Origin of the sequence: Butyricimonas sp. DFI.6.44, assembly GCF_022132345.1 — a bacterium.
GTDB lineage: Bacteria > Bacteroidota > Bacteroidia > Bacteroidales > Marinifilaceae > Butyricimonas > Butyricimonas muris.
This window is the reverse complement of sequence record NZ_JAKNJD010000001.1, coordinates 230490-461175: the sequence shown is the minus strand read 5'-3', so window position 1 is coordinate 461175 and position 230686 is coordinate 230490. Positions and strand designations below refer to the sequence as shown.

Genomic DNA, 230686 nt, shown 5'->3' with positions numbered 1-230686 from the left:
GTTCTCCGTGCTTGATCCGACGGTGACGTATTCACTGCCGACGCGTCAAGTGGCTAATGGTATCGTGGATACTTTCGTGCACGTGATGGAGCAGTACTATACTTTCACGGAACGTGCCGAAATACAAGACCGTTTCTCCGAATCTATTCTGAAGACTTTGATCGAGATCGGACCTCGTTTGATTCAGGATGAAACGCCGAACTATGACGATCGGGCAAATTTCATGTGGGCTGCCACTATGGGGCTAAACGGGTTGATCGCTTGCGGTGTAACCGAAGATTGGTCTACTCACCATATAGGTCATGAACTGACCGCGTTCAACGGGTTGGATCACGGGATTACACTGGCAATCGTTTTGCCGGGAGTAATGAGCGCCACGAAGATGAAACGTCGGGAAAAACTGTTGCAATATGCCTCACGGGTGTGGAATATTGACCCAACTCAACCCGATGCCTGTGATCAAGCTATCGCTCGAACGGAACAATTTTTCAATGAATTGGGAGTGAAAACCCGTTTATCCGATTACGGCGTGGGAATCGACACTATCGACCGTATCGAGAAACGTTTCCGTGACCGGGGGATGTTTGCCTTGGGCGGCATTGACGACGTGAACGTGGATAACGTGAGGGCGATATTGACGTCAAGACTCTAATTAATTGAAAGTTGAAAATGGAAAATTGAAAATGATATATTCCCGGACGTGAGGACTATTATTTTTACAGTTTTCCATTTTCAATTTTGTATCATAAATTGAAGTTGAAAATATAGGAATACCTTTCATTTTCAATTTTCAATTTTCAATTTTCAATTGTATGTTGCAAGTTTATCGGGCTTCTGCGGGTGCGGGAAAGACTTTTGCTTTGACGATGGAATACTTCAAGATCGTTTTTAACTCCCCGTTGGAGTACAAGAACGTTCTGGCGGTTACGTTCACGAATAAGGCAACGGAAGAGATGAAATCCCGTATCGTGAGAGAGTTGAATAAGTTGGCGGAAGGGCAGAAGAGCGATTACCGGGAGGATTTGAAGCGATCGTTGCGGTTGTCGGATGAACAGGTGAAAGCCCGCGCGGAAGTGTTGCGCACGCTGATCCTGCATGATTACGGGCGGCTCGCGGTAACGACGATCGATCGTTTTTTCCAGCGTGTGATCAAGGCTTTTACCCGGGAACTCGGTATATTCCCCGGTTATAACGTGGAGTTGGACAGTGATTACGTTTTGCAGCGTGCTGTCGATCAAGTGATGCAGCGTATGAACAAGGACAGGGAGTTGGGGGCGTGGATTACCGAGTTGATGAATGATAGCGTGGAGGATGCCCGTTCGTGGAGCGTGAAGTCAAAAATTGCCGAGTTGGGAAAAGAACTTTTCGGCGAGAGTTATATGCTTTTCGATAAGGATGTACAAGAGCGTTTTAGTGACCGGGATTTCTTGAAAATATACAAGCGTTTCCTGCAAGGTATTATTACCGGGTTCGAGAAACGTTTGCAAGAATACGGGCGAATAGGGTGCGTGTTTATGGAAGAGCAGGGACTGCATGTCGAGGATTTCAAGGGAGGCAAACGTTCGGCGGTCACTCACTTTTATAAATTGAAGGATAAAAATCTGGATGGCATCACGGCTACTATCCGTAAAGCAGTTGATAATCTTGACGAATGGGTGACCAAAAGCATGGATGCCGCCAGTCGTGCCCGCGTGGAGGATGCTTACACGACGTTGAACACGTGGTTGCGGGAGAGCGTGGAGTTTTATGACGAGCATCTCCGGGATTACGTGTCGGCTCGTTTGTTGTCGGGTAACCTTTATCAATTGGGAATATTGAATGATTTGTACGGGGAAGTCCGGGATTATTGTGACGAGAAAGGACTTATGTTGTTGAGCGACACAACCCGTTTACTCAATACTCTGATCGCGGGTAACGATACTTCTTTCCTGTTCGAGAAGACGGGAAACTTCTACAAGCACGTGATGATTGACGAGTTTCAAGATACTTCCACTATGCAGTGGGCGAATTTCCGTCCACTAATCGTGAACACGCTTGCCGAGGGCGGACGGGCGATGCTTGTAGGCGACGTGAAACAGAGTATCTACCGTTGGCGCAACGGGGATTGGCGCTTGTTGGCGGAAGGCGTGGAACGTGATTTTACGGCTTTCGGGACTGATAATATCGTGTTGGGGCATAATTGGCGAAGTAGCCGGGAGATCGTGGAGTTTAACAATCGTTTTTTCGTGCAGGCGGCGGGGCAATTGAAAGAGTTGTATGATGCGGAGTGCGGGGAGGATAATGTTTATTCCCGCTCGATCGCGGAGGCATATAATAAACCGGAACAGTTGGTTAGCCGTCCCGGTAACGGGTACGTGGAAATTCGTTTCGGCGAAGAGAAGCAGGAGGAGGGAAGTGATACAGCTATTATGGAAGAGGTCGTGGCTATTGTCAATGATACCGTGCGTCGCGGCGGTCACCTGAAAGATTGTGTTATCTTGGTCCGTAACGGCAAGGAGGGGGCTTTTGCCGCCGATTACCTGATAGAATATAATAAACGGGAGGGAATACCTTTTCCCGTGACTTTTATTTCCAACGATTCGTTGTACGTGTCATCGTCGCCTTACGTGGAGTTGATTATCAACGTGCTGCGTTATATGGTGGAGCCGTATGATGCTGTAAACCGTACCGTGTTGCTTTACAATTACCGTACATTCGTGAAAGGGGAGAACACGGCGGAAGACGACGAACTTTTCAAGGCGGGCGGACAGGCGGAGAGTTTTCTCGACACGCTTGATATACCGTTTCTGCGTGAACCGGAACGATTGGTTTCGGGTTCCCTGTTCGAGATCACGGAAGAGATTATCGAGGCTTTCGGGTTGAAGAACCGTACGGAAGAGCTGCCTTATCTGATCGCTTTTCAAGATATCTTGTTTGAATATGAACGGAATAACACGAATAGTTTGCCGGTGTTCCTTGAATGGTGGGAGAAAGAGAAAGATAAAAAGGTGTTATCCACTTCCGAGGAAACGGATGCCGTGCGAATACTCACGATACATAAATCCAAGGGGTTGGAATTTAAGTCGGTTATTATTCCCTTCTGCGCGTGGGATCTCGATGATACCCGCCACGGGCGACGGATATGGTGTCGCAACCGGGAGGAGGGATTCCGGGATTTGGAATATGCCCCGTTAAATTACTCTCCCAAGTTGGCGGACAGTCATTTTAGGGAGGATTACATGGAAGAGCACATGAAAGCATACGTCGATAACTTGAATTTGCTTTACGTGGCTCTGACACGGGCGGAGAGGGAATTGTACGTGTTGCCTTACGCGCCAAAGATCAGTAAAGAGGGTAAACCTTCGGATATCGGGGCATTTCTTTATCAAGTGTTGGAACAACTTGCCCTGCCGGAATGGGACGGTGAGAATTTGTGTTTGCGCATCGGGCGGCAAGAAGCGATTCCTGTTTCGGGGAAAGTGAATGACGATAATACATTGAGTTTGTCGGAATACCCGATATATAATTTGAATGGTCGGGTAAGCGTGCGCTACAAGTACGAGGACTATACCGATCCGGAAAATATAGAAACTTCAGCAGTAGACGAGGGGAAGATGTTGCACGAGATTTTCCGGCGTATCGAAACCGTGAATGATATTGATCGGGCTGTCGGTGATATGTACCGTGCAGGATTGATAAATAACGATGAACGGGCGGTGTACCGGGAGCAGGTGGTCGGTTACTTGAAAAATAACGTTCCTTCGGAATGGTTTGACGGTAAATACAAAGTTATTAACGAACGGGATATTCTTTTTAAAGGGACTGGAAAAGCTCGTCCAGACCGGGTAATGACAGACGGCAGGAAAGCCGTTGTCGTGGATTACAAGTTCGGGCGGAAAGAGGAGAAATCCTATCTTCGTCAAGTTGGTTTTTACTGTAAGACATTACGCCAAATGGGATATACCGACGTGTCGGGATATATCTGGTATGTCACGTTGGACAAAATCGTACCCGTGTATACCGAGAGTACACCTGTTCAGTTGCAGCTTTTTGATTGAATTTCTTTAAAACTTAGAATAAAAAGTGGTCGGAAGAAATTCCGACCACTCGTGTTTTTTAGCCTTTTTTCTTTTATCTTCTATAATCAAGTCTTTTTTTACCGAGAGGGATGCTGCATCCGATATAAGCGTTTGCACGGTTTGCATCGCCCGGGGCCTTCGTCATTAAATAGTCGGAACCGATGAAGATGGGACCTAATTTCAGACCGATACCCACGGTTTTGAATTCACTATGCAGGAATGAATAACTCAACGTGGCTCCGAACCAATTTCTCGGACGATAGTTCGCTGAAACTGTTAATTCAGAATAAGAACTCGGAAGGGTGAATTGAGTGGAGGAGAGGACACCGAAACCGAGTTTGTTGTTCAGTAACGTGATCTCTGCACCGATGTTTAAGGTAGAACGAAGTGTCGTTTTACGGCTTTTGGCTTCACCTTCTTGGAATTGGATCAAATCGAGGTCAAAGATGTCCGTGTTACTAATGTAGTTTTCGTAATCATCGGGATTGATATTTTCCCAGTCGTTCGGATCATAATCGTCCGGGTTAATGGAACCTATGATTTCTCCATAAGTATGTGAACCTTCGGTCGTGGCTATCGTGGTGTGTGATTTAGACCAATTGATAAAACCTAAATCCAAAATAGCGGCTGAAACGGTCAAGTTGTTTAATATTTTGTAGCTTGCACCCAAGTCAATGCCGAATCCGAAACCGGAAATTCCCGGTGAATCGATATCAATATCATTGATATACTCGTGTTCTGAATCGTACTCAAGTTTTAAGCCTTTCATGGATGCTTCCAATTTTCCTTTCGTGGTAACTTCCCATTTTTGCATGTCGGAACCTGCATTCACGTAGATTTTGTCTATTTTGGCATCAAGGTTACCTACACCTACTAATACTTTGAAGCGTCCCCCGATATTCAGTTTGTCTGTCACCGGACGGGAATATCCCAAGCCGATTTCAGAGAATACATCAGCATGGAGTTCCATGTTCCTGATATCGTATTCTTGTCCTAAATCTATTTCCGCGTAACGGGCAAATTCAAACATCGTTTTCGGGATAGAAGCACTGACAATCGCTCTCGCACCCAGATTGACAGTCCAAAATCCTTTACCACTATAAAAACCGAAAGAAAGGATATCGGTCGTGAAATCAATGTTCATCGTGTTTTTGCTATCCAAACGATTCATGAACTTGTCACTTTCGAGGAAGCCGTTTTTGTTTTCGATGATATCCACGAAGTCATCGATAGATAGTTTGTTGGAAGAAATGGATAACCCTAACGCTCCAATGGCCGGAATATTGAAATATCCTCTGGCGGGTTGTAAAGCCGGATTCATTTTTAATCTCGCCGGAACGTTGTCCATAAAATAGGAAGTACGAAGCCCTTGAGCGTACCCGTTCGTGACCCCTAAAACTGTCAGCAAGCCCACCACACAAGCTGCTTTCAGCAATTTGAAACTTTTTTTCATAAATAAGTGTCCTTTTAAATATGCAATATTGATAATTTCCTTATGCAAAATTGAGATTTTATTTTAGAATAGCAAAGGAATTTTATTACTTTTTTGTGACGTTTTAGAGGAAAAGGGGGATATTTGTTGTTTCATTATTTGGAAGTGAATATAAGAAACACTATCTTTGCACTCGCAAAACAGGAAATGTTTTGATGAACATTGCGGGATGGAGCAGTTGGTAGCTCGTTGGGCTCATAACCCAAAGGTCGTCTGTTCGAGTCAGGCTCCCGCTACAAGGAAAAGAGATTGAAAGTTCAATCTCTTTTTTTATTGTATTCAATAAAAAATCTCCCCCTGTAGAGGAGGAGATTCTCGGAACTGTATTTTGCTTCTATGTAGTTACATCGTGACTCCAATGATTCCTTTCATGGAACTTTCCAGAAAATCAATGATTTTCTGAATTTCCGGACCAATGGATATGGTTTCCTTGATTCTTATCAATGCGTTTTCAAGGCTGGTACTACATTGGTATATCTGGCGATACGCTTTCGCGATATCGTCGATGGTGTTTTCGTTCAACGCGTCCTCTTTACGCAGGATGGTCGCGTTTATCCCGTAATAGCTGATCGGGTTATGTGCTGCCACGATATAAGGGGGCACATCTTTATTTGCCCGACAACCGTCTTTGATGAAAGCCCATGTTCCGACACGGCATCCGTGTTTCACGATCACGCCGCTACCGAGAATGACACAATCTTCAATGACACAGTTCCCGGCGGTTTTTGCCCCGTTGCCGATAACACAGGTATTTCCCAGATGAGTGTCATGTGCCAGATGGACACCTTCCAGAAGGAAATTGCCATCTCCAATGATGGTGCAATCCGTGGTGTTCGTTCCCCGGTTGATGATAACTTTTTCACGGATGGTATTGTTGTTACCGATTCGCAGGATCGTGTCATCACCCTTGAATTTGAAATCCTGTGGAGTGGCACCGATAATGGCTCCATGATAAATCGTGTTGTTTTCACCCATGCGGGTGCCGCTTAGCACGCTGGCATAAGGCATAATCGTGCAATTGTCACCGATCTCTACATTATTATCAATGTAGGCGAAAGGATGAACGGTCACGTTCTTTCCTATTTTCGCGTTTGGAGCAACATAAGCTAATGGACTAATCATATCTGTATGTTTTTGAGGTTTATTCTGTTCGTCCGCCGCCTAACGCGTGGTACAAATTCACGACAGCCTGCATGCGCTGGAATTCATCGGATATTCCCGATAGTTGAGCGCTTAGCAGGGATTGTTGAGCTGTTAATACTTCCAAGTAAGTGGACGTCCCTAAAGTTAGTAATTCTTGCGTGTAATCGACAGATTTTTCCAAAGAAAATATTTGTTTTTCCCGTTGGATGATTTTGTCCTGTGCCGTCTGGTATTGAGTGAGGGCGTTACTAACTTCGCTTCCGGCGTTCAACAGACTTTGTTCGAAACTGATCATGGCCTCTTCCTGTTGTGCTTTGGCAATCCTCAACCGTGCCGTGAGGGCTCCTTTATTAAAAATCGGTTGCGCGAGGGACCCCACTGCCGTGGCGATCATCTTACCGGGATTAACGATGCCCATTCCGGAATTGTTTGTCCACCCCAGAGTTCCGTTGATCGTTAATTGCGGGTAGAAAGACGCCCGAGCTTGATTCGTGTTATAGAAAGTGGAAGCGAGAGCCATTTCCGCCGCTTTCACGTCCGGGCGGTTTGATAATAATTGAACCGGAACGCCCGCGTTTAGCAAGGTAGGCAGATTCTGGTCTTCCAACTTGCCTCTTTCTATTCTTTGAGGGGCTTGTTTCAACAGGAGGGACAACGAGTTTTCCGTTTCCCGGATGCTTTGCTTTAAATCGGGGATAGAAGCGGCAATCATGTAACTGTTTGCTTCGCTTTGTGCTATCGCGGCTTCGTTTACCATGCCGGCTTCTTTCATGGCTTTCATGGTTTCCACGCTTTTTTGCCAGAGTAACGCAGTTTCTTCTGTGATAGCCAGTTGTTTGTCTAGCATCAACAACGTGTAATAAGCATTAGCGATAGCGGAAATAACTTGTGTCTGAACCGCTTGTTTATACGCTTCACTTTGTAGTAACATGACTTTAGCACCTCGTTTGGCATTTAATAATCTTCCGAACAGGTCTATTTCCCAACTGGAAACTACCGGTAGGGTATAGGTTTGTGAGGCTTTCATTTTGTCAAAACTGCTCACTGTTCCTTGGGGAGATAATCCCAAGGAAGGTAAGTATGCCAGACGGGAGGACATTAAGCCTGCCTCTGCTTCTTTCACTTTCAGCACGGCAGTCTGGAGATCGCTGTTTTGTTCCAGACCTAACCGGATCAATTGTTGTAATTGAGGATCCGTGAACACTTCTTCCCACGGTAGATTACCCATGTTTGTCGTGTCTGTAGTCAAGGTGTCCGTCACGGAAACGGGATCACGATACAAGCCTTGAACATCTACTTCCGGGCGATTGTATTGCTTGTAGATGTTACAGCTACTTAGCAAGGCCCCTAGACTGAGGGCGTATATTGTAACTCTTTTCATTATTCTTTATTTTGTGTATTGTTCAATTTCAGATTCCAGTTCGGAGTTATCCGTGTCATGCCATTCGATCGGTTTGATCTTTTCCTGCAAGTATTGGAATGCCACGAATAATGCCGGTACCACGAATATCTGACAAATCATACCGATAAACATACCACCGATGGCTCCCGTACCTAAGGTACTGTTACCGTTGGCTCCCACGCCACTGGCAAACATCAACGGCAACAATCCGATAACCAAAGCCAATGAGGTCATCAAAATCGGTCGAAGACGGGCAGAAGCACCCAACACGGCAGCGGAGACGATACTCATGCCGGATTGCCGGCGTTCCAAGGCGAACTCGGTAATCAAAATGGCGTTCTTTGCCAACAACCCGATCAACATGATCAATGATATCTGCAAATAGATATTGTTTTCGACACCCATGAATTTAGCGAATATAAAGCTACCCATCAACCCGAACGGTATGGACAGGATAACTACCCAAGGTAATATGTAACTTTCATATTGTGCACTTAATAACAGGTAAACGAATACCAGACAGAGCAGGAAGATCATGGCTGTCGTACCGCTGCTGGAATTTTGTTCTTCACGTGTCATACCGGAATACTCGAAACCGTATCCCGTGGGCAAGGTTTCTGCGGCTACTTCCTGTATAGCTTGAATGGCTTGTCCGGAACTGTATCCGTCGGCAGGAGAGCCGTTCACGCTCATGGCGGTAAACATGTTGAAACGCTTGATGTTGTCCGGGCCGTATATTTTCCGTAAGGTAATAAACTGTGTGATAGGAGCCATTTCGTTTCCGTTTCTGACCATGATTTGGTTAAGTGTTTCGGGATTGACCCTAAAATTGGCATCAGCCTGTATCATTACCCGGTATAGTTTACCGAAACGGTTGAAGTTGGAGGCGTACATACCACCGTAGTATCCTTGTAACGTGGTTAGTAACATATTCGGGGTTAGTCCCGCTTCTTTACATTTGGCCACGTCGATGTCTACCATATACTGGGGATAGTTCGGGTTGAAAGAGGTACGTGCGGTGGCTATTTCCGGACGTTCATTCAATTTTTCGAGGAAGTTTTGTGCCACACTATAAAAGTCGTCCAGACTACCTCCGGTTTTATCCTGCAGGTTAAATTCGAAACCGTTCGTGATACTGTAACCCGGAATCATGGGAGGTGCGAATAGAAGTACCCGTGCATCCTTTATCAAACCTTGCGTTTGCATGTAGAGTTGTCCGATAATACTATTAATATCTTCGCCTTTACCGCGCTCGTCCCAAGGTTTCAACCGGCATATAAATGTTCCGTAGGAACTACCTTGCCCGGCAATGAAACTATAACCGGCAACTTCCGTGCGTCCGTCGACAGCCGGGTTGCTTGCAATCAAACTGTCCACTTGAGCCAGTGCTGCCCGTGTTCTTTCCAAAGAAGTGGCAGGAGGGAGGTCTACAATAGCAAAGAAGGTTCCGGTATCTTCGTTAGGTACTAAACCTGATGGGGTAGACCTCATCAAGAGAATCAATATAACAATACTTACGGCAACGCTTATAAAGCTGATAACCTTGTGGTTGATAAAGAAATTGACACCTTTTTTGTATTTCTCGAGAGTTACGTCGTAAGCGGTATTGAATGCCGCATGGAAACGATTGATCAATCCTTTTTTATGCCCTTGTTTATTTTTATCATGCGGTTTCAGAAATATGGCACACAAGGCAGGACTCAATGTCAGTGCGTTGATTGCCGACAAACCGATAGCAACAGCCATGGTCAGACCGAACTGACGATAAAAAGTTCCGGAAGTACCTGTCATGAAACTCACCGGGATAAACACGGCCATCATCACGAGGGTAATGGATACGATAGCACCGGAGATTTCACTCATGGCATCGATAGAAGCTTTAAGAGGTGATTTATACCCTTGGTCGAGCTTGGCATGTACCGCTTCAACGACGACGATAGCATCATCGACGACTATGGCGATGGCCAACACGAGCGCGCAAAGAGTCAGCAAGTTCATACTGAACCCGATTAATTGTAACACGAAGAACGTACCGATTAACGCCACGGGTATCGCTATGGCAGGGATTAACGTGGAACGGAAGTCCTGCAAGAAGATGAATACAACGAGGAATACCAAGATGAATGCTTCGATCAAGGTTTTCAGCACTTCGTGGATGGAGGCAAACAGGAAATCATTTGCGTTCAACAGAATACTGTATTCCACACCCGGGGGAAAATCCTTGGAGGCATCTTTCAGTAAGGCCTCGATATTATTGATAATTTCCGTGGCGTTTGAACCTGCAGTTTGGAAAATCATACCCGTTACTCCCGGGTGCCCGTTTGAACGGGTGGCAAAACCATAACTCAAACCTCCCAGTTCGATGCGGGCTATATCTTTCAGTCGAAGGATTTCTCCGTCGGACGTGGCACGAATTACGATATCTTCAAATTCTTCGGTCGTTTGTAGACGACCTTTGTATTTCATGATATATTGAAAAGATTGATCTCCATTTTCCCCGAACTGCCCCGGGGCTGCTTCGATGTTCTGTTCTGCCAGAACGGCGGTTACATCCGAAGGCATCAGTTTGTATTGAGCCATCACGTCCGGCTTCAACCAGATACGCATGGAGTAATCGGCTCCCAGCACCATGGCGTCACCCACACCGGGTACACGTTGAATCTGGGGGATTAGATTAATCTTCACGTAGTTTTGTAGAAAGGTTTCATCGAATTTATCATCCGAGCTAAAGACAGTAAATCCCAGCAACATACTCGTTTGCCGCTTGCTCGTGATAACTCCGACTTGAGTAACTTCGGCAGGCAGGAATCCCTGTGCTTTCGCTACGCGGTTCTGCACGTTCACTGCCGCCATATCGGAGTCCGTACCTTGTTTGAAATACACGTCAATAGTAGCTTCTCCGGTGTTGGTGGCGGTGGATGTCATGTACATCATGTTTTCTACACCGTTGATTTGTTCTTCCAACGGGGCTATGACACTGTTCAGTACCGTTTGGGCATTTGCGCCCGTGTAAGTAGTGCTCACGTGTATCGTGGGGGGAGCGATATCCGGGTATTGGGTTACGGGAATGGATACCAACCCCAGTATACCCAAGATCACGATGATAATGGATATAACCGTAGAGAGTACGGGACGTTTTATAAATCTATCTAATTTCATAATTTCTCATTCATTTTAGTGCGTGGTTCTAGTGCTTGGAGCCTTGTTGGGCGATAACCTGCTGACGTTTAGCGGTGGCCTCTGCCACGGTAATGGGTTTTACGGTCATTCCGTCTCTCACGGTTGTTCCGACTCCTTCTACCACGATACGGTCTCCCGTGTTAAGCCCCGAGGTTACCACGTAAGTTTTTCCGTCGTTCACGGGAAGGATTTTTATCTCTGTCATTTTCACGATAGAACTGTCGTTTACCACGAACACGAATTTCTTGTCTTGTATTTCCATGGTTGCTTTTTGGGGAATAATAATGGCCTTGTCATCTTCTTCAGGTAACAAGATTACTCCAGACCCTCCGCTACGCAATATGCCGTTCGGGTTCGGGAAAGTAGCTCGCACGCTGGCTGCTCCGGTTGTCTGGTCGATAACTCCGCTTAAAGTTTCGATTTTACCTTTTTCATTGTAAATGGAACCGTCGACCAATTGAAGTTCCACTGCCGGCATTTGATTCAAGGCACCTTGAGTAGCCCCGTTGCTTTCACGCATCAATTTGAGGATATCTTTTTCATTCATGGAGAAGTAGACATACATTTCCGAGTTGTCGGAAACCGTGGTCAAGGCTGTAACAGAACTCGGGCTTACAAGACTTCCCACGCGGAAAGGTATTTTCCCGACAACCCCGTTAGAAGGACTCGTCACGTTCGTGTAAGAGAGGTTTTTCTCCGCGTTGATTAATTGAGCCTCCGTTTGGGCTAGGGCAGCTTTTTGTGAGGCGAGCGTGTTGTTCGCCATTTGCAGTTCGTACAAACTGATAATATTTTTCTCTGCCAGTTTCTCTTTGTTTTTCGCTGTTAATTCCGCGGTTGCCACGTTTGCCTTGGCTACGTTCACTGCCGCACGAGCTACATTGACAGCTTCTTCGTATTGAACGGGGTCAATGACAAACAGGGTTTGCCCTTTTTTCACTACCGCTCCTTCATCCACGCATAATTTCGTGATAAATCCACTCACGTTCGGACGAATTTCCACGTCTTGACGTCCTTTGATTGTTGCCGGATAAGCGTTGTTCAACTTAGACACGCTTGTTTCAATGGTCATTACGGCGTATTCCGGTGCTCCGGCTTGTTGACCTTGCTGTTGACCTCCACAAGCAAAAAGGGTTATCCCCAATGCGATTCCAAAGAATCGTTGAGATAAAGTAATCATTGACTTTTGCATTTTCATATACTGTCTTTATTTAATTGTGTTCAATCTTGTATATATTTTGCGCTAAATAGGCAAACGCCGTACCAAATTGATGTGATAAAAAATTATTTTTTGCTCTTTTTGCGAAAAAGGCCTGCAGAATAGGGCAGTTAAATATTTTTACACATTGATGATACGTGATAACATAAAATCGGGTTCGGGAAATTTAAACTTGATAGAGAATTATTATATTTGTAAATATTTTATATGGAAACGTGATGATGAACTTGATAAGAATAACAGAACCCGGGGATATCCGGTTACAAAGATTGATACCGCTTTACGAGGAGGCTTTCCCGGAAAATGAAAGAAGGGATATCAAGCAATTGCAACGCTTGATTCTTGAAAAACCGGAGATGCATTTCAACGCGATAGAGTGTGACGATACGCTGGCAGGATTGTTTATTTATTGGGACTTGCATGATTTTTATTACATGGAGCATCTTGCCGTGTTTAGCCAAATGCGTAACCTGAAAGTCGGACAGCAGGTGCTGGATTATATCACGGAACATTTGAGCGGTTTACGTTTGCTTGAAGTGGAACCCACCATGGATGAAATGACCACCCGTCGGGTGAAATATTACGAGCGAAATGGTTACGAGATACTGGATAAATCTTATATACAGCCGTCATACCGGGATGAGCGTGATGCCGGTAATTTATGGATCATGGGGAATCACCGGACAGAGCGTTTGCAGGAATTTATCGAACGGATAAAACAGGTGATTTATAGGGACAATTATAGATGATATGTTTTGTTATTTTTGTTTCTTTAGAGAAAAGAAAAAAGGATCAATTTCTCGATCCTTTATTTTGTAGCGGGAGCCTGACTCGAACAGACGACCTTTGGGTTATGAGCCCAACGAGCTACCAACTGCTCCATCCCGCAATGTTAGTCAAAACTATCACCGTTTTGCGTGTGCAAAGATAGTATGTTTTTATTATACATGCAAGTGTTTCTGCTTTTTTTTAGAATAAATAAAATTAAAAGGAAGGAATGAGGTATAAAAAAAGGAATAGTTAGAACTATTCCTTTTGATATTGAGTAGGTTGTGGGTTATTTGCCCAACATTTCGCAAATCTCGTTGAACACGTATTCTCCCGTGAACCCGAATTTCTCGTCGAGTACTTTCGCGGGTGCGGAATACCCGAAGTGATTTACACCGTGGATACGACCGTTGCAACCGACCAATCCTTCCAGTGTAACGGATAATCCTGCTGTCAAGCCGAATTTAGGTTTGTCAGCGGGGATTACTTGTTCTTGGTATGATTTATCCTGATGACGGAACAATCCTTCCGAAATCACGGATACAACACGTGAAGTGATACCCTTGCGCTCTTGGAGTAATTTTGCTCCTTCAACCAAAGTCGAAACTTCAGAACCGGAAGCGATTAGTACCACGTCGGGGTTCTCGGCAGTCGCACATACCACGTAAGCACCTTTCTCGGCTTGTAAAGCCTCATCGTAACGGTCTTTCCCCGGGAGATCGGTAATATTCTGACGGGAAAGAATCAACGCAGTAGGAGTGGAGGTGTTTTCCATGGCCATTTTCCATGCAACAGAGGTTTCGGCAGCGTCAGCCGGACGTAATGCCAGTAAACTCATTTTACCGGAATGGTTATCCATTTTCTCCATCAAGCGCAATTGTGCTTCATGCTCTATCGGTTGATGTGTCGGTCCGTCTTCTCCCACGCGGAAGGCATCGTGCGACCATACGTATTTTACCGGTAATTCCATTAATGCGGCAAGACGTACAGCCGGTTTCATGTAATCGGAGAACACGAAGAAAGTTCCGCAAGCCACGTGTATCCCGCCGTGGAGAGCGATACCGTTGCAAATAACAGCCATCGTCAACTCGGCAACACCCGCTTGTAAGAAGGCTCCGCTGAAATCGCCTTTCACGAGGTCACGTGCACCACCCTTGATAAACCCGTCCGTCTTGTCCGAGTTGCTTAAGTCGGCAGATGATACAATCATGTTTTCCACCTGTTGAGCCAATGCTACCAGTACATCTGCCGATGCGGCACGAGTGGCGATATTAGGTTTGTGTTGAATAGCTTTGTAATCAATCTCGGGAGCCGCACCGGATAAGAATTTATGCAATTTAGTTGCCAGTTCCGGGTTTGCTTTTTCCCATGCTGCTTGTTCTGCTTTCTTTGCTTTCGCGTAAGCCCGTTTCTCGTCAAGTACTTTAGCGTAGAACTCGGCTACTTCCGGGAATATCACGAATGGATTTTGAGGATCACCGCCCAAGTTCTCGATTGTCTTTTCGATAGAAGCTCCCGCACCCGTTAAAGGTTGCCCGTGAGTGGATACTTTATCGGAGAAATCTTCCCCGTTGGGTCCCATGGCGCCTTTACCCATCAAGGTTTTACCGATAATCAGCGTGGGACGCTCTTTTTCTTCATTAGCGGCTTTCAGTGCGGCTATAATTTCCCCGGCGTTGTTCCCGTTAATCGTGAGCACATTCCAGCCCCAAGCCTTGTATTTGGCGGCAGTATCCTCGCAAGTCACTTCGTTCACGCGGGTGGATAATTGTACCTCGTTGGCGTCGTAGAACATGATTAAGTTGGACAATCCCAGCGTTCCGGCAATACGTCCGGCACCTTGAGATATCTCTTCTTGGATACCCCCGTCGGAGATAAACGCGTAAGTCTTGTGAGCCATCCATTCCCCGAAACGGGCAACCAGAAAACGCTCTGCAATAGCGGCACCTACAGCCATGGCATGACCTTGACCGAGAGGTCCGGAAGTATTCTCCACGCCTCGTTTGTGGTCCACTTCCGGGTGACCGGGAGTCACGCTGCCCCATTGACGGAAGTTTTTCAAATCTTCCATGCTGTACGTGCCAATCAGGCTTAACATGGAATACAACATCGGCGACATATGTCCCGGGTCAAGGAAGAACCTGTCACGGTTTGCCCATGTCATATCATCCGGGTCGAAGTTTAAGAATTGAGAATACAACACGTTAATGTAATCAGCACCACCCATGGCTCCGCCCGGGTGACCCGATTTAGCTTTTTCAACCATAGAAGCTGAAAGAACGCGGATATTGTCCGCTGCTCGATTAAGGATTTTCTCCATGCCTGTATTTTTTTGATGATAATTTTTAATTTTCGGCAAAGGTATGTTTTTCACTTGGGAATTCAAAGTCTTATAGTTCATAAAGTTCATAAGGTTTGTAAGGTTTAAAAGGTTTATAGACCCCCGCGGGGCGCTTGTCTACGTCAGCTTTTTTTGCCGATAAAATCACCCGTAATTCTTATAACTTTATGAACCTTATGAACCTTATAAACTTTATGAACCTAACGTATTCCACTTCGTGTAAGGATTTTTACTCAACAGGGCATTGTAATATCTTTCATCGCCGGTAACTTCTTCACCTAACCATGCGGGGCGTTCGAAATGCTCACTTTCGTTTGCCAGTTCAATTTCCGCGAGTACCAATCCGGCATTTGCCCCGTGAAATTCATCGACTTCGAAAAGATGATTCCCGTGGGGAACGAGATAGCGGGTTTTGTCGATGATTCCCGGTTCACAAAGTTGCAATAGTTCTTTTGCTTCTTCCGCGGGGATTTCCTTTTCCCACTCGTATCGGCTGGCTCCGGATTCATTTCCGGCGCCTTTGACGGTAAGGTATCCTTTATCCCCCTTGAGCCTGACACGTACGGTACGCTCCGGAACCGAGGAGAGATACCCTTGCGTGATTCGGGTAGATTTTGATGCGTCGGTCTTGTAATCTCCTTTTACCAGAAACTTGCGTTCTATTTCTAATCCCATTTTATTCATTATTTAATAGAAAGATTCGGTGATTGCCAAATCGACAATCACCGAATCACGGAATTTATAAATTCTTGTCCTTGTACATGTTTTCCCACCACGCGGGTTCGCCTTTCAGGTATTTGGCGAAATACGCCATGATAGTGTTACCCCAGATGATGCGTTGGTTGTAGTCTACCACGGCATGGTCGGCGTTTTTGATTAGCACCAACTCGGCATCTTTGCCCAAGAGTTTCAATGCCGTGTAGAACTGGATACTTTCGCCCGTGGGTACATTCACGTCGGCAGTACCGTGTAATAACAGGATAGGGGTATTTACTTTGTCCGCGTTGAACAAGGGGCTTTGGTCCACGTAGATATCCTTACGGTTCCACGGGAAGGAATGTCCCGATGCATTTGTGCTGTAACTGTATCCCCAGTATCCTTCACCCCAGTAACTTGACACGGATGAAATGCCGGCGTGAGAGATGGCACAGGCGAAGATATCCGTGCGGGTCTGCAAATACATGGTCGTGAAACCACCGTAGGAAGCACCCATGCATCCGACCCGCTTGGAGTCCACGAAAGGATGTGCTTTCATGAAAGCTTTGGTGCAGGCGATGATTTCGTCAGCCGTGGTTTTACCCCAGTTGTTCTGGTGGCGCGCGGAAAATTCTTGCCCGAACCCGGTACTACCAGAGGGTTGCATCACGTAAACAATATAACCATTCGCCGCGTACAGGTTGAAAGGCCATCTTCCGCCGAAAGTTCTTTCCACGGGGGATGTACCACCGTAATAATATACAATCATCGGGTATTTCTTGTTCGGGTCAAAATCGGCGGGCAGGTAGTAACGACCGTCGATGGTGGTACCTTTCTTGTAGACGTAATCCCAGTCTTTCACTTGCCCGAATTCAATATTCTTGTATTGTTCGCCTTGCGGGTTAGCCCATTCTCGTGCTTTCAGGTCTGTCAGGTTCAGCGTGTAAACCCGTGTCGGGTAACTCGCGTCGGAAGCGGTATATACCCCGGTATTGCCGTCTTCTGCCAGACTGATTCTTTGCACGAGGTCACCCGGGCAATTTATTTTCGTTATCTTGCCGTCTTGCCCGTGGCGGAACAGGTGGACGTAGTCCGTGTCCTCGGCAACGATGTAAATATTACCGTCCTTGTGCCAAACGTAATTCGTCACGTTCGGGTTGAAATCTCTCGTGATAGGGGTTACCTCTTTGGTCTTCAAGTCGTAAATGAACAATTGGGTATCGTACCCGTTGACCATTTGTCCTTTGGCGATATTCACGCCGAGTTTGCCGAAAGCGTCGGCAGACCCACTGATTAACAATCGGGAATCGTCCGGCGAGAATGAACATTGTATATCTTGCAAACGGTTTTCCCAAAGCGTGTCCACCTCGAAAGTGCGGGCATTCAGCATGTACACGGATTGTTTCCGGTAGGGATACTCGTTGTAGTCCGGTCTGCTCGTGCCAATCAGGATATAATCCCCGTCATGGCTGATATCCATCATAGAGGTCGTTTGGTTACCCCAAGTCACGCGGGTGTGTATACCCGTGCCGAGGTCATATTTGCACAGGAAATAACGGTTACGGTAGTATGCCTGTCTATCCTCGATACCGTCTAATTTACGCAATTCCCACTCTTTTTCCGTGTAGTTTTCGGTTTTGTAATATACCAGATAGCTACGGTCGGGCGACCAGTTGTAGGAACTGATATTTTGGTCCGCCTTGAACAGGCGTTTTTGTTCACGGGATTCGATATCATAAGTATAGAGGGAATTACCGTTTCCTTCTTTCAACAGGAACGAGAGTTTGTCCTGTCCGGGAGTCCAAGTCAGCGAGGATGCGTCATTCCCGTAGAACGAGTACACGACTTCCTTGTCGGCAAGGCGGTACACGTTCGTCATGCGACTGTTTTTACCGTTGATGATATCGTTTTCCGACATCAAGAGATATTTCCCGCTGGGAGAAATTTGAATTCTCTCTACCCGTTTCCCGTTCAGCACGTCCAAGATATTTTTACCTCTTTTCGGGGAGAGGGTAAAATGAACCGGGGCTTCCGAGAAAGCGGCGTCGGCGGTGTAGCTGGCAGAGAAGAGTTTATCGTTATTGCCAGTAGCGAGGCTTTTCACGATGATGACGTGCTTGCCCGGAACCCATTCAAGGGAACAATCCCGTTTCGCGGCTTCCGTGCCGTTGTGTCCCGTGTAAGTGATTTTCTTCACCCCGTCGACATACACTTCGGCATCCCCGTGAAAATTGAATTCCAGTTTCCCGCTCATCCATTGTGTGTTGGCGGCATAAACGGCACTCACGATGATTGCCGGGGTATTGCCCGTGTACCCGGAAGTTACCACGCCTTCGTTCACTGCGGCTTCTTGCCATACCAACGAGTGGAATTGCAATTCCCGGGAATCGGCTTCCGGCGTGAAATTCTCGATATTAAACACGGATGACGTCAATAATTGTGACGACGTGAATGTCTTGCCTTCCACGTTCTTCACGCTCCCGAATGCAGGCATCTCCACGGGAACGGGCGGGAGAGCCAGCCATTCCCCGATAGTCTGCGCCTGCAAACGGAACGAGCAGACTATCATGAACAAAAAGATTAATTTTCTCATTTTATCGTATTTGGTTATTTTGAACTCGTTCGTGCAAAAGTATGGAATTGTTTTCGGATTTTAAATTTTAGATTTTAAATTTTAAATTGCCCCTCCGCGATTCGCTCCTTTGGGATATCTCTATTATATCAACCTTTTACATACCATAGAGTTACACTTTTATTCGCGTATTTACTTTTTGTTTAATGTTTAAAGATACAACTGGTGAGGGAATAGCGGTAGTTAAATTTACCTATACTTCGTTAAAACGTGGGCGATGAGTGGGCTAAGTGTGGGCTATAAGTAGGCGAAGCCGCCTAATAGTCGCCCAAAAGTCTGGCAAAACCCACCCGTGAAGGTAGGAAAACTTATATGATGGGGATGATTTGAGGTATTGATAAAAGATGTTTTAATTCTAATTGAAAAAATATTGCGCGTGTGTTGCATTAAATTGCAACTTATTTTGTAACTTTGTTCCAATATGAAGATAATAAAAGAGATATTATATATGCCGGAGGCTCTTGAATTTATTGATAGTTTGGAGCCTAAAGCAAGAAATAAGGTTTTGTATAATTTATCTAAAGCACAAGAAATTCAAAATCAAGAGTTGTTTAAAAAGTTGGATGGTGAGATATGGGAATTTCGGACTCTTTATAATAGTATGAGTTATCGATTGTTCGCTTTTTGGGATAAAACTAGGGATGCTGTCGTGATTTGTTCGCATGGGTTGATAAAGAAAGTACAGAAAACGCCACGGGCAGAAATCGAGAAAGCAGAGAGATTGAGAAAAGAATATTTTGAAACAATAATGAAATGACAAAATTAGTATCACACTCCGAATTGTTAGACAAGTATATAGGAGCAAAAGGCTCTCCGCGGCGGGAGAAGTTCGAGGCGGAGTTAAGGACTGATATACTTGCCGCTAAAATAAAAGAAATGCGACTAAAAAGGAATATGACTCAAAGCGAGTTAGCTGAATTAGTCGGGAAAGATAAGACTCAAATATCTAAAATTGAGAGAGGAAGAAATTTGACAATTTCAACTATCGTGCAAATCGTGGAAGCGTTGGGAGGTAAAATCAACTTTGATATTCAATTCGTTTCATGATTTGTGAGGTGCTAAATTTTTTTTGGCATAGATTAAAACCTTCGGAACAACCGAAGGTTTTTTTATGTATTCAAATTCTTTAAGCGGGAGTGTAAATTATTGAAAACGTGTTAGTCGTAAAAAAGTTGAAAAAAAGTCACTTTTTTTATTACACCAAACGCGTATGAAATCGCTTTAGTTATAAAAGCGAAAATAATATGCTGAAGAGAGAAGGACATATAGCACGATTAATATTCTTATACATCCAAGGACTAGCGGATGAGATACAGGAAAAAGAATTGACCGAATGGAGAGCGGCATCCTCCCGACACGAGGCTCTTTTTCAACGTATGTTGTCGGGGGAACATATCGAGAAGAGTTTATCCCGTTTCGTGAAGACGGAAGAAGAGAATGCACGTGATTGGCAGATTTTACAAGAAGAAATGAAGAAACGGCGTGGGATGGAACCTGTAAAACGGGTGAAGTGGTTTTACAGGGTGGCATGTGCCATTATATTGCTGTTGTCGGTTGGTGGGCTTGCTTTATATTACGCGGGTGATAAGTCCGGTTCGGGGAACGAGGTTGCATTGGCAAATAATGACTTTACACAACCGGGTTCCCGGGCTATTCTGATATTGCCGGATGGCAGCAAGGTAGATTTGGAAAACGAGAATTCACGCCATGAATTGGTCAAGACCAATGAATCTTTGTCGGTGAGCGATGAATCGTTGACTTACGGGAATATTTTAGAACGGGATACCGCGGAGATTTATCATACTTTGGTAATTCCGAGAGGGGGAGAGTATGTACTTACGTTGTCGGATAGCACAGTCGTGTACCTGAACGCGGATTCCCGGTTGACTTACCCGGTAAATTTCAAGGGAGATAAACGTAAGGTATTGTTGGCGGGAGAGGCTTATTTCCAAGTAAAGAGAGATGAGAAGAAGCCATTTGTCGTGGAGGCTCAACAAATGGAGGTACTCGTGTTGGGAACGACTTTCGGGGTAAGGGCATACGAGGATGAAAAAGAGATACAAACCACGCTGGAAAGTGGCAAGGTACTCGTGAGTGCCGGGGGACATAAGGTGAATCTAGTCCCGAATGAACAAGCCCGGTTTGATAAGTCGAAGTCTGTGCTATCGGTGGAGGATGTAGATATTGATCTGTATCTAGCGTGGAAAGACGGGCGATTGATGTATGATAATTGCCCGCTAGAGAAGATCCTGAATGATTTGGGGAGATGGTACGCGTTTGATGTCTTTTATAGTCGGGAGGAAGCACGTTCGTACCAATTCTCGGTGAACATGAAAAAACACGAGGTGTTTACTCGGGTTTTGGAGTTGATAGAGAAAACGGGGGATGTAAAGTTTGAAATAAAAGGAAAAACGGTGCTTGTAAAATAAAAAAGCAGCGCTGCTAACGCTACTTTTTACGTTCACACTCTGCTGCTGACAGAGCGTGAGAAATTGTTGAATTCTAAATACAAAGTTATGAAGAAAATTTTTAATGTAGCAGGGAAGAGGCGGTTTTTATTCCTCCTTTTCTTGGTGTTTACCACTCAAATTAGTCTGAATGCGTATTCGCAGGACAAAAGTTTGACTTTCAGTCTGAAAAACGCAACACTTAAAGAGATTATTAATGAAATCAGGAAACTTTCCGACTATGATTTCGTGTACCGGGACGTGAATCTGGAAGCTTTTAAAAGGTGTGATGTATCTTATAAAGATGCCGCTATTGATGCCGTGCTGACCGATTGTTTGAGAGGTACGGGACTGACTTACGAGATTAACGGGAAAACGATCATTATCAGGAAAGAGAGTCCCAAGGAAGTGAATCAAAAAATGAAGACCGTCACGGGAAAGATTACGGATGAGAGAGGAGAGGTTTTGCCCGGCGTGACGATCATGATTAAAGGAACGGCTCTGGGAACGGCAACAGATGCGGACGGGAATTATAAATTGAATGTTCCGGCGGAGGGAGAGCAAGTGTTGTCATTCTCGTTCGTGGGTATGAAGACACGGGAGATTGCTGTCGCCGACAAGACGAAGATTGACGTGAAAATGGAAGAGGATTCTGAAACTTTGGATGACGTGGTGGTTACGGGAATCTTCACGAAAGCGAAGGAAAGTTACACGGGTGCCGTGACTTCCGTGTCTGCCAAGGAATTGAAGATGTACAAAGGACAGAATCTTCTCGCTACTTTAAGGAATATAGATCCGTCGATTAACGTGGTGATGGATAATGCGCTGGGAAGTAACCCGAACGTGGTACCTGAAATCAATATCCGGGGAAATTCGTCTTTACCGATGAGCGTGGAAGAGTTGAATCAACAAGCATCCAAACAGTTGAACGCCCCGTTAGTTATAATGGATGGCTTCGAGATATCGTTGCAGAAATTAATGGACTTCAACGACGAGGAAATAGAGAGTATTAATATTCTGAAGGATGCCTCAGCCACGGCGATTTATGGTTCCAGAGGGGCGAACGGTGTCATCGTGGTAACGACAAAGGTTCCTCAAGGGGGGAAATTAAGAATTTACGCCCAAGGGGGGATTAATATCGAGATACCGGATTTGTCTTCTTATGATATGTTGAATGCCCGGGATAAACTGGAACTGGAACGAATCGTGGGATTATATGACGACGAGGAGGATGTTACGCGTGACAGGAAGCTGAAAGAGTTGTACAACACGCTATACTCGGATGTGTTACGCGGCGTGGATACTTATTGGTTGAGCGAACCCGTGAGAACCGGAATCGGTCAAAAATATAATTTACGGCTTGAAGGAGGTGGTGATGCTTTCCGCTGGGGGGCTAATTTATCCTATAACACGATTCAAGGAGCGATGAAGGCTTCCGAAAGAAATACTTTCAGCGGTAGCGTGACGCTTTCTTATACCTTGAAAAATGTTATTTTCAAGAATCAGACCATTATTGATATCAATAAAGGGGTGGAGAGTAAGTACGGAACGTTTTCCGATTACGTGAACATGAATCCTTATTACAGGACGAAAGATGAGAACGGGCAATACATTAAAACGTATAAAGAGAAAGGGCTTAATATACCTAATCCGCTGTATGACGCGAACTTGAATACCATTAACGAGAAGGAGTACACCACTATCACGAATAATTTCTCGATAGAATGGAATATTGCCAACGCGTTAAAGTTAAGGGCTCAACTGGGATTACAAAAGCAAACGAATACTTCGGACTATTATCTTCCGGCTGACCATACTGAATTTGACACGTATAACGGTAGTGACAGCTATTTCCGGAAAGGTAAGTATGTTTACGGGACGGGGGAGGATATGAATATAGATGGAAACGCGACGCTTAGTTATTCTAAGGTTTTCGCGGAAAAGCATCAAGTGTACGCCGGATTTGACTATTCCATTTCACAACGGAAAAATCATTTCTACGAGTTTACCGTGGAAGGGTTCTCGGATGAAAAACTTGATTTTTTGTCTAACGCGTTGCAATATGAAAAGAATGGGGTGCCGAAGGGAACGGAAGAACTTTCCCGACGTATCGGTTTTACCGGGAACGTGAATTATATTTATGACAATCGTTATTTTGCCGATTTCTCTTATCGTGTGGACGGTTCTTCTTTGTTTGGTACTAAAAATAAGTTTGCCCCTTTCTGGAGTGCCGGAATCGGGTGGAACGTGCATAACGAATCGTTCCTTCGGGATCATCGGGTGGTGAATACCCTTAGGCTTCGCGGCTCGTACGGGGAAACCGGCTCTCAACAATTCTCGTCTTATCAGGCGTTGTCCACGTTTAATTACTATACCGGGAAAAGGTATATTATTTGGAATGGCGCGGAATTGATGGGACTTGGTAACGAAAAATTGAAATGGCAGGTAACGAAGCAAATCAATGGAGGTGTTGAAGTGGGGCTTTTCGATAACAGGGTTTCCGCTTCGTTTGACATGTATAACAAGAAGACGTCAAACTTGCTTTCACAGATGGATTTGCCTCTGGCGAACGGGTTCAGTTCATACGTGGATAACGTGGGCGAGGTGAAGAATGTCGGTTACGAGGTGATGTTGAGCGGTTATTTGATGAGGAATACCCAACAGGAGATTATGTGGTCTGTGACAACAAAATTAGCGTATAATAAAGATGAAATCACGAAACTGTCCGCTGCGATAAAACGGCAAACGGAACTTTACAAGGCACAGGATGTGGATGTGAATCAGTTGTTGTACGAGGGGTATTCCAAAAATTCGATTTGGGCTGTACCTTCTTTGGGGATAGACCCGAGCACGGGAGCTGAGATATTTCTGGATAAAAACGGAAACATCACGGAGAAATGGAATCCTTCCGATAAACGTTATTTCGGGGTTAGTGAGCCGAAGTATCGCGGGAATCTGAGTTCTTTATTTTCTTGGAAAGATTTGTCTGTAAACCTTTCTTTTGCTTTTCAATGGGGAGGGCAACAGTATAATGAAACTTTGTTGAGCAAGGTGGAAGTAACCGATGCCACTATAAATAAAAATAACGTGGACAAGAGGGTTTACAAGAACAGATGGCAAAAAGCCGGTGATATCAAGGAGTTTAAAGGATACGGCTCATCCAAGACCAGATCGTCATCCAGATTCGTGATGGACGATAAAGTGTTCCAATTCCAGAGTGCGAGCGTGCAGTATCGTTGGCATTCGGATTATTTGCTAAAAAAGTGGAGTATTGAGACTATAAATATCGGTGCCAATATGTCGGATATATTTTATATATCTTCCATCAAGCGGGAACGGGGTACTTCTTATCCGTTCGCGAGACGGGTGGCGCTGACTCTTTCATTAATGTTCTAATTTAAAGTTTTATTATCATGAGAAATATATTGATATACGTAACGCTCTTTCTGGCTTGGTCGTTGTCTTCGTGCAATGATTGGCTGGACGTGAAACCGGAAACGGAGAGGGATGAGGAAGAGATGTTTGATTCCCCTAACGGTTTTAAGAATGCCCTAACGGCTTGTTACATTAAGATGAATTCCGAGAACTTGTACGGGAAACGATTGACGGTTACTGATATTGAGTTTATGGCTCAGCATTGGACATGGAGTGAAAGTAATTACAGTAATGAAAGAAAACTGAAGGATTTCAATTACGAGGAAGACTACCCGAAAGATTTTTTCTCGGCTGTTTATGGGGAATTGTATAATATTATAGTACAGGCAAATATTATATTGAAGAATATACCGGAGAAGAAAGAGGTTATCGTGAACGAGGATGTACGTGCTTTGGTGGAAGGGGAAGCGTTGGCTATACGGGCTTTTTGCCACATGGAGATTTTGCGCTTGTTCGGGCAAATTCCTCAAAATGCGACGAAACAGGTTTCTTTGCCTTACGCTAAAACAGTTTCGACGGATGCGATTCCTTATTACGCGTTCTCGGATTTCGTGAATCTTATTGTTCAGGATATAGACGCGGCTGAAGCTTTGTTCAAGGATAGGGACCCGTTGTTTGAATATACTTACGAGGAGTTGGATAATTTTTCCAACACGAAAGAGTATGACGTGACTTTAGATGATGACTTTTTAGGGTACAGGCGTTTCCGTTTTAATTATTATGCCATGAAAGCGATGAAGGCGAGATTATACATGTACACGGGGGATAAGGCGAAAGCTTACGCGGCTGCCATGGAGGTGATTAATGCAGTGGATAAGAAGGGCAATAAGGTGTTGACGTTAGCGGGTACCGCGGACATGAATAAGAAAAATTACGCGTTGCCTTCCGAATGTATTCTTGCTTTGAGTAATTATGAGTTGGAAAAGAATGTTACAGAATTATTTAGGGATTCAAATCCTTTGAAGTTATATTTGACGGACAAGCAGTTCACGCAAGATATTTTTGCCGGTCAATCGACTTCTATTAATAATAGAGCTCAAGTATGGAATACAGATCCTGATAATCAGGGAAATATTAAACCGACTCCCCGGAAGTACAATCAACCGACGATTGACGATAACACGGATATCGGGGAGCTGGCTTCTCAAAAGCAAGTTATTCCTTTGATTCGCTTGTCGGAAATGTATTTGATAGCCATAGAGTCGGCAACTTCTTTATCCGATGTAAATTCTCTTTACACCGAGTACATGAGGGCAAGAGGCGTAGCGGCTAACCCGTTGACAGAGGAACAGGTGATGACAGAGATTGTTCGCGAGTATCGTCGGGAGTTTTTCGCCGAAGGACAAATGTTTTATATTTACAAACGTCTGGGAACAAAGAATATGTTGTGGAAAACCGATCGGGAAGTCGGAGAACAGGATTATGTTGCACCTCTTCCTACCACGGAATATAATGCTAATCAAAAAATCGACTGAATTTCGTGTACGAGGCATACACGAAATCGGATACATTGATTCCCCGTACTTTTGTTTACGACCCGGAAACAAAAGTGTTTGATACCGTGTGGTTGGAAGTGACGACGATGGGCTATATTGTGGATCAAGAGCGTAAATTCGTTTTGGAACAAGTGAGCACGGGGGAAAATCAAGCCGAAGCGGATGTGCATTACATAGCGTTTGATAATTCACTCGTGGAAGGGCTTTACGTGATTCCAGCCGGGAAGAACGAGGCTCGTGTTCCGGTTGTTTTGAAGCGTGACCCTTCCTTGAAAAGTAAAGAGGTGACATTGAGAATCAAGATTGGTAGTAATGAGAATTTTGAACCGGGGTATTCAACATTACAAGAAAAGGTGATTACCATCGCGGATATATTGACTCAACCTCGATATTGGAATTTTTATGCATCTTATTACTTTGCCGGGAAATACGGGAAAGTGAAACATCAGTTCATGATAGATGCCACTGCCGACATGGGAATCAAGATGAACGACGATTTCTTTTATTCACTGGTTGGTGAACCTAATAGTGTAGATATGGGGTTGACTGATTATTGGTTCTATTTTTTTACTAGAAAGTTGGCGGAAGAGAATGCCCGTCGGGCAGAAGATGGCTTGGGACCGTTGCGTGAAGCCCCGGAACCCGGAGAAACGGAAGGAACGTTAGTTAGATTCTCTCGATATGAAATGTAATAAAACGAATACGGTTATGAAAAAGAAAATCAGCTATATATTAACCCTTTTGGTGCTTGTCGTATTTGCTTCGTCATGCTACGACGATAAAGGGAATTACGATTACGTCGAAATTAGTAAAGTTACGACGACCGGTTTGGAAGAAAGCTATTCCAAGATTGCTTTTCAAGACGTGTTGCACATAGAACCTACCGTTACTTCTGACCGTGCCGGTGATGAGTTCGAGTATTTGTGGACATTGAATCTGACGAAAGGTTCTGGTACTACCTCGCAGATTATAAAAATAGAGTTGGATACGATTGGTTATGAACGCGTGTTGGATTTTCCGGTAAACGTGAATCAGGGGTATTATGACTTGACTCTTCGGATCACGAATAAGGGAAATGGGGTGGATGTCTATCACGTGATGTCGTTGTCGGTAATTACCAAGTTCTCGGAAGGTTTTTATTTGCTTAAAGATATGGGTAATTCGACGGACATCGATTTGCACATGTGGGACAATAGTAAAATTACCGATATCTTACAGAAAAAGGATGGGGAAGCGCTCCCCGCGAGTCCGGTTAGTTTGGGAATTGATCCGGTGTATTGCTTTATTGACGAGTCAACCGGAAAATATGTTATAACCAAAGCTTTGACGATTTGTACGGATAATGATGTACGGATAATCAATATGGAGGACATGAGTACGGTTTACACGCATAACACGATGTTTCATAGTGGAGTGGCCCCGGAAGAAAAACCTTATTACGTATGGCGGAATATGTATGGTGTCGGGTATATATCCGATCAAGGCGCCTATTTCTCGGCACAGGCAGCTACCGAGCAATTATTAGGTGCAGGAAAATTCGGGTTCCCGGCTATGGTGAATGATGAAGAGGATTCGAAACCGAATAAGAATGGCGGTGTGTTTATGGGATTCTATTATTTCTATTTTGACGAGTTGAAAGACAGATTCCTTTACTTGGATTTTAATGGCGGTTTGAGTGCTTTATTGAATAATGTAAAAGATAGCCAAGAGGAAGAAAAGTATGTCCCTAACGGGATCAAGCATAAATTGAAAGCTTTCGTTCGGAATTTTGTAGGGAATGTCAATACCGGGTTCGCTCTCTTTGAAGATGCGGATGTTACCGGGAAACATTATTTGTATAATATGGTGTTGGATGATGCCCCTTATAATCCGATTAGAAAAGTAACGGAAATAGCTTCGACTTCCAAGTTGAATACTGCCACGTTGTATGCTTCCAATGAATTAACGGCGAAGGTTATCTATTTCGTTAATAACAATAAGTTATACATGTATGACACGGAGTTAAACACGGAAGAAGAACTACAACCGCAGGATTTCGTGACAGGGGAAGAAATCACTTATATAAGTAATCGCTATTGGATGTGGACGGACGATAAAGAGCATAATTTTGATTATTTGGTAATAGCTACTCATAAAGCCGGCAAATATAAAGTGTATCTTTACGAGGTGTTGGGTGGAAAAGCCTACGGGAAACCGAAATATGTTTTTGAAGGGGATGGAAAGGTGGTGAAAATGCAATATGTTTCTCCTAAAATGACTATGAAAAGTTTAGACTATTTCCCGGGATCTTTCTGATGAAATAAATTCGTAAGTAACTATGTTGGTGGGGGGATATTCATGGGAACGTGTGATATCCCCTTTAATTTTTAATACACGTGCCATGAGAATTATATGTTTTGGATTGTTAAGCATATTGGGGGTAGCTTGTACTTCCCCGAATTATACATTGAGTGGAAAGTTGCCCGAAACAAGTATCGGGAAAGAGGTGTTGCTGCTCACCCGTGACGGGCGTGGAGCGGACACGTTAGCCCGTCGTGTAGTGACAGAAGATCGGAGCTTCGAAATCAAAGGCGAGGAAACGGGGCGGGTGTTGTATTTGAAAATAGGGGAACGGGGACAAGCTATTCCTTTTTATCCCGAAAGCGGGGAATATTATTGGGAACAGCGGGGAGAATATGAATATATATTTTCAAAGAATCCGGGAACAGGACAAGTGCGTTTGGCAGAACATTTATTAAAGTTGGATAGCAATATGCAACAGATACAACTCTTGCAACAAAAATACCGGGATGTCAAGAATGAAGAGGATACACAATTGGTGATGGGCGAGAACGAGTTGTTGTGGCGGAAAGGAAACGATTTGCTTGTAGATGCTGTTAAGGAGTTCGAGGGAACGAATATCGCCGTGATGCTGGTGCGGGAGAATATGTGGAAGATTGAACAGGAGTTTAAAGTGTTTAAACGAGTTGTTGAGGCGATGGGGACGGTGCCTGAATCCGAGGATAAGGAAGAAATCATGAACAAATACAAGGAGTTGGAAAGTAAACAATTGACAGGGCAAGCCCCGGATTTTAAATTGCCGGACGTGAAAGGAAATATCGTGGCTTTATCGGACTACAAGGGAAAATACCTGTTGGTGGACTTTTGGGCTTCTTGGTGTGCCCCCTGCCGGGCAAAAGCCAAAGTGTTGAAAAAGGAGTACCCTCGATTACAAGAGTTGGGAGTAGAAGTGGTCGGGATTTCTTGTGATAAAAAGAAAGACCAGTGGCTGAAAGCCATTGAGGAGGATAAACCCTTGTGGCGGCAGTTGCTCGTTGACAAAGAGATTAATGGTAGCGACACGAGCGACGATTATAAGGTGGAATTTATCCCGACATTGTATTTGATTTCACCGGATGGGATGATTTTGGAGAAGAACCCGAGTTTGGAGGAGATTGAAATGTTGGTGGAAAATAAAGTTTATTGATTTAAATAGAAGTATTATGAGATATTTTATAATAATGATGTTTTTAGTTCTGACATCTGGTACATTAACAGAAAAAAGTCCTAATGTTTGTATCACGGTTTTGGATACAGACGGAGTTCGTCTCAATGGTATAAGAGTGAGAATATATGAGGCTGGGAGAGGCTGGCATGTTGGTGCAACTGATAAAAGTGGTGAAGTTTATTTTACGGTATCTCCGGCTAATCATTGTGATGTGTTTGTTCAGAATCCTACCCATTTTTTGGATCCTAAACCTACAACAAGTTTTATAGTTGATTATAATACGAAAGTATTCTATTTGACAATATATTCACCTTATAAATGGCCGGGGCAAGGGTGATTATAGCATGCAAGTAAATTAATGGAATATTATATAATACTATGAAGTTGATATTTTTAGTTTTATCTGTATGCTGTTGGTCCTTGGTGATGGCTCAGAAGACAGCAAAATATACAATTATGATCCGAGTAATGGATGAAGAAAATAATTGTATAGAGCAACCGCATGTCGCCGTTTATGATAGTTTGCATAATTTTTTATTTGAAGGAGAAGCAGAAACTACGGGACACGGTTCGATTCAGAGAATCTGGGTCGAGGAGCACGGAAGATATTTTTTGGTCTTTTCTAAAGAAGGATATGAAACGGCATCAACGGAAGTTGAATTTAGAGATCGAATTGTAAATTCCTCCCCTGACGTGGTGATGAAAAAGTCTGATGGTGGGAACTCTTCTTGCATGTGGTGGTATATCGGGGGAGGTGTTCTTGTGTTGTTGAGTGGGGTATGGTTGGTTATAAGAAAGTTTTCTAAATAAAGAAATTTTTCACTATAAAAGCACGAGAATCATGCATATCAATCAAATCATATTAGTTAGTCGTTATGAAGCTAAAATACTAAGAAGAAATTGGTTATTCATTTTTCTCGTGTTTTTAGCTGTCTGCGGAAGTTTGGCGTTGCAATGGGTTATACAGGGAGATACTACCATTCATTTTCTGAAGGCATTATCTTGTTCAGTACCCTTTGTTAATGCTTTTCTTTTCAATTTTGTACAAGGAATTTTCATCGTTTTTATAGCAGGAGATTTTATACAGAGGAATCGTCATTTGGATTCATGCGAATCCCTCTATGTTCGTCCTTATAAAAACACAGATTACGTTATCGGGAAACTACTTGCAATTATAGGGCTTTTTTTGCTTTTGGATGTATTGGTTTGTGTGATAGCCTTAATATTTCATATTTCTTTGGGGAATGCCCCGTTTACTTTTTTCCCGTATTTATTTTATTTGTTTACGCTTACTATGCCGACCATACTTTTTTTAGTTGGGGTGACATTATGGATTACAAGTGTACTAAGGACTTCATTTATAATATTTACATTACTAGTCGGGTATGTGTTTTTGAATGCTTTTGTTTTATCGGGTTGTTTGTATGGTAGCTTGGATTATTTAGCTATTTCTATACCTAATGTTTTTTCAGACGTGACGGAACAACACGTGGGACTTTTCCCATATATTGCACAACGGTTGGCGTTTGCTTTACTCGGGGTTGCTTTTATGTTTTTTGCGATGCTTAGGACGAAACGCCTTCCCAATGAGTCCAAGAGTATATACAGGGTACGGTTTGCGGGATACGTGATGGTATTCGCGGGAATATGGATGGGAGGATGTTATTATCTTTATTTTGAGAAAAACAGGCAAAAACGACACGAATACGTGAAATTGCACGCGGAATATGCCGGGAGAAGTCGGATGGAAATATTGCGGCAACATATTGTGTATCGCCAGCATAAAACACAGATGATCGTAAATGACACGTTGACAATTCGCAACCCGCATTCGGGAGAAGTGAACGAGTTCTTCCTTTTTTTGAATCCAGCGTTAAGAGTTTGTCGAATCGAAACGGAGGGTATGATTGTAAATTTTGACAGAAAAGATTTTGTGTTGAGTGTATTATATCCCTTGATGCCGGGAGAGAAACGTGATTTTGTAGTCCATTATTCAGGCAAAATAGACGAAAGTGTTTGTTATTTGGATATCCCTGACAAAGAATATTACAATACGCGATGGAGTGCTAATATTTTGCGTTACGGGAAACACACGGCTCTACTGGAAGACTACTATACATTATTGACTCCGGAGTGTTTATGGTATCCGACACAAGAATTTCCATCATCTCCTGTTGCTCAACAATTCGTTGAAAAATATTTTACAGACTACGTGCTCACGGTTACGCATGATTCGTCTTATACCGTTATTTCTCAAGGAGAAGCGGTTCGAAAGGGTAACACTACCTGCTTTAAGAATAATCATGCTTTACCGGGAATTACATTGTGTATAGGAGAGTACAATAAACGGGAAATTATTGTAGACAGCGTTTGTTTTGAATTGTACTACTTCAAGGAGGACGGAACTTTATTTACTTCTGTTGAAGCTACTCGGGAAGGACTTGAGAAAGGAATACGGGAAGCTAAGGAATATTTTGAAAGTTTAGCCGGAAAGGAATATCCTTTCCGTAAATTGGCTTTGGTGGAAACTCCTGTCGGTTTTTGTGCGTATCGCGGGAAAAATAGAAAAAGAAGTGAGCGGGTACAGCCGGAACTGGTCTTTAAGCCGGAAAATAATTGTGACCAATCTTATCATTTTCCATTGAAGGAGATAGCAGATGAGAGGGTGGGGGCGGCATCCGAAGTGTCAAGAACGGATATCGAGGGGGAGATGATACGTAATTTTTGTACTGCTAATATGGGTGAGGAGATTAGTATTTTGGAAGGGATGGATTTATGGGATTTCGTGGCTGGGAAACAAATTGTTCCTATATTGATTGAAAACCCGGCATCGCTCATTCCGATGTTCTCGGATTTCAGCGGTTATGTACATTCGAGTGTCTTTCCCGCTGTTGACCGTATTGTAAACGAGATACAAACGGATACGCGAGTAGACATGCAGTGGAATCTGTATCGGGTGGGGGAAACGAACGAGCATAAAGCTATCCGTTGTTTGGCTTCCCGAAGCTTGCGGGAGGCTTTGGAAGCTCCGGAAGCGATACCTTATCTTGATGCTATTTTCCGGTTAAAAGGTGCTTATTTGAGAAGACAAATTACTTCCGAGATACCGGGGGACAGGCTGGCGGCATTTATGCGTGATTTTTGGCAAAGGAATTCTTTTTCCCGGGTTTCCCTGGAATGTTTGGCGGAAGAATTTAAGAGAGAATTAGGTTTTGAGTTTATGGCTGCCATACGCGAGTTGTACGAGGAACGAGGTGTCGCTTCATTGTATATTCAAGATGCAGGACAATATATGAGTGAAGAAGGGACTGACGTAATCGCTTCTTTTAGTGTGTGGAATCCTTCGGTTGCGGACGGAATTATTTCCGTGTACACGGATAAGGGGGATGGCACGAGGGATTTGGTTGAGGCGGGGAATTTTGTCGTTTATGCCGGGGAATGTTCCCGAATTAATTTTTTATTGCCTCGAAGAGCCATGGGGATGATTTTGCAAACGAATCTAGCCGGGAATATTCCGGGAGATTACGTGTGTAATTTTGTGGAAGAACCGAGGAGAAAGTCGATAAAGGCAGGACGGGAACCTTTGGATACCACGTGTTTTAAACAACCGGTAGGCGAGATTATTGTGGACAACGAGGATGCGGGATTTCAAATCACGGAATCCGAATCAAGGGAAACATTTTTAAATAGATTATTACATCGTAATAAACAAAAAGCAGGAGAAAGCGTGGATTTTCTTACCGATAACGTACCCGGGTGGATTAGTTCTGTATATATTGATGCTTACGGATTCCCCATACGGAGTTTTACGGGAAAGAAAACAAAAAATGGAAAAGGGAGAGCGGAATGGACGGCAAATATAGCAGAGGAGGGAGAATATGAAGTGTTTGTTTATCAAATCGATTTGGATTTCAGATTGCAATATCAAGCGAATGAAGTATTGTATTATTATACTCTTGAACAACAGGATTATAAAGCGGATATTTTAATGAGTTCTACTCGGTATGGAGAAAAGAAGTTTACCTTGGAAGATAATCAGGGAAGGAAAGAGGATTTCTCTCTGCATGTTGCTATGCCGCGGAGTGATTGGGTGGCGATAGGGGTATATTTTTTGCAAAAAGGAGAAGTAAAAATTGCATTACAAGACAGAGGAGCTTTTCTGGGGCAATTGATTTTCGCGGATGCGGTGAAGTGGGTGAAGAAGTAATAAAGACTTTTTGATTGGCTTATTCATGAAATTCAAATGTATAATAATATAGATAATATGTGCTTCAGTTGTTCTCGCATGTAATGGTTGGCGTTGTTTTTGTGTTTTTTTATCGTGTTGGTGGTGATATTGAGTAAATGGGAGATTTCCTCGTGTGATTTTCCTTGAAGGCTTAATTGATAGACTTCACGACAAGCAGGGGAGAGTTGATTGAATACCGTTTGAATCATCTGGAAAACTTCGGATTCTATAATATTCTCTAGAAAGAAATCGTAATCTTCTTCTTCACGGATGACACGTTCTGCATACCTGTTGGCTATATTTCTGCGGCGTATGGTGTCAACCGAGAAACTACGCACGATTTTGTACAGGTATGCTTTTATGGTATTTTCAGTTTTGAATTCTTGGCGTTTTTCCCAGAGGTTAAGAAAGGCATCTTGAATTACATCTTCAACAGTAGTGTCATCTTCGATGTATTTTGCAGCAAAATAGCGCAATGTTGCGGCATATTTGGTGTATAAATAATGAAATGCTTTATCATTATTTAGATCTAAAGTATTGATATTGAACTCCTCTCTCATACAAATGCCGTATCTTTAAACCAACGATTAATAACACCTATCTTCTTGATTCTTTTATGATAACAAAATCATTAAGATATTTAGGCGTTCTTGCTTGTGAATAAAAATATTAGATAAAAAATAATTTTAAGTAAAAGTTTCCAGATATCTTTTATATTTGTAGTGTTATTAATCGTTGGTTTTTTGAAACTTTTTGGTATAAAGAAATTATACTTTATTTGATTAGCGATACTCGTGAAGGTTTGAGGACGGATAACAGAAAAATATTTCAAAAATGTATCGGAGTGTTGTTATTATCATTAATTTTGCTTTTTCAAAGACAGAAAAAATTGGATAACATTTAAAATTGGGAAAAATGAAAATTATTGTATCTGTAATATTACTGGCATTTATAACTGTCAGTTGCGGTACGAACAAACGTGTGTACGCACCACCTTTCGAGGAGGAGGAAACTGAAAATGTTGTTGTGAAAGAGGATGTGCAAGCCACAACCCAAACTACGACCACCAAGAAAGAGAACACGAAACCGGTTGTTTCGAAAGAGGAGAAGGTAACCATGACGCACGGGGATGTTTTGAAACGTTATAACGTGATAGTGGGAAGTTTTGGAGATCAAAATAACGCTATCAATTTGCGGAATAAACTGAACGGAATGGGATATACCAGTATCATTATGCGGAACGAAGCCGGAATGAGTCGGGTGAGTATTGCCGGATTTGACGAGGAGGCTCCCGCTCGGGCTGAATTGTTGCGGATTCGTGAGCAATACCCGGAATTCGCGGATGCTTGGTTGTTGATTTCTAAAAAGTAGTAATACCCCTATAAAAAGAGTGGCGGAGAAGATTCCCCGCCACTTTTTTTATTTATAAGCATGTCATTTAATTTGTTTCAACAAATCTTTCACGGCAGCTTCAACTTGTAAATCACGTCCTTGCATTGCACTTGCAGGATCATTAGACACTTTAATGTCCGGTTCCAGTTGCATGTTTTCGAGAATGCGACCTTGGTTATCTTTCATACCCACCTGTGGAATACCGAATGTGACATTATTGATCATGGTTTCCCACCACACGGCAGTCATTGTTCCCGGGACAGGCATACCGATCAGTTTACCCAATCCCAGTTCTTTGTAAGCCCACGGGAATCCATGCGCGTTACTGTAATTGCTTTCGCTAATCAGCACGGCTGAAGGTTTTGTCCATTGTGCGAACGGATCGATACCGATAAATTGTCCGCGGGGAACAAATTCCGCGTATTGTTTACCACTTAACAGATGCAGCAAATCCTCGTGCAACCAGCCGCCCCCGTTATACCGGGTGTCGATGATAACCGCTTTCCGGTTCCGGTAGCGACCTAATAATTCAGAATATGTTTTCCGGAAACTGCGACTATCCATAGAGGCAACGTGAATGTAACCGATTTGCCCGTTTGACAGGCTGTCCACCATGTGTTGGCGCTGTTTCACCCACCGTTGATACAATAATTGATTCAACATGCCGGCGGAAATAGGTTTCACGTATTCTTCCCACTCTTTTTTCTTTATCGGGTCGTAGATAGTTAGCATCGTGCGTTTTCCTGCTTTGCCTTCCAGTAAAGCGAAGTAATCTTCACCCTTCTTGATATCCTGATTGTCAATCTTCCGGATGATCATGCCTGCCGTAATCTTGTCCCCGGATAAATCCAGTGGTCCCCGTTCAATAATTTCGCTGATTTTTAAACCGTCACCGTTGAACTGCTGGTCGAAGAATACACCGAAGTTAGCCGTAGCCGCACGATTTGAACGGGCGTAATACCGGGCACCCGTGTGCGAGGCGTTCAATTCTCCCAGCATCTCACCCAAAAGTTCGGCAAAATCATAATCATTGTTGATATGCGGCAGAAAACGTTCGTAGGCTTTTTTATAAAATGGCCAATCAACTCCTTTGAAGTCTTTATCATAGAATTTATCTGTCACTTGCTGCCACACGTGATTATACAGACTTGCACGTTCTTCTGTCGGTTTCCACTCGAAATCAGCCTTGTAATTCAATTGTTTCAGTTGCCCGTTGCTTTGATTTACCGTGAAAATCTGTCCGCCGGATAATAAATAAAGGGTACGCCCGTCTTTCGACAGTTCTAATGCTCCGCGGCGTCCCGTTTTTGATAAGATGCGGGTCGTGTTATTCTCGAAATCGTGCACCCATAAATCGTGACCACCTTCAAATGCAGCCAGATAGTACAGCTTGTTTCCGTCATTGGATAATATGGCATCCCCTAAGTTGGAGGAGTGAATTGTCATACGAATCATCCGGTCTTCCAAGTTTTGCAAGTTGAAATTCAGTTCAGGAAGGGCGGGGGATTCTTTGCTTTTCTTCGTGTCTTTGCCTTGTTTATCGTTTTTCTTCAAGGTATCGGCCTTTTCTTTTTTAGCTTGTTGGGCTTTCAGTTCTTGAGCCAATGCCCGTTCTTCCTTGCTCATGATGAAATGGTCATAAGCATCGGTATCCAAGAAAAGCCCGTAGATATCACCTTGTGCTCCCCAGCTGCCGTGGCTGCGTAAACCTTGGCGGTCAGTGTACCAGATAATAGCTTTGCCACCCATCACCCAACGGGGATTGGCATCGGTGTAACCACTATTCGTCAGATTATGTATTTCTCCTTTGCCATCCGCTTTCACGAGGGCGATGTCCGGGTGTTGCCAACCACCTTCCTCGAAGAATTGTGCCAGAATCCAACGCCCGTCCGGTGACCATTCAAAGGATTGATCCCCGTCGGCGTAAGAATAATTGTATTTAGCCGGTAAAACGGTTCTCGATTTTTTACTTTTTAAATCAAGTACCTTGATTTCGGTTCTGTTTTCGAGATAGGCAACTTCTTTCCCGTCCGGGGAGAATTGAGGCTGAAAACAAGCCTGTCCGCCTTTCGTGAGTTGTTCTTCTTCAATTTCACGAGCGTAAACAAAAGATTGGTCATCAGCGTTTTTGATACGGGAAATGTAGAGATTCCATTGTCCGTCACGTTCGGATGCGTACACGAGGGAACGTCCGTCCGGCGAGAAATTCACGTTGCGCTCTTGGGCGGCAGTGTTCGTGATGCGTTTGGTGGTACCGAATTCAGCGTTGGCAACAAAAATATCACCGCGGATGACAACGGCAAATTCTTTCCCGTTCGGGGATACGGCAACTTCTCTCGCTCCGTTGGACCAACTCATTTTACTGACAGCCGGGACGGGGTCGTCCATCACGATATTGACGTTCACTTTTTTGGGTTGTTTGCCGGGAGTCATGGTATAGATTTCCCCGTCAAAGAAGAAACACAATACATCTTCATTCGAGCGGGTAAGGAAACGAACCGGGTGTTTGGTGAATTTCGTTACTTGTTCTATTGTTCGCGGGTTGTCTAAAGACATTTTGCACACGTTGAAACTACCGTAACGTTCACTTAGGAAATACAGCGTGTTATCGTTTGTCGCCAACACGGGATTACGGTCTTCTACCTGTTTGTTTGTCAGGTTTTTAAATTCTCCGTTTTTCAAATCATACTCCCAAATGTCGCGGCACACGGAAGAAGTATGGTGCTTTCTCCATTCGTCCTCGTATCCTTTCAAGTCATGGTAGTACATTTTATTACCATCTTTCGAGAAACAGATATCGTAGGCTTCAAAAGTCAATACCTGTTTCGGACGACCTCCGGTCACGGGTACTGAATATACTTGTCCTCCCGATGGGAATTGCCCGTATTTTTGATCCGGTAAAAGGGAGCCGCGGAAAAGAATATTTTTCCCGTCATTCGTGAAACATTCCGGGGTAGCACTGCCGGAAAACGTCGTCAGACGGGTAGGGGTTCCGCCATTTACCGGTACCGTGTAAAGATCCATCCCCCCGTCACGTCCGGAAGTGAACGCGATAGTTTTGCTATCCGGCGACCATATCGGATGATAGTCATAGCCGGGATGGGTTGTCAACTGTGTAGCTTTACCTCCGGCTGCGTCTACAAGGAAAATATCTCCTTTGTAGCAGAAAGCGATTGTCTTTCCGTCGGGTGCTATGGACGGGTAACGCATCCATAGAGGATGTTCCTGTGCGGACAAGTTTGAAAATAACAGCAAACTTGTCCAAATCAGAATAAGTTTAATAAAATTCATATTTAACAGATTAAATTAATTCAAACCCAACGATATCCGAATCGTTGTCATCATCTTTTTTCTTGTCCTTTTCGGGGGTCTTTTCCGGTTCGTTTATAACCTCGGCATCAATACTTACTTCTACTTTTATCTCCATTTCAGTTTCCGTTTCTTCGATTTCGGTAAGGATTTCTGTTTCTGTTTCTGTTTCCGGTATTATGACAGGGGGAAGGGCAAAAGAAAAATCTTCGTGCAATGTTCCGTTTTCACACCGGAAGACTCGTCCGGGGAAGTGATGGATTAAATCGTATTGATGCGTGGCGATGATTACCGTTTTTCCGCTATCACAGATGTCTTTCAAGAGTTCTACCAATTGGTAGGCTGTTTCCGGATCAATATTACCTGTCGGCTCGTCGGCTAGAATGATGGGAGGGGCGTTAAGTAATGCCCGGGCAAGAACTACGCGTTGTTGTTCCCCGCCGGACAATTGGTGAGGGAATTTATCCCGTTTGTCGGGCAAACCGACTTTTTCCAACACTTCATTAATTCTTTCGCGAATCGCTTTCCTGTCTTTCCATCCCGTGGCTTTTAGAACAAACTCCAAATTGGCGTAAACATTCCTGTCGGTCAGTAACTTGAAGTCCTGAAACACGATACCGCATTTGCGGCGCAAATAAGCAACCTGTGACTTTTTTAATTTATTCAATTTGTAGCCCGCTATTTCACCATTACCGTATTTCAAGGGGAGTTCGGCATACAGAGTTTTTAGTAAGGACGTTTTTCCACTACCTACTCTACCTACCAGATACACGAATTCCCCTTCGGCAATCTCTAACGAGACTTCTTTCAATATGGTATTTTGTTGTTGGCGGATGACCGCGTTTTCAAGTTTTATGATTGCTTCCACGTTGTAATTTTAGATTTATGATTTACGATTTATGATGCATTTTGTAATCTAAAATCTGCAATCAAGAAATCGTTAATTCTTTCAGTCCTTTGATATTTGCCATCGGATCAGGGGAGTTGAAAATGAAACTTCCCGCTACCAAAGCATCTGCGCCTGCATCTACCAGACGTTGTCCGGTTTCGAAGTTTACACCGCCATCAATTTCGATTAAAGTTTTCGCACCTGTTTCCCGGATTAATTTCTTTAATTTAATGACTTTATTGATGGTTTCCTCGATAAAACTCTGGCCACCGAAACCGGGGTTTACGCTCATGAGTAATACCACGTCGATATCCCAGATGACATCCTCCAGAAGCATAACGGGGGTGTGGGGATTAAGGGAAACTCCTGCTTTCATTCCCTGTGCTTTTATCTGTTGAATTGTCCGGTGGAGGTGGGTACAGGCTTCATAATGCACGGTTAAAATATCGGCTCCGGCTTTCTGGAATGCTTCCACGTATCTTTCGGGTTGCACGATCATCAAATGTACATCCAGAGGTTTTTGGGCTGCTTTCTTGATTTGAGCCACTACCGGAAGACCGTACGAGATGTTCGGCACGAAAACGCCGTCCATAATATCCAGATGAAACCAATCGGCTTCACTTTGATTTACCATTTCAATATCTTTGGAAAGATGCAGAAAATCTGCAGATAATAACGAGGGAGAAACAATAACGCTCATTTTTTGAAATTTAGAATTTAAAATTTAGAATGGAGAATCTTTCATTTTCAATTCTCCATTTTCAATTATTATTTGTACCAGCTGGCATACATAGCGTAGGAGTTGACAATGCGCTCCACTTCATTATGTAATAATTCCGGTCCCATTTGTTTGAGTTTTTTGGCAGGAGCACCCGCGTATACCCATCCGGATTCAACTACAGTTCCTTTGGTAACCACGCTTCCGGCTGCCACGATTGAGTTGCTTTCGATAATAGCGTTGTCCAGCACGATGGCGCCCATTCCGATAAGTACGTTATCGTGGATCGTGCACCCGTGTACAACCGCGTTATGAGCGATAGATACGTTATTTCCTATATTGGTCGGGGATTTCTGGTAAGTAGCGTGTATTGTCGCGTTATCCTGAATATTGACGTTATTTCCTATTTTTATATAGTGTACATCGCCTCTTAAAACAGCACCGTACCATACACTGCAATCGTCGCCCATTTCTACTTCACCGATAATGGCGGCATTTTCTGCCAAGAAACAATTTTTCCCGAATCTCGGGGTGTGTCCGTTTAGTTCTCTAATAATTGCCATAATTTAATTGAAAAATTGAAAACTGAAGATTGAAAATGATATCAATATTCAATTTTACGGTTCATAACTTTTTTGACGAGTCGAAATTACTAAATATACGGCAGAAAACAAGTCACCGGACGGATTATTACGTATTCTTTTTGAAACCGGATGCTCGAGGAAGACGTATAATGGCATATAATTTCTAAACTAAATAACAGGAGAATTATTTATGAGTATCGTAAAAAGAAACAATGATTTAAGGCCTTTCTATTCATCTTTACTGGATGATTTTATATGGCCTTACGGGGAGACGACAGAGCAGAGGAGGTTACCGGCTCTTAACGTGAAGGAGAACGAGAAAACTTTGACATTGGATCTTCAAGTTCCGGGAATGAACAAGGATGACATTAAGTTGGAGTACAAGGACGGTTATTTGACGATTTCGTGCGAGAAGAGGGAGGAGAAAGAGGAGAAGGATAAAGATCAAAAATTTCTGAGAAAAGAATTTTCTTCCGTTTCTTTTCATCGTACGGTAGAGCTGCCCGAAGACAAGTATAACGTGGGGAAGGCTGAAGCTTCGTACAAGGATGGTATTCTGGAAATTACAATGCCGAAGAACGAGGAGAAGAGTAAAATAAGCAGAACGATTCAGGTTAAGTAGATAATTAGTACGTGGAGTTTTGACCGATTTCTCTAAAAAAAATCGGTCATTTTTTTTTGCTTTTAGAAAAAAGGTATTACTTTTGCATCGCAATCGAGGAACACCTCACGAGAGTTCTGAAGTTAGTTTGAATGCGAAAATAGCTCAGTTGGTAGAGCATAACCTTGCCAAGGTTAGGGTCGCGGGTTCGAGTCCCGTTTTTCGCTCACTTTCATGCGAAAGTAGCTCAGTTGGTAGAGCACGACCTTCCCAAGGTCGGGGTCGCGGGTTCGAGCCCCGTTTTTCGCTCCCCCGAAAAGAGAGATTCGAAATTAGTTTGAATCTCTCTTTTTTTTTATTCTGTTTCGGGGTGCAGGAGCGTGTTCGGGTGAAATATAATGCACTATTCGTTTGTTTTGTCAAATAAAAATATTATTTTTGTTGGTAAAAGGCAAAATAATGCACCTATGATTTTTTATTCAATTATAAAAGAACGTCGGGCTTTGTTGGGATTGACTCAGCAAGATTTGGCAGATTATTCCGGAGTAAGCCTGCGGATAATCAAAAGTATAGAAACAGGCAAAGGCAATCCTTCTGTTCGTACGCTGACTAAAATCGCGGATACACTGGGGTTGGAATTATTACTGAAAGTGAAGGAGGTAATTAAATGAGACAAGCGGAAGTTTACGCTAATGGTGTGTTGGCCGGAACGTTGACGGAAACAGAGCATGGAGTATATATTTTTCGTTATGATGATTCGTTCTTGCTCGACAAGGAGCAAACAGCAATCAGTCTGTCATTTCCGAAAAGTCAACGTGAATTTTTGTCGAAAGAACTTTTTCCGTTCTTTTATAATATGCTTTCGGAGGGGACAAATAAAGCCATCCAATGTCAGACTCTGAAAATTGACGAGAACGATGCTTTCGGGTTATTATTAGCAACGGCTCACACTGACACGATAGGGGCCATAACGGTAAAAAAGATATGATAAAGATTGAAGTTTGTCCCGGCAATTTGATTCCGGGGTTCGACACGTATAGCCCTGCTTGTCGGAAAAATCTATTTAACGGGAAAAAGGTTTCACCCGTGCTGGATTTCAATTATGATGCGGATTGCTTGGATGTTGCCGAAAGCATTAATCAAATATCCGTATCGGGAGTGCAAGAGAAACTTTCGGCTATTGTGGAGAATGGGAAAATTATACTTACCCCGACCGGACAGCAGGGGCGATATATAATTAAGCCTATGCCGAACTACAAGTATCTGCGTTTTCGTAACTTTATTCCTGCCAATGAACACTTGACCATGCAAATAGCCAAGCAAGTCTACAAGATAAATGTTGCCGAAAACGGACTACTCTTTTTTGCAAACGGGGATGCGGCATATATTACCAAGCGTTTTGACTTTGATATTAATGGTAATAAAATCAAGCAGGAAGATTTTTCATCATTGGCACAAAAAACAACTTTCACTCATGGCAAGGATTACAAATACACGGGAAGCTACGAGGATGTAGCTACACTATTGAAAGCCAACGTGTCGGCGTGGCAGGTGGAAATGAGCAAGTTATTTACACTCCTTATATTTAACTATCTGTTTGCCAATGGCGATGCTCATTTGAAAAACTTTTCATTGCAACAATCTGCTAACGGTGACTACCTATTATCTCCCGCTTATGACTTGATGAATACATCCATTCACGTGCGGGACGAGGATTTTGCACTGCAAGGTGGTCTGATGCCGGAAAGTGAACATTCTGAGGTTTACCACAATAGCGGTTACCCGTGCAAAGAAGATTTTATCACATTTGCCAACCGGACAGGTGTATTACCTAAAAAACGGGATGCAATTATCAAGATGTTCTCGGATAATAATCCACTAATTGATAAGTTGATAGACCGTTCGTTTTTGGACGATAAAATCAAGCGAATGTATAGACGTTCCTATCAGGAACGTCTGAGCAGGTTCTTGAGGCAGAGTGTAATTTAATCGGTAAAATCCACGAAAACCCGGCTTTCACGGATCTTTTTACAATAATCGCTTACTTTCACGTGTTCCGGGTGGACTTTGTAGCGGGCGAGTGCATCAGCGTCTTCAAAGGTAGAGATAAGAACGGCATCGTATGCCATATCGGAATTTTTCTCGTTGATACCGACTTGCAGCGATTTGATTTCCGGAACGATGCCTACGAGTCTTTCCAGACTTTCTTTCATGATGATCGCATTTTCCACTTTTGTTTTTCCTTCGGCAAACTCCTTGAGTTTCCACATGACGATATGTTTTAGCATACTTTTTGATTTTAAATAAAACGATGCAAAAATAGTCTTTTGTCAAAAATAAAGCTAATTTTGGAAGCGAAGAGAAGCGGAGGGGATGACAGAGTAATAAAAATATAAATAAACGATTATGGCAGGGAAAGCAAAAAGCACAAAAGTGTCGAAAAATCAAGCTGCTACAGATATAAATTTTAAATTCAAAAGTATTCGCACGAGTTGTAGCGGGAGCATTGATTTCGCCGGGAACAAGCGTTATCGCACTGTTTTCCGGTTGAACGAGGTGGAGAGGTTGTACGTGGATACGGAAATAATAAATAAACAATTTGATGAAAAGGCATGGGACGCGGAGATTGTTGCCGCTCTCGTGTATATGAACGGGGAGCAACCTGTGCTCGTGGCGCAAAAGGGGGGAAAGGTTACCATTCCGGAGGCGGAACCTGTTTTCCGGTTTTCGACCGATTTCTCTGTTGAAGATTTTACCGGTTTTACTCTTAAAGAGGGTGTTTACCGGGTGCAAATGATTATCAACGGGCAGGCGGGCTTGTCCGATGAAATACATTTGTTGGAATCGCACGATCTGTATCGTGATTATTTCCAATTATTGGATATCGGTTTGGATAAATGCGTGGAGGAGGCTCCCGATGTACAACGACCTCATTCGTTTCGGGCTTTTGCCGGGGAAGGGTTGACAGACGTGCGTTTCTATCTCGTGGCGGAGAATTTCTTGTCCAGCGAATGGACGTATGAATTCATGATAAATATTTTTGACTCGAGCGGGATGTTGAAGGCGAATCGGGTAGCTAAAGGAAATTACTATATCCCGAACCGGGAGGGAAAGCGTTTGCTTTGTTTCGCCTTGGATCTGGGAGCCGGGCTGGAGAATTTCTGGGAGGAAGGAGAATACCGGGTAGAAGTATCGTGCTTCGATCAACCCGTGATTCAACTGGAGTTTGCCATCGGAGAACAGGATGTGCCCTATAATTTCGCCGACGAAATAGCCGCGGTGAACGGTCAGGTGCACGAGGCGGCGGGTATGTCGTCAACACCCCAAGATAAGGAGGAGGCACTGTCCCGTTTGTACCAACTGGTCGGGTTACGTAAGGTAAAAGAAGAAATTACCCGTGTTTACGAGTTGGCGGAGTTCGTGAAGATGCGGCAGGAGAACGGCTTCAGTGATAAACTTCCTCTGATGAACATGATCTTTATGGGTAACCCGGGAACCGGTAAACACACGGTTGCCGGGATCGTGGGAGAGATTCTCTACCATTCGGGTGTTTTGGCGAACGGGAAAATACATCAATATAAACGGGAGGATTTTTCCCGGCCGGGGATGGCGGTGGAAGAACAATTAATTCGGGAAGCCATCGCGAAGAGTACGGGTGGAATCCTTTACATAGAGGATGCTGACGAATTGTACCCGACGAATGACCCGAACGATCCGGCGATGCGTATTTTTACCGTGTTGTTGGGAATACTGGAACAGGAACAACCGCCTCTGGTGGTGGTCATGGCGGGTGACGGGATGCCTTTGCAGGCTATTTCCGATGGAATCCCGGGTATGAAGAAATGTTTCCCTTACCAGTTTATCTTTGACGATTATTCGGCGGAGGAATTGATGGAGATTACCCGCCAGATGCTGGAGAAAAGGCAATTCAAGTTTACGCCGGAGGCGGAGAACAAATTCTTTAATATGCTGAAGGATTGCTGTACCGTGAAAGAGTCGGGATTCGATAACGGCAGGTTTATAGAGGAACGATTGAACGATGCCGCGAACCGGATGGCAAAGCGCTTGATGTCGAATCACAAGGGTACTCGCTCGAAAGAGGATATGATGTTGCTCAAGGTAGAGGATATCGAAACCCTCGAGCAGCCCGATCCGAATAAATCGGTAGACGCGTTTAACGAGATGATCGGCTCGAAGGAATTGAAAAACAGCTTGATCAGCTATATCAATTATATTTATTTTATCCGGGAAAGACAGAAACACGGTTATGCCGATGTGATTCCGCCTCTACACATGTTGTTTACCGGGAACCGGGGAACGGGAAAAACTACCGTGGCACGTATGCTCGGGGAGATATTCGAGTCCGCGGGGATATTGCAAACGTCCATGGTAACGGTCAGGAGCAGGGGGGAACTTATCGGCGACGGTTCTATTCCGCCTCAACAGATTGCCATGTACGTGTTTGAACAGGCGAGGGGTGGTATCCTTTTCTTGGAAGACGCTCATACATTATTCCAAGACAGCGCGGGAGCTTCGGCATTAAGCGTTATTTTCGGGCAATTGTCGCCCGCGGATAACGGGGATACCATCGTGATATTGAGTGGCGATCCGGATGAAATGGACAAGGCGCTTGCCGGGAACCCGAGAGTGAAGACGCTTTTCCCGTATCACTTCCATTTTGCCGATTACACGCCGGAAGAGTTGCTGGAAATAGCCGTCCAGAAGATAACCGAGAAGAATTACACTTTGCACCCGAAGGCGAAAGAGGCATTCCATGCTTTGGTCACACAGGTATGCAAAGAACATGATAAATATTTCGGGAATGCTCTATTTGTCGATAAGATGGTGGATAAAGCCATTCACAACCTGTCTGCCCGCACCATGAAGATCAGAAAAGAGAGGGAACTTACCCGGAAAGAGATCACGACGTTGATGGCAGCGGATATACCCACTGCAACTTCCGAGCTTCCCAATTCCTACAAGGATACTTTTGACGAGAAGTCAATCACCGCGGCCTTGAAGGATTTGGATCACATGATAGGACAAGAGAAGCTTAAAAAACAGATTCATGATTTCGTGGATCTGGCTCGTCATTACAATCAACAAGGGATCAAGCTAAATACCCGTCTGTCCCTGCAATGGTGTTTTACCGGTAATTCCGGTATGGGGAAGGGAACGGTTGCACGTATTATCGCCCGTATTTATAAGGCCATGGGAATTATAGACAAGAGCGAGGTGACCAGCTTTAAGGTGGAACGTTTGATCGGGTTGACGGAGGAGGATGCCGTGCAGAGTATCGGTGTTGCCTTGTTGCAATCCAAAGGGGGACTGTTCTTCTTCGACGAGGATTCCAGTAGCCTGAATGAAATCTCCGGCTTCCGGGATCGGGTAAGGGCTATACTCGTGAACCAGTTGGCGACTCAACCGGGGGCTTATAACGTGATTTACGCCAAACAGGACCCACCCCGCCAGATTATTAACGACGAGGTGGAGAAGGTTTCCGACATGATTAATATTCTTGTTTTCGAGGACTACACGGAGGAGGAGTTAATGGAAATACTCAAACGGGATCTGGCGACGGACAATACCCGTATGACCCGGACGGCACAACAGCATATGGCTCAGTTTATTTCCTATATCGTGAACAACAAGAAACGAAGTCACGCGAGTGCCCGTTTGATAAAACTGGTCGCGGAAATGATGATTCGTAACCGAATACAACGTTTGGCAAAGAATGGAAAGATTAATGGTACGGAGCATACTTATTCGATTGTAAAGCAGGACGTGGAGATGTTCACCCCGCAAATGTTGGATAGTATGATTTCGGAACGGCAGACAATCGGGTACAAGCAATGAATCGTAGAATACTTCGTCTTGCTATTCCTTCTATCGTGTCAAATATCACCGTTCCTTTGTTGGGATTGGTGGACGTGACGATCGTGGGGCATTTGGGGGCTACCGCCTTTATCGGTGCTATCGCGGTGGGGGGATTATTGTTTAATATTTTGTACTGGAATTTCGGTTTTCTGCGGATGGGAACCAGTGGACTGACCTCACAGGCATACGGGCGAAAAGACCAAGACGCGGAAACGCGGGTTCTCGTGCAGGCGGTGAGCGTGGGACTGATTTCCGCCATGCTGATGCTGATTCTTCAATATCCCATAGAACGCTTGGCTTTCAGGTTATTGGACACGAGTGCAGAAGTAGAACGATACGCTGTTACTTATTTTCGGATATGCATTTGGGGGGCACCTGCCGTGCTGGCACAATACGGATTCACGGGGTGGTTTATCGGGATGCAAAATTCCCGCTACCCGATGTATATCGCTATCGTGATGAACGTGATCAATATCTTGTGCAGCGCGTGTCTGGTTTTCGTGTTCGGGATGAAAGTCGAGGGGGTGGCGTTGGGAACAGTGATAGCCCAGTACAGCGGGATATTTATGGCTGCCGGACTTTGGTGGTTTAATTTTAAGGAGTTACGACCTCTTATCAAATTCAAGGGGAGTCTTCAGTTGTTTGCCATGCGCAGATTCTTTGCCGTGAACCGGGATATTTTCCTGCGTACCTTGTGCCTGATCGGGGTAACTACATTTTTCACTTCCACGGGAGCAAGACAGGGGGATGTGATTCTGGCTGTCAATACTTTGTTAATGCAGTTGTTTACCTTATTCTCCTATATCATGGATGGCTTTGCTTACGCGGGAGAGGCTCTTGCCGGACGTTACGTGGGGGCTTGTGATCTTCGCCGATTGCGACAGGCTGTACGGGCTTTATTCGGCTGGGGCGTGGGATTATCCTTGGTGTTTACCGTTTTATATGTAGTCGGGGGAGAAGGTTTTCTTGCTTTGCTCACGAATGACGGGGAAGTGATTCAAACGGCAAGCCATTATTTTTACTGGGTTCTGGCAATTCCCTTGGCAGGATTTGCCGCTTTTCTATGGGACGGTATTTTGATAGGAGCCACGGCTACCCGATACATGTTGTGGGCGATGTTGGTTGCTGCCGGGGCTTTCTTCCTTATATATTATACCTGTTCCGGGGCCACGAACAATCACATGTTATGGCTTTCGTTTCTTGTTTATCTGGCTTTACGGGGAATCATGCAGACCGTATGGAGCCGCCGGATATTCTCGGAGGGGTATTTGCAGAAGATGAAGGACTCGTAGTATATCTTTTCGCCATACTAAGTCTATCGATACTTAACCTCAAGTTCGAAGCATGAACGAATCATGAACGTAGCATAGACGTAAATTTGCGTTTATGCTATATTTATGATGTGTATATGCAGGATTTTTGTGGTTAGGCAATGATTGTGCAATGATCATTCAAATGTTTACAAGAATGTGTCGTATCTATTTGATACTTTGTTATTTCATAATTCAATTTGTGAATTAATAAATGATCGTTTAATGCGCTGCAAATATACATCATTTTTATTTTCCGCAAATATTTCCAGTGACATTTTTTATTTCTCGTAATTAAGTGATTATGTTTTTGTGAATTTTGTTAGTGAGCAAATATTGTTAATGCCATAAAACGATGGTTTGTTGATATGAAATATCGTTTATCAAAACAGCTTTCGTGCGTCTATAATATATAACACTGTTTAAGTGGGGCGCATGAAACACATGGCAATAAGTCAGGACCGGTAATAGGGTTAGTGCGCGAAGCGCGTCCGGTCGGCTGATAGAATAAACAATTACATGATCGAGGATAAGAAATTGCATTGGTATGTCGCTTACACGCGAGTGAACCAAGAATTGGTGATCAAAAAGAAATTGGATGAATTGGGAATCGAGAATTTTCTCCCACGTGAGGAGCAAGTTCGTGATACCCCGTTTGGTCGGAAAACGATTCGTGTCCTTTTGATTCACGGTATGATTTTTATCCGTACGGATAAAGTGACGAGTTTCTCCTTACTCAACGAGTATTCCTTGAATATTGTTTACTTGAAGGATATCGAAGGTCGCCATTCCTTGATCGTTCCCGACAAGCAGATGGAAGATTTCATGTTTTTGTTGGATTTTTCTGCCGCCGGAATCGAGGTATTGAATAAAGACTTGAAGCGAGGTGATCGGATTCGAGTGATTAAAGGTCCGTTAGTGGGGTTGGAAGGAGAGCTGGTGCGTTTGCGAGGTCACAAGCGGGTGGTAATCCGCTTGGATGGTGTTGCATCGATTGCCACGTCTTATATCCCGGGTTCATTCCTTGAAAAAATAGAGAGAAACAATTAATTTAAGATTTATGAATTACGATTTATGATTAAAAAAGAGTCAAGAAGTACAATTAAAATCATAAATCTAAAATCGTGAATCAAGAAATAGAGATGGAAAAAGGTTTATTTCACGAGTTGTACAAGCAACTGGACAGTCTTGATTTCCGGTTGTATTCCCCGGCATTATTGTCCGGTTTGTTACACGGTTACCTGACGGTGTACTCTATGGTACGGGTATACCCGTGGTTGGAGAATGATTTCGGCACTCCCGGTGCTATCCACGAGCGAGCGAAATCGATAGTTCACTTGTACCCGGGACAGTTGAACGGTGATGTTCCCGTGGATACCCGTGCCGGTTACGCGGCGGACAAGATGGATGTCTACCAGTTGTACTCGGACTTGGGTTACTTGAAAAACGGTTTGGACGCGGCGTACCGGATACTGTCGGCACGGGGGAACGGCAGGATTGCGTTGCCTTGTCGGACACCGAATATTTGCCGGATGCTATGTAATTGTTATTATTTTGCCGGAGATGAGGCGTGTGGGGAACTTGCAGGGCACTTGGTCACGGAGGCCTTGGGATATATTCGAGGTGGTGCTCGTGGTGTGTTGTTGTCTTGGTGGGATGCTATTTGCTTGTATGATGACGTGGTTGGGGCGATGATGTTGCCCAAGGAAGATTATAAACGTTTGGAGGAAGAACGGGCTCGTTTGCGGGTTAGCGTGGAGCGTGAGGAGGATAAAAGAATCGAGTGCTTCCGGCAAGCGGGGCAGGACGCGGATTTTGGTTTGGTATCGGAGGTTTTTGCGATTTTGGCAAAGCGGGAGTTTAATTTATCTAATATAAATAGATAATACTTTTTTAGTCTTATAAAAATGAGAAAAATATTGGTTACGGGTGGAGCCGGTTTTATTGGTTCTAACCTTTGCGAAGCGTTACTTGAACATGGGGACGAGGTTGTATGTTTGGATAATTTTGCAACGGGGCATATTGAGAATCTGTTACCTCTAATTGAAAGATACCCGAAAACGTTCAAGTTGATTGTTGGTGATATTCGGGAATTAGAGGATTGTCAAAAGGCTATTGTCGGGGTAGAGTATGTTTTGCACGAGGCGGCGTTAGGATCAGTACCTCGGAGTATAAAGGATCCTGTTACCTCAAATGCCGTAAACGTGAGTGGTTTTTTGAATATGTTGGTTGCTGCACGGGATGCAGGAGTTAAACGTTTCGTTTTTGCGGCAAGTTCTTCTACTTATGGAGATAGTCAAGTCCTTCCAAAAGTCGAAGATAATATTGGTAAACCCTTGTCTCCATATGCGATAACAAAGTACGTTGACGAGCTTTATGCGGATGTTTTTGCTCGGACGTATGAGATGGAGTATATCGGATTACGCTATTTTAATGTTTTTGGTCGACGGCAAGACCCTAATGGAGCTTATGCTGCAGTTATTCCTTTGTTCGTGAAAAAATTAATGAAATACGAAAGTCCAGTAATTAATGGTGACGGAGAATATAGCAGGGATTTCACTTATGTGGATAACGTGATACAGATGAATATGTTAGCATTGACGACGAAGAATCCTGATGCGGTTAATCAGATTTATAATACGGCATATGGTGAGCGAACTACGTTAAACCAATTGGTTGATTACTTGAAAGAATATTTAAGTGAATATGATCAAGAAATTGCAAATGTTGAAATTTTGCATGGACCTAATCGTTTGGGGGATATTCCTCACTCTTTGGCTTCTATTCATAAGGCTAAACAATTGCTTGATTATAATCCAAAGTTTAATATGAAAAAAGGGCTTAAGGAAGCCGTGAAGTGGTATTGGAATAATTTGAAATAGGAACATAATATGGATATTAAAATTGCAGTAATAGGTCTTGGGTACGTGGGACTTCCATTGGCACGTTTATTTTCCACAAGATATAAAACAATTGGTTTTGATATGAATCAAGCCAGGGTAGATGCATTAATGGAGGGACATGATGTAACCTTAGAAGTATCAGATGAACTTCTTCAAAATGCTTTAAAAAATGGTTTTACATGCACGACTAATATTGAAGATATACGGGATTGTAATTTTTATGTGGTGGCTGTTCCGACTCCGGTAGATATGAATAACAACCCGGATTTGAAGCCGCTTTATGGAGCTAGTACAATAGTTGGTGAGGTGATAAAGGAAGGTGATATCGTGGTTTACGAGTCAACTGTTTATCCGGGGGTGACGGAGAATGAATGTATTCCGGTTGTGGAAAACGTTTCTGGATTGAAATTTAACAAGGACTTCTTTGCGGGATATAGCCCGGAACGCATAAATCCTGGAGATAAACTTCACACGGTAGAAAAAATCAAGAAAGTTACTTCAGGCTCCACGCCTGAAGTTGGGAAGTTGATAAACGACGTGTATAGTTCGGTGATTATGGCTGGTACTCATTTGGCTCCTTCAATAAAAGTTGCAGAGGCTGCAAAGGTGATCGAAAACTCACAACGTGATATTAATATCGCTTTTGTAAACGAATTGTCAAAGATTTTTAATAAATTGGGAATAGACACTCAAGATGTATTGGAAGCTGCTAGCACGAAATGGAATTTTTTACCGTTTAAACCGGGTTTAGTAGGGGGACATTGTATAGGGGTTGACCCGTATTATTTGGCTCAGTGCGCTCAACGACTTGGTTACAATCCTGAAATTATTTTAGCGGGGCGCCGTATGAATGATGGGATGGGAGAATATGTGGCAAATGAAGTGATCAAATTGATGTTGAAGAAAGGTATTCATGTATTAGGTTCCAAAATATTGATATTAGGATTTACGTTCAAAGAGAATTGTCCTGATGTGAGAAACACGAAAGTGATAGACATTTATAAAACATTGAAAGAATATAATTTGGATATCATGGTGTATGATCCTTGGGCGAATCCAGCTATAGTGGAACAGGAGTATGGTATAGAGTTGACGAACGAGTTACCGTCACAAAAAGTGGATGCTTTAATTTTTGCGGTTGCTCATGATGAGTTTAGAACATTGGATATTAATTCATTTGTGAGAAAAAAATGTGTGATTTACGATGTAAAACAAGTTATGGACAGAACACTAATTGATGGTCGATTATAATGAAATACCCAGAATTAGCACATAAAAAAGAATGTACGGGGTGTATGGCATGTGTTGATTCATGTCGTTTTGGTGCTTTAACCTCTTGTGTAGGTACTGATGGGCATTTGTATCCATTTGTGAACGTAAAGTTGTGTGTAAAGTGTGGGGCATGTAGTGCATCGTGTCCTATTATTACAAAATCTTATTTGAAAAAGAACGAATATGTGGTAAAACCATATGGAGCATGGTCTAATGATTTACCTCAACGTTTATTAAGCGCATCTGGTGGAATATTTGCTGCGCTTGCCAATAAATTTCTTTTAGAGGGAGGCTGTGTAGTGGGGGCAATTATAGATGGTTTTGTAGTAAAATATGTTCTGCTTGAAAAATTAGAAGATTTACATTTTTTGCAAGGCTCAAAGTATCAGCAAGGGGATCTTTCTGGTATTTACATTCGGGTTAAGGAAAAGTTGAATAAAGGTGTAAAAGTACTTTTTTCTGGAGTAACATGTCAGATTGGAGGATTATTCGCTTTTCTTAAAAAGCGTTATGAAAATTTGTATACGGTAGATATAATATGTGCGGGTTTTCCATCTTTATTGCCTATGCGTCAATTTATAAAAGAGAATTCAAATGTTGTAGGAATAAAAAGTTTTAGAGATAAAGATTTGGGATGGAAGAGTAAAAACTTTAAATATGCACTAAAAGGGTATGGCTTAAATAAGCAAATTACAGATTTTGGGTATAAAAATTTACCAATCTTGGCGTTTAGTTCTGGGCTTACAAATAGATATTCATGTTATGCTTGTAAATTTGCACGACAAAATAGATTATCTGATTTGACAATTGGAGATTTATGGGGAGATGAGAATTTTAAAGATGAGCATAATAATGGTATATCTTTAGTTGTAATTCGCAGTGAAAGGGGACAAAAGTTAATAGAAAATTCTAATATTACTTTTCATGAAATATCTTGGCAAGAAGCTCTTAATGCAAATACTAGGTTGATTCATGGAAGAAGTTTTTTGAATTTTAATATTTTTAGAAAATATATGGAGTTTGTGTATAAATATAGTTCGTATCAATCACTAATGAATTTATACCAAGGAAGAGGTTTTATGGGATTGATATATAGAATGAATATTGTTATTGGGCATAAGGCTACATTTTTGTGGACGAAGGTATGTGTAAAACGATTTTTGAATAGTCTGAAAAATTATGAAGGTTAATTTGTTAACTATACATTATTCTTTAAATTATGGTGCATTGTTACAGACGTATGCAACAGTTAAAGTATTACAGCTTTTGGGGTGTGAAGTTACATTAATTGACTTTGTTGATAGAAATGATATTAAAGAGCGAGTAAGAATTAAATCATTAATTACTAATGGAGTGAGGTGGTTAAAATTTTGTCTTTTTAAAAGGTCGTTTTATCCTCGCTTAACAAAGAGAATGTATTCGTTTGATTTTTCTTTATTGCCAGAGGTTGATTGTTATATTTCTGGTAGTGATCAAATATGGAATCCTAAAATTGTTGGAGATAAGTTGCTGACATATATGTTTGCATCTTTGAAGCCTAATGTGAAGCGAATTTCTTATGCGTCAAGTTTCGGTCTAAATAAATGGGATATAGTACATAATAATGATGTAAAACAGGCACTTGATAATTATTCAGCTATATCTGTACGAGAAGATTCAGGAGTGGAGATATGTAAAAATGAGTTTGGGATAGAAGCAACACAAGTATTGGATCCGACTTTATTGTTCGGAGATTACAGTGAATTGATAGAAAATGTCAAGCTCAAAGAGCGAATTGTGTGTTTCAAGTTTATTCAAGATGATAATTTTTTTCATTGTTTAGATTGTTTAGAGGCTGATTTTAAATTGAAATCAATAATAATGTCGGCATTTAGTCCTAAAATGTTTTTTGATAAATATAGACATTGTTATAACCCATCTCCGCGTAAATGGTTGAAAAATATTGCATCTGCAAGATTCGTTTTAACTGATTCATTTCACGGGTTGGCTTTTGCTATTATTTTTAATAAAGATTTTATAGTTCTTCCTGGGCATCAAGATCGTACAACAAGATTATCTTCCTTATTGGATATTTTAGGATTATCGGAGCGTTTGGTACTGGATTCTAATGATTTTGAATTAAGAAAGAAGAGTCTATATAAAAAGATTGATTATGAAAGAGTTAATGCGCTGTTATCTCAAGCGAGAAGTGATTCTTTGGCTTATTTAAAGAATGCTTTATTTAATTAGTTCATGAGTACTAATAATTTTGATAAAACGATTAAAGGTTTATCTGCTCAAACAATTGTAACAATATTATCAGGAATAATTGAAATACTTGTTTTTTCAATTATGTCAAGGATTTTGTCTAAAGCAGATTTTGGGTATTATGCGGCATTAAATAGTATTTTTGTAATATTTCAATCCTTATCAGAAGCTGGAATTGGAGCGGCAATTATACAAAAGAAAGAGATTACAAATAATTATATTAATACAGCTTTTAGTTTAGCTTTTCTTTTAGGAACTTTTTTTACCCTGTTGTTATTGTTGTTGTCTAATTTAATATCGTCAACTATAATTGATAAGTCATTAGAATTTCCTCTTGTTTTAGTGTCAATGACATTGATTCCATTTTCTATCAATAGCATTGCGCGTTCATTAATGATGCGGGAGTTAGATTTTTTCAAATATGGAATAATTAAGCTTGTTGCCTATATAGTTAGTGCTATTGTTGCAATTATTTATGCGTTTAATGGAGGTGGATTTTATGCATTTATTCTATTAAATTTTATTAATGTTCTTTTGTTGATGATTTTGTCTTTCTATTTTTCTCGTTATCGTCCAAAATTTGTGATAAAGATTGGTAATGTGAGAAGTATTGTAAACTTTGGAGGTTGGTTGACTTTATCTAGATTGATATTTAGTTTTTATAGGCAGATTGATAAGTTAATGCTTTCGAAATACGGGAGTATTATCGTACTAGGTGAGTTTTATAGAACTAAAGGTTTTTTAGACTCTATAATAAATCAATTTGAATCTATTTTTGATACGACTTTATTTCCGATCTTGTCAAAAGGGCAGGACTCGTCAATATTTATTCGTTCTGCTTTTATAAAATCAATATCATTAGTTGGTTCTGTTTTTATGTCATTGTTTATGTTGTTTTTCTTCAATGCAGAACTGATTATTACGATATTCTTGGGTGATAAATGGTTAGATCAGGCATTGACAATGAGAATATTGTCATGTGTAATTTTATTTAGTATATATTCTCGGATAACAGATTGTTTTATCCGAAGTTTGGCTTATGTCAAATTTTATTTTTGTACGTGTGTATTATCTTGCGTATTGTCATTTGTTGTTTTTTATTATGTGATTGATTGGGGAATAGAATGGATTGCAGCTGCTGTTGTACTGATTAGCTTTGTGATTTTTTTAATTAAACTATGTTATCTCGCTTATAAAGTTGATATAACTATAATTGTAATATTCAAGTCGATCTTTAAATCGATGAAATATTCTATTCCTTATTTGATGTTAGGTACTTTATTTTTATTTTATTTCAATCACAATATTGGGGAAAGAATTGTTTTTGTATTTCTTTTTAGTCTTATGTTGATTTTTACATATCTTTTCTTACCACGTTTTGTTGGAGAGGTGTATTATAATCAATTGTATCCTATTGTAAGGAAATATATTAATGTATTGAAGATGTTTAAGGTGGAGTAGCTAAATTTATCTTGTATGGGAAATTGGCTGATAGAAACGAAAAAAGGGATTGTTATAAAATATGTCTTATTTATAATATCACCTTTTATTGCTTTTGTATTTTCATTAGGGACGCTTAAAACTAAATCTTCATTTGTTGTTATTTATTTGTTTTTTGTGTTTTTGGGATTGTCGTACACTGTTCCGAATAACAGAAATGTTTTGAATTTTGATGGTGTGACGTATCGACAGGATTTTGAGGAGTATAAATTTGTTTCGAGTACTGATTTTATTGCCAATTTCAAGGATTATATAAATTTTGAAGGTGATGCGGATTTTTATTGTCATTTCGTTTATTACTGCGTTTCACGAATAACAGATAATTATCATGTGATGTTTATGATTATCGCAATGGTTTTTTCATTTTTTTCATTAAAATCTTTTGAGATATTCATTCGGGAAAAACAATTTGTAAATTCCATACCTTGTTTTATTTTGGCATATTTATTTATGTCAAATCAGATTTTTAATATTAATGCTTTTAGATTTTTTACTGCGGCATGGATTGCGGTTTATTCGTTGCTAAATATATTTGTTAAAAAGAACAATTTATACGTGTGTTTGCTCTTTTTGACTCCCATGATTCATGGATCTTTTTTTCTAATGCTTGTTGTGTATCTGATTTATCTATTACTTGGGAGATATGATAAATTTTGGATTATCGTGTTCATCATAAGTTCATTCTTTTCTAATTTTATTTTAGAATTAACTCAAAAATATTTAACAAGTATGCCAAGTTTTATTTTTAATAACTATAGCGGGTATTTTTCTGATAATTACGTGGATTTAATTAATAATAGCGGGAGTGGATTTATATGGGTAAAAAGACTTTTAGAGTTGCTTGTTAGATTATGCATGAATGTTTATGTTATCTTATTCATTTTCCATTTGAATATGATAAAGCGGAATATCAAAACAGGAAAAATGATTAGTTTCATTTTGATATTAATGAGTGTTGTTAATTTAACATCTGTAATTCCATCGCTTGGTAAACGTTATTTGTTGTTGACAATGCCTTTTATTGCCTATATTTGGTTGGTGAATTTCGAAGGTAAGAAATACAATAAATATTTATATCCATTAGGTGTATTGTTCATATTATTATTTTTCTTGCCATTTCAAGTTAATTTATTACCATGTTTAAGTCATTATAATTCTGTTTTAGAATCAACATTTTATATTTCGAGTCCTTTATACTTGATTTACAAATATTGGTTTGTTTAAGTATAGAGAATATTTAGAATCTTAATTTACTATTAATAGGATGAATAAGGTTTTGTTATATTATAAAAATCCTAGGATATTCCTCAAGGATTTTCTGTGGAAATTTTCTAAGTATATAAAAAATGATCGTTTGTACATTAGGTTAAAATATTGGGTAATGATGGGTAGCTTACCTGATTTAAAAAAACCGGAAGCATTTACAGAAAAATTGCAATGGATCAAATTATATGATAGGAAGCCTATTTATCATGATATGGTAGATAAAGTTGAAATGAAGAAATTTGTTGCAGATAGGATAGGGCTTATGTATACAATTCCAACTATTGGGGTTTGGGATAATTTTGATGATATTGATTTTGATGCATTGCCAGAAAAATATATTATAAAATGTACACATGATAGTGGTAGTTATGTGATTTGTACACCTCAAGCTCCATTGGATATAGAAAAAGTTCGACAGAAGTTAAAAAAGGCATTCAAGCATGATTATTATATCTATTCTAGAGAATGGCCTTACAGAGGTTTAAAGAAACGAATTATAATTGAGCCATTGTTGATAGATAGTTCTGGAGCGAATTATTTAACAGATTATAAATTTTACTGTTTTAATGGTGAACCGAAGTTTTTTTATATAACATCTGATAGAGGATCAAAATTAGGTTTGACCGAAGATTTTTTTTATATAGATGGGACTCCTTGTGAATTTACTCAAGTTGGTGAAAGAAGAGCTCCTGTTTGTCCTCCATTACCTCGAAATTTATCTAAAATGATAGAGTTTAGTCGGGTGTTGTCTGCAAACACTTATCATATACGAATTGATTTTTATGAAGTTAATGAACGCATTTATGTGGGTGAGTTAACTTTTTTTGATGGTGGTGGTTTTTTTGGATTTGAACCTAAAGAATATAATAAAATAATAGGAGAATGGATAAAATTACCTGTTGATTAATTTGTTATTTTAGTATGAAAAGTATTTTATTCTTAATTAACAACTTAGGCTCTGGTGGTGCTCAACGGCAAATAGTTGAATTGGCTGTAAGATTTAAACAATCGGGATATAATGTACGTTTTTTGATTTATGAACGTGCTTTTAGTGATTTCTATTTTGAAACGCTTGCTAATCATGGTATTGAGATCGATGATGTTGCAGAAAGTAATTATTTAAAACGTATTTATAAAGTTAGGAGATATATTCGAACAAGTGTGCCGGATGTATTGATTGCTTTCTTGGAAGCAAGTAGTTTTATGGCCGAATTAGCTAGCTTCCCGTCAAAAAAATGGAAATTAATAGTTGGCGAAAGAAGTGCTAATCCTGCTATAAAGAAGTCGTTGAAATTAAAGTTTTTCAGACAATTTCATGTATTGGCAGATTATATTGTTGCTAATTCTTATGAGAATATACGTATAATTCAAGAGATAGCTCCAATAATAAAAAGAGATAAATACAAGGTTATTTATAATATCTTTAATGAAGATAAATTGAAACCGATAGATGATTTTGAATTTGGCAAGCATGACAAGTTGAATCTTGTTGTAACCTCAAGTCATCGATATTTAAAAAATCTAGATGGTTTAATAGAGGGGGTGAAGTTGATGAATTCCGAAGATAGAAATAAATTGAGAATTAATTGGTATGGTAGTAATTTGTTTGATGATTCTTTAGAAAAAGCATTGGAAAAGGTGAAGAATTATGATTTTGAAAATATTTTTTCTTTTCATAAAGATACTTTGAATATTTATGAATTTATGAAAGAAGCTGATGCGATAGGGCTTTTTAGTTATTTTGAGGGACTGCCAAATGCGATTTGTGAAGGAATGCTTTTAGGTAAACCGATTATCGCAACAAGAGTGTCTGATATACCATTATTTATAAAGGATAGAGTCAATGGATTTCTTTGTGATGCAGCAGATCCTATGACAATAGCACAGGCTTTATCTTCATTAGTAGCTTCTTCATCCGAAGAATTATCAATAATGGGTAAATGTAATTATGAGGTTGCTCAAAAATTGTTTGATAGAGAACAAATTTTGAAAGCCTATGAATCATTGTTTTAGGATATGTATATATTGATGATATCCCGTGGGTATCCAAGTTTAAAAGACCCGCAATGGGGTGGTTTTGAGCGAGATCAAGCAGAGGCATTGAAACGTTCAGGTCATAAAGTTGTTGTGTTGAGCGTTGATAGACGTTTTAGGTTTTATTGGAGAAAAATAGGCATTACTAGTGATGTTATAAATGGGATACCGATATTTAATTCTTTTCTTTTGCCTAGTGCTTTTTTTAGAATATGGGGAGAGAAAATATTTTTTAAAATATTTAGTATTCAGATGGATAGATTGTATCGAAAGGTGCAAGCAAAGTACGGTAAGCCTGATATAATTTATTCTCATTATTTATATAATACCGCAGTTGCAACAGATTTAAAATGTAAATATAAGATTCCCTTAGTAGGTATTGAACATTGGAGCAAATTGAATAATGATAAATTATCTAAATATTTAAAATTTTTAGGTAAAAAGGCTTATGGCGGAGCTGATGTTGTGATTGCTGTTTCAAAATCGTTAGCTAATAGAATAGATCAACATTTCAAAAAAAAGGCCGTTGTTATTCATAATATGGTTAATGCAAGTTTTTTTGAACGATCACAATATTTCCCAAAAAAGGGCGTATTTTCTTTTATTACAGTTGGAAATTTATTTCCGATTAAAGGACATGATCTATTAATAGAAGCATTTAAGAAAGCTTGTTTTGATGATCATGTTGAGTTGAAAATTATAGGTGATGGAAGGTTGAGGTTTTATCTGGAACAATTAGTAGATAAGTATAGATTGAATCGTCAAGTTAAGTTTCTAGGGAAGAGAAATAAAGAAGATATTAAAGAATTTTTAAATTCTTCAAATGTATTTGTTTTATCTTCTATAGCTGAGAATTTTTCAGTTGCTTTATTGGAAGGGTTGGCATCAGGATTGCCCGCAATAGCAACTTTGTGTGGAGGTACGGATGAATGTATTAATGAGTCAAATGGAATTCTTGTACCTGTAAAAAATGTAAATGCTTTAGCCGAAGCTATGAAACAAATGGTTATGAATTATTCTCAATATGATAAAGAGAAGATCAGGGAAGAATGCAAAAATGATTATTCCCCAGATGTTATAGTTGATAAATTGATATACGTGTTTAATGGGGTACTTGTAAAGTATTAATATATGAAAAATTTGATAATAATAGGTGCCGGAGGAATGGGACGTTCCGTTTATAGTATGGTGGTAGAGTGTGATGGTTATAATGTGGAATATGTTGTGAAAGGATTTATTGATAATAATCTTTTTTCATTGGAAGGATTTGATGATTATCCCCCTGTGTTGGGTACGATTGATGATTATATTCCTCAAGAAAATGATATATTTATTTGTTCAATCGGTGATATTATAGCAAAAAAGAGATGTTGTGAACAATTGAGTCAAAAAGGAGCAGTATTTATTACGATAGTTCATCCTTTGGCTCGAGTTGTCAAAACAGCAAAATTGGGCAAGGGAGTTATTGTAGCTCCTTATGCAACAGTAAATGCAAATTCTGTAATTGGTAATCACGTGTTAGTGCAAACGCATAGTGTTGTATCGCACGATGTGGTGATAGGAGATTGGACTAGAATTGACACGCATGTTGTTTGTATTGGTGGAATAAAGATTGGAAGTAAGGTGATGGTACATACTGGGGCAATTATCAATCATAATGTGTTAATAGAAGACGAAGCTTGTGTTGGAGCAGGAAGTTTTGTTGTTACGAATGTGAGAAAAGGTACTTCTGTATTTGGTAATCCAGCACGAGAGTTTAAAATAAAAAATTGATAAAATGGAAATTGTTAAAAGACTGTTAGAGGAACGGGTTTGTTTGGTTACAGGTGCAGGACGGGGGATTGGACGCGTTATAGCAGAACAGTTTGCCGCAGAAGGGGCTATTGTGTATGCTAATGATTTGTATATGGGAGATATGGATAGTTGGGCTAAACGAAATGCAGAAAAATACATGACTCGAATGATACCTGTTTGTTTTGATATAACTGATGAGAAAGCAGTGAAGCAGTCTCTTTCACAAATAATGAAATTGGAAAAGAGAATAGATTGTTTAGTTAATAATGCTGCTATAATATCGAATCAAAAATTAGGTATGATTGTGATGTCTGAAGCTGAAAAGATGTTTAAAGTGAATGTTTTGTCCGTTATTAATATGATTCAGATAATTGCTCGTTTGATGGCAAGAAATGGAGGAGGAGGGATAATAAATATTTCTTCTATTACAGCAACGAATGGCTCTGCGGGACAAGTAGCTTACTCTGCAAGTAAAGGTGCGATTATTTCATTGACAAAATCTTGTGCGAAAGAATTGGCTACCATGAATATTAGAGTTAATGCAATAGCACCAGGTATAGTAAAAACAGAAAGGTTTGAAGAGTTATATGAATCGGATGGTGAAAAGATTGATGGTAGAATTGATAAAATTGCCTTGGGACGACTTGGAACTCCTTTGGATGTAGCAAATGCTTGTTGTTTTCTGGCTTCCGAGCGAGCAAGTTATATCTCTGGACAGATTTTAGGTGTTGATGGTTGTGCTTCTATTTAATAGTGTTTTGAAATGTTTCTGAATATCAATAAAAAAGAGCGAGCTTTAATAGCAGCAATAGATGATAGTGGAAGACAAATATCTTATGGGGAACTTGTTGAAGCTAGTGTAGATTTTGAAAGAGTGATAGGAAAAAGAACTCTTATTTTTATTTTTTCGGAAAATGTTATTGGTTCTTTAGTTGGTTATGTTGCTTCTTTGGCTGCTCGTGTTGTACCTTTAATAATTAGTACGAATACTGAAAGATCATTGTATCTAAAATTAATAGATACGTATTTACCGGAGTATATTTGGGTACCAGATGCTTGTGTGGTAGATTTCACGTATGAAGTTATTTTTTCAAAATACGGGTATACGTTGCTGCGGACGAATCATGTTGCTCCGATTTTGTTTGAGGATTTATCTTTATTATTGCCAACTTCCGGTTCCACGGGAAGTTCAAAACTAGTAAGGCATAGTTATCGGAATATAGAAGCTAATGCTGAAAATGTGGCTTCTTTTTTTGGATTTACGGCAAAAGACAGAGGTTTAGCTATTCTTCCGATGCACTACACGATGGGATTGTCTGTTATAACAAGTCATTTATGGACTGGTGCGACGGTACTGTTGGTGAAGAAGAGTATGTTGGATCGTGATTTTTGGACGTTTTTTAAAGAGCAGAAAGCAACAAATTTTACAGGAGTCCCTTATAGTTTTGAAATTTTGAAAAAGTTGCGGTTTACAAGAATGGAGCTTCCAGATTTACAAATTATCTCGCAAGGAGGAGGAAAAATGAATAAGGAGATGTTTGCTTTTTTTGCGGAATACGCCAAAACAACAGGGAAGAAGTTTATTGCAACTTATGGACAGACTGAATGCACTGCAAGAATGGCATTTTTGCCTTCGGAATTGGCTTGTGAGAAGACAGGAAGCATCGGGAATGCAATACCCAATGGAAAGTTATATTTGATAGATGATAAAGGAATGGTGATTGATAAGCCTTATATTGAAGGGCAGCTGGTGTACGAGGGAGAGAATGTGACATTAGGTTACGCGTACTCTGCAATGGATTTATCGAAAGGTGATGAAAATCATGGGATCATGGAAACGGGGGACATCGCATTTAAAGATTCTGATGAATGTTATTTTATTGTAGGAAGAAAAAGTCGATTTTTGAAATTATTTGGGTATAGAGTTGGACTGGATGAATGTGAAGCATTTATAAAAGAAGCGTATAATATAGATTGCGCTTGTGTAGGTAATGATGATTATATGAATATTTATATTACAGATGTTTCTTTGAAAGAGCAAATTCAAAATTTGCTTGTTATCAAGACAAATTTAATAGCTTCCGTTTTTAATATTATAGGTATTGATGTGATACCCAAAAATGAATCTGGTAAAACGTTATATAGTGAGTTAAATTAAATAAATTGTTTATAATATGACAAATCTTGAAAAGTACAACAGGGTATTTATGGAGGTATTTTCGGTTTCAGAAAAAGCTTTTGACCAAGAATTCTCTAACCAAACAATAAAAGGGTGGGATTCAATTAAACAATTGAGTCTTATAACATCTTTAGAGGATGAATTTGATATTATGTTTGATACGGAGGATATTGTTGCTTTTTCTTCTTATAGTGTCGGTAAGACTATATTAAAAAAATATGATGTGATGATTTAATATGATAGATTATTTGTAGTAAATAAAACTAAGATTTTAGTTTGGTGTATGCAGAAATAGAGATTGTTATTTGGATGATGAAAAGAAAATTTTAACTTGTTGGATGTTCCTATTTTGAAAGCAAAGATGTTTGTGATTGATTTATAATATAAGATGAGTGTATATGTGTCTTTAGTGAAAAGGGGGATTGATTTCATTCTTGCCCTAATAATGTTATGTATTTTAATGCCGTTTTTATGTGTTGTTGTAATTTTATTATTGATTGCACATAAAAAAATAACCGGGATATTTTTTGTACAGACACGTTTGGGGTATAGGGGAATACCTTTCAATATTTTGAAATTTAAAACAATGAGTGATGAAAGGGATGAGAGTGGGATATTACTTCCTGATGCAGATAGATTAACACCTGTAGGGCGAGTCGTGAGGGCGTTATCTATAGACGAACTGCCTCAATTAGTAAATGTGTTGAAAGGAGATATGGCATTAGTGGGGCCTCGTCCTCTTCCGGTAAAATATAGGGAGCTTTATACTTTAGAACAATTTAGACGGCATAATGTGCGTCCCGGTATTACGGGATGGGCTCAGGTCAATGGAAGAAATAATATATCGTGGACGAAGAAGTTTGAATATGATGTATGGTACGTGGAACATATTTCTTTTATGTTGGATTTGAAAATTTTATTTTTGACAATAAAGAAGGTTTTCATGAGGGAGGGGGTAGCAAAAGATGGAGAAGCGACAACGGTTCCTTTTGATGGCACCAATTGACAAGTGAGGGGGCAAAAAGATTGGCTTGTCGTAATAAGAAAAATGTGGTATGTTCAGTGAAAATGATTCGAAAGGATAGGACGAGAGCCTAAAACATGGTGTAAAAATTGAGAGTCTATTAAAAATAATTGCAAGTTAAATTAATAAATAAAGCACTTGTGATAGAGAGGCATGTATGACAAGTCTTGGCTATAAAAGTGCATGTTTAAAAGACTTTTATGAATCGAAAACGTATTTATCTTTGCCTGGCACACATGTCTGGTGAAGAACAAAAGTTTATAAAAGAGGCATTTGACATGAATTGGGTGGTGCCGCTGGGACCGAACGTGAACGGTTTCGAGGAGGATATCAAGCAGTTTATCGGGGAAGGTAAAGAGGTGGTGGCGTTATCAGCCGGAACGGCAGCGGTGCATTTGGCGTTGTTGGCTTGTGGTGTCGGGACTGGTGACGAGGTGATCGTGCAGTCGTTCACGTTTTGTGCATCCGCTCACCCGGTGACTTATCTAGGGGCTACTCCGGTGTTCGTGGATTCGGAGGCTGATAGTTGGAACATGGACCCGGATTTGCTGGAGGAGGCGATCAAGGAGCGGGTAGTCAAGACGGGTCGTAAGCCAAAGGCGATTATCCCGGTGGCGCTTTACGGGATGCCATACGATTGCGAGCGAATCTTGGAGATAGCCACCCGTTACGATATTCCCGTGATAGAGGATGCCGCCGAGGGATTCGGTTCGAGGTATCGAGGGCAAGCGCTCGGGACGTTCGGGCGTTACGGGGTGTTGTCGTTTAACGGGAACAAGATGATCACCACGAGCGGTGGCGGTGCGTTGATTTGCCCGGACGAGGGGACGAAGCGGGAAGTGATGTTTTACGCGACGCAAGGACGTGAGGCTTATCCTTATTACCAGCACGAGAAGATCGGTTATAATTACCGGATGTCGAATATCTGTGCCGGAATCGGGCGGGGACAGATGACGGTAGTGGAGGAGCACGTGGCGCATCACAAGCACGTGCAAGCGTTGTACCGGGAGTTGTTAAAGGGGGTAGATGGTGTGACCCTTCACGAGAACCCGTCGTCATGTTATGACAGTAATTTTTGGCTTTGCACGGTGACTCTTGAGCCGGATTTGCATGTCAAGGGCGAGGAACACGCTTACGAGGAAGCGGTACAAGGAGCCGTTGGTGGAGCGGCGGGAGTAACCCGGGCGGCTTCGGCTTTACACACGGCTTGCGAGCCGAACCGAAACGTGGAGGCGATGCGGTTGGCGTTGGATCGGGCGGGGGTAGAGAGTCGCCCGTTGTGGAAACCGATGCATTTGCAGCCTGTTTATAGAAATAACCCTTGTCACGTGAACGGGGTGAGCGAGTCGTTGTTTAAAACGGGACTCTGTTTGCCTAGTGGTCCTTGCGTGACGGATGATGACGTGAGTTATATTGTAGAACAAATTAGAATGAATTTATGATTGTCGATTGGGAGATTTACCAATTTATGATTTACGATTGGGCGATTGAGTGATTTAGACCAGAGGCTGTGTTTTTTGACACAGCCTCTGGTCGTTTTTGTGGGTATTGTTTCCTTGTACATGAAAAAGGTCATTTCACGAAATATAAAACTACAGATTTATGAAAGAATTGAATGATCAATCGCAACGTCTCGTGGGAGACCGTTTTTTTATACGTAAAGGTGAACGCACAGTGAGATATTTTTACTCGGAAATTCTGTACGTGGAAGCTTCGGGATGTTATAGTCGTATTTATTTTCGGGATCGGTCCACGCTTTTCGTCACCAATCCTCTTGTGGCGACCGAACTGTTGTTGCCGAGGAATATGTTTCGGCGGGTTCACCGGAGTTATATCGTGAATCTTTGGGAGATTGAGGGGTTTGTCAATAACACAATCTACATTGATGATATTTTGATACCGATGAGTTCCCGTTACCGGGAGGAGGTATTCGGGTGTTTCGTGTTTTGGAATTTTAGGTCAGAGAAAAAGGGGGAAGAGGATAAAAGTGCATAGAAGATAAAATCGTTAATTATTAATCGTGCTTGTGAGATGACCTTGTATAGATAAATATAGAACAAGTTCCGTTTAGATAATTTTTCCGGGCATTCAGATAATAAATCGGGGCATTCAGATAATTTCGTTTGGTAAAGGGCGGTTTGGGATGTACTTTTGGAATACAATTAAAAATTACAAAAGATTATGGGAGTATTACAAAACGTGATTAGAGAGATTGGGGATATCGTGAATCGATTGTCGGTGTCCTCGAGAGAAAAACAGAAGATACAGGAGGAGATTCAATCTCTGGTGTATCGTTACAAGAGTGAGCTGGTGCGTGAACAGTCGGCGGCAGTGGGTGATGAGATGCGGGGAAATTGGTTGCAACGGTCGTGGCGCCCGATGGTGATGCTGGTGCTCACGTTGTTGGTTGTACTGGGAGTATTCACGGAGTCGTCAATGTTGTCCGACACTTCCCGTTTTTGGGATTTGCTGGAAATCGGGATAGGCGGGTACGTGATTGGTAGAAGCGGGGAAACGATTACCGGTAACCTGTTGTCCCGAAGACAGAAATAAGGCATGTGTTTCATTTTAAATTTGAAGTGTTATGGAAATTATTGACAATTTGTTGTTCGGGGATAACGTGAAGTATTTACAGTGTTTGAAATGTAACGTGAGGTTATCGCACTCGGATACTATCGTGCTGCACGGGACGGGAGGTGCAAGCGCTGTTTCGTCCGCCCTTTACTTGAGCAGACCGGACACGGGAGTATCGGCTCATGCGGTGATCGGCCGGGACGGGGAGATATTCCAGTTGTTGCCTTTTGACGTGAAAGCGTGGCACGCGGGGAAGAGTTACCATGCCGGAAGGGTGAACTTGAATGATTGTTCGATAGGCATAGAGTTGGATAACGCCGGAGAGTTGCAACGGGTAGGCAACAGGTATTACTCGTATTTCGGGCGGGAATATTCTCCCGAACAGGTGTACACGACCGAGATAGAAGGGAGAGCGAGGTACTGGCATCTGTTTACCGAGGGGCAATTTAAAATTCTGGAAGAGGTTTGTCGCTTGCTGAAAGAAAGGTACAAGATCAAATATCTCGTGAGGCATTCGGATATCACTTCACGAAAGGTAGACCCGGGACCGGCATTTCCCTTCGAGGAGTTGAAGAAGAGATTAAAGTTTAATTAATTAGAAAAGGAGGTTGTTATGGCTCGTTGTTATTCAAGTGTGTTTAATCGTTTTTCGGGGCAGATAGGGAGGGTAATTTATTATCAGGTAGGGGATAATCTTTACATGAGAACATCCCCGGGACAGGTGAAGGATTGTCGTTCGGAGTTGCAATTGTATTACAGGGAGAGAATGCGGGGAACGGTCACGTTTTACGGGGTTGTCCGGCAGACGCTATTGGCTCTCGTGTGGCAGGCCGTGGGGCGAAGAAAGAAGCGTTCGGCGTATAATCTTTTCGTGCAGGCCAATATTCGGGCGTTTAACGGGACTGCATTGCTGTATGATTTGGTGCGTTTCAGCTCGGGAGGCTTGGGTTTGCCCCATGATTTACAAGCGTGCCGGGAAGGCGATAAGGTTCGTTTGACATGGAGGAATGAAGATATGTTGAGCGATGAACGGCTGGCGGACGAATTGTGGTGCGTGGTGATGACGGAGGACAAGAATTTCCGGATTATCGGACCGGGAGAAACCGAGGCAATTCGAGGGGATGAACTCGTGGAGATAGAGCTCACGAGCGAGGAAAGAGGGAAGGTACATTTTTATTGTTTCTTCGGGTCAGCGGGGAGAGATGATTTCTCGGAGAATTTACATTTCGTGTTATGAATATATGTTTTATTTTAAAATTTGAGATTATGGCATTATTTAAATCATTTTTGTTGGGAGACGTGAGAAAATCAGTGGCTAACGTGACGATGTACGCTGGGGCGAACGGGTACAGTATCGCGCGAGGCAAGAGGAACACGGTGCGCAACCCGCGGACGCCCGCGCAATTGACGCAACGGGCGAAGTTGAAGACACTGGAAGAGGTTTCCCGGTATTTTGCCCCAGCGGCGGTCCTTGGTTTCCCGGGACGTAAGGGTGGAAGCACGTTCTATAACGCGTTCGTGTCATCGAACATGGCGGCAGTGACGGTGGACGAGAATTACGAGCCCACGATTGATTTCGAAAAACTCAAGTGTGCCGCCGGTTCTTTGCAAAACGGTAAAGTGACTATCACGGTGGACGAGGAGAACGGTAAGGTGATGGTTTCACAGGAGGCTCAAACTCGGTGGAACACGGTAGCTAACCCGACGGACGTGTTGCACGTGGTGGTTTACGAGAAGACCAAAAAGGAGATGATCGTGGAAGCTTGCAGGAATCGTAAGGAAGCGGGTTCAACATCGATCGCGATGGACGAGGGATGGAGTAAAGAGAATCTCGTGTTTTACGCTTTCATGTTGTCGAAGGACAAGCGGAAGGCGTCGAATAGCGTGACGGTTCGACCGGAATAGTGTTTTTTCCCCTAGGGCAAATGCGTGAAAACACTTTTTGCCCTATTAGTCAAAGGTTTATAAAGTTCATAAGGTCCGTAAAGTCCATAGACCCTGCGGGCGCTTAGCTTACGGCAGCAAAGCTGCCGATGAACACAGTCCGAAGGGGACGCCCGTGACTTTATGGACCGGGCAAAAAGCGGTTTCATGCGAATTGTCCGGTTTTTTCCCCGCGAGTTGAGAGGCTGGCGGGGAATTTTTTATTATATTCGCGGTGCGAACACGTGTAGTTGAAAATAAACAAATAAAACGCATGGCTATAGTATTCTATCAAAAAGATGCAACAGTGTATGCCGTACACTATAAAGATACGGAAAATCCTTTAGATGTAAGTAAATTAGAATGGTTGTTCAGTGGTGCGAAGAGAGTGCGGGAGGATGTTCTGGATAGCTTTTTCGTGGGGCCTCGCCGGGAAATGATTACCCCGTGGAGCACGAATGCCGTGGAGATTACCCAGAACATGGGGATTGCCGGGATATTGAGGATCGAGGAATTTACTCGCGTTGAAGATGAGAAAGCAACTTTTGACCCGATGCTTCAAGCATTCTACAAGGGGTTAAATCAAGATACATTCACGATTGACAAGAAGCCGGACCCGATCGTGTATATCGAGGATATACGGGTTTACAATCAACAGGAAGGGTTGGCTTTGAACGAGGATGAGATTTCTTATTTGGAGAGTTTGAGCAAGAAGTTGAACCGTCGTTTGACGGATTCGGAAGTGTTCGGGTTCTCGCAAGTGAATTCGGAGCATTGCCGGCACAAGATTTTTAACGGAAGGTTTATTATTGACGGGGAAGAGCAGGAGGAAAGCTTGTTTGCCATGATCAAGAAGACTTCCAAGACGAATCCTAATCGTATTGTATCGGCTTACAAGGATAACTGTGCTTTTATCGAGGGACCTGCCAGCGTGCAATTTGCCCCGGTGTCACAGGATAAACCGGATTTCTACACGCAGAGGGATATCAACACGGTGATTTCGTTGAAAGCGGAAACGCACAATTTCCCGACAACGGTAGAGCCTTTCAATGGAGCTGCAACCGGTACGGGCGGTGAAATCCGCGACCGTATTGCCGGGGGACAGGCTTCTCTTCCGTTAGCGGGTACGGCTGTTTACATGACTTCCTACCCTCGCTTGGACGCCGACCGCCCGTGGGAACAGGTTATTAATCCCCGGAAGTGGTTGTACCAGACTCCGGAAGATATATTAATCAAAGCTTCGAACGGGGCTTCGGATTTCGGCAATAAATTCGGTCAACCGCTAATCGTGGGTTCCGTGCTGACTTTCGAGCACGAGGAACACGAAAAAACGTATGGTTACGACAAGGTGATCATGCAAGCCGGGGGTATCGGGTTCGGTAATAAAGACCAAGCAACGAAACATACCCCGGAGGTAGGTGAGGAAGTTGTGTTGTTGGGGGGTGACAACTATCGTATCGGTATGGGCGGCGGAGCCGTTTCATCGGTAGATACGGGTGTGTATGCCAACGCTATCGAGTTGAATGCCGTGCAACGTTCCAACCCGGAAATGCAACGCCGGGTATGTAATGCGATTCGTTCTATGGCGGAAAGCGAGAATAACCCGATCGTGTCTATTCATGACCACGGGGCAGGCGGGCATTTGAATTGCTTGTCCGAATTGGTGGAAGAAACGGGAGGTTTGATTCATCTGGATAAGTTGCCCGTGGGTGATCCGACACTTTCCGACAAGGAGATCGTGGGTAACGAATCGCAGGAGCGCATGGGACTCGTGATTAAATCCGGGGACGTGGCAACATTGCAACGGGTGGCTGACCGCGAACGCGCACCGATGTACGTGATAGGGGAAACGACAGGAGATCACCGTTTCGTGTTCGAGGACGGGAAAACCGGGGAAAAGCCAATCGACTTGGAGATGACCGATATGTTCGGGAATCCGCCGAAGACGATCATGGAGGACAAGAGTAAAAAAGAACACTTTGCAGAAATAGAATATAGTGCCGATAAAGTTGAAGAGTATATCGAGCAGGTATTACAAATCGAAGCGGTGGCTTGTAAGGATTGGTTGACGAACAAGGTCGACCGTTCCGTATCCGGTCGGGTGGCTCATCAGCAGTGTGCCGGACCGTTGCAATTGCCGTTAAACGATTTGGGTGCCGTGGTATTGGATTATCACGGGGAGAGAGGTATCGCAACTTCTATCGGGCATGCCCCGGTTGCCGCGTTGGCTGATCCTGCCAGTGGTTCCCGGTTGGCTATTGCCGAGGCTTTGACTAATTTAGTCTGGGCTCCGGTCGAAGAGGGACTGCGGGGTGTTTCCCTGTCGGCAAACTGGATGTGGCCCTGCAAGAACGCCGGAGAGGATGCCCGTTTGTATAAAGCGGTACAAGCTGCCAGTGATTTCGCGATAGAGTTGGGTATCAATATCCCGACGGGAAAGGATTCCCTTTCCATGACGCAGAAATACGGCAAGGATAAAGTATACGCACCGGGTACGTTGATCGTTTCTACCGTGGGAGAGGTTATCGACGTGAAGAAAATCGTTTCCCCGGTATTGAAGGCGGACAAGGATACGGAAATCGTTTATATTGATTTCTCTTTCGATAAGTTGAAATTGGGAGGTTCCAGTTTTGCCCAGATATTGAACAAGGTGGGACGAGAAACCCCGGACGTGAAGGATGCGGATTATTTCGCCGCTGCTTTCACTGCCGTTCAGCGTTTGGTGGACGAGGGGTATATTCTTGCGGGACACGATATCTCGGCAGGAGGTATGATTACCGCGTTGCTTGAGATGTGTTTTGCAGACAATCGTTTGGGACTGGATATTGATTTCTCTTATTTAGCAGAGAAGGATATCGTGAAGATATTGTTTGCCGAAAACCCGGGCGTGTTGGTACAAATCAAGGATTGCAAGAAGGTTGCCGCTATCTTGGATGAAGCTGGGGTAGCTTATAACTTCTTGGGACGTACGGGTAAAGCCGGGAAGTTGAATATCAAGAAGGATGCTACCGTGTTGAATCTCGATATTCCGTCTTTGCGGGATCTTTGGTTCAAGACGTCTTATTTGCTGGATCGTCGTCAGAGCGGTAATGAATTAGCTCTTGAAAGATACAAGAATTACAAACATCACGAGTTAAAATACAAGTTTGCCCCGTCATTCACGGGAAAACTGGCACAATTCGGGTTAGATCGCAACCGCACGAAATCGTCAGGTATCAAGGCGGCTATTATCCGGGAGAAAGGATGCCAATGCGAGCGCGAAACGGCTTGGGCGATGCATCTTGCTGGATTTGACGTGAAGGACGTGCATATGACCGATTTGGTTACCGGTAGGGAAACTCTCGAAGACGTGAATTTTATCGTGTTCGTGGGCGGATTCTCCAATTCGGACGTACTCGGTTCAGCTAAAGGTTGGGCAGGAGCTTTCAAGTATAACGAGAAGGCTCGTATCGCTTTGGAAAATTTCTACAAACGTGAAGATACTTTGAGCTTGGGGGTTTGCAACGGTTGCCAATTGATGGTGGAGTTGGATTTGATTTACCCGGAACACAAGGAGAAAGCGAAGATGTTGCATAATGATTCCCACAAGTTGGAGTCGGCTTTCCTAAGTGTCGATATCGAGGAAAACAATTCCGTGATGTTGAAGACTATGGCCGGAACACGATTGGGAATCTGGATTGCTCACGGGGAAGGGAAGTTCTACCTGCCTTACGGTCAGGAAGAGTACAATATTCCGGTACGTTACTCGCATGATACATACCCCGCCAACCCGAACGGCTCGCCGTTTGCCACCGCAGCAATATGCAGTAAGGACGGTCGCCATCTGGCGATAATGCCTCATTTGGAACGTTCTATACACCCGTGGAACTGGGCCTATTATGCAGAGGGACGTGAAAATGACGAAGTGAGCCCGTGGATAGAGGCATTCGTGAATGCACGGTTGTGGGTTGAGAAACAAAAAGGATTTTAGGCTGAGTTTATAAAGTTCATAAGGTTTATAAGGTTCGTAAAGTTGTAGGGATATATTCCTTGACTTTATGAACCTTCTTTTTTTCTTTAAAGAAATATTCTATATTTGTAGGAATAGATTTAAAAGTCCGCACTTATGGTTACAACATTACATTTTATACGTTTTTCTATATTGATTTTGGTATGCGTGATGGTTGTTCCCGAGGCGGACGCACAAGCCCGCCGTAAAGTTGACGATGAAGAAATAGCCAACCGTATCGTGGGTAGGGATTATGAACGTCAAATAAATATCTCGGGACGGGAAATTGTTTTTGACGGGAATATACGTTACATGTATCCGGATACGATAAATCTTTCTTTATTCGTGCAATTGGAAAGGTTATCCCGATCAGGAAATCCTTTGAACGCGGGGGTGTTGTTAACCGTGGATGCGGAGAATGAAAAAGTGTTATGGCGCGAGAAAATAAATAATGAATACGAGCGGCTGAATCCTATCGGAAGTATATTGTTGTTGGAAGCCGGAAATAACACTGCCTGTTATGACCGTAATACGGGAAAGATTTTGTGGCAGCATAAAAATCACTTTTCGCACGCAAGTGAAAAATGGGGAATAGCAATGGGGTACAAATTGACATCATCGTCACCTCGCCCGAAGTTGCAGGGCGTTGACGTGAAGACCGGTGAAGTTTTATGGGAAAACCATTTATATACTAAATACGGTTGGACGGAGATGAACGGGAAGGATGATTCCCTTGTGTTTGTGGTTTCCGACGCGTTGTACGGGCTCAACGTGAAAAGCGGGAAGGTCTGGCGGCATGAGCTGTTTTTGAAAGATCTGCCGTTCGAGCGGGGGAAAGAAGAGTTAATGCAGAGTCTGGTATCGAATATTTACATGGAAGATGATAAGATTTACGTGGCCTCATGTGATCGGGTATTCTGTTTGGATAGAAACGGGAAAGTATTGTGGCTGCAGGGAGTGCCCCGCAAAATCGCCGCTCAGTCTTTGCTGTTCACTAAGGACAATTTGTTATATATGGTCAGTTTAGGGTATGGTAAAGTGGGTACTCTTTATCCCGCATGGGGACAGACTTTTATCGCTTCGTTCAACAAAGAAACGGGATTTCAAAATTCTTTTTCGGCCTATCCCAAGGAGTTGGGCAAAATTAATTACGTGCAATTGCGAGGCGACACGTTATACACCTTGTTTGAAAAGTATATGCTTAAATTCCCGATAGATAGTATACGGGGTATTTCTCCTCTTAAATTTATATACGATCAGGAGAAAGATGCCATGAAATATCTGGTAAGCGAGAATGTTTTCGTGATGGACGAGCATTCTTTGTACAAGAGTTTATACGAATGTGATTCCACGAAAACTTATGTATTCACGAATCAGCAGGCGATATTGTGCGTGAACGGGGATATGGCGTCTTATGTATGGCTGCAACCGGGACAGTATTGGGTAAGTTATATGGCTTACCGGGGATATCATTTTTTAGCGAACGAGGACGAAACCATGGTCGTAAATCCCGGTGGAGAGCTCGTGGCATATCTGAGAGTGGGAAAAGAATCGGTGCGGATAGGGGATAAACTTTTTGATGCGCAGAATAACCGGATTGTGATTGTAGATTTGGAAAGTATTATAAGGTAAGCCAAGAAAATTTTGTACTTTTGCCCTTTAGACAGTGTAAACGTGCAATAATCATTCGGTATATGGAATTACTTAAAAAGAGAATACTACAAGACGGTAAATGCTTTGAAGGCGGCATTCTGAAAGTGGACAGTTTTATTAATCATCAAATGGACCCGATCCTGATGAAGTCTATCGGGGTTGAATTCGTGCGGCGTTTTGCCAATAAGGATTTCAACAAGGTGATGACGATTGAAGCGAGTGGTATTGCCCCGGCTATCATGGTGGGGTATCTTTTGGAGTTACCAGTAGTCTTCGCGAAGAAGAAGCAACCCAAAACGATGGAAAATATGATTTCCACGACGATTCGGTCTTTCACGAAAGACCGGGAATATAATGTTTGTATCAGTCGGGATTTTTTGAAAGAAAGAGATAGGGTTCTTTTTATTGATGATTTTCTGGCGAACGGGAATGCCGCGAACGGTATCATTGATTTGATCGAACAAGCGGGTGCTCAACTCGCGGGCATGGGATTTATTATAGAAAAGGCATTCCAACACGGGGGTGACACGTTACGGGAGAGAGGCGTGCATATCGAATCGTTGGCTATTATAGACAGTCTGGATAATTGTCAAATTAAAATCAGGTAACCGTATAAATTATGAGCACGAATAAACAAGTGAGTTCTGCCATTATATACGGGATTGAAGATCGGCCACCTTTTAAAGAAGCGTTCTTTGCCGCATTACAGCATTTGTTGGCTATTTTTGTCGCTATTATTACTCCGCCGTTGATTATCGCGGGAGCTTTGAATCTTGATTTGGAAACGACAGGTTTTCTTGTTTCGATGGCTCTTTTCGCATCCGGGATTTCTACGTTTATTCAGTGTAAACGGGTCGGGCCTATCGGTACCGGGTTATTGTGTATTCAAGGAACCAGTTTTTCGTTTATCGGACCTATTATATCAACGGGATTACTGGGGGGACTGCCTTTGATTTTCGGGGTGTGTATGGCAGGTTCCGTGGTGGAAATGCTGATTAGCCGCGTACTTAAATACGCTAAAAGAATTATCACTCCGTTGGTATCCGGGATAGTGGTCACTTTGATCGGAATGAGCCTCGTGAAAGTCGGGATAACAGCTTGCGGAGGTGGTGTAGTGGCGAAAGCTAACGGCACGTTCGGTAGTTTCGAGTATCTTGGATTAGCTGCATTGGTGTTGGTGCTGATTATCTTTTTTAACCGGAGCACGAACAAATATCTCCGGATGAGTTCTATCGTGATCGGGTTGGTTGTCGGGTATGTTATAGCTTATTTCATGGGAATGATTGATTTTTCCTCGGTACAGAGCTATTCCGGTGTGAATATTCCGGTACCGTTCAAATACGGATTGGCTTTTGACTGGTCGTCTTTTATAGCTATCGGTTTGATCTATATGATCACGGCGATTGAGGCTTACGGGGATATTACGGCAAATTCCATGATTTCCGGTGAGCCGGTGGAAGGAGAGAAGTTTATCAAGCGTGCCTCGGGAGGTATTTTGGCGGATGGTTTTAATTCTTTTTTGGCCGGGGTTTTCAATTCTTTCCCGAATTCCGTTTTCGCCCAGAATAACGGGATGATTCAATTGACAGGTGTTGCCAGTCGATACGTGGGATATTATATTGCTGCTTTTCTGGTCATTTTAGGTCTTTTCCCTGCCGTGGGGCTGGTCTTTTCGTTGATGCCGGAACCCGTGCTCGGTGGTGCTACTTTGTTGATGTTCGGGACAGTGGCAGCAGCCGGAATCCGGATTATTGCTTCCCAGAATATTAACCGGAAAGCGACTCTCGTGATAGCTTTAAGTTTTTCACTCGGGTTAAGTGTTGAATTGATCCCGGAGATACTGGCTTATTGCCCGGATACGATAAAGAATATTTTTTCATCGGGAATTACCACGGGAGGTCTTACCGCTATATTGGCGAATGCTTTGATACATATAAAAGAGTAGTTGTATTTCAACAGGATTAAATATGAGTGTAGAAGATATTTTTCCCTTAGCCGTGGAATTCAGGCGTCATTTTCACCAGCATCCGGAATTTGCCATGCAGGAGGTGGAAACACAGCGTTATATTACAAAAGTATTGGATAAATACGGAATTGTATACCGTACCGTCGGGACCGGTGTTATCGCAATGATCGGGCAAGGGGAGAAGTGTGTGGCTATTCGTGCGGATATGGATGCTTTGAAGGTAACAGAAGAAACCGGATTGCCGTTTTGTTCTCTGACTCCGGGAATGATGCACGCTTGCGGGCATGATATGCACATGGCTATGGTATTGGGGGCTGCTGTTGTTTTAAAATCACGGGAACAGGAGTTGAACGGGATGGTAAAGGTCATATTCCAACCCAGTGAAGAGAAAAGACCGGGTGGAGCTCGTCTTTTGTTGCCGGAGTTATTGAAAGCCCCTGTGCCGCAAGCTATATTCGGGCAGCATGTTTTTCCTAATTTGCCGACCGGAACAATCGGAATCCGTTCGGGGGCATTTTTTGCTTCTTCCGATAATATAATCTTTTCCGTCGAAGGGAAAGGAACTCACGCGGCAATGCCTCACATGGGCTCAGATCCGATTCTGGCAACTGCTTGTTTGATTCAATTCTACCAGACTTTAGTCACTAAATTCCGTGATCCCTTGATTCCAGCCGTGATTTCGATTACTTCCGTACACGGGGGAACATGCAATAATGTAATTCCCGATAAAGTGGAAGTTTTGGGAACGGTCAGGACACATGATAATACATTGCGTTACCGGCTATTCGAGTTGATAGAACAAAAGTCCAAGGAGATTTGTGAGTTGTATGGATGTACTTTTACCATGGACAAAACTTGGAACGGGTTGCCCGTGCTCGTGAATGACGAGCAACTGACAAAATTCGTGACTAATAATGCGACAGAACTTTTGGGAGAAGACCGTGTGATTTCGATGAATCATCTCACTTTAGGGGAGGATTTTGCTATTTATTTGGAAAAGATTCCCGGGGCTTTTTGGGTATTGGGAGTTCGTCCGCCAGAGCAAGAGAATATGCCCCCGTTGCATAACCCGAAAATGTCACCGGATGAGAATGCGATAAAGATTGGAATAGCGTTAATGGTGAAGAATTGCCTTCAATATTTTATATAAAAAGACGGTGTAAAAGAGTTGGATGGTCTGTCTTTTACACCGTCTTTTTCTTTAATATGTTGGTATCTATAGATTTGCGATGTCTACTTCAATGGCCGCGGGATAAAGTCTCGCGGGATCAAAGAATGTTGCACAACTATTCACGATGTGTTTGAGTTCCGGTTTAACTTTTCCTTTGAAAACCTCTTTACCATTGACAGTTAGGGTTATTTCTTTGTCCAAGTTTACCAATTCTTCACACAGGTAAATGATTACTTTTCCTTTGGTAGCGGATTGGTAATTCTTCTCGCATTTGAGTTCAATTCCCCAGTTAGGGTCTATTTCCGTGGCTTTGTAAGTCACCACATCTGCTTTGAGGGCGATATGGTTGTCCGTGATATTTAATTCGTAATAGGTTCTGGATTTGGTATCATCATTTGAGCGTTCTTTCACGGCTAAATTGTAGAACCCGTCACGGTACAATCCGTCCATTTCGAAATTCTCCCAACTCACGAATTTTGGATAAGGATTACGGGTATATTGCTTCAACCAAGGTGTAGTGGGTTTGTAATCTATGCCGTGTCCCATGCCGGGGATGAGTTCGATATAGTGAATAAAACTTCCCGGGTATAATTTTTCTAATCTATCAAATTCGTCCTTCGTGTATTGGGTGAGTTTATTCCGATAAAATCCCCTGTCCAAGGCTCCTGTGCGTAAAGAAAAAGCAATATTCCTGCAGTTCTCGACAGGTGCGTTTTTCAGTGGTTCACCACCTGCCATGGGACCCGCTCCGGCTAAATAGTCGGCATAGAATGAAGCAAGACGCTGACTACCGTATCCACCTTCGGAAATTCCGAAAAAGTAGACCTTATTGGGATTTATTTTGCCGGTAACAAAGGCCAGACGAAGCATCTTTTCCCATGCGTATTGCTTGGCTTTTTGCCACCAACGGTAATAATCTCCCATGTTTGGTATTTGGGGAATAAAGTAAACAGAGGGAGCGTCATCAAAATTCTTACATATACTGATTCCCGTTTTCCACTCGGCATCCTTGTGTCCCGATCCATGCGTGTACAAGTATAACGGGTATCCGTTTTCAGGGATTGTTTCACCTTTAAATCCCCAGTAATAAGGCATAATAGCGTTGGGTTCAAGTTCTGCCGGGAGAGTCCATTTCCCGGATTTCGTGTTATCCAATTTTTCGAGGTCGATTAATTTCTCTTCCGTGAAGTTATTATTGGCATCTTTCCAAGCCTCCCATACAATATTCTGCATTTTCTTCACGTCCGACAATTTGAGGGTGGCTTTATCTTCACATACTTTCTCTTTACCGGACAGGTAAGCGGAGAAGAATGAGGTTACTTTTGCCTTTGTTTTTAAATCTTGTTTCTTTAAGGATGTTTCTTGCGCCATACTATTTCCGGATATGACAAATACAAGTAACAGACTTAACATGTTAAGTGAATAAGTAGACTTCTTCATTTTTTACTTCGAGTTTTGGTTTTTGCAAAACTACAAATAATTTGTATTAATTAAAGCTTTACAGCCTTGTTTTTGGAGCTAACGAGTGATGAAAATAAAAGTCCGCCGGATTATTTCCAGCGGACTTTCAAACTATCTAATCCTAAATTATTTATTTACTTGTAAGTCTTTCCGGTAAGTTCACCTCGAAGAACCATTAAGCCGTTCATCGCCAGAGCTCTCATTTCATCCTCTCCGCCGTAAGCTTTCACGGGAGCGATGAAACCCACCATTTCTTTCACGTAATCCACGAGGAAAGGATTGTAAGCGATTCCCCCGGTCAACAGGATTCCATCCACTTTACCTTTCAACACGGCAGCCATCGCACCGATTGCCTTACCAACCTGATAGGACATGGCATCTTGAATTAATTTGTATTTCGGGTCTTCTTTGGCTTTCATTTCTACCTCATAAGCATCATTTGTGCCCAAGTGAGCCACCAAGCCGCCTTCGCCTTTAATCATTTTCTTGATTTCGGCTTCCGTTTTGGTACCGCTGAAACAAAGTTTCACGAGTTGCCCGGTCGGGAGAGAACCTGAACGTTCCGGTGAGAACGGACCGTCCCCGTCCAATGCGTTATTCACGTCGACAACACGTCCTTGCAGGTGTGCTCCAACGGAAACACCACCACCCAAGTGAGCCACGATTAAATTCGTGTCCTCGTATTTTTTGCCAATCTCTTTGGCATAGGTACGAGCGATTGCTTTTTGGTTCAATGCATGGAAGATTGAAACTCTCTTGAATGCTGGATGACCACTGACGCGTGCCACGTCTTGCAATTCGTCAACAACAACCGGGTCAGCGATATATGCTTTCGCTCCGTTTTTAAGCGATTTAGCGATATCGTTTGCGATTAAACCGCCTAAATTGGAAGCATGTTCACCAAGAGGGGGATTATTCAAGTCATGAATTAATGATTCATTTACCTCATATACACCAGATTCGATAGGTTTAACTAAACCACCTCTTCCAACAATGGCTTGAATTTCGTTAATATCAAATCCGGCGTTTTTTAATTCGGAGAGAATGATATCTTTTCTAAATTGGAATTGAGAAGCCACGTTGTCGAATTGGGCAATCTCTTCTGCTGAATGCTTAATGTTTTTTACAAACTTCTCGTTTTCGTCCTCGAATATAGCGATTTTCGTGGATGTTGAACCCGGGTTAATCGCGAGAATTTTAAATGACATAGTTCTAACTGTTATATTTATATTAATAATTATTCTTTTTCGCACGTTTTGAGGCTGCAAAATTTATAAATTGTAAGCAAAACTCAAAGAAAAAGTGATAATTTATTTGTAATAGAGAATCAATCCGAATAAGCCGACAAATATAAAGTATCAATCATCGCTTGTGCCGCCAGTTTCAAGTAATGGGAGGTATTCGTGATGGAGTCGTGTACGGAACGGGCATAAGTGACCAAGGTGAACACTTTGTCGAAATAGGGAATTGCCTGTTTTTCAGCGAGTCCTACAATAGCGTAAACCGGTATATTTCGCTCTCTGCACAAGGAAGCTACCGTACCGGGTATCTTGCCATAAAGAGATTGTAAATCAATTTTACCTTCCCCCGTGATGACGCCAGCCGCTTCGGATAGATGTTCCCGGAAACGGGCGAGAGAAAGGCAATATGATGAGCCGGATACAAGACGGGCATTCAACAAGGCATACATGGCTGCCGTGATGCCTCCCGCCGCACCGCCATGTTTCAAGTTACACACTTCTTTGCCTGTCTTAGCGTGTAGTAAATCGGCAAAATAACGCAATTGTTTATCCAGCATGATAACTTGTTCGGGAGAGGCACCTTTCTGTGGACCAAACACGGATGCGGCTCCTTCCGGCCCGCAAAGCGGATTGTCAACATCGCAAAGAATAGTTATACGGATATCTTTAAATTTTTGCTGTAAGTATTCTACGCCAATGTCCTTAATATCTGTAATATGGTTGTTGTTTTTACTATCCTCGTTTACAATTGTCAAACCCATTTCCAAAAGAGCCCCGGTACCGCCGTCAACACTGGCGCTTCCCCCGACACAAAGAATTAATTCCTTTGCCCCGTGTGCTATTGCATGGTTTATTAATATTCCGAATCCGGTTGTAGTCGCGTTTAAAATGTCATATTCTTCTCGTTTCAAGTGTTTCAGACCGCAGGCAGCAGCGAGTTCTATGATAGCGGTATTTTCATGCATAAAATAGGATGCGGTATGCTCTCTTCCCAGTGCATCTTTTGTCAGCGTTTTAACGGGAATCGCGTCTAAATACCATGCAATTATTTCGGCAGTTCCATCGCCGCCATCACCCAGCGGGAGCGACACGGTAGACAAGCCACATTCTTCAAATTCCGCCGCCACGACTTTACAAAAATCAAAAGCATTTATACTCCCTTTGAAAGCATTGGGAGCGATCAGAATATGACGTCCGTTCAAAAAGTTCATCGCTTAAATATTATCGGGCAAGGGAGGTCCGAATTTTGTGCTTCTATCGTCTGCCAACAGTTTTTTCTTGTCATGGAAGTTTTTGCAATAGGCAGGATCGAACAAATTTCTGTCCGGCCATTCTTTTACCCGGTTCATTGCTTGGTATACCATGCTTTCTATTTTCTGCGGGAAATGAGGTCCGGTCCAATTACTTGTGTTTGTCACGAAAGCCCAACAAAAACCATCATGTTGACGCTTGAGCATTGCACTGGTGCCAGCCAATGTACCGGAACGTAACCAATCTCCGCGACCATTTGTTTTCATCCAACCGATAGGCAAAGAGAAACCCGGGCAACTAACCATGGTGTTGATGCTGTTCTGACTTAATACATCCGGATAGGAATCGTCCCCGTCTATCGCGGCCAAGAAACATAATAATTCAGTAGGAGAGGCAACCCAACCACCGGCTCCGGAAAGAGCTTCTATGTTATTTCCGCCGTTACTGCGAGGGAGTAAGGTATCTCTACCATCACAGGCACGGATTAGATCGGCATCCGCCTGTTCGTAGTAACGTACCTCGTTCAAATAACGTTCTTCATAAAGATTATGTGCCAGATGCATATCATAACATCCCGCGGGGATTAAGATATTATCCTGAATGAAGCGTTCGTAATCTTCCCCGGCAACTTGCTCGATGATCTTGGTCAGGATACCATACCCCACATTGGAATAATTGGTACTTGTGCCGGGAGTAAAACCCAAACGTCTTGATAATACGAACTTGATAACCGTGTTGAGGTCGGCAGGCGCGGGAACATCCATTTTCTTCGCGATATCCACGGGATTGAACATCGGATCTCCGTAACGTGCGGTGAAACCACCTTGATGCCGGAGTAAATTTTCAACGGTAATGTTTTTGGCTCTTTTATCCTTGATCGGGTAATATAGCGTCGTGTCGTTCAATATCCCGTCCTCTCCGAAAACCTTGTCATCCAAAGATAATTTGCCGTTTTCGACTAACTTCATGATGCCTGCCGCGGTGATTAATTTGGAAACCGAAGCAATACGGAAGATATGATTCACGTCTGTTTTTATTCCGTTTTCTTCATCCGCGTACCCGTATCCTTTACTGTAAATTAATTTCCCGTCTTTCATAATCGCCAACGATGCACCTTTTATTTCCCATTGACGCATAAATCGTTCGATGGTATTATCTAAACGTTTGGTTTCGTCAAGATCGGAATATTCATTGGTGAATAAATCATGTATGGCTATGGCTAACGTATCCTGAGGGCGAATTTCTTCAACTTGGATCTTTTCGGGGTGAGATTTCCAAGGGATAGTAATAAGTACAACAAAAATTAATATCAGTAGTATCGTGTATTTCATTATGTGCTATTAAAAAATCAAAGCGTAACATTCTATGACAAAAGGATGTTACGCTTGCAATATTAAGAAAAATGTATTTCCTATCAAAACAAATTCGTGTAAAACAGTTCTAAAAATTCTTATTTAACAAATCGAAGTAATATTCCATAACTCGGACAAGCAGAGGATGGTGAGGATCAAAGGTAATATTGTCTATATGCAATATGGGCAATACCAATGGAGAAGTACCCGTGATGAAGGCTGCTTCATAAGTGGATAAGTCTTTGTAAGCCACTCGTTTTTCTTCAACCCGGATGTTATTTCCCTGACAGATGATCAGTACCCGCTTGCGACTTGTTCCGGGTAATACATGAGGGAGAGGTGCCGTGAACAAGGTATTGTCTTTGATAAAAAATACGTTGGAACGAGAGCCTTCCGTGATAAAATTCTCGTCATCAATGAGTAATACCTCGTGTACGCCTTGTTCGCCGATGATTTTATTTGTCATTTCCCGCAAACCGGAATTAATGTATTTGACCTCGGCGTTTTCCCGCATGGCACGGCAAGTTACCGTATCAACTCCGTGCTGATAGTCTTCTTCTCTCGGGTAGGAGTGTTTTATCTGGTAAACATACTCGTCAATTCCCGTGGGGGAAACGTGTAGTACATATTTTATATTACCTTCCTTGATATGTTCGAGTTCAATCAAACGCTTCAGTTTTTCTTCCACGCGCAAGGTTGTCAAGTCTATATCCAGACCTGATTTTTTAATTGAATTATCCAACCTTAACAAGTTGTCATTCATAAAAATGACATTGCCTCTAAAAACTCGGCAGACTTCATATATACTTAATCCGTGATTTAAAATATCTTCGGAATATTCTTTATTATCTATCGGTTGGTTGTTAAATAGCATCATAATTTATCTCCTTAATTATCGTGGTGCAAATTTATGGTTTAAAACGATTATATAGACAGAAATGTTTATAAAAATCATATTTGTAACTTTCGATTATTCGCGCTACTTTTGACTATGATATGGAAGCAGAAGAACAAATAGAAAGAAGCGAGCATTTTTTGCGTGAAGTGGTTGAAAAAGAAATTGCTAAATTACAAGATGTCGGGTTGTCATACATGCAGTTTGTCATCATGGGGCAGGCTATTGAGGTGTTGGGGAGTTTCTTGGATAACAAACCTATGAAGGCCAAGGGACAATCGGCCAAACGTTTTTCTCTTGCCGTGAAGAAATTGTTCGGGGGACGTTATCGTCAATTGAATGACAATTCTTTCCTGTACGATAAACTGCGCAATCAAATGACTCACACGTTTATTCCCGGTGGGGATTTGATTCTATTGAATCAATCGGAAAATACCAACGGGTATAAGCATTTGCAAATGACCAACGGGAAATTGGTGTTGATATCAGAGATTTTTTACGAGGATATATGCAAGGCATGCGAACGCTTGCTGGAAGCGTTGAAAAGTGGGGTTTTACCACCTAAGAATATTGCTTATTAGTTATGGAACAAGAGAAAATCATATTGATTGGAGCGGGAAACGTGGCACATCATTTAGCGGCAGCCTTATTAAAAGCGGGGGAGAATTTATGTCAGATATACAGTCGCACGCTTGAATCCGCCCGCCTGCTGGGAATGAAAACGGGAATAGCCTACACGGCAGAAATGAGCGAGATTTATCCCGACGGAGATATTTATATATTTTGTGTAAGTGATGATTCGTTAGCGTCTTTGTTAAAGACAATTAGAATTAAAGAAGAAGCGTTGTTACTACATACTTCCGGAAGTTTGCCGATGGATATACTCAAGCCTTACTCAAAGAATTACGGTGTACTGTATCCGGTTCAGACTTTTTCGAAAAAAAGGGATTTGGATTTTGATGAGATTCCTTTGTGTATCGAGGGGAGTTCCCCGAATGTTTTAGGAAAAATCAAGATGTTGGCAGAGAAGTTATCCGGTAAAATATACGCGATAAATTCTATGCAGCGCAAAGAATTACACCTCGCTGCCGTTTTTGCCTGCAATTTCCCGAATTATTTGTATAGTGTGGCGGGAAAATTGCTGGAAGAACATGGATTGTCATTCGCGATGTTGCGTCCGTTGATATTCGAAACTGCGCACAAAGTGATGTTGTTGACGCCGGAAGAAGCACAAACCGGACCTGCAAGACGGGGAGACGAGGGAATTATGAATATGCACAAGAGCATGTTGAAGAATAATAAAGATTTATTGAAGATATACACGTTATTGTCGGACGGAATCAAAGAGGCGCAAGTGAAAGAGGGAACGGATGATTCGAAAGCATCTCCCGCGGAAAGCGTGGATATGCCGACATTATGGTAGATAAAATTAAAATGATATAACATGAAACTGTTCAAAGAAGAATTGAAAAAAGTGGAAGCTTTCGCGTTTGACGTGGATGGTGTTTTCTCTCGTCACGAGATGAACATAACCCCGGAGGGAGATTTGGTACGGACATCTTGCACGAAAGACGGTTATGCCATGATGTATTGCGTGAAAAAAGGATATCCCGTGTGTATTATTTCCGGTGGTTATGCTCCCGGGGTAAAGGAACGTTTTAACAAGTTGGGCGTTACGGAAGTCTATTTAGGAGTGGCAAACAAGGTGGAAGCGTTGAACGAGTTTCTCGAAAAATATAATTTGAATCCTGAAAACGTGATGTATATGGGGGATGATATACCAGACTACAACGTGATGACGATAGTGGGAATGCCTGTATGTCCGGCAGATGCTTGCGAGGAAATCAAATCGATTTCACGCTATATATCAGATACCCCGGGTGGATTGGGATGCGTGCGTGATGTTGTAGCCCAAGTACTGAAAGCCAAAGGGGAATGGATGGATACCCAGTGTCACGTGAAATGCATGTAATGACAAATAACTGACGTATGTTGGAAATTTTCAAATTAATACGATTAAGAACAATCGCTTTCACGGCATTCACGATGTATGCCACGCGTTATCTGGTTGTTCTGCCTGTCTTGAACAAGGAAGGCTTCTCGTTACAAATGCCGGAACGTGATTTTTCGCTTCTGGTGATTGCCGTGTGTTGTCTGGTATCGGCTGCTTACGTGATAAACGACTATTTTGATACCAAGGCTGACCGGATTTCGGGTAGCAGGCATGTGATTGTGGGGAAAACAATCAGTCGTCGCACTGCTATCACGCTTCATACCTTGTTGAACGTGGTTGCCGTGGGGATAGCGTTTTATCTCGCACAAAGTATTCAGCACAGTGAAATCGTATTTCTATTTTTGATTATTTCCCTTATTCTATGGTTTTATTCTTCCCGCTTCAAAAAGTATTTTATATGGGGTAATTTATGCGTTGCCTTTTTGGCGGGATTGATTCCTTTGACGGTTATCACGTTTGAAATACCGCTGTTGAGTGACGTGTACTCGGATGTTGTCGTGAAAACCCATGTCGGATTTGCTTCGGTATTCTATTGGACACTTTGTTTCTCGTATCTTTTGTTCTTTAACATGTTGATATACGAGATCAACAAGGATATTTACAGCGTGAATGGCGATCGGGCAGAAGGAATCACTACAATACCCGTGAAATGGGGAATTTCTGCCACGCGAACTTTATTGACAGGATTGACGATACTGGTAATTTCTTCCTTGATTGCGTTTTTCTTGTGGAAATTCTCGGAAAGTGTGCTTGCCGGAATATATATGGTAATATTTCTAATTTTACCTTATATCGGGTACGCGCTGGTTATCCGCCGCGAGGGATGTATGAAAGTTCAGTTACGATTGATTCGGACACTTATGGTTTTATGCATGTTGCTGAGTCTGTTTGTTCATACAACGCTTAAATAATTTATGACAGAAATGCACTCTATAAAGAATTATAAACTTGTATTAGCTTCCGCGTCTCCCCGAAGACAACAATTAATGAAAGACGCGGGGTTTACTTTCGAGGTTAGATTAAAAGATGTAGAAGAAAAATATCCGGACGGGTTGGCTTTGGAGAAAGTTCCTGAATACTTGTCAGGGGTGAAAGCCGAGGCTTTTCGAGATGAATTAAAACCCGATGAAGTGTTGGTTACTGCCGATACTGTAGTTTGTATTCATGATAAAATACTGGGTAAACCTACCGGTCGGGAAGATGCCATACGTATGTTGCAGGAATTGTCCGGTGCCCGTCATTTGGTGGTGACCGGGGTTTCCGTCACGACATGTACCAAACAATTGTCTTTCTCGTCTTTTACAAATGTCTTTTTCAAAAAGCTATCTATCGAAGAAATAGAATATTACGTGGATACATATAAACCTTTTGACAAAGCGGGAGCTTACGGTATACAGGAATGGATTGGTTACATCGGTATCGAACGTATCGAGGGATCGTTTTACAATGTCATGGGACTTCCGGTGCAGAAGTTGTATGAAACGTTGCGAATGTTACAATTCTAAATATATATATAACTATTTAAAATACCAGTAAATGAGAAAAATTACATTATGCTTCTTGGCTTTCATTCTGATTGCCTTACCGGGTTTTGCTGATGAAGGGATGTGGATCCCGATGTTGTTGAAAAAATACAACATTGAAGACATGCAAAAGGCCGGTTTTAAACTAACTGCTGAAGATATTTACGATATCAATCAGGCTTCGTTGAAAGATGCCGTGGTTGGATTGGGAAGAGAGGGGGCGCCTTTTCAGCATTTCTGTACTGCGGAAATCGTGAGTGACCAAGGATTAATGATTACCAATCATCATTGTGCTTTCGGAATGATACAAGCTCATTCGAGTTTGGAACATAATTACTTGCGTGACGGTTTTTGGGCAAAGTCGTTACAAGAAGAATTGATGAATCCCGGCACCACGGCTTCAATCCTTGTGCGAATGGAAGACGTGACGGATAAAATCAATGCCGCATTGAACGATAATATGTCTGAACAAGAACGGGCAGAGAAGATAAAAGAGATTAGCCGTAAGTTGGAAGCCGAAGCTGTTAAAGGCACAAATTTACAAGCAAATATCAAACCTTATTTCAACGGGAATCAATATTTCATGTCTATTTTCAAAATCTTCCGGGATGTACGTTTAGTAGGTGCTCCTAACTCGGCTATCGGCAAATTCGGCGGGGACACGGATAATTGGACATGGCCTCGTCACACGGGTGATTTTTCCGTTCTCCGTATTTATGCAGGACCGGATAATGAACCGGCAGCGGTTTCACCGAATAATGTTCCTTACAAACCGGCTAAATTTTTCAAAGTTTCTGCACGGGGTGTGAAAGAAGGTGATTTTACTATGGTATTCGGTTATCCCGGAACAACGAACGAGTACTTGACTTCTTATGCTATCGACCAGATAGCGAACGTGGAAGACCCACACAAGATCAAGATTCGGACGGCAAAACTGGACGTGATCAATGCAGCTATGGAGTCTGACGAGTTATTACGTATTAAATATGCCGCTAAAGCTGCCAACGTGGCTAACGCATGGAAGAAATGGCAAGGGGAGATTAAGGGATTAGATCGTTTCAACACGGCGGATAATAAACGTGTTCTGGAACAGAATTTCAATCAATGGGCACAAGCGAACGGGAAATCTCAGTATATCGGTTTGACCGATCGTTATAAAGAATTATATGCAGCCCGCGAGGAATATATTCTTGCCGCGGCTTACGCGATGGAAGCCGGATTAAACGGTGCTGAAGTGATAGGTCTGGCCCGGAATATAAAGGGAGCTTTGGAGTATTTTGACAAAGCTGAGGACAAGGATAAGTTCAAGCAAACGATAAAAGATTATGTGACGTCCTTTTATAAAGATTATGATCCTGCCACGGATGAACGTATTCTGGTTGAAATGCTTAAATTGTATAATAACAAGGATTTAGGAGAGCAATGGATTCCGGGAGTGATTCGTGATATCAAAGGAAATAATTACGAACGCCATGCGGCAGATGTTTTCAAAAAATCCATTTTTACTCATGAAGAGCGCTTGTTGGCCTTCGTGGATAAATTGAACGCCAAAACGGTTAAAAAGCTCGAGAAGGATCCGATTTATCAAATGATGGAAGGTATTCAAAACTTACGTTCCGAAAAAATCAATCCCGAGTTAAGTCGTATAGAACGGGAGCTGGTTACTCTGAATCGGTTGTGGATGGCCGGTTTGATGGAGATGCAACCCGATAAAGTGTTCTATCCGGATGCTAATTCCACGTTACGAATTGCTTACGGTAAAGTGTCCGGTTACAAGGCTTTGGATGCCGTCTATTACACGCCGTATACCACGTTGAAAGGGATTATGGAAAAGGATAACCCGAATATCTACGATTATGATGTACCTCAAAAATTACGGGATCTTTACAAGAATCGGGATTTCGGTCCGTACACGCAAGACGGGGAAGTACCGGTTTGTTTCATTGCTACCAATCATACGACGGGCGGTAACTCCGGTAGCCCAGTATTGGATGCCGAGGGTAACCTAATCGGTTTGAATTTTGACCGTGCATGGGAAGGTGTGATGTCGGATATGCAATACAGTCCGGAAATCTGTCGGAATATTGCGGTTGACATTCGCTTCGTGCTTTTCATCATTGACAAGTACGCCGGGGCAAAACATCTGATCGAGGAGATGGAGATCATTCGGTAGAGGTTTGCAATATACTTGCTTATAAAGTCTGTAAAATCAGTATATTTTGATTTTACGGACTTTATAGTTTTATGTAATCGGCTATAATTATTATAAGACAATAATTATCTTTGCGTATTGAGTATAAATATCGTCTTATGGTACTAATCAATAATTCCTTTGTGTTTATTGGCAGACAAGAGTTGTACTGAAAAAGATCTTTAGTTTATGATATATAAAAACGAAATCATATTACAACCTCTGTTTAATGAAGATATACCCTTGTTTAATAGTTGGCTGAACAAGGAATATATCTACAAATGGTTGTGCCCGAATGGAGAAGAACAAAGAGAGGCTTGGTTGGATGAAGTAAATAATAGAAATGGTAAGTATGATTTTATAAAACATTTTATTATTCACTATAAGGATAGGAAAATAGGGTATTGCCTTTATGCTGATTGTTTCTTTCTGAAAGATTTAGAGGAAGAAGGCCATGATTTTGAGAGCTTGTATAGAGACGTTGTCGAAGAGAACCACACTTATGAAATTGGTTATTTGATTGGTGAAGAAGAGTATCTGAATAAAGGTATCGGCAAAATAATTATTCAGAAGTTGGAAGAAAAAATCATTGAAATTGGTGGGCGTGAAATATCGGCAGACCCTTCTGAAGAAAACACGTTCTCGATAAAGGCTTTGTTAAGTAATGGGTTTTATAAAAAGAATGATGGAGATTATAGAAAAATAGTTATCGAAAGAGATTCCGGAGAGGCTATAAAAGTCATGAGCGGAAGAAAAATTCTTCCGCTCATGACTAGGTTAAAAGTGTAGTATAGATTATCTTTTATGCCAGTCGTTTGTTTACAACGTCCCAATTGATAATATTCCAATAATTCTCGATGTATTTCGGGCGAGCGTTCTGAGTGTCCAAATAATAAGCGTGCTCCCAAACGTCGATGGTTAATATCGGTTTCTTGCCATGTTTCAATGGGGTATCGGCGTTGCTTGTTTGCATGATTTCCAATTTCCCGTCTTTGTCGACAACCAACCAGCCCCAACCCGAACCAAATAAGGTAGTGGCTGCTTTGGCAAACGCTTCTTTGAAAGCATCAAAGTTCCCGAACGATTTATCTATCAATTCTTTTATTTTTCCGGTAGGAGCAACCTTTGCTGCATTATGCGGTTGGAATGTTTCGAAATAGAAAATATGGTTGTAAGTTTGTGCGGCATTATTGAATATTCCGCCCTCTGATTTGATCACGATACCTTCCAGACACATTTTTTCAAACTCGGTTCCGGCAATCAGGTTGTTCATGTTCGTGATATAGGTAGCAAGGTGTTTACCATAGTGGTATTGAATCGTTCTCTCGCTAATATAGGGTTCTAATGCATTTTCCTTGTAGGGGAGAGCAGGTAATTGAAATTTATTGTCTGCACCTCTTTTGTTGATCATATCAGATGATATCAACACGTCTAAATCTTTAAATTCTTCTGGTTTCATATCCTTATGTTTTAAATTAAACTGTCTTTAAATTTAGTAATTCTAATGGATAGAAACGATAAGTTATAAAAAAAGTTTCATTAATCGGAAGATATTTTTAGAAATAACAAGAAATATAAAAAACAGTCCGGAAAAACTTTTCGGACTGTTTCAATAATGTTTAGCGAACTAGCGAACGAATACAGGTCCGACTTTAATAGAGGTGATATTATTTGAAATTTCCTGAACGATAGGGGTTATGGCAGTAGCCATTTCCGGCGTAACGGTTCCTGTTGAAGCCAGTATCGTGGGAATCATTGCAATGATGGTTTTTGCATATGTCGTATCCAAGTAAAGGGTCAACTTACCATCTTTAAAGAAATAATTCAAGCTAATGGATTTGATATCTTTCGGGAAATTTTCTATTCCTTGGAAAAATTCACTATCAGTACTGATCGCAATCGTGGAACCTTGAGTTTCATAAGTGGTCTTGACTGTTTGCTCCTTCCCATCCACGGTAATTAAAATCTCTATATCCTTATTGGACAGAAAATTAATTCCTTTGAGGTACTTTTGCAATTGCTCTTTTGCGGCAGATGCCAAAAGAGGTTTAATTGTTGCCACGGGTACTTTACCATCTGGAAACATTCCTTTAATAATGGACTTTATCGGTTCCGGTAACATGTTCAAAACTGCTTCTGGGATTTCAATGTTCGCTTCTTTGTAATCTAATTCGAAGTAAATATCGCCTTTTGAACCGTAATTCCAAGTACCGGTCAATGTTTCATCATCGTCATTATCATCATCGCTACAAGATGAGAAACTCACACACGCTGCAAACAACACAGCTACTAAATACATTAATTTGTTTTTCATACTAGATTAATTAAAAGATTTGTCATTTAAATTTTAATGGTTATCGATGCCCCGAATCGTGATGGAGCTCCGGATTGACCGGAGTTCAGGTATTCGGGTAAGTTTTTGCCTACCGGACTGTTGAACATGTAACAGAAAAAGGCTTTATTCAAGATATTTTTCCCCCACACGTGAAAGTCTACGTATTTCCCGGAAACGCCAAAATTCATATTCCACAAGAAATAAGGATTTTGTTTCAAGGTATTTGCTTCGTCGAAATATTGTTTGCCAAAACTTGTCACGGAAGTCGTTGCCATGAAAGACTGAAATAAAGGTGTTTTCACTTTCTTTTGGTAAGAGAATCCCGTGTTCAACGTAAATTCCGGAGCCATCACGATTTTATTACCCTCGTATGCTTTAGTCAAATGGTGATAGTACTCGGAATTACTGTACCCTGATGAAAGAAAATAGGTGAGGTGAGGCAGGCATTCCCATGTCAGATCCATTTCCGCGCCGAAACTACGTGCATCTCCGGCGTTCTTTATGATCGGTCCCATCATCTCCATCACGAAGATTTGCTGATCTTTCCAATCAATATAAAAAATAGCGGCATTCACGTTGAAACGTCCGTTTTGGCTGAAATACTTTGTCCCGATCTCGTAATTCCAAAGGGTTTCCTTATCATACTCCAATTTTACGACCTGCGAGGTCATATCATTCGCTATGATATTATAGCCTCCCGCTTTGTATCCCTTGGCTATGCTGGCATAAGCCGATAGTTGCCCGTTCCACTTTTTCAACACGGAGAATTTCGGCAGCCAAGCGCTGTACGAGTTATCTTCCTCCCAATCATGGAACCCAGAAAAGCAGTCTGCCTTGTGGAATAACAAGCTATCCTTGTAATCGAGTGATGCCTTCTCGTAATCATATCGTAATCCCACGGTGACAAATACACCGGGAAGCAGATTTTTTAGAGTGACTTGCCCGTAACCTGCGATACCCCACGTACTCGTGTTATTGTAATACAACGTCTTATCCAAATCCAAGGGGAGCAATAAATGGCGTTCAGTCCCGAAAGTAGCCAGATAATCGTTCGTCAAATCTTTGTAGAAACCGAATGTCCCGACAGTCCAATCCAATTTTTCACTCTCGGTGGACTGGTAATTGATCTCTTGTGTAACCAAGTTCTGCTTTGATTTTTTCCCGTTTCGGAACACGTCATGGAATGTAAAATCGGCATCCAATTCCTGCTTGTCTTTTGTCCATGAATAGGAGGTAATCCAGCTTAATGCCGTTCGGTCAAAAGTTTTCCGTGCGTTCACGTGGGCGGAAGCCAAGTCCCGTTTGTAAGAAGCATCGGCATCATAATTCACCCGGTAGCGATGTACTTTCAGTGAATCAATAGCATGATAGGCGTATCCGTCATCAAAACTATGATTATAATTTATGCCTAAAGCCACTTGCCAAGTATCATTCGTGTATAATTGTCCTTGATAGCGCAAGTTGTAAGAATCGGATTTATTGGTTTTTCCTCCCGTGAAATCGTTCTTGAAATACCCGTCTGTTCGGTTGTAAGAAAAAGACAATTTATTGTATACTACATTCCGGACGGGCAGATTTGCCGTTACCATGTAGTTCTGGGAGTTATAACTCGAAACCCCGGCTTTTGCCTGTAGGGTAAGTTTCGAGGCGGGGGGATTGGTTCTGATATTTATCAACCCGATAATACTATTTCTCCCGTACAGAGTGGTTTGCGGACCTCTCAGTACCTCGATCTGTTTAATATCATATAGATCGAAAATAAAGGCGTTCTTGTCAAAGACCGGAACTCCATCCACGTATAAGCCCACGGGCGGCGTTCCCGAAACGGTTCCTATTCCGCGCACGTAAAGCGGGGTGGAGAGTTTTAACCCACCTTCCTGCATGTAAAAATTGGGAATCATACCCGACAGATTACGCAAATCCGGTGTATTTTCATTCAGCAGATTTTTTCCCGAAATAACACTAAGTGCGACAGGAATTTCGCTGATAGACAATTCTCTTTTCTCGGCGGTGATAGTCACTTCCTGCAATTGTTTGATAGCGCTAAAAGTGGTATCATCCGACTGCATTACCTGTGAACGTTGGGCTGATAAAGAACCGCAAATTGTCATAAATAGCAAAGAGCTATATAATTTTCGCATATTTTTATCAATGATTAAATTGTTTGACGTGTCAATCATTTGTCCTAAGTTAAATACATAACGGACACTATAAAATACAGACACGTCGGGGGTGCCCTTAACGTTTTCAAGGTTAGACACGGAGCCTTGGATTCCGCGGGGGGAGTATAATATAGTCGCTCCGGACTATCAATACGCGGGATAAATATTTTCTTGACTTCAGTTTTTGTTTGTTTTTCATGTACTTCCTCATAATGGAGTACGTGATTACCGGTTAAATTATAAAAATGAACCGTATTCCCCGGAAGCGCTTCCGGGAGCTTTGTTTGTTCTTTCGGGTAGAAACATACCACGAAAAAAGCCGAAACAAGCAAGTAGACAAATATATTAACCGATGGTCCTATGAAAAACATGATGCAAATCTATAAAAATATTTCAAGTGTAATACAAAAAGTTGAATATTTCAATGTATTCGTAATAAGTATTGTTTCTAGTGTTAATCAAGGGTTATTTCGGGGTTATCTTTGCTCAACTTACTTACAAATCAGTTTTAACCCTCTTACAAGTATCCCGTTTAGTGATGTTGTAAGCGGGGTATAAGTGTTTCGTAAAGGGTGTGAGGTTTTATTACCCGGGGATAACCCTAGATTAAGGTTGGATAATCCATTGGTAAGCAATATACTTATTTATCTCTGTTGAACAGAAGCGTGAAACGTTAAAATTGGAATGGTTCTAAATTATAGTAAAATCAACAAGAAGATGTTGCGATTATAAAAAAGATAACGATATTTGCACTCGATATAATTTTGTAACAATTACAAATTAGCAATGAGTACAATTCAAGATACGAGAGAGTACATGCTACAATATGATATTAAACCGTCCGTACAACGAATGGCTATCATGGAATATCTCATGAAGAATAGGGTGCATCCCACGGCTGACGAGATATACGGGGCTTTGTACCCGACGATGCCTACTTTGTCGAAAACGACCGTGTACAATACTATGCGGTTGTTCATGGAGCAAGGTGCGATAAAAGCTCTCGTGATTGATGAAAAGAATGTTCGGTTTGACGTAGACACGAGCGATCATGCTCATTTCATGTGTTTAGGATGCGGGTGCGTGTACGACATCCCGATCGAGAACCGAGAAGCAATCGTGCTGGACGGGGTGGGAGAATTGCTCATCACGGAAACACACCTTTATTATAAAGGGTATTGCAAAAAATGTGCGGAAGAAAAAGGAAAAATCATATAATTAATAATTAAAACAAAGTGCGTTATGAAAAAATTTATTTGTACAGTATGTGGCTATGTTCACGAGGGAGATGAAGCTCCGGAATTTTGTCCTCAATGTAAACAACCGAAGAGCAAATTTAAAGAATTGGTAGAAACCGAGGGAGCGTTGACTTTTGTTGACGAGCATCGTTTAGGCGTTGCCAAAGGCGTTGACCCGGAAGTTTTGGAAGGATTAAGAGCTCATTTTAACGGGGAATGTTCTGAAGTCGGGATGTACTTGGCAATGAGTCGTCAAGCAGATCGTGAAGGTTACCCGGAGATCGCTGAAGCATTCAAACGTTACGCGTGGGAAGAAGCGGAACATGCTGCCAAATTTGCCGAGTTGCTGGGAGAATGCGTGTGGGATACCAAAACGAACTTGAAAAAACGTATGGAAGCAGAGGCAGGAGCCTGCGAGGATAAAAAACGGATCGCTACTTTAGCTAAAAAGTTGGATTTGGACGCAATCCACGATACTGTTCACGAGATGTGCAAAGACGAGGCACGCCACGGGAAAGGGTTTGAAGGACTTTACAACCGGTATTTTAAATAATCAAGGCAAAGCCTTGATGTTGCAGGTTACAGGTTCACGAGTTACAAGTTGTTTTATAAAACTTTTAATTTGTTGATTTGTAATTCATAACAAAAATCTATTTGGTAACTCGAATAGATTTTTGTTTTTTTTATACTTTGCTAGTGTAACTTTGCTTATTCACTCTCCGTATTAAAGAGCAAATTCACTTAACATGGAAATTGTATGAGAACTTATAGATGCGAAGACGTCACTTTAACAGATAAAGGCATAGACAGCAAAGGATGGTTGTGTAACCCACAAGAAAAAGGGAGAAAACCGGCAATCATAGTTTTAGGACCCAAAAATACGTCAAATACCCCGGTATCATTACAATATGCCACTAGACTGGCAAATTACGGTTACGTTGTATTGGGGTTGGAAGAAACTCAAAACGTGAGAGCTGCTATTGATTACTTGAGTTTAAAGGACGAGGTTGATCAGGATAAATTATACGCTATCGGTATTTGTAACGGTACCAACGAGGTGTTGGCAGGTACGGAAGCGGACAAACGATTAAAAGCGATAGCTCTCGTGTCCGGTTGTTACAAGCGGAAAGAGGCTTCCAAAGTAAAAATACCTACCATTGTTATTCATGGCGGTGAAAACGAGAAAGAATATCAAGCGGCTCAACGCGTGTATGACACGATTCGAGCGGAAGAGAAGTTAGCGATTTGGGAAGGTTCTGTGACTCATGCCCAATATTTTGATGACCCGCTCGTGCTGGATAAAACAGTACGTAATGTATTCCGTTGGTTTAAAACACATTGACAACCACACTATATATTTCGAGGGGCTGCAATTGCAGCCCCTCGATTTCATTCCCACCACTTGTAAAAATGATGAACAGCCCCGTGTCCATACCCGATCCGGTAATTCGCGGCAGCTTCTATTGCCCCATGCAAGTAATTAATAGCAGCTTGCACGGCCTCTTCCATGGAGTAATCGTGAGCGAGATACGCGGCAACGGCGGATGATAGTGAACATCCCGTACCATGCGTGTTCACCGTATTGATTTTTTTCATGGTGTAACGGTATTCCCGCTCGTTCTTGTAATCAACCAGCACATCGGTTATTTCTTCGCATTCCAGATGTCCTGCTTTCAAGAGAATATTGCTGGCTCCGATATTCTTCATTTTAGGGATGGAAGCGTACAGGTCTTCCTGCGTGTTAATCTTCATTCCGGACAGTATTTCAATCTCGAACGTGTTCGGGGTAATCACGGAGGCAAGCGGGAAAAGTTCCTGTTGAAGCACCGCGATGGCCTCTCGCTGAACGAGAAGATCACCGGAAGTGGCTACCATAACCGGATCAACCACGATATGTTTTACAGGATAATCCTGCAATACTTTTACTATCGCGCGAATGACATCAACAGAATGTAACATACCGATTTTCACGGCATCAGCACCGATATCATCCAGACAAGCCCGTATCTGTGCTTCAATAACATGAACGGGGAGAGGCTCTATGGCTTTCACTCCCACGGTATTTTGAGCGGTTACGGCAGTTATGGCAGTCATGGCAAAACAACCACAAGCGGAGATCGCTTTCAAGTCGGCTTGAATTCCGGCTCCGCCTCCGCTATCCGAACCGGCTATGGATAAAACTCTTTTATAAGTCTTCATCGTAATTTGAATAATTAGAATGGTCTGGCGTACAGGATAAAGATAGTCGGACGCTTGTTGATGTCCGGTTTAACATGTTTCCAGTCCTTGATTTGCATTGTTTTTATATACTCGTTTTCTGTCGTGATATCACAAGCTACTGTGAGGCGTGTCACGGGAGAGAGAGAAGACACGATATCCTCGAATAGTTGCAGGTTGCGATAGGGTGTTTCAATAAATATCTGGGTACGGTTTTCTGCCGCAGATTGCTTCTCGTAAGTTTTCAGACTTTTTACTCGTTCCGAACGATTGACGGGAAGATAGCCGTTGAAAGAAAAGTTCTGACCGTTGCACCCGGAAGCAATAAGCGCGAGCAGGATGGAGGAGGGACCGACAAGCGGCACCACTTGATAGTTGTGGCGATGTGTCAGCGCTACCAGTTCTGCCCCAGGATCAGCGATACCGGGACATCCGGCCTCTGATATAATACCCACATCGTTGTCTTTCAAATAAGGTATATACGCCTCAATATCCTTGATGTCCGAATGTTCGTTCAGATCCAAAAAAGTCAGTTCATCGATGTGAATTGTTTTGTCTATTTTTTTCAAGTATCGACGGGTGTTTTTGACATTTTCCGTGGCAAAAATCCGGATACTTTTGATCGTGTCGATCACATCACGGGGAATAACCCCCTCGACTGTTGTTTCCCCTAGCAAATTAGGAAGCAAATATAATTTTCCCATAAATAAAATGTTTGTGGCAAATATACGGGATTATTCCGAATCTTATTAATTTCGCGATAAATAGTTGTGAACGGATGAAAGTTACGATACTAGGAAGTGGAACTTCGCAGGGCGTGCCTGTTATCGCTTGCGAATGTGATGTTTGTCGCTCGACCGACGAACACGATAAACGATTGCGGAGTTCCGTGATGATTGATATAGAGGACAAGAAATTAATCATTGATGCCGGACCCGATTTCCGGACCCAAATGCTGCAAGCGCAAGTGAAGAACGTGAGGGCATTACTGCTGACACATGAACACAAGGATCATATCGGGGGATTGGATGATATACGGGCATTCAACTGGGTAAAACAAGGTGGGGTTGACGTCTATTGTAATTATTTGACCATGAAAGCTGTTCGTAAAGATTACGATTACGCTTTCGCTAAATTCAAGTACCCGGGTGTTCCGGAAATGAATATACACGTGGTGGACGAGGCGCCTTTTCTGATTGACGATATCGAGGTTATTCCGATCACGGTCATGCATTACAAACTGCCGGTCACGGCGTTTCGTATCGCTAACTTCGCGTATGTTACCGATGCCAATTATATTCCGGAGGAAAGTATGAAGAAACTGGAAGGGGTAGAATATCTTGTAATCAACGCCCTGCGGAAAGAGCCGCATCTATCGCATTTTACCTTGGGACAGGCTTTGGAGGTGGTGAAACGACTGAACGTGAAGCAGGCATACATCACGCATATCGGGCATCAAATGGGGTTACACGGTGAAGTTTCGGGTGAATTACCGGATAACGTGAAGTTGGCACACGATATGTTAGTTTTTGAATTGTGAATATTGCGGGGGAAAAATTTCCTTTAATTCATCGTTTTTATTACATTTGTGGGATTTTGGGAATAATGAATTAAAAGAGTAATTTAATATTATAAATGGAAAACGTCGGAGAAAAAATTATTAAGATCAACATCGAGGAGGAGATGAAATCTTCGTACATTGACTATTCAATGTCGGTGATCGTGTCGCGTGCATTGCCTGATGTTAGGGACGGTTTGAAACCGGTACAGAGAAGGGTATTGTTTGGAATGAGCGAATTAGGTGTAACATCCGGTAAGCCATTCAAAAAGTCAGCGAGAATCGTGGGAGAGGTACTCGGAAAGTATCATCCTCACGGGGATAGCTCGGTGTACATGGCAATGGTGCGTATGGCTCAAAGATGGTCTTTGCGTTACCCGTTGGTGGACGGGCAAGGTAACTTCGGGTCTGTGGACGGGGATAGTCCTGCTGCCATGCGTTACACGGAGGCTCGCTTAATGAAGATTTCTGAAGATATTCTGGCTGATTTGGATAAGGATACGGTAAACATGATACCGAACTTTGACGAATCGTTGAAAGAACCGAGTGTTATGCCGACCAAGATACCTTTATTATTAGTGAACGGAGCTTCCGGTATCGCGGTGGGTATGGCAACGAATATGGCACCTCATAACGTGGGTGACACGGTAGACGCTATTTGTGCTTATATAGATGATAACGATATCGAAATTGATGACCTGATACGGATAATCAAAGCCCCGGATTTCCCCACGGGTGGAACAATTTACGGGTACAATGGGGTGCGGGAGTCCTACCACACGGGAAGAGGACGTATTATAGTGCGTTCCAAAACATCCATTGAAACTACTCCCCACGGACGGGAAAAAATCATCGTGCATGAAATCCCTTACATGGTGAATAAAGCCGAATTGATTTCCCGTATTGCCGATTTGGTAAATGAAAAGAAGATTGACGGTATTTCGAATATCAACGACGAATCTGACCGGAGTGGTATGCGTATCGTGATTGACCTGAAAAAAGACGCGATAGCCAACGTGGTATTGAATACCTTGTTAAAACATACAGCTCTTCAAACTTCTTTCGGGGTAAATAATATTGCTTTGGTTGGAGGACGCCCTCGGCTATTGAACTTGAAAGATTTGATACGTTTGTTCGTGGAGCATCGCCATGAAGTGGTAATTCGCCGTACGCAATTTGAATTGAAACAAGCGGAAGACCGGGCTCATATTCTGGAAGGATTAATTATAGCCAGTGACCATATAGATGAAGTTATTCGTATTATTCGCGCATCCAAAACACCGGATGAAGCGAGAAATACTTTAATGGAAACTTTCTCTTTAACGGAAATTCAGGCACGGGCCATAGTGGAAATGAGATTGCGCCAATTAACGGGGCTTGAGCAAGACAAACTGAGAGCGGAATATAATGATTTACTCAAGTTAATCGAGCACTTGAAGGAAATTTTGGCTAGCGTGGAACTGAGAATGCAAATCATTAAAGATGAACTTTTACAAGTAAAGGCTCAGTATAATGACGAACGTAGAACCGATATCGTGTACGCTTCCGAGGAGTTTAACCCCGAAGATTTCTATGCAGATGAAGCAGTGGTCATCACGATTTCTCACATGGGATATATCAAGCGTACCCCGCTTTCCGAGTACAAGGTACAAAATAGAGGAGGGGTAGGGTCCAAAGGCTCCGCGACTCGTGACGAGGATTTCCTCGAACACATGATTATGGCGACAATGCATAATACCATGTTGTTCTTTACCGAAAAAGGAAAGTGTTTCTGGCTGAAAGTTTGGGAAATCCCGGAAGGCTCGAAACAATCGAAAGGTCGGGCAATACAGAACCTATTGAATATAGAGCCGGACGATAAAGTAAAAGCATATATCAACACGCTGGATTTAAAAGAAAGCGATTATATTAACAGCAATTACATCGTGTTATGCTCCAAGCAGGGTATTGTCAAGAAAACCACGCTGGAAGCCTATTCTCGTCCGAGAGCAAACGGTGTGAACGCGATCACGATTAAAGACGGGGATCAACTATTAGATGCCAAGTTGACTAACGGTGAAAATGATATCATGATAGCCGTGAAATCTGGTAAAGCGATTCGTTTCCCGGAAGCAAAAGTGCGTCCCATGGGTAGAACGGCATCCGGGGTAAGAGGTATCACTCTGGATAGTGAAAAAGATGAAGTGATTGGCATGATTTGTGTTGAACCTGACAAAGCAGACGTGTTGGTTGTTTCAGAAAACGGATATGGAAAACGCTCTAGCATAGAAGACTATCGAATCACGAATCGAGGTGGCAAGGGTGTGAAAACCATTAACATGACAGATAAAACGGGAGAATTAATCGCACTATTGGATGTTACGGATGAAGATAACTTGATGATCATTAATAAATCCGGCTTGACTATCCGACTTGACGTGAGTACGCTGCGAGTTATGGGACGTAACACTCAAGGAGTGAGATTGATTAATTTGCGGAACGATGACGCTATAGCCGCTGTCGCTAAGGTTTCAGCTTCAAAAGAAGAAGAGGGACAGGAAGAAGGGCAGGAGAGTACGAATGTAGAGGAAGCCGGAGAAAACAATGAGGAATAATTATTTACAAATAATATCTAATTGGAACACAAATTTTAAACGTATGAGAAAACTAACTTTTATCATTGCCCTTCTGCTTTGCGTGAATGTGTCTTTCGCGCAAATGGGAAAAGTGACATCTGCTGTTAGCTTTTACACGCAGGGAAAGCTAGATAAAGCAAAAGAGCTAATCGATGAAGCTATCGGACATGAGAAATGTGTAAACAACCCGAAAGCACACTTCGTGAGAGGACAGATCTATCAAGGTATCTTCGAGAGCCAAGATGAAAACTACAAGAAATTATCTAAAGACCCGCTTCCGATTGTTTGGGAATCTTTCCAAAAGGTAATACAATTGGATGATAAGAAGAAATTTGAAAAAGACTTGAAGGCTCAATTTGCCAATCTTGTTGTTGACTTCACTAATCAAGGTATCATATGTTATAACGAAGGTACCAAAGTGGAAGAAGCACAAGGAGCTGAAGCGGCTAAAAGTTATTTCCAAGCAGCCTTCGATAATTTCAAAAAGACTTTGGATCTCAATGTTTCTCCTTATGGAACACAGAAAGTGGATACTGCCGTGATCTATAACGCGGGTGTTGCCGCTCATAAAGCCGGTAATGTGGATGAAGCTATCGAGTATTACAAAAAGTCTATGGAATTGGGTTACGAGGCAAACAGAATTTATGCCATGTTAGCCAGTATCTATTTAGGCAGAAGCCGCGAAGCCAAAGAAGCCGGGGATTCAATTACCGCTAAAGCAATTCAAGAAGAAGCAGTCAAGTATTTGCAAGAGGGGCACAAATTATTCCCGAATGACGAATATATGTTGATCGAACTTATCAACTATTATCTGATGGGAGATACCCCCGCGAAAGCTGAAGAATTTTTGGATGCAGCAATCAGACTGGAGCCGAATAAACCTGATTATTACCGTGCTAAAGGTCAATTATACGAGAAAATAAACCAACCTGATAAAGCAGAACAAATGTATATCAAGACGTTGGAATTGAAACCGGATGATTTCTTTGCACAGTATAACTTGGGAAATATCCAGTTGAACCGCGTAATCGAAGCACACAAGGTTGTTATGGATATCGTTGATGTTAAGGAATATAACGCAGAACTTGCCAAGATTATGGATCAATACGAGGCTGTGGTTCCTTATTTTGAAAGAGCTTTAGAATTACAACCGAACGACAAAAATACTTTGATTACTTTGAAAGAATTGTATTATCGTTTGCAAGCTAGTAAAAAGCAATATGAAAGCAAGTACAACGATACAATGTCTAAGCTTAACAACATGTAATACAGCTATATAAAAGAAGAGGGAAAACATCCCTTTTCTTTTTTATATATATTACTTATCATAATATGAATTATAAAACATTTATATAATAATCTTTTTTCTTATAGAGATTGTTTATTCTTTTAAACTTGTTATTATATTTGTAAGTTAAAACGAGGAAATTCTAAATACCTAAGAAACAAGATTCATGCAAAACAAAGTGGTGATTATTACAGGTGCATCTTCCGGTATTGGTAAAGCGTTGGTTTATGAATTTGCCAGACGCGGAGCCAAAATTTCCATGGGTGCCAGAAATACAGAGGAATTGAAAAAGATTGAGGATGACCTGAAAGCAAGCGGAACGGAAATTATTTCCGTACAGACGGACGTCACCCGTGAAACGGATTGTAAAAATCTGATAGAGAAAACTCATGAGCGTTTTGGCAGAATTGATGTCCTTGTGAATAACGCGGGAATTTCCATGCGTGCTCTATTTGAAGACTTGGAAATAGATGTTATACGTCGTTTAATGGATGTCAATTTTTGGGGAACCGTGTATTGTACGAAATATGCATTACCTTATTTATTACAGACAAAAGGCAGTTTGGTAGGTATTATCTCCGTGGCAGGCTTCCTCGGTTTACCGGGAAGAACCGGATATTCAGCCAGTAAATTTGCTGTCCGCGGGTTCTTGAATACGTTACGTGTCGAGAACTTGAAAAAAGGTTTGCACGTACTTGTTGCCGCCCCGGGATTTACGGCATCCAATATTCGTAAAACCGCTTTAGTTGCTGACGGTAGTCAACAAGGTGACAGTCCAAGAGCCGAAAGTAAAATGATGAGTGCTGAACGATGCGCTCAAATCATTGTAAATGGAGTTGTTAAGCGGAAACGTGAAATTATTATGACATTGGTTGAAGGAAAAATATCCGTGTTTTTGAGTAAATGGTTCCCTAGCTTGCTGGATAAACTTGCTTATGGTCATATGGCAAAGGAGCCGAATTCTCCATTCAAATAACAAGTTAATTATCTCATGAGGTTTGTTGTTGTTGTAATTATTATTTTTGCCCTATCCCAGAATACACTTTTTGCACAGGAAAAGACGGACTCTCGGGTTATAACGGTACGTCCATCGTATATTTTACCGGTCAAACATACTCGATCAGACTCTCTTTATCACACAAAACCTCAGATAAGATACGCGTATAAACAATTGAAAAACACTCATATAGGCAATCCTGCGGCTCGATACGCTCTGGAGAATCTAAAGAAAGAGCGATTAAAGTACTATGAACTCAACCGGGCAATTAATACGTTGAGAGATTATGCAGAAAACGAGCATATTAAATATATGCTCGATTACGTGAGGAGTTATTTCAAAACAGTACAGGCAAAGGAAGAAGCTATCAAAAGAATACAGGAACGCATATCGAAAGATAGTATTGATTTTTACAAACAACATCCGGACTTGGATTCATTACGCTTGTTGGACTCAGCCCGGTATGATATATTTCTAAACCCGAATTTGGAAGCGCTTGTAGCATTTATGGAACAGGATGAAAACTACCAATGGATGAAAGAGAGAAGTCGTGATTCTGTTCTGGTTTCCGTGTTGGGTGTATCCAATCGTTCTAAAAATATTTGGTTGAACACGGGACGTACGGAGTATCATCGTTTAATGACAGAAAATTTCCGTGGGGATACGATTAGCGGTTGGATAAAAACCCTACCTGATGGTAAACAGATGAAGTTCTTTTTGGATGGAGATGTTTATCAAACCAAGAAATTTGCCATATTGCAAGAACTGCGCGAGGAACCGTTACTCGTGGCATCCGATTCGATTTATTTTGTTCTCGCCGAGATGAAGATCGGGACACTCGAAAGACGGCATTGGACTTATTATTCCGATGTCACGTTGTCTTTCGGACAAGGTTTTATTAGTGACAACTGGGCAAGTGGAGGTGAAAGTTCTCTTTCTATTCTCTCTGATTTAAAGTATTTTATTAATTATAAAAAGAAAACCACGACATGGGAAAATTCATTCCGTTATCGTTTGGGGGCGCTGAAAAGCGGAAGCGAGGAATTGAGTAAAAATGAAGATAAATTAGAGATACAATCAAAAGTCGGTGTAAAAGCTTTCAGACATTGGAATTATGCCACGCAGTTTGATCTGAATACTGTTCTGTTTAATTCTTACAATGCTTCGGATCGGGAAACCGTGATTGCCAATTTTTTGTCACCTTGTAATTTTACGTTATCTTTGGGTTTGGACTTTAAACCCAAGGATAATATTTCATTGTATCTCTCTCCTATTGCCGGACAATGGGTATATGTACGGGATACAAATAAAGTGGATGTAACCCGGTATGGTATTGAAGCCGGGAAAAGATATAAAAGTGATGCCGGTGCCAAGATAGAATTGAAGAACAAACATTCTCTCTTCAATTTTCTTGACATAGACAATCACTTGATGTTATTCTCAAGTTATTACGAGCAGCCGGAAAAACTGACGGTTGACTGGCGTCTGACATTGAAATTCAAGATAAATTATTTCATGCAGACTTCGATATACGCCAACGCGGTGTATAATCAAAACGATTCGAAAAAAATACAGTTTAAAGAAACATTGAATTTAGGAGTACATTTTAGATTTTAGCATTATGATGAACTTTGATACTTGTGAGATAAATAATATCGTGATTCACGATATCGGTAATAAATACGAGGATGGTCAAATACGCCTTTCCGAGTCATGTTTTCTGCCGGATGATGCGGACGTACACAACCTATTGAAAAGTTATTTCCTCTCCCCTTTCAAGAAAGACGCTTATTATCGTTTTGCACCCGTGGAGGACGACTTGTATAATAACTTGGTATATAGTACTGTAAGTTCTGTTTTTGAAGATGAATCCAATCTATACGAGGCTTCCGTGAATATCGCGCAACATTTGTTTGACCAATCCAATCATCCGAATATCAAGGCGGGAGAACTCTATATGGTGCATTTCAAAAACTGTGTGTTGGAAGAAGGTCCTTGTGATGCCGTTGGTATCTTCAAGTCCGAAACAAAAGATACTTTCTTGAAAATTATTCTTAATGAGAATAGTTACCAGCTTGAAAGTGAACGAGGTATTAATATCAAGAAATTGGATAAAGCTTGTCTGATATTCAATGTTGACGGGGAAAACGGTTATCGGGTAAGCATTCTCGATAAAACGAACTCCTCGGAAGCTGTTTATTGGACAACGGATTTCTTGGGGTTGGAACAGTGTGATGATAACTATTTCCAGACATCCAACTACTTGAAACTTTGCAAAGATTTCGTGCAAGAGGTTTATAATCAAGAAAATGATATCCCGAAAGCAGACCAGATTGATATGTTGAATCGCTCGATAGATTATTTTAAAAAGGCGGACGTGTTTAACGAGAACCTTTTCAAGGATGAAGTTGTCAATGATCCACAGATAATCAATGCTTTCGAAGATTTCAAAAATTATTACGAGGAAAAGAACGAATTGTCTTTAAAAGACCAGTTCGATGTTTCCAACAGTGCGGTTAAAGATGAAAAGAGATTCTTCAAGCATATATTGAAATTGGATAAGAATTTTCACGTGTATATACACGGGCAAAAGAAATATATTGAAAAAGGATATGATTCCGCCCGTGATATGAATTACTATAAATTATATTTCAGGGAAGAAAACTAATTATGAGTAAGATAGTAAAAAGAATTCTTGTATTTGTTATAATAATCATGGCGTTAGTGGCTGTCATGGGTGGAATCGGTTATTATTACGTGTTCTCCCCTAATACTGTCGTGACAGATGATGGAATTCTTTATATCCGGGATAGTAATTCTGTCGCTCAAGTGTTTAAAACACTGCGAAGCCGGGGATACATCAAGAATCCCAACACCCTCAGTAGCGTGGCGAAACTGAAGAAGTTTTCTTCTTCTGTAAAATCCGGAAAATATAAAATCCGTGATGGAATGAACAACAACGAACTGGTTAATATGTTTCGGGCGGGAAATCAAGTTCCGGTTCATTTTACCTTTAATAATATGCGGACTATTGAAGAGTTTGCCGATGAAGCTCAAGAAGAATTGGCTGTTTCCAAAGATGAATTAATGGCTTTACTGACAGATTCGGACGTTCTCGCGGAATTAGGGTTCAATTCGAATACCATTTTGGCGATGTTTATTCCAAATACGTACGAGATTTATTGGAATATCCCGGCCATAGATTTGCTAAAACGGATGAAAAAAGAATATGCCCGCTTCTGGAATGAAAACCGTATGGCAAAAGCCAGAGAAATAGGATTAAGTCCCGAAGAGGTGATCACGTTAGCTTCAATTATAGAAGAAGAGACTGTAAAGGCAGAAGAATACCCTGTCATCGCCGGAGTTTACATGAACAGATTAAACAAAGGAATAAAATTAGATGCTTGTCCCACGTTGAAATTCGTGCTCGGTGATTTCACGATCAGCCGTATTCTGGACCGTCATATGCAAATAGATTCTCCTTATAATACTTATATGTATGCCGGACTGCCCCCCGGCCCTATTCGTATGGCTTCAATAAAAGTTATAGATAGTGTTCTGAATTACCAGAAACACGATTATTTATTCTTTTGCGCGAAAAGTGATTTTTCCGGCTACCATAATTTCTCCCGTACACTTCGGCAACACAATGCCTATGCCCGGGAGTACCATCGAGAGTTGAATAAACGCAAGATATGGAAGTAGAAAGAAAATCTAAAATTGAGGATTTCTTTGTAAATCCAAACAAAAGTGCTAACTTTGCGGGCGATAAAATAATTTTTATTAGATTAATGTATTAATAAACAATCAGTTATGTTGAATCATTACGAAACCGTTTTCATCACAACTCCCGTTTTATCTGAAATACAGGTAAAGGAAGCGGTAGAAAAATTCAAGGCTGTTATTACCGAAAATGGAGGTAATATCGAGCACGAGGAGGCTTGGGGTCTACGCAAGCTGGCTTATCCAATCCAAAAGAAGACGACAGGTTTTTATCACTTGTTTCAATTCGAAGGAGAAGGAACTTTAGTTGATAAACTGGAGACTTCTTACAGACGAGACGAAAAAGTGATTCGTTTCTTGACGTTCAGATTAGACAAGTATGCTTACGAGTATGCATTGAAAAGAAGAGCAAAAAATCAAGTAAAACAAGAGGAGAAATAAGCCATGGCACAGAACGAAAGTGAAATTAGATATTTAACCCCCCCAACGGTTGAAATCAAAAAGAAAAAGTACTGTCGATTCAAAAAAGCAAAAATCAAATTTATCGACTACAAGGATCCGGAATTTTTAAAGAAATTCTTGAACGAACAAGGCAAGATTCTTCCCAGAAGAATTACCGGAACTTCTGTAAAGTACCAAAAGAAAGTAGCAACCGCAGTGAAGAGAGCAAGACATCTTGCTTTGTTGCCCTACTTAACCGACTTGATGAAATAATTTTAAGGAAGGAGGACACAAATGGAGATAATTTTATTGACAGATATAGCAAACTTGGGACATAAGGATGACATCGTTGATGTTAAGCAAGGTTACGGTCGTAACTATCTTATCCCTCAAGGTTATGCTATTTTAGCAACCCCTTCAGCAAGAAAAGTTGTAGCGGAAAACTTGAGACAAAGAGCTCACAAAGAAGCTAAATTAAAAGCTGAAGCAGAAGAATTAGCAGCACAATTAGCAGAAGTAAAACTTACCATCGGTGCTAAAACCAGCTCCACCGGTAAGATTTTCGGTTCTGTAAACAGTATCATGATTTCTGAAAGTCTGAAAGAGAAAGGATTCGATATCGACCGGAAGAAAATCGTACTGAAAGACGTAAAAGAAATAGGAACTTATACCGCCCTTATCAAACTTCATAGAGAAGTAAAAGTTGATGTAGAGTTCGAAGTAGTTTCCGAATAAATTAAAACAAGTCATTAACAAGACTTAAACGCATTTCCAAACATATTCCAAACGCTAAAAGCACCCCTCAAAGGGTGCTTTTTTTGTGAGAAAAGTCGTATCTTTGTAGATATTTTGGAAGGACTGATATGAGTAAGCAGAGAATAGAGTTGAAAGGAATACGGGTGCATAACCTGAAAAATATAGATCTTGACATTAAATTAAATCAGTTGGTGGTTATTACCGGGGTTTCCGGTAGCGGTAAATCATCACTGGCTTTTGATACGTTATATGCCGAAGGACAGCGGCGTTACGTGGAAAGTCTTTCTTCGTATGCGCGCCAATTTCTTGGAAGATTGAATAAACCGGAATGCGATTACATTAAAGGTATCCCCCCTGCCGTTGCCATCGAGCAGAAAGTAAACACATCGAACCCGCGTTCAACGGTGGGAACATCCACGGAACTTTATGACTATATTAAACTTCTGTATGCCAGAATGGGGAAAACCTTTTCACCTGTTTCCGGTGAAGAAGTAAAACGTCATAGCGTGGATGATATAAGCCAGTATATACTGGATCAAGACATGGAACAGACCGTCATTATCATGGCAAAATCCAAAGACATGACGGACGATGGACTTCCTCTCTTGGTCAGTCAAGGATTTTCGAGAATTAAATACGGGGATGAATTTATCCGTATTTCCGATTTGATTGATAAAAATGAATCACTTGATCCTGGCAAAGAGATTTTTCTGGTAATAGACAGGCTTCGGATAAACCACGAGAAAGATACCGTTTCAAGAATCAAAGATTCGATAGAAACCGCTTTGTACGAGGGTAACGGAACTTGTTACGTGGAAATAGACGGAAAGATAAAGTCTTTTTCGAATAAGTTTGAAGCCGACGGAATCACGTTCCAAATCCCGACAATAAACACGTTCAGTTTCAATTCTCCCATCGGGGCTTGTCCCAGATGCGAGGGATACGGGAAGATTCTGGGAATTGACGAAGATCTTGTGGTACCTAATAAATCTTTAAGTGTATATGATGATGCCGTCATGTGTTGGCGGGGAGAAAAAATGAGCGAGTGGAAACACTATTTCATCAAAAACGCACACAAGGTAAATTTTCCCGTGCATACCCCCTATTATGAATTGACGGAAAAAGAAAAAGATACCCTTTGGAATAACGAGAGTGGTATATACGCGTTCTTCGAGTATCTTGAATCCAAAAAATTCAAAATACAGAACCGCGTGATGATTGCACGTTATACCGGTAAAACAAAATGTCCGGTATGTCATGGAACCCGATTAAAGAAAGAAGTCACTTACGTGAAAATAAATGGTAGGGCAATAACGGAACTTGTAGATATGCCTATCACGGAATTGAAAACATTCTTTGACTCGTTGGTACTTTCCGAACACGATCAAGTTATTGCCGCTCGTGTGCTTCCGGATATTCATAACCGGATTAATTTCTTACTGGATGTCGGATTGGGATACTTGACTCTTAATCGGTTATCTTCTTCTCTGTCCGGTGGTGAGTCACAACGGATTAACTTGGCAACCTCTCTAGGGTCGGCCTTGGTCGGTTCTTTGTATATTTTGGACGAACCGAGTATCGGACTTCACTCTCGCGACACGGATCGCTTGATCAACGTGTTGCATCGTCTTCGGGACTTGGGAAACACGGTCGTTGTCGTGGAGCATGATGAAGATATTATAAAATCTGCCGATGAAATTATTGACGTGGGGCCATTGGCCGGACGTTTAGGCGGTGAAATTATTTTCCAAGGTTCGTTGAAGGAACTAAAAAAAGCGAATACATTAACGTCAGACTATATTTACGGGAAAAAAACGATTCCTGTGCCTGCCGTCAGAAAGAAATCGGAGCGCAAAATTGTACTTACGGGGGCAACAGAAAATAACTTGAAGAATATTGATGTCACGATTCCTTTGGGCGTGATGACTGCGGTAACCGGAGTTAGTGGTTCCGGGAAAAGTACATTGATTAAAACAATCCTCGTTCCCGCCCTGAAAAAATACTACGGTGATTATTCCGATCGTACCGGGAGTTTTAATAAATTATCCGGTGATATTGATATGATACGCGGGGTTGAATTTATAGATCAAAATCCGATTGGTAAATCCTCTCGTTCCAATCCGGTGACTTACTTGAAAGCATGGGATGATATCCGGAAAATATATGCGGACGAGAAACTTTCAAAATTAAACGGTTTCAAACCGGCACACTTTTCTTTTAACGTACCGGGAGGACGATGTGAAGAGTGTCAAGGAGAAGGTATTATTAAAGTCGAAATGCAATTCATGGCGGACGTTTACCTTGAATGTGAGCATTGTAAAGGAAAGCGTTTCAAGGATGAAGTATTGGAAATCAAGTACAAAGACAAGAATATCTACGATATATTGGAAATGACGGTAAACCAAGCTGTCGAGTTTTTTTCTTCCGGGACAAGTCATAGCGAACGGAGTATCGTGGCGAAACTGCAAAAATTAGTCGATGTCGGGCTTGGGTATATCAAGTTAGGACAAGCTTCCAGTACATTAAGTGGTGGAGAAAGTCAGCGGGTAAAATTAGCTTATCACTTGAGCCAAGAGAATGCTGCTCCTACCCTTTTCGTGTTTGACGAACCCACGACAGGTCTACACTTTCATGATATCCACAAACTGATGGACTCGTTGAATGCCTTGATAGACAGGGGGCACACGGTACTGATTATCGAGCATAACATGGACGTGATCAAATGCGCTGACAACATTATTGACCTTGGTCCCGAGGGAGGAAGTGAAGGCGGATACCTCGTGTTCGAGGGGACTCCCGAAGAATTGGTGAAATGCCAAAATTCGTACACGGGTAAATATTTAGCAGAGAAATTACAAGAGAAATGATTATAAATGAAAATTACTGGGAAATATTGAGTAAATGAAAAAGATTATAGATTTCACGGTCAAAGAAAACCAAAGGTTGAACGATGATACCATTTTATTGGTATTACATTCACCGGAACTCCCGGAGATAAAACCGGGACAATTTGTCAATGTCCGGGTAGACCATTCTCCGTCAACCTTTTTAAGAAGACCGATATCCGTACATGATGTAGATAAAGAGCAGGGATTACTTTATCTTTTCATCAAGATCGTGGGATGCGGCACTTCAACCATGGGAGAATTGCAACCCGGAGAGAAGTTGAATGTTATACTGCCTTTGGGTAATAGCTTCACTATACCTTCTTCTGGTAGACCATTATTAATTGGTGGCGGTTGTGGAGTAGCTCCTATGTTACATCTTTCTCGGGAAATGAAAGCCCGGGGATTATCTCCGGTAGTTTTAATCGGGACTCGCACTAGTAAAGATATTCTTCGTAAGGAGGAATTTGAAAAATACGCCACGGTTTATTACACGACCGAGGATGGTTCTTTCGGGGAAAAAGGATACGTGACACAACATTCAATATTGAATGAAACATTTGACAGTATCTTTTGTTGTGGTCCCGAAGTGATGATGAAAGCAGTTGCCGCTTATGCTAATTCCAAAAATATAGAGTGTGAGGTGTCTTTGGAAAACACGATGGCATGTGGCATCGGGGCTTGTTTATGTTGTGTGACAGACACGAAAGAAGGCAACAAATGCGTGTGTACGGAAGGTCCTATTTTTAATATAAAAGACTTGAAATGGCAGATTTAAGCATCAATATCAACGGTTTATCTTTAAAGAATCCCGTGCTTACGGCATCCGGGACTTTCGGCTACGGAACAGAATTTCAAGATTTTATTGATCTTGAACGTTTGGGAGGATTTATCGTGAAGGGTACAACTCTCAAGCATCGTGAAGGAAATCCTTATCCCCGTATGGCGGAAACTCCTTCCGGAATGTTAAATGCCGTGGGATTGCAAAACAAAGGTGTCGATTATTTTATAGAACATATTTACCCGACTATCAAAGATATCAAGAGTAATATTCTTGTTAACGTTTCCGGCTCTACTGTCAGCGATTACGTGGCAACGGCAGAGAAAATCAATGAATTGGAAAATATTCCCGGGATAGAATTGAATATCTCTTGCCCGAACGTGAAAGAAGGCGGAATGGCTTTCGGTACCTCGTGTGCATCTGCATCCGAAGTGGTGAAGGAAGTTCGTAAGGTTTATAAAAAACACTTGATGGTGAAATTGTCACCCAACGTGACTAGTATTCAAGAAATTGCCCTCGCGGCGGAGAGTGCCGGAGCGGATTCCGTTTCTTTGATCAACACGCTTATGGGGATGGCAATAAATGCCAAAACGAGAAAACCGGTTTTGAGTACGATAACCGGGGGATTAAGCGGACCATGCGTGAAACCCGTGGCACTCCGGATGGTATGGCAAGTTGCCAAAGCTGTTAAAATTCCGGTGATAGGTTTAGGTGGAATTTGTAGTGCAACCGATGCCATCGAATTTCTACTTGCCGGAGCATCCGCAATACAAATCGGAACGGCGAATTTTATTGACCCGACTGTGACAATCAAAGTGATTGATGGGATTAATGAATACCTCGACCAGAACGGTTTCAAATGCTTGAGAGATATTATCGGTTTAATTTAACTTGACTCTCTTACATCTGAGTTGATTTCTGTAACGCTTAGATGTAAGAAGTCTTTATTTCTCGTAATCTTCAAAACTCCCGTCTTCAAAAAAGAGAACAATCCGTTTAATTTTCTTTGTCGGAGATTTGGCAATCGCTTTACCGATAATTTCTATTTCTGTTTTCTTTTCTTTTTCTTGAATCGGGGTGTCTGTTTGTTTTTTAGGCTCATCCAAATCAAATAAGGTAGGTTCCTCGGAAAAATGATTATTCTCTTTTTTAGAGGAGGAAGTATACATGGAGCCATTCCCGGTTATCAACCAACCTAAATCTATATCCGGAAAAGTTTTTGCAATATTATTGATAATATCAAATCCCGGTTTATTTCTTCCGGCTAGAATATGAGAGATCGTGGAGGCATTCACTCCAATCAGAGCGGCAAATTTAGTTGCGGTTAATCCTCTTTGCTCTATAATTTGATTTAATCGTTCTTGCATAACTCCCTCCTTTTGTAAAATTCCACATTACAAATGTAATGCTTCTTGTTGAATTTTCAAAATTACATTTGTAATGGAGTGTATTTACAAATGTATTACATAGAATGAGGAGTAAGAATGTAATAACTGGATTATATTTATATTACTCTAATAAACAATTAGTTCGATTGTATTTATAACATTACAGATTTAACGCTACTTCAAATAATTGATATATCATTAATATTCAACTACTTAATAACAATAGATGTCTTGTTTTTATATTCGAGTAAAACTTCGTAAAAACAGTATAACATATTGGTAAATAGATATATAACTTATATTGTTTACATTTATTCACAAGAACTTAAGGATCGGGATAGAGAAAATAAAGGTTTTCACTTGAATTATCACAATAGAATAGATGAATATACATATTGGTTTTCAGTATATTAAATTCAATTGTATATAGATGTTAATACATCATTTCGCCTTTATGGATCATATCTCCTATCTTTCTGACATGATTAAATTCTGTTTTTTCCTAGAACTTGATGACATTACAAATGTAATCACAAGTATCAATAATATTTTATTTACAAATGTAACATTCGTGTGCTTTGTTATCTGCTTTAAAATCTTTACATTTGAAAAAATAAAAAATCAAGTCATGACGATACAAGAGAAACTTACAGAATTAAGAAGGATTATGCGACGTGAGAATATTTCCGCTTATATTATATCCGGTACAGATCCTCACAATAGTGAATATCTTCCCGCTCCTTGGCAACAAAGAAAATGGATATCCGGTTTTACCGGCTCGTTCGGAACCGTAGTGGTAACAAACGACGATGCCGGATTGTGGACAGATACCAGATATTTTATTCAAGCAGAACAGGAATTAGCGGGTTCCGGTATCGCGTTGCATAAACTTCGGATACCGGGTGCCGTGGATTACCCGCAATGGTTGTCCGAAGTGTTGGAAGCTGACTCTAAAGTAGGTATAGATGGATTTTGTATGTCTGTTAACGATGTGCGCAATCTAAAGAACGTGTTGTCCCCCAAGAATATCACTGTACAAGAACAGATTGATTTACTTGGAGAAATGTGGTTAGACCGTCCTGCTTTCCCTATGGGAGAATTAATGCGATTGGATTTGAAATATGTCGGAGAATCGGCAAGTGAACGCGTTGCACGTGTACGACAATTTATTTCGGCTCAAAGCAGTGATGTCATGCTGTTTAGCTGTTTGGACGAAATCGCTTGGATGTACAATATTCGTTGTAATGATATATCTTACAATCCTCTGGCGATAGCCTATGCCATAGTGGAGAAGGAAAAAGCCCATTTATTTATTAAATTGGATAAAGTAACCCCGGAAGTTCAACAACAGTTACAGGCAGATGGTATTGAATTGCATGATTATCACCATTTATTCTTATTTCTGGATGAACAGGACAAAGAGAAGAAGTATTTGGTAGACACGAATACTTGTAATTATGCCGTGTACTATCATTTAGCAAAACGGTTCGAAACGAAGGAAGTGGAATCACCTGTACCGTTAATGAAATCAGTGAAAAACGAAACAGAACTGGAAGGCTTCCGGTTGGCTTGTAAAAAAGACGGTGTGGCATTGACAAAATTCTTCTACTGGTTGGAAAAGAATTTGACGAAGAGAACGATTACGGAACTTGAAGCCGCGGAGCAATTAGGTAAATTCAGGGCAGAGAACGAGGGCTATATGTCGGATAGTTTCGGATGTATTTCAGCGTATGGAAAAAACGCCGCTCTACCGCATTATTCCGCTACACCGGAACAACAGTCCGAATTACAGCCGAAAGGTTTATATCTGGTGGATTCGGGGGCACAATATATACACGGTACAACGGATGTTACAAGAACGATGCCGTTAGGTGAATTAACTCGTTTGGAGAAAGAAGATTACACCTTGGTTTTGAAAGGAATGATTGACCTTAGTCGGCTATATTTCCCTAAAGGCTCAAAAGGATGTAATATTGACATAGTTGCAAGGTTGCCTTTATATATGAATTTAAGGAATTTCGGGCATGGAACCGGACACGGTGTCGGGTATTTCCTAAATGTTCACGAGGGACCGCAATCCATACGCCCTGATCTTAAAAATCAAGAAATACTTCCCGGAATGGTTACTTCCAATGAACCGGGTTTATATCGAGAAGGTTTACATGGTATCCGCCACGAGAATTTGATTGTTTGTCAACCTAAAGCGGAGAACGAATTTGGCGAATTTTATCAGTTTGAAACCATCACACTCTGCTATTTTGCTACATCCGCCCTTTTAGTTGAATTGTTGACTAAAGAGGAAATCGAATGGCTAAATGAATATAATGAGCGGGTTTATAAAGAGGTTTCGCCTTATTTGACGAATGAGGAAAAGGAATGGTTACAAGAAAAAACACAGAAGATATAGACACAAAAAGAACGCCTTTAATAAAGGCGTTCTTTATTACTTTTTACTAAATAAGAAATATTATTCTTTGGTATAAGATACATATTTGTCGTTTTCTTGGTACACCATACCATTGCTGCTTGAGATAACGGCGGCCAAAGTTATACGGTAAGTCCCAGGCACTGTGATTTTGCTTGCAATACTTGATTCCTCCAGTTTTAATTCTTCTCCTATTTTAGCTTCAGTTTCTGTGTAGCCTTTGATCTCGAAAGATTCAAAATACGTAGCATTTGACGAACTTTTGGCTATAACAAGATATGCTGTTGCATTTTCAACCTTATTAAAAGTGAAAATAAGTACACCATTATTATAGTCTATATCCCCTTTCAGCTTGTTTTTCATACCTTGGGTTGGACTGAAAGAAGCATAAGTTGAAGCACTTTTCCCTTCCGCATTTACACCAGTTATTGTATATGTACTGATAGGAAGTTCTTCAAATGGCGTGGCAGAGATTGTTTTCCATGCGGTTCCATAATCATTTGTTTTCCCCAATAGCATGCTTTTTGAACCACTGGCTGTACAATTCGCAATTTGCTCATTTCCCTGTACTAGAACAACGGGAGTATATTCACTTTCAATTTTAACATCTTCCCCTTCGCCCCCTGAAATTTCTGTTACTTTTTGATTTACATATCCTCCTGCTACAATCTGAAAATCCGGATCGTCACTCTTCAAGCAGGATGTCAAGGAGAACACCGCTGCGAATAAAATTAAGCATTGTTTCAAATTTAAAAATGTTTTCATTTTAGCTGTTTTTTATAGTTTAAAATATTCGTAATCGCATTTGATTTTTGAAATTACACTGCGAATATTCGCAAAAAAACGATAGGATGCAAAAAAAACGGCAGCTTTTTAGTTGGTAATGAATTTTTTTTATTTTTTCGCGTAACGAACGCAACCATTTGCGCAAAACCGCATCTAAGAAATAAGTTATCAATGTGTAATTTGGACAAAATAGTAGAGCGATGCAAGAAAGGAGACAGAAAAGCGGGAGAACAACTATATAATATGTTCTCTGCTAAAATGTTTGCTATATGCATTCAATACTCCAAATCACGCGAAGAGGCTGAAGATAACTTACAGGATGGTTTTATAAAGATACTGGAGTCTATCAGGCAATACACGGGCAAAGGTTCCTTTGAGGGATGGATGAAACGTATATTTATTAATACCGCGTTGGAAAAATACAGGAAAAACCGTTCTCTGCAAGTTGTCGAAGAAGTCCCGGAAGTAATGGATGAAGACGATATTGATGATAATTTGAGCATTCCGTCGGACGTGTTGTTCGAGTTTGTCAATCAATTACCGGAAAAGTATCGGTTGGTGTTCAACTTGTATGTCATGGAGAACATGCAACATAAGGAAATCGCCGCGATGTTGGGTATTTCTGACGGTACGTCAAAATCCAATCTGGCACGGGCAAAAGATATTTTGAAAAAGAAGATAAATGCATATTTGAGAGATGAGTGAGAATTTAGAGAAATTGTTTAAAAATGCCATGGAACAGGTTTCCGTCGAGCCTCCGGCACGAATATGGGAAAGGATTGATTCCCACTTCGTGATGAAGCAACGACGCTTGAAACGCATATATACATATAGCGGAATTGCGGCTGCTGTTATTTTACTGCTGTGCATTACTTTTGTTATTCCCAATCAACAAAACACTCTCTACTCTCCCACTCCTATTGCTGCTATACAACCAATTGATAACTCTCAGGATGAAAACCGAATACTAGCATTTACTTCAACTCCTCATTCAATTCCGGCAGTTACCCGTAAACGGGAAACAAGACAGTCCGGTATGGATTCGGGGACAATCACTCCCGTGCAACTCGCGATTCAATCTTCAAGCGGTCTGGAAGTGGAACAGCCCGAGAGTGAATTGAAAAAAACAAGTGTTCGTGCGGAATTTATCCCGTTGGTAAACGGGAATGCCCTGCAAAATCAAAAGGAGTATATGGCTTTGTTGGATGGTCGAGCACCTGTTGCAAGTACTCCTAAAGAGAAAAAACTTTCCAAGGAAGAGAAAATATTTATGGTTGGAGGTTATATCTCCCCCGGGTATTCATCGGGAAATTACCATGTAAATAATCAAGCTGCTCGTTCCGCTCAATTTGATAACAGTTCGATGAGTGGTATATTCAATTTAGGTGGAGGGTTGACCTTTGCGGTGAAACCTAGCAAACGTATATCTATTGAAACCGGATTGGGATATTCCAGAATGGGACAAAAGACATCAGATGCACAGGTTTTCGTGCCTCGCGGTGATATGGTAAGTTATACTGCTAATACACATGCCTATACTCCACTTGGTAACGTGAAGAATCAAGCAAAAGCGACAGTTTCCAATTCAGAGAATTATTTGTCCTTAAAAGGAGAACAAGATGAAGAAGGAAGTATCGAGCAGCAATTTGATGCCATCGAGATCCCGTTAGCATTCCGTTTCCATTTGAACGATAACAAGATTCGTTTCAGTATATTGGGTGGTCTTGGTGCAAGTTTCCTCGTGCGTAATCATACTTACGTGAATTATAGCGGTAAAAAAGAATTAATGGGAGAAGCTGAAAATATCCGGACGTTTAATATCAGCACGAATGTCGGTTTCGGTATTGAATACCCGTTATCTAAATCCATTCGCCTTAAATTGGAGCCGGGATTCAAATATTATCTACAATCGCTTAGTAAGAATAGTGATATTGACTTCAAACCTTATTCTTTCACTTTCTCTACCGGTATCGGGATTAATTTCTAATATTTCCGGTTCAAGATTTCACTAGCGATGATGGCTTGACGGATATCCAGTTCAAAATGCTTATTTTGGATTTCCGTTTGTTGCTCGTTAGACGGTTCCTCTTCTTCCTCTTTAAATAAAGTCGTGATTCGTTTCCCTCGAACTTTTCGGGCTTCTTGTTGCATTCTTTCCAACATGGCATAGCGTTCTTCATCCGTTCTCCCAAAACCCGTGATACTTTCCTCTTTTTCTTTTTCCAGTTTTTCGGAAAGTTCCTCGTCTTGCCATGCAGGTTGAAATATTTCTTGGGGTTTAAAAATTTCCGGCTGCTGCGTTATGACTACCGTGTCATCATCCGATTCATCAAAAAATTCTTCCGGCTGCTGTACAACCGGACGTGCATTTTTGGCTTTCTTTTCTCTGGAGGACTTTATTAAACCCACGGCTCCTGCCCCTAAGGTCAACGCCAAGTAAACAATCAAATCAAGTGCGCTATCACTCATAATATCAATATATAAATGGCTTTAAAAGCCTTTCGTGAAACCTAAAATTTTATCAAATATACGTATTTTTCAAACACATGGAAACGATATCGAGAAAAATATTACACGAAACCATTTTTTATTTAAAGAAATACTATTCTTTTTTTTTACCTTTGTCAGCAAAGTAATATTACGTTCATACAAAAAAATAGAATATCCGGATGAGAACGAAAAGAGCATTAATCAGTGTATTTGACAAAAGTGGGATTGTTGATTTTGCTAAATCGCTAAATTCTATGGGTTGGGAAATCATTTCTACCGGAGGCACATCCAAGAAGCTAAAGGAAGAAGGAATTAACGTGAAAGATATTTCCGACATAACCCGATTCCCAGAGTGTTTTGACGGTAGAGTAAAAACTCTTCACCCGAATGTAGAAGGAGGAATTTTAGCGATCAGGGACAACGAGAAGCATAAACAGCAAATGACCGAATTGGGGATTGAACCTATTGATATGGTCGTTTGTAATCTATATCCGTTCAAGGAAACCATTTTAAAAGCAGGAGTTTCACACGAGGAAATTATTGAAAATATTGATATCGGCGGACCGACGATGATTCGGGCAGCCGCGAAGAATTATCCTTTCGTGACGGTAATTACCGATCCGGAAGATTATAGTAAGGTGATAGAAGAAATTCAAGCAAACGGGGATACTTCTGTCGAAACCAAGGAATTATTAGCAGCGAAAGTGTTTATTCACACATCTCATTATGATGCTCTAATAGCCAACTATTTTTCAAAGAGATTGAATATCCAATCTCCGAAGACACTGACTCTGACTTACGAGAAGAAACAAGATCTTCGTTACGGGGAAAATCCCCATCAAGCTGCCACTTTCTACACGCAAGTGCAGGAAACAGAGGGAACTTTACCGGGAGCCGTTCAATTGCAAGGAAAAGAATTATCCTATAATAATATAGGTGATACCGACGGTGCGTTGGAAGCATTGAAAGAATTCGACGAACCGACAATCGTGGCAGCCAAACATGCCAATCCCTGCGGGGTAGGAAGTGCCGCTACATTAGCAGAGGCATTCAAAAAAGCATATGACGCGGATCCGGTATCTATTTACGGCGGTATTGTTGCCGCGAACCGGGAAATAGACAAGGCCACGGCAGAAGTTATGGCACCCGTTTTCCTTGAGGTCGTTGTAGCACCCTCCTTCTCGGAAGAAGCACGTGCTATATTCGCGAAGAAAAAGAATTTAAGATTATTACAATTATCCGATATTACCAAGAGAGATTACACGTGTTCGAAAGCGAAAACCGTGCTCGGGGGATTGTTGATTCAAGACATGGATTTGCAACTTCTGGGCGGTGAATTACAATACGTGACCAATCGTCGTCCGACAGAAAAAGAACTGGAAGATATGCTATTCGCGTGGAAAGTGGTAAAACACACGAAATCCAACGCTATCGCTATAGCGAAAGATAAATGCACGACAGGGGTCGGTCCGGGACAAGTCAGCCGGATATGGGCTTTGGAGAATGCAATCCGTCAAGGCGGCGAACGTATTTCGGGTAGCGTGATGGCATCCGATGCTTTCTTCCCGTTTGCCGATTGCGTGGAAGCCGCTCACAAGGCCGGTATCACGGCTATTATTCAACCGGGCGGGTCTATCCATGACCAAGATTCGATTGACGCGGCAAACAAGTATGATATTGCGATGATTTTTACAGGAATGAGACACTTCAAACATTAATAGAATTATGGGTTTGTTTTCTTTTTTAACACAAGATATAGCGATAGACTTGGGAACGGCAAACACTATCATTATCATGAATGATAAGATGGTTGTAAACGAGCCTTCCATCGTGGCTATCGACAAAAAGACGGAAAAAGTGATTGCTATCGGCGAGAGAGCACGCCAGATGCAGGGTAAGACACACGAGTATATCAAGACCATTCGCCCTCTTCGCGATGGTGTGATTGCAGATTTTAACGCTGCTGAACAGATGATTCGGGGAATGATTAAAATGGCGAACGGGAAAAGCAAGTTCTTCTCCCCGTCCCTGCGTATCGTGGTATGTATCCCTTCGGGAAGTACCGAAGTGGAATTACGTGCCGTTCGCGACTCTGCCGAGCATGCCGGGGGACGTGACGTGTACATGATTTACGAGCCGATGGCTGCCGCCTTGGGTATAGGGTTGGATGTTGAAGCCCCGGAAGGAAACATGATCGTGGATATAGGTGGTGGTACCACCGAGATCGCGGTGATTTCTTTAGGGGGTATCGTGACCAACAAATCTATCCGTATTGCCGGTGATGACTTGACGGATGATATTCAAGAGTACATGAGGCATCAGCACAATATCAAAATCGGTGAGCGTACTGCCGAGGAAATCAAGATTCATGTAGGCTCCGCGCTTTCCGAGTTGGACGAACCGCCGGCCGATTTCGTGGTACAAGGTCCTAATCAAATGACCTCGCTCCCGGTTGAAGTGCCCGTGTCTTATCAAGAAATAGCACACTGTATCGAGAAATCCATTTCCAAGATCGAGATTGCTATTCTCGCGGCGTTGGAACAGACGCCACCGGAATTGTATGCCGATATCGTGAACAAGGGTATTTATCTCGCCGGTGGTGGAGCGTTGCTTCGCGGGCTCGACAAACGTTTGACCGACAAGTTGAATATTCCGTTCCATATTGCCGAGGATCCGCTTCGCGCCGTGGCACGAGGTACGGGTATCGCGCTAAAGAATGTAGATAGGTTCTCATTCCTTATAAGATAGTGATGTGAAAGAGATTATAAAACTTATATTAAAGTACCATTTTACTATAATTTTTATACTTCTGGAAATCGTAAGTTTCTCTCTGATTATTCGTCATAACGAGTATCAGAGAGCAATTTTCTCTCAACACGCCTCTACTCTATTCGGGAATATCTCGTCGGTGACTACTGACGTGAAAGATTATTTCCGGTTAAAGGAGATTAATGAAGCTCTTGCAGACGAGAACATTCAATTAAAGAAACGTCTGGAAGGATTCGAGGTATTGAGGGATACGGTTGTCAGGGGAATAGTTGTACAGGATAGTATACCCGTTTACGATTACACGGGGGCTAGGGTTGTGAACGCGACTTTCAACCGGGTGAAGAATTACATCACGATTGACCGGGGGCGTAAAAACTTCATCGAGAAAGAGATGGGCGTGGCCTCCCCGGAAGGAATTGTAGGTCTGATTCAAGACTTGAGTGACAACTACTCTATCGTTATTCCCTTGATTAACATCGATACCAGAATCTCAGCCAAGATAAAGAAGAATAATTATTACGGTTCTTTACAATGGGACGGAGACAATTATCGCTATTCTTACTTGAAAGATATCCCCTATCATGTTGATGTTGTAGAGGGTGACACGATCGTGACCTCCGGACTTTCCAAGATTTTTCCGGAAGGTATTATCGTGGGATACGTGGAAGCGGTAGATCGTGAAACGGCTAATTTCTTGAAGATAAAAGTCAGATTAGCGGTTGATTTCAAGCGATTGAATCACGTGTACGTGATCGAGAACAAAAAGAAGAACGAGCAAAACCTGTTAGAAGCCATAAACTATCATGAGTAATGTAAATTATCTTATCCATTTCGTGATTTTAGCCATTCTCCAGATCGTGATCGTGGATAATATCCATATTGGCTCCTATTTCTATATCAATATATATATTCTGGCCATTTTCATCCTGCCCTACAAGGTGAAAGGTATACCGTTACTTTTGTTCGGGTTCCTTTTGGGCTTTTTGATGGACTTGGCAGATAACACTGTTGGTATTCACGCGGCGGCTTCCACCTTTCTGGCCTATCTCCGCCCCCGGCTATTATTGCTGACTTCCACGCGGGAAGAATTGGATGAAGCCCACGGGACGCTACGGTTGGATGACTTCAGGTGGTTTTTCAAATATTCTTTTTTATCCACGTTGTTTTTCAATATAGTCCTGATTTTCGCGGAAGCGTTCACGTTTAACGACATCACGATCACGCTTATACGGATTATTTTGAGTACCTTTATCTCCATGCTGTTTATCCTGCTTTACTATTTTATAGGAATCAAGAAAGTACAGCAATAGAGAATAGTGTGTTTCAATTGACTTAGTAACAGACTTTTGATATGAATAAATTCGGATACAGGAAAGGGATCATATCAGGTATTATCATAGCGGTATGCGCCATATATATGTTTCGCTTGTTTTCTTATCAAGTGATAGACGACACCTATAAAGTCATGGCGGACAACAATTCGCAGCGTACGGAAACTCAATATCCCGCGCGCGGGTTGATTTATGACCGTAACGGTAAACTTTTGGTGGATAACCAAGCCGCCTATGATTTGATGATTATTCCCCGGCAGGTAAAACAGTTTGATACATTGGAACTGATTTCGATTTTAGGTATATCCAGAGAATATTTAGAACGAAAGATTCAAGAATGTAAGGATTATTCAACCTGGAAAGCATCTCCCCTGATCTCTCAGATCACGGGGCCTAAATATGCCGTACTTCAAGAAAAGCTATACCGTTACCCGGGTTTCTATATTCAGACCAGAACGTTACGCAAATATAACGTGAATCACTCGGCTGATGTGTTCGGGTACATCAGCGAGGTTACAAAAGAACAAATCGGTAAAGATACTTCTTATTCCCGCGGTGACTATGTCGGCGCGAACGGGTTGGAATATACATATGAAAAACATTTGAGAGGAACCAAGGGGAAAAAGATTTTATTAGTCGACCGTTTTAATCGGGTGAAAGGTTCCTTCGCGGACGGGGAATACGACCACGAGGCTGTTGTGGGAGAAGATTTACATACCACGTTAGATATCGACCTGCAGGAATACGCTTATCAATTAATGCAAAACAAAAAGGGCGGTATCGTGGCAATAGAACCCAACACGGGCGAGATACTGGTAAAAATGTCCAGTCCGGGGTATGATCCGCAATTAATGGTCGGGCTAGACCGGGGGAACAATTACTCGAAGTTAATTCAAGACCCGCTAAGACCTCTCTTTGACAGAACGACCATGGCGCAGTATCCCCCCGGCTCTATTTTTAAAACTGTGCAAGCTCTTATCGGATTGCAAACAAAGGCGATCACGACGAATACGCGGGTTTCATGCCACGGTGGAGCTCCTATTGTCGGCGGACGGTTTATGAAATGCCATAACCACAGCTCTCCCGTCGATCTGGTGCAATCGATAGAGAACTCGTGCAATCCTTATTACGTGACCGTTTTCAAACAGATACTGGAATTACCGGAGTACGGGAACGTGCGTAACGCTTACAATGAATGGCGAAAATACGTGACTTCCTTCGGGTTCGGGAGTAAGCTATGTCCCGACTTCACCAATGAAGTATCCGGTTCCATTCCCACGCAGGGTTACTATGACAAAGTGCTGAAAACCCAAAAATGGTTCCCGTCATACATTATCTCCCTTTCTATCGGTCAAGGTGAGTTATTAATCACTCCGATACAAATGGCAAACCTTGCAACTATACTGGCGAACCGAGGATATTACATGACTCCCCATGTCGTGCGTCCCACGGATGACGTTGCCAGACGTATCGAAAAACACGAAATCCCGATAGACCGAAAGCATTTCGAGCCCATTATCGAGGGGATGAAAATGGTTATCACTAAAGGCACGGGACGACGGGCGCAAGTGGATTCCGTCACGATAGCCGGGAAAACGGGAACGGTACAAAACCCGGAAGGTGACGACCATTCCGTGTTTATCGCTTTTGCCCCGGTAGAGAACCCCAAAATAGCATTAATCGTGTATGTCGAAAATGGCGTGTGGGGTTCGCGCTATGCCGCCCCGATTGCCGGCTTATTGATAGAAAAATACTTGAAAGGCAAGATATCGGACAAGAAGAAACCACTGGAAAAAGAAATGTTCGAGGGAAATCTTATCAAAAACCTAACCATAAAAAGCAACGAGAAAAGTGATGAATAGCAGGTCTAATAAATTATTGGCGAATATTGACTGGGTGTCTATTTTGCTGTACATCTTGCTCGTCTTCATCGGTTGGCTGAATATATATGCGGCTGTTTATGACGAAGAACATAGTAGTATTTTCGATATAACCCAAAGGTACGGCAAGCAATTGCTATGGATCGGGGCTTCTTTCGTGTTGGCTTTCCTCGTGCTATTGACAGACAGTAAATTTTTCACGAGTTTTTCGCTCGTGATATACGGGTTTATGGTGTTCCTGTTGGTCGCCGTGCTTTTGTTCGGTACGGAAGCAAAAGGAGCCCGTTCATGGTTTGAAATCAAGGATATACGAATACAACCGGCAGAGTTTGCCAAGTTCGCCACCAATCTGGCTATCGCTTATGTTATGAGTCGTCACAATTTCAAGATGATGCGTTTTTCCAGCCTGCTCACGATCGGTGTCATACTTGCCATTCCGGCAGGATTGATTATTTTGCAGAACGATACGGGTTCGGCACTCGTGTACAGTAGTTTTATTCTCGTGCTGTTCCGGGAAGGGTTGCATGGCTCAATACTGTTGCTCTGCTTTATCGTACCCGTTATATTTATCATCTCCTTGCTTTATTCTCCTTTCGCGGTTTTGATAATTATCATTATCGGGACGTTGATAGCCTTCTATTATTACAGGCATAATATGCGGGAATTATTACAGATTGTAGCTTTTATCGCGGGTGGTTTCGGGTTATTCGTTCTGGTTGATTGGGTGTTCCACCTGTCTATCCCGTTCTATTATATGTTATTGAGCGTGTACATTGTAACGACAATCGCGGCCTTGTTCCCGATTTACCAGCGGAAGATGAAATACATGATCGCGTTGCTTCTTGTATCTTGGCTATGTGTGGGAGCCGCGCTTTCCGTTGATTATGCTTTTGACCATCTTCAACCTCACCAGCAAGATCGTATAAACGAACTTCTGGGTATAAAGGTTGATCCCAAAGGTTCGGGCTATAACGTGATTCAGTCTAAAATAGCCATCGGCTCCGGCGGGTTTTTCGGGAAAGGTTTTTTGCAGGGAACACAGACGAAATTCAATTTCGTACCGGAGCAAAGTACTGACTTTATTTTCTGTACCGTGGGTGAGGAATGGGGATTCCTTGGTAGTTCCGTCGTGATTTTATTATTAATGGCGTTCATTTTGCGAATGATAAAGTTGGCAGAACGGCAGCGTTCCGCTTTTTCGCGCGTATACGGGTATGGGGTAGCTTCTATCCTATTCTTCCATGTTGCGGTGAATATCGGAATGACGATAGGTCTTGTACCCGTGATCGGGATTCCGCTCCCGTTTTTCAGTTACGGGGGCTCCTCCTTATGGGCATTTACCATACTTATTTTCATCTTCTTAAGATTAGACGCGAACAGATTGCAAGTATTCAGGTAAAAACCTTGCGGATATTCAAGGTTTTTAATACTTTCGTTCCCAAATGATATAAACACGAAAAGGATGAAAACATTAATTATCAACATAAAGCAACTCGTTCAGGTTGAGGAAGAACCGCGTAAATGGGTTGCGGGTGCCGATATGGCGAAATTAGGCATAATTGATGATGCCTACCTTCTAATCGATGATGATCGTATCGAGGCTTTCGGGAAAATGAGCGAATTGAATCAAGACGCTATTTACGAGAATACCGACACGGTACAGGAAGTTGATGCGACCGGTCGTCTTGTGTTGCCCGCTTATTGCGATTCACACACGCATCTCGTGTACGCGGGAAGTCGCGAGATCGAATATATAGACAAAATCAAGGGACTCTCTTACGAGGAAATCGCTAAAAGAGGCGGTGGTATATTAAATTCTGCCGAGCGTATCCGCAAGGCTTCCGAGCAGGAATTATTTGATTCCGCTTACGCCCGTTTGCAAGAAATCGCTTCACTGGGAACCGGAGCCGTGGAAATCAAGAGTGGTTACGGGTTGGATACCGAGAGTGAACTCAAGATGTTGAGAGTGATTAAACGCCTGAAAGAAGAAACTCCTTTAACTATAAAATCCACGTTCTTGGGGGCTCATGCCGTGCCGTTGGAATACAAAGGACGACAGACCGAATACGTGGATTTGATTATTAACGAAATGATTCCGGCAGTGGCGGCAGAAGATTTGGCCGATTATATCGATGTGTTCTGTGACAAAGGATTCTTTACCGTGGAAGACACGGACAGAATGTTGAATGCCGGAATGAAGTACGGAATGCGGGCGAAGATACACGCCAACGAACTGGACTACTCGGGTGGTATCCAAGTCGGGGTAAAATATAACGCCCTTTCAGTCGATCACCTCGAATACGTGGGTGAAGAGGAAATAGCCGCGCTGAAAGGAAGTGAAACCATGCCGACCGTGTTACCGGGTGCCGCGTTCTTTTTGAATATGCCCTACTCTCCCGTTCGGGCGATGATAAATGCGGGGTTGCCGGTAGCCTTGGCTTCTGATTTTAACCCGGGCTCCTCTCCTTCCGGAAACATGAAATTCGTGATGTCACTCGGGTGTGTCAACTACAAGATGCTTCCCGAAGAGGTGATAAACGCTACAACCATAAATTCGGCTTATGCCATGGGAGTTGAAGACGAACTCGGCAGTATCGCCGTGGGTAAAAAAGCCAATTTCTATATCACTGCCCCGATCACGGGAATCGAGTATCTCCCCTACGCTTACGGAAGCGACTTGGTGGAAGCCGTGTTCTTGAACGGGGAACAAATCTGACGCGTTATGCCGTATTCACATTACAAGAAAGTATGGATTCGGAAAGCGTACAGGATACGTTACCCGTAGTCGATTATATGATTTCCGATTTTGTGATTAGGTGATTCTGAATATTTTATAAATAGTAATTTTCAATTTAAACAAGGATATGAAAAAGTTAATAGAATGCGTTCCGAATTTCAGTGAAGGGAACGATATGCACATTATTGACCAGATTACGGCAGAGATCAAGGCTGTTGAAGGTGTTAGTCTGATTGACGTGGACCCCGGTAAGGCAACCAATCGCACGGTAGTGACCATGGTAGGTACGCCGGAAGAAGTTTGCGAAGCCGCTTTCCGCGCAGTAAAGAAAGCCTCTGAACTGATTGATATGAAAAAACATAAAGGAGCGCATCCTCGTTTCGGGGCTACTGACGTGTGTCCTTTAGTGCCCGTGTCCAATATTACCATGGAAGAAACCGTGGAATACGCTCGCGCTTTGGCAAAACGTATCGGGGAAGAATTGAATATTCCGGTATATTGCTACGAGAACGCCGCTTTTACCCCGGAAAGAAGAAATCTGGCTACTTGCCGTGCCGGGGAATACGAGGCTTTGGGCGAACGTTTGAGCAGCGAGCAATGGCATCCTGATTTCGGTCCCCGCGAATTGAACGAATGGACGGCAAAAACTGGGGCAACAGCCGTGGGAGCACGTAATTTCCTAGTTGCTTACAACGTGAACCTGAACACGACTTCTACCCGTCGTGCCAACGCTATCGCTTTTGACGTGCGCGAACGCGGACGTGCCAAGAGAGAAGGCAATCCTATCACCGGGAAAATCGTGAAAGACGAGAAAGGTAAAAATGTGATGATTCCCGGAACATTGAAATCCGTGAAAGCCATCGGCTGGTTTATCGAGGAATACGGTATCGCCCAAATTTCCATGAACCTGACCGATATTTCCGTGACTTCAGTGCACGAGGCATTTGACGAAGTATGCCGGAAAGCACAAGATCGCGGTATTCGTGTAACGGGTTCCGAGTTGGTAGGTGTAATTCCGTTGAAAGCCATGTTGGATGCCGGACGTTATTTCCTGCGCAAACAACAACGCTCTACCGGAGTTTCCGACAAGGAGTTAATCAAGATTGCCGTGAAGTCTTTGGGGTTGGATGAACTTTATCCTTTCGAACCGAGAAAGAAAATTATCGAATATATTCTGGAAGACGAGATGAATCAAGGAAAGAAGTTCCTGATTGATATGAACCTTCGTGAATTTGCTGACGAAACGGCTTCCGAATCTCCCGCTCCCGGTGGTGGTTCTATTTCCGCTTACATGGGTGCTCTGGCTTCTTCATTGGCTACCATGGTGGCTAACCTCTCCTCTCACAAACGCGGTTGGGATGAACGTTGGGAAGAATTCAGCAATTGGGCAGAAAGAGGAAAGGCTTATCAAGTTGAGTTAATCAAAATGGTTGACGAGGATACCAACGCTTTCAACCGTATCATGGATGCCTTCGGATTACCCAAAAAATCGGAAGAAGAAAAAGCCGCTCGCCATCAAGCTATCCAAGACGCAACCAAATTCGCTACTGAAGTTCCTTTCAAGACGATGATGCTTTGCTTCGAGTGCATGGAAGTCGTGAAAGCTATGGCTGAAATCGGTAATCCTAATTCAGTAACAGATGCCGGGGTTGGAGCTTTGGCTGCCCGTTCCGGGGTAATCGGTGCCTTCCTCAACGTGAAGATCAACGCTGCCGGATTGGATGATAAAGAGTATGCTAACGACATCATTTCCAGAGGTGAAAGAGTGGTCGAACTGGCAAAACAAATGGAAACCGATATTCTGAATATCGTGAACTCCAAGATTTGATTTCAAGTAAATAACATATAAAGATAGCTAGTTCGTTATGAACTAGCTATCTTTATATGCTCTTATCAGGGAAATACCCAAAGAATCCCGAAGTATTCGGTAAGAAATAAGGGACGAGGATATTGTCCGTTATTCCTGAATGAAAAATTGTTTACTCAAATCATCTGCCGAGATATAGCCTTCATGACGATAATATTCTTTCCCATTTTTGTCAAGTAATATTTGAGCCGGAATAGTTACGATTCCAAAATATTTCACGATATCTTTATTCGCGGGAAGAGTCACGTTAATAAACACGGTATTTACTTTGCTTGAATAGCGTTCCCGCACTTCCTCCATGACTTTCTCCATTAGTTTGCAAGAATGACAGGTAGTTGCCCCAAATTCTAAAAAAGTGACTTGATAATCATTGTCATTCCGGTTGTAATTGTATCGTTTGATGATTGTATCGGCTATCGCTTCATGTTTTATATCCGTACTATTTTTCGTTTGTATCCCCGATAGAAAACGACTAATATTTCCCCTTAGAAGAAATAAACTTCCCAATAACACGAGAACGCTGATAATATATATATAACTTTGAATACGTGATTTCATTATTGATTCATTTAATGTGAACTTGGCATACATTGCTCTGCCTTTACTCTATACTTTCTCTACACCATAGACGTAGCATGAACGAAGCATCTTCGCTGATTTGCCTTCATGGTATGTTTCAACAGTGTTTCTACTCTAAAGATAGTCGGGACAAACCATAGCCCGCCGCTTGCGTGCGGGTAAGCTAATGATATTCCTCTTTTGTTCATATCTTGATAGTGTTACTCCCTACCACAGGGAACCACCTTTTAGTTCGGTTTGCCATTCGTACCAAAGCAAGCATAACCGGAACTTCGACAAGTACGCCGACAACGGTCACTAAAGCCGCACCCGATTACACTCGCAAAAGAAATTCGCGAATAATCTACTTGCTAAAGCCCAATTCTCCCGGTTGATACAATACTTCACCTTGGGAGTTTCAATTTCTCCTTGTATTAAACCCGCTTCTTTCAGTTCTTTCAAGTGCTGGGAAACAGTCGCTTTCGCGATAGGTAATTCCTCGTGAATATCTCCAAAATAGCAATTCTCCTGTCCTGCAAGGAAATCAAGAATCGCCATTCTTGCCGGATGCCCCATTGCCTTGGCAAAACGGGCTACCTGTATTTGTTCGTCAGAGTATTTCTTATCTTCCATTCTTTAGATTGTTTGTTATTCGTAAATCTACGAACAATACGTGAAAACTCCAAATAAAATCAATAAATATCGTATATGTACGATAGTCTGAAAATCTCATGCGTAAAGGTTACCTTTCTCCCCAAGTAGGCTCCTTCATTCGATGTTCTACCATTGTTCATCCGTTGCAGATATACCCCGAAGCGTTTCTACACTGTATCTACAACAAACGTGCAACCACATTACAACTCAAGTATTACCCGTTTGCATCACGATATTACCGGGATTACTCTAGGACAAACGCGTGAAAACGTTTTTTACCTTGAATTTATCCCCTCTTCATAAACGTATCGAAAAATGAATCCCGGTACGTGTTGCCTATCGCTATTTCGTAATTCCCGATAAAGATGTCGTTATTGTCGAAAGAGTCAATATGATTCGTGTTCACGATATATGATTTATTTACCCGTAGGAAGTCTTTTTTAGGCAGGAGTTCATATGTCGTTTTCAAGTTCATCCGGGTAATAATACGCTGGTCTGCCAGTTGGATAATCACGTAATCTTTCAGTCCCTCGATAAAAAGTATATCTTTGAAATTCACTTTGAAATAACGGCGATCGGACTTCACGAAGAAAAATTCATTATCTACCGGTTCGATATTCTCTTTTTCTTCCTGCAACAAGAGTGCATGGTATATCATCGCTTTTTCCACGGCTTTTTGGAAACGTTCTGCCTCCACGGGTTTCACCAGATAATCAATAGCATCCACCTCGTAGCTGTCCAAGGCATACTCCGTGTACGCGGTCGTGAAAATGACCAGAGTCCTCCGGGGAATCGCCCGGGCAAATTCAATCCCCGTGATGCCCGGCATTTGGATATCCAGAAATACCAGATCAACGGGGTTGTCCTCCATAAACCGGGAAGCGGACAATGCATTATTAAATGTCCCCGTCAATTTCAATCGCGTGTTCTCCCCTGTCAATAATTCTATGGCTTCTCTTGCCAACGGTTCATCATCTACAATAATACAATTCATAATATCAGGTGTAAATTTACAGTGTATGTTTTTTCGTCTTCTTGAATTTCCAAAGAATGGTTACCCGGGAATAACAATTCCAACCGACGTTTTATATTTTTCAATCCCAACCCTCCCACTTCAGCGCGTTCCGGTGCTATTGCAGGCTTCGAATTTTGGCAGCGGAATATCAAACGATCGTCCGTCACTTCAAAAGAAAGGTAGACGAACGACTTGTTTTCCGTGTCCGGATTATGCTTCACGGCATTTTCCACGAAAGGGATAAACAACAATGGCGGTAGCCAAAACTGCTCCATTTTTCCCTCTTTCATAATCAGGTATTCGAAATTATCTCGCCGCACTTTCTCCAAATTCAGGAAATCACTCAAGAATTGAATCTCCGAGTTCAATGATACTTTCTCTTTGGTACTGTCATTTATCTGGTAACGCAGCAAGTCTTTCAAACGAAACAGTACGCGGGAAGCCTCTTTCGGGTTCTTGCGGATCAGCACGTTGGCATTATTCAGCATATTGAACAAGAAATGAGGGTTGATTTGTTTCTTCAGAAATTTCAGTTCCGACTGCAAAGTGGAAGAAGCCAATTCATCCACTCTCTGATTATATTCTATCCAGTATTTTATAAGTAGCAAGGTTGACGAACCGAATGTAAGCAGCCCGATTGATATCATTGAAGAAACAAGATTCAACACGATATACCGGTTATACACGGGATCTGTTTGATAGAGATTATAAAAACTGGATTGCAAAACGGCTATAACCAAGATAGCAAACAATATCATACCGACAACGGATAATATATAGCTGGAAATACGATCTCTCATAAGGAAACGGGGTGCAAGGAGATAAAGATTGCAATACACGTCCAAATTAAGCACGAGATAGAACCCTATAAAACAGTAGAGCCGTTCCCGCGTGGCAAGTACCTCTCCCGACAGGTCGGCAAAAACACTCGACGATATGCAGATAAGTGTCAACTGCAATAACAGATGTCTGTGTACCCGGAACTTGGGGGATGACAGGAAATCAGGTATACTTCGGTCTATGTCTTTTATCATGATTCCGGCTGTTTTAACGTTAAATGAATGGAATTTTCAGCGAGGGCTAACGAATAATCGGTTTTGTACAAGAAAGCCAAGCGTTGTTTTATTCTTGAAAGATCGCCTTCCCCGGGAATTGTTTCGCGATCGTGTTCGCAAACAAATTCAACCTGTTTCTTATCCGCTTTAAAATCCAAATGAAGCACTCCCTGTTGGTTCCCTTTGTATATTTGCATCACGCACCACTGCACGAAAGGGATAAATAATAAAGGTGGGATAAACACCCGCCTGACCTCTCCTTCCGATGAAATCCGGTATTCGAATTGCCGTGAATATATTTGCTCCAGTGACAGGTAATTGCCTAGAAAACGAATTTCAGCATCCAGCAATACCGTGCCGCGGCTACAATCATACAACTGGTATCTCAGGAGTTGACTCAATTTGAATAGCATACGGGAAGATTCCTCCGGCTCCGTGTTTGCCAAACGTCCGGTTTTATCCAGAATGTTGAACAATAATTGCGGGTTCACCTGTTCTTTCAATTGCTCCACTTCCGATTGAATATGCATCTTCTCCAACCGGCTCACGTGTTGGTTTTCCAGCATCCAATATTTCAGCAGCACGGTAATAGATCCACCCACCAAACAGAGAGAGATGGTGGTAAAAGAAGATATATTGTTTATCAAGGATACCGGACTGAGATAGTTCATTCCCGCTTCTCCCAAGTATGAACGGGTAATATCCTCGATCAAGTTCTGCCCGCACAGAAGCAATATCACCGAGATAGCAACTCCTATACCGTACAACGTGTATTTCTTTTTTATCAGATACTTGGGAATCAGCACGTAAATATTGTAATAGACAACGACCAGATACGATAAGGCTGCAAACAAGGCTATCAGGTATAGTTTATCGCGCAACACGGGAATCCCGTGTTGAAAAACTATATACGTCTGGTTGAAAGAAACCGAAGCGATAGCCACAATCAGGAGAGCGTGCCGCCAAACCTTAGCCTTCGGGTTTATCAATATATGATGCAGCAGCTTCTGCCCTTTCGTGTTCAAATTCATGATTCGATATTTGTTTATTTCCACGCGTACAAATGTAATACCTTATCTCTATAAATTTTTAAAATTCCAACTTATAACTTATGTTCGGCAAAGCGGTTGCACTTCTCAACGGCTTGATCTCTCCCGTCTTAAAGTTATACTCGTGACCGTAATATTCTTTACAACCCGTTGCATTCAAGCCTTTCAAGGCAAATTCATGAGAAACTTTTTTCTTGTTTATCTTGTAACTGATCGTGTAATTGACGATAAACATCGGCGAGAATTGTTTCGTGAATGCTTTCGTTTCATCATGTTGTACCACTTTATCGGGATCGTCAAGCGTTGCCACCCTGTCAACCGGACTATAACGATCCCCTCCCTGCATGGTCATTTTCAGATTGATTCCCAGTATATTCTGCTTGTCTTGTCCTAACATCCACTCTTTGCCGCCCAGACAATTGATAATAAATTGCCGGTTATATTTCGTGTTCCGCCATTTGCCGTCCCCTCCCTTGTATTTGGAACTGAAAAGCGAACCGGATATCATGTAGTAAACACCGTCATTCAAGTATCTTTCCAAGGTTACGTCTACCCCGAAGTTACGTCCCTTTCCCTTGTTCTTCAAGGCTTCCTCCACGTAGAAGTCCACACGGTTCAGCACGGAATAGGAACTATCGGCAATCACGGGAATATCAAATAGATGTTGGAAGTAAGGTTCAATCTTTAAATTCAAGTTATCGGATAACCTGCAACCATACGAAAGCATCACGTGATGCGCCTTCGAAAAATCCAAATCCTTGTTCACGGGTTCCGTACCCGTGCTTCGGGTACGCACGAAATAAACATCCATTTTTTCCATCCGGCTATGAAGCCCGTAAGCCAAGGCAAACGAGGCTTTCGGGGTAGCCTGCCATTTTATTCCGGCACGAGGCTCTACCGTCCAATGATTATTCAGCGTGAGTACCTGCGCGTTAAGTCCCACGCTTAGGGTTACCCGGTCGCTCAGTCCGATGGATGAACTCGTGTACCCGGAGATCAGATTCGTGTTGCCGTCACCCTTGGATATCAATTCCAATGGTTGCATCGTGTACGGGGACAGGTTCATTTCCATGTCGTAGTACATCTTCGTGAAAGTAAAACCCGTTTTGTTGGTAAATTTTGCACTGAATTTCCGGTTCAATATGGCGGAGAAAATCAAGTTCGTGTTATTACGTACCAAATCCAGATTCGGGTACTTGTTCAAATCGAAATCATAGAAGTCAACAAATCCTTTATGCCTGAAATAAGTAGCGGCAACAATGGTTTTCAATTGCGTGTTATCGTTGAAGAAATAGCTGTGAGAGATGCCTCCCGCCACCATGTACTGACTTGTTTCGCTCTCCATCTGTTCGCCGAGATATTCCCATTCTTCGGGGTTCTTCTCGAATTCACTTTCGGATTTATCGATCAGTCCGGTTCCCCAGACGGAAAATGTTCCCGCTTTCCGCGTGGGAATGTTAAATTTGAAATTCAAGTCCTGATAATCCAGTATACCCCCGAAGTCAACAATACCCGCTTTCTCGAGTATCCCCGTCGTGGAATAGCGGTAATTGAATATATAAGAGGAATTATGTTTCTTCGTCAACGGGCCTTCCGAGGCAAAGTCCATACCGAGCAATCCGATTTGTATCGTGTTCTCCACTCGACGGTTATTCCCGTTTCTCAATTTCATGTCGAAAACACCGGACACGGCATTACTAAATTCGGCGGGAAAAGCCCCGGAAAAGAAATCCGAATTTCCCAACACGTGACTGCTTAACCCCGAAAGAATACCTCCCCCGAGAATTGATAAATCGGCAAAATGATTCGGGTTCGGTATCTCCACGTCCTCCAATCTCCATTGCAACAAGTGAGGAGCATTCCCGTGAATGGAAATCCCGTTCGTTGACATGGCAGGTGATACCCCGGCAAAAGAACTGACCAGACGCGCTGGATCATCCATTCCCCCCGCGTATCGGCTTGCCTCTTCCACGCTCAGCATCCTCGCTCCCGTCGTTGCCATTTTATTTAACGGTTGCTCTTTATTCAGACTCGGACGCACCGTGACTTCGTCCAGTTCCCGTATAGCCTCTTTCAACGGAATGTTCAGAAACACTTCTTTAGAGGAAGTGACAAGTATTTCTTTAAAAATAGCGGATTCATATCCCACGAACGATGCCTGTATATCGTGACGCCCGACAGGTACATTTTTTATAATAAAATGTCCCGAACTATCCGAGATCGCTCCCGTTCCCGGTCTTCCCAGCAGAGCAACCGAAGCGTAAGCAATCGGATAACCCGAAGCTACGTCTACCACGGTTCCCCGTATCGACCGCGTCAAGACTTTTCGATTGTCTTGCCCGTTGAGCATCACCGGTGTTACCGCGAATAAAAAGAGTATGACTAATTTTGAAACTCGTGTAATAACTTCTGTCTTTTCCATAATCGGTTTTAATTAATTATGCTCCAAAAATAGATACAAGACAGAAGTCTTTCCGGAAGAATATACAAAGTACCCCGGTTTGGTATACAAACCGGGGTACTTTGTATAGATTCTGAAATTTGTTATTTAAAGATACGAACCCTTTCTTCCAACGGATTAAACTCTTTTTTCCCGGGTTCTTGCAACGGAATACCGAAAGGCATCTGTGCAACTAATTCCCAATTCTCGGGTAGTCCCCATTCCGCGATAACGGCTTCATCAATTAAAGGATTGTAATGTTGCAACGAAGCACCGAAGCCGGCATCCTCCAACATTGTCCAAATAGCTAACTGATGCATGGCAGAAGTATGTTGCGACCATATAGGGAATTTTTCATGATAGGTCGGGAATGCTTTTTGTAATCCCTCGACCACGGTACGGTCTTCAAAAAAGAGCACGGAACCATATCCCGCGGCAAATGATGTATCTACTTTCTTCTCGGTTGCCTTAAATGCTTCTTCTGAAACGATTTTACGCAATGTATCTTTCACGATATTCCATAATTTCAGGTGCTGTTCTCCTAATAATAAAACAACTCGTGTTGTTTGGGAGTTAAACGCGGAAGGGATATTCTTCACGGCAAACTTTACAATATCTTCTATCTCGCTATCAGTAATTAATGATTTATTTGTAATAGCGTAATAACTTCTTCTATGTGCTATAGCTTCTTTTAATGTACTCATATCTCTTTCTTTTATTTTTTTACAAGATACGATTATTTTTCAAAAAAGTTAAGCCTTTCATGGTTTATCTTTTATCTGAAGTAAACGGACATAAAAATTGCCCAAGTATATTCATCACGTATACTTGGGCAAACACCAACTACTTGGATAGATAGTCGGAACTTAGAGAAGGCTATATGCACAAGTCACTCCTGCCATAACAATAGCGACCATACTCATCAATTTTATCAAAATATTCAAACTCGGTCCGGAAGTATCCTTAAACGGATCACCCACGGTATCTCCGATCACAGTAGCCTTGTGGTTATCGGAACCTTTACCCCCTAGATTGCCTTCTTCAATATACTTTTTAGCGTTATCCCATGCACCACCGGAGTTTGCCATAAAGATAGCGAGCACGAATCCGCTTCCCAAGCCCCCGGCCAACAAACCGATTACACCTGCAACACCGAAGATAAGTCCCATAGCCACGGGAATAATGATAGCCAGCAATGACGGGAAGATCATCTCGTGTTGGGCGCCTTTAGTCGAAATCTCCACGCATTTAGCGTAATCCGGTTCTGCTTCTCCGGTCATGATACCCTTGATTTCACGGAATTGGCGACGTACTTCGTTTACCATTTTTTGTGCAGCCCGTCCGACGGCATTCATCGTCAGTCCACAGAATACAAATGCCATCATGGAGCCGATAAAAATACCTGCCAACACGTTCGGGTTCATTAAAGTAACATCATAATGAATCATAAAATCCTGTAACGTTGCATCGGCCGTTCTTACCGTGTTTTCCCCGACTGTCAGAATCTCCTCTCCCATACGTAACAATCCAATTTTTATTTCCTCGATATAAGAGGCAATCAATGCTAATCCGGTCAAAGCCGCGGAACCGATAGCAAATCCTTTGCCTGTCGCCGCGGTTGTATTGCCTAAAGCATCCAATGCATCCGTACGATGACGAACTTCCTCGCCCAAATGACTCATTTCGGCATTCCCCCCCGCGTTATCGGCTATCGGTCCGTAAGCATCCGTTGCCAACGTGATACCCAAGGTAGAAAGCATTCCGACAGCGGCAATACCCACTCCGTACAATCCCATGGACATGTTGGAGAAGTCGAATTGTGACGCGAACAAAAATGAAAGTACAATACCCACCACGATCGTGAAAACCGGGATAGCCGTCGAAATCATACCCGTACCGATACCTTTAATAATCACGGTTGCGGGTCCGGTTTCCGAACTCTTGGCAATATCCTGCGTCGGTTTATAGGCATGTGAAGTATAATATTCTGTTCCTTTACCGATAATGATTCCCGTTATCAACCCGACAATCACGGATCCGCAAATCCAATAACTCAATCCCAATAAATAGATCACCAAGAAACTGGCGCCCACGATAAGAATTGAACTTACATTTATCCCCCGGTCAAGCGCTCTCAGTAATTGTTGTTGAGAAGCACCCTCTTTTGTTTTTACCATAAATATACCTAGCAACGATAAGATAACTCCAAAAGCGGCAATCAGCATCGGGGCCAGTATGGCGTTAAATTGCATATCCGCTTCCAGTCGGAACGCCGCGGCACCTAAAGCAGCCGTGGCAAGAATAGAACCGCAATACGATTCGTAAAGGTCTGCCCCCATACCAGCAACGTCCCCCACGTTATCCCCCACGTTATCTGCGATGGTCGCGGGATTACGAGGATCATCTTCCGGAATACCCGCTTCAACCTTACCCACGAGATCAGCACCCACGTCGGCCGCTTTCGTGAAGATACCTCCCCCCACTCTGGCGAACAGCGCCTGCGTCGATGCCCCCATACCAAAGGTCAACATGGTTGTCGTGATCACTATCGCTTTCTCCGTGGATGTAGCCTCTTCCACGAAATAATCGAGCAATAACCACCATAACGAAATATCAAGCAGAGCCAAGCCGACCACTACTAATCCCATTACCGCACCCGAACGAAAAGCAACTTTCAATCCATCGTTCAAACTTCTGCGTGCAGCATTTGCCGTCCTCGCCGAAGCATAAGTTGCGGTTTTCATCCCGATATAGCCTGCCAGACCGGAAAAGAAACCTCCGGTAAGAAAAGCAAACCATACCCACGGGTTTTGCAGCCCGGGACCGTACGCCATCCAAGCAAACAGAATACACAACACGAGGAACACCATACCCACGATCCGGTATTGTTGTCGCAAATAAGCCATAGCTCCCCTGCGGACATGTCCGGCAATACGTTTCATCGTGTCGGTTCCTTCCGACTCTTTCATCATCCCTTTAAAGAAAATCCTCGCGAACAGAAGTGCGATAACGGCACATGCCGGTACTATCCAAAATAGATTATTCAACATGGTATTTATATTTGTAGTTAGTAAAAAGTCATACAAAAAAATACTCATCAAAATTTCAATGAACCTCGATGAGTAAAAGTACGAATAAAAACGAAAAATTATTCTCCGTTTCTATATTTTTTTGCTAAAATAGAAAGAAATTTTGCAACCACTCTTCCGAAAATTAATTAAATATTCAAGTACAATTTAATCCTTTTTAGGATAGGTCGTGTATTAATCTATAAAGATTGCGAAGGGGAGAAATTACATTATTATTAAATCTAAAACGATTTACAATGAAAACATTTTACATTTTTACAATTTTGAGTTTAGCGATTTGTCTAAATTCATCTTTCACTGCAAGTGGTGCTAGCGTAAAAGTTTATTACACAGCACCCGCTAATAATGGTGGAAGTCCGATAACAAGCTATATAATTGAAAAACAAGTTTATGGCAGTCCCAAGTGGATAAAAGTAATGCAAGTATATGGTAATGTATTAAATTGTACAGTAGATAATCTAGAAGAAACATTATATAGATTTAGAGTTATAGCGGTCAATGCTTCTGGAGAAAGTGAGCCAAGTGAGCCAAGTGAATATGTTAACTTAATTGAAAAGCCACATTATGCAGAAGTTTATTTACGATGTAAAGATGGACGTAGTAGAAAAGCGCCATATTCGAATATATCATTATTTGAAATACCTAACTTGCTAGAACTACCAGAAAAACCAATTATTAATATACCTTTTAGATCAGAAGAATAAACACATAATTCAAAACGATATGGTTAATCAAGATATCAAACAGTTTATGAAATACGAAATGAAACTCCTTATGAGAGATTGGGGGTATCAGATCATTTTATTAATCGGTTTTATTTTGGTCATTTTCCTTCAACTTTTTTCGCAAGGAAATATAAGAAAAGTAGAGTGGATAGCCATATCACTCCCTTCCGCAATCCCTTATGCAAATGTCTATTTGATAAATTTTTTACAAGTATTTATTGCCATTTTCTGGTTTGGAAAATTTATTAATAATAGAAAAACTTGTCGTTCAAACGAAATAATTTCTATACATCCTTTCTCAAATAGTACTTATTTTTGGGGAAAATCATTAGCTTTCATATACCTTATGCTTATCTATAACATAATTTTAGTGTTAGTAGCTATATTCATAAATATTTTTGCCAGTGATTCTCCACTTTTCTTGTATACTTATTTATTCTATTTCTTGACATTAACGATACCTACACTTTTTTTCGTTACAGGACTTGTGATTTGTGTTAAAAGTATTATACGGAATAATGCTTTGTCACTTATGCTTCTACTCGGATTAATTTGTCTGGATATTTTATATGCACCTTATTTCTTTCACGGAGCTTTAGATTTATTCAGTTCTACTCTTTCTAATGTCTTTTCCGAAGTAACAGGATTTTATGGGATTGGCTTTTATTTACTTCACCGTGGAACATTTTTTTTATGGGGATGTGGACTACTTGTTTTAGGGAGCCTTTCTACAAATAGAATTCCCAATAAAATAAAAATGAAACAACCAATACTTGCAAAAGGAATTATATTTATAATTTTAGGTTGTATTTCTATAAGTTTATATTTAAATGGTTTTAGCAAAGAACAATATAAGCGGGAATCTATATATGCGCTTTTTCTTAAATACGAGTCTGCACTAAAAGCAAGGATAACAAATCATTATATTCAATTTAAACAACATGGATATCAATTGGACGCAATAAGTAAGTTGCACATATATAATCCCAATAGTCAAAATTTGTCTTCAATCATTTTCTATCTTAATCCCGGATTAAGTGTTGTAGAAACCACGATTGAAGGAAAATCTGTAAATTTTAAAAGAGAAGGACAGATTCTTATGGTTGAACATATCTTACAACCACAAGACAGCACATTCATTGAAATTCATTATACTGGCTCTATTGTTCCTGAAGTTTTTTATCCTGAAGTAAAAGATTTAAACTCATACCATACAGCAAGATGTTACTCTATATTCAATTTAGGAAAAGATTATTATTACCTTAATCCCGATTATACAATTCTTACACCGGAATGTTTATGGTATCCAACTTGTTTACCTCCGGTAAATATTTCATCTCCTTATTCTACATTAGAAAATTACACTCGTTTTTATTTAACCGTCATCGGAGAAAAGAACCGGATATCTATCTCGCAAGGAAGAGCACAAATGAATGGGGATACCACCCGTTTCATTAATCATCAAGATCTAACAGGAATTTCACTCTGTATTGGAAAATATACTCGTAAAGCGATATCGCATAACAAGAAGTTGTATGAAATTTATGTATTCAAGGGACACGAATATTTAGTAGAACAATTCTCGGATCCTGTAGAAATCATTAATTATTGTAATAATCTTTATCAATCCGGAGATGAGAAATATGTATTTCACAAATTAGCACTTGTTGAAACACCCATCCATTTTTGTGCATATAGCCGACCATGGAAAAATAAAACAGAATACGTTCAACCTGAATTAATTTTCAGACCAGAACGAGAAGCATTAACTCGGACTTCATTTAAAGTTCAAAAAGAAATTAATAACGAGGGAATTTCTCCTCAACTTGAATGTTGGACTTATTATTTATGGAACTTTGAAGAAACAAGGAAACTTATACAAGGAAACATTTTCTTTGGTAAATTGAATCTAAAAGACCACAAAAATGAGTATGACATATCGTCAATTACCCGGAAAAATCACTATTTTATTTATTCGATGGAATTTCCCGGTATAGATATGCTATTTCAAGAATCTATAAATTCATGGGAATCAGCTATTAATAGTTATAAAAACTATGTAACATTAAATTTAGCTATACAGTATTTTAATGCTCATAACTTATCAGATGCCTTACAAGATTCAATTGACATCAATCAATTAAAACAAATCATTTGGAGTAAAAGTAATTATTATTTAAAATATTTACTTTGCCATATTCCTTCTGAGGAATTATATAAATTCCAACAAGCTTTTATATCACAACATTTATTTCAAGATATTTCATATGAGCAATATTGTAAAGAAATCCAAGAAAAATACAATATAGATCTCCTAGCTTTTACTAGACAATTATATGAAGAAAAACAACTAGCCTCATTTAGAGTGAGAGATGCTCAAATTGAGCTAGTTACAAATGCAACAGGTAAAAAAGGATACATAGAAAGCGTAAAAGTCTGGAACAAAGGTAATGTAGATGGAATAATCACCTTGGCTGCACCAAATAGGACAAATACTCATTATCTTATTCCTGCGGGTACATGTAAAGAAATCAAGAACTATTTTGAAGGAGAACCAGATGAATTTAACCTTGAAGTTCAAACCAATTTAGCCGATAACATTCCAGCATGTTACAGTTTTGAAAAGATAAAACCGAAAGAAACTAATCTGAAGTATTTTCATTCAGGTGTTTTCGACACGGATACCTCTTTGTTTTTGCCTCTTTCTAATGAATATGTTGTTGATAATATGAGTTCTAATTTCCATCTTATTGAAGATAAACATATTCTCAATAATCCAGAACAATGGAAATATATTCCTTATGAAGGAGCATACGGGGAACCAGTAGCCGGATTGCATTCAAAATTAGCAGGTAATGGTAGCTCGAAGATAGAATGGGAAATAATGTTACCGGAAGATGGTATATATGAACTATTCATCTATATTGCAGAAAAAGCGATAAAGAGTGCTGCACGTTCTTTAAAATTTATCGGAACAACAAAAGTGGAGAAAAAAGAACCCACACAAACTTACTATTTTAAACATGCAGATGGAGAAGAAAAAATGACATTAGAAGTTCTTCATTTAGGGAATGGATGGGTGTCCCTCGGAAAGTACCATTTCACAGCAGGACATACATCATTAATATTGACAGACGAAGGTGCCGATCAGTATCAAAAAATATTTGCAGATGCGGTGAAATGGGTGAAATACACGAAATAACAACTATTTAACAGTACCGTATAGTTCGAACGGTTCCGCGCTCGTGATTTCCACTTCATAGAACTCTCCGACTTGTAAAGGACGGTCGGTTGTTACAAATACTTCCTGATCCACTTCCGGCGAATCGTATTGCGTGCGTCCCACGAAAAACTCGCCTTCCGTCCTATCTATCAATACGGTAAGTTTCTTCCCGATCCAACTTTGATTCAACGCCGCCGCCACCTCCAACTGTCTTTCCATTAATTCTTCCGCCCGCTTATTTTTTATTTCTTCAGCAACATCATCTTTATAATTCTTGTCGCAATAAGTATCATCCTCGTGCGAGTACGGGAATACCCCCAGACGTTCGAATTTCATCGTTTCCACGAAATCAATCAATTCCCGGTAGTCCTCTTCCGTTTCTCCCGGGTGTCCCACCATTAACGTGGTTCGCAAGGCTATTCCGGGTACTTCTTCCCGAATTTTATTGATGAGGTCTATGGTCTGTTGTTTTGTTACACCTCTTCGCATCTGTTTCAGCATGTGATCACTACAATGCTGCAAAGCAATATCCAGATATTTGCATACATTTTCGCGCTCCCGCATCACGGGCAGCAACTCCATCGGGAACCCCGCCGGATAAGCGTAATGCAATTTTATCCACTTGATTCCCTTAATATCTGCAATTCGCTCCACCAACTCGGCAAGTCGATTTTTCCCGTACTTATCAATCCCGTAATAAGTAATATCCTGTGCCAACACCAATAGTTCCTTTACCCCTTGTTTAGCCAAACGCTCCGCTTCATCAACGATTTCCTCGAAAGGACGGGATTTGTATTCTCCCGTCATGATCGGAATGGCACAATAAGAGCATTTACGGTTGCATCCTTCCGATATCTTTAAATAGGCGTAATGCGGCGGTGTCGTCAAATGGCGTTCATTCCGAAGCTTTTCATCGTACTCTTTCCCAAGCTCCGCTAAAATACCCTTCCAGTCAAATTTCCCGAAATAAGCATCCACTTCCGGGATCTCTTTCTGTAATTCCGGCTCGTAACGTTGGGACAAACATCCCATAACAAATATTTTGTCCACCTTTCCCTCTTTCTTCAACTCCACCTGTTCCAGTATCGTGTTCACCGATTCTTCTTTCGCGTCCCCGATAAACCCGCAAGTATTGATTACAACAATCTTAGCCTTGGAATTCTCAACATCAACTTCAACACTATACCCTACTTTCTCCAATTGCTTCATCAACAACTCCGTATCCACGAGATTCTTGGAACACCCAAGACTTATAATATTTACTTTCTTCATTCTGCTTTCAAAATTTGCCGACAAAGGTAATATTTTTCATTTTCAATTTCTAATTCTGTATTTTAATTGACTTTCCGTATCTTTGTTAAATTCACCAGCTAATTTAAAGCTAACCGACATGAAGAATATAATAGAATCCATTATAAAAAAGTATCCTGTATCCCATGAAACGATAGAGGCATTGACTTCCCGTTTTGAAAAACACTTATTTCCCCGTAAATCCCATATAATAAAGGCAGACAAGTCTGACCGGAAAGTGTTTTTTATTGAATCGGGGCTCACGAGGTCTTATATCCTGTCTGACGGTAAAGAAATAACCACGTGGTTTTCCAAAGAGGGGGACTGGACTTACGGATCGTTGGACTTTCTAAAGAACAAGGTTGGTTTCGAGTATGTGCAGACTCTTGAAGAAACAGTAGCATATTCCATTCCGATAGATACACTTAATGAGTTGTTCCGAACCAATGTCGAATTAGCTAATTGGGCTCGCGTTTCTCATCAAGATGCATTTCTGCTATTACAAGATTTGCGTATCGAAAGGCTTACACTATCCGCTAAAGAACGGTATGAAAAACTACTTCGGGATCTTCCCGGCTTGTGCAACAGGGTTAATTTAGGTTATATCTCCTCCTATCTCGGTATTACATTACCTACTCTAAGTAGAATACGAGGAGAATAAAGGTACGATTTTAATCTATCACAAATTTTTTCCGGTTTCTCGTTCCTATTTTTGTTTTTACAAACTATAAAAAGTAACGAGTATGAAAGAAATAAAAAAATTTGCTGACACGTGTAATATTGTTATCTTTGATTTCGGTGGTGTCATTATGGATGTCGATGTTAATAAAACAGTTAAATCTTTTGAAGAACTCAATATCGACGGACTCGCTTATAATGACATTATAGCCGAAAACGGGTCGTTTTTCCGTGATCTCGAACTCGGGTTAATAACTCCTGCCGAATTCATTGATGAATTTCACGTGAATTTTCCGGCATCAAAAAACGTATCGGACGAGGATATTTGGAAGGCTTGGAACAATATGCTTCAGCCTTACAATAAAGAAAGAATAGAGCTGATTAAAACAATAAGAAAGCGTTATACAACCTGTATTTTCAGTAATACCAACTATCCTCACCGGAAAACATATAAAGCCATGTTCCGGGAGCAATTCGGGTATGATTTTGAAGACCTGTTCGACAAATACTTCTATTCAGATGAATTACATTTACGGAAACCCGATCCAAAAGCATACGAGCGGATCACGAAAGAACTTGCAATAGCCCCTCGCGAAATATTATTCATTGATGATAATCAAGCCAATATAGAACAAGCCAAGGCAAACGGATGGCAGGCTCATCTCTTGAAGAAGGGAGAAACGATTTCGGATATTTTTTATTTTGACAACCAAGAAGAAACAAACGAAATATAATTATTACAGAGACTTTCCGTATCTTTGCAACGAATTTCAAGCAAATGACTAAAGTTCGTGAAGAAATAACTTTATGAACTTTACAAACTTTATGAACCTTATGAACTACAACATACAGCAATGGTTACCGACAACCAAAAAAGAAGTTGAACAGCGGGGTTGGAATAGTATCGATGTAATTCTCTTTTCCGGAGATGCTTACGTGGATCATCCCTCTTTTGGGGCAGCAGTTATCGGACGCCTGTTGGAATCATTGGGTTTGAAAGTGGCTATCGTCCCCCAACCCAACTGGCAAGACGATTTACGGGATTTCAAGAAATTAGGGAAACCCAATTTGTTTTTCGGTATTAGTCCGGGATGCATGGATTCCATGGTCAATCATTACACGGCAGCCAAGCGTCGCCGTTCGGATGACGCCTACACGCCCGGTAATCGTAGCGGGGCACGTCCCGATATGCCCACCATCGTTTATACCCGTATATTAAAAGAGTTATTCCCGGATACTCCCGTCATTATCGGGGGAATTGAAGCATCATTGCGTCGCTTCACGCATTACGATTATTGGAAAGATACACTTAAACCCTCTATCCTTTTTGAAAGTCAGGCAGATATGCTCGTGTATGGCATGGGAGAAAAACCGCTTACCGAGCTTTGTCAAATGTTACGGAGAGGGATTCCTTTCCACAGTCTGACAAATATCCCACAAACCTGCGTGCTACGGGATAAGGAAGAAAAATACGCCACGAATAAAAGATGGCAAACCATTACTTTAGCGTCACACGAGGAATGCTTGACGGATAAAAAGAAATACGCCACGAATTTCCGGTATATCGAAGAAGAATCCAATAGTATTCACGCCGCCAAATTGATACAACCGATTGAGGACAAACTTATCATCGTGAACCCGCCCTATCCTCCCATGACCACGGACGAGATAGATGCCGTTTACGATCTCCCGTTCACCCGATTGCCTCACCCGAAATACAAGGACAAGGAAATACCGGCATACAACATGATCCGACATTCCATCACCCTGCATCGCGGATGTTTCGGGGGATGTGCCTTTTGCACGATCTCGGCTCATCAGGGAAAATTTATTGCTTCCCGTTCCGAACAATCCGTCTTGCGTGAAGTACAGCACGTGTGCGAGATGCCGGATTTCAAGGGAACCATATCCGACTTGGGGGGACCCTCTGCCAATATGTACGCGATGCGAGGCAAAGACTTGAACATTTGCGGACTGTGCAAACGTCCCTCCTGTCTGCACCCTACCGTGTGTAAAAATCTGAATACCGACCATTCGCACCTGTTACAGTTATATAATAAGGTGCGGCAAGAACCGCGAGTGAAACACTGTTTTATAGGTTCGGGCATCCGCTATGATCTGGTTATGCACCGCACGGGTAACAGAGAAGTAGACTCGACAAACCGGGAATACCTCGAAACGGTCATTAAACACCATGTTTCCGGGCGCTTTAAAGTCGCACCGGAACATAGTTCTGACAACGTGCTGCATCTGATGCGCAAGCCCTCGTTCAAATTATTTCATGAATTGACAGCCCGCTTCAACGCGATCAATAAAAAAGAGCATTTAAAGCAACAAATCATACCTTATTTTATATCTTCTCACCCGGGATGTAATCTCGTGGATATGGCAGAATTGGCCATCCAGACAAAAGAACTGGATTTCCGTTTGGAACAGGTGCAGGATTTTACACCCACGCCCATGACATTAGCCACGGATATGTATTATTCCGGACTTCACCCCTACTCCTCGCGTAAGATTCAGTCTGCCAAGACAGAAACAGAGAAAAAACGTCAGAATATCTTCTTCTTCTGGTATAAAAGGGAATTCAAGGATGAAATTATCGGTATCTTGACGAAACTGAAAAGAAATGATATCGTAAAACGGTTATATTCAAATAAAAATAGATAATTATTTATTATTTCACGATTAATCATTAACTTTGAATCACGTAATTATAAAAACAAATATGCGCCACTATATCTGGATAATGTTATTTTTCATACTCACCTCGTGCTCACATCATCAAGCGGTGAAGAGTAACCGACGGGGTATGGATTACATTACCCGGGAACAACCCGGAAAGGCCTTACAGGAATTCAATAACGCCATCGCATTGGATCCGAATCTCTTTTCGGCTTATTATAACCGGGCTATTGCATTGGCAAACCTGAAACAACCCAAAGAAGCGCTGAAAGACATGAATTACGTGATTGCCAACGTACCCAATCATGCCATGGCATATTACAACCGGGGAATTATTCACGAGAATTTGGGTGAACCCACTTTAGCGATACAAGATTACAGCCATGCCATTAATCTGCAACCCGATTTACTGGAAGCCTATCATTACCGGGGAATCGTGCGTTACGGGATGAAGGATTTGGACGGCGCATTGGCAGATTACGAGAAAGCGATCTCGTTAGGTTTAAAATCCAGTGCCGTATTCTTTAACCGGGGTGTCATCTTCCACCAAAAAGGACAATTAAGCAACGCTATTGAAAGTTACTCCCGTTCCATACAAATAGACCCCTCGAACGCAAAAGCCTATTACAACCGGGCTATATCCAAGCTGGTCGTTGATAATTACAAAGAAGCCCTCGAAGATCTCGAAATCTCGAAACGCCTCGGGTATCCTAAGGCGGCAGAAGTAATATCCCAATATTACCACTGATCGTATCGTTTCATCAGTAATTCACTAAATGCTTTGTTAGCGTGTTTACACAGCTTGTCCCGATCAAGGTCCCAGCACATATGAAATTCAGCATACCAAGACTTTTTCTTTTCTTGGAGTACTTCTATCCACATATCAGCGAATTCTTCTTCTGTAATATCGGCTATTTCTACAACCTCTTCATTCTCTTTGAAAGATTTAAAAAAATTGTCTGCCCATAATAGTATGAAATATTGTATGATCCCTCTCCTTTTCCCGCGTGTTTGGCGCAAATACAAATAGAGTATCTTCCCTATCCTGTCAAACACCGGTTCGTATTCAATATATTGTAAAGAAAACAAAAGCATCACTTGGACGCCCCTCGTCAAAGGCTCGTCCCATTTTTCCTTTTGCAGATAATCCGGGACATTGCAATATTGCATACAGTCCATCACACCCAACTCGGTCATTTCCAGTCTTTGATATCCATATCTGATACACCATTCTATCGTGTCTTCTTGTTCCGAATTCGAGAGTAAATATCGCAAGCATAGTAATTTCCCGTGACCACTTAACGGTTCTATCAGTTTGATAAGAGTAACCTCCCATTCAGGTGTCATATTAAACAGTGCTATCCCGACATAGAATGTGAATTCTTCATGCTGGCTGAGCGTGGTCAATAAATTCAAATCTTTCTTATTACGAAGCATACCCACAAAAAGAATACCCAGCTTCACCACTTCCCGGTCCGGTGCTTTTCGAACCATCCAGTAAATTAATTCTATAGCATTATATTCAATCCTTATCTTTCTATCAGACAATTTTTCAAAAAACTCATCCATGTACCCTATGATGTGATGATCTTTCACCATATTATAGAACTCGACCTTATCCTCAAGACGCGCATGTTTTGAATAATTATCGAATAAATAAATCAACCGGTCAATAAACTTTGAGTTTATCTTAGGGTCCTCTCTATCTATCAACGAGTAATCATTATACCCCGGGGTATAATCCTTCCAATGTAGGTTATTCTCGCTAACATCCGGTAAATATCTATCCTTCTCATTCTTGTCTTTCAAATGGGCTTTTACATGCTCGAAAATAGGCGGTCGTCCCTCCCATGGTAACTTACCGCTAAAAGAATCTGTTTTCATATCATTGAATTTTAAAATTCCTCACCAATTTGTTCAAAATTACAAAAAAAACGGCATAAAAAAAAGAAGGCTAAGTAAATCTTAGCCCTCTTCCTCTTTAGCAAGACTATCTTTAACTTTGAGGAGTTGTCAATTTTGTCATGGCGTCCTTTACTTCCTTTAGAACCTCAGGAGCTTCCACGTTCTTCGGGTCAGCACTCATGGCTTCAATCAAAAAACCTTGGGCTTTTTTAAACTCTGCCATTGCTTTTGCTTTTCCTGCTTCGTATTTATCATTTTCCTTGTTAGCGAAAGGAGTCGCTTCTTGAAGAATAGCGGCACCGTTATTAAAATACAAAGTACCTAAACTAACCAATCCTTGAGCTTTAAAACCTTTGTCACTCATGTTGGCTATTTTCTGGTAATTCTCGGCAGCCTTGGCAATATTATTCGCCTTTTGGAATTTCTGCCCTTCTTTCAAGAAATACACGGCATATGTTCTCATCAAAGCGGAATTCTGTCCCGGAGTCGCCTTGATACCTTCTTCCAGTGTTTTAATCATCTGGTCTGTTTTCTTCAAGTTCTTCTCGGCATCTGCTTTGCCGGCATAGGAATCTTTTAATTTGTATTTATTCGCGATAGACATCGTGAAATACTTCTCGGCAGCCACGTAATCTTTCAGTTTATTAGCACAAACAGCCACGTTGTAAACACTGGCGTCATCTTTAAAATCTATTGCTTTTAAATAATTCTCCCAATTGGTAAATGCTTCCTTGTAATTTTTTGCTTTCCATGCGGCATTTCCCGCATTCTTTAATTTACCTGCTTCTTCTTCCGTCGTTTGTGCTGCAAGTGTTCCCACAAAAAAGCTTACTAGAACAAATAAAAGTAATTTTTTCATAATCCTCTGAGTTTTGTATTTTACGTGATAAATTTCATTATTCATGCCCCTAAGATAACACACTCTTAAGAAAAATCAAAAGCCTCTTAACTTATTTTTCACATTTATGAGTTCATTTTACGCTATCTGACTGATAAAGAAGTGACAAAATTTTCTTCAACCCAATCTCGTCTTCCTTGTCAAATGCCGATAAATGATCGCTATCCACGTCTAAACAACCGAAAATAACCCCTTTTTGATCTCTTAGCGGGATTACAATTTCACTTTTTGAAGCCGCATTACACGCGATATGTCTGGGAAACTCTTCCACATTATCCACGATAACGGTTTCTCCCGAATTAATAGCCGCCCAACAAACACCCCCGTTACGCAATTTCTGACAAGCCACGGGACCTTGGTATGAACGCACGATTAATTCTCCGTCTATCAACACGTACACTCCCGTCCAAAAAAAAGATTGCATCTTGTGATGCAACACCGCCTCCATGGTCGCCAGTCGAGCCCAGACATCTTCCGTCGACTGAATGTACTGCTTGATTTGTTCGTACAAACGATCGTATTTGGCTAGTTTCTTAGATTGATCCATATATTAATTTCTGATTTGCGAATTACGATTTATGATTCCGGAGAGCTACATCGCAAATCTGAAATCATAAATCGTAAATTAGAGCGTTATTAAAGTTTTTCCAAAATATCAACCAAATGCTGCCACCACATTTCCACAGTCTTGATATTTATCTTTTCGTCCGGCGAGTGTACGCCCCGTAAAGTCGGTCCGAAAGAAACCATATCCATGTTCGGGTATTTTTCGAGGAACAAACCACACTCCAACCCAGCATGGATAGAACGCACGATAGGTGCTTTGCCGAACAAACGTTTGTATGACTCCACTGCCACTTTTACCACGGGAGAATCCGGATTTGGAGCCCAACCGGGATAACCTTCTCCATGTTCTACCTTGGCTCCTGCCAGCGTGAATACGGACTCAACCATATTCGCGATATTGAATTTCTCCGAATTTACATCACTGCGCTGGGAAGTCGTGATTAAAATGTTGTTCGGTTCATTAAACCGGACTGCTGCCAGATTCGTGGATGTTTCCACCAATCCCGGCATACGATAACTCATGGAGAAAACCCCGTGCGGACATGCATACAATGAATTAAGCAATGCGTTAGTGCTTTTTGCAGTCAACACTTCCGCGGGAACATCATCAGATTCCAATGCCAACTGTAAACCCGGTTCGGTAATCTTCCACACGTTTTCCATTTCCGCCGCGTAAACATTAAAATCCGCTCTCACGTTTTCACGATATTGATCTTCAAAGGTGATCACGGCAGAAGCCTCGCGAGCGATAGCATTACGCAAATTCCCTCCCTCGAGAACAGAAACCCGTACTCCATACTTCCGGTTCAGATCCCACACGAACCGATTCAGTATTTTAATGGCATTTCCTCTACCTTTATTTATATCGTCACCGGAGTGACCTCCTTGTAATCCTTTTACCTGTATTTTCACGGCGAAAGAATTTGCCGGAGTCTTTTCCGTTTCATATCCCATATTAATAACGGTATCGATACCTCCCGCGCAACCGATGAACATCTCTCCTTCATCTTCCGAATCAAGATTTAAAAGGATATTACCACTCAGGAAACCCGGTTGTAAAGCAAATGCACCTGTCAATCCGGTTTCCTCATCCACGGTAAACAAACATTCGATAGGACCATGAGCAATATCCGTAGAGGTCAACACGGCCATTTGCGCCGCCATGCCGATTCCGTCGTCCGCACCCAAAGTAGTTCCTTTAGCGCGTACCCACTCCCCATCCACGTAAGGTAATATAGGATCTTTGTCGAAATCATGTATCGTATCGGAATTTTTCTCGCATACCATATCCATATGTGCTTGCAATATCACGGTCGGGGCATTCTCCCGTCCTTTTGTTGCCGGCTTCTTGATCAACACGTTTCCGGCATCATCTCTTTTTGCCTCTAAACCATGCTTGCTTGCCCAATCCAACATGTAAGCAATAATCTTTTCTTCTTTTTTAGAAGGGCGGGGAACTTGACAAATTTCTTCAAAATATCCCCAAACAGCTTCTGGTTTTAATCCTTGAAAAACACCCATAGTGATTTTAAATTTATGATTTTAGATTTATGATTTTTGTTCGCCTTCGGCGAGTTACAAGTTACATTTGCCTTCTGCAAGTTGGTTACTCGCATTTCATTTTCAATTTTCAATTCTCCATTTTCAATTGTTTCATTATATATTCAGTTTCTTCAACACCCAAATGGCAGACTTCAACTCTTGCGAAGACAGGGTGAAACTCATGTCCGTGTGCACCTGCTCTTCTATCTGCTCCAACGCGTGACGGGAATCAATTCCTTTTTCCGTCAGAACGACAAAATTATTCCGCTTGTCCTCTTTGCACATTTTTCGTTGAACGTATCCTCTTTTCTGTAAGGTGTTCAACAATTTAGTGACATTATATTTGTCCTTTTGAAGTTGTTTGGAAATGGTTTGTTGGTTCACGTTATCTTTTGCCCACAACACTTGCAAAAGCTCGTATTGCTCCCGGCTGATATCATAACCGGCATTTTGAAAACTACGATTCAGCATTTTCGTGTAACCTCTTTCCGCCTTGCTCAAAAGGGCTACCAGTTCACTTAGTTCGGTCATAGTCGTTGCATTTTATACTATGCACAAACTTAATTATTTTTTCCGAAAATAAATACTTCAAGCAAGATTATTTCTCTCGAAAATTACTTGATAACCTCCCCGTTCTCGTAATATCGCTCCGGTGACAAGAAAGAAAAATAGACATCACTCTCCGGATATCCGGCTTCTTGTAAACTCTGGTACACGATCTTAGCTAAAGCGTCCTGTTGTTCTTTCGGGCGTTCGAAATACTCGATCTTCACGAACGGATACGCCTGCAAATGCTCATCCCCGGACACAAAAGAGGAATGCACCACCTCCAATACAACCGTTTCCCGGGGACATCCCAAGGTACTTACAATCTCGGAAATCAACCGCTCGCCTACCCGATCCAATTTCTCTTTTTCTATGGCATGAAATCTCAAAAAAGGCATAACTATTAATTGAAAATGCAGAATTGAAAATTGAAAATGATCCTCTATCCTGCAAGATTAAACATTTTAACTTCAATGGAATATTTTCATTATATCTCCCGTAAAGAAATAATTCTCCACTTTCAATTTTCAATTTTCAATTGTTTGAAAAACCATTCAGATGTTTCCCGTACTTTCTGTACTACATCGTTTAACGGTAACGGCATTTGTCCCCCCGCAGCATTCAAGTGTCCTCCCCCGTTAAAATATTCCTTCGCCCACAAATTCACGGGTATATTTCCTTTTGAACGGAATGATAATTTCACTTTATCCTTACGTTCCGTGATCTGCACGGAAACCAATATCTCTTCTATTGACAGCGGGATATTCACCAGACCTTCCAAATCCCCGTCCTTGTAATTATAGACATCCAATTCCTGCAAAGTAATCGGAATAACGGCAACCGGAAAATGTTCATCTATCGTGAGTTTATTCAAAAGACAATTTCCCGTCAATCTCAATCGAGAGAGCGTGTTACGCTGGTAAAGTTGCTCATGCACGTAATCCTTGTCCAGCCCCAAGGCTAATAAATCGGCAATCACCCGGTAGGTTTCCGGATGAGAAGAATTATGACTCAAACCGCCCGTATCCGTTGAAATCCCGGCATATATGGCATTGGCTATATCCGTATCAATGATCTCTTTTCCCCATATCCCGGAAATCACGTTGTACAACAATTCGCACGTGGAAGAAACACTGGTATCGGAAATCCGATAAGTCACCTCGTCCGGATCGGGATGATGATCTATCATGATCGTTTCCCCCTTGAATTCCCTCACGAAAGGCTCCAAATCCCCTTCTCTCGCTATGGTATTATGATCCAGCATAAACAATACATCCGCTTTTCTCAACCACTGTTTACACTCTTTCTGTCTATTCTGGAAAGAAATGGCATCCGGTATACGTTTCAACCACTTCAAATAATCCGGTATATAATCACACGTCATCAATTGCGCGTTGATCCCGACTTTATCCAACACTTGCCACAAGGCTGAACACGAGCCCGCCGCATCCCCGTCAGGTGAAATATGAGGTATAATAACAACATTCAAATTTTTGACTGCCAGTCTTTCTTTTATCTTCTCGATGATTTCTTCGTACATTCTATCTAATTTTCGAATTCTCGCAAAAATAGGAAAAAACTACATTTATAACGTGTAATCTCAAAGATAAAAATACAAACACTGATTATTCTACAACTGAATTATCCCTAAATCAAGTGAATGACAATTCCAAACATGGAATTTTGAGGATTAAATAGTCCATTTGAATTTAAATAAACCAACGTTTTATTATATTACAAATATAAGCTATTTATTGGGAATCTCGAAGATTTTTTTCATCTGTTTAAATTTTTCATTTTCAACATGAAAAGAAAAAAAATGAATCTTTAAAAGGACATATTCAGAATCCTAAATTTTGAATATTATCAAACGTTCCTTTTATGATTACATAAAACGACAATTAAATATCTAGTATACAACAAATAATACATTTACCTAAAGAATCTATTAACCATATGTGAACGTCACTATTATTATGCAAGATAATTTGATAATAAATCTTTTAGGAAAAGATCAAGAAAAATCTTTCCGTTACCTGTATGAAAAATATGTTGTTCAATTGCGTTATTTTGCCGCTAAATACATTGACGATAAAATGGCTGTTGCAGATATCGTACAAGACGCATTTGTTCGGCTATGGGAAAAAAAATCTCAATTCCAAGATGAGAATACTATCAAAGCATTTTTGTATAGGGTAGTTCAAAATGCTTGTATTGACCTCATTCGTCATCACGAGGCAGCCCAAAATTACACGAAACACGTCATAGCAGAAAATGAAGAAGATTCCTTTCTGGACAATATACTTGAAACAGAAATATTTCAAGCTTTGCGAACTGTATTCAACGAACTTCCCCCCGCTTGCAAGGAAGTTTATCTATTAAGCCTCAACGGCAAATCCCATGAACAGATCTCCCAACTGTTAGATATCTCGATAAACACCATAAAGAAGCACAAGAACAATGCCAATCATTATATGCGTGAAAGATTAAAACACATATTATCCATATTACTATATATTTGAATTTCGCTAATAAGCCAATCAAGATACATTACAATATTAATTTAATAAAAAATTCTCCTCAAGATTCAGCAAGAATACATGAGGAGAATGAATTAAAACACAACACATTCAGGCACCACTTAATCACTCGCTCTGCTTCAAACCTTGTTTCACTTTTTCCACGAAAACATCCGGAGATTGAGCTCCCACGATTTGAGAAAGCACCTCTCCTTCCGCATTCAATAAAAACATTGTCGGAAACGCTTTAACTCCATATCTCTTGCCCAACTCTCTCCCTTCCTCTGTTTCCATATCAATTTTCACGTTCACGAAACGTGCATTCATGAAATCCCCAACAGTCTTAAGCGGGAAAACTTGATTACTCATTTTCTTGCAAGGACCACACCAAGTCGTGTAACAATCCAAGAACACAAGCTTATTCTCCTGCTTTGCCTTTTTCAGTACTTCAGCAAAAGACAAATTCTCGAACTTCATTCCCTCCTTGTTCACGAGTTTATTCAAAGCTCCTTGATAATAATCTCGAGCCGTCCCCTTCATTTTGTCCATTTTTTCCTTCAAATAAGCGATAATAAGCCCCTCCTCGGCTGTGGACAAATCTGGTAAATTCACTAAACCTAAATCAACATTTACAACAAGTTGTGGATGTAAACTGCTAGATTTATGTTTTAAAATATTCAAAATTTTATTCAGGTCCCGATCCGTGTGCGCTTTGACGATATCGTACACCGTATAAACCGTGCTTGTATCCGGTAAACCATTATTTTGCATAGAGATATAAAGATCTAATAACTTCTCGCTATTGTAAATCTTCTCTCCGGTTGTATAAGGATATAATTCACCTATATACCCCTTCTCTATTAATTCATTTACTGATTTCAAACCATTCTGCTTCACGAAATCTTTCTTGTGCTCCACTACGAAAGGGAACATTTCATCATCCAAGCCACGTACTTTTTTACAGTATAAATCCCAATTCTCTGCTTTACACCATTCGGATTTCTTCAATTTCATGAAAAATTCATCTGTTACCAGTTTCGCTTTTTCCCTTTCATCCGCTACATCCAATACTTTGGCATAATCCCTTAAAAACTTCACTCCCCGTTCACCACTTTCATACCTTCTATTCATCTCCGGCAAAGTCGTTTTCGGGTTCAACGCTTGAGCCAATAACTGCTGGAATTCAGGTAATTTTACACCACCGACAATCCGGTAAAGAATTTCACCGTTACTATCCAATACCAGATAATGGGCTTGAAACTTCACGTCATATTTTTTTGCGAAAGGCTTTCCCTCTTTCGTGGTCACGTCAATAAAGAAATTCACGAAATGCTTATCCATCCAATCGGCAAACTTTTGATCACTAAACACCAATTTATTCATGGCATGGCAAGGTACTGCCCAATCGGCAAAACAATTAAAGAAGATTGGTTTTTTCTCTTCTTTAGCCCTTTTCAAAGCCTCTTCAAAAGAATAAACGTACTTCATCCTCACATCTGCTTTCACTTCATCCCCGTACATGCTTTGGGCAGAAACGCCCAAAGCAATAAATAACATACTTACAAACAATACAATCTTTTTCATCATAATTTACTTTAATTATTCTTTAATACAACGTACACTATAAGCTGCTGTCAAATCGGAAGTTCCACGCATAATTTGATCATTTTCCATGGAAAGCAACCGGATAATCCCGTGATTAATCGTATCATTCTCCACAACCTTTGAAGACGACCAGAAATAAGCCCGACTTCCCTTATTAATGAAATTTGTTCCATACATAAAAGTACCGAAAACCCGAGCCCCACTAAATAAAGCATCAAAACCGCATCCATCTTTTCCGGCTTTCAACAAGCGTCCCTCTTCTCCACCTCTCCAAACATCCAATTTATCAAGTTCCGAAAGCGACATTCCTAAATTCTCTTCTAACTTTTTCCAATCCTCATCCGTGGGCAATCGCCATCCCTCGGGCACAGCTTTCACTGCCCCATCATAAGAATAAAGAAAACCGTTTACCGATGAATAATTCCCATTTTTAGCTTCCGTATCCTTTAAATTATTTTCTACAAGCTCCGCAAGAGCAAACGGCAAAAGATTATTATACATCCTTTTAATAGCCTTCACTCCATTAGGACAAGTAACTTCACACGTTCTCTCTACCATACTTATTGCTTGAGAAACAGGCATTTGATAATTCACCACATACGCCTTTAATAAATCACCTACGGAAAAATTATCATTATATCGCTCGGATAACTCTCCCCGTTCCATGGCAGCATTCATAGAATCTGTAAAAAGTTCTACACTAACCTTTGCATCATATTCCCTTACAGCTCCTTCTTTAAACGTGTAACACCCATCTATACTTCCCAATGGCAAACGATATTTCAAATTCTCTGCCATCCATGTCTGTTCGCCAATGGTCACGCATTTATACACTTTCATATCACGTGGGTCCGTGAATTCGGAAAAAGCAACCTCCGGCTTTACCACGTGATCATCATTATTACATGCATAATAAACAATCACGCTCAACAGTATTATCATTATCTTTTTCATCTTCTGTTTACTTTATAATTCAACACCCAATTCATTGACAACAATTTCATACAGAATATTATATTTCTGCATTACCAAGGGAGAGTTTCCCCATTTTTCTTCAAATTCTTCTGGTGCCCACCTTAACATTTCCGTGATATACCCGACGAGATCATCCTCTTTGTTTCTCGGTGTCCAAGTATTACTAAACCCGCAAGAAACAAATCCCCATACTCCGATCTTTTCCCGAACACACTTCCGAAAGTTTTCCAAACCTTCAGGAGTAAAATATTTAGCTGTTGCCCAATTATCATCAAAACACAAAGGTCCAAAAGAAGAATTTGTCGGATACTGATACCCCCAAGCATCGATAAACCCAAAATCATTAGGTACCACTAAGTATTCATAATAATTGGGATCCAAAGAATTAAATGTCTTATCATACCATTCCGTTTTGGAAAGACTGTAAAATTGTGTCAATAACGTCGTGTAATTCAATATTTTACTCTTCACCATTTCCTTCATCATCTCCGTGGGCAAATCACGTATCACCCCGTCACTTTTCCAATCACCTGTCATCAAAAGTGTTCGTAAATAAATTTGATACGCACCTTCATCCAAAACTTGAATATTATCATAGTTATCTTGTGCTCTAACAGATTTCACTACAAAAAAATTATACGGGTAAAGTGCTTTATTAACAAGGGCCAAATAATTCTCAATAATATTTAAAGCCTTTAATTGTTCTTCCGGTTCTACAAGGTATTCATACCGATATGCAAATTGAGAATAAGAAGAAAAATTCCATGCCAAATCCAAGGTTTCATATCGATAGATAGGATTTCCATTTATATCTTCCTTCATGAAAGATTTCTTGATCGTATCGTTAAAGTAAACCGGAACATTATACTTCTTGTAAATCTCGTATACCCGATGTTTCACGGGATCTGACGGGTCGTCTTCAATCACGTAAAAATTCTCGTACTCGATTTTCTGTGTTAAAGCACCTTCTTTCGAGCAACCGAACATAAAAATAATCAATACAATGTACAATATTGTCTTCATACTCGTGTGGTTAATTATTTTATTCATTTTATTTTTCATCACCGGCTCCACCAGCAGACCTATAGATTAAATGAGAATACCCCCTTTGCTCCCTTGGATTATCCTGCATACCGGTATCAAATTCCAACACGGACTTTGGAATAGCAAACGTGTATGCCAAATCGTTTTCTTGCAGAGAATAAACTTCCCCATGTTTAAACTCACGTCTATTATCCCAATCATAAACAGAAAACATATGTTCTATGACCTTTTTAAAAGGAGCTTTACGGCATACGGCATATCGGCGTAAATCAAACCAACGGTGCCCCTCGAAACACAACTCCTTTCTTCTTTCCTCTCTCACGGCTTCCGTTATATCTGCTGCAGAATATTCAATATCCCTGTATTCAGCTATCCTATTTCTCCTCAAACGATTCAAGTATTCGGAAGCCGTACCGGGATCATCAGACATGGCACACGCTTCTGCCATATTCAAATACCCCTCCGCTGTTCTTAACAACCAAAAATCAGAAACATTCGAGCGATAAACACCTCTTTTGTATTTTCTTCCCAACCCTATACTATCTATCTCCGAAGCATTAGAAAAATATAAATCACGTCGACAATCAGCCTCCTCGTATAAACGGTACAAATCTTTAGTCACGCAAAAATTTCCCCCTAATCCCGTGATATCATTCTGTAAACTCAAAGAGCCTTGTGAAAATAAAACTTCAACACTATTTTCAGATATTGCGACCGCTTCCGGGTCCGTGAGTGAATTAAAATTATACAAGTCACGTCTTAACTTCAAAAAATCCTCGGCGGCTACTCGTGCATTTTTCCAATCTTGCATATACAAGTACACCCGACTTAACAACAAACGTGCGGCTGCCTCAGAAGCCCGATAAAAAGAACGAGTCTGGGGACTTTGTTGAAAACACTTCACGGATACCTTCAAGTCATCCACGATCTGCGCGTAAACCTCAGCGACGGACGCTCTTTCGAATTGCGTGTTTTTATCTTTATCATGTTCCACGTAATGCGTCAACTTCAAGGGAACTCCTAAGGTGGATGCCGCAGTTTCCGGAGCATAGGCATTAGCATACACATTCACCAGTACCAGATAGAATTGGGCACGCAAAAACAAACATTCGCCTTGAAGTGTCAATGCATCCAATTTTTCTTGTGGTAAAGCCTGACTCACGTTTTTCAACTCGTTCAAGATAATATTAGTGGTATTTATGCGACTATATAACTCATCCCACAAGGCATTATCTCCGGATAAATTTTTTTGGTCATAATCTCTTCCCACCTCGTATTGCCAAGTATAATAACCGTAATAAGTAGTATTCAAATACACGTATTCGTTACTCGTGTTAGCCGTGTGCATTATCACAGTATTAACGTCATCATCTAAAATATGTAACCACCATCCGACAGTACCTCGGGCTAAATCCTTCACCTCGCTACTTGGTAAGTATCCGCTTCCTAAAATTACCTCGTTTAAATCGGACACTGTTTTGGGTATAACCAAATCTTGCGAATAATCTTCCAAAAAATCAGAACATCCGGCAAACAGCACCACGATAATACTATATATAAAATATTTCATCTTAATTTCTATTTAAAAAGTTACATTAAATTGAAATGTATACGACGGTCGAACAGACAAATTCGGTTTCGCAAATCCCGATTGCGAGGGATCTTGACCTTTCAATTCTTTCGCCGACAGGGTAAACAAGTTCATCGCGTTCAAACTCACTTGGATTGCCTCAAAAGGAGTGTACGACAAAATATCCTTACCAAACGTGTAGCGCAAAGACATCGAATTACATCTAAGATAATTACCGCTTACAACCCGAAGGTTGGATTTATCGTACATATCCCATGTGCTACGGGCAAATTTCTGAATATGCGTTGCATTATTCAGGCTACTTGAAAAATGAGCATAATAGTGCATGTAATCAGCATCCGCCGGACTCAATATAGCGGGAATATTTGTTTTCGTTTCGTCACCGGGAACTTGCCAACGATTTAAAAACTCCTTTCTAACATTAGCTTCCGCACTCACCCCGGATACAATAGGCTCGTAAAGAGCAAATAAACGCACCTTTGAACCTAACCCGTAAGCCATATTCATCGTCAACGTGAAATTCTTATAGGTGAAAGTATTAGCAAAATTTCCACTGAACTTCGGTTCTCGCTGCCCACTCTTTTCCATGATCATCAAAACGGTTTCTTCCAACGATTTATATTTCAAAAGGTGTTGACGATCAGCATAATCATCAAATACCGGAGTTCCATTTTCAGGACTCAATCCTAAAAATTTATACGAATAGAAAGAACCTATCGCCGTACCGTTAATAATTGCTGTTCCATTCAAATAATCGTCTATAGTATAAACCTCAACTGTTTCCGATTCCACCTTATTCATATTTCCGGAATATTGAGTAGAAAACAACCACTGGAAATCTTTTGTTTTTATAGGTTTCACTTGCAAAGCGATCGAATAACCGTCATTTTTTAAATCTCCGCTATTCATCGTGTAATTGGAAAGTCCATTAACTGTTGATACTCTTACCGAAGTGAAACAATCTTCTGTCTTTTTAAAATAAAGAGAACCTTCTATATTCACGCGAGATTTAAAAAATGACAAATCCAACCCGAGGTCGAAAGAGTGAGTCTCCTCCCACTTCAAATTCGGGTTCGGGTAACGGGCGATAACCGATACATTTTCATTATACATCGGGTCTATCGTTCCTTGTTTAATCGTCAAGTTCGGACTTTGATCATCCAACATATTACCCTGATAACCGTATGAAGTCCTAAATCTTGCTTCATTTACAAAATTCCAGTTTCTTAAAATATTTTCTTTTAAGTTCCAACTTCCGGAAATTGCCCAAATAGGCAAGAATTTATCATTACTTTGACTACCAAATTTATTAGAAAAATCACAACGCGCATTAGCATACAGCGTGAAATGATTACCGTAACTATAACTTAAAGTCAAATATCCAGATACTTGATGCGAGATTCCATGTTTCAGTGTTCTGTGATTTTCGTTCAACCATTTGGCATAGCGAGTATACAAGGTAAGATCAACCTCATCAATAAATTGCATTCCCCGATCTTTTACATATCCCCGGTTTTCATCACTGATACTCCGTGAAGTCGAGCCATTCATCTCGAACCCTCCGGTGGACATAATCATGTGTTGATCATCACTCCCGAACGGTTTACGAAAATCGTATTGTACACGGAATACATAACTTTCGTTTATCGTGTTGGTGGTTTTCAAGATACCACCGTAAGGCAAATAACACTCCCCGTCATCTCCCGGCATAGGAACTTCCTCGTATTCGGCATTTTTCCAACGAGCCGCGTAATGTGACTTTTCACCCCACCACTGTTCTTGCAAAGTACTACTTCGATTATAATTTCCGGCTACTGTAACATCCAACTCCCTCCACGGTGAATATTTCAAATTCAAGCGAGCACCTAGCGTGTTTCCATCATAGGAATTTGAACTATTGTCAATCTCGTTCAAAATATTATACCTAAACAGACTGGCCCACCTATTCATCCCATTGTAAGCCGATTTCTCGTAATAATACAAAGTACCATCCGGGTTATAGCAAGGCAAGGCACGTGTTGTATTGTAAGCGTAGTCCATTGCGTCAATTTCCGGCATCAAATGATTCTTCTTTTGCACGTTCCCGTCTAAAGAAAAACTAGCTTTTACTTTCTCTGAAAAAGTCATATCCATATTTATTCTCGCCGTGTATCTTTCCGTGTATGTCGTTTTAGATACTCCATCCTCGTAATTATACCCTAGGGAAGCATAGTAACGTACACTCTCGGTACCCCCCGAAACACTCAAAGTATGATCGTGAGAATAAGTATCTTGTGTCAAAATATCGAACCAGTCGGTATTCACTGTTTCATATCTCTTCACTTCATCTAAAAACTCGTCGTAATTCGTTTGTCCCGTGTAAAGACGATATGCGGCACCTTCATACCCCACCATCGGCATATTACTTGGGAACGGATAATGCAATTCCGTCAAATCCTTTCCGAACTGTACACGTTGCTGTGAATTCATCAAATTGATATTACGGTCAGAATAACGGGGACGGCGTGTGTATTTTGACGAATGATTATAAGAAACACGTGCAGGCCCTATCGCCCCTTTCTTTGTTGTTACCACAATCACACCGTTCGCCGCACGGGTACCGTAAAGAGCTGTCGCGGAAGCGTCTTTCAACACGTCAATACGCTCGATATCCTGAGGATTAATTCCGGCGATAGCATTCCCGATAATATTAATATAATCAGGATTGTTCAAATCATCATTACTCACGTCTACCGGATCATCCAAAATAAAACCGTCCAAAACCCACAGGGGTTCCCGGTTACCCAACAACGTGGAGGTTCCTCTTACGCGAATACGCGGGGTTGCCCCAACCTCTCCCGAGTTAGTCATCAACAATAACTCCGGTATTCTCCCTTCCAACGCTTGATCAATACTCGTCATACCCGGCACCAACACGTCTGCCGCGTTCACGGTAGTAATCGCACTTGTCAAATGCTTCTTGTCAATCGTTTGATAACCCGTGATTACCACTTCATCCATCTCGGCGACATCTTCCTCCATCTTAACATTGATGTTCAGTTTCTCTTTCACGGTAATATATTGAGTTTTCATACCGATAAAAGAAAACATCAATATAACCTCCCCGGTTGTCGGGACACCAAGTTTGTAATTACCATTCACATCTGAAACAGTACCGACGGTCAACCCCTTGATTAAAATCGTAACCCCGGGTAAGGGACTTCCGTTCATGTCTGAAACTTTTCCCGCAACCACTTTCGTCTGTTCCGCCTTTGTCTCTTCTCGCCGAATGACAATAGTCTGCCCGTTAATAGCATAAATCAATCCTGTACCCTTCAAACAATCGGTGAGAACCGCATCAATCGTCGCATCCTTGTACGAAACATCCCTCTGCTTGAAAGCGGACAAATAGGAATCGCTATAAACGAAATCATACGCCGAAATTCGTTTAATCTCGTTGATGACCTCTTTTAAAGTAGCATTTTTCAGACTAAAGGTCATTTTTACCTCCTGACAATAAGCTCGTTGACTTAATTGAGTCGTGAAAACAAGGAAAAGCAGAAATAAAAACCACCTTTTCCTCACAACATTAAAATTTTTCTTCATAGATTTGTATTTGAATTTAATAATCATTCTGCCCCTGTTCGCATCAGAGGTAGTTTTTAAGTAGCGTTACCAGCGCTACTTTTTATTTTACAATCACGGTATTATCCTCTATTTCAAATTTCACGCATCCTGTTTCTTCCAGCAAATCAAGCACCTCCGCGAATACCTCGTGTTTTTTGATATTCAAAGAGAAGGGTAGCACATGCGACTCTTCCCGTTCGAAAACCACGTTAAAAGCGTACCACCGTCCCAAATCTTTCAGAACCCGTTCCAACGGGCAATTGTCAAAAATCAGACGTCCGTCTTTCCAACCGATATATAAATTGACATTAACCTCTTTCGCATCCAGCCGTCCATCCGATCTATTGAACGTAGCCTGCAAGTCCGGAGTCAGGATAACACTGCGCTCCTCGGATTCCACGCTCACTTTCCCTTGTTTTAAAGTCGTTTTGATACATTCTTCGTCACTGTAAGCCCTTACCCCAAATTCTGTACCCATAACTTGAACCCGCAGAGGATCGACATCAACAATAAAGGGTTTGTTCGTGTCTTTTTTTACTTCAAAATAAGCTTCTCCTTTCAAACGAACTCTTCTCTCTTTCCCCGTAAAATGCGCCGGATAAGATAATTCCGATTCGGCATTCAGATATACTGTCGAGCCATCGGACAAAACCAACACGTATTCGCCTCCCCGGGGAATCCGCAACGTATGATATTCGACTATCGTATCCACATTTTCCGATGAATAAGTCAACATCTCACTATCGGCGGATAAAGCAACCCTATGATCGGCCAATGCCTCCAAATCCTTCTCGTTCTTTAAATCGAACTCCCTCCCGTCGGACAAAACCAAAATAGCCCTAGACTCCAATTCTTGGATTGCATTCCTTTTGGCTACCACGACCTCTTTTTCCGGAATATATTTCTCGTTACTAAAGTATAGCACTCCACCGACAGACAATAACATAACGGCTATCGCGGCGTATTGCAAAACTCTTCTTAACCCGATTCGACGACTCCCTATCGTTCTCGTGTAAATTTGTTTCCACTCGGCATCCATCTCCTCTCCCGTCATTTCATGAGCCGTCAGGCTCTCCTCGAAATGTCGACGGGAAATCATCCGTTGAAAAATCTCCTCGTTCTTAGAAGATTCCATACGCCACGCATCCAAATCCTCCATTTCCCGCTTATTTAAGTTGCCTTGCACGTAGCGGGCGATCAATTGAACTATATACTCTCGTGTTTTTTGTGTCATATTCTTTGCTTGTTTCTCCTAAAACGGAATCCTACCCGTTTGGTGTAATATGAAATATGACCTTTTTTCAAAAACATTTCACAATTCGCTTATTTGCAATATTTTACATCATGTTTTTTTTTACAATTTTACCCTATTTCCATGGTTATCTCACAGTAATACTACTTCTACTCTCTTACAAGCTACTCCTATGTCCCTTACACCACCATTCACCAAGGGTGATGCGAGGAATGTAAAAGTTTGTTGTAACGGACGAGAGGTAGTATTACAGTGAAATAACCCTAGGATTACATATAAACATCACTAAGCTAAGCATAAAAAAAGCGCCCCGAAAGGCGCTTGTATATTATTCCCACTCGATGGTGGCTGGTGGTTTTGAACTAATGTCATAAACAACCCGGTTGATACCCCGCACGTTATTTATGATTCGGTTGGAAACCTTTGCCAAGAACTCGTAAGGCAAATGACACCAATCGGCAGTCATTCCGTCCGTCGATTCCACGGCACGCAAGGCAACCACGCTCTCGTAAGTGCGTTCGTCCCCCATCACCCCAACACTCTTGATCGGTAACAGAATAGTACCCGCTTGCCATACTTTATCATATAATCCCGCTTCCTCAAGCATGGATATGTAGATATGGTCGGCTTCTTGCAATAACGTCACCTTCTCTCTCGTGATCTCACCCAGAATACGAATAGCAAGTCCCGGACCGGGGAAAGGATGACGTTTCAAAAATTTATCCGCTAAACCGAGGCTTTTACCCACGCGGCGAACTTCATCTTTAAACAATAAACGCAAGGGTTCTACCACTTTAAGTTTCATGTAGTCAGGTAATCCTCCCACGTTATGATGAGATTTAATGGTCTGTGACGGACCATTCACCGACGATGATTCAATCACGTCCGGGTAAATCGTACCTTGTCCCAACCATTTGGCATTTTCTACCTTGTGCGATTCCTCGTCAAACACGTCCACGAAAGTGGCTCCAATAATCTTGCGTTTCGTTTCAGGCTCCTCCACTCCCGCCAGACGGGACAGGAAAAGATCACCGGCATTCACACCAATAACGTTCAATCCTAATTCCTTGTAATTTTCAAGCACGGACGTAAACTCGTTTTTCCGCAACAATCCGTTGTCAATAAATATGCAGACAAGATTTTTACCGATAGCCCGGTGTAATAACATGGCTGCCACCGTGGAATCTACTCCCCCCGACAAACCCAATATTACTCGGTCTTCGCCTATTTTTGCTTTCAATTCGGCTACCGTGGTTTCGATAAAAGAATCCGGTGTCCAGTCTTGTTTACAACCGCAGATATCAACCACGAAATTCTTCAGCAACGCGGTTCCTTCCGTACTATGATACACCTCCGGGTGGAACTGAATACCGTACGTTTCCTCACCTTCTATCCGGTACGCGGCATTCTCCACGTCGACCGTGCTTGCCACTACCGTGTAATGTGACGGCAATACCTCGATCGTATCCCCGTGCGACATCCATACCTGTGAATGTTGGCTGATATGTTTGAAAAGCGGGCAACCATTATCCACGTAAGACAAATTTGCCCGACCGTACTCTCTTTTGTTGGAGGCTTGTACTTCCCCACCGAAATAATGAGCCAGATATTGAGCCCCGTAACACACTCCCAGCAACGGCAGTTTCCCCTTGATGGAAGACAAATCCGGTCGCGGAGCCTTCTCGTCACGCACGGAGAAAGGACTTCCCGAAAGAATAACTCCCTTCACGGAAGCATCGAGTGCCGGATAATGGTTAAAAGGATAAATCTCGCAATAGACATTCAATTCTCGCACGCGTCTCGCAATCAATTGCGTGTATTGAGAACCGAAATCAAGTATTAAAATCTTCTCTTGCATGTGAATCGCTTATTTTATTTTGACGCGAAGATAGTTTTTTTCTATACAAAATGCTAACTTACACTCCGGAAACTCGTAATATTTGTTAACTCAAAATAATTTAACCATGCACAACACCAGAGATAGTTTTGGTTCCAAGTTCGGGGCTATTGCCGCACTGGCCGGTTCGGCAGTCGGATTGGGTAATATATGGAAGTTTCCCTATGAAGCCGGGAATAACGGTGGCGGGGCTTTTTTGCTCGTGTACATATTTTTTACCGTTGCTATCGGACTCCCGGTCATGCTTTCGGAGTTTGCGCTCGGTAGATATTCCGGTCGGAATGCTTTCGGGACATTTGATCGGTTGGAACCGAAAACACCTTGGCGTTATTTTGGAATCCTCGTGTTATTGGCCGCCACGATGATTCTTTCTTTTTATGGCACAGTTGCCGGGTGGACGTTGGAATACGTGGTTAAATCCCTCTCTTTCTCGTTCCATTCAAGCGCCGATATTGATTTGAATAACTTGTTCAACGGTTTTATTTCCAACCCGTACAAGCCGGTATTCTGGCAAATTATATTCATGGTACTTACCGGATTTATCGTGTTGGCAGGGGTAAAAAAGGGTATCGAAAGATACACGAAACTCATGATGCCCTTACTCTTCATACTAATCGTGATTTTAGGTATCCGGGCATGCACGCTGGACGGTGCCATGGAAGGAATAAAATTCCTGTTTTTACCCAAGTTCTCGGAACTCACCTCTCAAGGGGTACTCTCTGCACTGGGACAAGCGTTTTTCTCCTTGTCAATCGGCATGGGTGTCCTATTGACTTACGCTTCATACATCAAGAAAAGTGAAAATCTAACCTCGATATCGTTACAGGTTATCTGTGCCGATACCCTAATCGCCGTGCTGGCAGGCGTTGCCATATTTCCTGCTGTATTCGCCTTTAATATCGCACCCAATTCCGGTCCGGGACTCGTGTTCCTCACCTTGCCCCAAGTGTTCCAGAGTATGGCATTCGGGCAATTGTGGGCTATTTTATTCTTCGTACTGCTGACAATGGCTGCATTGACGTCCTCGATATCATTGCTCGAAGTGATTGTCGCTTTTTTCGTGGAAGAGAAACACATCAGCAGGCGTAAGGCAACCATTATTTCAACCGTTATCGTGACTGTTTTCGGCATCTTGTGTACTCTATCGTTCGGTCCTTTAAAAGACATACAGATAGGGAGCCGCTCCATATTCGGGATATTTGATTTTATCAGTTCCAATATCCTGCTCCCCGTCGGCGGCATACTCATATCCATCTACGTGGGGTGGCGATTCGATCGCCGTTTGTTGATTGCCGAGCTGACGAATGACGGGCAATTGAAGTTATGGTTGATAAAACCTTTGGTTTTCGTGCTGAAATACGTGGCGCCCTTGTTTATCTTGGTTATACTTTTGCATTCTTTGGGGGTATTCTGAGCCTATAGAAAACCTACCCAAGAACTAGGGTAATTCTACCGTGAACCTACCCTATCTCCGTTCTTGCTGTGCCCATCTCGCAGAGAATCTATAATCTCGCATATAGAAACACCGGGGCAAAACGGTTCGTACACCGCCAGTGCGGTATGTCTTCCCTAGTTCTTGGGTAGGATTACGATAGGATTTCAGTAGTAAAAGGTTATATCTTTCTTTAGGGTATAAGACGAATCAATTCTCGTGCGGCTTTTCCCGGATCATCGGCTCCGATAATCGCGGAAATCACAGCCACGCTATCCGCCCCCGTCCGAAAGATTGAGGCTACATTGTCGGGATGAATGCCACCGATAGCCACTAACGGATGACGGGACACGGAACGAATCCATTGCAACCCGTCCAATCCCCACTCGACAATCGTATTTGTTTTCGTTGCCGTGGAAAAGACAGGACTTGCCGCGATATAAGTTACATCCCACTCGTTGGCTTCAATTACCTGTTCCCGCGTTTCCACGGATAACCCGATTATTTTTCCTTTCGGCAGTAGCCGTTTCACCTGCGAATAGGGCATATCACTCTGTCCGATATGCACCCCATCGGCATCGGCAGCCAGTGCCACGTCTACCCGATCGTTAATAATCAAAGGTACATGATAAGGTGTCAACAATGCTTTCAGCCGAATCGCCCGTTCAATAAAATCCCGGGTAGAGGATTCTTTTTCCCGTAATTGTACCATGGTCACGCCTCCTTTCACGGCAGCTTCAACCGTGCTGTAAAGATCTTTACCATGCAGCAAACCTTCGTCGGTCACTAAATAAAGCGGGGCATTCATATCATTCGGAAATTTGCACGCGTTGCATGAACTGCTCGCGTGTCAGATTATACATCACGTCATACAAATACAATTGCAGGGTTCCGGGACCTTGTGCCATTCCGACCGCAATCTCCCCGCATATACCCATAAAAGAAGTAGCACTCACGGCAGCCATAAACTCATCTTCCGCGACAGCAGCAAATGCACCCAAGATAGCGGAAGCCGTACACCCCAGTCCGGTCACCCTCTCCATCATCGGGGAGCCATTATGCAAATAAATCACTCTCTCGCCTTGCACAACGAGATCCGTTTCCCCGCTCACGCAGACAATACACCCCACACGGGAACTCAATTCGCGGGCAGCTTCCAGACTATTCAGAGAAGACTCGGTACTATCTACGCCTTTAGATTTCGTGGATAACCCTGCCATTGTCATGATTTCCGAGGCATTCCCGCGTATATACCGGGGAGTACCGGCGTTTAATATATCTTGGAGAACCTTCTTCCTAAAACTCGTGGCTCCCGCACCCACGGGATCGAGTACTACCGGATGCCCGATTTCATTCGCTTTCCGGATAGCTGCTTTCATGGATTCCACGGTAAAACGATCCAATGTCCCGATATTAATCACGGTAGCCCCACATAGCGCAACCATTTCATCAATTTCTTCCGACGCGTGTGCCATAATAGGTGAAGCACCTGCCGCCAACAGCGCATTAGCCGTATTATTCATTACCACGGCATTCGTGATATTATGTACCAATGGAGCCTCCGCTCTCATTCGTTCGATATTATTCCAAATTTGTTCTTTCATAAGATCTGTTTATAAAGTACCTTCATGACGATATAACGAAACAAGTAAATTACAAGAGATTACAATATTTAAGTCCGAACGGACTCAATCTTAAATCTAAAATAAAAAGTCCCTTTTCGGGGGACTTTTATTCTTCTTCTTCCAAATATATCGTGTAACGATCCCAGAAATTCCTGTCTGTCGGAACCTCTTCAAAATACACCCGTCCGGCAATAGGAGTGGTATTGTTCACGCTAACTTTTGTCGTTTGGTATTGCATCTCTCCTTTCACACGATCGGAACCGTCCAGATAAGTATACACCATACTCACTCCACTCAAAAAGTAATAAGAACTCACTTTCTTGTAATTGGTCGTAATCGTAGCCATTACTTCGTGCCGAGGACTGTTACCTGCCAGAATCAAATTTCTTCCCAAAAGATTGAACGCGGAAGAAGTGATGCGCATAACGTTTTTAATAACGGCGTAATTCTTCAATTCCACGTATATCTCTCCGCTGTATTTTGTAACGAAGGTCGTACCGGAATTCGACAAGGAAGGTTTCAGACACTCGTAAGTAACAATTTGCACGGAATCACCCTCGTACAAGAATTTACCTTTACTTTTCAATTTAAAATCCCTGTAATTCTCCAGATCCAGAATATTACGGGTATTACGAACGATATCCGCCGTGATAATGTCATCAAAGAAGATCAACCCGTCCGTGGCGGAAGTCATTTCCTCGCTGCGGCGCACCTGCGAGAAGTTATAATTCAAAGCCTTGAACGCATCCTCGACATTCGAACGCCTGTAACCTTCGCTGTCATAAATATCCACGATTGCCTCTTTCGACTTTTTCTCCCCGTCATTAATCCGGACGCCATATTCAAAATATCCCTCGTAGTTATAAGGACGCGGAATATAATTCCGACCGATATTATTCACCACGTTCTGTAACAATCTTTTCAAGACCAACGATTCTGCCGTTACATCCACCTCGTGAATCCCGTAGGTCATCGGTTTCAAAAATATCTGCACCTCTCCTTTATCCCTTGCCTCGTACAACTTCATCTCGTCAGAAGCATACCCCACAGCGGAAACTCTCATCATATAAGTAGCCAATCTTTCGGAAACTACCAATTCGAACCGACCGTCCATATCCGTGGCAACACCCGCGACCGTACCTAGAATCCCGATATTGGCAAATTCAATCGGTTGACGCGTAACTTCATCCAACACAACGCCCTTCACTCGTATCTTTCCGTCATTCTGAGCTTGAGCGACAAATAATACTCCAAAAAACAAAACGAGTAACGAGAGGATTTTCTTATTCATAGTATATTCTGTATTAATTTTCCAACGCAAATATATAAATAAATATGTATTTGACACACGAATTCCGTATCACGTCTTGAAGCATTAACATTAAATTAAGATTCTGCCGCCCCTATTGTTCTTTGTTATACCCAAATATTTTACTACTTTTGTCACACAACAAGAATAAAGTTCAATTTAAACATTTCAATATGAGAAAAGGATTATTTTATATATCAGGTATTTTAATATTCACGTTACTTTTCTCCTCTTGCGTTTCAAAAAAGAAATACGAGGAATTAGCCAGAGCAAAGAGAAGCGTAGACCGGGAAGTGGCGACACTTGCTAACGACAAGAAGACTCTGGAAACCGAAATGCAAAAACTCAAGGATGATTTTAATGCCGTTCGCTACCAACTGACAGCGAACAACGCGGCCAAAGATAAACAGATTGACGATCTGTACACCCAATTACGGACATTGCAAAGTAAAGAGTCCGCTTTAAAGTCCGAATTGAAAGACGTTTCCGAACAGGTAAAGTCAAAAGTAAAGGATAATGAAGGACAATTGAGCGGTTTACAACTCCAGTTGAAAAGAGCGACTGAAGAACGAGACTTACTTCAAAAACAATTGGCAGAGTACAAAACCAACGCGGATTGGGATAACCGGAAACTAAAAAATGAAGTAGAAACACTCAAGGCAAATATCAAGTTCAAGGACAGCGAAATTGCCCGATTGGAAAAAGAGATTGCCGGGGTGAAAAAACAATTGGCAGATGTTAAAAGTACATTAGCCAAGAAAACTCAGGAAGTGGAGAAACTGACGAATCAGGTAAATCTGTTGAAGAAAGAACTTTCCAAGTAATTGAAATGATTTATATTATCATCAGCATAGTAGGGCTTCTAGTAATAGTTGCCCTTTTTACATACCTTTTCAAATCAAAACAAAAGCCGGATGACACTCCGGTTGTTGTCCCTCCCGCCGACTGTTGCGGCGCTCACGCTATCTGCGAGAAAGGACTAAAGAGAGTGGATGAAAAAATAGAATACTTTGATGATGAGGAACTGGATCAATACCGGGGTATCCCCTCTGACCGATACAGCGATGAACAAATAGACCAATTCCGTGAAGTATTGTATTCCATTCAGCCGGAAGAACTGTCAGACTGGTTTATCAGCCTCGAAAAACGAGGCCTTGAATTACCCGATGTATTAAAACAAGAACTGTGTTGAATCCGAAAAACGGATTCAACAATTTTAGATTTAATGATTTTAAATTTTAGATTTCTACCCGCTTACCATCGCACAAGAGAATCACGAAATCTGCAATCACCTAATCAACGAACTCCTCCATCCTTAACGCCAGTAAACCTGCAACTTGCCGAAGGCAAATGCAACCTGTAACTTGCAACTCGCCGAAGGCGACTATATAAAATGCGTTAAATAACATTAGACGCCTTGCTTCCATTCATTTTATGACCTACATTTGCTTATGAAAATTCTAAAGCAAATTCATAATGTATAGAGCAGAAATAGAAACTGAAAAAGGTGTCATGAAAGTCCTTTTTTATGAAAAAGATGCGCCTAACACGGTTGCCAATTTTGTAAAACTAGCCAAAGAAGGTTTTTACGACGGCTTGACCTTTCATCGGGTGATTCCGGATTTCGTGATACAGGGAGGTTGCCCCAAAGGGGACGGAACCGGTGGTCCGGGATACACGATCAAGTGTGAATTAACCGGGGAAAACCAATATCACGACCGCGGAGTTTTATCCATGGCTCATGCGGGGCGGGATACCGGAGGTTCGCAATTCTTTATCTGCCACAACCGTAGAAATACCGCCCATCTGGATAGAAGACATACTTGCTTCGGTCAAGTATACGAAGGTTTGGAAGTGATTGATGCTATCCGCCAAGGGGACAAAATCATAAAAATTGTGATTACTGAAGAGTAGCCTGTGTTCTTAGTTGTTTTTAAATAATTCAGAGAAGGGGAGCGTTGTGAAACGCTCCCTTTCAGATTTCAGACATTTTGTACTCCCCAGCCTTGCTTGTAACAACTTGTTGCAATTCATCCAACGATAGTTCACCTTTCGTAAATTCAACGGTAGCTACCGGCGGCTCCAGAGTTACAACGGCTTTCACTCCGTCAATGCTATTAAGGGCATTTTCTACATGAGTACGACAATGATTGCACATCATCCCCTCCACCTTAAATTTCTTTTCCATACCTTTTTCTTTTACGTGTTCTACTTCATTTATATATTCATTGTTATTATTTCGATTCGCGGTTATACCTATTTTTTTCCGTTTCAAACGCAGACTGTTACTCACGACGCTCACGCTGCTGAATGCCATTGCCGCCCCCCCGATCATCGGGTTAAGCAGGAAACCGTTTATCGGATAGAGAATACCTGCCGCGATGGGGACACCTATCAAGTTATAGATAAACGCCCAAAACAAGTTCTCACGAATTGTCTTCACGGTCAATCGCGACAAACGGATGGTTTCCGGGATCTTCATCAAATCGGAGGAAAGGATCGTGACCATGGCTGTTTCCATGGCAATATCACTGCCTTTTCCCATGGCAATACTTAAATCCGCTTGTGCCAATGCCGCGCTATCATTGATACCGTCCCCGACCATAGCGACTTTCCGACCTTCTTGTTGCAACTGTTTAACGAAAATAGCTTTCTCTTGTGGCAATATACCCGATTTATAATGCTTGATACCGGTCTTCCGTGCTATTTCTTTGGCTGTCGCGGCATTATCTCCCGTCAACATATAGACCGTCAACCCCATCTTATGTAATTGGGAAATAGCTTGTAATGATGTATCTTTTATCTTGTCTGTTATCCCCATCACGGCAAGAGCTTCGGTTGAATTGCCAAACCAAATGACCGTTTGGGCATCTTTAAGCCAGCTTTCCGCTTTTTGTTCCAACTCTTTATCGACAGACACACCGTTATCCCGGAGTAATTCGGGAGTCCCGACATAATAAGTTTCATCATTCCATTGCCCTTTTATTCCTCTACCCGGAATACTTTCAAATCCCGTGACCGGAACAGATATTTCATCCCCCAATTCATTGACTATCGCTTCCGCTAGCGGGTGTTCCGACAATCGTTCCAGACTATACAATACTTCGCAAGAGTCTTCCGCTCCCTCCTTCCATTGAGCGTTCACAACGACAGGATGCCCTTCCGTGATCGTTCCCGTTTTATCCAGCACAATCGTGTCTACTTTCCGGGCGACCTCCAAACTCGTGGCATCCTTTATCAAAATACCATGCTCCGCCCCCTTGCCTATTCCTACGATAAGTGCCGTCGGGGTAGCTAATCCCAAGGCGCACGGACAAGCAATAATCAGTACGGTAACCATAGCCAGTAAGCCGTGAGTAAAACCGCCCGCCGGGGCAAATATCCACCACACGGCGAATGACAGTACAGCTATACCGATAATGACGGGTACAAAAATACCCGCTATCTTATCAACCATTTTCTGCACGGGTGCTTTACTCCCCTGTGCATCCTGCACCATACGGATAATTTGTGCCAACATAGTATCGGAACCCGTCTTGTCCGTGGTGAAATGAAAAGCACCTTTCTGGTTAATCGTTCCGGCATACACCTTCTCTCCCGACCGCTTGCGTACAGGAACAGGCTCACCGCTAAGCATACTTTCATCTACGAATGACTCTCCGCTAAGGACAGTCCCGTCCACGGCTATACGTTCACCGGGTTTTACCGCGATGGTATCACCCACGCGTGCTTCCTCAATCGGTACTGTTTTTTCTCCCGATTCCGTGACAATGGTTATTGTCTTCGGTTGTAAACCCATCAACTTCTTAATGGCCGTCGACGTATTCTGTTTCGCTCGCTCTTCCAGTAAACGCCCCAATAATATAAAAGCAATGATAACACTCGCCGCCTCGAAATAAAGGTGAGGTGTTACCCCTCTCGACAGCCAGAAATCGGGAAACAACAGATTAAAGACACTAAACAAATAGGCAATCCCCGTGCTGATGGCAACCAGAGTATCCATATTTGAAGTTCCATGACGCAATTGCTTCCACGCGTTGATATAGAACCTACGTCCCAAACCTAAAACGGCAACCGTGGAAAGTATCCACAAGACATATTTCATGTAAGGATAATCAATAAAGAACATACTGATTAACATGATAGGAACGGACAAGACCACGGCACTCCACGTTTGGATTTTCAACTGCCGATACTTTTTCTCGCGTGCTTGCCCGACCTCTTCGTCGGTAGATTGATTTTCAGATACCAACAAATCGTATCCCGCATTTTGTACCGCGTTTTTCAAAGATGAAACGGAACATTCATCGGGATTGTAAACCACTTGCGCACTAGCCGTCGCATAGTTTATATTCGCTTCATACACTCCGGGCTGTGCGTTCAAGACTTTATCCACCCGAGCCGCGCAAGATGCACAACTCATCCCTACTACCGGAAATATTTTTTTAGTTTTCATACGCTTTACCTTTTTTCTTTATACAAAGGTAAACCATATCATCCCCCGGATTGTTACAAAATTATGGATATAATTTACACTTTATCCAAAGGTTCCCGTCCATGTTCCTTCAAACGTTTAAATTCGCTCGGTGACATTCCGGTCACGTTACGGAATTGAGTGCTCAAGTGTGCCACGCTCGAATATTGAAGTTTATCGGCAATCTCACTAATCGAGAGTTCATCATAAAACAGTAATTCTTTAATCCGTTCCACCTTTTGAGCGATATAATATTTCTCTATGCTGATTCCGTTCATTTCAGTGAACAGCTTACTTAGAAAACTGTAGTCATAATGGCATTTCTCCTTCAAATACTCCGACAACTTCAACTTGGAGAGATTACCTTCATAATGTACCAACTGAATAATAGAAGTCCGTATCTGCTCGATGATACGTTGCCGTTTATCGTCTATCAATTCAAATCCATACTCTTCAAGCGCCTTCCTAATCACTTCCCGATCATCCGATGTCAATTCCTCTTTTACGACAGCCGTGCCCAAATCCACTTGTAGCGGGGTAAACTGCAAATCTTTAAGAATCTGTTTTATAACCAAAATACAACGGTTACAAACCATATTCTTGATAAAAATCACGTGTTTTTGTTCTTCCATGATATAAGTTTATAAAGTTCATAAGGTTTATAAAGTTACGGGAGTCCTTTGGACAATGTTTATCGGCAGTATTGCTGCCGTGAGCAAAGTGCCTGCGGGGTCAATATACTTTATAAACTTTATGAACTTTACAAACCTTATGAACACTTTAGTTTTAAATTATTTAGCGAAAAGAGCAGCCAACGCTATTGAATTTAACTTGGCATCCACGCTGTCACCTCTGGAAGACAATACACTCGGAGCGGTAGCTCCAACAAGAATAGCGCCTTGACGAGCGTTTGCCAGCTTGGTATTGGTCTTGTAGAATACATTACCGGCCTCGATATTCGGGAATACCAGACAGTCGGCATCACCGGCAACCGGAGAATTAATCTTCTTGATCTCGGCAGCCTCTTTGTCGATAGCCACATCCAATGCCAACGGACCGTCGATATCAATATTGCCCAATTGACCTCTTTCTCCCATTTTAGCCAGAATTGCAGCATCAGTAGTAGATTCCACTTTAGGTAATACTTGTTCCGTAGCGGAGATCATAGCTACTTTCGGACGTTGCACACCAAGAGCATTAGCAATTTGAGAAACGTATTTCACGATAGCCATCTTCTGTGAAAAATCGGGAGCGGGAATAATTGCAGCATCACCGAATACCAACAATTTGTGATAATTCGGACATTCCATTACCACCACGTGTGACAACGTTGCTTTCGGGGGCAATAAACCACAATCTTTATTCAAAATCGCACGCATATATTTGTCCGTGCTGACCAATCCTTTCATGATAAAATCAGCCTCTTTCTCACGTACCATTTGTACTGCTTTAGCAGCAGCTTTCGTATCAACAGGCTCATGCACAATCTTGAAACGAGAAATATCGAAACCGTGTTCCGCACATACCTTCTTGATTTCATTCTCGTCGCCGCACAATGTAGCTTCCACGATACCTAATTCAACCGCCTTATTTACAGCCTCGATAGAATGGCTGTCATTCGCGTACGCCACAACCAGACGTTTCTTTTTTGAGTTAGCTTTTAATGCCTCGTAAATGTCATCGATTTTTTGTATTGCCATGACAAACTTATTTTTACTAATTAGTGATTTATGTTTTTAATTTGGAAGCAAAAATAACGCTTTTTGAATAAAACAGAAACAAAAACCAGCTTTTTGATATTAATTTCTAAATTTACCAGTCGCTTGATGCTAACGTTTCCGGTCAATATCATTAAATTTCATTTTAATTCTCCATTTTCAAGTTTCAATTCGTTACTTTTGCCTCTTGAAATAAAAAATGAATAGCGTGTCGTTTAGAAAAAATATCATCGCCCTTTACCTGATCAAGGTTTCCAAATGGTTTACCTTAGTGATGCCTATCATTGTCTTGTTTTACAAGGAATGCGGGCTTGATCTGGCTGATATTTTCATCTTGAAGAGCGTCTATTCCATTGCTATGGTATCCTTGGAGATCCCCACGGGATACCTTGCCGATGTTTGGGGAAGAAGGAATTGCTTGATTGCCGGGTGTATCCTTTGTTTCTTCGGGTTTACCAACTACTCCCTTGCGGACACGTTTGTCGCGTTCTTCATATCGGAAATCCTGCTCGGTTTCGGTCAGAGTCTGGTATCGGGCGCCGATTCGGCACTTCTTTACGACACGATGATTCATTACCGTAAAGAAGAAAGTTACTTGAAATACGAGGGACGTGTAACCATGATCGGTAATTTCTCGGAAGCCTTTGCCGGTATTTTCAGCGGGTTGTTGGCGACCTATTCCCTACGTCTTCCTTTCTACGTGCAAAGCGGGATTGCCTTTATCGGTATTCCGGCAGCCTTTATGCTCACGGAACACGCGGCAAAGACAAGAATAGAAAACTCGTTTGCCAATATCGTGAAAATCATCAAATATTCCCTCTTCACCAACAAAGAACTATGTTATAATATCATGTTTTCCGGTGTCATCGGGGCTGCCACGCTGACCATGGCGTGGTTTGTCCAACCCCTGCTGATAGAACTGGATACTCCGACCTCTTGGTTCGGCATCATCTGGACGATATTGAACCTGACCGTGGGTATATCGGCACTCTACTCCGACCGACTGGACCAAAAACTGGGAAGCAACAGGATGTACGCGTTTATCCTGTTCTTTATCATAGGGGGATACGTGGCGGTATCGTTCAACATATCTTACACGGGATTGGTATTCCTCTTCTTTTTCTATATCGTGAGAGGATTTGCCACCCCCATTCTAAAAGGATATATCAACCAGATCACGTTCTCCGAAATGCGGGCAACGGTTCTTTCTATCCGGAATTTCGTTATCCGTTTAATGTTTGCAGCCATGGCTCCGCTCGTGGGATGGCTACATGATCTATATTCCCTTTCCGTGGCATTGCAAGCCACGGCTGTCATTATTTTTATTCCCGGACTATTATTCCTTATCTTACAGTGGCATTATAAGCCGCAAGAACCCGGGATACAATAAAAAAGCGATTGAAACTCTATGTTTCAATCGCTTTTTTATTATACTTTACTTGCTTTACTTTACCCCTTCCAGAATACCCGCGATGGATTGGAAAACCTCTTCTACCGTGGCAAAGCCATTTACTGTATGATGCTTTTTCTGGTTCTTGTAGTGGTCGGCAACCGGCAAAGTCTTCGCCTTGTATTCCCGAAAACGATTCTCGATAACCTCTTCATTATCATCGGAACGTCCCTCTATCTTTGCGCGCTCTAACATACGGCGCATTAACTCATCGTGAGGAACATCAATACTAATTAAAGCACTCAACGGATGTCCCGTTTTTGCAAGCATTTCGTCAAGAATCTCGGCTTGTCTGACAGTTCTTGGGAAACCGTCGAACAAGAATCCGTTTACATCCTTATGATGTTCTATACTATTCACGATTAACGCTACCACGAACTCGTCGGATAATAACTCGCCTTTATTAATTATTCCGGCGGCCATTTTACCGAAATCCGAACCTTCGGCAATTTCTTTACGAATCATGTCCCCCGTGGACAGATGAGCCAAATTGTACTTCTCGACAATCTTCTTTGCCTGAGTTCCTTTTCCGGCTCCCGGAGGGCCAAACAACGCGATATTCAGCATGACAATATACTTTTGTTTCTTTTTACGTAGTTAATTTGTTATTTATTTCGTTTTTGTAAACTGTGCCACAAAGGTATATTTAAATCCCTATGAAAAAAGGAAATATCGAAATAATTTTTCATCCGTAAAATAAAAATATATTTCTACTTTTACACCGCAAATAAACACGTGATGGAGAAAAGAAAAAAAGTACAAAAAAGGAAACCCAAGAAACAGAAAAAGAGCTTCTTAAAGCGAGTCGTCAAAACCTTGCTTTTAACCGCTTTACTATGTGTTTTTCTGGTCGGTCTGTTCGTGTGTTGTGTTTATTACGGCATGTGGGGTAAAATCCCGGATTATCAGGATTTAAGGGAGATACGGAATTTCGAGGCTTCCTCCCTGTACAGTTCGGACGGCGAATTGCTTGGGAAATATTACGTGGAGAACCGCACGAATGTCCCGTTCGGCGAAATTTCCCGCAATGCAGTTAATGCCCTGATTGCAACCGAAGATGTCCGCTTTTATGAACACAAGGGATTTGACAAAATCAGCATGCTCCGCGTTCTCTTCAAGACACTGTTACTCGGTGACAGGAGTTCCGGTGGCGGTAGCACGATCAGCCAACAGTTGGCAAAGAACCTTTTCCCCCGCGAATACCGGAGCAGTCTGATGCTTCCGGTCATCAAAATCAAAGAAATCATCACCGCCCACCGGTTGGAAAAACTGTACTCGAAAGACGAGATACTCACTTTATATTTGAACACCGTATCCTTCGGGGAAGGAACATTCGGCATCGAGAGTGCCGCGCAAAAATACTTCTCCACGACGGCAACACAACTCACAATTCCGGAAGCCGCCACGTTGATAGGTTTATTAAAAGGCCCCTCCTACTACAATCCCCGCATACATCCCGACCGTATGTTACAGCGGCGCAACACGGTGATTGCCCAAATGGAGAAATACGATTACCTCACGGAAGCCGAGGCCAAGCAACTGAAAAAGGAGAAGCTGGAACTCCGTTACAAACCCTTGAATCATTATTCGGGATTAGCCCCCTACCTGCGTGAACAAATCAGGCAGGATGCCATGAAGCTGATTGCCAAATACAACGAGGCAAACAGCACGAATTACGATTTATACAAGGACGGTCTGATTCTCACCTCGACACTCGATGCCGAGATGCAGCGTTACGCGGAAGACGCCATGCACACCCACATGAAATCTTTGCAAAACTCTTTCTACACGCATTGGGACAAACAAGACCCGTGGTATAAAGAACCCGATATCCTCGATAAAGCCATCCGGGAAAGCACGGCTTACAAATCACTGAAACAACAGGGATTGGGCGAAAAAGCCATTCTTGCCGCTCTAAACGAGAAGAAATGCATGACTATTTACAGCGCCTATCAAGGAGAGGTGGAAATGCAGATGTCCCCGATCGACTCCATTAAGCACTACTTGAAAACACTTCACCCCGGCATGATCGCCATAGAGCCGCATACCGGAAAAGTAAAAGTATGGATTGGCGGATTGGACTTCAAGTATTTCCAGTACGATCAAGTACTGGCGCCACGTCAAGTGGGTTCAGTCTTTAAACCTGTCGTTTACAGTGCCGCCGTTGAGCATGGAGCCCGAGTGGATGCCTATTACAAGGATGAACAAAAAAGCTACCCGGAATATGACAACTGGACTCCCCGGAACTCGAACAACCGATACGGGGGATTCTACACGCTGAAAGGGGCATTAAGTCAATCTATCAACACGATAGCCGTGGAAGTACTTCTCCAGACGGGAATAGATACCACGATAGCACATGCCCACCGTCTGGGAATACAAAGCGACCTGCCCGCTGTTCCTTCCATAGCCTTGGGTGCGGCGAACATTCCATTAAAAGAAATGGTTCTCCCCTATTTATGTTATGCAAACAACGGGGTTCTCACGGAACCTTACTATTTGGTTTCGATCAAAGACCGGGAAGGACGGATTATATACGAGGCGGAACCTCCCCGCAAAGAACGGGTTTTACCCTCCAGAGAAGCTCACTTGATGTCATCCATGCTCACGGCTGTCATTCAAGAAGGAACCGGCAAGCGCCTTATCAATAATTACGGGTTGAATATGGCTATCGCCGGAAAGACCGGAACCACCCAGAATCAAGCCGACGGCTGGTTTATCAGTTACACCCCCCGCATCGTCGTGGGGATACGCGTCGGGGCGAACAACTCCCGCATCCATTTTAAATCTACCTCTTTGGGACAAGGTGCGAACATGGCACTCCCCATCTTCGGTTTGTTCATGCAGGATTGTTTGAAGAGCAGCACGTACAGCTATTGGGAGAATCTCTCGTTCCCCGTACCGCCTATGAGTACTCAAAAAGAACTGGAAGTCCCCACCTTTAAAGAAAATATAAATATACTGGATAGATTGACTAACCGGAAGCTTGAAAAAGTGAAACACCACGAAGAAGTCGCCCCCGAAACGGAGCAACCGAAAAAGAAAGGTTTCTTCAAGAAAATCGGCGACCTGTTCAAGAAAAAAGATAAAAAATAAACGCAAATGAAAAATATAGACAAAACCTCTCTAATCATATCGCTCGTCGCTCTTGTCGCGGCATTCAGTATCATTTCCATCATTGCGTCCCCAACCGAAGTACGCTTCTCGTGGCAAGGAATAAACCCGTGGAACACGGTAAGAGCGATTCCGTTGATGTTCAAACGGTTTATAGACATCGACAACCGAATCATCTACACAATATCCGTGTTACTTATCGCCTACTTGTGGTGGAGAATGTACGCCTTAATCAAGAAAATAAAGAACAACTGATTGATTTATGATTTCTCGATTTACGATTGACACTCTAACCTAATTGATAACAAACAAGTTATTAATTAATTTCCGTTCAAATCATTAAATTCCTAAATCTTAAATCAAGAAATCTAAAATCATAAATCCAAAAACTATTCTTTAACCCCATACACGCTCTGCGAGATACGTTTCACGGCAACCACGAAGAATCCGGTCAACACGAGATTCAGCACCAGACTAAGGATAGAGATAATCAATGCCGGACCGCCCAACTGGTAACCCATGGCAATCACGATAATCCCCGCTCCCACTTCACCGCGGGTAAACATACCGATTGACAGAGCCAACCGTTCCTGTATCTTCCGGTCACGATAGAAAAACAGCGGGAACATCTTTCCCAGATTAGAAAGCACCGTCACGACAATCACGTGAAAGATAAGCACCCCCCACCCGGGCATACTGTCGCCTCCGGTTTCCAGACCGATAAAGATCGGCGTACTCAATCCCACGAGGAACATAAACAAGTAGGAAATAAAGCTGGACGCCCTCTCTTCCTCGCGCGAATGCTTGTGAACCGTCTTCATCACCATCCCCAGCACGAAAGCGGGCAACAACACCTCGATATGAATTGCCCCGTCCTGTCCCATGAGCGATTTCGTGATCAGGTACACGCTCTCGAACGCTGCCACGATACACACGGAATAAAGCAAAATAGCCCTCCACGACTGTGGCAGATTTAGCGAACTCAAACGCTTCCACCCGAAGATCAGAAGCACGCAAACGACCAGTATAATCACGAACAACTGCCACTTGAAACCAATCATTAATATCTGCAAAGGAATCATCAAAAGAATCGTATCCAAATCGTCAAATATGGCAAGTACCTGTGTCTTCTTGTAAATCCACTCCCGTTTCAGTCCGGCGGCAGCCAGCATCGTGAACAATATCCCTGCCGACGTCGGGGCGGCAAACCGGCTGATCAGCAAATTATTCTGCCACGAAAGCCCCGTGTCCAAAAAGAAAATATAATAGAAAGCGATCAGTAACCAAGGTACGGCGGCAGTCGCCATGGCGATAAAATAATCGGTGGTATAAGATCTCCATTTCGTCTTATCCAACTCGAACTCCCGTCCGACGTTTATCATGATAAACGCAAGGCAGATAAACATCAGCCATTTACATACACTATAAAAACTCCCGTACATTTCTCCCATGGCGGACGGGAGTATTTGAGAAAAAAATAAGCCGCAAAGTAAAAAAATAGAAAACAAAAAAACCTTCTTCATCCTCTCCAAATTAATTTACCGCAAAGATACAACTTCTCGGGGAATTTCGGAAGCCTATTTAAAACGAATCTAGTTAAAAAGTGTATCGAAATACCGTTGATCTACTCGTATTTAATCGCATCCGGTTTATAGACACGGTAATCATAAAACCCTGTTTTCCGTCGGCTCGAGGCATCCACCTCGATCAAGTGGGCGTCAGGCGGAACCTTCGGGTAAAAAGCAAAACGTATGCTTAAATTCTTTAGAATCAAATTATCATTACGCAAATTCAGACTGAACCCTATCCCCCAGTACGACTGACTTTTAAATATCGATTTATCCTCTCTGGCAAGCACCCCCCAATCCACGAAAGTAGTCACAGATGCCCGGAATCCCCGCTTGATATACGGTAGGAAAAGTGTTGTCGACACGGAACCGGAAAGACGTTGTTTACCCCGTATAGTGTCGGTATCGAAACCCCGTATATTCGCATCTTCGAAATAGATATAATCGTCGGGATTCCGCTTGAATCCCAGCACGTAATCCATGTTACTGTAAAAACGTAACCGATACCGGGACAACTCGTACAGCGGGCTGATAAACTGCGCCCCGGCTTTAAACACGCCGCTTTCCGCCGTGTAGCCGTTCCAGAAAGAACCCAATGCCGCATACCACGAGTAAAAGTTATCCTTGTATTTGTCAAACCACGAGTAATGCCATTCCGTGCCGAGATAACCGTACTCCGTGAAATCACTTTTCTCGTAACCGAAAAGCAACGTGCCGGACAAACCGGAAGGGATATCCTCCGTGCGCCCGAAATCATAGATCAAATTCGCTTTAAAATACTTTATTTTCGTGAATGTCAAAGCCCCCATGATCCGGTTACGGTCGTAATAAAAATGATTCGAATCACTCGTCACCAGCGGACGATCCACGAAGTTGGTACCCGTGTAACGTCCCGTCAGGTAAAATATCCGGTTATAACTGAATTTCTCGTTCAAGTAAAAAGATGTCCCTCCCCAAAAATCCCATAACTGGTAATTAAACGACTCTATCGGCTTCGTGATATCCCTGTCCACCAACGTTTTGGACGAGTACACCCGGCTAAAAGCAGCTCCCCCCGCCCATTTCGTCTTGTATGTCAGGAATCGTTTATCCATTTGCACGCGCAAGACTTCTTGATTAAAGGTATTCTCGTACATCCCGTAGAAATCCATGTGCGTTCCCACGACATTCGCCGCCTTGTACTCGATCAGATTTCCCCACTTCTGGTCTTTACGCCCACGGTAACTGGCCTCGTAATGTACCATATGCCCCAACTTGAACAAGTTCTTGGTTTCGATACCCATGTCCACGGAATTCAAGAAATTACTCCACACTTCCCCCGTCCACGAGAACTCGTCCTTGCACACCACCACCAGATCGACCATCGTCGTGTCGCCCGCCACTCGCTCGATCCCTATCAAAGCATCATCGACATTGGACATTTCCTTCAGCAATTGCTCGTTCTGAACCAACTCGAAGGGATCGATATACATCCCCGGCTTCACCGTCATTTGCTTTTTAATCACCCGCTCGGCGGACTTCTGGTGAATGGAATTGGCGAGGGCAAGAATCCACTGCAAGCTATCCTGCCCGTAAGTAATCGTGTCATTGACACTCGTCCCGAAAGGAGGCAACACTTTGACACGAATCTCCCGGATCATTTTTCCCCGGTACGGCTTATAACGGTCTTCACTATTCTCCGTTTCAACAATATCGATATTATATTTCCGGGGATTAACGAATATCATCTTGTAAAGCTCCTTCGTCCATTTACGACGGTAAGCCACCTTTTTAATCTTGGAATACTCGTACCGGAGTGTGTCTTGAATCAGACTATCGGGCAGGAAGATTTTACTGTTTTGTTTCACAGTGTCCCGCGATAGCGACAAGCATGCGTTTCCTGATAAAGGTCCCGCTCCGGCGCGACTTTCCACGAGTAAAACCCATGCTAGAACCAATATCAATAAACGAATCATTACTTTCACCTGACAGAACTAATCTTTCAATATCAATGTTTTCAACTTTTCAGACACCCACACTTCACGCTCTCCCTGTTCATTTTGATATATAAAACAAGCCTCCACGCTAGGATTGGCCTCCACTATTTCCTTCGCTTTCTCCATACCCAGCACCATAAAAGCCGTGGCGTAAGCATCCGCTTCCATACACGTGGGAGCGTACACGGAAGCCCCCAGTATATCCTGTTGGACAGGAAAACCCGTCTTGGGGTTTATCGTGTGGGAATATTTTTTCCCGTCCACGACGTAAAACCTGCGATAATTACCCGATGTCGCCAACGCACCCTCTCCCATTTCCAGCACGAATTGCAACTCCCTGCGAGAAGCCGCCTCGTCATCTATCGGTTTGTCGATACCGATATGCCACGGGCGGGATTTATTACTTTGTCCCTTCACCCGGACCTCCCCGCCAATCTCCACCATGTAATCCCGGACACCTTGCCCCTCGAGAAACTCCGCTACCAGATCCACGCCCAACCCTTTGGCTATCGAACTGGCATCCATCTGGATTCCATCGACCGCCTTGACAAGCCGACCGTCCTCTATTTTCAACTTCTCCATCCCCACGTATTGCAGCAACGAGTCCACTTTCTCCGCCGACGGCAACCGCTCGTTCTTGTAACCGAATCCCCACGCGTTCACCAGCGGTGCCACGGTGATATCGAACGCACCCCCTGTCTTCGCGTGTATCTCTGCCGCCTTCGCGAACAATCTCACGAACAGCGAATCCGTCCGGTCTGTCTCCCCCCGGTTCAAACGGGCTATCGTCGATTTCTTGTTAAACATGGAAAGCGACCCGTTCACGCGCTCCATCTCCCGGCGTATCTCCGCCGCGTAATCCTTGTCACTCTTGTAAGATATATGATAGGTAGTACCGTACACCGTTCCCTCGGTGAACCGGTACATGTTCCGTTGACATCCCGCGCATGCTATTAACACGCAAATAATAATCCCCAATCTCTTCATAAAACCTTAAAAGTAATATCCCAAATTAAAGTAGAACCCTAGTTTCTTCGACCAATCCGACAGCGAGAAAGTGACGTCTATCGGTCCCACGAAACTATCGTACGAGTATCCCACGCCCCCGCCAATAATATCATCGCCCCCGAACACGTCAAAGAAATTGGCATCCTGCTTGGCATAATTCCCGGACAAAGATATATAATGATTCCGCCCGAGATTATAGCGCAACATGATTTTAGCCACCACCAGCGAATTGTCGAATATCTCCAGATGCTGGATACCGAGGAACGGCAACTGCTGGTCGACATACCGTCCGGCAACGTCACCTCCCATGCAATTCAAGTAAGGATAAGGGATATTATTCCCGATCAATACCCGACCGTATATCGAGGGAATAAACTTCACGCGCCGGGTAATGGACAACACGCTCTCGAAATCCAAACCTATCGCCGAGAACGGCGCACCGTCATTGTACGTCAGGAAATTATCCGTGTAAAGCGAATAATCGACTTTCAACGAGATCCCTCTCGTGGGGTAATAACGCTTGTCGAATGTTTCCAGATGCGCCAACCCGTAGTAGCTGAAAAACCCTTCCGGTTTTACCCTAATATTATGATCCCGATCCGAGAACAGGAACGACTCGTAATTGAAATACTCGTAACGCACCCCGATCTGCATCTTGAAATTCCGGAAATAAATATCCGAACCGCCCAACTCCACCTTGTGGTAAGCGTACTCTATATTATCCTGCTTTTTCCCCTTGTGGTAAATATCCAGATTGTTATACTTGAACGTGTACCCCAGCTCGAACCTCCGCAGGAAAGTATTCCCGAGGGAATAATTCAACTTCACGTAAGGATTCATACTCAATCGCCCGGTCAGCGAAAGGCGGGACCCCCGCAACTCCTTGTGCGATATCGTCGTGTTCAACAATATCGCCGCCATCTCCTCCGAGTCGAAACGGAACCCGAGATTCAACGAACTCATGGGCTTCTGTTTCAGAATCAGTTCCAAGTCATACACCGGTCCCCCGCTCAACTTGTAGCTCACGCTGGAGAAAGCCCCGATACCGTACAACTCGGCTATCGCGTGATGCAGGTCATTTAACGTGATGCGGCTATAATTCTTGATCCGTATCTTCTTTCTCAACCATTTCTCGTCCCGCACGTCAATCCCCGTCAAATGTACTTCATCTATCGTGAGCGTATCGTTCAAAAGCACCACTTTATCCTCCGTATCCGCGGCATTCTTACTCTCCGGTATTCCCAGTTCGCATTTCAGCTTCATCAACTCGTCCCATTGGGCACGGGCAACTTCTTCCCCCCGCATAATCAAGGTATCGACTGCCCGGGTAGAGAAACTGGCGGCAGAGTACGGGTACACGTCCGGTTTGATATACACGTTTACCATTTTCTTGTTTTCCTCGTACTTCTGGATTCCCAGAAACGAGGTCATCTGGTCGATAATTCCCGTCACGGACTCCAGACCGGAAGCGTCTTTCAATTCCGCCTGCACGTCCACCCCGATGATAATATCCGCACCCATTTCTTTCGCTATATCCACCGGGAAATTATTCGATATTCCCCCGTCTACCAGCACCATCCCGTCCCTTCTCACCGGGGCGAACACCCCCGGGATAGCCATACTCGCGCGCATGGCAAGCGGCAAAGTCCCGCGATCCTGCACCACCTCCTTGCCGTCCACCAGATTACTTGCCACGCAAGCGAACGGGATCGGCAACCGGTGGAAATCAAGCGAATCGTGATACCCGATCGTCAAATCGGAAAACAGGTTGAATATATTCTGTCCGCTGATAAACCCCGACGGGATCTTCAGCTCGCGATTGTTCTTAATCGGCACGGAAACAAGATATTTCTCCGTTTCCTCTTTCTCCGAGAAAGGCAGGTTATAACGATACACTTTATCACTCAACAAAAACATCCAGTCCTGCGCCCTCACCAGACTATCCATCGTGCGTGCGTCATAACCGATCGAGTACAAAGCCCCCACGAGAGCCCCCATACTCGTGCCCGCGATATAATCTATCGGGATACCCGCCTCTTCCAGCACCTTCAACACACCGATATGCGCCACTCCTTTCGCCCCGCCGCCACTTAACACCAACCCCACCTTTTTGCGCTGCGCCTGAACATCCAATACAAGAAACAATACAAGAAGAAAAACCAAAGACCGCTTCATAGTTTATTAAGTTTTGCCTTCGGCAAAAGTTGCAAGTTACATTCGCCGCCGTGCGGCGAGTTGCTAGGTTGCATTTACCTTCGGCAAGTTATAAAATCACTCAAAAATACTTATTTCCCGGGAATAATCAAAATAAAGTTTTGCCCGCGGCAAAACTTTATTTTAGTTGTAACCTGCAACTCGCCGAAGGCGAATGTAACCTGCAACTTTTGTCTCACCCCTTCCCATATCCAAAAATAAATACTAAATTTGCCGTGAGACAAAAAAGATGTACTATGACAAAAATACTTGTGATTGACGACGAGAGGAGTATCCGCAATTCCATGAAAGATATTCTCCAGTACGAGGGACACGAAATCGTGCTTGCCGAGAACGGCATGGAAGGACTCGTGGCAGTGAAATCGGAGAAACCGGATATTGTATTTTGCGATATAAAAATGCCCAAAATGGAGGGCATCGAAGTACTGGAACGTATCAAAGAGTTTTCCGCCGACACCCCGGTTATCATGATATCGGGACACGGAACGATAGACACGGCAATCGAGGCCATCAAGAAAGGAGCCTACGACTTTATCGAGAAACCGCTGGACTTGAACCGGCTGTTGATCACCATAAAGAACGCGACAGACAAACACTTGCTGATACACGAAACCAAAACGCTGAAAAACAAAGTCAGCAAGCGATACGAGATGATCGGTCAATCCGACGCGCTCAACCGCGTGCGCTCCATAATCGAGAAAGTGGCAGCCTCCGATGCCCGCGTGCTCGTCACGGGACCTAATGGCTGCGGCAAAGAACTGGTAGCCCACCAGTTGCACGAGCTCAGTCACCGGAAAGAAAGCACTTTCGTGGAAGTAAACTGTGCCGCTATTCCCTCCGAACTGATCGAGAGCGAATTGTTCGGGCACGAGAAAGGTTCTTTCACCTCCGCCATCAAGCAAAAGAAAGGAAAGTTCGAGTTAGCCACCGGCGGCACCCTCTTTCTGGACGAGATCGGCGACATGAGCCTCAGCGCACAAGCAAAAGTGTTACGCGCCTTGCAGGAGCAGAAAATAACCCGCGTGGGCGGTGACGCGGACATCAACGTTGACGTACGCGTAATCGCAGCCACGAACAAAAACCTGAAAGAAGAAATCAAGCGGGGTAATTTCCGGGAAGACCTCTACCACCGCCTAAGCGTCATCATCATCGACGTCCCGCCATTAAATCAACGGTTGGAAGATATCGAAATACTGGTTCCCCATTTCCTGACAGACATCTGCACCGAAATGGGCATCGCCCCGAAAAGCATCGACGCGGACGCCATCGACGCCCTCAAAGAGTGCGAATGGACGGGTAATATTCGTGAACTACGCAACGTCGTGGAACGGTTGGTCATTCTCGGCGGAAATACCATCACCCGGGAAGACGTGAAAATGTACAGATAAAAAGTTTATAAAGTTTATAAAGTTCATAAAGTTTATAAGGTTTATAGACCCCTGCGGGGCGCTTTGTCCACGGCAGCTTGAGCTGCCGATAAACACTGTCCGAAGAACTCCCGTTACTTTATGAACCTTATAAACCTTACAAACTTTATAAACATTATAAACCTTATAAACTCTCCCCCATGGGCAAAGACAACAAACTACACATCATCCTGTTAGGTCGCCGCAACAGTGGAAAAAGTTCCTTGATCAATACCTTGACAGGCCAGAATATCGCTATCGTTTCGGACGTTGCCGGAACGACTACCGACCTCGTGAAAAGAAGCTACGAGATTCCCGGCTTCGCGTCGGTCATATTTATCGACACGGCAGGCGTTGACGATTCCGGCGCACTGGGTGAAGCACGCGTCGCGAAAACACGTGACGCCATCTCGCAAGCCGACATCGCCATCCTTGTCATCGCGGGCAATCAATTCGGGGAACACGAGCGGCAACTCGCCGGGCGTTTCAAGAAACAGGAACTCCCCTTCCTTATCATTCACAACAAAAAGGACGAAGCTCCCCTCTCGCCGGCATTGAAGGAACGCCTCGCGCGGGAATACAGTTGTCCGGTCATCGACTTCTCGACACGCAACACGGATACCACTCCCGTTCTGGATGCCTTGAAAAGCGTGTGGCACGCGGAAAACGACAGCCCGCGATCGCTCGTCGGCGACTTGATTGCCCCGGGTGACATCGTGTTGCTCGTCACCCCGATCGACTCCGAGGCTCCCGCCGGACGCATGATCCTTCCACAAGTACAAATGCTCCGCGACATACTCGACAACCACGCCACCGCCATCGTCCTGCAACCGGAAGAGATCACCCGTTTCCTCGCGAATACCGGGATACGTCCCCGCCTCGCGATCACGGACAGTCAAGTATTTAAAAAAGTAGCGGCACTCGTTCCGCCCGAAATACCGCTGACAAGTTTCAGCATCGTGCTGGCACGCCACAAGGGGAACTTCGACGCTTACATGAAAGGTACTCCCCGGATAGAACGACTGCAAGAGGGCGATCGCGTGCTCATGCTCGAATCCTGCTCCCACCACGTGTCATGCGAGGACATCGGACGGCACAAAATCCCCCGTTGGTTACAGGATTACACGGGCAAAAACTTTCAATTCGATTTCATCGCGGGACTGGACGCCATCACCCGCCCCATCACCGACTACGCCATGGTCATCCAGTGCGGCGGTTGCATGATCACGGGCAAACAACTTAAAAACCGCCTCCAACCCGCCATCGAAGCCGGCATCCCCGTCAGCAACTACGGAATGACCATCGCCTACCTGCACGGGATATTCCACCGGGCAACGGAGGTTTTCCAAACGAAATAAAGGTATGCCGGGGCATACCTTTATCACGTTTGAAAAGTTACATTTCAACCGCCCTCGTGCTTTTTCTTCAAGGTGAAGATCGTGTCGGCGAGTACCTGCATTCTCTCGTCGAATTGCCGGGCGTGTTCGCCGGGGGCGTCCTCGACACCGGACACGTCGTCAAGGATACTATCAAGAAGCGCGTCCCTTTCCTCCGCGGCAACCGCCGCGTTCTCCCCGCTCGCTATCCTTCTCGCTTTCTCCTCCTCTCGTTTTTCTTCCTCCGCCTCCCGGAGTCGCTCGCGTTCGATTGCCCGTCTTGCCAGTTCCATGTCGACGGCGGCATTCAGTTTATCAATCGCCCCGGCAAGCGGGAACTTCAACTTCATATCTTTAGCGATACAATTGATTGCCACAAGGTTGGAATCACCTTGCAGCTTGCACTCGGAATCGGACGTCGGTTTCCCGTTGGCGCGGGCGGTGAAAACGTAAGCGAAAAGCGTGTCGAGATTGACGTTCGCGGGAATCGCCGTCGAGGTCGATCCTTCCTCCGACCGCACGCGCAATCGCTGCACGATGCACGTTTTGCTCGTCGGGTCGTATAACACGCAATACCCCACGTCGTCCGGGTTACGGTTTGTGCCCAACGTCGTGTCCGCTGCCTGCACGCAGGAAATTTTGCGCGCTTCCCTGTCGAGCGTCACGGTCACGGCAATCGGCGGCACTTTGCCCGCGGCAAGAATCAGGTTCGGGTAATCGATCAGGTAAGTGTATTGTTTCGACACGCTCTGCTCGGGATCGTACGGGGTTTCCGGGTCTATCTTTACCGCCGTTGACACGCCCGTCACGGCGTTCACGCCCACGAAACGGGAATGCCCGGAAGCCTCCCGCCCGGTGTACGGGAAACCCACTTTCGCCCCCGGCAACAGGTAACCGCCTTCCCTGCCCAACCCGCCGAAGGCGGCATCGTTCTTCGCCACGGTTTCGTTCAGTTTCACTTTCTTGTTCGACAAGAGGCGCACCACGGTCACACCCGGTTCAAACGGGTGGGGGTAATGTACTTGGTCAAGCAACGTGCCTCGCACGCTTGAGCATCCTACAATTCTCTTTCTCATAGTTTTTAATTTTAAACAGTTAATAAAAGTCCGGCACTAACCGTCCGGCAGGACAGGAAGTGCACGCGCATCTTTCCGCGATTTACAGGGAAGATTTATGTTCTTTTCCAATCACAAGTTAGAACTATTATTTTCATTTCCAATGGAATTCGATGTTAAATATTAATATTTTTTAATTCTTAGTACCACTCTTTTACACGACTATGTCAAACACCATGTAAACAACACGTGTACAACAATATACAGCCTAAAACCGGTCGTATCCCGCGTGGCTTACTTATGCAGAACTCATGCAGAACTTATTAACAAGTTGATAACATTTTCTGATAAGTACTTTGTTAATTCAAAATAATTGTTTATTTTTACATGGTACGGGATAAAGAGGGGATTAGTGTAACCGTTTAATTCGATAGCCATGGGAAGAAAAAATCAATCCGACCCGACGCGCAAGAGTTTTATCCTGAACGGGATAAGATATTATTACCGGAACGATAAACTATGCGCCATGCCAGCCAAGCGGGAGAAAGTGGAGCGACCCGCCACGGAGAAACAACAAGTGGCGAGGGACGCCATGGAGATAACGGGAACGTTTCCTGTCAACTTTTTCCGGCTCTCCCCGGTGCTCTACTTCGCGTGGAACATGTACGGGGAGTGTTTCAGCCTAACCTACTTGGATATTTTCAGGAAGCTCAATTATCCCGTGCTCGACTTGAAGTTGCAGGGCGTGGATTACTTTCCCGATTTCCACTTCTGCAAGGGCGATCTCGTGCCGCCGAGGGATACGCGGGTGAACCGCGAGGGGTGGACGTTTTTTCTCTACTGGAACGCACCCGCCCGCGAGTACGGGCGGGCGAACCCGAATGACTCTCTGGCACTGGGATTTTTCTATGACTCGCGCCCCGATTCGCCGCAATTCATCATGACATCCTTCACCCGCGGCGAGTGTTTCGCGCGAATCGCCCTCCCCGACTCCGCCCACCCGGAAACGGAAACCGTGCATCTCTACCCGTTCTTCACGTCGCCCGACTGGAGCGCGTACTCCGATAGCAGGTACGTGAAAGCGGAAGTTATCGATCTGGTGATCCCGTGATTCACGATTTATGATTTACGATTTCTTGATTTATGATTGGAGTACTACTTCGCTTCGGCAATCCTTCAATCATAAATCGTAAATCATAAATCATAAATTAAAACGTGAACCCTACCCCGATCGTGTACGGGTGCAATTCAGGGGATTTGCTCTTTTTAAACATGTTGGTCAACGTGTAATTTCCCCAGAGGCACACGCCGCGATACCCGGCACGTACCGTCCAATCGGCCTTCAAGGGAATCATGCCGTAGCTGTCCGAGTTTTTCTTCCGGTGCTTGTCGCCGTTCTCGTCCTTGTACACGATTTTCGTCTTCGAGTGAAGCCGCACGCCACCGACAACCCCGGTAGACAGGTAAGCTCTCCGGTGCACGGACGCGGGGAATTGCCATTCCACGAGAAGCGGTATCGTCATGTAGAGCGTCTTGAAAGTGCTTCTTTTCACGTTGCCGATCCCCAGTTCGTCCAAGGGAAGGGGGCGCAACATACCGTGTTCGTCTTTACGTATCGTGATATCCCGGTCGAAACAAAGCCGTTGATACTCGAACCCGATTCCCGTCACCACGCCGAGAGTCCGCCGCTCGTTCACCCCCATGCCGTGGGAGAAGAGATTGAACTGCATGGCGAAAGAATTTCCCCAGTCCAATTCCATGAAATCGTCCCCCCCGTACTTGGAATAGTCCGTGTTGGCGAAATTCACGAACCCGAAATAGAAACCGCTCCAGTGTCCCCGGAAGAGGTGCCGTAGAGCACGCCGGTTCTCCTCCCTTACCGTTTTCAAGGGAACCTCGGAATAGCGCCTCGGTCTTCTCCCCGACTCTCTCACCGTGTTGTCCCAGATAATCATTTCCGATTCCCGGACGACGGTATCGACCTTTTCGCTTTTCTGCCGGATCGTGTCCACGCGCCAGTTGTCGCGGATAACGACAGTATCTCTCCGTGCCGACACGGGCAGCACGCACACCATAAACATTACATATACAACCACCTTTTTCATATTCTTTTTCTTTAGATTATTTTCTTTTATCACATGACGGTTGAACACCCCCGATTGTTATAGGCGCTCTTCATCTTTTTCCTCCCTGTTCCTGAATCGGCTCACCACGTTTCTTCCCGCGTTGACGATCGAGCTGAGAATATTGTCCGAACTCTCGAGATCGGGAGCGATGACGCGGAACGGGCGGGGACGCTGTTCCTTCACTTCCAGCCTTACCCGCACGCCCTCGTAGGGGGAAACCAGCATTTCATTCGGTCGCGGCGGCAGTATCTCGGCGTGAACGACGACTCTTTTTGCGCTCTCTATCAAGTTGACGGGTTCCACCCGTTCCGTCGGCACGGCGGGTGTCGTGACGGGAACGATATCGACTCGCGGCTTGTCCTCTTGCCGGGGTTCCATCTTCTCCGGTTCCGTCACCCGCGCGGGGAGTTCCGGCAAGGAAACCGGTTCGGTTCGCGCCGTGAGCCGCGGCAGGCTGTCCGGGGAAAATTCCCGCTCCCTCGTGATATACAAAACGAGTACCACGGCAAAAATGGCAACCGCGGCGACTCCCGCGTAACGCTTCATCCAGACGATCACCGCCGGGTAACGACGCGTCGCGTCTTTCCTCCCGAACACCTGCCCGCGGTCAGGTTGCACCCGTGTCGCACGGTACGCCGCCACTTCCCTCCCGAATTCATCCTCCCCCGCGTTATCGCGTACCCATTGCCGCTCTTCCTCGGTTATCACGCCTTCCGCCTCAGCTATGGCATGGTAGGCAAGTTCCCTCGCGGACGCGTGCCGCTTCAATTCTTCCTTTTTCCCGAACACATCCCGTTCCGGTTGCAGGCGCACGCCGTCCATCCCGTCCAACAACTCCTCCAGATCGGGATTCGCCAGCAGAAACGCCCGCAACTCATCGCGACACTCCCCCGGCAGCACACCGTCAAGGTAATCCATGAAATAAATCTCGTAATTCTCTCTCGTTATCATATCTTCTCCCGCTTAAACGACCACGTCCGGTCGACGGATAAACTCCTTCATAAATGCCCTCGCCCGAAAGATGTACACTTTCACTTGCGATTCGTTCAGTCCCGTGATCTCCGCTATCTCTTGATAGGAATACGCCTCGTAATCCCGCAGCAGAACGACGGTTTTCTGTACCGGCGGCAATTTCGCCAAAGCCGATTCCAGCACCTCCCGCAATCCCGTGTAAGCGGGCGAGGTGTCCTCCACCCGGTCGCCGACGGACTCGATGTCCCCGAACTTGTTCTCGCGCCGCAGGATATCGATCATCCGGTGATAGGACGTGCTGAAGAGGAAAGCCTTGGCTTTCCCGTAATCGACGCGGGCGACCTCCTCCCACAGTTTCAGGTAACTGTCCTGCACGATGTCTTCCGCCATTTCCCTCGACCTGCACATCTTGTGTATAAAACGATACACGTCGTCGGAGAACGCGTCCACCGCCCGGTTATATTCCACCCTATTCATTACCCTCCTCTTTTGCCGGCAAGGAAACCCGCTTCACGTCGCGCCAACGGACGTACCTCGCCGTACCTTTCGCGTCGAACACGAGTATGCCGTCGTTGTCAAAGGTCACGTCGCGCTCTTCACCCAACACCAGCTCGCCGCCGTTGCCGAGTTGCAGCCACGTGTACTTGTGATTCTTCGGCTCTATAACCCGGATATTCCGGAAAGGAATACGATACGCCACGTTACCGTTCCGCCCGTCCAACAGCTCGAAATCCATCGCCTCGTCCAGATCGTACACCAGCACGCCTTCCAGTACCTCGCCCCGTTTCAGCTCCACCGTACCCCGTATCCGCCGGGGCGACATGAAATCACTATACTTCAGCAGGTTTACCTGATTCAACGGGATGCTTTTGAACGTCTTGAAATCCGCCCATCCCACGACGACCTGCCCCACGGACGGCATATTCACCACGATTCCCCGGTTTCTCTCATCCACGTCATTCTCGCCCCACAGGACGAACTCCCGTCCGCTGTTCAACACCACCTGACATGAATTTCCCGACGACGCGATGCTTCGTATATTCTTGAAAGCGATAGTGATACCGCTCGTTCCCGAACGCCCGTCCAACACGTGGGACAACGAATTTTCGTCCCTGTCCCATTGCACGATGCCCGTGTACCGCCCGTGAGGTGTTTCCACCGTACCCGTGATAGGCGTATCGGCGGGTTCCCTCGCCGTGTCGGGGGCCGCACTAAAAACGATCTCGCTGATAAGATCCCACGCGATAGCGGTTTCCTTGTCCGCCTCTATCCTCAAGCTGCCCCTGTTGCCGGATGGCAACCAATCCTCCAGTTCGATGATATGCCCGTCGCGTATCTCCAACTCGATCCGGTTATCCCCGATCACGCGAATCCGCTTGATGTTACCGAAACGACAGGCAAACTGGTGGGCGACAGGTACAACCTCGTTCACGTAACGGGTATAAGGATTTTCCGGCTTGGATGCGGAGAATATATCCGTCCAGTATAAATTCCTTCCCCAGTAAATATAACCGCTTACCGTCGTGTTCATCACGGTATATATCTCCCCGTGAATCCGGTAATCCTTCGCCTGTGCCCGGGTTTCCGCCACCCCGGTACAAAAAACGACGCACGCTATCAGTAACTTTTTCAACATACAGAATCTTGTTTATCGATATGACGAACAAGTATAGTGAAAAGTTACAAAATAATTGAAAGTTGAAAATGGAAAATTGAAAATGAAAAACTACCACTCCTAGCCCCTTCGGTGTAAGGAGGGGCTAGGGGTGGTAGTTCCTCAACTCGCCGAAGGCGATTACTTCCCGTACCCCGGTTTTCCCAGAAGCATGAACATATTATTCTTGTACGCTTCCACGCCCGGCTGGTCGAAGGTGTTCACGCCGAGGATGCCGCCGGATATGCCGCAAGCCAGCTCGTAGAAGTAGAACAGTTGTCCCAAGTAATATTCCGTCAATTCGGGTATCACGACACGGATATTAGGCACGCCCCCGTCCACGTGAGCCAGTTGGGTTCCCAGTTCCGCCATCTTGTTCACTTCGTCGATGCGTTTGCCCGCCAGATAGTTCAATTTATCCAAATCGTGGGCGTCACAAGGCACCAGCAACTGGTGTTTCGTCTTCTCGACAGAGAGCACCGTTTCAAACAAATCCCGGCGTCCTTCTTGAATATATTGTCCCATGGAATGCAGGTCTGTCGTGAAATCCACGCTAGCGGGGAATATGCCTTTGTGTTCTTTTCCCTCGCTTTCCCCGTACAACTGTTTCCACCATTCCGCCACGTAATGCAGTTTCGGGTTGAAGTTGACAGTGATCTCAATCGTGTACCCTTTCTCGTACAAAGCATTGCGCACGGCGGCATAGGTGGCGGACAGTTCAGCCCCGTTCTCTTTGCCGTACGTTCTCATGTCGGCGGCACCTTTCACCAACGCCCGGATATCGTGCCCGGCAATGGCAACAGGCAGTAATCCCACGGGAGTCAGCACGGAGTAACGTCCCCCGACATTATCCGGGATAACAAACGTTTGGTATCCTTCCTTGTCCGCCAGAGCGCGCAAAGCCCCTTTCCGCTCGTCCGTGATCGCCACGATACGCTGACGGGAAACCTGCACCCCTTCCTGCCCGATTAATTGTTCTTTCAACAAACGGAAAGCAACTGCCGGCTCGGTGGTGGTTCCCGATTTGGATATGACGCATATCCCGAATTTCTTGTCTTTCAAAAACTCCTGCAACTCGTACAAGTAATCCTCGCTGACGTTATGCCCGGCAAAAACGACCTTTGTACCGGAGAAGGCGTCGAAGCTGCCCGCCATCGACTCGATCACCGCCTTGGCACCCAAGTACGAGCCGCCGATGCCGACAATGACCACCACGTCCGTTTCCGCCCTCAGTCGCGCAGCACACGCCTCTATCCGATCCAGTTCTTCACTCGTGATCCGTGCCGGAAGATCCAGCCATCCAAGAAATTCACTTCCTTTACACGTTCCGTTTTCCAAGCCTTTCAATGCCTGTGATGCTTTTTCCCTTCGCGCAGAGATCTCTTTCTCTCCCACGAACGGCAATACTTTCGAGTAGTCAAGTTTAACGCGATTCATTGTTTCTGTATTTTATTATTCGCCTTTTCGAGATTTCAACAAATCCCTGTACCGGGACGCATTCTCGTAATCTTCATTCTTTACGGCTTCTTCCAACAAACGTTGCAAATCTTCCTCTGTTAATTCCGATTCTTTCACTTTTGCTATCTCCGCCTGTACTTTTTCCAAGTGTTCTTTTATAATACTCGTGTCGGCTATAGGTATTGCCGTTTGGATAATCACCTCCCTCGTGATGTAAATCGGGCAATTGTAGCGCAACGCGAGGGCCACGGCATCCGAAGTCCTCGAATCTATCTTCAATATCTCCTCCCCGCGACGGAAACGCAATTCCGAATAAAAGATACCCGCTTCCCAGTGATAAATAGAAACTTCTTCCAAGGTAGCTCCCAGACTATCTGCCAGATTCTTTACCAGATCATGCGTGAGGGGGCGTTGCGAATCGAGGTGTTCCAACTGTATGGCGATCGACTGCGCCTCCGCTATCCCGATAATAATGGGAATACGGAAGGCGTCGTGTTCTTCCGCAAGTACTAACGCGTATGCCCCCGTGGTCGACATACTCTGGTATGACAGCCCGAAAACTTTTAATCTGATTCTATCCATAAAACCTGTATCATTTTAGATTCTTGATCTACGAGTTTAAACCCGGCATGGTTTCCCCCGCGAAATCACTTCTTCAACGGCGCCCTGTATATACGTGCCAATCCTCCAAGGCTTGTTTCCCTGTATTTTGCCTGCATGTCGCAGCCCGTTTGCATCATCGTTTCGACAACGTCGTCAAACGACACTTTGTGCCGCCCGTCGGAGAACAACGAGTAAATGGCACACTCCCGCGCTTTCTGGGAAATGAATGCGTTACGCTCGATACAAGGGATTTGCACGTAACCGCCTACCGGGTCACAGGTCAATCCCAAGTTATGCTCGAATCCCATTTCAGCCGCGTACTCTATCTGCATCGGGGAACCGCCGAGAATCTGGGCGGCGGCACCTGCCGCCATCGCGCAAGCCGTTCCCAGTTCGCCTTGACACCCTACTTCCGCACCGGAAATAGAACCGTTGGTCTTCACGATGTTACCGATCAACCCGGCTGTTGCCAATCCTTTTATGATTCGTTTGTCACTTATGTTCTGGTCATGTTTCAAGAAATACAGCACGGACGGAACCACTCCCGCGGAACCGCAAGTGGGAGCCGTCACGATCTTGCCCCCGGCAGCGTTCTCCTCTGCCACTGCCAAAGCCGCGGCAAACACCATTCCCATGTGGCGCAAGGTTCCCGCGGATTGTTGAGCCCGCACGTGATACGAGCAAGCCTTGCGGGCTAACCGCAAATTGCCGGGCAACACGCCCTCGTTCTCCAACCCATTGTGGATACTGTCCACCATTACCCGCCACACTTCCTCGAGGTAATCGAATATTTCCTGTCCCTCGTGCAATTCCACGTATTCCACAAAAGAACGCCCCTCGGACTTGCACCAATCCAAGATATCGGTCATCTTCGTGTCCGGGTATATGTCGTCCGAGTTGAAAGTCCCCTGTTCATCCCATAAGGCTCCGCCCCCGACACTATATACCTCCCAACGATCCGCAACCTCCCCGTTGTTCAACGCCTCGAACAGCATCCCGTTCGGATGATGCGGCAAGGATTTATCGGATTCCCACACGATTTCCGTGTCGTCGGGACGAGCTATCATTTTCTGGATTGCCACGTCCGTACCATGCCCCACGCCCGTGAGAGCCAAACTGCCGAATAAAGTCACCCGATAACGCTCCGCGTCGGGATTTCTCTCCTTGAAGAAAAGTGCCGCACGTCCCGGTCCCATTGTATGGCTGGATGAAGGTCCATACCCTATTCTAAATATTTCTCTGATTGATTTCACGTCCTCTATTTTAATTTCTTGATTTATGATTTCTTGATTTATGACTTATGATTTAACCGAAATGCCTATGCTCTTTTAATCGTAAATCGTAATTCATAAATCGTAAATTAATAAGTTTTAAATAAAAAAAGGCAGTTCTATAAGCCGGGTTCTGTACCTTTCGGTTTCTATCATTTATCTACTCCGCGAATCACTTCGCGGCTCTAGCGACCTACCCCCCGGCATCGATCGGGCAAACCTTAATTGCCGGTATACATGGTCTTGCAACTCGTGAGGCGTACGGCTACCCCGGTCGCCCGGGATACCGGTGGGCTCTTACCCCACCTTTTCACCCTTGTTCCGCGAACGGAACGGTTGTTTTCTGTTACACTACTGTATCCTTTCGAATACCTTCCCGTTAGGAAGCACGATGCCCTTCGTTGCCCGGACTTTCCTCTCTCCCTCGCGGGACAGCGATAGAACGAACTGCCTTTTATATTTATGATTTATGATTTTAGATTTATGATTCCCCCGCTCATGCTCTCCCTCTCGAAAAATCTAACCATCAAACCTTTTTTATTTTCAATTTTCAATTTTCAATTCTCCATTTTCAATTAGTTAAGAATCGGGTCTTCCGGGAAATTCGCCCACAATTTGTGCTTGCCACCCAAAGAACTCATGACCTGTTCCCATAGTCCGCTATTCGGAACGGTAAACAACACGTCCGCGGAAATCGTACCCACCATCCACGAGTTTTCTTTCAGTTCATTGTCTAATTGCGTTTCCGTCCAGCCGCTATAACCGGCAAAGAAACGAATTTCCTCTTGCAATATCTTTCCGGCTTGTAACATCTCCGTCACTGCCTTAAAATCTCCGCCCCAGTATATCCCGTCCGCTATCCGTACCGAATCGGGGATATCGTTTCTCCGGTGAATGTAATACAATTGGTTACGTTCTACCGGTCCCCCGATATACACCGGGAAATACACCCCGTCCAATTCCTTCACCAATTCGGACGCCGTGTAAGGTAACGGCTTGTTCAAAACAAACCCCACGCTTCCCGAATCATCATGCTCCACTATATAGACCACGGAACGGTTAAAATACTTCCCCTCCAGAAAAGGTTCGGCAATCAATACCTTTCCAACTTCAACACGGTCATTATTATGACGTATCTGAAACAGATCCTGAAATTCCTTTTCCACTGGTTTTCGTTTTTACAAGTCAAATATATCACTAAATTTGTATCAATAAAGCGTTAATGCAAAGATAAAAAAATGTACAAAACATTCATCATATTACTCCTATCTTTATTTATTAACACCTTCGCGAAGGCACAAAGTATCGTACCCTCCATCGTTATCGGCAGGGATACGTTGCCCCATGTCACTCTGGATGAGGTCAATGTGTTCGCGAAAAGGATCAACGCACGCAAATACGCCCGCCAGCAAAAACGCAATCATCGACTGGCACACAACGTCCGCAAGGCTCTCCCTTACGCAAAAATAGCCGCCGCAAAGATTAACGAGATTGAAGCACTGCTCGCGCAAGCGCACTCGAAACGGGAAAAAGAGCGAATTATCAAAGAAGAATACAAGCAACTCATGAAGACATTCAAAAAACCTCTCATGAGCCTGACCGTCACGCAAGGGAAAATACTCGTGCGTCTGATCTACCGGGAAACAAATAACTCTTCGTTTCATCATATCAAGGAATACAAGGGAAGTGTGAACGCCTATTTCTGGCAATCTCTCGCCCTCCTCTTCGGCAATAATCTTAAAGCCGATTACGAACCGGAAGGAAGGGACAAGGAGATAGAGGAGGTGGTACGGCAGATAGAAAAGGGTTTGTAAAGTTTATAAAGTTCATAAGGTTTATAAAGTTTGTAAAGTCTATAAGGTCACGGGAGGCTTTCGGACAAGATTTATCGGCAGCTATGCTACCGTGGACAAAGTGCCTCGCAAGAGTACATGAACCTTATAAACTTTATAAACCTTACAAACTTTATAAACTAAAATAGTATCTTTGCCTTTATGAAATACGAAGAGATTATTGCGGATATAAAGAAAGGGAAATATTTCCCAATTTACTTTTTATCAGGCGAAGAGCCCTATTTCTTGGATGAAATAGCGAATAAAATAGAGAAGAGTGCGCTCACGGAAGATGAAAAGGCGTTCAACCAAACTATTTTATACGGGAATGACGTATCCATGACCGCCGTGACCGATACTGCCCGACGTTTCCCGATGATGGCACAAAGACAAGTCGTTATCGTAAAGGAAGCCCAGAATATCCGGGATTTCGAGAATCTGCTTCCTTATGTCGACCATTTCCAACCGACCACGATACTAGTATTTTTATATAAAAACAAAAAGCCGGACAAACGCAAAGGGGTGTTCAAGAAATTGGCTTCTTCTCCCAACTGTGTCTATTTTGACTCGGCAAAACTTTACGACAACAAGATTCCCGACTGGATCGTGTCATATTGCAAAGAGAAGAAATGCATGATCTCCCCGAAAGCCGCGAATATATTGGCGGATAGTCTGGGCAATGACCTTAGCAAAGTAGCGAATGAACTGGATAAACTCATGCTGCTACTTCCCGGCGGCGGAGAGATCAAGGAAAACCTTGTCGAAGAACACACGGGTATCAGCAAAGAGTTCAACACGTTCGAACTCACCGCGGCTATCGTTGCCATGGATCACCTGAAAGCCAACCGTATCGTGAACTACTTCGAGGCAAACCCCAAGAACAATCCCTTGGTTCTCACGATCACCATGCTGTTCCGCTATTTTCTGAACCTGCTCACGTACCATTACCAGAAGAAAAGTACCCCAAGCCCGCAGGAAATGGCAAAGATACTGGGAATAAACCCCTACTTCATGAAAGATTACACGGAAGGCGCTAAAAGATACAACGCCATGAAATGTGCCAACATCATATCATGGCTAAGAGAATATGACCTCAAATCTAAAGGTGTCGGCAACGTCAACATCTCCGACGGTCAACTATTGAGAGAATTGATATTCAAAATAATGCATTGAGAATGGAAAAGATTACAGTCCTGCAACCTGCCAAAGGCGAACATAAATCACGAGCCATATTCCTAGACCGGGACGGTACGATAAACTCCGATGAAGGTCACTACTACATTTATAAAAAAGAAGATTTCGTTTTCAACCCCGGTGTCATCGACGGCATCCGCCGATTGAACGAAGCGGGTTATCTGGTTATCGTGGTAACCAATCAAGGCGGCGTGGCCAAAGGAGAATATACCATTGAAGATGTCGAGGCGGTACACGCCTACATGCGCACGGAACTTGAAAAGCACGGGGCACGTATCGACAAAATATACTATTGCCCTCACCATGACAGCGTGGCTCCCTGCTCCTGCCGAAAACCCGCCCCCGGCATGATCGAGCAAGCCATACGGGAATTTGATATCGACAAATCCGCTTCCCTGTTGATCGGCGATGGCGGACGGGATATCGAAGCCGCGGAAGCTGCCGGAATACGAGGTATCAAGATCAAGAAAAACAGTGATTTAACCCAAGTAATTGACAGCATTTTAAGACAGTAATACCTTTACTAAAATCATGCTTCAAATTCTATCCACATTATTACCTGTTCTCGCCCTAATTGTATTCATGAGCGTGTGCAAGTGGTCTGGTGATAAAAGTAGTTTATATTCTCTGGGTATCACAATCATTATCGCTCTCGCCATTTTTAACATCCCGATCGGGGTTATTGGCAATACCCTGTTATACAGTTCACTCAGAGCTATCGTCACCATCCTTTCCGTTATCTGGATGGCTGTATTCAGTTACAATATACTCCTCGCTTCCGGGAAAATCGAGATATTAAAACATCAACTCTCGACCATTTCCACCGATAAAAGTGTACAAGTATTACTCATCACGTGGGGATTCGGCGGACTACTGGAAGGCATGGCAGGGTACGGTACGTCCGTCGCCATACCTGCGGCAATCCTTGTTACCTTGGGATTCAAGCCGCTCTTTGCCGTTTTATTAAGTCTTATAGCCAACAGCGAACCCACTACATTCGGTGCTGTCGGTATCGCAGAAACCGTTTTGGCAGAAGAAACGGGATGCACTGTTTCCGAATTATGCAAAGACACGATTATCCAGTTGTTACCTTTTATGTTTCTGATTCCGATTACCCTTGCCATACTGGCGGATAAATCCCGGAAAAATTTGTTCAAGAATATCCTGCTCGGCACATGGGCGGGACTCGCTTCCGCCATCGGACAAAGCCTCACGGCCTATTACCTCGGTCCCGAAATGCCCGCTATTTTCGGAAGCATCTGTTCCATTATCGCCGTGATACTTTGGAGTAAATACATCCATGTCGAAAAAACAAGGGGTACACACGGCTATACCGCCAAACAAATTTGGCAAGCGTGGAGTGTCTACGGACTGATTGTACTCTTCATCTTGCTGGCAATCCCTCTCGATTTCAATCACACGAGTGTATTATTATTTTGCGGTGCTTTTATCGGCGGACAAATACAAGGAGTCAGAATGCAACAACAAATCGCATTATTAGGTAAAACTCTCGTTCAGATTCGTTCCACCATCATTATGGTCATCGCCTTAATCGGCATATCGGCCATCATGGAAATCGCCGGAATGATCTCCCTGCTATCCGAATCTCTGGTACTCGTGGCAGGAAACGGGTATCCGTTCTGGTCGCCGATCGTCGGCGAAGTCGGAACTTTTATCACCGGAAGCGGCACATCAGCCAATATTCTGTTCGGAAAACTACAAGTCGGAATAGCAACACATTTACAAATTGATCCGTCATGGCTCGCGGCAGCCAACACCGCGGGCACGACCGCGGGAAAAATAATCTCGCCCCAAAGCATCGCTATCGCGGCTTCTGCCTGCAACCTACAAGGAAAAGAAGGGCGTATCTTAAAGTTAGCGTTCCCCTATGCCCTCGTGTATGGCATCTTGTTAGGGATAATCGTTTTTCTATTCATTTATCTTTAAAATGCCGCCAGCAACAGATCTATATCTCTGGAAACCAAACCGTATTTATCGGCAATAATCTTTTTGGTCAGTACACCGTTATATATATATACCCCGTGTCGCAACCCGGCATCGCTCTTGATAGCGGGATTGAATCCCCCGCCGCGGGCAATCTTCTCGAATAGCGGGATAAATAAGTTACTGTAAGCGATAGATGCCGTCCGGGCAACCCGCGAAGGCACGTTCGGCACGCAATAATGAATCACGCCGTTGTACATGTACGTGGGATTCTCGTGAGTCGTGGGACCGGAAGTTTCTATACATCCGCCATGTTCGATGGACATATCCACTATCACTGCCCCTTGTTTCATCAGCTTTACCTGTTCCTCGGAAACCGTGATTCCCAAATCATCGTCAAAGAAACGCAAAGCCCCGATCAGCACGTCGGCAGACAATAATGCCCGTTCCAACACCGGTTTATGGAACACGGACGTGTACACCCGTTGTCCCAAGCAATGATTCAGACGTCGCAACCTATCCAGAGAATGATCGAACACTTTCACCTCCGCCCCCAGAGCCAAAGCCGTCCGGGCAGCGTACTCGCCAAGAGTTCCGGCTCCGAGAATAACCACCTCGGCAGGCGTCACCCCGGTAATCCCTCCCAACAGGATACCTTTCCCCTCGCGGGAATTACTTAGGTACTCGCTGGCAATCATGATCGCCGAGTTTCCCGAAATCTCGCTCATCATCTCCACCACCGGATAAGTCCCGTTCTCTCCTTTCAATATATCAAAACCGATAGCGGTCACTTTCTTCTGCATCATCTCCACGATAGCTTCTTTCCGTAACTCGAACAGTTCTATCGGGGACAGAATCACCTGACGGTCACGCATCACCTCCACATCCTCTTGCATCACGGGTGTCGGTTTCAAAATAACATCAGACGTGTAAACCTCCTCGCAGGTATCCACCATTTGCGCCCCGGCATCCGCATAGTCCCTATCATGATAATGCGCCTGCTCCCCCGCACCCCGCTGGACAAGAATAGAATGCCCAAAGTCTACCAAGACTCCCACGGCTTCGGGTGTCAGGCAAATCCGGTTCTCCCGACGCCCCGTTTCATCCGGCAACCCGATAGTCATTCGCTTATGACGGCGTTCCCCGAAGACTTCCTTCTCTTGGTACAAAAACCATTCCCTGTTTATCTGTGCGCCTAACATTTTACCCGAATTATCCATGCGATTCTGATTTAGTATTTATAATTTTAATCTATCGTCAATTCTCTTCGCCCATCTTCCAGTTCGGTAAAACGGCAAATTAACGTGTTCTCCGGCAATAACGATTCAATCATCTCCGGCCACTCGATAAAACAACGGTTCCCGCTATAAAAATACTCCTCGTACCCGAAATCCATCGCCTCCTCCACGTTCTTCACACGATAGAAGTCAAAATGGAAAACCGAATCCCCCCGTGCCGTCAGATATTCGTTCACGATAGCAAAAGTGGGTGAATTTACATCATCCTCTATCCCAAGCTGCTCGGCAACAGCCTTCACGAAAGTCGTTTTTCCCACTCCCATGGGACCGTATAATGCATATATCGTGTCTTTCCCGGTAAATTCCAGAAATTCCTTTGCCACTCTCTTCAAGTCGTCCACGCCGTCAATTATCCAACGCATAATCTATTTTATTTAAAAGTACATTATCTTTGTGATATACCTCTTTAAAGTATACCACAAAGATAATATTAGTTAACGAAAAACGAAGCTAAAAGTTAGCTTTCACTTGAAACATCTTCCAGTGGCTTCTCTTCAACTTTCACGTCTTCCGTCGGAGTCCCTTTCAAATAAGTGGGTAAATTCAATCCCGCCATGTTAAATAAATCGTTTAACGGGGGCACGGATTTCATCATTCCGGAGATAAAATTAGCGGTGGAAGTATTACCGTTTCCGGCATTATTCCCGTCCCAAACGGTAACCTTGTCAATCTTGATATTCTTAACCGCTTCCACCTGCGTTTTCACGAGTTCCGGCAACTTATCGGTAATCAACATCATCACCGCCTTGTCCGGATCGCCGGCAGCGGCTTTCACGATCCGGGCGTATCCCTCGGCTTGCTTGGTCAATACCTCGTATATACCCCGTGCCTCGGCGTCCATCTTGGCAAAGATTGCGTCAGCCTCCCCTTTTGCCAACCTGCGCAAACGTTCGGCTTCTGCCTCGGCGTCGATAATCGCTTTCTCCTTGTCAATCTGCGCGGGAACCACGATATTGGCGGCTTGTGTAGCTTTCTCCCTTTCGGCGCGGGCTATCTCGGCTTCCTTCTCAGCCATGTAAGCCTCTTCCAAAGCTCTAGCGGCTTGCACTTTCTCGGCGGCAATCGCCTTACGGGCAGCCTCTGCCTCCCGTTCCCGGCGGATAGCATCCGAATCCGCTATCAAAATCTTGGCATTATTCTCACCATCCACGGCAGTGGCGTTAGCTTCCGCCGTCCGGATACGGGTATCCCGCACGGTTTCCGCAATACGTATATCTTTATCCCGGTCTGCCTCGGCTTTACCGATCTCACCGAAACGGTTCTGCTCCGCCACGCTCTTCTTGGCATCATTGATAGCCTTCGCCGCCGCTTCTTTTCCGAGAGCCTCGATATAACCCGATTCGTCGCGAATATCCGTCACGTTCACGTTTATCAGTTTCAAACCGATCTTACGCAACTCCGCCTCGACGTTGGCACTCACGTTAGCCAGAAACTTGTCCCGGTCGGAATTGATTTCCTCGATATCCATGGTGGCAATCACCAGACGCAATTGACCGAAAAGAATATCTTTCGCCAAATCCTGAATATTCTCCAACCGTTGCCCCAGCAAACGTTCGGCAGCGTTCGTCATACTGTCCGATTCGGTGGAAATACCCACGGTGAACCGACACGGTACATCCACACGGATATTTTGTTTACTCAACGCGTTTGTCAAATTGCACTCGATAGAAATAGGCGTCAAGTCCAGAAAAGCGTAACTCTGGAACACCGGCCATATAAATGCCGCACCACCATGAATACAACGGGCCGAACTCACACCTCCCGCCGCGTTTTTCCCGGTCTTACCGTACACGACTAGTACCTTGTCCGACGGACAACGTTTGTAACGGGACAATATTGCCGCGAACGTCACGAACAAGACCGCCGCTATCGCGACGATTAAATACAAACTACCTTCCATAGATTCCATATTATAGCTGTTAAATAATTAAATAGTATTCTTTAAAAACGCTCCACCAGCAAGGTGCTGTCATTCACCACCTCCACCACTTTAATCGGGACTCCCGTTTCCAACTCCTCACCCAGAGTAATAGCGTCAAATTCCCGGATAGCCCCTTGAACGGAGATTTGCACTTTGCCTTCTCCCCGCTTGTCTGCCGGAATCTTTAAATACACGTTTCCTTTGCACCCGACAGCATTTGCAATCTGAATCGTTCCACTCTGCTCCATCTTGCTCATAAACCGGAAAATAGCCATCACGGCCATAACCAGCAATACCCCGATCACGGCAGCCAGAAGAATCAACAAAAACTGATTCTCTATCGCTCCTTGAAAAGAGATGATCGACCAACCGAATCCCAACAGGAAATTAATAAAATTACGGAACGTGAATAATTGAAAAGGTCCGTCCCCGTCACCCGACGAATCGACATCCAAATCAACATCCATCCCCCCGTCGGCATCCATTCCCACGAAAGTCATTATGGTCTGTATAACAAATACCAAACTGGCAAACAACGTGATACACCACACCGACTGCATAAATAAACCTAAAGCATTCCACCATTCTTCCATGACAATAATTTTAAATTACACTACATACATTCCTTAATATCCTCACTCACGCACGCACAACTAGACAAATATAAACATTTTTACAAGCATTCCAATAAAATCAGTCCATAAAGTCCGAAGAAGCCGCATGCTCGTACACGGGCATACACACTTACTTATTAATTATCAGTTATATATATTATTTTATAGAATATTAGTAAATTATTAACTACAAGAATTAGTTGAATAACTAAAACTTTTAGTTACTTTGCGTAAAAGATAAAAACTATGAAAGGACTAACAGCAAAAGAAGAAGAAATCATGGGATTTTTCTGGAAGGAAGGTTCTCTATTCGTGAGACAATTACTCGCCTATTACGAAGATCCCAAACCGCATTTCAATACCCTCTCCACCATCGTGCGGGGTCTGGAAGAAAAAGGATTTCTCGGGCACGAGGCTTTTGGTAACACCTATCAATACCATGCCGTCATCAGTGAAGAAGAATTTAGAAAAGGTACTTTAAAGAACGTGATCAACAAGTATTTCAACAACTCGTACCTCAATGCTGTTTCTTCACTGGTACAAGAAGAAGACATCTCTCTGGAAGAACTGAAACAACTTATAGCCGAAGTAGAAAAAGCACACCAAAACGAATAACTTATGGGAACTTTTTTCGTCTACATACTGAAAGCATCCGTTTGTTTGACAGCATTTTATCTGTTTTACAGGTTGCTGCTCAGCAAAGAAACATTTCACCGTTTCAACCGGCTCGCTCTATGCGGCATACTGGTTTTATCCCTTGTTATCCCCTTCTGTGAAATAACCATTCACGATAATACCGAGATTCAGCAAACTCTTGTAAACTTCGAGCAATACATCATGCAGGTTGACGATGTTATACAGACCACGTCGGCCGCTGTGGTAACACCATCCATCCCCGTGTGGATACTGCTCGCTCTGCTGGTTTACTTTCTCGGGATTCTTTTCTTTTTCGGACGTACCGCGTACTCGCTCGCACACATGCTCTGTCTGGTACGCCGCGGACGGAAAGAAAAGTTGGAAAAAGGGACTTTATTGATTGTACACGACAAAGATATCGCCCCCTTCAGCTGGATGAAATACATCGTGATCTCGGAAAAAGATCTGACAGAGAATAGCAAGGAAATCCTCGCTCACGAGATGGCGCATATACATAACCGCCATTCCGTTGACTTGTTGATTTCAGACCTTTGTATCTGTTTCCAATGGTTCACCCCCGCCTCTTGGCTGCTTAAACAGGAATTGCAGACCATTCACGAATACGAGGCAGATGACTCGGTTATCCGCCAAGGCATCAATGCGAAACAATATCAATTATTATTAATAAAAAAAGCTGTCGGCACAAGGCTCTACTCTATGGCCAACAGCTTTAATCACAGTAAACTTAAAAAACGAATCACTATGATGTTAAAAGAAAAATCCAGTCCGTGGGCTCGTGCAAAGTACCTGTATGTACTTCCGTTGGCGGTAATCGCCTTAACCGCTTTCGCCCGTCCCGAAATCTCCGGTGAACTAAACGAGATTTCAGCAATCAAAGTTAATGATTTTACTTCAATTCTGGAAACAAAAGCAGCAAATAATCCCGTTCCGGAACAAGACACTCTAACAACCAAGACGACCGTGAAGACCTCTGCAAAAGATGGTGTGATTTACCTTACCACCACCTCCTCCAACGACTCCTTGGTTACACTCTCGATTCGCGAGGATACCCTCTCCCGCTCTTCACACGTGTTAATTAGGGATACCGTTATCGATGGGGGGACGTACATCATATCAAGCCGTATCAGTGACGAATCCCTTGACACACCTTTATTTATTGTAGAGGGACAAGAAGTAGATCAGAAAGCATTCCGCTCGCTTCCTCCCCAAATAGTCAAATCAATAACCATTCTCAAAGATAAAGCTGCCACTTCCGTTTATGGCGAGAAAGGCAGGCACGGAGTTGTCAACGTCGAGTTAGTGAAAGATTTTATCACATTTTCCCCGATATATGTTTTATCTGCTCAAGACTCAATAATTACTCTTGCAGACGGAACAAAGGTGAAACTATCATCACAAACGGATCTTGTTTCTCAAGAAATTCAACCAAACGGAAGAGAGATTCAGTTACAAGGAGAAAGTTATTTTAGCGTTACAAAGCAAGACGAACGTCCTCATTTTCGTCTCAGAATGTCTGAGGTTAAAGTTGTAACCAGTCCCTCCGTAATAGAAGCATCAGGTACAATTCTTGACCAAGACGGTAACCCGATTGCAGGAGCAACTGTTTCGACTCAAGGAGTTCAAACAAATACAGACAAGGACGGAAAATTTTTACTTGTCACTGGGAAAAACGATAAACTTACCGTTACCGCTCCCGGTATGAAAAAAGTAAAAATCAAAACCGCCCCGAACCTCTCCATCCACATGAAAAAAGCACAATAATAATCACACAAAGTGAGAAATGGGACGTTCCCGTCCCATTTCTTATTATTCAATACAAAGATACTTTCCGCTTTACCCTTTTCCAACCATATTTCATAAAGAGCACACGTGTTTTCACAAACACATCTATTTAAGACATAAACACACCTTCAGGTAACCGATGTCCCGTACGGAATCCGACATAATCAGTACACACAACTGTATCACTATAGAATCACCTTCGAATTCTGTCCGGGTTCTAATATACCACATAATCCACGTGTATATCTTTTTTGCCGGGGAAAATCAAGTTGATTTTTCCGGTAGTTGGTACATGTACGTGGAGTGATTCGGTGATTTTGCCACATACATTCCTGTCATAAAAAAAGTTGCAGGTTACAGGTACAACTTGTAACCTGATAACCTGCAACTTGTAACTCGCCTTCGGCGATGTCTACATATTCATTCCACCGCAAACGTGGATGGTCTGTCCTGTCACGTAAGAGGACAAATCGGAAGCGAGGAACACGCATACTTTAGCGATATCTTCCGGCGTTCCGCCTCTTTTCAATGGAATTTTAGCAGCCCATTCTTTCCGCACGTCCTCGGACAATTGAGCGGTCATGTCCGTGATGATAAATCCCGGAGCCACGGCGTTAGCACGGATGTTGCGAGAACCTAATTCTTTCGCCACGCTCTTGGTGAAGCCGATGATACCTGCTTTGGAAGCGGCATAGTTAGCCTGTCCGGCGTTACCGCTTACTCCCACCACGGAACTCATGCTGATAATAGAACCCGATTTCTGGCGTAACATGACGGCAGAAACGGCTTTCGTGAAATTGAACACGGATTTGAGGTTCACGTTAATCACGGCATCCCATTGTTCTTCGCTCATGCGCATTAACAAAGTATCTTTCGTGATTCCGGCATTATTTACAAGTATGTCAATTCGTCCGAATTCTTTAACAATCTCGTCCACGGTAGCACTTGTAGCAGCAAAATCGGCAGCGTTGGAAGCGTACATTTTCGCTTTCACGCCCAAGGCAGCAATCTCTTTCTCTGTCTCTTGTGCGATTTCGTCATACCTTAAGTCGGTAAAAGCAATATTAGCGCCTTGTCTGGCAAACTCCATTGCCACAGCTTTACCGATACCTCTTGATGCCCCGGTTACAATGGCTGTTTTTCCTTCTAATAACTTCATAATTACAGTTTTATTTAAACCTAAATTAAAGGGGACACACCCAAAAGGGATTCTTCCCCACGGGTATTTTTACCCGCTCAAGGTGCAAAGATAGGCAATAAATTCTATTATAACATGTGATTTAGACTAAAAAAAAGAAACCGGGGAATGGCGAGTGGAGGGTTTGGAAGTATATCAAGGGCCGATATAAGGTCTAAGGCGTATCGATTCGATCATGTTATGAAAGTAAAACTTCCTAAGTGTGTCTCGCGCTTATCCCCGGTATTCATTATGTATTTTTACCGTGAACGGTTGTAACATTTGATTCTCGCTGTAAAGGTAAGTATCTTTTTGATAAATCCAAAAGAAACAGTTATTTTTTTACCGACTTGTGACCTATTAACTTGTAATCAAATAATTCGCGTATCGTAAATTATTTAATTATATTCGCGATGGAACATCACAAACTACAAAATTTGCAATATTAAAAGCATGAACATCAACGAACCGAACAAGGTATACTCCTCGCCTGCCATGCACACGGCGGAACACATACTAAACTCGCAAATGGTAAAATACTTCCATTGCGAACGGGCTTTCTCGGCGCATATCGAGAAAAAGAAGTCCAAGTGTGACTATTATTTCACCACCTCTCCCACTCCCGAGGATATAGCCACGGTAGAACAAGCGGTGAACGACATTATTCAACAGAACATCAACGTAGAAGAAATTTTCTACCCGAAAGACAAAGTACCTTCAAGTATCAGCATCGAACGCCTGCCCGACCCAAGCGTAGATACAGTACGCGTTATCCGTATCGGTGATTACGATCAATGTGCCTGTATCGGCGAACACGTGACGAGCACAGCGGAAATCGGTACATTCCGTATAATATCACACGATTTCAACGAAGGAGTATTGCGAGTACGCTTTAAAGTGAGTTCATGAATTTTGCAATCTCAATCTTGCAAAATCATTGAAAATTGCAAACAATAAATAGCAAAACACGTGTAATTTGATGAATTATTCATACTTTTGCGGCAACGATTGCGAATAACAATTACAAAACAGATAAAGACAATGAATCTCCTTGAACAAATCAAAGAAAACGCCAAGAAGTGCAATAAAAGAATTGTACTTCCGGAAGGAACCGAAGAACGTACGTTACAAGCTGCCGATATCCTTTTGGGTGAAGGTATCGCGCAAATTATCCTAATCGGGAAACCGGAGGAAATCAAGGCTTTGGCGGAGAAATTCGAGTTAAAAAATATCGGTAAAGCAACAATCATCGATCCCGAGAACCACGAAAAAAAAGAGGCTTATGCCGACTTGTTGGTTGAACTCCGCAAGAGTAAAGGGATGACAAAGGAACAAGCATTGAAACTTGTTGTTGATCCGCTTTATCTGGCAACTTTGATGATCAAAAGCGGTGATGCGGACGGTGAAGTCGCCGGAGCGAAGAACGCTACCGGAGACGTATTACGCCCGGCGTTACAAATCGTGAAGACGTTACCGGGAATGTCTGTCGTATCAGGGGCTTTCCTCCTGTTGACCAACAAACCGGAATACGGGGAAAACGGGTTAATCGTGTGCGCCGACTGTGCCGTGTTGCCTAACCCCACCGCTGAAGAATTGGCTCAAATAGCCGTGGCTACTGCCGGAACCGCAAAAGCTATCGCTAAAATCGAGCCGAGAGTGGCCATGTTGAGCTTCTCCACCAAAGGATCGGCAAAGAACGAACTGGTAGATAAAGTAGTAAAAGCAACCGAACTGGCAAAAGCAATGGCTCCCGACGTAATGATCGACGGCGAAATGCAGGCAGACGCCGCACTGGTAGCTTCCGTGGGTGCAAGCAAAGCCCCGGGCAGTCCCGTGGCCGGAAAAGCCAACGTGCTTATCTTCCCCAGCCTCGAAGTAGGTAACATCAGCTACAAACTCGTGCAACGCATCGCGGGCATCGAAGCTGTTGGCCCCGTGCTACAAGGTATGGCAGCCCCAATCAACGACCTGTCAAGAGGTTGTTCGGTTAGTGATATCGTAAACCTAGTGGCGATTACGGTAAATCAAGCTGCAGCAAAATAAATCAGTCTATAAAGTATAAAGTTCATAAGGTTCATAAAGCAAGTTTACTTTATGAACTTTATAAACCTTATAAACTTTACGAACTAAATATTTCACGGACTTTAAAAACTTTATATATTCAAATATAATGAACATATTAGTATTAAACTGCGGTAGTTCCTCCATAAAATACCAGTTGTTAGACATGGAAGGAGAGCCGACGTTACTGGCAAAAGGATTGGTAGAAAAAATCGGTCTACCGGTAGGAAGCTTCACACACAAACCGGAAGGAAAAGATAAATACGTGGTGGAAGAACCGATCAAGGATCACACCGTCGGTATTGACTTGATTCTGAAAGCACTTGTTGACCCGAAACACGGGGTGATCAAGGCTCTGACCGATATTAATGCCGTGGGACACCGCGTGGCACACGGGGGGGAATTCTTTGCCAAAAGCGTTATCGTGGACAAAGATGCTAAAGATAAAATCGCCGCTTGCTGCGAGTTGGCTCCGTTGCATAACCCGGCAAACCTGACCGGAATCGAGACAATGGAAAAACTACTGCCGGGCGTTCCGCAAGTAGCCGTATTCGATACCTCGTTCCACCAGACACTACCGAAAGAGGCATTCATTTACGGTCTGCCCTACAAATATTACGAGCAATACCGGGTACGTCGTTACGGCTTCCACGGGACATCTCACAAATTCGTGGCTCAAAAGGCATGCAACATTCTAGGCTGGAACATCGAAGAGAAAAAGATTATCACCTGCCACCTCGGTAACGGCTCATCCATTACCGCTATCAACAAAGGTAAATCCGTCGACACCTCTATGGGCTTCACTCCCAACGCAGGGGTGATCATGGGTACCCGTACGGGTGATCTCGACCTCGGTGCATTGTTGTATATCTGCGACAAAGAAGGACTAACCACAGCTCAAGCAAACGACTTGGTAAACAAAAAATCCGGATTACAAGGAGTGTCCGAGGTATCTTCAGACTGTCGTGACCTGCAAACTGCCGCAAGCGAAGGTAACGAGAAAGCCCGTTTGGCTCTTGACATTCTTTCTTACGACGTGAAAAAATACGTGGGTAGTTACGCGGCCGTACTGAACGGCGTAGACTTGATCGTATTCACGGGTGGCATCGGAGAGAACGACGATGAAGTACGCGAACAAGTATGCCGTAACATGGAATACATGGGTATTCATTTCGACACGGCTGCCAACAAAGGCACTCGCGGAAAAGACAAAATGTTATCCATGTCTGACTCTAAAGTGATCGTGATGAGCATCACTACCGATGAAGAATTAGTTATCGCAACAGATACGATGAATTTGGTTAAATAATTCGCCTACGGCGAGTTACATTGCTTTCGCTGTTACAGGTTTAGACAATCTCTTCGAACTTGTAACCTGTAACTGCCGAAGGCAATGCAACTTGTAACTTGCCGAAGGCAAAACCTAAAATAATGAGTTTTTTCAGTAAATTTCCCCGCACCTTCTGGGTGGCAAACACTATTGAGTTATTCGAACGTTGGGCATGGTATGGATTTTTCATGCTATTTGCCAATTACCTCACCAGTTCCTCCGACGCGGGCGGTCTGGAATTCACGCAGAGCCAGAAAGGTATCCTCATGGGCGTGGGCACTGGAATACTCTACTTCCTACCCGTGTTGACCGGGGCAATTGCTGACCGCTACGGGTATAAAAAAATACTGGCACTCGCCTTCGTGATTTACACCTCGGCATTTATCCTCTTACCCTTGTTCTCAACATTCACGGGAGTATTTCTCATGTATCTTTATCTTGCCGTGGGTGCCGCGTTATTCAAACCGGTAATATCGGCAACCATAGCCAAAACAACCACTGATGAAACGGCATCAATAGGATTCGGCGTTTACTACATGATGGTGAACATCGGTGCTTTCTTCGGTCCTATGGTAACATTACTATTTAAAGGATCATCGCATCTCGTGTTCTACGTTTCGGCAGGGATGATCGCATTGAATTTCATTCTGCTGCTCTTTTACAAGGAACCTCACCGTGGAAAAGTGGAACAAACCTCGCTGGTAAAGACTTTCGGGGATATATTCCGTAATATGTTCAGCATCGTACGGGATGTCAAATTTCTCGTGTTCCTGCTTATCGTGGCAGGTTTTTGGACTATGTATTACCAGTTATTCTTCACGCTGCCCGTGTTTATCTCTCAGTGGGTGGATACCAGCGTGCTTTACAACTTTTTCCACGAGTATATTCCATTTATCAGTAATAATTACAGTCCCGCGCCGGGAGTATTGGACGCCGAATTCGTGACAAACTTCGATGCCTTGTATATCATCATTTTCCAAATCGCAGTATCAAGCATCGTGATGCGCATGAAACCGTTGAAATCAATGATGTCAGGCTTTCTCGTGTGTTCCATAGGTATGGCATTAACATTGTTTTCCCAAAACGTACTCTTCACGCTCGTGGCGATACTCGTCTTCTCGCTGGGAGAAATGGCAGGCTCACCCAAGATCACGGAATACATCGGACGTATCGCCCCGCATGACAAGAAAGCCCTTTACATGGGATACTCCTTTATTCCCGTGTTTATCGGTAGTGTTTTCGCGGGGATTATCTCCGGTATGGTGTACCAGAATATGTCCGACAAAGTGGTTATCACCCGCCAATTCGCCGAAGCCAAAGGCTTGGCTATCCCCGAAGGGTTATCCAGTAACGCCTATTTTGACAACGTGGCGCAACAACTCCACATGGGACACAAGGAATTGACCGATCTCCTTTGGCAACAATACTCTCCCTCTAATATTTGGATGGTAATTCTAGCCATAGGATTAGGCACAACCGTGTTACTTTACATCTATGACCGGGTAATACGGGAAAAAGCATAACACTTTTCGGATATATTTCGTATCTTTGTGATTATTAAGACCACGAGGATCATTACTATGGCAAAAAAGAAAACATACAAAATGCCCCCTCCGGCGGAAAATGAAGTCAGCGAACCCGCTATCGCTTACGGGGAAATGAATATCTTGAAACAGGAGTTAATAGATGATATCAAACAACTTAACGATATGATAGCACTCAAACGTTTGGTGAAATATATCCGCCGCCAAAAGAAAGCGGTCGAGAAAGAAACTATCGGTAAAGAAGAGATTTTAGCGGGAATAGAAGCAAGCTTAATAGAATTGGAATTAATTAGGGCAGGCAAAAAGAAAGCAAAAGATATAAATGAATTCCTTGATGAATTACAAGATTAACATTTTAATCGGATTCGCAAAAGAGTTCAAACGATTAAGTAAACGATACCATTCTTTAAGAAACGATCTTATTGCCTTACAGCAAGAATTACTTGAGCACCCGGACTCCGGCATAGATTTAGGAAAAGGTCTGCGCAAAGTTCGTATGACTATTCGTTCGAAAGGGAAAGGAAAAAGCCACGGGGCACGGGTAATTACTTATACTATTATTCTAAACGTCGAGGAAGGAGTTATCAATCTTCTCTATATCTACGACAAAGCCGAAAAGGAAAATATTACCGGAAAAGAACTTGAAGCCCTGCTAAAACGGCATGGTTTCTGATAGAAGAAATTGAAAAATATTATATTTGTCACATTAATTGTATTACTAAAATAAAAGCAAAAAAATGAAGAAGAGTTATATTGTAATCGGAATAATTGTCATTATCCTGATTGGTATTTTCATGTGGTTTAAAGGAAGTTACAATCAAATGGTAACTCGTAGCGAGGGAGTATCATCACAATGGTCGAACGTGGAAAACCAATACCAACGCCGTTTAGACTTAATCCCTAACCTCGTGAACACGGTGAAAGGATACGCCGAACACGAGCAAAACACGCTGACTCAAGTTGTGGAAGCCCGTGCGAAAGCAACCCAAATGAGAATTAATTTTGATCAACTTGACGAGAAGACCATCCAACAATTCAACAGCATGCAGGGCGAACTCTCCTCTGCCCTCTCCCGCTTGATGGCTATATCGGAACAATACCCCAACCTCAAGGCAAACGAAAACTTCCGGGATTTGCAAGCTCAACTGGAAGGTACCGAGAACCGTATTGCCGTGGAAAGACGGAAATTCAACGAGGACGTGAAAAGCTATAACGCTTACATCCGTTCATTCCCGAAAAACATCCTCGCCAACATGTTCGGCTTCACCGTGAAACCTTACTTCGAGGCCACCGCCGGGGCGGAAAAAGCACCGGAAGTAAAATTCTAAAAAAGCGAAATCCCGTGCAGTTGGAATCCAAAATCTAAAATCTAAAATTTAAAATCAACTCATGTCTCCCGAGAAAGCATTCACCAAAGAACAAAAAGAAGCCATGGTAGCTGCCATACAAAAGGCGGAGAAAGATACTTCCGGAGAAATCCGGGTCCATATCGAGAATCGCAGCAAGATAGAAGTACTCGACCGGGCGGCGGACGTGTTCGCCGAATTGAAGATGCACAAAACGGCACTTCGCAACGGGGTATTGATTTACGTTGCTCTACTCGACCACAAATTGGCCATTCTCGGCGATGCCGGGATTAATTCCAAAGTACCCACCGGATTCTGGGACTCGATCAAAACAAACATGGTCGAGAAATTCAAACAGGGAGCGATCACCGAAGGTATTTGCGAAGCCGTGATTACTGCCGGGGAACAATTAAAAGCGTATTTCCCCTACCAAGAGGATGACGTGAACGAACTTCCCGATGATATTTCATTCAGTAACTAGAACAACAATGATAAAAAGACTATTCATATTACTTACCCTTATCGCGGGCATAAGCTATATCACCGGAGCACAGAACATTCCCGACCCCATGAAACCCCGGCGTATCGTGAACGATTTCACCGGACTATTCAGCAAACAGGAACAAAATACACTGGAAAGAAAGCTAAGGAATTTCAACGACAGCACATCCACGCAGATAGCGGTAGTCACCGTTCCCACGCTAAACGGTTATGATATCAACGATTACGCCGCCCGCTTGGGTGAGCAATGGGGCGTGGGACAAAAAGGCAAGGACAACGGTATCGTGCTCCTGATAAAACCCAAGAGCGGCAGAGAACGAGGCGAAGTAGCCATCTCCGTCGGTTACGGGTTAGAAGGAGTCATTCCTGACGTCATCGCATCCCGTATCACACGTAACGAAATCATCCCCTCTTTTCAGCAAGGAGAATATTACAGGGGTGTAAACAAGGCTCTCGACGTGATCATGGATCTCTCGAAAGGAGAATACACGGCAGACGAATACCGGAAGAAAAGCGAGAGTGGCGGGTGGATTGATTTTGTCATCGGCTTTATCATTTTAGCGGTATTACTGTCCTTCATTTTCCGGCGGCGAGGTGGCGGCGGATATTCGCCGGGACGTTCCTCCGGCGGTGGCTTCTTTATCTTCCCCATGGGCGGTTTTGGCGGTGGCAGCAGCAGTGGTGGCTTCGGCGGCTTTAGCAGCGGCGGCGGCTCGTTCGGGGGATTTGGCGGCGGCTCGTTCGGTGGTGGCGGTTCCAGCGGTAGCTGGTAAAGCCAACTCGATATCCAACGTCTGGTTTTGCCCAAGAAGGCTATTCGGCAAATACGCTGAACAGCCTTTAATATTTATTATTCCTAATTATTACTAATCCACTCGACAAAGCGATCCGCGTATTTCAAGTAAAGAAGCACCCACACCACGAACCGGGCAAACCGTCCTACCAGCATATAGAAAGCGGACATTTTCGGACGGATACGATAAAACCCCAAAGCGATAGCGAACAAATCACCCACCAGAGGCAACCACGTGAACAACGCCAGCCACACGCCGTAGCGGTCTATATATCCTTTTTGCTTTTCCAACTGCTCGCGCTTCACCTTGAACCACCGTTCCATCCAATCCCAACGCCCCAGCCAGCCGATCCAGTACGAGGTAAGCCCACCCAACCAATTGCCCACCGTGGCAATCGCCAGACACCACCACACGTTTCCTCCCAACGCCAACACGCCTACCAGCAACACGTCCGCACTCATCGGTATAACCGTCGAGGCAAGAAACGAGCCGATAAAAAGTCCCCAGTATCCCAAGCTTACGAGTGTATCCATACTTCTTTCAATTCATGTCTTCTTTTACTTTACGGGCATCCCGGGCGAAAAACTCAAGACTCCATATTTTCTCGGCTTTACGTCCCAACAGCCAGAAAGATACAGCCAGAACAAAAAAGAATAATGCCACGTGCATCACGTCCCACAACAACGTGAAATACAACGTGTATATCCCCAGAAGAAAGAAAGATATCCCGAATCCCCGTGCCACCGCATCGTCCCGTCTAAGACCGATATACGCCGCAATCGCCGAAGCTGCCAACGTCAAGCCGTTCCAGTACCAAAGCTCAATCTGCCGCGTGCTATACCAACGAGCAAAACTACGCGTATCCCCGAATATGGACAGCAACCACAGGGAAATAAACAAGTAAAGCATTCCTACCACGTAAGTCGCATGGTCTACATCGGTAAACCAGCGTTTCCCGCACACTGCGAAACGGCACAACAGGATTGCCGCCCCGAAAGCCGCAAAACGGGTAGGATAATTCATCCCCAAAAAGTAATGTCCCCAATCCGTCAGGTAACCAGTTTCGGCACCAAACCAGCCTCCCAGTGAAAGCAAGGCAAACACCCATACCATGGAAGACGAGAACTGGAGTCCCAGAAACCCGTAGACCAACGCCGCCAGCAACAGTAACAACGAAAAATGCCCACTCCCGTTATCAATAGCGGCTCCCAGATACCCTATCGACACGGCAGTAAACACCACGCCGATAAAAAGAATCGTTTCATTGCTGAATATCTTGTATGGCAATCGCTGCCGCCTCTTCCACCCCCAGTAATACGTCAACGCCGCAAGCACGGCAAACACCCCGCTCGCCAACCCGTAAGAAGAAAGGAACAGCTTTTCCAGAAAATTCATGATAAAATGATCGGCAAGCACCGATCCCACGGCAATAACGCCACATACAACCGCTATCCAAAACGAGTACTTTGCCAACTCTTTCCACTCGAACGGACGCACCGTGTAACTTGTTTTTAACCGATTAGCAGTATCTGTCGTGATTGTTCCTTCCGCTTCCCAACGCTCTATCACTCCCCGCAGAAAATCACCCTGAGTTTTATTCAACTTCATCGCTATTCTGTTTTATAATTCGTCGTAAAGGTAATAATTTTTCAATACCAACCGCGTTTCAGGCAGATTTCTATCCACATCATCCCGTCGCCTCGTTGTTCATTCAGTGTTTAACCGTTGTTCAACCGTTTCGAAACGGTTACAGAACAAATACAAAACGATAATTCATCAAAACAACCTCTCGAAAAAAACTCAAATGGTAACTGTCCGGGGTTCAAATTTAAACTTTAACCCTTACCTTTGTCCAATCAAAAAACAAGTCATGCAGGAAAACACTTTTCATCACATACGCCACCATCTCCACCAACACCCGGAACTGTCCGGACGGGAGAGCAAGACCGCCCGTTTCATCGAGGAACAACTACAACCTTTCGCCCCGACCAAGATCATCCGCCACGTTGGCGGACACGGGCTACTGGCGGAATATTTCTTCTCCGAAAACGGTCAGACGCTCCTTTTCCGCGCAGACATGGACGCCGTGGCGGTACAGGAACCTAACGAACTCCCGTACCATTCCCTGATCCCCGGCGTAGCCCACAAATGCGGACACGACGGACACACGACAATCCTCTTGCGTTTCGCGCGCATGTTGCACGACCATCCCCTGCAACAAGGCCGCGTACTACTGCTCTTCCAACCCGCCGAAGAAAACGGCAGCGGTTCCAAGGCTGTACTCGACACGAAAATACTTGATTACTATGCCATCGACCGGGTATTCGCCCTCCATAACATACCGGGAGCACCGACCTCTGCCGTACTCTGCAAAGAAGGCAGTTTCACCTGTGCCGTCGTCAGTGTTTCCATTGCTCTCGCCGGAAAGACCTCCCACGCCGCCGAACCCCGGAATGGCATCAGCCCGATTCCCGCCACCCTCCACATCGTCGAGGAACTGCAACGCTGGAATAACACGAACATACAATCCGACGACTATTTCCTCGCCACGATCGTGGAAATACATGTCGGTGAAGAAGCATACGGCGTATCCGCCGGGAACAGCGTTATCCGGGCTACACTCCGTGCCAAAACCGACCATCGGTTAAACGAATACACGGAAAAACTAAAACATCTGGTTATTGCCGACTGTGAAAACACTCCCGGTCTGCAACACAAGATCAGGTGGCTTGAACCTTTCTCCGCCAACGAAAACGACAAGCAGGCAGTGGCAACAATCAAAAGTGCCGCCCTTCGCGAAGGTTTCAATTACGTGGAAGTGGAAAACCCCTTTAGCTGGGGCGAAGACTTCGGGCTATTCACTCAACGGTACAAAGGAGCCATGTTCGGTTTGGGAGCCGGCGAAAACTGTCCCCCGCTTCACTCCCCGCACTACGACTTCCCGGACGAACTCATCGAAACCGGAGCCCGGGTATTCTATTCCGTGGCATCCTTACCGTAAACCCCCGCCCACGGGAAATCCCAGTAAGCTTTCGTTTCGTCATACCATTCACTTCGGGGAATATAAGTACTAATACCACTGAACTTCTCTACCGGGATTGTCATTCGATAAAAAGGATCAGTCACCGCTTTATACAAAACCACCTTTCCCAACAAATCCTCGTAAGCCGCACGGAGAGCCGCGTCATTCACCGTCATATACCTGATATATTCCCTTAAATCAAAAAAGCGGTCATATTTATCATATTCCACTTTCGGGTAATTATACACGTCCTTCTTGCCCATTTGGGCGGCCTCCGGTGCTTTTCCTTCCAACACTTGACAAGTCAAATCATATAAATTATCCAACTCCGACATGTTGATTAAAGCTATCGTACCGAAACGGTCAGACGAATTGTAAGTATTATAATACTCGTAAAATATCTTGCACACCTCTTCCAAATCACTCTCCAACCGATCACCTTCCCTCCAAAAATAAGGCATCATCTTGGCATAAGGAAAACCGGGAGCAGGTGTTTCTGCCGGGGAGGCTATGACATACTTGGCTTTATTCCGGAACTCGTATAGAGTTTCAATAGACGACATCAGACAAGCGTCAAACACGATAAAATCCATTCCATCCGGGATTGCCGCTGCCATATCACGGATATCCATAGTTGAAGCCCCGTCAGTGGCAAAACTTCTCGTGAGAGGATTCTCTATTTGATACAAAGACCTCTCCGCTCGTCCCAACAAAGAAGACGGTATCCAACCCGTGGCGTGCGATCCGAAAATCATCCCGTAAGAATCAGAAGGATATAACGCCTGCATATCTTTTACTACCTGCTTCAGCGTTTCCGGGGAAGCGGAATTTAACTCGTCATACGTTTTAAGCACTTCCTGTTCCACCACCCCGTCTTTGACTTTAAACGTCAACAACTGGGGGGTGCTCCCGCTGCCGTCAAAAAAGATCACGATATCCCCGTTATAACTCCTTTTCCACGCGCTCGCCATATCCTTGATATTATTTTTCAAATGACCGGAAAGATTATTATTTCCAGCCAGATACACCATCAACGTCCTCACCTTCTCCGGTTCATTCTCATCCTTCTCGCAAGACACCAGACAAAACAAAAGCATCACGCTAATATATTGGATGAAACGGTTTCGTATTTTCATATTTTACTCCTTTATCCTAAACTCGTGCAAGATAGTAAAAATAATTGACAAAAAACGAGATTCGTGATGAATCTCGTTTCATTTTGGAGTCTAATAAGTTATCACAATAATCAAACACCTCGTGCAATACCAGTTAATGTCTGCATTCCGGACTGAATAGCAGAATTCGCTCCTTGCAGATAAGAATTATATTGCCCCATAAAGTCTTGCATGTACACCATTTGAGTTTGAATATCAATTCCTAATTGTCCCTGATGATTTTGCAAAGATTGGATTGCCACATTCCATTCCTCCTCATTGTGAAAAGAATCGTTGCCCGTCAAATCATAAGCGAGCCCATTCTCATCCATAAACGCACGAATATCCGCAGGCATTTCAGTAGAACTTTCGTTCTCTTTAGCTTGGTTTTGAAGCTTCCGACAGCGTTGAAGCATATCAGCAACCTCTTTTTGTTGTTTTTGTGCTTTTTCTATTTTCTTCATATAATCCATCGCGTTTCCTTTAGTAACCTCAGTCATTTCCAACTGCAACTTGGCAAACATAAAACTTATAGATGTAGAAGGACCAAGGTTACTCATGTCCAAGGAAGTTGATATTTCCGAATTATTCTCATGCCAAAATGCATTCCATTTCATAAACCGAATCCGGGTTATTTTCGGAAACTCCGGCACCCGAAGCATCATCTCCGCGCAATACCCATCCTTGTCACTACTTTTCACACTTATTGTTCCCCTATCGTCGCGCAGCGTGTATGTATAGGAGAAAGCATCTCCCTCTTTCCATGGCAACAAAAACTCTACTCCCTCATGCGTGGCACTATAGCAAACAATAGCTTCCAAAGCCCCGCTCACGGCCAATTCACGATTCGTTTCGACTTGCCCGTCAGATATACCGATAGGGTTACCATCCTCGTCAAGCAAATTACTCTTTAATAATTCCAATACCTCGGATGCCGGCAAACGATTATCAATCACTTGATCACCCTCGTCCTTCTTGTTGTCGTCACTACACGAGAACACTACAAACATACTAAAAACAAATAAACTAAATAATGTAACACGTTTCATTATCAACATTTTTATTGGTTTAAAAATCTATTTTCTTCTTCCACAGCCCGGTCTTTCAAAGAAAAAACAATCGGTAACAATGTTTCCTCGTATCCTGGGGAAACAACAATATCTATATACCCGGACTCCAAACCGTACACCTCGTTGCGCGGAATAGGCTCACCCTCTAACCATAAATCAAGATAATGCCCTATCAATCTATCGATATTCTTCACCACCGAGCAAGTGATTCGCGAAGAATAGCCAGATTGATCCACATCCATGCCTGCCATATAGAATCCACCCGGGTACTCCCGCGCGTAACGAAACATTCCCAAGTTTGAACCTCCCGCTAACGGGAAAAAGTAACCGTACTCCCCCGCCAAACGAGCTACCATCCGATACGCGGAGTCAGGCATAGTATATCCCGTCCAATCATCCGCCAAACAGTATATATCCGCCGATCTGCCACCATGATCCGCATACCCCTTGACGAATCCTTCTGCCGCACGCCTCACAGTTGCATCGTTACTATTACCACATAGTACTGCCGCCTTATCCGACGTGAAAGGAAAGGCAAGCCCCCCGGCCAAATAACAAGCCCCGTACATCGAAATACTGAACGTGTAGGCAGGAATTTTCGAATCCAGCGTTTCGAACAACAAAACTTTCTTATCAGGATATTTTCCCCCCTTCAACAACTCCCGAGCCATTCCCTCGTACTCGTTACCGCCAAGAATAAATAAACAATCAATCCCTTCTGTATCCATATCCAACCAATCCCCGAAAATTCTCCGGGCCTCTTCAAGTGAGGATGGAGAAGAAAACAACAACATGAAATCCTTCTCTTCTTTCACCTGTTGAATACCTCTCAGTATTTGGTCATTATACCCCATATCACCTATACCTCCCGGGGAAAACAACACGATCGCCTGTTTCGAGGCGTAAGGATTATCCCGCAATGCATCCTCCCCGTCAGAACAACTCACCAGTAATAGACTGACAACAACCAACATGTACACGCAACGTACCACCATATCAAATTACAATATTAAAGAAACTCACTAAATGAACACTGGAACAAGTTATCAAAAAAAGAGGTATTATAAACCATAACATGCGAACCGACGGTATTCTGAAACAAACCGTAATAGAGATCACGCAACGAAATGCTCGGCTCTTTATCAATCAAATCTTGAAACGTACTGGTAAACCGATTCGACATCCACACGTTCAACTTGTTACTGAACACATCTGCCTTTGAAGTTTCATTCTCGTCCGCCGCAGTAATAAACATAACTCCCGGTATCCCTTCCGAAACCCTAGCCACACTACCCGAATAACACGTTTCCACCATCCACAACATCTTACGAAAATTTCCCTTTGCGCTCAAACTCTCAAGCATCTTTCGCATATCATTCTCCTTCATGGTTGCATTTCTCCCCCACAACATCTCGCCATACTCTCCATGCCCGCTCCAGAAAACAAAAATATTATCATACTCCGACGCCGCTATTACCTCCGGTAATCTCTCGCTCCTTTCCCCGGCAAGAATTGCCGCGACATCGGCAGGCGACAACTCGGACAAGCGATAATCTATCTCCACGTCCGCATATAAATTTTCCCCATCCGGACGTACCCTAACCACACCTAATTCCGGATTTTGACTGTTATTGGCTATATCATCCTCCATTATCATCACAATATGATCATCCCTGTATCCCTGTCGCTTCAACAAGCGATAAATTTCCAATACGTCCGCTTGATGCCTATAATTTTCCCATCCCATGGAAGCCGCCACCAACAATGCCCATTTCTCCCGCATTTCGGGATAAACGGGAGCTATTTGATTTTGATCGATCTCCTGCATCTGTGACACTTTCCAGTTCCATCCCGCCAAAATTTCCTCCACACGCTTTCCCCCGTCACTTGTGTTATAATCAAGAATCAAGAACTTTCCGTCATACACAACCCAGTTTGCGTACACGGAATGTAGCACATTCGTGTACACCTTACTGTCGAATTCCAAGGCCCCGGTAGCACCATCAATATCCGGGGTATCTCCTTTAGCTATAGCCTTAAATACTAAACGCATATCCTCTGTCATCCACGCTCCCATATTCATCCCTCGCCCATCAACCAGTGAACGCAACGCTTCATTCATATCGTCCGTACCTTCAATTTGCATCTTGAATGCGGCATAAGCAATCAAACTCAACGCATCATACATATGAGCTTCTCCAAGCACGGGCTGGTTGCCGAATTTCACTTCATAGGACACTTGGAACCCGGAACCTGGATCCGGTGACATAGCGATTCCTTCCAAACCCTCGGCATCCTTTCCCAACCTATCCAAAGCCGTGGCACTAAAAGCGACGTCAGAGTAAAGCTGACGAGAAACCAAACCCGGTATTCCCTTCCGAGCCGCCACCATATCCTGCAAATTCTCGACCGAAGAAGGTACACAAATCATGA

Annotated in this window: 196 protein-coding genes, 4 tRNA genes, 1 other RNA gene and 1 pseudogene (2 of these 202 only partly in view); 118 read left to right on the top strand and 84 right to left on the bottom strand. The window is 43.0% G+C overall.

Features of this window, described 5'->3' with window-relative positions:
* Together L0M98_RS02090 and L0M98_RS02085 are read left to right on the top strand one after the other, a co-directional pair.
* Nucleotides 1-652, top strand: partial view of an iron-containing alcohol dehydrogenase gene (locus L0M98_RS02090; protein WP_227214762.1) — the 3' portion only. 506 nt of this gene lie to the left of the window's left edge; the window shows 652 of its 1158 coding nt (coding positions 507-1158); the start codon falls outside the window, past its left edge; the stop codon is at nucleotides 650-652.
* A 160-nt stretch (nucleotides 653-812) separates the two neighbouring features.
* The gene (locus L0M98_RS02085; protein ID WP_227214761.1) at nucleotides 813-4037 is read left to right on the top strand and encodes a UvrD-helicase domain-containing protein; all 3225 of its coding nucleotides are present in this window, start codon (nucleotides 813-815) and stop codon (nucleotides 4035-4037) included.
* Nucleotides 4038-4110: 73 nt separating this feature from the next.
* Here L0M98_RS02085 and L0M98_RS02080 read toward each other — a convergent pair whose 3' ends face one another.
* Nucleotides 4111-5511: a DUF5723 family protein gene (locus L0M98_RS02080; protein WP_227214760.1), complete on the bottom strand. Its 1401-nt coding sequence runs from the start codon at nucleotides 5509-5511 to the stop codon at nucleotides 4111-4113.
* Between the two features lie 202 nt (nucleotides 5512-5713).
* Here L0M98_RS02080 and L0M98_RS02075 point away from each other — a divergent pair.
* Nucleotides 5714-5786: transfer RNA gene (locus L0M98_RS02075), tRNA-Met, on the top strand.
* A 106-nt stretch (nucleotides 5787-5892) separates the two neighbouring features.
* On the opposite strand, the gene lpxA is transcribed toward L0M98_RS02075, so the two are convergent.
* The 4 genes from lpxA to L0M98_RS02055 are packed head-to-tail and all read right to left on the bottom strand — an operon-like array spanning nucleotide 5893 to nucleotide 12473.
* Nucleotides 5893-6672, bottom strand: a complete 780-nt coding sequence (lpxA, locus tag L0M98_RS02070; RefSeq protein WP_227214759.1) for an acyl-ACP--UDP-N-acetylglucosamine O-acyltransferase — start codon at nucleotides 6670-6672, stop codon at nucleotides 5893-5895.
* A gap of 19 nt (nucleotides 6673-6691) precedes the next feature.
* On the bottom strand, nucleotides 6692-8074 hold the full coding sequence (locus L0M98_RS02065) for an efflux transporter outer membrane subunit (protein WP_227214758.1): 1383 nt from the start codon (nucleotides 8072-8074) through the stop codon (nucleotides 6692-6694).
* 6 nt (nucleotides 8075-8080) lie between these two features.
* The gene (locus L0M98_RS02060; protein ID WP_227214757.1) at nucleotides 8081-11254 is read right to left on the bottom strand and encodes an efflux RND transporter permease subunit; all 3174 of its coding nucleotides are present in this window, start codon (nucleotides 11252-11254) and stop codon (nucleotides 8081-8083) included.
* A 28-nt stretch (nucleotides 11255-11282) separates the two neighbouring features.
* Nucleotides 11283-12473 carry an efflux RND transporter periplasmic adaptor subunit gene (locus L0M98_RS02055; RefSeq protein ID WP_227214756.1) on the bottom strand — a complete coding sequence of 397 codons (1191 nt, stop codon included), beginning with the start codon at nucleotides 12471-12473 and terminating at the stop codon, nucleotides 11283-11285.
* 239 nt (nucleotides 12474-12712) lie between these two features.
* On the opposite strand from L0M98_RS02055, the gene L0M98_RS02050 reads away from it, so the two are divergent.
* Complete coding sequence (locus tag L0M98_RS02050) at nucleotides 12713-13243, top strand: GNAT family N-acetyltransferase (RefSeq protein ID WP_186975437.1); 531 nt, start codon at nucleotides 12713-12715, stop codon at nucleotides 13241-13243.
* Nucleotides 13244-13310: 67 nt separating this feature from the next.
* On the opposite strand, the gene L0M98_RS02045 is transcribed toward L0M98_RS02050, so the two are convergent.
* The 4 genes from L0M98_RS02045 to L0M98_RS02030 all read right to left on the bottom strand — a co-directional run bounded on the left by L0M98_RS02045 (nucleotide 13311) and on the right by L0M98_RS02030 (nucleotide 18892).
* Nucleotides 13311-13383, bottom strand: a tRNA-Met gene (locus L0M98_RS02045).
* 168 nt (nucleotides 13384-13551) lie between these two features.
* Nucleotides 13552-15582, bottom strand: coding sequence for a transketolase family protein (locus L0M98_RS02040; protein ID WP_099294563.1), 2031 nt, complete (start codon nucleotides 15580-15582; stop codon nucleotides 13552-13554).
* A 213-nt stretch (nucleotides 15583-15795) separates the two neighbouring features.
* Nucleotides 15796-16278 (bottom strand): CYTH domain-containing protein, encoded by a 483-nt coding sequence (locus L0M98_RS02035; protein ID WP_227214755.1) that lies wholly within the window; start codon nucleotides 16276-16278, stop codon nucleotides 15796-15798.
* Between the two features lie 64 nt (nucleotides 16279-16342).
* Nucleotides 16343-18892, bottom strand: coding sequence for a S9 family peptidase (locus L0M98_RS02030; protein WP_227214754.1), 2550 nt, complete (start codon nucleotides 18890-18892; stop codon nucleotides 16343-16345).
* A 460-nt stretch (nucleotides 18893-19352) separates the two neighbouring features.
* On the opposite strand from L0M98_RS02030, the gene L0M98_RS02025 reads away from it, so the two are divergent.
* From L0M98_RS02025 to L0M98_RS01975, 11 genes are all read left to right on the top strand, one after another.
* Nucleotides 19353-19688 (top strand): type II toxin-antitoxin system RelE/ParE family toxin, encoded by a 336-nt coding sequence (locus L0M98_RS02025; RefSeq protein ID WP_186975434.1) that lies wholly within the window; start codon nucleotides 19353-19355, stop codon nucleotides 19686-19688.
* Nucleotides 19685-19978 carry a helix-turn-helix domain-containing protein gene (locus tag L0M98_RS02020; protein WP_186975433.1) on the top strand — a complete coding sequence of 98 codons (294 nt, stop codon included), beginning with the start codon at nucleotides 19685-19687 and terminating at the stop codon, nucleotides 19976-19978. Before L0M98_RS02025 ends, L0M98_RS02020 begins: the two co-directional genes overlap by 4 nt.
* A gap of 197 nt (nucleotides 19979-20175) precedes the next feature.
* Nucleotides 20176-21360 carry a FecR family protein gene (locus L0M98_RS02015; protein WP_227214753.1) on the top strand — a complete coding sequence of 395 codons (1185 nt, stop codon included), beginning with the start codon at nucleotides 20176-20178 and terminating at the stop codon, nucleotides 21358-21360.
* Between the two features lie 87 nt (nucleotides 21361-21447).
* On the top strand, nucleotides 21448-24774 hold the full coding sequence (locus L0M98_RS02010) for a SusC/RagA family TonB-linked outer membrane protein (RefSeq protein ID WP_227214752.1): 3327 nt from the start codon (nucleotides 21448-21450) through the stop codon (nucleotides 24772-24774).
* Nucleotides 24775-24791: 17 nt separating this feature from the next.
* Nucleotides 24792-26288, top strand: coding sequence for a RagB/SusD family nutrient uptake outer membrane protein (locus L0M98_RS02005; protein WP_227214751.1), 1497 nt, complete (start codon nucleotides 24792-24794; stop codon nucleotides 26286-26288).
* Between the two features lie 5 nt (nucleotides 26289-26293).
* A complete protein-coding gene (locus L0M98_RS02000; RefSeq protein WP_227214750.1) occupies nucleotides 26294-27001 on the top strand; it encodes a DUF4843 domain-containing protein in 708 nt (235 codons plus the stop codon).
* A 16-nt stretch (nucleotides 27002-27017) separates the two neighbouring features.
* Nucleotides 27018-28604, top strand: a complete 1587-nt coding sequence (locus L0M98_RS01995; RefSeq protein WP_227214749.1) for a PKD-like family lipoprotein — start codon at nucleotides 27018-27020, stop codon at nucleotides 28602-28604.
* An 85-nt stretch (nucleotides 28605-28689) separates the two neighbouring features.
* Complete coding sequence (locus L0M98_RS01990) at nucleotides 28690-29775, top strand: peroxiredoxin family protein (RefSeq protein ID WP_227214748.1); 1086 nt, start codon at nucleotides 28690-28692, stop codon at nucleotides 29773-29775.
* 16 nt (nucleotides 29776-29791) lie between these two features.
* Complete coding sequence (locus L0M98_RS01985; protein ID WP_227214747.1) at nucleotides 29792-30133, top strand: hypothetical protein; 342 nt, start codon at nucleotides 29792-29794, stop codon at nucleotides 30131-30133.
* Between the two features lie 41 nt (nucleotides 30134-30174).
* Nucleotides 30175-30606 (top strand): hypothetical protein, encoded by a 432-nt coding sequence (locus L0M98_RS01980; protein WP_227214746.1) that lies wholly within the window; start codon nucleotides 30175-30177, stop codon nucleotides 30604-30606.
* A gap of 577 nt (nucleotides 30607-31183) precedes the next feature.
* Complete coding sequence (locus L0M98_RS01975; RefSeq protein ID WP_227214745.1) at nucleotides 31184-34003, top strand: hypothetical protein; 2820 nt, start codon at nucleotides 31184-31186, stop codon at nucleotides 34001-34003.
* A 32-nt stretch (nucleotides 34004-34035) separates the two neighbouring features.
* Here L0M98_RS01975 and L0M98_RS01970 read toward each other — a convergent pair whose 3' ends face one another.
* Nucleotides 34036-34584: an RNA polymerase sigma-70 factor gene (locus L0M98_RS01970; protein WP_227214744.1), complete on the bottom strand. Its 549-nt coding sequence runs from the start codon at nucleotides 34582-34584 to the stop codon at nucleotides 34036-34038.
* A 355-nt stretch (nucleotides 34585-34939) separates the two neighbouring features.
* Here L0M98_RS01970 and L0M98_RS01965 point away from each other — a divergent pair, with 355 nt between their 5' ends.
* Nucleotides 34940-35395: an SPOR domain-containing protein gene (locus tag L0M98_RS01965; RefSeq protein ID WP_099292534.1), complete on the top strand. Its 456-nt coding sequence runs from the start codon at nucleotides 34940-34942 to the stop codon at nucleotides 35393-35395.
* A gap of 63 nt (nucleotides 35396-35458) precedes the next feature.
* On the opposite strand, the gene L0M98_RS01960 is transcribed toward L0M98_RS01965, so the two are convergent.
* The 4 genes from L0M98_RS01960 to L0M98_RS01945 all read right to left on the bottom strand — a co-directional run bounded on the left by L0M98_RS01960 (nucleotide 35459) and on the right by L0M98_RS01945 (nucleotide 40895).
* Nucleotides 35459-38707 carry a S41 family peptidase gene (locus L0M98_RS01960; RefSeq protein WP_227214743.1) on the bottom strand — a complete coding sequence of 1083 codons (3249 nt, stop codon included), beginning with the start codon at nucleotides 38705-38707 and terminating at the stop codon, nucleotides 35459-35461.
* Between the two features lie 10 nt (nucleotides 38708-38717).
* Nucleotides 38718-39593, bottom strand: coding sequence for a cell division ATP-binding protein FtsE (locus L0M98_RS01955; protein ID WP_370645567.1), 876 nt, complete (start codon nucleotides 39591-39593; stop codon nucleotides 38718-38720).
* Between the two features lie 61 nt (nucleotides 39594-39654).
* Entirely contained in the window at nucleotides 39655-40314 is a 660-nt protein-coding gene (rpe, locus tag L0M98_RS01950; protein WP_227214742.1) for a ribulose-phosphate 3-epimerase, read from the bottom strand.
* A 68-nt stretch (nucleotides 40315-40382) separates the two neighbouring features.
* Nucleotides 40383-40895 (bottom strand): gamma carbonic anhydrase family protein, encoded by a 513-nt coding sequence (locus tag L0M98_RS01945; protein WP_227214741.1) that lies wholly within the window; start codon nucleotides 40893-40895, stop codon nucleotides 40383-40385.
* Nucleotides 40896-41106: 211 nt separating this feature from the next.
* On the opposite strand from L0M98_RS01945, the gene L0M98_RS01940 reads away from it, so the two are divergent.
* The 6 genes from L0M98_RS01940 (at nucleotide 41107) to L0M98_RS01915 (ending at nucleotide 43506) form a co-directional block, all read left to right on the top strand.
* Nucleotides 41107-41538, top strand: a complete 432-nt coding sequence (locus L0M98_RS01940; RefSeq protein WP_176555073.1) for an Hsp20/alpha crystallin family protein — start codon at nucleotides 41107-41109, stop codon at nucleotides 41536-41538.
* Nucleotides 41539-41671: 133 nt separating this feature from the next.
* Nucleotides 41672-41744 (top strand) — tRNA-Gly (locus tag L0M98_RS01935).
* Nucleotides 41745-41753: 9 nt separating this feature from the next.
* Nucleotides 41754-41826, top strand: a tRNA-Gly gene (locus L0M98_RS01930).
* Nucleotides 41827-41984: 158 nt separating this feature from the next.
* Nucleotides 41985-42188: a helix-turn-helix transcriptional regulator gene (locus tag L0M98_RS01925; protein WP_099294559.1), complete on the top strand. Its 204-nt coding sequence runs from the start codon at nucleotides 41985-41987 to the stop codon at nucleotides 42186-42188.
* A complete protein-coding gene (locus L0M98_RS01920) occupies nucleotides 42185-42505 on the top strand; it encodes a HipA N-terminal domain-containing protein (protein ID WP_227214740.1) in 321 nt (106 codons plus the stop codon). Before L0M98_RS01925 ends, L0M98_RS01920 begins: the two co-directional genes overlap by 4 nt.
* Nucleotides 42502-43506 (top strand): type II toxin-antitoxin system HipA family toxin, encoded by a 1005-nt coding sequence (locus L0M98_RS01915; protein WP_227214739.1) that lies wholly within the window; start codon nucleotides 42502-42504, stop codon nucleotides 43504-43506. Before L0M98_RS01920 ends, L0M98_RS01915 begins: the two co-directional genes overlap by 4 nt.
* On the opposite strand, the gene L0M98_RS01910 is transcribed toward L0M98_RS01915, so the two are convergent.
* The gene (locus L0M98_RS01910; RefSeq protein WP_099292527.1) at nucleotides 43503-43805 is read right to left on the bottom strand and encodes a Dabb family protein; all 303 of its coding nucleotides are present in this window, start codon (nucleotides 43803-43805) and stop codon (nucleotides 43503-43505) included. The genes L0M98_RS01915 and L0M98_RS01910 overlap by 4 nt on opposite strands.
* Before the next feature lie 118 nt (nucleotides 43806-43923).
* Here L0M98_RS01910 and L0M98_RS01905 point away from each other — a divergent pair, with 118 nt between their 5' ends.
* The 29 genes from L0M98_RS01905 (at nucleotide 43924) to L0M98_RS01765 (ending at nucleotide 78177) form a co-directional block, all read left to right on the top strand.
* Entirely contained in the window at nucleotides 43924-47373 is a 3450-nt protein-coding gene (locus L0M98_RS01905; RefSeq protein ID WP_227214738.1) for an AAA family ATPase, read from the top strand.
* Nucleotides 47370-48686 (top strand): MATE family efflux transporter, encoded by a 1317-nt coding sequence (locus L0M98_RS01900; protein ID WP_227214737.1) that lies wholly within the window; start codon nucleotides 47370-47372, stop codon nucleotides 48684-48686. The genes L0M98_RS01905 and L0M98_RS01900 overlap by 4 nt, the downstream gene beginning before the upstream one ends.
* Before the next feature lie 537 nt (nucleotides 48687-49223).
* Nucleotides 49224-49754 carry a UpxY family transcription antiterminator gene (locus L0M98_RS01895; protein ID WP_186975417.1) on the top strand — a complete coding sequence of 177 codons (531 nt, stop codon included), beginning with the start codon at nucleotides 49224-49226 and terminating at the stop codon, nucleotides 49752-49754.
* Nucleotides 49755-49828: 74 nt separating this feature from the next.
* Nucleotides 49829-50590, top strand: coding sequence for a hypothetical protein (locus L0M98_RS01890; protein ID WP_227214736.1), 762 nt, complete (start codon nucleotides 49829-49831; stop codon nucleotides 50588-50590).
* A gap of 21 nt (nucleotides 50591-50611) precedes the next feature.
* Entirely contained in the window at nucleotides 50612-51586 is a 975-nt protein-coding gene (locus L0M98_RS01885; RefSeq protein ID WP_186975416.1) for an SDR family oxidoreductase, read from the top strand.
* Nucleotides 51587-51595: 9 nt separating this feature from the next.
* Nucleotides 51596-52858, top strand: coding sequence for a nucleotide sugar dehydrogenase (locus L0M98_RS01880; protein ID WP_186975415.1), 1263 nt, complete (start codon nucleotides 51596-51598; stop codon nucleotides 52856-52858).
* Nucleotides 52858-54069: a Coenzyme F420 hydrogenase/dehydrogenase, beta subunit C-terminal domain gene (locus L0M98_RS01875; protein WP_227214735.1), complete on the top strand. Its 1212-nt coding sequence runs from the start codon at nucleotides 52858-52860 to the stop codon at nucleotides 54067-54069. The genes L0M98_RS01880 and L0M98_RS01875 overlap by 1 nt, the downstream gene beginning before the upstream one ends.
* Nucleotides 54059-55108, top strand: a complete 1050-nt coding sequence (locus tag L0M98_RS01870; RefSeq protein WP_227214734.1) for a polysaccharide pyruvyl transferase family protein — start codon at nucleotides 54059-54061, stop codon at nucleotides 55106-55108. Before L0M98_RS01875 ends, L0M98_RS01870 begins: the two co-directional genes overlap by 11 nt.
* Nucleotides 55109-55111: 3 nt before the next feature.
* Nucleotides 55112-56587, top strand: a complete 1476-nt coding sequence (locus L0M98_RS01865; protein WP_186975413.1) for an oligosaccharide flippase family protein — start codon at nucleotides 55112-55114, stop codon at nucleotides 56585-56587.
* Nucleotides 56588-56602: 15 nt separating this feature from the next.
* Nucleotides 56603-57850, top strand: a complete 1248-nt coding sequence (locus tag L0M98_RS01860) for an EpsG family protein (protein WP_227214733.1) — start codon at nucleotides 56603-56605, stop codon at nucleotides 57848-57850.
* Between the two features lie 157 nt (nucleotides 57851-58007).
* Nucleotides 58008-58799: an ATP-grasp fold amidoligase family protein gene (locus L0M98_RS01855; RefSeq protein ID WP_186975411.1), complete on the top strand. Its 792-nt coding sequence runs from the start codon at nucleotides 58008-58010 to the stop codon at nucleotides 58797-58799.
* 14 nt (nucleotides 58800-58813) lie between these two features.
* Complete coding sequence (locus L0M98_RS01850) at nucleotides 58814-59905, top strand: glycosyltransferase (protein WP_186975410.1); 1092 nt, start codon at nucleotides 58814-58816, stop codon at nucleotides 59903-59905.
* A 3-nt stretch (nucleotides 59906-59908) separates the two neighbouring features.
* A complete protein-coding gene (locus tag L0M98_RS01845; RefSeq protein WP_186975409.1) occupies nucleotides 59909-61054 on the top strand; it encodes a glycosyltransferase in 1146 nt (381 codons plus the stop codon).
* A 3-nt stretch (nucleotides 61055-61057) separates the two neighbouring features.
* Nucleotides 61058-61699, top strand: a complete 642-nt coding sequence (locus L0M98_RS01840) for a NeuD/PglB/VioB family sugar acetyltransferase (protein WP_227214732.1) — start codon at nucleotides 61058-61060, stop codon at nucleotides 61697-61699.
* 4 nt (nucleotides 61700-61703) lie between these two features.
* On the top strand, nucleotides 61704-62471 hold the full coding sequence (locus L0M98_RS01835) for an SDR family NAD(P)-dependent oxidoreductase (RefSeq protein ID WP_227214731.1): 768 nt from the start codon (nucleotides 61704-61706) through the stop codon (nucleotides 62469-62471).
* 12 nt (nucleotides 62472-62483) lie between these two features.
* A complete protein-coding gene (locus L0M98_RS01830; protein WP_186975406.1) occupies nucleotides 62484-63878 on the top strand; it encodes an AMP-binding protein in 1395 nt (464 codons plus the stop codon).
* Nucleotides 63879-63894: 16 nt separating this feature from the next.
* Nucleotides 63895-64134 (top strand): acyl carrier protein, encoded by a 240-nt coding sequence (locus L0M98_RS01825; protein ID WP_186975405.1) that lies wholly within the window; start codon nucleotides 63895-63897, stop codon nucleotides 64132-64134.
* Nucleotides 64135-64287: 153 nt separating this feature from the next.
* A complete protein-coding gene (locus tag L0M98_RS01820; RefSeq protein WP_186975404.1) occupies nucleotides 64288-64905 on the top strand; it encodes a sugar transferase in 618 nt (205 codons plus the stop codon).
* A 218-nt stretch (nucleotides 64906-65123) separates the two neighbouring features.
* Nucleotides 65124-66365: a DegT/DnrJ/EryC1/StrS family aminotransferase gene (locus L0M98_RS01815; protein WP_227214730.1), complete on the top strand. Its 1242-nt coding sequence runs from the start codon at nucleotides 65124-65126 to the stop codon at nucleotides 66363-66365.
* Nucleotides 66366-66525: 160 nt separating this feature from the next.
* Nucleotides 66526-66918, top strand: a complete 393-nt coding sequence (locus L0M98_RS01810; RefSeq protein ID WP_099292496.1) for a LytR/AlgR family response regulator transcription factor — start codon at nucleotides 66526-66528, stop codon at nucleotides 66916-66918.
* A gap of 186 nt (nucleotides 66919-67104) precedes the next feature.
* Nucleotides 67105-67476, top strand: coding sequence for a 3TM-type holin (locus L0M98_RS01805; protein WP_099292495.1), 372 nt, complete (start codon nucleotides 67105-67107; stop codon nucleotides 67474-67476).
* A 31-nt stretch (nucleotides 67477-67507) separates the two neighbouring features.
* Nucleotides 67508-68092 carry an N-acetylmuramoyl-L-alanine amidase gene (locus L0M98_RS01800; protein WP_186975402.1) on the top strand — a complete coding sequence of 195 codons (585 nt, stop codon included), beginning with the start codon at nucleotides 67508-67510 and terminating at the stop codon, nucleotides 68090-68092.
* Nucleotides 68093-68110: 18 nt separating this feature from the next.
* Nucleotides 68111-68734, top strand: coding sequence for a hypothetical protein (locus tag L0M98_RS01795; RefSeq protein WP_186975401.1), 624 nt, complete (start codon nucleotides 68111-68113; stop codon nucleotides 68732-68734).
* A gap of 29 nt (nucleotides 68735-68763) precedes the next feature.
* Nucleotides 68764-69402 carry a DUF6266 family protein gene (locus L0M98_RS01790; protein WP_186975400.1) on the top strand — a complete coding sequence of 213 codons (639 nt, stop codon included), beginning with the start codon at nucleotides 68764-68766 and terminating at the stop codon, nucleotides 69400-69402.
* 292 nt (nucleotides 69403-69694) lie between these two features.
* The gene (gene purL / locus L0M98_RS01785; RefSeq protein WP_227214729.1) at nucleotides 69695-73390 is read left to right on the top strand and encodes a phosphoribosylformylglycinamidine synthase; all 3696 of its coding nucleotides are present in this window, start codon (nucleotides 69695-69697) and stop codon (nucleotides 73388-73390) included.
* Between the two features lie 135 nt (nucleotides 73391-73525).
* Nucleotides 73526-75040: an outer membrane protein assembly factor BamB family protein gene (locus tag L0M98_RS01780; RefSeq protein WP_227214728.1), complete on the top strand. Its 1515-nt coding sequence runs from the start codon at nucleotides 73526-73528 to the stop codon at nucleotides 75038-75040.
* Between the two features lie 62 nt (nucleotides 75041-75102).
* Nucleotides 75103-75669: a xanthine phosphoribosyltransferase gene (gene xpt / locus L0M98_RS01775; RefSeq protein WP_186975397.1), complete on the top strand. Its 567-nt coding sequence runs from the start codon at nucleotides 75103-75105 to the stop codon at nucleotides 75667-75669.
* Nucleotides 75670-75680: 11 nt separating this feature from the next.
* On the top strand, nucleotides 75681-77006 hold the full coding sequence (locus L0M98_RS01770) for a nucleobase:cation symporter-2 family protein (protein WP_227214727.1): 1326 nt from the start codon (nucleotides 75681-75683) through the stop codon (nucleotides 77004-77006).
* Between the two features lie 22 nt (nucleotides 77007-77028).
* Nucleotides 77029-78177 (top strand): M20 metallopeptidase family protein, encoded by a 1149-nt coding sequence (locus L0M98_RS01765; RefSeq protein WP_227214726.1) that lies wholly within the window; start codon nucleotides 77029-77031, stop codon nucleotides 78175-78177.
* Nucleotides 78178-78243: 66 nt separating this feature from the next.
* On the opposite strand, the gene L0M98_RS01760 is transcribed toward L0M98_RS01765, so the two are convergent.
* The 5 genes from L0M98_RS01760 to L0M98_RS01740 form a co-directional block, all read right to left on the bottom strand.
* On the bottom strand, nucleotides 78244-79638 hold the full coding sequence (locus L0M98_RS01760) for a hypothetical protein (protein ID WP_227214725.1): 1395 nt from the start codon (nucleotides 79636-79638) through the stop codon (nucleotides 78244-78246).
* 155 nt (nucleotides 79639-79793) lie between these two features.
* A complete protein-coding gene (buk, locus tag L0M98_RS01755; protein WP_227214724.1) occupies nucleotides 79794-80867 on the bottom strand; it encodes a butyrate kinase in 1074 nt (357 codons plus the stop codon).
* A gap of 119 nt (nucleotides 80868-80986) precedes the next feature.
* Nucleotides 80987-82111, bottom strand: coding sequence for a glycerate kinase (locus L0M98_RS01750; RefSeq protein WP_227214723.1), 1125 nt, complete (start codon nucleotides 82109-82111; stop codon nucleotides 80987-80989).
* Between the two features lie 3 nt (nucleotides 82112-82114).
* Nucleotides 82115-83482 carry a serine hydrolase domain-containing protein gene (locus L0M98_RS01745; protein ID WP_227214722.1) on the bottom strand — a complete coding sequence of 456 codons (1368 nt, stop codon included), beginning with the start codon at nucleotides 83480-83482 and terminating at the stop codon, nucleotides 82115-82117.
* 109 nt (nucleotides 83483-83591) lie between these two features.
* The gene (locus L0M98_RS01740; protein ID WP_227214981.1) at nucleotides 83592-84377 is read right to left on the bottom strand and encodes an aminotransferase class IV; all 786 of its coding nucleotides are present in this window, start codon (nucleotides 84375-84377) and stop codon (nucleotides 83592-83594) included.
* A 122-nt stretch (nucleotides 84378-84499) separates the two neighbouring features.
* Here L0M98_RS01740 and L0M98_RS01735 point away from each other — a divergent pair, with 122 nt between their 5' ends.
* The 7 genes from L0M98_RS01735 (at nucleotide 84500) to L0M98_RS01705 (ending at nucleotide 90915) form a co-directional block, all read left to right on the top strand.
* Complete coding sequence (locus L0M98_RS01735; RefSeq protein WP_227214721.1) at nucleotides 84500-84979, top strand: hypothetical protein; 480 nt, start codon at nucleotides 84500-84502, stop codon at nucleotides 84977-84979.
* Nucleotides 84980-84981: 2 nt separating this feature from the next.
* Nucleotides 84982-85821, top strand: a complete 840-nt coding sequence (locus tag L0M98_RS01730; protein WP_227214720.1) for a Rossmann-like and DUF2520 domain-containing protein — start codon at nucleotides 84982-84984, stop codon at nucleotides 85819-85821.
* A gap of 21 nt (nucleotides 85822-85842) precedes the next feature.
* On the top strand, nucleotides 85843-86370 hold the full coding sequence (locus tag L0M98_RS01725; protein ID WP_099292479.1) for a KdsC family phosphatase: 528 nt from the start codon (nucleotides 85843-85845) through the stop codon (nucleotides 86368-86370).
* 17 nt (nucleotides 86371-86387) lie between these two features.
* On the top strand, nucleotides 86388-87323 hold the full coding sequence (locus L0M98_RS01720; protein WP_227214719.1) for a geranylgeranylglycerol-phosphate geranylgeranyltransferase: 936 nt from the start codon (nucleotides 86388-86390) through the stop codon (nucleotides 87321-87323).
* A gap of 3 nt (nucleotides 87324-87326) precedes the next feature.
* Complete coding sequence (locus L0M98_RS01715; protein WP_227214718.1) at nucleotides 87327-87917, top strand: Maf family nucleotide pyrophosphatase; 591 nt, start codon at nucleotides 87327-87329, stop codon at nucleotides 87915-87917.
* A 31-nt stretch (nucleotides 87918-87948) separates the two neighbouring features.
* The gene (locus L0M98_RS01710; protein ID WP_227214717.1) at nucleotides 87949-90108 is read left to right on the top strand and encodes a S46 family peptidase; all 2160 of its coding nucleotides are present in this window, start codon (nucleotides 87949-87951) and stop codon (nucleotides 90106-90108) included.
* Nucleotides 90109-90315: 207 nt separating this feature from the next.
* Nucleotides 90316-90915: a GNAT family N-acetyltransferase gene (locus tag L0M98_RS01705; RefSeq protein ID WP_227214716.1), complete on the top strand. Its 600-nt coding sequence runs from the start codon at nucleotides 90316-90318 to the stop codon at nucleotides 90913-90915.
* A gap of 13 nt (nucleotides 90916-90928) precedes the next feature.
* On the opposite strand, the gene L0M98_RS01700 is transcribed toward L0M98_RS01705, so the two are convergent.
* The 3 genes from L0M98_RS01700 to L0M98_RS01690 all read right to left on the bottom strand — a co-directional run bounded on the left by L0M98_RS01700 (nucleotide 90929) and on the right by L0M98_RS01690 (nucleotide 94602).
* A complete protein-coding gene (locus tag L0M98_RS01700) occupies nucleotides 90929-91537 on the bottom strand; it encodes a superoxide dismutase (RefSeq protein WP_099294551.1) in 609 nt (202 codons plus the stop codon).
* Between the two features lie 216 nt (nucleotides 91538-91753).
* The gene (locus L0M98_RS01695) at nucleotides 91754-92440 is read right to left on the bottom strand and encodes a hypothetical protein (protein ID WP_227214715.1); all 687 of its coding nucleotides are present in this window, start codon (nucleotides 92438-92440) and stop codon (nucleotides 91754-91756) included.
* Nucleotides 92441-92466: 26 nt separating this feature from the next.
* Nucleotides 92467-94602: a TonB-dependent receptor gene (locus L0M98_RS01690; protein ID WP_227214714.1), complete on the bottom strand. Its 2136-nt coding sequence runs from the start codon at nucleotides 94600-94602 to the stop codon at nucleotides 92467-92469.
* An 807-nt stretch (nucleotides 94603-95409) separates the two neighbouring features.
* Here L0M98_RS01690 and L0M98_RS01685 point away from each other — a divergent pair.
* The 3 genes from L0M98_RS01685 to L0M98_RS01675 all read left to right on the top strand — a co-directional run bounded on the left by L0M98_RS01685 (nucleotide 95410) and on the right by L0M98_RS01675 (nucleotide 97203).
* The gene (locus L0M98_RS01685) at nucleotides 95410-95841 is read left to right on the top strand and encodes a Fur family transcriptional regulator (RefSeq protein ID WP_099292471.1); all 432 of its coding nucleotides are present in this window, start codon (nucleotides 95410-95412) and stop codon (nucleotides 95839-95841) included.
* A 24-nt stretch (nucleotides 95842-95865) separates the two neighbouring features.
* The gene (locus tag L0M98_RS01680) at nucleotides 95866-96414 is read left to right on the top strand and encodes an NADH peroxidase (RefSeq protein ID WP_027202454.1); all 549 of its coding nucleotides are present in this window, start codon (nucleotides 95866-95868) and stop codon (nucleotides 96412-96414) included.
* A 204-nt stretch (nucleotides 96415-96618) separates the two neighbouring features.
* Nucleotides 96619-97203 carry an alpha/beta hydrolase gene (locus L0M98_RS01675; protein WP_237961663.1) on the top strand — a complete coding sequence of 195 codons (585 nt, stop codon included), beginning with the start codon at nucleotides 96619-96621 and terminating at the stop codon, nucleotides 97201-97203.
* Nucleotides 97204-97250: 47 nt separating this feature from the next.
* Here the strand turns inward: L0M98_RS01675 and thiD are convergent, their stop codons facing one another.
* Both thiD and L0M98_RS01665 read right to left on the bottom strand, forming a co-directional pair.
* Nucleotides 97251-98060, bottom strand: coding sequence for a bifunctional hydroxymethylpyrimidine kinase/phosphomethylpyrimidine kinase (thiD, locus tag L0M98_RS01670; RefSeq protein WP_227214713.1), 810 nt, complete (start codon nucleotides 98058-98060; stop codon nucleotides 97251-97253).
* Between the two features lie 14 nt (nucleotides 98061-98074).
* Entirely contained in the window at nucleotides 98075-98782 is a 708-nt protein-coding gene (locus tag L0M98_RS01665) for an SAM-dependent methyltransferase (protein WP_227214712.1), read from the bottom strand.
* Nucleotides 98783-98856: 74 nt separating this feature from the next.
* Between L0M98_RS01665 and L0M98_RS01660 the strand changes: the two genes are divergently transcribed.
* The 13 genes from L0M98_RS01660 (at nucleotide 98857) to L0M98_RS01600 (ending at nucleotide 114012) form a co-directional block, all read left to right on the top strand.
* Nucleotides 98857-99618, top strand: a complete 762-nt coding sequence (locus L0M98_RS01660; protein ID WP_227214711.1) for an MBL fold metallo-hydrolase — start codon at nucleotides 98857-98859, stop codon at nucleotides 99616-99618.
* Between the two features lie 95 nt (nucleotides 99619-99713).
* On the top strand, nucleotides 99714-102230 hold the full coding sequence (gyrA, locus tag L0M98_RS01655; RefSeq protein WP_186975384.1) for a DNA gyrase subunit A: 2517 nt from the start codon (nucleotides 99714-99716) through the stop codon (nucleotides 102228-102230).
* Nucleotides 102231-102273: 43 nt separating this feature from the next.
* Nucleotides 102274-103518 carry a tetratricopeptide repeat protein gene (locus L0M98_RS01650; RefSeq protein ID WP_227214710.1) on the top strand — a complete coding sequence of 415 codons (1245 nt, stop codon included), beginning with the start codon at nucleotides 102274-102276 and terminating at the stop codon, nucleotides 103516-103518.
* A 187-nt stretch (nucleotides 103519-103705) separates the two neighbouring features.
* Nucleotides 103706-104515, top strand: coding sequence for an SDR family oxidoreductase (locus L0M98_RS01645; protein WP_227214709.1), 810 nt, complete (start codon nucleotides 103706-103708; stop codon nucleotides 104513-104515).
* A gap of 195 nt (nucleotides 104516-104710) precedes the next feature.
* Nucleotides 104711-106153 (top strand): DUF3078 domain-containing protein, encoded by a 1443-nt coding sequence (locus L0M98_RS01640; protein ID WP_227214708.1) that lies wholly within the window; start codon nucleotides 104711-104713, stop codon nucleotides 106151-106153.
* Between the two features lie 4 nt (nucleotides 106154-106157).
* Nucleotides 106158-107204: a nucleoid-associated protein gene (locus L0M98_RS01635; protein ID WP_227214707.1), complete on the top strand. Its 1047-nt coding sequence runs from the start codon at nucleotides 106158-106160 to the stop codon at nucleotides 107202-107204.
* A 2-nt stretch (nucleotides 107205-107206) separates the two neighbouring features.
* Complete coding sequence (gene mltG / locus L0M98_RS01630) at nucleotides 107207-108241, top strand: endolytic transglycosylase MltG (protein WP_227214706.1); 1035 nt, start codon at nucleotides 107207-107209, stop codon at nucleotides 108239-108241.
* 111 nt (nucleotides 108242-108352) lie between these two features.
* On the top strand, nucleotides 108353-108700 hold the full coding sequence (rpsF, locus tag L0M98_RS01625; protein WP_199691956.1) for a 30S ribosomal protein S6: 348 nt from the start codon (nucleotides 108353-108355) through the stop codon (nucleotides 108698-108700).
* Nucleotides 108701-108703: 3 nt separating this feature from the next.
* Entirely contained in the window at nucleotides 108704-108973 is a 270-nt protein-coding gene (rpsR, locus tag L0M98_RS01620; protein WP_018336357.1) for a 30S ribosomal protein S18, read from the top strand.
* Between the two features lie 21 nt (nucleotides 108974-108994).
* The gene (rplI, locus tag L0M98_RS01615) at nucleotides 108995-109435 is read left to right on the top strand and encodes a 50S ribosomal protein L9 (RefSeq protein WP_099292461.1); all 441 of its coding nucleotides are present in this window, start codon (nucleotides 108995-108997) and stop codon (nucleotides 109433-109435) included.
* A 128-nt stretch (nucleotides 109436-109563) separates the two neighbouring features.
* Complete coding sequence (gene uvrA, locus L0M98_RS01610; protein ID WP_227214705.1) at nucleotides 109564-112323, top strand: excinuclease ABC subunit UvrA; 2760 nt, start codon at nucleotides 109564-109566, stop codon at nucleotides 112321-112323.
* A gap of 34 nt (nucleotides 112324-112357) precedes the next feature.
* Entirely contained in the window at nucleotides 112358-113119 is a 762-nt protein-coding gene (locus L0M98_RS01605; protein WP_099292459.1) for a dihydroorotate dehydrogenase electron transfer subunit, read from the top strand.
* Nucleotides 113107-114012: a dihydroorotate dehydrogenase gene (locus L0M98_RS01600; RefSeq protein WP_099292458.1), complete on the top strand. Its 906-nt coding sequence runs from the start codon at nucleotides 113107-113109 to the stop codon at nucleotides 114010-114012. Before L0M98_RS01605 ends, L0M98_RS01600 begins: the two co-directional genes overlap by 13 nt.
* 54 nt (nucleotides 114013-114066) lie before the next feature.
* On the opposite strand, the gene L0M98_RS01595 is transcribed toward L0M98_RS01600, so the two are convergent.
* Entirely contained in the window at nucleotides 114067-114489 is a 423-nt protein-coding gene (locus L0M98_RS01595) for a helix-turn-helix domain-containing protein (protein WP_099292457.1), read from the bottom strand.
* A gap of 649 nt (nucleotides 114490-115138) precedes the next feature.
* Here L0M98_RS01595 and L0M98_RS01590 point away from each other — a divergent pair.
* A complete protein-coding gene (locus L0M98_RS01590) occupies nucleotides 115139-116917 on the top strand; it encodes an aminopeptidase P family protein (protein WP_227214704.1) in 1779 nt (592 codons plus the stop codon).
* Between the two features lie 60 nt (nucleotides 116918-116977).
* Here the strand turns inward: L0M98_RS01590 and L0M98_RS01585 are convergent, their stop codons facing one another.
* Nucleotides 116978-117700 carry a hypothetical protein gene (locus tag L0M98_RS01585; protein WP_227214703.1) on the bottom strand — a complete coding sequence of 241 codons (723 nt, stop codon included), beginning with the start codon at nucleotides 117698-117700 and terminating at the stop codon, nucleotides 116978-116980.
* A 192-nt stretch (nucleotides 117701-117892) separates the two neighbouring features.
* On the opposite strand from L0M98_RS01585, the gene L0M98_RS01580 reads away from it, so the two are divergent.
* Together L0M98_RS01580 and L0M98_RS01575 are read left to right on the top strand one after the other, a co-directional pair.
* Entirely contained in the window at nucleotides 117893-118426 is a 534-nt protein-coding gene (locus L0M98_RS01580; RefSeq protein ID WP_099292454.1) for an RNA polymerase sigma factor, read from the top strand.
* On the top strand, nucleotides 118419-119708 hold the full coding sequence (locus tag L0M98_RS01575; protein ID WP_227214702.1) for a hypothetical protein: 1290 nt from the start codon (nucleotides 118419-118421) through the stop codon (nucleotides 119706-119708). Before L0M98_RS01580 ends, L0M98_RS01575 begins: the two co-directional genes overlap by 8 nt.
* Here the strand turns inward: L0M98_RS01575 and L0M98_RS01570 are convergent.
* Nucleotides 119705-120190, bottom strand: a complete 486-nt coding sequence (locus L0M98_RS01570; protein WP_227214701.1) for a hypothetical protein — start codon at nucleotides 120188-120190, stop codon at nucleotides 119705-119707. The two genes, L0M98_RS01575 and L0M98_RS01570, sit on opposite strands and share 4 nt — an antisense overlap.
* Before the next feature lie 200 nt (nucleotides 120191-120390).
* Here L0M98_RS01570 and purH point away from each other — a divergent pair, with 200 nt between their 5' ends.
* From purH to ftcD, 8 genes are all read left to right on the top strand, one after another.
* Entirely contained in the window at nucleotides 120391-121929 is a 1539-nt protein-coding gene (purH, locus tag L0M98_RS01565; protein ID WP_227214700.1) for a bifunctional phosphoribosylaminoimidazolecarboxamide formyltransferase/IMP cyclohydrolase, read from the top strand.
* Between the two features lie 7 nt (nucleotides 121930-121936).
* Nucleotides 121937-122959 carry a rod shape-determining protein gene (locus L0M98_RS01560; protein WP_018336345.1) on the top strand — a complete coding sequence of 341 codons (1023 nt, stop codon included), beginning with the start codon at nucleotides 121937-121939 and terminating at the stop codon, nucleotides 122957-122959.
* Between the two features lie 4 nt (nucleotides 122960-122963).
* Nucleotides 122964-123791 (top strand): rod shape-determining protein MreC, encoded by an 828-nt coding sequence (gene mreC / locus L0M98_RS01555; RefSeq protein ID WP_186975372.1) that lies wholly within the window; start codon nucleotides 122964-122966, stop codon nucleotides 123789-123791.
* Nucleotides 123784-124290, top strand: coding sequence for a rod shape-determining protein MreD (locus L0M98_RS01550; protein WP_099292449.1), 507 nt, complete (start codon nucleotides 123784-123786; stop codon nucleotides 124288-124290). The genes mreC and L0M98_RS01550 overlap by 8 nt, the downstream gene beginning before the upstream one ends.
* Nucleotides 124291-124331: 41 nt before the next feature.
* Nucleotides 124332-126173: a penicillin-binding protein 2 gene (mrdA, locus tag L0M98_RS01545; protein ID WP_227214699.1), complete on the top strand. Its 1842-nt coding sequence runs from the start codon at nucleotides 124332-124334 to the stop codon at nucleotides 126171-126173.
* Complete coding sequence (rodA, locus tag L0M98_RS01540; protein WP_099292447.1) at nucleotides 126166-127590, top strand: rod shape-determining protein RodA; 1425 nt, start codon at nucleotides 126166-126168, stop codon at nucleotides 127588-127590. The genes mrdA and rodA overlap by 8 nt, the downstream gene beginning before the upstream one ends.
* A 63-nt stretch (nucleotides 127591-127653) precedes the next feature.
* Complete coding sequence (gene hutI, locus L0M98_RS01535; protein WP_099292446.1) at nucleotides 127654-128907, top strand: imidazolonepropionase; 1254 nt, start codon at nucleotides 127654-127656, stop codon at nucleotides 128905-128907.
* 148 nt (nucleotides 128908-129055) lie between these two features.
* Entirely contained in the window at nucleotides 129056-130756 is a 1701-nt protein-coding gene (gene ftcD / locus L0M98_RS01530; protein ID WP_099292445.1) for a glutamate formimidoyltransferase, read from the top strand.
* 129 nt (nucleotides 130757-130885) lie between these two features.
* Here the strand turns inward: ftcD and L0M98_RS01525 are convergent, their stop codons facing one another.
* From L0M98_RS01525 to L0M98_RS01490, 9 genes and pseudogenes are all read right to left on the bottom strand, one after another.
* Complete coding sequence (locus tag L0M98_RS01525) at nucleotides 130886-131353, bottom strand: thioredoxin family protein (RefSeq protein WP_186975369.1); 468 nt, start codon at nucleotides 131351-131353, stop codon at nucleotides 130886-130888.
* Between the two features lie 205 nt (nucleotides 131354-131558).
* Nucleotides 131559-131687 (bottom strand): annotated as a pseudogene (locus L0M98_RS22635) (arsenical-resistance protein); the annotation flags it as partial.
* The gene (locus L0M98_RS01520; protein ID WP_262905167.1) at nucleotides 131672-131986 is read right to left on the bottom strand and encodes an ArsR/SmtB family transcription factor; all 315 of its coding nucleotides are present in this window, start codon (nucleotides 131984-131986) and stop codon (nucleotides 131672-131674) included. The pseudogene L0M98_RS22635 and the gene L0M98_RS01520, both read right to left, overlap by 16 nt.
* Before the next feature lie 307 nt (nucleotides 131987-132293).
* Nucleotides 132294-133001 carry a LytR/AlgR family response regulator transcription factor gene (locus L0M98_RS01515; protein WP_099292441.1) on the bottom strand — a complete coding sequence of 236 codons (708 nt, stop codon included), beginning with the start codon at nucleotides 132999-133001 and terminating at the stop codon, nucleotides 132294-132296.
* Nucleotides 132998-134056 carry a sensor histidine kinase gene (locus L0M98_RS01510; protein ID WP_227214698.1) on the bottom strand — a complete coding sequence of 353 codons (1059 nt, stop codon included), beginning with the start codon at nucleotides 134054-134056 and terminating at the stop codon, nucleotides 132998-133000. The genes L0M98_RS01515 and L0M98_RS01510 overlap by 4 nt, the downstream gene beginning before the upstream one ends.
* Nucleotides 134053-135108, bottom strand: a complete 1056-nt coding sequence (locus L0M98_RS01505) for a sensor histidine kinase (RefSeq protein WP_186975366.1) — start codon at nucleotides 135106-135108, stop codon at nucleotides 134053-134055. Before L0M98_RS01505 ends, L0M98_RS01510 begins: the two co-directional genes overlap by 4 nt.
* Nucleotides 135109-135166: 58 nt before the next feature.
* Nucleotides 135167-137548: a TonB-dependent receptor gene (locus L0M98_RS01500; protein WP_370645566.1), complete on the bottom strand. Its 2382-nt coding sequence runs from the start codon at nucleotides 137546-137548 to the stop codon at nucleotides 135167-135169.
* A gap of 122 nt (nucleotides 137549-137670) precedes the next feature.
* On the bottom strand, nucleotides 137671-138270 hold the full coding sequence (locus L0M98_RS01495; RefSeq protein ID WP_227214697.1) for a nitroreductase family protein: 600 nt from the start codon (nucleotides 138268-138270) through the stop codon (nucleotides 137671-137673).
* A 162-nt stretch (nucleotides 138271-138432) separates the two neighbouring features.
* Nucleotides 138433-140616, bottom strand: coding sequence for a sodium-translocating pyrophosphatase (locus tag L0M98_RS01490; RefSeq protein ID WP_099292436.1), 2184 nt, complete (start codon nucleotides 140614-140616; stop codon nucleotides 138433-138435).
* Between the two features lie 275 nt (nucleotides 140617-140891).
* Here L0M98_RS01490 and L0M98_RS01485 point away from each other — a divergent pair, with 275 nt between their 5' ends.
* The gene (locus L0M98_RS01485) at nucleotides 140892-141359 is read left to right on the top strand and encodes a fibronectin type III domain-containing protein (protein WP_227214696.1); all 468 of its coding nucleotides are present in this window, start codon (nucleotides 140892-140894) and stop codon (nucleotides 141357-141359) included.
* Between the two features lie 19 nt (nucleotides 141360-141378).
* On the top strand, nucleotides 141379-144582 hold the full coding sequence (locus L0M98_RS01480; RefSeq protein ID WP_227214695.1) for a golvesin C-terminal-like domain-containing protein: 3204 nt from the start codon (nucleotides 141379-141381) through the stop codon (nucleotides 144580-144582).
* A 3-nt stretch (nucleotides 144583-144585) separates the two neighbouring features.
* Here L0M98_RS01480 and rimO read toward each other — a convergent pair whose 3' ends face one another.
* Nucleotides 144586-145875 (bottom strand): 30S ribosomal protein S12 methylthiotransferase RimO, encoded by a 1290-nt coding sequence (gene rimO / locus L0M98_RS01475; RefSeq protein ID WP_227214694.1) that lies wholly within the window; start codon nucleotides 145873-145875, stop codon nucleotides 144586-144588.
* A gap of 118 nt (nucleotides 145876-145993) precedes the next feature.
* On the opposite strand from rimO, the gene L0M98_RS01470 reads away from it, so the two are divergent.
* From L0M98_RS01470 to L0M98_RS01455, 4 genes are all read left to right on the top strand, one after another.
* A complete protein-coding gene (locus tag L0M98_RS01470; protein WP_227214693.1) occupies nucleotides 145994-146554 on the top strand; it encodes a Crp/Fnr family transcriptional regulator in 561 nt (186 codons plus the stop codon).
* An 82-nt stretch (nucleotides 146555-146636) separates the two neighbouring features.
* On the top strand, nucleotides 146637-147305 hold the full coding sequence (locus L0M98_RS01465; RefSeq protein WP_227214692.1) for an HAD family hydrolase: 669 nt from the start codon (nucleotides 146637-146639) through the stop codon (nucleotides 147303-147305).
* Between the two features lie 100 nt (nucleotides 147306-147405).
* Complete coding sequence (locus tag L0M98_RS01460; protein ID WP_227214691.1) at nucleotides 147406-149241, top strand: YgiQ family radical SAM protein; 1836 nt, start codon at nucleotides 147406-147408, stop codon at nucleotides 149239-149241.
* Between the two features lie 142 nt (nucleotides 149242-149383).
* A complete protein-coding gene (locus L0M98_RS01455; protein ID WP_237961662.1) occupies nucleotides 149384-150004 on the top strand; it encodes a tetratricopeptide repeat protein in 621 nt (206 codons plus the stop codon).
* Here L0M98_RS01455 and L0M98_RS01450 read toward each other — a convergent pair.
* The 7 genes from L0M98_RS01450 to L0M98_RS01420 form a co-directional block, all read right to left on the bottom strand.
* The gene (locus L0M98_RS01450; protein WP_186975360.1) at nucleotides 149995-151140 is read right to left on the bottom strand and encodes a hypothetical protein; all 1146 of its coding nucleotides are present in this window, start codon (nucleotides 151138-151140) and stop codon (nucleotides 149995-149997) included. The genes L0M98_RS01455 and L0M98_RS01450 overlap by 10 nt on opposite strands.
* 112 nt (nucleotides 151141-151252) lie before the next feature.
* Nucleotides 151253-152020, bottom strand: coding sequence for a hypothetical protein (locus L0M98_RS01445; protein ID WP_186975359.1), 768 nt, complete (start codon nucleotides 152018-152020; stop codon nucleotides 151253-151255).
* A 112-nt stretch (nucleotides 152021-152132) separates the two neighbouring features.
* Entirely contained in the window at nucleotides 152133-152606 is a 474-nt protein-coding gene (locus tag L0M98_RS01440; protein ID WP_227214689.1) for a GAF domain-containing protein, read from the bottom strand.
* Nucleotides 152607-152695: 89 nt separating this feature from the next.
* Entirely contained in the window at nucleotides 152696-154147 is a 1452-nt protein-coding gene (locus L0M98_RS01435; protein ID WP_099292429.1) for an aminoacyl-histidine dipeptidase, read from the bottom strand.
* A gap of 135 nt (nucleotides 154148-154282) precedes the next feature.
* A complete protein-coding gene (locus L0M98_RS01430) occupies nucleotides 154283-154699 on the bottom strand; it encodes a MarR family winged helix-turn-helix transcriptional regulator (RefSeq protein WP_227214688.1) in 417 nt (138 codons plus the stop codon).
* Nucleotides 154700-154782: 83 nt separating this feature from the next.
* Nucleotides 154783-155112 carry a DUF1904 family protein gene (locus L0M98_RS01425; RefSeq protein ID WP_227214687.1) on the bottom strand — a complete coding sequence of 110 codons (330 nt, stop codon included), beginning with the start codon at nucleotides 155110-155112 and terminating at the stop codon, nucleotides 154783-154785.
* Nucleotides 155113-155234: 122 nt separating this feature from the next.
* Nucleotides 155235-156254: a DHH family phosphoesterase gene (locus tag L0M98_RS01420; RefSeq protein ID WP_099292426.1), complete on the bottom strand. Its 1020-nt coding sequence runs from the start codon at nucleotides 156252-156254 to the stop codon at nucleotides 155235-155237.
* Between the two features lie 436 nt (nucleotides 156255-156690).
* On the opposite strand from L0M98_RS01420, the gene L0M98_RS01415 reads away from it, so the two are divergent.
* Nucleotides 156691-157236, top strand: coding sequence for an RNA polymerase sigma factor (locus L0M98_RS01415; protein WP_186975357.1), 546 nt, complete (start codon nucleotides 156691-156693; stop codon nucleotides 157234-157236).
* A 123-nt stretch (nucleotides 157237-157359) separates the two neighbouring features.
* On the opposite strand, the gene L0M98_RS01410 is transcribed toward L0M98_RS01415, so the two are convergent.
* The 7 genes from L0M98_RS01410 to guaA all read right to left on the bottom strand — a co-directional run bounded on the left by L0M98_RS01410 (nucleotide 157360) and on the right by guaA (nucleotide 169164).
* Complete coding sequence (locus L0M98_RS01410) at nucleotides 157360-158820, bottom strand: thioredoxin family protein (RefSeq protein ID WP_227214686.1); 1461 nt, start codon at nucleotides 158818-158820, stop codon at nucleotides 157360-157362.
* A 12-nt stretch (nucleotides 158821-158832) separates the two neighbouring features.
* Nucleotides 158833-159792, bottom strand: a complete 960-nt coding sequence (locus L0M98_RS01405) for an FISUMP domain-containing protein (RefSeq protein ID WP_227214685.1) — start codon at nucleotides 159790-159792, stop codon at nucleotides 158833-158835.
* Nucleotides 159793-159804: 12 nt separating this feature from the next.
* Entirely contained in the window at nucleotides 159805-160836 is a 1032-nt protein-coding gene (locus tag L0M98_RS01400) for a hypothetical protein (RefSeq protein ID WP_227214684.1), read from the bottom strand.
* Between the two features lie 28 nt (nucleotides 160837-160864).
* Complete coding sequence (locus tag L0M98_RS01395) at nucleotides 160865-162427, bottom strand: RagB/SusD family nutrient uptake outer membrane protein (protein WP_227214683.1); 1563 nt, start codon at nucleotides 162425-162427, stop codon at nucleotides 160865-160867.
* 12 nt (nucleotides 162428-162439) lie between these two features.
* Nucleotides 162440-166033: a SusC/RagA family TonB-linked outer membrane protein gene (locus L0M98_RS01390; protein WP_227214682.1), complete on the bottom strand. Its 3594-nt coding sequence runs from the start codon at nucleotides 166031-166033 to the stop codon at nucleotides 162440-162442.
* A gap of 82 nt (nucleotides 166034-166115) precedes the next feature.
* Nucleotides 166116-167288 carry a FecR family protein gene (locus tag L0M98_RS01385; protein ID WP_227214681.1) on the bottom strand — a complete coding sequence of 391 codons (1173 nt, stop codon included), beginning with the start codon at nucleotides 167286-167288 and terminating at the stop codon, nucleotides 166116-166118.
* A 346-nt stretch (nucleotides 167289-167634) separates the two neighbouring features.
* Nucleotides 167635-169164 carry a glutamine-hydrolyzing GMP synthase gene (gene guaA / locus L0M98_RS01380; protein ID WP_227214680.1) on the bottom strand — a complete coding sequence of 510 codons (1530 nt, stop codon included), beginning with the start codon at nucleotides 169162-169164 and terminating at the stop codon, nucleotides 167635-167637.
* Between the two features lie 106 nt (nucleotides 169165-169270).
* Here guaA and L0M98_RS01375 point away from each other — a divergent pair, with 106 nt between their 5' ends.
* A complete protein-coding gene (locus tag L0M98_RS01375) occupies nucleotides 169271-170617 on the top strand; it encodes a sodium-dependent transporter (RefSeq protein ID WP_227214679.1) in 1347 nt (448 codons plus the stop codon).
* 211 nt (nucleotides 170618-170828) lie between these two features.
* On the opposite strand, the gene thiE is transcribed toward L0M98_RS01375, so the two are convergent.
* The 3 genes from thiE to L0M98_RS01360 all read right to left on the bottom strand — a co-directional run bounded on the left by thiE (nucleotide 170829) and on the right by L0M98_RS01360 (nucleotide 173551).
* Nucleotides 170829-171443, bottom strand: coding sequence for a thiamine phosphate synthase (gene thiE, locus L0M98_RS01370; RefSeq protein WP_227214678.1), 615 nt, complete (start codon nucleotides 171441-171443; stop codon nucleotides 170829-170831).
* 1 nt (nucleotide 171444) lies between these two features.
* On the bottom strand, nucleotides 171445-172239 hold the full coding sequence (gene thiM, locus L0M98_RS01365) for a hydroxyethylthiazole kinase (protein WP_227214677.1): 795 nt from the start codon (nucleotides 172237-172239) through the stop codon (nucleotides 171445-171447).
* A 127-nt stretch (nucleotides 172240-172366) separates the two neighbouring features.
* A complete protein-coding gene (locus L0M98_RS01360) occupies nucleotides 172367-173551 on the bottom strand; it encodes a carboxypeptidase-like regulatory domain-containing protein (protein ID WP_099292414.1) in 1185 nt (394 codons plus the stop codon).
* Nucleotides 173552-173742: 191 nt separating this feature from the next.
* Between L0M98_RS01360 and L0M98_RS01355 the strand changes: the two genes are divergently transcribed.
* The 3 genes from L0M98_RS01355 (at nucleotide 173743) to L0M98_RS01345 (ending at nucleotide 175483) form a co-directional block, all read left to right on the top strand.
* A complete protein-coding gene (locus tag L0M98_RS01355) occupies nucleotides 173743-174393 on the top strand; it encodes a hypothetical protein (protein WP_227214676.1) in 651 nt (216 codons plus the stop codon).
* A gap of 5 nt (nucleotides 174394-174398) precedes the next feature.
* Nucleotides 174399-174761 (top strand): hypothetical protein, encoded by a 363-nt coding sequence (locus tag L0M98_RS01350; protein ID WP_099292412.1) that lies wholly within the window; start codon nucleotides 174399-174401, stop codon nucleotides 174759-174761.
* A 284-nt stretch (nucleotides 174762-175045) separates the two neighbouring features.
* Nucleotides 175046-175483 carry a peptidylprolyl isomerase gene (locus L0M98_RS01345; protein WP_018336301.1) on the top strand — a complete coding sequence of 146 codons (438 nt, stop codon included), beginning with the start codon at nucleotides 175046-175048 and terminating at the stop codon, nucleotides 175481-175483.
* 61 nt (nucleotides 175484-175544) lie between these two features.
* On the opposite strand, the gene L0M98_RS01340 is transcribed toward L0M98_RS01345, so the two are convergent.
* The 3 genes from L0M98_RS01340 to L0M98_RS01330 form a co-directional block, all read right to left on the bottom strand.
* Nucleotides 175545-178025, bottom strand: coding sequence for a heavy metal translocating P-type ATPase (locus tag L0M98_RS01340; protein WP_227214675.1), 2481 nt, complete (start codon nucleotides 178023-178025; stop codon nucleotides 175545-175547).
* 74 nt (nucleotides 178026-178099) lie between these two features.
* A complete protein-coding gene (locus tag L0M98_RS01335) occupies nucleotides 178100-178675 on the bottom strand; it encodes an AraC family transcriptional regulator (RefSeq protein WP_176555067.1) in 576 nt (191 codons plus the stop codon).
* A gap of 159 nt (nucleotides 178676-178834) precedes the next feature.
* Nucleotides 178835-179743, bottom strand: a complete 909-nt coding sequence (locus tag L0M98_RS01330) for a bifunctional enoyl-CoA hydratase/phosphate acetyltransferase (protein WP_099292410.1) — start codon at nucleotides 179741-179743, stop codon at nucleotides 178835-178837.
* Nucleotides 179744-179960: 217 nt separating this feature from the next.
* On the opposite strand from L0M98_RS01330, the gene L0M98_RS01325 reads away from it, so the two are divergent.
* The gene (locus tag L0M98_RS01325) at nucleotides 179961-181151 is read left to right on the top strand and encodes an MFS transporter (RefSeq protein ID WP_099292409.1); all 1191 of its coding nucleotides are present in this window, start codon (nucleotides 179961-179963) and stop codon (nucleotides 181149-181151) included.
* A gap of 54 nt (nucleotides 181152-181205) precedes the next feature.
* Here the strand turns inward: L0M98_RS01325 and L0M98_RS01320 are convergent, their stop codons facing one another.
* Nucleotides 181206-181778, bottom strand: coding sequence for an adenylate kinase (locus L0M98_RS01320; protein ID WP_099292408.1), 573 nt, complete (start codon nucleotides 181776-181778; stop codon nucleotides 181206-181208).
* A gap of 171 nt (nucleotides 181779-181949) precedes the next feature.
* Between L0M98_RS01320 and L0M98_RS01315 the strand changes: the two genes are divergently transcribed.
* Nucleotides 181950-184307 (top strand): penicillin-binding protein 1A, encoded by a 2358-nt coding sequence (locus tag L0M98_RS01315; protein WP_227214674.1) that lies wholly within the window; start codon nucleotides 181950-181952, stop codon nucleotides 184305-184307.
* Nucleotides 184308-184313: 6 nt separating this feature from the next.
* Nucleotides 184314-184580, top strand: a complete 267-nt coding sequence (locus L0M98_RS01310; protein WP_227214673.1) for a hypothetical protein — start codon at nucleotides 184314-184316, stop codon at nucleotides 184578-184580.
* Between the two features lie 134 nt (nucleotides 184581-184714).
* Here L0M98_RS01310 and L0M98_RS01305 read toward each other — a convergent pair whose 3' ends face one another.
* The 4 genes from L0M98_RS01305 to L0M98_RS01290 form a co-directional block, all read right to left on the bottom strand.
* A complete protein-coding gene (locus tag L0M98_RS01305; protein WP_099292405.1) occupies nucleotides 184715-185848 on the bottom strand; it encodes a cation:proton antiporter domain-containing protein in 1134 nt (377 codons plus the stop codon).
* 101 nt (nucleotides 185849-185949) lie between these two features.
* Entirely contained in the window at nucleotides 185950-187848 is a 1899-nt protein-coding gene (locus L0M98_RS01300; protein WP_227214973.1) for a hypothetical protein, read from the bottom strand.
* An 18-nt stretch (nucleotides 187849-187866) separates the two neighbouring features.
* Nucleotides 187867-188856, bottom strand: coding sequence for an FAD:protein FMN transferase (locus tag L0M98_RS01295; RefSeq protein WP_227214672.1), 990 nt, complete (start codon nucleotides 188854-188856; stop codon nucleotides 187867-187869).
* 6 nt (nucleotides 188857-188862) lie between these two features.
* Nucleotides 188863-191052 carry a patatin-like phospholipase family protein gene (locus L0M98_RS01290; RefSeq protein WP_227214671.1) on the bottom strand — a complete coding sequence of 730 codons (2190 nt, stop codon included), beginning with the start codon at nucleotides 191050-191052 and terminating at the stop codon, nucleotides 188863-188865.
* 275 nt (nucleotides 191053-191327) lie between these two features.
* On the opposite strand from L0M98_RS01290, the gene L0M98_RS01285 reads away from it, so the two are divergent.
* Together L0M98_RS01285 and hydF are read left to right on the top strand one after the other, a co-directional pair.
* Entirely contained in the window at nucleotides 191328-192479 is a 1152-nt protein-coding gene (locus L0M98_RS01285; protein ID WP_099292402.1) for a sigma-54-dependent transcriptional regulator, read from the top strand.
* Nucleotides 192480-192658: 179 nt separating this feature from the next.
* On the top strand, nucleotides 192659-193855 hold the full coding sequence (gene hydF / locus L0M98_RS01280) for a [FeFe] hydrogenase H-cluster maturation GTPase HydF (RefSeq protein ID WP_227214670.1): 1197 nt from the start codon (nucleotides 192659-192661) through the stop codon (nucleotides 193853-193855).
* Between the two features lie 44 nt (nucleotides 193856-193899).
* On the opposite strand, the gene L0M98_RS01275 is transcribed toward hydF, so the two are convergent.
* On the bottom strand, nucleotides 193900-194949 hold the full coding sequence (locus tag L0M98_RS01275; RefSeq protein ID WP_227214669.1) for a hypothetical protein: 1050 nt from the start codon (nucleotides 194947-194949) through the stop codon (nucleotides 193900-193902).
* A gap of 415 nt (nucleotides 194950-195364) precedes the next feature.
* Here L0M98_RS01275 and L0M98_RS01270 point away from each other — a divergent pair, with 415 nt between their 5' ends.
* Complete coding sequence (locus L0M98_RS01270) at nucleotides 195365-196039, top strand: hypothetical protein (protein ID WP_227214668.1); 675 nt, start codon at nucleotides 195365-195367, stop codon at nucleotides 196037-196039.
* Between the two features lie 97 nt (nucleotides 196040-196136).
* Here the strand turns inward: L0M98_RS01270 and L0M98_RS01265 are convergent, their stop codons facing one another.
* The 9 genes from L0M98_RS01265 to L0M98_RS01225 form a co-directional block, all read right to left on the bottom strand.
* Nucleotides 196137-197033: an outer membrane beta-barrel protein gene (locus L0M98_RS01265; protein WP_227214667.1), complete on the bottom strand. Its 897-nt coding sequence runs from the start codon at nucleotides 197031-197033 to the stop codon at nucleotides 196137-196139.
* A 57-nt stretch (nucleotides 197034-197090) separates the two neighbouring features.
* The gene (locus L0M98_RS01260) at nucleotides 197091-198005 is read right to left on the bottom strand and encodes a hypothetical protein (protein ID WP_227214666.1); all 915 of its coding nucleotides are present in this window, start codon (nucleotides 198003-198005) and stop codon (nucleotides 197091-197093) included.
* 12 nt (nucleotides 198006-198017) lie between these two features.
* Complete coding sequence (locus L0M98_RS01255) at nucleotides 198018-198503, bottom strand: RNA polymerase sigma factor (RefSeq protein WP_099292396.1); 486 nt, start codon at nucleotides 198501-198503, stop codon at nucleotides 198018-198020.
* The gene (locus L0M98_RS01250; protein WP_227214665.1) at nucleotides 198496-199662 is read right to left on the bottom strand and encodes a hypothetical protein; all 1167 of its coding nucleotides are present in this window, start codon (nucleotides 199660-199662) and stop codon (nucleotides 198496-198498) included. The genes L0M98_RS01255 and L0M98_RS01250 overlap by 8 nt, the downstream gene beginning before the upstream one ends.
* A gap of 159 nt (nucleotides 199663-199821) precedes the next feature.
* Nucleotides 199822-201117, bottom strand: a complete 1296-nt coding sequence (locus L0M98_RS01245) for a glucose-6-phosphate isomerase (RefSeq protein ID WP_099292394.1) — start codon at nucleotides 201115-201117, stop codon at nucleotides 199822-199824.
* 15 nt (nucleotides 201118-201132) lie between these two features.
* Nucleotides 201133-201720 (bottom strand): bifunctional nuclease family protein, encoded by a 588-nt coding sequence (locus L0M98_RS01240; protein ID WP_099292393.1) that lies wholly within the window; start codon nucleotides 201718-201720, stop codon nucleotides 201133-201135.
* Between the two features lie 65 nt (nucleotides 201721-201785).
* On the bottom strand, nucleotides 201786-202994 hold the full coding sequence (locus L0M98_RS01235; protein ID WP_227214664.1) for an L-serine ammonia-lyase: 1209 nt from the start codon (nucleotides 202992-202994) through the stop codon (nucleotides 201786-201788).
* A 124-nt stretch (nucleotides 202995-203118) separates the two neighbouring features.
* Nucleotides 203119-203466, bottom strand: an RNA gene (rnpB, locus tag L0M98_RS01230) — RNase P RNA component class A.
* A 121-nt stretch (nucleotides 203467-203587) separates the two neighbouring features.
* A complete protein-coding gene (locus L0M98_RS01225; protein ID WP_099292391.1) occupies nucleotides 203588-204178 on the bottom strand; it encodes a YqgE/AlgH family protein in 591 nt (196 codons plus the stop codon).
* 72 nt (nucleotides 204179-204250) lie between these two features.
* Between L0M98_RS01225 and L0M98_RS01220 the strand changes: the two genes are divergently transcribed.
* The 4 genes from L0M98_RS01220 to L0M98_RS01205 all read left to right on the top strand — a co-directional run bounded on the left by L0M98_RS01220 (nucleotide 204251) and on the right by L0M98_RS01205 (nucleotide 207985).
* Nucleotides 204251-204826, top strand: coding sequence for a DUF4294 domain-containing protein (locus L0M98_RS01220; RefSeq protein ID WP_227214663.1), 576 nt, complete (start codon nucleotides 204251-204253; stop codon nucleotides 204824-204826).
* A 180-nt stretch (nucleotides 204827-205006) separates the two neighbouring features.
* A complete protein-coding gene (gene holA / locus L0M98_RS01215; RefSeq protein ID WP_227214662.1) occupies nucleotides 205007-206017 on the top strand; it encodes a DNA polymerase III subunit delta in 1011 nt (336 codons plus the stop codon).
* 2 nt (nucleotides 206018-206019) lie between these two features.
* Entirely contained in the window at nucleotides 206020-206553 is a 534-nt protein-coding gene (locus L0M98_RS01210) for a D-glycero-alpha-D-manno-heptose-1,7-bisphosphate 7-phosphatase (RefSeq protein ID WP_227214661.1), read from the top strand.
* Between the two features lie 16 nt (nucleotides 206554-206569).
* Entirely contained in the window at nucleotides 206570-207985 is a 1416-nt protein-coding gene (locus L0M98_RS01205; RefSeq protein ID WP_227214660.1) for an L-lactate permease, read from the top strand.
* Here L0M98_RS01205 and L0M98_RS01200 read toward each other — a convergent pair.
* From L0M98_RS01200 to L0M98_RS01185, 4 genes are all read right to left on the bottom strand, one after another.
* On the bottom strand, nucleotides 207982-209202 hold the full coding sequence (locus tag L0M98_RS01200; RefSeq protein ID WP_227214659.1) for an alanine dehydrogenase: 1221 nt from the start codon (nucleotides 209200-209202) through the stop codon (nucleotides 207982-207984). The two genes, L0M98_RS01205 and L0M98_RS01200, sit on opposite strands and share 4 nt — an antisense overlap.
* A 26-nt stretch (nucleotides 209203-209228) precedes the next feature.
* On the bottom strand, nucleotides 209229-209642 hold the full coding sequence (tsaE, locus tag L0M98_RS01195; RefSeq protein ID WP_099292386.1) for a tRNA (adenosine(37)-N6)-threonylcarbamoyltransferase complex ATPase subunit type 1 TsaE: 414 nt from the start codon (nucleotides 209640-209642) through the stop codon (nucleotides 209229-209231).
* 95 nt (nucleotides 209643-209737) lie between these two features.
* The gene (locus L0M98_RS01190; RefSeq protein WP_099294535.1) at nucleotides 209738-211180 is read right to left on the bottom strand and encodes a flotillin family protein; all 1443 of its coding nucleotides are present in this window, start codon (nucleotides 211178-211180) and stop codon (nucleotides 209738-209740) included.
* A 41-nt stretch (nucleotides 211181-211221) separates the two neighbouring features.
* Nucleotides 211222-211794 carry a hypothetical protein gene (locus L0M98_RS01185; protein ID WP_227214658.1) on the bottom strand — a complete coding sequence of 191 codons (573 nt, stop codon included), beginning with the start codon at nucleotides 211792-211794 and terminating at the stop codon, nucleotides 211222-211224.
* 267 nt (nucleotides 211795-212061) lie between these two features.
* Here L0M98_RS01185 and L0M98_RS01180 point away from each other — a divergent pair, with 267 nt between their 5' ends.
* Together L0M98_RS01180 and L0M98_RS01175 are read left to right on the top strand one after the other, a co-directional pair.
* Nucleotides 212062-212430, top strand: a complete 369-nt coding sequence (locus L0M98_RS01180; RefSeq protein ID WP_099292384.1) for a BlaI/MecI/CopY family transcriptional regulator — start codon at nucleotides 212062-212064, stop codon at nucleotides 212428-212430.
* 3 nt (nucleotides 212431-212433) lie between these two features.
* Nucleotides 212434-214233 carry a M56 family metallopeptidase gene (locus tag L0M98_RS01175; RefSeq protein ID WP_227214657.1) on the top strand — a complete coding sequence of 600 codons (1800 nt, stop codon included), beginning with the start codon at nucleotides 212434-212436 and terminating at the stop codon, nucleotides 214231-214233.
* A gap of 433 nt (nucleotides 214234-214666) precedes the next feature.
* Here the strand turns inward: L0M98_RS01175 and fabG are convergent, their stop codons facing one another.
* The gene (fabG, locus tag L0M98_RS01170; RefSeq protein ID WP_099292382.1) at nucleotides 214667-215413 is read right to left on the bottom strand and encodes a 3-oxoacyl-[acyl-carrier-protein] reductase; all 747 of its coding nucleotides are present in this window, start codon (nucleotides 215411-215413) and stop codon (nucleotides 214667-214669) included.
* A gap of 471 nt (nucleotides 215414-215884) precedes the next feature.
* On the opposite strand from fabG, the gene L0M98_RS01165 reads away from it, so the two are divergent.
* From L0M98_RS01165 to L0M98_RS01125, 9 genes are all read left to right on the top strand, one after another.
* Nucleotides 215885-216340, top strand: coding sequence for a hypothetical protein (locus L0M98_RS01165; protein ID WP_227214656.1), 456 nt, complete (start codon nucleotides 215885-215887; stop codon nucleotides 216338-216340).
* A gap of 132 nt (nucleotides 216341-216472) precedes the next feature.
* Nucleotides 216473-217474 (top strand): phosphate acetyltransferase, encoded by a 1002-nt coding sequence (pta, locus tag L0M98_RS01160; RefSeq protein ID WP_227214655.1) that lies wholly within the window; start codon nucleotides 216473-216475, stop codon nucleotides 217472-217474.
* A gap of 127 nt (nucleotides 217475-217601) precedes the next feature.
* A complete protein-coding gene (locus tag L0M98_RS01155) occupies nucleotides 217602-218801 on the top strand; it encodes an acetate/propionate family kinase (protein ID WP_099292379.1) in 1200 nt (399 codons plus the stop codon).
* Nucleotides 218802-218923: 122 nt separating this feature from the next.
* Nucleotides 218924-220345, top strand: coding sequence for an MFS transporter (locus L0M98_RS01150; RefSeq protein WP_227214654.1), 1422 nt, complete (start codon nucleotides 218924-218926; stop codon nucleotides 220343-220345).
* 57 nt (nucleotides 220346-220402) lie between these two features.
* Nucleotides 220403-220717, top strand: coding sequence for a hypothetical protein (locus L0M98_RS01145; RefSeq protein WP_227214653.1), 315 nt, complete (start codon nucleotides 220403-220405; stop codon nucleotides 220715-220717).
* Nucleotides 220701-221039 carry a type II toxin-antitoxin system RelE/ParE family toxin gene (locus L0M98_RS01140; RefSeq protein ID WP_227214652.1) on the top strand — a complete coding sequence of 113 codons (339 nt, stop codon included), beginning with the start codon at nucleotides 220701-220703 and terminating at the stop codon, nucleotides 221037-221039. The genes L0M98_RS01145 and L0M98_RS01140 overlap by 17 nt, the downstream gene beginning before the upstream one ends.
* 64 nt (nucleotides 221040-221103) lie before the next feature.
* Nucleotides 221104-221694 (top strand): LemA family protein, encoded by a 591-nt coding sequence (locus L0M98_RS01135; protein WP_227214651.1) that lies wholly within the window; start codon nucleotides 221104-221106, stop codon nucleotides 221692-221694.
* 61 nt (nucleotides 221695-221755) lie between these two features.
* On the top strand, nucleotides 221756-222193 hold the full coding sequence (locus L0M98_RS01130; protein ID WP_099292374.1) for a TPM domain-containing protein: 438 nt from the start codon (nucleotides 221756-221758) through the stop codon (nucleotides 222191-222193).
* A gap of 7 nt (nucleotides 222194-222200) precedes the next feature.
* Nucleotides 222201-222986 carry a TPM domain-containing protein gene (locus L0M98_RS01125; RefSeq protein ID WP_227214650.1) on the top strand — a complete coding sequence of 262 codons (786 nt, stop codon included), beginning with the start codon at nucleotides 222201-222203 and terminating at the stop codon, nucleotides 222984-222986.
* 83 nt (nucleotides 222987-223069) lie between these two features.
* Here L0M98_RS01125 and L0M98_RS01120 read toward each other — a convergent pair whose 3' ends face one another.
* Together L0M98_RS01120 and L0M98_RS01115 are read right to left on the bottom strand one after the other, a co-directional pair.
* Nucleotides 223070-223540, bottom strand: coding sequence for a YqaA family protein (locus L0M98_RS01120; RefSeq protein WP_227214649.1), 471 nt, complete (start codon nucleotides 223538-223540; stop codon nucleotides 223070-223072).
* Nucleotides 223541-223547: 7 nt separating this feature from the next.
* A complete protein-coding gene (locus L0M98_RS01115) occupies nucleotides 223548-224615 on the bottom strand; it encodes a DUF2157 domain-containing protein (RefSeq protein WP_227214648.1) in 1068 nt (355 codons plus the stop codon).
* A gap of 262 nt (nucleotides 224616-224877) precedes the next feature.
* On the opposite strand from L0M98_RS01115, the gene L0M98_RS01110 reads away from it, so the two are divergent.
* A complete protein-coding gene (locus L0M98_RS01110) occupies nucleotides 224878-226008 on the top strand; it encodes a M20 metallopeptidase family protein (RefSeq protein ID WP_227214647.1) in 1131 nt (376 codons plus the stop codon).
* On the opposite strand, the gene L0M98_RS01105 is transcribed toward L0M98_RS01110, so the two are convergent.
* The 4 genes from L0M98_RS01105 to L0M98_RS01090 form a co-directional block, all read right to left on the bottom strand.
* On the bottom strand, nucleotides 225984-227165 hold the full coding sequence (locus tag L0M98_RS01105; RefSeq protein WP_227214646.1) for a clostripain-related cysteine peptidase: 1182 nt from the start codon (nucleotides 227163-227165) through the stop codon (nucleotides 225984-225986). The genes L0M98_RS01110 and L0M98_RS01105 overlap by 25 nt on opposite strands.
* Before the next feature lie 110 nt (nucleotides 227166-227275).
* Complete coding sequence (locus L0M98_RS01100; RefSeq protein WP_227214645.1) at nucleotides 227276-228232, bottom strand: hypothetical protein; 957 nt, start codon at nucleotides 228230-228232, stop codon at nucleotides 227276-227278.
* A gap of 11 nt (nucleotides 228233-228243) precedes the next feature.
* Nucleotides 228244-229248, bottom strand: coding sequence for a BMP family ABC transporter substrate-binding protein (locus L0M98_RS01095; RefSeq protein ID WP_227214644.1), 1005 nt, complete (start codon nucleotides 229246-229248; stop codon nucleotides 228244-228246).
* Between the two features lie 14 nt (nucleotides 229249-229262).
* Nucleotides 229263-230686: the 3' portion of a C13 family peptidase gene (locus L0M98_RS01090; protein ID WP_227214643.1), read on the bottom strand. It continues 721 nt past the right edge of the window; the window shows 1424 of its 2145 coding nt (coding positions 722-2145); its start codon lies off the right edge, out of view; the stop codon is at nucleotides 229263-229265.

What these genes read in the sequence shown, in the direction of transcription:
- L0M98_RS01845 (WP_186975409.1), top strand. Translation starts at nt 59,909, where the DNA reads ATGTATATATTGATGATATCCCGTGGGTATCCAAGTTTAAAAGACCCG.
- L0M98_RS01410 (WP_227214686.1), bottom strand. Translation starts at nt 158,820, where the DNA reads ATGATGAAAAAGATTGTATTGTTTGTAAGTATGTTATTTATTGCTTTG.
- fabG (WP_099292382.1), bottom strand. Translation starts at nt 215,413, where the DNA reads ATGAAGTTATTAGAAGGAAAAACAGCCATTGTAACCGGGGCATCAAGA.
- L0M98_RS01100 (WP_227214645.1), bottom strand. Translation starts at nt 228,232, where the DNA reads ATGAAACGTGTTACATTATTTAGTTTATTTGTTTTTAGTATGTTTGTA.
- L0M98_RS01560 (WP_018336345.1), top strand. Translation starts at nt 121,937, where the DNA reads ATGGGTTTGTTTTCTTTTTTAACACAAGATATAGCGATAGACTTGGGA.
- L0M98_RS02085 (WP_227214761.1), top strand. Translation starts at nt 813, where the DNA reads ATGTTGCAAGTTTATCGGGCTTCTGCGGGTGCGGGAAAGACTTTTGCT.
- L0M98_RS01885 (WP_186975416.1), top strand. Translation starts at nt 50,612, where the DNA reads ATGAGAAAAATATTGGTTACGGGTGGAGCCGGTTTTATTGGTTCTAAC.
- L0M98_RS01300 (WP_227214973.1), bottom strand. Translation starts at nt 187,848, where the DNA reads ATGATTCGTTTATTGATATTGGTTCTAGCATGGGTTTTACTCGTGGAA.
- L0M98_RS01165 (WP_227214656.1), top strand. Translation starts at nt 215,885, where the DNA reads ATGAACATCAACGAACCGAACAAGGTATACTCCTCGCCTGCCATGCAC.
- L0M98_RS01405 (WP_227214685.1), bottom strand. Translation starts at nt 159,792, where the DNA reads ATGAAAAAGATAATGATAATACTGTTGAGCGTGATTGTTTATTATGCA.
- purH (WP_227214700.1), top strand. Translation starts at nt 120,391, where the DNA reads ATGAGAACGAAAAGAGCATTAATCAGTGTATTTGACAAAAGTGGGATT.
- L0M98_RS01275 (WP_227214669.1), bottom strand. Translation starts at nt 194,949, where the DNA reads ATGAGAAAGAGAATTGTAGGATGCTCAAGCGTGCGAGGCACGTTGCTT.
- L0M98_RS01675 (WP_237961663.1), top strand. Translation starts at nt 96,619, where the DNA reads ATGAGAACTTATAGATGCGAAGACGTCACTTTAACAGATAAAGGCATA.
- L0M98_RS01350 (WP_099292412.1), top strand. Translation starts at nt 174,399, where the DNA reads ATGATTTATATTATCATCAGCATAGTAGGGCTTCTAGTAATAGTTGCC.
- L0M98_RS01320 (WP_099292408.1), bottom strand. Translation starts at nt 181,778, where the DNA reads ATGCTGAATATCGCGTTGTTTGGCCCTCCGGGAGCCGGAAAAGGAACT.
- L0M98_RS01925 (WP_099294559.1), top strand. Translation starts at nt 41,985, where the DNA reads ATGATTTTTTATTCAATTATAAAAGAACGTCGGGCTTTGTTGGGATTG.
- L0M98_RS01505 (WP_186975366.1), bottom strand. Translation starts at nt 135,108, where the DNA reads ATGAATTTGAACACGAAAGGGCAGAAGCTGCTGCATCATATATTGATA.
- L0M98_RS02025 (WP_186975434.1), top strand. Translation starts at nt 19,353, where the DNA reads ATGAAGATAATAAAAGAGATATTATATATGCCGGAGGCTCTTGAATTT.
- L0M98_RS01180 (WP_099292384.1), top strand. Translation starts at nt 212,062, where the DNA reads ATGAAAGGACTAACAGCAAAAGAAGAAGAAATCATGGGATTTTTCTGG.
- guaA (WP_227214680.1), bottom strand. Translation starts at nt 169,164, where the DNA reads ATGCAAGAGAAGATTTTAATACTTGATTTCGGTTCTCAATACACGCAA.
- L0M98_RS01825 (WP_186975405.1), top strand. Translation starts at nt 63,895, where the DNA reads ATGACAAATCTTGAAAAGTACAACAGGGTATTTATGGAGGTATTTTCG.
- L0M98_RS02010 (WP_227214752.1), top strand. Translation starts at nt 21,448, where the DNA reads ATGAAGAAAATTTTTAATGTAGCAGGGAAGAGGCGGTTTTTATTCCTC.
- L0M98_RS01840 (WP_227214732.1), top strand. Translation starts at nt 61,058, where the DNA reads ATGAAAAATTTGATAATAATAGGTGCCGGAGGAATGGGACGTTCCGTT.
- L0M98_RS01605 (WP_099292459.1), top strand. Translation starts at nt 112,358, where the DNA reads ATGAAAAAGATTATAGATTTCACGGTCAAAGAAAACCAAAGGTTGAAC.
- L0M98_RS01690 (WP_227214714.1), bottom strand. Translation starts at nt 94,602, where the DNA reads ATGCGAAAATTATATAGCTCTTTGCTATTTATGACAATTTGCGGTTCT.
- L0M98_RS01990 (WP_227214748.1), top strand. Translation starts at nt 28,690, where the DNA reads ATGAGAATTATATGTTTTGGATTGTTAAGCATATTGGGGGTAGCTTGT.
- L0M98_RS01745 (WP_227214722.1), bottom strand. Translation starts at nt 83,482, where the DNA reads ATGAAATACACGATACTACTGATATTAATTTTTGTTGTACTTATTACT.
- L0M98_RS01455 (WP_237961662.1), top strand. Translation starts at nt 149,384, where the DNA reads ATGGATTACATTACCCGGGAACAACCCGGAAAGGCCTTACAGGAATTC.
- L0M98_RS01355 (WP_227214676.1), top strand. Translation starts at nt 173,743, where the DNA reads ATGAGAAAAGGATTATTTTATATATCAGGTATTTTAATATTCACGTTA.
- L0M98_RS01520 (WP_262905167.1), bottom strand. Translation starts at nt 131,986, where the DNA reads ATGGAAGATAAGAAATACTCTGACGAACAAATACAGGTAGCCCGTTTT.
- L0M98_RS01715 (WP_227214718.1), top strand. Translation starts at nt 87,327, where the DNA reads ATGACAGAAATGCACTCTATAAAGAATTATAAACTTGTATTAGCTTCC.
- L0M98_RS01740 (WP_227214981.1), bottom strand. Translation starts at nt 84,377, where the DNA reads ATGCTATTTAACAACCAACCGATAGATAATAAAGAATATTCCGAAGAT.
- rpe (WP_227214742.1), bottom strand. Translation starts at nt 40,314, where the DNA reads ATGAGCGTTATTGTTTCTCCCTCGTTATTATCTGCAGATTTTCTGCAT.
- L0M98_RS01895 (WP_186975417.1), top strand. Translation starts at nt 49,224, where the DNA reads ATGATCGAGGATAAGAAATTGCATTGGTATGTCGCTTACACGCGAGTG.
- mltG (WP_227214706.1), top strand. Translation starts at nt 107,207, where the DNA reads ATGAGTAAGATAGTAAAAAGAATTCTTGTATTTGTTATAATAATCATG.
- L0M98_RS01420 (WP_099292426.1), bottom strand. Translation starts at nt 156,254, where the DNA reads ATGTACGAAGAAATCATCGAGAAGATAAAAGAAAGACTGGCAGTCAAA.
- L0M98_RS02030 (WP_227214754.1), bottom strand. Translation starts at nt 18,892, where the DNA reads ATGAGAAAATTAATCTTTTTGTTCATGATAGTCTGCTCGTTCCGTTTG.
- L0M98_RS01795 (WP_186975401.1), top strand. Translation starts at nt 68,111, where the DNA reads ATGGCTCGTTGTTATTCAAGTGTGTTTAATCGTTTTTCGGGGCAGATA.
- L0M98_RS01645 (WP_227214709.1), top strand. Translation starts at nt 103,706, where the DNA reads ATGCAAAACAAAGTGGTGATTATTACAGGTGCATCTTCCGGTATTGGT.
- L0M98_RS01960 (WP_227214743.1), bottom strand. Translation starts at nt 38,707, where the DNA reads ATGAATTTTATTAAACTTATTCTGATTTGGACAAGTTTGCTGTTATTT.
- L0M98_RS01255 (WP_099292396.1), bottom strand. Translation starts at nt 198,503, where the DNA reads ATGAATAGGGTGGAATATAACCGGGCGGTGGACGCGTTCTCCGACGAC.
- L0M98_RS01480 (WP_227214695.1), top strand. Translation starts at nt 141,379, where the DNA reads ATGGTTAATCAAGATATCAAACAGTTTATGAAATACGAAATGAAACTC.
- L0M98_RS01980 (WP_227214746.1), top strand. Translation starts at nt 30,175, where the DNA reads ATGAAGTTGATATTTTTAGTTTTATCTGTATGCTGTTGGTCCTTGGTG.
- L0M98_RS01115 (WP_227214648.1), bottom strand. Translation starts at nt 224,615, where the DNA reads ATGAAGTTGAATAAAACTCAGGGTGATTTTCTGCGGGGAGTGATAGAG.
- L0M98_RS01490 (WP_099292436.1), bottom strand. Translation starts at nt 140,616, where the DNA reads ATGTTGAATAATCTATTTTGGATAGTACCGGCATGTGCCGTTATCGCA.
- L0M98_RS01395 (WP_227214683.1), bottom strand. Translation starts at nt 162,427, where the DNA reads ATGAAATATTTTATATATAGTATTATCGTGGTGCTGTTTGCCGGATGT.
- L0M98_RS01120 (WP_227214649.1), bottom strand. Translation starts at nt 223,540, where the DNA reads ATGGATACACTCGTAAGCTTGGGATACTGGGGACTTTTTATCGGCTCG.
- L0M98_RS01985 (WP_227214747.1), top strand. Translation starts at nt 29,792, where the DNA reads ATGAGATATTTTATAATAATGATGTTTTTAGTTCTGACATCTGGTACA.
- L0M98_RS01425 (WP_227214687.1), bottom strand. Translation starts at nt 155,112, where the DNA reads ATGCCTTTTTTGAGATTTCATGCCATAGAAAAAGAGAAATTGGATCGG.
- hydF (WP_227214670.1), top strand. Translation starts at nt 192,659, where the DNA reads ATGGGCAAAGACAACAAACTACACATCATCCTGTTAGGTCGCCGCAAC.
- L0M98_RS01210 (WP_227214661.1), top strand. Translation starts at nt 206,020, where the DNA reads ATGGAAAAGATTACAGTCCTGCAACCTGCCAAAGGCGAACATAAATCA.
- tsaE (WP_099292386.1), bottom strand. Translation starts at nt 209,642, where the DNA reads ATGCGTTGGATAATTGACGGCGTGGACGACTTGAAGAGAGTGGCAAAG.
- L0M98_RS01245 (WP_099292394.1), bottom strand. Translation starts at nt 201,117, where the DNA reads ATGAATCGCGTTAAACTTGACTACTCGAAAGTATTGCCGTTCGTGGGA.
- L0M98_RS01185 (WP_227214658.1), bottom strand. Translation starts at nt 211,794, where the DNA reads ATGGAAGAATGGTGGAATGCTTTAGGTTTATTTATGCAGTCGGTGTGG.
- L0M98_RS01720 (WP_227214719.1), top strand. Translation starts at nt 86,388, where the DNA reads ATGTTGGAAATTTTCAAATTAATACGATTAAGAACAATCGCTTTCACG.
- L0M98_RS01850 (WP_186975410.1), top strand. Translation starts at nt 58,814, where the DNA reads ATGAAAAGTATTTTATTCTTAATTAACAACTTAGGCTCTGGTGGTGCT.
- L0M98_RS01270 (WP_227214668.1), top strand. Translation starts at nt 195,365, where the DNA reads ATGGGAAGAAAAAATCAATCCGACCCGACGCGCAAGAGTTTTATCCTG.
- L0M98_RS01905 (WP_227214738.1), top strand. Translation starts at nt 43,924, where the DNA reads ATGGCAGGGAAAGCAAAAAGCACAAAAGTGTCGAAAAATCAAGCTGCT.
- L0M98_RS01700 (WP_099294551.1), bottom strand. Translation starts at nt 91,537, where the DNA reads ATGATCAACAAAAGAGGTGCAGACAATAAATTTCAATTACCTGCTCTC.
- L0M98_RS01865 (WP_186975413.1), top strand. Translation starts at nt 55,112, where the DNA reads ATGAGTACTAATAATTTTGATAAAACGATTAAAGGTTTATCTGCTCAA.
- rodA (WP_099292447.1), top strand. Translation starts at nt 126,166, where the DNA reads ATGAATAGCAGGTCTAATAAATTATTGGCGAATATTGACTGGGTGTCT.
- L0M98_RS01805 (WP_099292495.1), top strand. Translation starts at nt 67,105, where the DNA reads ATGGGAGTATTACAAAACGTGATTAGAGAGATTGGGGATATCGTGAAT.
- L0M98_RS01500 (WP_370645566.1), bottom strand. Translation starts at nt 137,548, where the DNA reads ATGGAAAAGACAGAAGTTATTACACGAGTTTCAAAATTAGTCATACTC.
- L0M98_RS01495 (WP_227214697.1), bottom strand. Translation starts at nt 138,270, where the DNA reads ATGAGTACATTAAAAGAAGCTATAGCACATAGAAGAAGTTATTACGCT.
- L0M98_RS01450 (WP_186975360.1), bottom strand. Translation starts at nt 151,140, where the DNA reads ATGAAAACAGATTCTTTTAGCGGTAAGTTACCATGGGAGGGACGACCG.
- L0M98_RS01835 (WP_227214731.1), top strand. Translation starts at nt 61,704, where the DNA reads ATGGAAATTGTTAAAAGACTGTTAGAGGAACGGGTTTGTTTGGTTACA.
- L0M98_RS01525 (WP_186975369.1), bottom strand. Translation starts at nt 131,353, where the DNA reads ATGAAATCACGTATTCAAAGTTATATATATATTATCAGCGTTCTCGTG.
- L0M98_RS01385 (WP_227214681.1), bottom strand. Translation starts at nt 167,288, where the DNA reads ATGACACAAAAAACACGAGAGTATATAGTTCAATTGATCGCCCGCTAC.
- L0M98_RS01315 (WP_227214674.1), top strand. Translation starts at nt 181,950, where the DNA reads ATGGAGAAAAGAAAAAAAGTACAAAAAAGGAAACCCAAGAAACAGAAA.
- L0M98_RS01900 (WP_227214737.1), top strand. Translation starts at nt 47,370, where the DNA reads ATGAATCGTAGAATACTTCGTCTTGCTATTCCTTCTATCGTGTCAAAT.
- L0M98_RS01435 (WP_099292429.1), bottom strand. Translation starts at nt 154,147, where the DNA reads ATGGGTGTTTTTCAAGGATTAAAACCAGAAGCTGTTTGGGGATATTTT.
- L0M98_RS01945 (WP_227214741.1), bottom strand. Translation starts at nt 40,895, where the DNA reads ATGGCAATTATTAGAGAACTAAACGGACACACCCCGAGATTCGGGAAA.
- L0M98_RS02080 (WP_227214760.1), bottom strand. Translation starts at nt 5,511, where the DNA reads ATGAAAAAAAGTTTCAAATTGCTGAAAGCAGCTTGTGTGGTGGGCTTG.
- L0M98_RS01510 (WP_227214698.1), bottom strand. Translation starts at nt 134,056, where the DNA reads ATGATAAAAGACATAGACCGAAGTATACCTGATTTCCTGTCATCCCCC.
- L0M98_RS01685 (WP_099292471.1), top strand. Translation starts at nt 95,410, where the DNA reads ATGAGTACAATTCAAGATACGAGAGAGTACATGCTACAATATGATATT.
- L0M98_RS01335 (WP_176555067.1), bottom strand. Translation starts at nt 178,675, where the DNA reads ATGGAAGAACAAAAACACGTGATTTTTATCAAGAATATGGTTTGTAAC.
- L0M98_RS01390 (WP_227214682.1), bottom strand. Translation starts at nt 166,033, where the DNA reads ATGAAGAAAAATTTTAATGTTGTGAGGAAAAGGTGGTTTTTATTTCTG.
- L0M98_RS01770 (WP_227214727.1), top strand. Translation starts at nt 75,681, where the DNA reads ATGAGCACGAATAAACAAGTGAGTTCTGCCATTATATACGGGATTGAA.
- L0M98_RS01790 (WP_186975400.1), top strand. Translation starts at nt 68,764, where the DNA reads ATGGCATTATTTAAATCATTTTTGTTGGGAGACGTGAGAAAATCAGTG.
- L0M98_RS01325 (WP_099292409.1), top strand. Translation starts at nt 179,961, where the DNA reads ATGAATAGCGTGTCGTTTAGAAAAAATATCATCGCCCTTTACCTGATC.
- L0M98_RS02055 (WP_227214756.1), bottom strand. Translation starts at nt 12,473, where the DNA reads ATGAAAATGCAAAAGTCAATGATTACTTTATCTCAACGATTCTTTGGA.
- L0M98_RS01440 (WP_227214689.1), bottom strand. Translation starts at nt 152,606, where the DNA reads ATGGATCAATCTAAGAAACTAGCCAAATACGATCGTTTGTACGAACAA.
- L0M98_RS01575 (WP_227214702.1), top strand. Translation starts at nt 118,419, where the DNA reads ATGAGTGAGAATTTAGAGAAATTGTTTAAAAATGCCATGGAACAGGTT.
- L0M98_RS01285 (WP_099292402.1), top strand. Translation starts at nt 191,328, where the DNA reads ATGACAAAAATACTTGTGATTGACGACGAGAGGAGTATCCGCAATTCC.
- L0M98_RS01820 (WP_186975404.1), top strand. Translation starts at nt 64,288, where the DNA reads ATGAGTGTATATGTGTCTTTAGTGAAAAGGGGGATTGATTTCATTCTT.
- L0M98_RS01110 (WP_227214647.1), top strand. Translation starts at nt 224,878, where the DNA reads ATGCAGGAAAACACTTTTCATCACATACGCCACCATCTCCACCAACAC.
- uvrA (WP_227214705.1), top strand. Translation starts at nt 109,564, where the DNA reads ATGAGTAAGCAGAGAATAGAGTTGAAAGGAATACGGGTGCATAACCTG.
- buk (WP_227214724.1), bottom strand. Translation starts at nt 80,867, where the DNA reads ATGTCATTTAAAATTCTCGCGATTAACCCGGGTTCAACATCCACGAAA.
- L0M98_RS01250 (WP_227214665.1), bottom strand. Translation starts at nt 199,662, where the DNA reads ATGTTGAAAAAGTTACTGATAGCGTGCGTCGTTTTTTGTACCGGGGTG.
- L0M98_RS01340 (WP_227214675.1), bottom strand. Translation starts at nt 178,025, where the DNA reads ATGAAAACTAAAAAAATATTTCCGGTAGTAGGGATGAGTTGTGCATCT.
- L0M98_RS01550 (WP_099292449.1), top strand. Translation starts at nt 123,784, where the DNA reads ATGAGTAATGTAAATTATCTTATCCATTTCGTGATTTTAGCCATTCTC.
- L0M98_RS02065 (WP_227214758.1), bottom strand. Translation starts at nt 8,074, where the DNA reads ATGAAAAGAGTTACAATATACGCCCTCAGTCTAGGGGCCTTGCTAAGT.
- L0M98_RS01940 (WP_176555073.1), top strand. Translation starts at nt 41,107, where the DNA reads ATGAGTATCGTAAAAAGAAACAATGATTTAAGGCCTTTCTATTCATCT.
- L0M98_RS01660 (WP_227214711.1), top strand. Translation starts at nt 98,857, where the DNA reads ATGAAAGTTACGATACTAGGAAGTGGAACTTCGCAGGGCGTGCCTGTT.
- L0M98_RS01155 (WP_099292379.1), top strand. Translation starts at nt 217,602, where the DNA reads ATGAACATATTAGTATTAAACTGCGGTAGTTCCTCCATAAAATACCAG.
- L0M98_RS01585 (WP_227214703.1), bottom strand. Translation starts at nt 117,700, where the DNA reads ATGAAAACATTTTTAAATTTGAAACAATGCTTAATTTTATTCGCAGCG.
- L0M98_RS01360 (WP_099292414.1), bottom strand. Translation starts at nt 173,551, where the DNA reads ATGAATAAGAAAATCCTCTCGTTACTCGTTTTGTTTTTTGGAGTATTA.
- L0M98_RS01665 (WP_227214712.1), bottom strand. Translation starts at nt 98,782, where the DNA reads ATGGGAAAATTATATTTGCTTCCTAATTTGCTAGGGGAAACAACAGTC.
- L0M98_RS01855 (WP_186975411.1), top strand. Translation starts at nt 58,008, where the DNA reads ATGATGGGTAGCTTACCTGATTTAAAAAAACCGGAAGCATTTACAGAA.
- L0M98_RS01445 (WP_186975359.1), bottom strand. Translation starts at nt 152,020, where the DNA reads ATGAAAAAATTACTTTTATTTGTTCTAGTAAGCTTTTTTGTGGGAACA.
- L0M98_RS01735 (WP_227214721.1), top strand. Translation starts at nt 84,500, where the DNA reads ATGGAAGCAGAAGAACAAATAGAAAGAAGCGAGCATTTTTTGCGTGAA.
- holA (WP_227214662.1), top strand. Translation starts at nt 205,007, where the DNA reads ATGAAATACGAAGAGATTATTGCGGATATAAAGAAAGGGAAATATTTC.
- mrdA (WP_227214699.1), top strand. Translation starts at nt 124,332, where the DNA reads ATGAATAAATTCGGATACAGGAAAGGGATCATATCAGGTATTATCATA.
- L0M98_RS01415 (WP_186975357.1), top strand. Translation starts at nt 156,691, where the DNA reads ATGCAAGATAATTTGATAATAAATCTTTTAGGAAAAGATCAAGAAAAA.
- L0M98_RS01345 (WP_018336301.1), top strand. Translation starts at nt 175,046, where the DNA reads ATGTATAGAGCAGAAATAGAAACTGAAAAAGGTGTCATGAAAGTCCTT.
- xpt (WP_186975397.1), top strand. Translation starts at nt 75,103, where the DNA reads ATGGAATTACTTAAAAAGAGAATACTACAAGACGGTAAATGCTTTGAA.
- L0M98_RS01680 (WP_027202454.1), top strand. Translation starts at nt 95,866, where the DNA reads ATGAAAAAATTTATTTGTACAGTATGTGGCTATGTTCACGAGGGAGAT.
- L0M98_RS01205 (WP_227214660.1), top strand. Translation starts at nt 206,570, where the DNA reads ATGCTTCAAATTCTATCCACATTATTACCTGTTCTCGCCCTAATTGTA.
- L0M98_RS01725 (WP_099292479.1), top strand. Translation starts at nt 85,843, where the DNA reads ATGAAACTGTTCAAAGAAGAATTGAAAAAAGTGGAAGCTTTCGCGTTT.
- L0M98_RS01830 (WP_186975406.1), top strand. Translation starts at nt 62,484, where the DNA reads ATGTTTCTGAATATCAATAAAAAAGAGCGAGCTTTAATAGCAGCAATA.
- L0M98_RS01875 (WP_227214735.1), top strand. Translation starts at nt 52,858, where the DNA reads ATGAAATACCCAGAATTAGCACATAAAAAAGAATGTACGGGGTGTATG.
- pta (WP_227214655.1), top strand. Translation starts at nt 216,473, where the DNA reads ATGAATCTCCTTGAACAAATCAAAGAAAACGCCAAGAAGTGCAATAAA.
- L0M98_RS01140 (WP_227214652.1), top strand. Translation starts at nt 220,701, where the DNA reads ATGAATTACAAGATTAACATTTTAATCGGATTCGCAAAAGAGTTCAAA.
- rimO (WP_227214694.1), bottom strand. Translation starts at nt 145,875, where the DNA reads ATGAAGAAAGTAAATATTATAAGTCTTGGGTGTTCCAAGAATCTCGTG.
- L0M98_RS01780 (WP_227214728.1), top strand. Translation starts at nt 73,526, where the DNA reads ATGGTTACAACATTACATTTTATACGTTTTTCTATATTGATTTTGGTA.
- L0M98_RS01710 (WP_227214717.1), top strand. Translation starts at nt 87,949, where the DNA reads ATGAGAAAAATTACATTATGCTTCTTGGCTTTCATTCTGATTGCCTTA.
- L0M98_RS01650 (WP_227214710.1), top strand. Translation starts at nt 102,274, where the DNA reads ATGAGAAAACTAACTTTTATCATTGCCCTTCTGCTTTGCGTGAATGTG.
- L0M98_RS01330 (WP_099292410.1), bottom strand. Translation starts at nt 179,743, where the DNA reads ATGGCAATACAAAAAATCGATGACATTTACGAGGCATTAAAAGCTAAC.
- L0M98_RS01400 (WP_227214684.1), bottom strand. Translation starts at nt 160,836, where the DNA reads ATGAAGACAATATTGTACATTGTATTGATTATTTTTATGTTCGGTTGC.
- L0M98_RS01460 (WP_227214691.1), top strand. Translation starts at nt 147,406, where the DNA reads ATGAACTACAACATACAGCAATGGTTACCGACAACCAAAAAAGAAGTT.
- purL (WP_227214729.1), top strand. Translation starts at nt 69,695, where the DNA reads ATGGCTATAGTATTCTATCAAAAAGATGCAACAGTGTATGCCGTACAC.
- L0M98_RS01750 (WP_227214723.1), bottom strand. Translation starts at nt 82,111, where the DNA reads ATGAACTTTTTGAACGGACGTCATATTCTGATCGCTCCCAATGCTTTC.
- thiE (WP_227214678.1), bottom strand. Translation starts at nt 171,443, where the DNA reads ATGAATGCCCCGCTTTATTTAGTGACCGACGAAGGTTTGCTGCATGGT.
- L0M98_RS01290 (WP_227214671.1), bottom strand. Translation starts at nt 191,052, where the DNA reads ATGAAGCGGTCTTTGGTTTTTCTTCTTGTATTGTTTCTTGTATTGGAT.
- rplI (WP_099292461.1), top strand. Translation starts at nt 108,995, where the DNA reads ATGGAGATAATTTTATTGACAGATATAGCAAACTTGGGACATAAGGAT.
- L0M98_RS01200 (WP_227214659.1), bottom strand. Translation starts at nt 209,202, where the DNA reads ATGGATAATTCGGGTAAAATGTTAGGCGCACAGATAAACAGGGAATGG.
- L0M98_RS01860 (WP_227214733.1), top strand. Translation starts at nt 56,603, where the DNA reads ATGGGAAATTGGCTGATAGAAACGAAAAAAGGGATTGTTATAAAATAT.
- L0M98_RS02050 (WP_186975437.1), top strand. Translation starts at nt 12,713, where the DNA reads ATGATGAACTTGATAAGAATAACAGAACCCGGGGATATCCGGTTACAA.
- L0M98_RS01305 (WP_099292405.1), bottom strand. Translation starts at nt 185,848, where the DNA reads ATGAAGAAGGTTTTTTTGTTTTCTATTTTTTTACTTTGCGGCTTATTT.
- thiM (WP_227214677.1), bottom strand. Translation starts at nt 172,239, where the DNA reads ATGAAAGAACAAATTTGGAATAATATCGAACGAATGAGAGCGGAGGCT.
- L0M98_RS02035 (WP_227214755.1), bottom strand. Translation starts at nt 16,278, where the DNA reads ATGGGATTAGAAATAGAACGCAAGTTTCTGGTAAAAGGAGATTACAAG.
- L0M98_RS01695 (WP_227214715.1), bottom strand. Translation starts at nt 92,440, where the DNA reads ATGAAAAACAAATTAATGTATTTAGTAGCTGTGTTGTTTGCAGCGTGT.
- L0M98_RS02040 (WP_099294563.1), bottom strand. Translation starts at nt 15,582, where the DNA reads ATGGAGAAAATCCTTAATCGAGCAGCGGACAATATCCGCGTTCTTTCA.
- L0M98_RS01965 (WP_099292534.1), top strand. Translation starts at nt 34,940, where the DNA reads ATGAAAATTATTGTATCTGTAATATTACTGGCATTTATAACTGTCAGT.
- hutI (WP_099292446.1), top strand. Translation starts at nt 127,654, where the DNA reads ATGAAAACATTAATTATCAACATAAAGCAACTCGTTCAGGTTGAGGAA.
- thiD (WP_227214713.1), bottom strand. Translation starts at nt 98,060, where the DNA reads ATGAAGACTTATAAAAGAGTTTTATCCATAGCCGGTTCGGATAGCGGA.
- L0M98_RS02020 (WP_186975433.1), top strand. Translation starts at nt 19,685, where the DNA reads ATGACAAAATTAGTATCACACTCCGAATTGTTAGACAAGTATATAGGA.
- L0M98_RS01095 (WP_227214644.1), bottom strand. Translation starts at nt 229,248, where the DNA reads ATGGTGGTACGTTGCGTGTACATGTTGGTTGTTGTCAGTCTATTACTG.
- L0M98_RS01810 (WP_099292496.1), top strand. Translation starts at nt 66,526, where the DNA reads ATGAAAGAATTGAATGATCAATCGCAACGTCTCGTGGGAGACCGTTTT.
- L0M98_RS01880 (WP_186975415.1), top strand. Translation starts at nt 51,596, where the DNA reads ATGGATATTAAAATTGCAGTAATAGGTCTTGGGTACGTGGGACTTCCA.
- L0M98_RS01130 (WP_099292374.1), top strand. Translation starts at nt 221,756, where the DNA reads ATGTCTCCCGAGAAAGCATTCACCAAAGAACAAAAAGAAGCCATGGTA.
- L0M98_RS01105 (WP_227214646.1), bottom strand. Translation starts at nt 227,165, where the DNA reads ATGAAAATACGAAACCGTTTCATCCAATATATTAGCGTGATGCTTTTG.
- L0M98_RS01465 (WP_227214692.1), top strand. Translation starts at nt 146,637, where the DNA reads ATGAAAGAAATAAAAAAATTTGCTGACACGTGTAATATTGTTATCTTT.
- L0M98_RS01470 (WP_227214693.1), top strand. Translation starts at nt 145,994, where the DNA reads ATGAAGAATATAATAGAATCCATTATAAAAAAGTATCCTGTATCCCAT.
- rpsR (WP_018336357.1), top strand. Translation starts at nt 108,704, where the DNA reads ATGGCACAGAACGAAAGTGAAATTAGATATTTAACCCCCCCAACGGTT.
- L0M98_RS01915 (WP_227214739.1), top strand. Translation starts at nt 42,502, where the DNA reads ATGATAAAGATTGAAGTTTGTCCCGGCAATTTGATTCCGGGGTTCGAC.
- L0M98_RS01800 (WP_186975402.1), top strand. Translation starts at nt 67,508, where the DNA reads ATGGAAATTATTGACAATTTGTTGTTCGGGGATAACGTGAAGTATTTA.
- L0M98_RS01430 (WP_227214688.1), bottom strand. Translation starts at nt 154,699, where the DNA reads ATGACCGAACTAAGTGAACTGGTAGCCCTTTTGAGCAAGGCGGAAAGA.
- L0M98_RS01150 (WP_227214654.1), top strand. Translation starts at nt 218,924, where the DNA reads ATGAGTTTTTTCAGTAAATTTCCCCGCACCTTCTGGGTGGCAAACACT.
- L0M98_RS01220 (WP_227214663.1), top strand. Translation starts at nt 204,251, where the DNA reads ATGTACAAAACATTCATCATATTACTCCTATCTTTATTTATTAACACC.
- L0M98_RS01595 (WP_099292457.1), bottom strand. Translation starts at nt 114,489, where the DNA reads ATGCAAGAACGATTAAATCAAATTATAGAGCAAAGAGGATTAACCGCA.
- L0M98_RS01910 (WP_099292527.1), bottom strand. Translation starts at nt 43,805, where the DNA reads ATGCTAAAACATATCGTCATGTGGAAACTCAAGGAGTTTGCCGAAGGA.
- L0M98_RS01995 (WP_227214749.1), top strand. Translation starts at nt 27,018, where the DNA reads ATGAAAAAGAAAATCAGCTATATATTAACCCTTTTGGTGCTTGTCGTA.
- L0M98_RS02015 (WP_227214753.1), top strand. Translation starts at nt 20,176, where the DNA reads ATGCTGAAGAGAGAAGGACATATAGCACGATTAATATTCTTATACATC.
- L0M98_RS01705 (WP_227214716.1), top strand. Translation starts at nt 90,316, where the DNA reads ATGATATATAAAAACGAAATCATATTACAACCTCTGTTTAATGAAGAT.
- L0M98_RS01570 (WP_227214701.1), bottom strand. Translation starts at nt 120,190, where the DNA reads ATGAGTGATAGCGCACTTGATTTGATTGTTTACTTGGCGTTGACCTTA.
- L0M98_RS01580 (WP_099292454.1), top strand. Translation starts at nt 117,893, where the DNA reads ATGTGTAATTTGGACAAAATAGTAGAGCGATGCAAGAAAGGAGACAGA.
- L0M98_RS01920 (WP_227214740.1), top strand. Translation starts at nt 42,185, where the DNA reads ATGAGACAAGCGGAAGTTTACGCTAATGGTGTGTTGGCCGGAACGTTG.
- ftcD (WP_099292445.1), top strand. Translation starts at nt 129,056, where the DNA reads ATGAAAAAGTTAATAGAATGCGTTCCGAATTTCAGTGAAGGGAACGAT.
- L0M98_RS01265 (WP_227214667.1), bottom strand. Translation starts at nt 197,033, where the DNA reads ATGAAAAAGGTGGTTGTATATGTAATGTTTATGGTGTGCGTGCTGCCC.
- L0M98_RS01600 (WP_099292458.1), top strand. Translation starts at nt 113,107, where the DNA reads ATGGCAGATTTAAGCATCAATATCAACGGTTTATCTTTAAAGAATCCC.
- L0M98_RS01375 (WP_227214679.1), top strand. Translation starts at nt 169,271, where the DNA reads ATGCACAACACCAGAGATAGTTTTGGTTCCAAGTTCGGGGCTATTGCC.
- L0M98_RS01310 (WP_227214673.1), top strand. Translation starts at nt 184,314, where the DNA reads ATGAAAAATATAGACAAAACCTCTCTAATCATATCGCTCGTCGCTCTT.
- L0M98_RS01760 (WP_227214725.1), bottom strand. Translation starts at nt 79,638, where the DNA reads ATGAAGAAGTCTACTTATTCACTTAACATGTTAAGTCTGTTACTTGTA.
- L0M98_RS02060 (WP_227214757.1), bottom strand. Translation starts at nt 11,254, where the DNA reads ATGAAATTAGATAGATTTATAAAACGTCCCGTACTCTCTACGGTTATA.
- L0M98_RS01515 (WP_099292441.1), bottom strand. Translation starts at nt 133,001, where the DNA reads ATGAATTGTATTATTGTAGATGATGAACCGTTGGCAAGAGAAGCCATA.
- L0M98_RS01145 (WP_227214653.1), top strand. Translation starts at nt 220,403, where the DNA reads ATGGCAAAAAAGAAAACATACAAAATGCCCCCTCCGGCGGAAAATGAA.
- L0M98_RS01260 (WP_227214666.1), bottom strand. Translation starts at nt 198,005, where the DNA reads ATGATAACGAGAGAGAATTACGAGATTTATTTCATGGATTACCTTGAC.
- lpxA (WP_227214759.1), bottom strand. Translation starts at nt 6,672, where the DNA reads ATGATTAGTCCATTAGCTTATGTTGCTCCAAACGCGAAAATAGGAAAG.
- L0M98_RS01815 (WP_227214730.1), top strand. Translation starts at nt 65,124, where the DNA reads ATGAATCGAAAACGTATTTATCTTTGCCTGGCACACATGTCTGGTGAA.
- L0M98_RS01295 (WP_227214672.1), bottom strand. Translation starts at nt 188,856, where the DNA reads ATGAAGAGATTGGGGATTATTATTTGCGTGTTAATAGCATGCGCGGGA.
- L0M98_RS01635 (WP_227214707.1), top strand. Translation starts at nt 106,158, where the DNA reads ATGATGAACTTTGATACTTGTGAGATAAATAATATCGTGATTCACGAT.
- L0M98_RS01240 (WP_099292393.1), bottom strand. Translation starts at nt 201,720, where the DNA reads ATGGATAGAATCAGATTAAAAGTTTTCGGGCTGTCATACCAGAGTATG.
- L0M98_RS01970 (WP_227214744.1), bottom strand. Translation starts at nt 34,584, where the DNA reads ATGAGAGAGGAGTTCAATATCAATACTTTAGATCTAAATAATGATAAA.
- L0M98_RS01765 (WP_227214726.1), top strand. Translation starts at nt 77,029, where the DNA reads ATGAGTGTAGAAGATATTTTTCCCTTAGCCGTGGAATTCAGGCGTCAT.
- L0M98_RS01730 (WP_227214720.1), top strand. Translation starts at nt 84,982, where the DNA reads ATGGAACAAGAGAAAATCATATTGATTGGAGCGGGAAACGTGGCACAT.
- L0M98_RS01485 (WP_227214696.1), top strand. Translation starts at nt 140,892, where the DNA reads ATGAAAACATTTTACATTTTTACAATTTTGAGTTTAGCGATTTGTCTA.
- L0M98_RS01135 (WP_227214651.1), top strand. Translation starts at nt 221,104, where the DNA reads ATGAAGAAGAGTTATATTGTAATCGGAATAATTGTCATTATCCTGATT.
- L0M98_RS01125 (WP_227214650.1), top strand. Translation starts at nt 222,201, where the DNA reads ATGATAAAAAGACTATTCATATTACTTACCCTTATCGCGGGCATAAGC.
- L0M98_RS01190 (WP_099294535.1), bottom strand. Translation starts at nt 211,180, where the DNA reads ATGGAAGGTAGTTTGTATTTAATCGTCGCGATAGCGGCGGTCTTGTTC.
- L0M98_RS02005 (WP_227214751.1), top strand. Translation starts at nt 24,792, where the DNA reads ATGAGAAATATATTGATATACGTAACGCTCTTTCTGGCTTGGTCGTTG.
- L0M98_RS01590 (WP_227214704.1), top strand. Translation starts at nt 115,139, where the DNA reads ATGACGATACAAGAGAAACTTACAGAATTAAGAAGGATTATGCGACGT.
- gyrA (WP_186975384.1), top strand. Translation starts at nt 99,714, where the DNA reads ATGGAAAACGTCGGAGAAAAAATTATTAAGATCAACATCGAGGAGGAG.
- L0M98_RS01870 (WP_227214734.1), top strand. Translation starts at nt 54,059, where the DNA reads ATGAAGGTTAATTTGTTAACTATACATTATTCTTTAAATTATGGTGCA.
- L0M98_RS01175 (WP_227214657.1), top strand. Translation starts at nt 212,434, where the DNA reads ATGGGAACTTTTTTCGTCTACATACTGAAAGCATCCGTTTGTTTGACA.